Genomic DNA, 179,754 nt, shown 5'->3' with positions numbered 1-179,754 from the left:
CCCGAGCGCGCCGCCGCGATCGCCGCGGCGCGCGGCACCACCGCCGAGCGCCTGCGCGCGCGCCTGGCCGGTGATCTGGATTCGATCGTGGCGCAGGCCACCGCGGACGCGCCCGACGAGCGCTATCGCAGCGCCGCCGCGCTCGCCGACGACCTCGCGCGCTGGCGCGACGGGCAGCCGGTGCAGGCGCGCCGCGCCGAGCGCGGCTACCGGATCCGACGCGGCCTCCGCCGTTACTGGCCGGCCGTCGCCGCGGGCGTCGCCGCAATCGTGTTCCTCGGCTACCACCTGGCCAGCCTCGATGCCGCGCTCGAACGCACTCAGGCCGAGCGCAACCGCGCGCGGCTGGCCGAGCAGCGCGCCGAGCAGAGCCGTGCCCAGGCCGAGCGCGACCGCGACAGCGCGCAGGCGGTCTCGCGCTATTTCGTCACGATGTTCCGTGCCGCGAGCCCGGCGGCCACGCGCGATGGCGACGTCAGCGCGCGCGAGCTGCTCGATGCCGCGCAGGCGCAGCTCGACGAGGCACAGGCCACCGCGCAGAGCCCGCGTGCGGTCGGTGCGATCTGGCAGGCGCTCGCGCAGGTGCGGCACGAGCTCGGGGACTATCCGGCCGCGCTCGCCCTGCAGCAACGCGCCGTGGCGGCGCAGCGCAGCGAGGGCGATCCGCGCAGTCTCGCCGACGCGCTGCGCGTCGAAGGTTGGGCGAACTACTTCCTCGATCGCCCGGCCGTGTTCCTCGAGCGCATGCAGGCCGCCGATGCCCTGCTGGAGCGCGCCGGCCTCACGCGCGACCCGCTCTACGCGCGCACGTCGAGTGCGATGGGGCTCGGGCTGTTCATCAACGGACGGCCCGACGACGCCTGGCCGTATTTCGAACGCTCGCTCGCGCTCGGTCGCCGGCTCGGCGCCGCGTACCGGGACGACTTCGTCAAGGATCTGCTCAACGCGGCAGCGGCGGCGATCGAAATCGGACAGAACGAGCGCGCGCGCGGCTGGCTGACGGAGGCGCAGGCCGCCGCCGCGCTGCAACGGCCGCGCAATGTCGACAACGAGATCGTGATTGGCACGCAGCTGGGCATGACGCTGCGCAAGCTCGACCGCCTCGACGCGGCGCGCCGGCAGTTCGAGCCGCTGATTCGCCGCGCCGAGGCCCACTACGGTCTCGGCCACCCGCGGCTGGTCTATGCGCAGGTCGAGCTCAGTGCGCTCGATCTCGCGCAGGGTCGCAGCGAACGCGTGCTGCAGCGCGTGGACAGCATGGAGCGCCTGCTCGGCCACACCTTCTCCGCCGGCCACGGCTCGATCGCGGACGTGCACGGACTGCGGGGCGTGGCTCTCGTGGAGATCGGCCGTCTCGGGGAAGGGCGCGACGTGCTGCGGCGGCTGGTCGGGATCCGAGGTGCGCAGACCTCGCCGGAGACGCGCCACCTGCTCGAGGCGGTCGCACTGGCGCGCAGCACCTGCGCCGCCGATCTCGCCGCCGCCGCCGCGCGGCTGCGCCGCGCGAAGGGCACCGAGCCTTGGCAGCATCGGCTGTCCGCGCGCTGGCTCGCCGACTGCGGACCGCGCTGAGGCGACGCAGCGCTGCGCGCGACCGCATCGGACCGGTGCGGCACGCGCCGCGCCACACCGGCCGCAGCCCGCTTGTGCAAGCACGGGCTCGTGGCGTCGGTCACTCCGGGTAGCCACGACCTCCACGCAAGGTGCTGTCGCGCCGCCGTCCGCACCACGACCGTCTACATGCAACGCGAATACACGTGAGCAGATCGGCGCCGTGCGCGATCGCGTCAGAACTCGTGCGCCCAGTTGTTCCGTGCATACGCCTGCGGGTCGCGCAGGTAGGCGGCGAGGCGGCGCTCGGCGTGCCGGTAGTCGCCGGCGGTGACCGCGATGCCGTCGTCCCACGTCAGGCCGAGCGGCACGCCCGGCATCTCGGGCAGCAGCAACAGGATCTCGCGCAAGGCGTCGCGTGCCGGGGATGCATCGTGGCGGACGTGGCGGCGCAGATGCCGGCGGGCACGCGCGCCCGCGATGTCGTCGAGCGGGATTACCCGGCCGCGGCATGCCTGCGTGGCGTCGACCTGCGTGAGCGCGACCCACGCGACGGGGGCGGGCGCATCGTCGATGCAGATGCGCCGCGGGCCCGGCATCGCCCGTGCCTGCGGCGCGCCGGCGGCCGCGAGAACGAGTGCGGGCACCAGCGCGCAGGTAGCCAGGGCGCATGCGGGCGGCAGGCGGGAGAGTGGGCGCGGAACAGGCATGGTGGGTCCTCCGTCGTCACCCCGTGGTACGAGAAACAGGCCTGAGCGCTGACAGCGGCCCGCGGCCGACGCCGTGCATCGCATCCTGCGGATGCCGCGACCGCGTTGCGCCATCGTGTCGTGTGGCGGCGGACCGCATGCTCCACGCCTGCTCGCGCAGGTGGTGCGGGCAACCTCGGTCGATGCGCCGCGCGCGATGTCAGGGATCGCCACGGTCTTCCGTACCGGTCGATGTCGCGCATATGCCGACGTCATCGGAACGACACCATGCACATTCGAACACTCGCGGCCGCGCTCACCATCGTCCTTGCCGGACATGCATCCACCGCACGCGCGGGCGAGAACTGCCTCACGTCGGCCGGGAGCAACGGCTCGACGGCCGGCGGTGCCAGCGCGCTCGCGTGCGGTCCCTACAGCAAGGCGCCCGGCAACAACGCCTCCGCGCTGGGACTCAATGCACTCGCCGCGAGCGAAGCCTCGACGTCGCTTGGGCTTGCGACATCCACCACCGCGGCGTTCGGCACCAGCATCGGCGCCCATGCCGCGACGTCGGGCGCCGAAGGCGTCGCAGTCGGCTTCGATGCGCGCGCGACCGAGCTGCAGTCGGTCGCCATCGGCAGCAAGCCGGTCGCCGCGGGCGTGCTGAACATCGCTGTCGGGCGCCAGGCGAGCACCAGTGGCCTCGGCGCGGTGGCGATCGGCGGACTCGCGCGCGCGCAGGGCGACGCCTCGATCGCACTCGGTCACCGCGCGCAGGCGGCGATCAAGCGCACCGTCGCGATCGGCACCGAATCCGCCGCCGTCAGCGACCGCGCCCACGCGATCGGCCTATGGGCCTACAGCGAGGGCATCTCCTCGACCGCGATCGGTGTGTCGGCGGAGGCGCGCGGCGTCCTCGCGCAGGCCATCGGTGCCTACAGCCACGCGGCGGACCTCGATGCGGTCGCCGTCGGTGGCATCGCGCATGCGGTGAAGCAGGGCGTGGCCGTCGGTACCGAAGCCGACGCCGCGGAACTCGGCGCGCTCGCCCTCGGGCACAAGAGCCGTGCGCTCGCGAGCTACTCCGTCGCGCTCGGCGGCGGCAGCGTGGCCGATCGTCCCCAGGTCGTCTCGGTGGGTGCGCCGGCCGAGGATCCCGCGAAGGTGCTGCTGCGGCAGATCGCCTACGTCGGCGACCCGTCGCAGTCCACCGACGCGGTGAACCTGCGCACGGTACAGCGCCTGATCAAGCTCGCCCTGCTCGAGCACTGCGCCGACGGTCATTGCGAGTCGACGAACCCGCCGTCGCCGGCGATGCGCTGAGGCGCGTCAGGTTTCGCGGGACGTCCTCGTACCTCCCCCTGACGCCGCTAACGCCACCGCACCCGCGGTCCGCGTCGCGGCGCCCTTCATCGGCACGGCTGCCGATGCACCTTTCCCCCGGAGTTGACCATGCGTTCGACCTTCAAGCTTTCCGTTCTCGCCGCCACCATCGCATTCGCACTGCCGCAGGCCGTGCGCGCGGGCGAGGTCTGCACCACGTCCCCTGCCCCTGCAACCGCGCCTGTCGCGCCGGGCACGAATGCGCTCGCCTGCGGCGGCGGCAGCCGCGCGACCGGTGCACGTGCAACGTCCGTGGGGCACATCGCTCAGGCGACCGGCGACGAGACCACCGCCGCCGGCAACGATGCGCGCGCGACCGATTCGGCGGCCAGCGCATTCGGTGCAGGGGCCTATGCGACGCACCACAGCGCGACATCGATCGGCTACGCCTCCCGCGCGGGCGCGATCGGTGCCACGGCCGTCGGCCGCCAGGCGACCGCATCGGGTTTCGCGGCCAGCGCCGTCGGTATGCAAGCCGAAGCGAGCGGTGAGCGCTCGAGCGCCTTCGGTTACCAAGCGAGCGCCGCCGGCATCGCCTCGAACGCCGTCGGCGCAGGTGCCTCCGCGAGCGGCATCGCTTCGAACGCGTTCGGTAACTCGTCCAAGGCGTCCGAGCGGTGGACCGTCGCCGCCGGCAACGGCGCCTGGGCGACGGCGGCGTCGGCCACCGCGCTCGGTACGAACTCCACCGCCGAGGGTACGGGAAGCATCGCGATCGGCAGCGCCATGGACCTCAATGGCGACGGATCGGTCAACGAGGCCGAAGCCTGGACCAGCGCGCAGGGCGCGATGTCGGTCGCGGTCGGTACCGCCGCCAAGGCGAGTGCGAACAACGCCATCGCCCTCGGCGCCTTCTCCACCGCCGACCGCACCAACACCGTCTCCGTCGGCTCCGCCACCCAGCAGCGCCAGATCACGAACGTCGCCGCGGGCACGCAGGCCAACGATGCGGTGAACCTGCAGCAGTTGCAGGACACGCTCAGCACCGCGCGCGCCTACACCGATACCGCCGTCGCCACCGGCGGCACCGCGTCGAATGCCTACACCGACAACCGCGAGGCCGCGGTGCGTCGCGACATGGCCACCGCCGACACGCAGATCCGCAGCGAGATGCAGGCCGGCGACGCGCAGACGCTGCAGTCCGCGCGCAGCTACACCGACCAGCGCTTCGCGCAGCTGATCGGCAGCGACCTGCCGACATTCGATCGCCGCCTCGATGACCTCGAGGCGCGCATGGGCTCGCAGGACGTGCGCCTCTCGCGCCTGGGCGCGGTGAATGCGGCGATGAGCCAGATGACCGCGAACGCGATGGGCACGCAGACCGCGCGCGGTCGCCTGTCGATCGGCGCCGGCTGGTACGGCGGCGAGTCCGCGCTGTCGGTCGGCTACGGCCGCAAGCTCGGCAGCCGCATGTCGATGACGCTCGGCGGCGCGTTCAGTGCCTCCGAGCGTAGCGCCGGCATCGGCTTCGGCGTCGATCTGTGATCACTTTTCCCCGGCGACAGGGACGTCGCCCCAATGGAGTTCCGACCATGCGCATGCGCCATCTTCCGCTGCTCCTTCTTGCTGTCGCCCCGGTGCTGTACGCGGCCACGCCCGTCCTGCGCGACGACTTCTCGCGCCGCACCAGCGGCTGGTCCGACAACGGCTCGCGCGGGCATCTCTCGCGCGGCTTCAGCACCTACACGCCGAGCGGCAAGTACCAGATGACGCCCACCGCCGACGGCACCGTCGGCGTCTCGCTGGCGCCGAAGCAGGCCGCGTCGCCCGACGTGGAGATCGGCGCCGACCTCTTCATGTACGCGGGCATCGGCGCCGGCGCGTCGGGCGTGGTCTGCCGCTTCCGCGACCACGACAACTACTACGCCTTCGTCGCGAGCGGCGCGCCGGGCTGGCTCATCCTGAAGGTGCAGGGCGGCAAGCCCACGCCGATCGCGCGGGGCACGCTGCCCAAGGGCGTGATGCCGGGTGCGGTGGAGGGCCGCCTCCAGGCGCGTTGCGAGGGCGACCGGCTCCGGATGGCCTTCGGCGGGCGGGTCGTGGGCGAAGCGCGCGATGCGACCTTCGCGACCGGCAAGGCCGGCCTGATCGTGATGGGCGAAGCCGCCGCCGGCACCAGCGCGACGTTCGACGACGTCGCACTCGACGACCTCGCGCGCTGAGCGCAGCGGCGGGCGTCGTCGTGGTCGCCGGCCGCATGCGAAAGGCCCGCCTCGCGGCGGGCCTTTCGTTCGTTGCGGCAGGCCGTGCTTACTGCAGCGACGCGCGCGGCGGCGACTGCTCGGTGCCGACCTGGCCCTGCTGCTTCTTCATCAGCTCGATCGCCTCAGCGCCGAGCTCGAGCAGTTCTTCCTTGCGCGCGGCCATCTGCACGCCCAGCTCGTCGAGCTGCTCGCGGCTCAGCACCTGCCGCGCGCGCTTGAACATCTCCTTCTCTTCCTCCTCGGCGTGGTGCTCGACGAGATCCTTGAGCACCTTCGCGCGGCCGCCGAACTTCTCGCTGCCGACTTCGGTCTCGAGCAGGTCGGGCAGCACCAGCTCGCCCGCGGCGCGATGCTCCTCGAGCGCCTCGAAGATCATCTCCTTGTCGTCGGATTCCTCGGCCGCCTGACGGAAGGCCGGATAGAAGATCTCCTCCTCGATCTGGGTGTGCACGTCGAGCTCGAGGCGGATCTTCTCGAGAAGCTGGACACGCGTCTTCTCGGCGCGGCTCGTCGTGTCGGTGAGCTGTTGGAACAGGCCGCGCACCTTCTCGTGGTCGGCCTTGAGCAATTCGATCGCATTCATGGAAGCACCTGTTCAGGGCGGGCGTTGGATGCGGTCCAGACTGCCAGCGGCCGCGTGACCGCAGTGTCAGACGTGCCCCTGCAGCCAGTCGACGATGCGCTGGTGGTAGTCCACCCGGTGGGTGGGCTTGCCGCTGCCAGCGAGGGAATGCGAGCCGCCGGGATAGACCACCATCATCGAGCGGTCGTTGCCCGCGCGCACCACGTTCGCGAACATCTCCTCCGACTGCCCCAGCGGGCAGCGCTGGTCGTCCTGGCCCTGCAGGAACAGGATCGCGATGTCGGCCTTCGCGGCATGCTCCACCGGTGACAGCCGTGCGTACTGCTCGGCCGATTCGTGCAGGTCGGCGCCCATCGCGTACGGCGTGACGTAGTAGCCGGTGTCGGAGGTGCCGCCGTGCGACTGCAGGTTGGCCACCGGCGCGCTCACGACGGCTGCCTTGAACAGGTCGCTCTTCGCCGCGACCCAGGCGCTCAGATAGCCGCCGTAGGACTTGCCGTAGCAGCCGAGCCGCGTCTCGTCCGCGACCCCGTCGGCACGCAGCTTCCGGATGATCGCCTCCACCTGCGGCAGGTCGTATTCGCCCCAGTGGCCGGTCAGGCGCCGCGCGAACTCGCCGCCGTAGCCGCCGGAGCCGACCGCGTTCGGTGCGAGCACCGCATAGCCCTTCGCGATCATCGGATACCAGTAGACATGGCTCGCGAAGTCGATCAGCGCGATGCTCTGCGGGCCGCCATGGAAGTCGACGACCAGCGGGAACGGTCCGTCGCCCTCGGGTGGCAGCATCAGCCAGGCCTCGACCGTCTCGGTGCCGCCGCGCTCCGTCGGCACCTCGAAGGCGCGCTTGTCCACGCGCGGCCGCAGCCGCTTCCCGAACCAGCGGCGGTTGAACGCGGTGAGCCGGCGTTCGCCGCTGCCGTCCCAGCGGACGTGATGCAGCTCGTCGAGCTCGGTGACCGATGCCGCCACGAAGGCGAGCCCGTCGCCGCTCGCGGCGAGTGCCGTCACGTGCCGCAGCCCGCCATCGACGGCGGTCGCCTCGCCGCTTGCCACGTCGACCACGGCGATCTCGAACAGCCCCTGCCGCGAGCGGATCGTCGCCACGCGGTCGCCGTCGGGATGCCAGACGATCGTCGCGCCTTCCAGCTGCAACTCGTCGCCGCCCAGCCAGCGCCGCTCGCCACTCCCCATGTCGTGGAGGTAGAGGCCGACGATCGAGTCGCCTTCGATGTGTCCCGCGGCGAAGGCGAGCGTGCCGCCGTCGGGCGAGAACTTGAGCCCGGTCACCGAGTACAGGTCGTCCGTCACCTGTCGGGCATGGCCGCCGTCCGCGTCGGCGAGCCAGAGGTCGGCCTGGTGGCGCTGCAGGCCACCCCGCTTGCGCGAGAAGGCCAGTGTCCTGCCGTCGGGCGACCACATCGCGTCGCTCACGTCGAAGTCGCCCTCCACGAGCGGCCGCACGTCGCCGGTGTCGGCGTCGATCTCGACGAGCCGCGTGCGCGAGCCGACCTTGGTCCCCGATCCGTCCATCTTGTAGGGCAGGTAGCGCACCACGATCGGGCGGTCCTTCGCCTGCGGGTCGTCGAGATCGTCCTCCTGCCACTTCACGCTCTGCAGCGCGAGCAGGCGACGGCCGTCGGGCGACCAGGCGAGCAGGCTCTCGAACTGCTCGCGCACGTCGGTGACCGCGCGTGCCTCGCCACCGTCGAGGCGGATCAGCTGCAGCTGCTGGCCCCTGTTCGGATCCCGCACGCTCAGGAAGGCGAGGCGCTCGCCGGCCGGATCGATCACCAGGGAGCGCGCATTGAAGTCGGACGCGGTCAGCTGGCGCGCACGCGCTCCGGGCGAGGCCGTGTCGATCGACCATGCGGTGGACCGGTAGCCGCCCTTGCTGCGGCTCGCGCGCGAGCGCACGAAGACCGTGCGTGTGTGCTGCGCGGCGGCGCTCAGATCCTGCAGGCTGCGGTGTCGGTAGAGATCGTCGGGCTTGACGGGGCGCATGGAGCCTCGTGAGGGCATTCGGGGGAACACAAAAGGAAAACGCCCAGCCGGAACCGGCGAGGCGCTTTCGGAAAGTGGATCGGCCGCCGAAGCGGCCGTGTTCACTCAGCGACGGTCTTCGCGGTTGTTCTGCTGGTTGTTGTTCTGCTGCGAGCCGCCTTCGCGACGCTGCTCGTTCTGCTGCGAGCTGCCCTCGCGGCGCTCGTTGTTGTTCTGCTGGCCCGAGCCCTCACGACGCTGCTCGTTCTGGTTGTTCTGGCCTTCGCGACGCTCGTTCTGGTTGTTGTTCTGGCTCATGTCTTCGTCTCCTGGGGGATGGGGGAGGGCCGGCCCCTGCCGGCCCTTCGATGACGCCGCCCTCGGCGTCCTGCTGCGTTTCGTCGTTTGGTGTCTTGCTTCTGCGTGGGGCCAGTTCACCAAATTCAGGGTTAGCGATCGGTGGATGGCGCGTGGTCGATCACGTAACGAGCGGCAGGAAACTGAAGACTTAAAACTGGTGAGTGCGGCGTCAGTGGCGCACCAGCGCCAGCCGTTGCAGCTCCGCGGAGAGCCATGTGCGCACCAGCGCTTCATGCCGCTGTTCGTTCGTGAGCGCGTTGCGCATCTCCACGACCAGCTCGTCCTGCCCGAAGCCTTCGCCGAGCTCGATCAGCAGTTCCCACGAGGCGTTGTCGATCAGCTCGGCGGCGAGCACCGTCTGCAGCGCTTGCGCAAGCGTGGCACGCGGGTCGTTGATCGCCTGCAGAAGGCCGAGGCCCTGCACGCCGGTCACGTCGGCGCAGGGCGTCATCGCGGTCGAGTCGCCGCCCAGCCGCTCGATCGATCCGGCCAGCAGCGCGAAGTGCGCGGCCTCGTCGTCGCGGATGGCCTGCACCGCGTCGAGCGACATGTCGCCGGGCAATGCATCGGCCAATGACGCCTTGAGCAGCAGCGCGTCGTACAGCCGCACGCCACTGCGCTCGAATGCCGCGCGCTCGGCGAGCTTGTCGAGCAGGATATGCATGCGATGGCCCGCGAGCGCCTGCGCGGTGGCCCCGACCATGCCCTTGAGCGAGGCCGGCGGCGGCACCGAGCCGACCGCCTCGGCCTCGCGGCGGTAATCGGCGCGCAGTTCCTCGGCGCTGATCGACGGGCGGCCGACAGTGAGCTGAAGGTCGTGCATGCCGGCGAGTTCGGCGGCGTCCAGCGGCGAGGTCTTGATGCCGGTGCGATTCCGGCCGAGGGTGATTTCCGGTTGCTGCATGGGGGATCTCCTTGAAGTCGGTCAGGCCGCGCGCTTGTGCAGCGCGGCGAGTTCGGTGCCCGGGCGGTAGACATAGCCGTCGGCGACCGCCTCGCTCGGCGAGCCCTGCGAGTTGAGGTGCTCGCGGTAGGCGATCGACGCCTCGCCCTCGTCGCCCGAGGGCACGTACTCGGCGCCGCGCGCGCGCAGGTCGACTTCGGCCGTGAGCACCTCGCGCACGAAGTCGCGCTGGCTGGCGAACGGGATCGGATCCGGCAGCGATTCGCCGATGACCTCCAGCGGATCGCGACGCTCCACCTGCTTGAACAGTTCCATCACGTGCTGGAGCTGGCCCATCTCGTAGTCGAGGAAGCGCTCCCACAGCGCCTTGATGCGCGGGTTCGTCTCCTGCTGCGCGCAGCCGTAGTAGTTGTAGACCTCCATCAGCTCGTGCATGAGCCACTGCTCCATCCACGTCTGGTCCGGGTCGATGATCGACTCGTACTGCGTGGTGTGCTGCTCCTCGATCGAGGCGATCTCCGCGTACAGCAGCCGTGCCACCGGATCGGTGAACAGCGGCCCGATGTTCATGTAGTAGTTGTGGGTCTGCTGCTCGGCCGACATGATCGTGAGCGCGTGCAGCTTGGACAGCGGATGCGCGGTCTTTGCATCCATCGGCGTGCGCAGGTCGTCGTCGGGATGGCGGTGCTCCACGATCGTGGGGCGGCCCGGCAGGATGTCGGTGTAGCACTGCAGGATGTTGTTGGCGTCCTTGCCCTCCAGCCGGTCGAGCATCGCGCTGTAGCGATACATGTGGTCGAAGTCCTCGAGCAGGCCGAAGCGGTAGGTCTGCGCGAGGTATTCGTCGGGCTCGCGCTGGGCAACGGCAGCGGTGACCTCGATCGCCACCTGCTCATAGGCGATGGTGGTTTCCAGCGGCGAGTGGTCGGCACCGATGAGCCAGTTGATCGCGGTCGCCTGGTGCTGCTCCACGCGGCGGATGCGCGCGAGCGGCTCGCGCAGGTCGCGGTTCATGCGCGCGGCCATGTGCGAGAAGCGGTTGGCTTCCAGCTCCAGGCCGTTCATCAGGATGATGCGGATGCGCGTGAACGCGTCATCGTCGAGCTTGCTGATCGGTGCCTGCACCATCTCGCGCCACGTGAACCGCTGGCGATCGATCGGTGTGCCCTTGATGTCCGTCAGGCTGAGTGCCATCGGTGTCCTCCTGGTCAGTGACAGGGGACATCTCGCAACGAGCGTGCCAGCGCCGATGCCGCATTCCCTGCGCTCTTCGCGCGGGCGGTGCGCAAACTTTGCGGAAACCGTGCACGACCGGGAAGCGGCCGCCCTTCACGGCGTGTCCGCCCGGGGCCGCGTAGCGTCGCCGGTCGGCCCGGAGAGCCGACCTTTCGAGCCCTCATCGATCGTTCCATAGACGGAGACAGACCGCATGAACACCAAGACCCCGCTCGCGCTGGCCACGGCCGCGCTGGTGCTGCTGGCGACCACCGCCTGCAACCGCAACGACGACGCCAACGGCGGCACCAACAACACGCCGGCCGCGACCGCCGACGCCGGCGCCGACGCGACCGCGACCGCCCCGACGGGCCCCGAGGTCGTCCCGGGCACCGACAGCGCCGCACCGACGCAGGCCGAAGCGCTCGCGCTCATCAACGTGGTCAACGACCACGAGATCAAGGCGGCCGAGATGGCGAAGTCGAAGAACGTGACCGGCCCGGCGCTCGAGTACGCGAACATGATGCAGGCCGAGCACACGGCCAACATGACCAAGACGACCGAGCTGCTCGGCACGCAGGGCGGCGCGCCGGCCGACACCGCGCGCGTGACCGACCAGCGCGCCAAGGGCGAGGCCAAGCGCACGCAGCTCAACGGCATGACCGGCGAGGCGTTCGCGAAGGCGTACCTCGACCAGATGGTCATGGACCACCAGGAAACGCTGACGCTGCTCGACAGCCTGATGCCGGCTGCGACCGACGAGGCCGTGCGCACGCACATGACCGCCACGCGTGCGGCGGTGCAGAAGCACCTCGACCATGCCAAGCACCTGCAGGGCGGCACGGACGGCGCGGCGGGCACGACGCCGGCCGCGGGCACCGCGCCGGCCGGCGGCACCGCCGCGGGCGGCGGCACCGGGCAGGGCTGACCCGGCACCGGACGCCCGCCTGGCACGGGCGTCCGGCGGCTGCATGCATGACCGCACTCACCTGTGCTTACAGGCCGTGCGCGATGCTCAGGCTCCGGCGATCACGCCGGTCGCGTGGAGTGACGTCATGGGCAAGACAGACGAACGCACGGGCCGCCGACGCCCGCTCGACCAGGGCGGGCGGGCTCCGTCTTCCGACGGGACGCGCACCGTGGAGCGCAACGATCCTGCAAGTGCAGGAGAACAGGCCGTGCTTCTCGGCAGCTCCGGGGCGCCGACTGCAAGCGGGCGCGACAGCGCGCGCGCCGCGGAGGCGACGCGACAGACCGGCGGTTGACGGTTCTTGATGGCGCGGTTTGCCACGGCGCAGATGCCGGCTCAACGCGGGCTTTCCACGCGCGGCTCGGCCTGCGGATCGCGACGCTTGTCGCGCTCGTGTCCGTCGTTCGGTGGGGTGATGTCGCCGCCCTGCTCGGGCTGGCTGTGGCGGTCGAGCGGCTTGCGCAGCTCACCGCGGTCGTGATGCACCTCGGCCCCGGCGGGGCGGTCGTTCTGCAGCTTGCTCATCGCCTGTCTCCTCGCTCGGTCGATGAGGCTAGCGACGCACGACCGCACAGCATGTGATGGACGCGGGCGGACGATGCCGCCCGCGCCATCGGGGCCGTCGTGCAGGTTCAGAAGCTCGCGCGCACGCCGAGCGAGTAGCGCGTGCCCTCGTCGCGCACGTCGACGTCGCCGGTGAAACCCCAGGTGTCGTCGATCTTGAAGAGCGCGCCGGCCTGGCCGGAGAACCGGCTGTAGCCGTGGTCGAGGTCGCTGTACGTGGCCTTCGCCCAGCCTTCCATGCGCGTCCCGAGCGCTGCGCGCACGCCGGTGCTGGCGCGCGCGCCGTCGACGTCGGTCCAGTCGAGATCGCGGCGCTCGCCGCCGAGCTCGGCGATCAGTTCGGTGCGCCCGCCGAGCGCATGCGCATAGCCGATGCCGAGCGTGGTCTCGGTGCGGTCCTCGAAGAACAGTCCGCCGTCGTCGTCGGAGCCGCGGTGCAGGCTGCCGAAGGCATACCAGCTCTCGCCGATGCCGACGGAACCGCGCACGTAACCGCCGTCGTAGTCGAGGTCGCGGCCGAACACGGACGGCACCTCCTCGTGGAACCGGCTGATGCCGCCTTCCACGTACGTATGGCGCAGTTCACCGGCCGCGGCAGCCAGCGGCGAAGTCGCGAGGATCGCGACGGCGAGCACTCTCTTCATGAGCATCCCTCGTGCAGTGGCCTGCACGCTCCGTGCAGGGCGACCGGTCGGCCGCGCTGCATGGAGCCGTCGAAGCGGCCGTGAGTTCCGACCGCCGACGGCGTGGTTCACCCGCGCTTCACTTCCGGGACGGGGTGCCGCCGAGTGTTTCGCAGGCCGCGGGCGTCGCGTCGCCCGGCACGTCGATGCACGCGCGCAACGACGCCGGGGCATCGACGCGCAGGCTGCCACCGCCGTCGACGAGCACGTCGACCGGCGCCGCGCACGCGGGGATCCGCGGCGCGGCGCAGCCCGCGTCGGCGATGCGGAACCGGCATCGACCCGCGCGGCTCGCGATGCAGTCGAGCCGCGCGGTCGCGCCGTCGAACACCACGGCGGCATGCAGGCGGTCGATGCCGCCCTCGCGATCGCGATGCACGAAGCGGCTCGCGGCGCCGTCGCAGCCGAACAGGGCGAGCACGAGGCCGATCAGGGCGGTCAGGCGGTCCATGCGGTGTCTCCGGATCACATGTGGCGGAACAGCGCCATGTAGGGCGCGCTGACGGTCAGCGTTTCGCTGCGCTGCTTCAGGCGCAGCGTGCCGCGCCCGCTGTCGTCGCGCACGAGCGCGGCGACCGCACGCAGGTTGACGATCGTGGCGCGGTGCACCTGGCGGAAGCGCTCGGGGTCCAGGCGCGGCAGCAGCTCGCGCAGCGGCGTGCGCAGCAGGGCTTCGCCGTCGGCGGTGACCACCGTCGTGTACTTCTGCTCGGCGCGGAAATACAGCACGTCCTCGACCGCGATCAGGCGCGTCTCGCGCCCGGCGCTCGCGGTGAGCCACGTGAGCGGCGCAGGGGCATCGGTGGCGGCCGGCAGCTTCGGTACAAGGCGCTCGAGCAGCGCGGCGAGCGCGGCCGCGTCGTGCCCGCCGGCCTGCACCTGCAGGCGCTCGACCGTCGTGGCCAGGCGCTCGGGCGTCACCGGTTTGAGCAGGTAGTCGATCGCGCCGCGTTCGAACGCGTCGACCGCGTACTGGTCGTACGCGGTGACGAAGACGATGCGCGTGGCCGGGCTGGTCCGCGCGGCCGCGGCCGCGACGTCGAGGCCGGTCGCGCCGGGCATGCGGATGTCGAGGAAGGCGATGTCCGGGCGATGCTCGGCGAGTGCCTCGAGCGCGCTCGCGCCGTCCTCGCACTCGGCGAGGATCTCGAGCTGCGGCCAGGCCGCACGCAGTCGCGCGACGAGCGCCTCGCGCAGCAGCGCCTCGTCCTCGGCGACGATGCAGGTGGGCGCACGCTCAGCCATGGGCGGCCTCCGGGACGGGCAGCGTGAGCGTGGCGGCGACGCCGGACGGGAAGTTCGCGACCACCGCGAGCGACGCGGCTGTGCCGTGCACCAGCCGCAGTCGCTCGCGCACGTTCGCCAGGCCGATGCCGGTGCCGGCGGTCTGCGTACCGAGGCCTTCGCCGTCGTCGGCAACGGTCACCATCACGTCGCCCTCGGAGCGCCGTGCGCGGATCCATACCGTGCCGCCCGCGGTGCGCGGCTCGAGCCCGTGCTTGATCGCGTTTTCCACCAGCACCTGCAGCATCATCGGTGGCATCGGTGTCGCACGCAGTGCCTCGGGCACGTCGACCTGTACGTCCAGTCGCGGGCCCATGCGGATCTTCATGATCTCCAGGTACGCGAGCGCGCGCTCGAGCTCCGCGCCGAGCGTGGACAGCGTGTCCTCCGTGCGCGGCAGCGAATGGCGCAGGTACTGGATCAGGTGGCCGAGCATCGCCTCGGCGCGCGGCGGATCGCTGCGCGTGAGCAGCTGCGCGCTCGCCAGCGTGTTGTAGAGGAAGTGCGGCTCGACCTGCGCATGCAGCAGGCTCAGCTTTGCCACCGTGAGCTCCTTCTCCGTCGCGGTCTGCGTCGCCGCGGCCTGCTCGCCGCGGCGCACGTCGGCCACGCGACGCGTGATCGCGCGGGTCAGCGCCTCGGCGTTCTCGAGGTTGGTGCCGTCGTCGACCAGGAAGAAGTCCGTCCACGCCGGGCTGCCCGGCTCGCAGATCAGCGTCACGCTGCCGGTGCCCTGCATCGGCGTCACCGTCGCGAGGATCTGGTTGTGCTGGCGGCCGAACCACGACAGCGGATTGAAGCGGCCGAGCGGGCGCTCGCCGTAGGTGTCGGGCCGCGTGAGCCGGGCGCGCACCTGCAGCGAGTCGCGCGCGCTCTCCACGTGCTCGATCCGCGGCAGCTCGCGGATCGCCGCGTCGAGCAGGTCGAAGGCCTGGCCCGCCTCGAACGGGATCTCGACCTGCCGGCGATGGCGGTTGCCGAGCGCCTCGCGGTCGACGCGCCCGGCGATCAGGCGCACGCGGCGCACATGGGAGATCGCACCGGCGACCACGAGTGCCATCGTGAGCATCGACGCGAGCAGGATCGGGCCGTCGAAATCGCCGAGGATCCACAGCTCGAAGTACAGCGCGGCGGCGAGGCTGACCACGACCGCCCAGGCGGCGGCGAGGCGGAGCAGGAACAGGGTGCTGCGGATCACGGGGCGCTTCCGGAAGTCGAGGTGGACAGCCTAGCGGCGCGGTGCAGGGCCAAAAGGGGCGGTGCGACGGAACGGGGCAGGCGGCGACGGAACGCGCCCGGGGCCGGCAGGTTCGAAGGCGCCGCCGCGTCAGCGGCAGATCGCGACGCGCTTCGTGCGCGGGTCGATCAGCACGACGGCACCCGCGAGTGCGGGCGCGCCGACGAGCATCTCCGGGAAATCGGCCGAGACACGCGCCTCGACGTCGCGCAGGTGCACCTCGCCGATGCGGACCGGGCCCGCCAGGCGAGCGCGCTGGGTCTCGATCCGCCCGTTGGCGAGCGTCGCCCCACCCGCCGCCTTGAGCGGCGCGTTGGCGACGCGATCGTAGAGCGCACGCGGCAGCACCAGCGCGACGTCGGCGCCGGTGTCGAGCTGCGCGATCGCGGGCATGTCGCCGATCGTGACCGGGATCCGGAAGGCACGCTCGTAGGGCAGTGCATCGGCGGCATCCGGCGCGAGCCCGGTGCCGCGACTGAAGCGCAGGCGGCGCGCGCGATAGTCGATCACCAGCAGGCCGTCGGCGAAGAAGTCGCGCGCGAGGATGCCGTCGAACCGCGCCGCGGCCGAGACGCGACCCGCGTAGTCGCGAGTGATCACGTCGAGCTCGTCGCGCACCAGTCCGTCGAGCGCGATCGAGCGCAGGCGCGTGGTGTCGACGGCCGCGGTCCGCACGCCGTCGGACGTGCTCGCGCCCGCGCCGCGCGCCGCACCGAGCGCGGCGGCCAGGCGCGCGTCGGCGCGGGCCGTCCCGCTCGCGCCGGTGTCGACGGCGAAGCGGAACGGGCCACGTCCGTCGACCTGGACGGCCACGTAGATGCGGCTGTCCACCGTCTCGAACGGGACATCCACCAGGCGCTCCGCCGCGGGGACCGCCGCAGCGGCGCACGCGCCCGTTGCGGGCGGTGTGGCCATCGCGGTGCCGGCTGCAAGCGCGGCGAGCAGCGCGCTGCAATGGACAAAGGCGATGCCATGGTCGCACCGGGATCGCCGGCGTTCCTGGCCGCTGGCATCGGGGTGCTGCGTCATCGCGCGGTTTCGCGGGGCGATCGGGGGCATCGGCAGTCCTCGTGGGTCGTCGCCACGCATGCGGATGCGCCGCGCGGTCGGGCGACCACGCTGCCGCGGCGTGGAGGGGCCGGCTACCGCGGTCCGACGAACCGGGGCCGGCTGCGACGAACCCGGCGATGCGCGGCCCGGGCGTTGGGCCCTGCTGCGCTTTTTCCCCATGCGAGCGCGCCGGCCCGCACGAGGGTCTGCGCATGGCCCGGCGACCCCATGCGACCGGGCGGTCGCCCGGCATCCATCAGCGGGCGCCCGTGAGGCGCCCGGGGCCCGCGGACACGCCGCCCGCCCTACTTCTCGCGCCGGTAGTTGAGCGAGCCCCGCGTCTCCTCCGAGCCCGACTCGAATTCGAGGTCGAAGCCGCGCGTGAGCAGGTAGCGCAGCGTGAGCACGTGGCCGGTGCCGAGCAGCGAGACGCCGTAGCCGACATAGAGCCGCGGCGAGATGTATTTGCCGATGCCGAAGACGCTGCCGCCGAGCGTGCGGCTCTCGATCACGCCGGCATCGTCGAGGCCCAGCCGCGAGCCGAGTTCGGCGGCGAGCAGCGAGCCGCCCGCGCTGAGCGCCGCACCCGCCGCGCTCACCTGCCGGCCCTGCTCGGCGCCGAGCGTGCCGATCGGCCGGCCGAGGGCGAGATACGACAGCGCCTCCGACTGCGTCTGCCCGGTGCTCGACCAGACGTTCGCCCGCGGCTGCGAGGCGCGACCGCGCACGTCGATGCCCGCGGTGACGTCGCCGATGCGGCGCTCGGCACGGATGTCCAGGCGCGGATCACCCACCGCCTGCCCGGTCCACGTGAGCATGCCGCGGGTGATCTCGAGGCGCTGCCCGTAGGCGACGTAGCGCCCGGAGACGTCCATGCGCCCCGTCGCGCTGACCTCGCCGCCGGGGCGCGTGCGCACCTGCATGCGGCCTTCCACGCGCCCGTCCAGGCCGAAGCCCTGCAGGCGCACGTCGTCGCCGGCGATCAGCGCGAAGTCGAGGACGATCGGCGTCTTCGGCTTGCTCGTCGCGACGGGATCGACCGGATCGAGCACGACCACGTCGGGTGAGGCCTTGACCCGCCGCTCGAGGCGCTCGAGCTGCACCAGGCCCGAGGGCACGCGCACTTCACCGCTGATGCGGACCGGCTCGCCGGTCTGGATGCGCACCTGCATGTTCGGATCGACCACCGCGCGCAGCTGGCGCGTGTCGGCCACCTCCACGTTCTCGCCGCGCAGGTTGAGCACGATCGGCGCATTGGTGCGGCGCCAGGCGAGGTCGCCGTCGACATTGAGCCAGCCCTCGCCGGAGCGCACGCGGCCGTCGATGCGCGCGCTGCCGTCGGGGCGTGCGGTGAGCGTCGCCGTGCCGTCGGTGAGCTCGACGCCGAGCGCCGGCAGCTCCGTGTTGAAGCCGGTCAGCCGCGCCTGCCCGCCGAGCAGCGGCACCGCGCGCGTGCCCGACAGCCGGATCTGCGCGGTCAGTTGCCCCTGCGGCTCGACGATGTCGGGCGAGAACAGCTCGATCCACGTGAGCTCGCGCGTGTCGGCGTTCACCGTGCCCGACAGCGGCGAATGCGCTTCCCAGCCCGTCGCGATGTCGGCGCGCACGCGGCCGCCGCCGTACAGGCCGGAATCGAGCACGAAGCGCAGGCGCTGCGGATCGAACGTGCCGCGCAGCGAGAGCCCGGTCCAGCGCACGAGTTCGACCGGCTGCGAGGGATCGAGGCGGAAGCCGCCCGCCGCGGAGGTGACCGTCGCCTCGCCGCGCCAGCTGCCGCCCACCGGGCGCACGCGCGCGGTGAGGTCGATCGCGCCGCTCGGCTGCCAGCGGCGCTCGGTGCCCGGCTGCTGCGGCAGGTAGCCCATCAGCAGCGTGAGCGGCACGCCGCGGCCGTCGACCGCGATCCCGCTGCGCGGCCAGTCGCCGCTCGCGCAGAGCGAGCCGCCGCCGCTCGATGCGAGGCACGTGCGCGCGAGCGCGAAGCGGCCACCGCCGAAGCGCAGCGAGGTGGGTGACGTCAGCGACCACGGCGCACCGCGCGCCGGTGCGAGCCGCAGCGTCGCCACGCGTGCCTGCCAGTCGGTGCCGGCCTTGCGCGCATCGCCCGAGAGCGCCACGGCGCCGAACTCGCCGCGCGCGTCGGCGGTCAGGCGCAGCGCTTCCATCGCGCCGCGCGCGTCCACGTTGAGCGTGTCGAACGGCAGGCCGAGGGTGAGCCCGGTGCCGCGCAGGCTGATCGCGCCCGGCGTGCCGCCCGCGCGCCACGGCAGACGGCCGCGTGCGGTGAGCGTGCCGATGCGGTAGCTCGACACCGCGACGTCGCGGCCGGTGAGGTCCGCGGCGATATCGGGCGAATTGCGTGGGCCGCTGATGCGCAGCGTGCCGCGCAGGCCGCCGCGCGCATCGGGGAGCAGGTCCTGCAGGTTGAGCGGTGACAGGCGTGCGTCGATGTCGAGGCGCTTGCCGATGCTGCCGCGTGCATCGATGCGGCTCCCGCCCGCGGCGAGCTGCACGCGGCCGCTGATGTCCTCGCCCCGGATGCGCGCGCTGCCACTGCCGGCGAGCGCGCGTCCGCGCAGCGTGCCGCCGATCCGCGCCACGTCGACATCGGCGGTGAGCGCGCCGGTGCGTCCCGGCGGCGCGGCCGCGCGCTGTCCCCGCGTCGTCAGGCGTGCATCGACGGCGCCGGGCCAGCCGTCGGCCACGAACGAGGGATCGAAGTCCTCGAGGGTGGCGTCGACATCCCAGCGCAGCGTGGGCTGCAGCGCCATCGTGCCGCGCGCGAGCAGCCGCCCGCGGTCGACGACCAGCGCCGCATGGCCCGCGTAGCGGGGCCCGGCGATGTCGAACGCACCGCTGCCACCGACGCGACGGCCGCGCAGGCGCCCGCCCAGCCGCGGGATCTCCACGCGCGCCTGCAGCGCCTCGCCCGTCGGCTGCCGGCCGCGCGTGAGCACCGGGCCGTGCAGCGCGCCGTTCCAGCCCGGCACGAAATAGCCCGGGTCGAAGCCGGCGAGCTGCGCCCGCAGGTCCCACGCCAGTTCCGGGCGCCAGGCGACGCGGCCGGTGGCGTCGAGCGTGCCGGTCGGCATGCGCGCCTGCAGGCGCCGCAGGTCGAGCGTCGCGTTCGCACCCGTGCCGAGGAGGTCGACCTGCGCGCGCTGCGTCCCGCGCGTGAGGCGCGAGCGACCCGCGACCGCCCACGCCGCCTGCGTTCCCGAGACGCCGAATTCGCCGTCGCCCTGCACGCGCGAGGCACCCTCGCCCCAGCCGAGCCCGCGCGCGACCAGCGAATAGTTCACCCGCGCGTCCTTGCGGTCGCCGAAATCGCCGCGGCCGCGCACGGTCACGCGGCCGCCGAGTACGTCGACGTCGAGTGGAGCGAAGGCGAGCACCTGCTCCTCGAGCTGCAGGTTCGATGGCCGTACGGCAATGCGCATGTCGCCCTGCACGACCTCGGCGGTGAGGCGCGCACGGCCGCCGGTGCCGTCGCCGGCGATGTTCGCGGTCATGCGCGGTGCGTCGGGATCCGGCGTGCCGGTGATCGCGCCGAGGTCCAGCCCGTCGGCGCGAGCGCGCAGCTGCCAGCGCACGGCTTCCTCCGGCCCGTGCAGCCACAGCGTCGCGCGCACCGGCGCCGGGGCGGCGCCGGCAATGCCGACCACCATGTTCGTGATCGAGCCCCGCGCGACCAGCCCGAGCCGCAGCGGCTCCGCGCTGCCCTTGAGCGGCAGCACGGCGGTCGCGGTCAGGTCCGTGCGATAGCGCTGCGCGGGGATGTAGATGCCGTGCAGGCGGAAGTCGCCGCGATCACTGTCGACCGCGACCTTCTCCAGCTGCAGGCGCCCGTGGCGCACGTCGAGACCGCCGCGCACGCGACGGATGTCGATCAGCGGCTCCTTCGCGCGCGTGATGCGCAGGCCGTCGATCACGATCGTGTCGGCCTGCATCGCGAGCGGCGGCGCGATCTGCGGCAGCGACTCCGGCCACTTGGGCAGCTCGAAGGGCTTCTCGCTCGGCGCGAGGTCGAGGGTCGCGCCCTCCACCTGCATGGCGTCGAGCCGCAGGCGCCGCGAGATCAGCGGGCGCAGCGCGGGGTCGAGCATCACGCGCCTGGCGGTGAAGTGCGTCTCCTTGAAGGAAAAACGCACATCGAACAGCGTGATGGGCCCCGACGCCGGGCCCTCCGCGCGCGACCATTCGAAGACCGTGCCCTCCGGCAGGCGGCCCTTGATCTGCGCGAGCAGCAGGTCGCGGCCGGCGATCGTGGTCAGCAGCCACCAGCCGATCACCAGCGTGGCGACGATGAGCACGCCGCTGACCGCCGCGCTGCGCAGTCCGATCGTGCGCAGGCGCTTGCGGCGCTTCGCGCGCAGCTCGGCGATGCGCGCCTCGCGGTCTTCCGGTGTCGGATCGTCCGGGCGCGCGTTGCGCGCGTCGGGCAGCCGGCTCACAGCTCGGCTCCGAGGCCGAGGTAGATCTGGAACGGCGCGTCGGGGTTCTTCAGCCCGCGCGCGATGTCGATGCGGATCGGGCCCACAGGCGAGCGCCAGCGCACGCCGAAGCCCACGCCCGTGTGCCAGTCGGGGCGCTCGTTGTAGGCGCTGCCGCTGTCGGCGAAGACCGCATAGCCCCAGCGGTCGTTGAGGTAGCTCTCGAACTCCACGCTGCCGGTGACCACGTGGCGCGCACCGATCGCGAAGCGTTCGTCGCCGTCGCCCACGCGCGGGCCGACTTCGCGCCAGGCATAGCCGCGGATCGAGCGCTCGCCGCCGGCATGGAAGCGCAGGCTCGGCGGCAGCGCGCCGATCGGCGCCTCGAGCTTCGTGACGCCGCGCTCGGCGCGCAGGATCAGGCGCGACCGCTCGCCCAGGCCCATGAACCAGCGCACGGTGCCGTGCGCCTGCACGAAGGTGTCGTCCTCGCCCTCGCCGGCGGTGCCGATGCCGCCGCGCAGCATCACCGTGGAAGCGAAGCCGTTGCGCGGCAGCAGGCGGTCATCGACCGTCGTGTACTCGGCGCGGATCGACGGGTAGGTGAACGAGGCATAGCGGAAATCCGGCGGCGTCGCCGGATCGTCGTCCTGTTCGGCGGCATATGCCCAGCGCTCGCGCAGCACGTGGATCGAGGCGACGGCGGTCAGGCCGAGGTCGATCTGCCCGCTGCGGCTCGCGGCGAACTCCACGCGGCGGTTGTCGATCCAGTCGGTCTGCTCGTCGGCGGACTGCAGCGAGAACGTGTACCAGCCGTCGAGCCAGGCGAACGCGGGAATGCGGTATTGCAGCGTGAGCAGCTTGCGCTTCTGCGCATAGTCGAGCGACGCGAGCGCCTTGTGCCCGCGCATGTTCACGTAGCGGTGCTCGCTCGACAGCCGGATGCCGGCGCCGCTGTCGGAGCCGTAGCTCAGGCCGGCGGTGTAGATCGAGCGCTTCGCGGGCGTGAGCCGCACGTCGACCGGCACCTGCCGGTCCAGTGCCTTGTCCACCAGCGGTTCGACGTCGATGCTCTCGAAGTACTCGAGCCGCTGCAGCGACTCGCGCAGGCGCTCGATGCGGTCCTGGTGGTAGGGCTCGCCGACCTGCCAGTTGACGAGCTTGTGCAGCAGGCGGTCGTAGACGACGGCTTTCGGCGTCTGCGTGAAGCTCGCCCCGCCCATGCGGTAGCGCGCGCCGCTGGTCCAGGCGAGCTCGATGTCGGCCGCCTTCTGCGCGCGCGTGACCTCGACACGATGCGTCGGCAGCTCGGCGTCGAAATAGCCGCGCTCGGCGAGCCGGCGGCTGATGCGCGCCTTGCTCGCCTCGTAGCGCACGTGGTCGAGGATCTCGCCCACCTCCGGCTGGAAGCGCGCCAGGTCGTCCTGCAGCACCTCTTCCTTCCCCGCCTCGCCGTCGATGCGCACTTGGCGGCTGCGCACGCGCACCGGCTCGCCCGGCGTGATGTCGATGACGATCCCGGCCCCGGTGCGCGTCACGCGGATGGCCGGATCGTAGTAACCGAACGGCTCCAGCGCCTCGCGCGCCTCGCCCTCGGCTTCCTCGAGCAGGTAGCGCAGCCGCCGCTCGGAGACGTCGTCGCCGATCGAATCGCTCAGCGTGAGCGAATTGAGGACGTTCTCGGTCATCGCCGGATCGAGGCCACGGATGTCCACGCGCTCGATCTGCACGGCCTGTGCGGGCAGCGCGGCGAGCAGGGCGAGGAGCGGGAGGGCGGCGCGCGGGGGGAAGGCGTGCATGCGTTCAGGATAGCGATCGGCGTGTAAAGGCGGCCGTGACGCGAAAACACCCGGTTTCCCCGGCGCTTTCACTGCATGTTGACGGTAGCGACCGCTCGCGACGACTCTTCGCTGCGTGGACGCCGGCACGGTGCGTCCCTGTCGACGAAGTCCTGCTTGCCGCTGCCACGCGGTGGGTTTCTCGCGACGACGTGTCCAGCGCACGTCCGTGCCGCGCTCCGCTGCGTGGCTTCGATGCGCCGGGCACGGGCGCACGTGGATTCAGAGTCCCCGGGCGTCGAGCGTCGGCCTTCGCGTCGCTACGAGGGCCGATCGCGATTGCGCGCGATGAGCGCACCACGCACGGAAGGCGGCGCCACGAATGCGCGCGCCGTGCGGATCTCGACCTTGCGCGATGCGCCTCAGCCGACCGACAGGTACTCGATCGCGGCGACGCTGCCCAACCGGTCGGCGAGCCGCTGCAGCAGCGCGAGGCGGTTGCGGCGCACGGCCTCGTCCTCGACGTTGACCATCACGCCGTCGAAGAACGCATCCACCACCGGACGCAGCTGCGCCAGGCGTGCGAGCACGGCGGCATAGTCGCGGGCATCGAGCATCGGTCCGGTATCGACCTCGGCGCGCGCGAGCGCCACGGCCAGATCCTTCTCGGCGTCCTCCGTGCACAGGGACGCATCGAATGCCGGCAGCGTGCCGCCCTCGGCCTTGCGCAGGATGTTGCGGATGCGCTTGTTCGCCGCGGCGAGCGCCTCGGCTTCAGGCGCCTTCGCGAATTCGCGGATGGCCTGCACGCGCGCGTCGAAATCCGGCAGCGACTCGTGCACGGCATTGAGCACCGCGTCGAACTGCGCACCGGTGACGCCGCGGTCGGCGTGGTAGCCGCGCAGGCGGTCGTAGACGAAGTTCGTGACGTCATAAGCGCCGACGTCCGCCGCCTGCAGCGGCTGCAGCCCCACCGCGCGCTCGACCAGGCCGTGCAGCATCAGGTCGCGCCCGCCTTCCAGCAGCGTGCGCGCCAAGCCCAGCGCATTGCGGCGCAGCGCGAACGGATCCTTGTTGCCGGTCGGGCGCAGGCCGGCCGCGAAGCCGCCGGCGAGGGTGTCGAGGCGCTCGGCGATCGCGAGCACCTGGCCGAGCTTCGATGGGGCGATCGCATCGCCCGCGAAGCGCGGCATGTAGGCTTCGTCGATGGCGGCCGCGACTTCGGCCGGCTCGTTCGCCGCCAGCGCGTAGTGGCGCCCGGCGATGCCCTGCAACTCGGGAAACTCGCCGACCATGCGCGACTGCAGGTCGTTCTTGGCCAGCAGCGCGGCGCGGCGTGCGAGCGTGGCATCCACGCCCACCTCGGTCGCGATCGACTCGGCCAGCGCGGCCACGCGCGCGGCCTTGTCGGCGATCGTGCCGAGCTTGGCCTGGTAGGTCACCGTCGACAGGCCCTCGCCCATCGCCGCGAGGCCCTGCTTCAGGTCCTCGTCGAAGAAGAACTTCGCATCCGCGAACCGCGGGCGGATCACGCGCTCGTAGCCCTTGCGGACCTCGGCCTCGTCCTTCGACTCGATGTTGGCGATGCCGACGAAGCGCTCGGAGAGCCGTCCGTCGGCGTCGAGCACCGGGAAGAACTTCTGGTTCGCCTCCATCGTGGCGATCAGCGCCTCCTGCGGCACGGCGAGGAACTCGCGTTCGAAGCCGCAGAGGACCGCCTTCGGCCACTCGACGAGGCCCACGACCTCCTCGAGGATGCCCTCGTCGATGCGCGCCGTGCCGCCGGCCTCGGCGGCGGCGCGCTCGACCTCGGCGCGCACGCGGCCGCGGCGCTCGTCGGGATCGACCAGCACCTTCGCGGCGCGCAGCGATTCGACATAGTCCTCCGGCGAGGTGAACCACACCGGCTTGTCGAACATGAAACGGTGGCCGCGGCTCATGCGGTCGGACTTCACGCCGAGCAGCTCGACATCGATGATCTCGCCGCCGAGCAGCACGACGAGCCAGTGCACGGGCCGCGCGAAGCCGAAGTCGTTCGCACCCCAGCGCATGGGCTTGGGGATCGGCATCGCGGCGATTGACTCGGCGAGCACCTCGCCGAGGAGGTCGCGCGTGGCCGCGCCGGGCTTGGTCGCACGGTGCACGAAGCGCTCGCCCTTGCCGTCGGTGACGCGCTCGAGCTGCGTCCACTCCACCCCCGCCTTCTGTGCGAAACCCTGGAGTGCGCGCGTGGGCGCTCCGTCGGCATCGAGCGCGACGTTGAGGTACGGCCCCAGCACTTCGGACTTCTGCTCGGGCTGCATCTCGCTTACGCCCGGCAGCGCGACCGCGAGGCGGCGTGGGGTGTAGAGCGGCTTCGCGCCGTCGCGCGCGACCGCGATGCCGCGCTTTTCCAGCCCCGCGACGACGCCGTCGAAGAACGCCTGCGCGAGGCCCGCGAGCGCCTTGACGGGCAGCTCCTCGGTGCCGAGTTCGATCAGCAGCGGCTTCATGCGGCGGTCTCCACGGTCGACTTCAGGCCCGGGAAACCGAGCTTCTCGCGCTGCGCGAAGTAGGCCTGCGCCACGCCCTGCGCGAGCCGGCGCACGCGCAGGATGTAGCGCTGGCGCTCGGTCACGCTGATCGCGCGGCGCGCGTCGAGCAGGTTGAACGAATGGCTGGCCTTGCAGACCTGGTCGTAGGCCGGGAGCGGCAGGCCGAGCTCGACGAGCTTGAGCGCCTCGGCCTCGCAGGCGTCGAAGCGATGGAACAGCTCGGCCACATCCGCATGCTCGAAGTTGTAGGTGCTCTGCTCCACCTCGTTCTGGTGGTAGACGTCGCGGTACGTCACCGGCGTGCCGTCCGGGCCGATCGTCCAGACGAGGTCGAAGACGTTGTCGACGTTCTGCAGGTACATGCACAGGCGCTCGAGGCCGTAGGTGATCTCGCCGAGCACCGGGCGGCATTCCAGGCCGCCGGCCTGCTGGAAGTAGGTGAACTGGGTGACTTCCATGCCGTTGAGCCAGACCTCCCAGCCCAGGCCCCAGGCGCCGAGCGTGGGGGACTCCCAGTTGTCCTCGACCAGGCGCAGGTCGTGCACCTGCGGGTCCACGCCGAGCGCCTTGAGCGAGTCGAAGTACAGCTCGACGATGTCCGGCGGCGAGGGCTTCATCACCACCTGGTACTGGTAGTAGCGCTGCAGGCGGTTCGGGTTCTCGCCGTAGCGGCCGTCGGTGGGACGGCGGCAGGGCTGCACGTAGGCGGCGTTCCACGGCTCCGGACCCAGCGCACGCAGGAACGTGGCCGGATGGAACGTGCCGGCACCGACCTCGAGGTCCAGCGGCTGGATGAGGACGCAGCCCTTCTCGCCCCAGAAGGCGTTGAGGCGCTGGATGAGTTGCTGGAAGGTCGGGGCGTGCATGCCGCAGATCCGTGTGGGCGCGCGGAAAGCCGGCTAGTATAGCCACGCGTTTTTCCACCTCTTTTCCGGTCGTCCATCGACGCCCGACGGCGCTTCCGCCCGCGGAATCGACGCTCGGCGCGGCGGGCGCCGGTTCCGCGTGAACGACCCGCCCGGTCCTGCGAACGTGACCCGACCCCTCCTGATCCTCGAGACCGGCCAGCCGGCCGCGTCCATGCGCCGCCACGGCGGCTTCCCGCACTGGATCCGCGTCGCCGCCGGCCTGCCGCGCGACGGCGCGGTGGTGGTCGACGTCGAAGGCGGCGCGCCGCTGCCGCGCCGCGAAGGCTTCGCCGGGGCGATCGTCACCGGCTCGGGCGCGATGGTCACAGACCGCGCCGACTGGAGCGAGGCGAGCGCGGGCTGGCTGCGCGACGCCGCGCAGGCGGGGCTGCCGCTGTTCGGCATCTGCTACGGCCACCAGCTGATCGCGCACGCGCTCGGCGGCGAAGTGGGCTGGCATCCCGAAGGCCGCGAGATGGGCACCGTCGAGATCGAGCTGCATCCGTCCGCCGGCGATGATCCACTGTTCGGCGGGCTGCCTCCGCGCTTCGCCGCGCAGGCCACGCACCTGCAGTCGGTGCTGCGCGCGCCGGACGGGGCCACCGTGCTCGCGAAGTCCGACCACGACGCCTGCCATGCCTACCGCTGGGGCGAGCGGGTCTGGGGCGTGCAGTTCCATCCCGAGTTCAGCACCACGCACATGCGCGGCTACGTGCGCGCCCGCGGCGATGCGCTGCGCGGCGAGGGCCGCTGCCCGGACGCCACCGAGGCGAGCGTGAGCGCCACGCCACACGCGCGACGCGTGCTGCGGCGCTTCGTGCGCCTGGCGCGTGGGGGTGCGGCATGAACGTGCGTCGCGTTCCCGCCGCCCGCGGGCTCGACTGGATGAAGGCGGCGGTGAACATCGGCGCGCGCCGGCCGCGTGCGGTGTTCGGCGCCGCGGCGCTGTTCCTCGTCACGCTCTACCTGCTGTCGGTACTCGCGGTGCTGCCGATCGCGGCGCGCGTGCAGGGCCGCACCGAGCTCGCGCTCGACGAGCTCGTCGCCGCTGCCATCTCGATGTTCGTCGTGCTGACGCTGGCGCTGCCGGTGCTGCTCGCGGGGCTCGTGCGCGTGATGCACGAGGCCGAATCGGGGCAGGACGCGCGCGCGCGCCATCTCTTCAGCGCGTTCTTCCAGGGGCATTCACGAGCGCTCGTCGCGCTCGGGCTGCTGCAGATCGTCGCGAACCTCGGCTTCGCCGCGCTGGTCGTGGCGGTCGCCGGGCAGGACTACTGGCAGGAAAGCCTGAAGGCGGCGCAGGGCGCGATGAGCGGGCGGGTGATCACCCCGCCGATCCCGGACCATCCGGGCCTGATGGTGCTGCTGCAGGCGCTGCAGTTCGTCTTCAACTACTTCAGCGTGGCGCTGATGCTGCTGTGCGTGCCGCTCGTGATGCTCTCGGGCACCGGCCTCGTCGACGCGATCCGCCTCGGCTTCCGGGCGTCGGTGGTGAACCTCGGGGCGAACCTGCTGGCCTCGCTCGTCTTCATCGTCGGCTTCGTCGTGGCCGCGGTCGTGGTCGGCATCGTCACCGCGATCGTCGCGGGCATCGCCGCGCTCGTGCATCCGGCGCTGGCCGCGGCGATCGCGGTGCTGGTCTGGGCGGCGTTCGGCATCGGCGTGCTGGTCGTGCTGGTCGCCTCGAGCTACTACGCCTGGCGCGACATGTTCGCGCCGGCCGACGGCGCGGATGCGTCCCCGGCACCCGCGGCGATCACCCAGTTCGAGGCCTGATCAGGCCGTGGGCTGCGGCCGGGGCTTGAGCCAGCCGGCCGCCACGATGCCGAGCTCGTAGAGCAGGCACATCGGGATCGCCAGCATCAGCTGGCTGACGACATCCGGCGGCGTGATCACCGCGGCGAGCACGAAGATGCCGACCACCGCATAGCCGCGGCCCTCGCGCAGCTGCGCGGGCGTGACCCAACCGAGCAGGGTCAGGATCACCAGCGCCACGGGGAGCTCGAAGCTCGCACCGAAGGCGAGGAAGATCACCATCACGAAGTCGAGGTAGTTGCCGAGGTCCGGCATCTGCGTCACGACGTCCGGCGTGAACTCGGCGAGGAAGCCGAACACCGAAGGCAGCACGAGGAAGTAGGCGAAGGCGCAGCCGGCGTAGAACAGCAGCACCGCCGACGCCAGCAGCGGCAGCGCGGTGCGCTTCTCGTGGCGGTACAGGCCCGGCGCGACGAAGGCCCAGGCCTGGTAGAGCAGCCACGGCGCCGACAGGAAGAGTGCGGCCATGAAGGCCAGCTTCATCGGCACGAAGAACCCGCCCGCGACCTGGTTGGCCACGAGCTGCCCGCCGGGGCGGATCGTCGCGATCAGCGGCGTCGCCAGGCGCGCGTACAACTCGTGCGCGAACGGCACCAGCGCGCCGAACACGAGCAGCACGCCGACCACCGCGCGCAGCAGCCGCGCGCGCAGCTCGATCAGGTGGTCGAGCAGGCGCGGCGCGTCGTCGCGCGGCGGCGGCGCGTCAATCGACATCGCGGCGCGCTCCGGTGGGATGCGCGGCATCGAAGGCCGCGTCGTCGATGCGCGCGCCGGCCTCGCGCAGCGCGTCGTCGACTGCGGCCGACCCGTCGGCGACGTGCGGCGGCGCGCTGTCGTGCAGCGCGTACGCATCGTCGTCGGAGGCGTCGTGGAGCGGGAGGGCGCGGTCCCCGGCGTCGTGCAGCGGCGGCGTGCCGTCCGCCGCGTCCTGCCGGGCGGCGCCGGCGTTGCCAACCGGGGTGATCGACGACGACGGCCCGCGCATCGCCTGCGTTTCGACGTCACGCATCTGCGCGCGCAGGCGCTTGCCGTCGCGCTGCAGGGCCGCCTGCGCCTCGCGCAGTTCCTCCTGCGCGCGATGCAGCGAGCGGCGCATGTCCTCGTCGGCGAGTTCGCTCTCCAGCTCCGACTTCACCGCATACCACTGCGCGCGCGCGCGCCGCACCCACAGGCCGGCGAAGCGCGCGGCCTTGGGCAGGCGCTCGGGCCCCAACACGAGCAGCGCGACGACCGCCGTCAGGAACAGCTCGGAAAAGCCGATGTCGAACATGGACGCCCGCGATCAGCGGCGGTCGCTGTCGCTCGGCTCGCGCTCGGCCTGCGTGCGGGTCTCCTCGGTGCTGCGCTCGTCGCGCAGGCGCGCGGCCTCGTCGTCGCCGATGCCCTTCTTGAAGCCCTTGACCGCCTCGCCGAGGTCCTGGCCCACGTTCTTCAGGCGCTTGGTGCCGAAGACCAGGACCACCACGACCAGCACGATCAGCCAGTGCCAGAGACTCATCCCGCCCATGGGCGCGCCTGCTTCGAGAAAGGAGACGCGCAGGATACCGCAGCACCCATGACCGTTTAGGGAAGCGGTTCGGACTTCACCGCGGCCGGGGCGTCCTGCACCGGCTGCGCGGCAGGCGTGTCGATCGCCGCGGTGGTGGTCGTCGTCGCCGGTGCCGGCGCGGGGGCCGACACGCTCGCGACGACCGGCGCGGGCGGCGTGCCGCCGCGCTCGGCGCGCGCGGCGGCGCTGGCTTCCTCGAGCGCATCGCGGAAATCGACCAGCGCGCTCGAGGGCTGCGCGTTCGCGCGGCCCTCGAAGATCATCCGCGGGGTGGTGTCGCGGCCGTAGGCGGCCTCGTTGGCGGCGTCGTCGATCGACAGCACCGCACCGTCCAGCGCGATGCCGGCGAACAGGCCGCGCGCGCGCGACCATGACCAGATCTCGGCCTTGAGCTGGCCGTCGGTGGCGGTGGCGGCGGTGCGACCGACCGGGCCGGCGGCGACGCCCGCGTCGGCACCGAGGGTGACCTTGCCGTTGACGATCGAATCGAGCCCGCGATCGGAGCGGAACACCAGCACGATGTCCGCCGACTGCACGCCGGCCTGCAGGCCGAGGCTGCCGCCGGTGAGCTTGACGAAGCTCGGCGCCGACCAGGTGCCGTCGGGGTTCTTCACCGACAGCAGCCCGTGGCCGCGGCGGCCGCCGACGACGAGCCCGATCTTCAGCGCGTCGGGCACCACGACGATCGCGCGTGCCTCGTCGAGGAGCTTCTCGGGGATCGCCGACTCCGGGATCTTCTGGATCTCGCGCATCACCCGCAGCGCGTTCTGCGCGCGTGCATCCTCGGTGGGGCCGGCGAGGGCGGGCGTGGCCACGGCGAGGCTCAGGGCGAGGGCGAGGCCGGCGAGTCGGGGGAGACGGTCCATGGTCGGTTCCGGTGAGCGGGGATTCAGGCTAGTGATGCCGCGATGAATACCACTGCAACCGCATCGGTGCACCGATGCGATGCAGTGCCGCGCGGGCGGCCGGCGGGCCGCGCTGTCATGCTAGGGCGATGACCGACGCCGCCCCGCCCCGCACCGCCGTCGTGCTGGTGAACCTCGGCACGCCCGACGCGCCCACGCCGTCCGCCGTGCGCCGCTACCTGGCCGAATTCCTGCACGACCATCGCGTGGTCGACCTGACCCGCTGGCTGTGGTGCCCGCTGCTGCACTTCGTGATCCTCCCGGTGCGCGGCGGGCCGGTCGCGAAGAAATACGCATCCATCTGGCTGGACGGGCCCGACGGCGGCTCGCCGCTCGCCGTCTACACGCGGCGGCTGGCGCGTGCGGTGCAGGCCGAACTGCCGGAGGCGACGGTGGTCGACGCGATGCGCTACGGGCAGCCGTCCCTGCGGGGCGTGCTCGAGCGTCTCGCGACGGAGGGCTTCGAGCGCGTGCTGGTGCTTCCGCTGTATCCGCAGTACTCGACGTCGACGACGGCGTCGGTCGCCGACGTGCTCGCGCGGTTCCCGCGCGTGCCTGCGCGGATGGTCGACGACTACCACCTCGATCCCGCCTGGATCGCCGCCGTCGCCGACAGCATCCGCGCGGTGCGGCCCGACGGCGATGCCGGACGCCACCTGCTGTTCTCCTATCACGGCCTGCCCGAGCGCTTCATCCGCCGGGGCGATCCGTACCAGCGCCAGTGCGAGGCGTCCTCGCGCGCGATCGTCGACGCGCTCGGGCTGCCGGAGGATGCGTGGACGCTCGCCTACCAGTCGCAGTTCGGCAAGGAGAAGTGGATCGGGCCGTCCACGCAGGCCACGCTGCAGGCCCTTGCGGCGCGCGGCATCCGCGATGTCGACGTGGTCGCGCCGGGCTTCGCGGTCGACTGCCTGGAGACGCTCGAGGAGGTCGGCGAGATGCTCGCCCACGAGTTCGCCGCCGCCGGTGGCCGCATGCGCTACATCCCCTGCCTCAACGATTCGCCCGCGCATGCACGGGTGCTCGCCGACCTCGCGCGCCGCGAGCTCGCGCGCGCCGGCTGACATGCGCGAGATCCACCTCGACACGCCGTTCGGCCGGCTCGCGGGCCTGCGTTCGGGCCACGGCCGGCCGGTGCTCGCGCTGCACGGCTGGCTCGACAATGCCGCGAGCTTCGTGCCGATCGCGCCGCACCTGCCGGGTCTGGACCTGGTCGCGCTCGACCTGCCGGGCCATGGCGCGAGCGCGCACCTGCCTGCCGCCGCCGACTACACGCAGGTGCTCGCCGCGCGCGCGGTGCTCGCCACGGCCGATGCGCTGGGGTGGACGCGCTTTTCGCTGCTCGGGCATTCGATGGGCGGCGCGGTCGCGACGTTCGTCGCCGCCGCTGCCCCGGCGCGTATCGAGCGGCTGGCGCTGATCGAGGCCCTCGGCGGCCTGGTCGAGGCCGAGGACGCCACCGCACGGCGCCTGCGCGAGGCCTTCGCGCTGCTGCAGGCCGAGCCGGCAGGCACCCGTCGGCGCCGCTTCCCCGACATCGCGACCGCGGTGCGCGCGCGCCTGCAGGCCGGCGGGCTCGAGGAGGCGGCCGCACGGCTCATCGTCGAGCGCGGGATCGCGCCGGCCGACGACGGCAGTGGCCTGACCTGGCGCAGCGATCCCCGCCTGACCCGCCCGACCGCGGTGCGCATGACCGAGGGGCAGATGCGCGACGTCATCGCATCGATCGAATGCCCGGTGCGGCTGGTGCATGCGGTGCCGGACTTCGCCTACTTCCCCGGCAAGGTGCGCGATGCGCGCGCGGCCTGCCTGCGCGATGCCCGTGTCGTCGGCCTCGACGGCGGGCATCACCTGCACATGGAGCGCCCGGAGGCGGTGGCGTCGGTGATCGGGCCGTTCCTCGCGGCGCAGGACTAGCCGATGGCCGACGCCGGTGCTTCACGCGCCGTCGGCAGGGGCCTCAGAAGGTGACCGGCACGCGCACCATCAGGCTGGTGTCCGGGGTGTCGCGGGTGACGCCGACGCCCAACGAGACATTGAGGCTCATGCGGTCGCTCAGCCGGTAGGAGCCGCCGAGCAGCAGCGTTCCCAGCTGCACGCGCACCGCGCCGGGCAGGGGCTGGCCGTTGGATTCGGTGCGCCCGATCAGCGAATGGTCGTAGCCGATGCTGATCGCCGCCTTCTCGTTGAGCGCGAGGCCCATGCCGAGGTTGAAGCCGACGATGTCCCCGGCCTTGATATTGCCGATCGGGTCGGTGGTCGTCTGCGGATTCGGCTCCGGCGCGCCGGTGAGCACCGTGCGCGAGACGTTGTTGCGCTCGAAGTTGTGCAGGTAGCTGAGCGTGCCGAAGAAGACCACCGGATCGGACGCGAACAGCCAGGTCACGCCGGCCTGCAGCGCCTCGAAGCCGCTTCCCGTGGGCAGCTCGAGCGGCAGGCCGGTGCCGGTGGCGTTGGCGACGCAGCGCGTCACGCAGTCGGTGACCACCTCGAACGGGTCCTTGCCGGTGCGCGACTTGTAGCGCAGCCAGCCGACATAGAAGGGCTTGTCGATGCCGCCGCGGTTGAGCTGGTAGCGCGCGGTGACCTCGACGTCGCCGAGGCCCTTGCCGCTCGCGTTGAAGACCTTGTCCTGCGCGGAACCGGTGAAGATCTCCCGGCTCACGGTGTCGGAATTGAGGTGCACGTAGGGCACGCGCGCCTCGAGCTCCATGCGGTTGGTCAAGCCATAGCGGCCGGCCAGGCTGACGGTCGTGCTGGTCGTCTTGACCTGCCGCACGTCGATCAGGCCGATCAGGATCGCGGGAATCACCGTGTAGCCGACCAGCGCGACGCGATCGGTCGACGAGTAGCCCAGTTGGACGGAGGGCTCGAGCACGAAGCGGCCGGGCGGCGTGAGCACGCCGGGCTGCTGGAAGATCTGCGCCACCTGCGGGCGGATCCGCTCCTCGGGGGCCTGCCCGACCGGCTGCTGTGCATCCTGCGCACCGGCCGCGGCGCTGGCCGCCTGCATCGTGGTGGCGGGCAGCGCGCCCGGCGCGGCGCCGACGGCGCCGGCCGACGAGGGCAGCATCGCGCCGGCGACCGGCGTCGGGCCGAGCGCGACGGGCGCGGCGGACGAGGTGGCGCCCTGGCCGCGCAGGTCGTCGAGGCGTTCGGCCTGGAGGGCCTCGCGCAGCGCGCCGACTTCGCGTTCCTGGGCCGCGAGGGTCTCGCGCATGCTCTCGAGCTGCGCGGCCTGTTGCTGGACGAGCTTCTCGAGCTGGTCGAGTCGGCTCGCCTCGTCGGCCTGCACGGGCCCGGCCAGCGCGAGCGCGATCGCGGCGGCGAGGGCGAGCCTCGGGGTCCACCGGCTCATCGATGTCCTCTCATTGCGTCCCTCTCCTGAGGCGTCAAAGCCCGGCGCCCGGGCCCACGACGGCGTTGCCGATGGCGGTGTTGAGCTGGGTGTCCCGATACAGCTGGAGCGTATTCAGGCTGACGTCGAGTGAAGTCCGTGCGGAGATCGCCTGGCCGTCGACCGCGTTCTGGATCACCAGGCCGGCGGTGCCGCCGGAGATCGCGGTGCCCGCACCGATCTGCACCACCTGCGTGTCGCGCAGGCTCGCGAGCGCCTGCGCCTGCTCGGCGGTGAGCCGCGCAAGGTCCGGCACGTGCAGCCGCGTCGAGGTGACGACGTCGCCGTTGACGCTCACCACGCGCTCGATGCCGAAGGAGACGGTGAACCCCGAAGGCGCCACGAAGCCGCCGCGGAGCCTGTCCAGGCGCGCGGCATCGACCGGCTGCCATTCGGCACCGAGGGGGGCGGCCGTCGCCGGCATGGCGATCGCGCCGAAGACCAGCGCGGCGAGAACGAGGTGGAACAGGCGGGTGATGCGACTCATCAGATGTCTCCCGGCCCGCGACGCGGCATGACCACGTTCTGCAGGCCCTGGCGGGAAATGCCCGCATGCAGCGGCGCCGGCGGCGCGGTGCGCCAGTCGCGCGCGGCGTTGAACTGCGCCACGTCGCGGCGGTTGTGCACGACGAACAGCACGCGGTTGTCCCACAGCGTCTCGAACTTCTCGCGCGACATCGCGCGCGTGCCGCGCGCCGGGTCACCGAGCAGCACGCGCCCGTCCTGCAGGCCCTTGACCACCACGAAATGGCGGTAGCCGCGGTCGTTGAGCAGGACGATCGCCGGCAGACCCTCCTCGATGAGCTTCTCGAGCGGAAGCTCGAAGCCATCGGCCTGGTAGCCGAGCGAGGCGAGGTAGCGGCGCATGTCCAGCAGGGAGAAGCCTTCCTTGCGGATCTTGGCCTGGTCGCCGGTGGCGTACATGGCCTTGAACACCTCGGCCTCGGTCACCGGATGGCCGAAGTGATACGTCAGCAGGGTCGCCGTCGCCGCCGAGCCGCAGCTGAAGTCGTAGCGTTGCGGCACGGTGGTGCGGTAGCGCGCTTCCTTGAGGCTGGTCACCCGCAGCGCGTACGTGGCGCCCCCCGGCGCCCGCACGTCGAGCGAGCCGGCCTGGACCGGCAGCGCGAGGGCGCAGGCGAGCACGGTGGCGAGCCGCAGCCTCACGGCGTGGGCGCCACGAATTGCACGTTGACGATCGTGCTGTTCTGGATGAGCACGTTGCTGCCGCTGTTCTGGATCACGGTGGAGATGCCGGCCGAATTGCCGAACGATCCGCCGGCGACCAGGTTGCCGCCGCCGATCACGTTCGAGGCGGTATTGCCGTCGACGCGGCCGTCGAGGTCGGACGTGTTGATCGTGGTCGAGACATTGCCGTCGCCGCCACGCATGTCGGCGAGCCGGTCGACGGACACCGCGCTGCCGAAGGCGGCCGGCGCCTCGGCCGGTTCGGGGGCCGCCGCGGGCGCCGACACCGGGAACAGGTCGAGGACGGCCCCATCGGCCGGGGCCGTGGGATCGAAGCCGTCCGCGGCGGCCGTGGAGGCCAGCGCGAACGGGAGGAGGAGCACTGCCGCGAACCGCGCGGCATGGACGTAGATCGCACGCATGGGACGTCTCCTGCTGAAAACCGTACCGCCGGACGGATCCGGCGGACGAGGCGGGCGCCCCGGGAGGGACGCCCGCACCGGACGCGTCATGCACCGCAGCGCGAGGCCACGGTGCACGGGTCCGTGATCAGCCGCCGCCGCCCACGTTGAGGTTGGCCTGCACGGTGACGCCCTGCTGGATCAGCGAGGACGCGCCGGTGTTCTGGCCGGTGACCATGATGCCCGCCGCGGCGTTGGCCGAGCCGTTCATCTGGTTGGAGGCGTCGAAGCTGCCGGCATCGGCCGAGCTCACGCCACCGGTGCCACCCGCGCCGCCGTCGCTGCCCATCGCATCGCCGTCGCCATTGGCGAAGCCGCCGTAGCCATCGCCGCCGTTGCCGGCGCCCGCGTTGCCGCCGCCGGCCACGTTGCCGAACGCGCCGACCGAGTTGCCCGAGACGGCGCCCGCGAGTGCCGTCGTCGCAACGGCGGTGCTGGTGTTGAACGAGCCGCTGGTCGTCTGCGACGCCGTACCGCCGTTGTTGGCCGCCACGCCCATGTTGTCGGCGCCGGCCGCGCTGTTGTCGGAGTTGTCGGAGTTGTCCGAATTGTCGCTGTTGTCGGAGTTGTCGTTGCCCGAGTCCGCGATGTTCAGCGAGTTATCCGAGTTGTCGTTGTAGGAATCGTTCGTCGAGTTGTCGGAGTTGTCGTTGCCCGAGTCGGCGATGTCGATCGAATTGTCGGAATTGTCGGAGTTGTCGTTGTAGGAGTCGTTCGTGGAGCTGTCGTTGCCCGAGTCGGCGATGTCGATCGAATTGTCGGAGCTGTCGTTGTACGAGTCGTTGGTCGAATTGTCCGAGTTGTCGTTCATCGAATCGGTCACGTTCAGCGAGTTGTCGTTGTACGAACCGTCGGCGGAGGCGTCGTTGTAGGAGTCGTTGACCGAATTGTTGTCGTTCGCGGCAAGCGCCGGGCCGGCGAGGCCGAGGGCGAGGACGATGGCGGTGGTGATGACGCTGGGACGCATGCGCATGGGGGATCTCCTGGAGGGGGTCGAAGCGAATCTGGGGAAGGAGTGCGCCTAAATGAGACGCAACGCACACTTCGCAGGCTTCGTGCCAACTGCCGACGGACGGTCGGACAGGACCGCCGCGCATGAACATCCGCCATCCGCGCGCCCGATACGGCCGCTCGTGTTCAGGTTCTGGCCGGGAATGTGGAGAAAAGTCTTCGCACGGGTGCGAAAAAATTACCCGCGGAAAAACCTGCGGCTTGGCGCGCGGACTTTATGCGGGGCGGTCGTCACGCAGCCCGCACACGGCGGGGCGCCGCGTCTCAAACGGCCGCGCGCCCTTTCGGATCGCAGAGCAGGCGCAGCCGCGCCTTGAGCGGGCGGCCCCGGGATCGCAGCAGGTCGCGCTGCGCCTCCCAGCCGGGGAACCGCGCCTCCACCTCGTCCCAGAACGCGCCCGAATGGTTGGGCTGCAGCAGGTGGCAGAGCTCGTGGACGAGCACGTACTCGAAGGCGGCCGGCGGGGCCAGCACCAGGGCGAGGTCGAGCCGCATGCGGTCGTCGGGGGCGAGCGAGCCCCAGAGGGACGTCAGCGGCCGGATGCTGATCGCACGCGGCCCGCGGGGCAGGCCCGGGAGGTACTTCGGCAGCCAGCGGCCGACGTCCGCTCTCGCCTGGGCGAGGTAGAAGTCGGCGAGGGCCTTGCGGACCGCCGTGTCGGGCGCCGCGGATGGCCGGCTGATCGTGATGCCCTCGGCGCCGCCCTCGACCCGCAGGAAGCGGCCTTCGCGCCAGTCCACCGCCACCTCGTCGCCATGCAGCGGCAGCGTCGCCGTCGCCCCGGGCACCAGCGGCGCACTGTCGCCGAACGTGTGGTGCAGCTGGCCCGCGAGCCAGGCCGCGTGCTCGTGCACGAAGGCGAGCGCGCGGCGGTCGCTGGTGCGGGGCGGGCAGGTCAGGCGGATGCCGCGCTCGGTGACCGTGAGTCGCAGCCCGCGCACCCGTGCATGGTGGACGCGCAGCACGTCGACGATCCGCCCGTCCGGCAGCGTGGCCTGCAGGGTCGCCTGCCGCGGCACGGCCGGCGCGGCGATGCGCGGCGGGCGCGCGCGGAAGAACATCGGCCGGTCAGCCCTCGACCTTCGACAGCTTCAGCGCGGGCTCCAGCACGGTGAACAGCCGGCGCAGCTCGTGGCTCATCAGCGCGAAGCGGGCCTCGAGCTCGGCGCGCAGGTCCTCGCGCTCGGTGTTCTCCAGCGTGTCGACTGCGCCGTCGAGCAGCTTGAACTTGCGGATGACGAGGTCCTCGCCGAGCACGAAGCTCACGTGGTCGTCGAGCGTGAGCGCCAGCCGGGTGACCTGCTTTCCGCTCGACAGGTGCTTGTCGATCTCGGCGTTCTTCTCGAGCTCCATGCGCTGGCACTTCACCACCGCGCCCTGGTCGAGCGCATCGCGCAGCTCGCATTCGTCGCCCATCGACAGGCCGTCCGGCAGGGCCTCGCCCGCGAGCCAGGCCGTGAGCACCGATCGCGGCGCGACCTCGGCATTGAGCGGCAGCGCGGGGAAGCTGCCGAGCGCCTTGCGGATCTCGCTCACCACGTTCTCGCCGGACTTCTTGCTGGACGTATCGATCGCGACGATGCCCTGCTTCATGTCGAGGATCGCGTCGGTGCGCGTGGGCCGCACGAAGGCGCGCGGCAGCAGCTCGGTGATCAGCTCGTCCTTCAGGCGCTTGCGCGTGCGACCGCCCGGACGGCGGCCTTCCTTCTGCTCGATGTCGTCGAGCTTCTTCTGCAGCAGGTCGTTGACCACCGCCCCGGGCAGCAGGCGGTCCTCACCGCCGACGGCGAGCCAGTAGGCGTCGTCGAGCATGTGCTTGAGGCCCTCGGTGTCGCGGCCGAAGGGGGAGATGAAGCCGCGGGTGGAGAGCTCCATCGGGCCGACCGGGCGCAGGGCGCATTCGGCGAGGCCGGCGTCGAACGCGTCGAGCTGGAGGGAGGTGGGGAAGCGGAAGAGGGTGAGGTTGCGGAAGAACATTCGGGCTGGATTCTCGATTCGTGGATCCGACGCGCGCGTCGCGCCGCCGGTGATTCTTGAGGAGCGTTCGTGCGCTGGCGCGCCCGAGTCACTTTTCTTTGCAGCTTCGAAGAAAAGTGACCAAAAGAAGGCAGCGTCCCGGACGGATCTACAGCCCGCGATCGGTCACGACTGCGCGGATCGCCACACTCGACCTCCTGCCTCGGGTGGCGACGGCGCGCGTCCTGCGCGCCGCCCTTCGGGTCTTCCGTTGAGGCTCGGCATTGCGGCCGAACAGCGCGACCGAAGCCCATGCGTACTTCGCCGGTCGACGTGCGATCGATGCGCCGTCGCCCGCCGCATCCGGGCGTCGGTCACTCCGCCTCGTCGTCCGGACGTCCTCCCAGCCAGGCATGCGCATCCGGCAGAGGTGCATCGCCGCGCGCGCCGAGCGAGAGGAAATCGAACAGCTTCGGATCGCTCAGCTGCGATGGACGGATGTCGCCGAGCGCGCGCGCGATGGTCTCGATGCGGCCGGGTGACTCGCGCTCCCAGGCATCCATCATCCGCTTGACTTGCTTGCGCTGCAGGTTCTCCTGCGAGCCGCAGAGGTTGCAGGGGATGATCGGGAACGCCTTGGCGGCAGCGTATTCGGCAATGTCGTCTTCCTTGACGTAGGCCAGTGGGCGGATCACCACGTGCTTGCCGTCGTCCGACTGCAGCTTCGGCGGCATGCCGGAAAGCTTCGCGTGGAAGAACAGGTTGAGGAAGAAGGTGGCGACGAGGTCGTCGCGATGATGGCCGAGCGCGATCTTGGTGAAGCCCTCGGCTTCCGCGTACGTGTACAGCGCGCCGCGACGCAGCCGCGAGCAGAGCGAGCACATCGTCTTGCCTTCCGGCACGACGCGCGTGACGACCGAATACGTGTCCTGCTCGAGGATCTTGTACGCCACCCCGATCGACTCGAGGTAGGCCGGCAGGACGTGCTCGGGGAAGTCGGGCTGCTTCTGGTCGAGGTTCACCGCGACCAGCTCGAAGCGCACCGGCGCCTTCTTCTGCAGCTGCAGAAGGATGTCCAGCATCGTGTAGCTGTCCTTGCCGCCGGACAGGCAGACCATCACCTTGTCGCCGTCCTCGATCATGCCGAAGTCGGCGATCGCGCGGCCGACCTGGTGGCGCAGGCGCTTGGCGAGCTTGTTCGCCTCGTGCGCGGCGCGCCGGGCGCGCGGCGGCAGCGGCTCGGGCAGGGGAATGACGGCGGAGGATGCGGCGGTGCTCATCCGGCCATTCTACGGAAGGTCGGTCGCGGCACCTGAGCCGGTTCAGCGACGGTCGCCGCCGTCTCGCGCGCGAGCTAAGCTCGGGGCATGAACGACGGCCGCAACCCCGCCGACATCGCCCGCCAGCTCGCCGAGCTGCGCCAGCAGCATCGCGACCTCGACCTCGCGATCGAGGGCCTCAAGCACGCGCCCGTGCGCGACGAGCTCGCCGTCACGCGCCTGAAGAAGCGCAAGCTGCAGCTCAAGGACTGCATCACGCGGCTGGAATCGTCGCTGATCCCCGACGAGCCCGCATGAGGCGGAGGCGCCGTCGGGCGCCTCCGCACGGGTTCAGACGTACAGGCCGATCAGCTCGAGCAGCCAGCCGGTCTCGCGGTCGCCGGCCTGCGGCTGCAGGCGGGTGCGCTCGGCGGCGAGGAAGGCGCGGCCGTCGGCGGTGTCGAGGTCGCCGATCGCCTTGAGCGCCATCGCGCGGTCCTGCCAGAGGTTCGCGTCGCGGTAGAGCGACCTGAGCAGGTCGACCTGGTCGGTCGCGCGCAGCGTGCCCAGCGAGGAAATCGCGGCCAGGCGCATGTACTCGGGCTCGGCCTTGGTCAGCTGCACCAGCGTCGGGATCGCGCGGGCGTTGTTGGAGAAGCCCAGCGCGTAGACGTCGAGGTAGTCGTCGGTCTTCGTCGTGGTGACCTTCGCCGCGAGCGCATCGACGTCGGCATCGCTGGCACGCGCACCGTAGAGTTCGTGTGCCACCTTGCTGGCGAGTTCCTTCACCGCGACCGAGAGCGGCTCGTTGAGCGTGGGCTCGACGACCTCCTCGAAGCTCCACACCGGCACCTTGCCGCGCTTGACGAACACGCCGAGCCGCTTGGCACCCTGCGCGGTGTGCAGGTCGGCACTGAGGAAGGTGAAGGTGACATAGGGCGAGTAGCCGCTGACGCGATGGTTCTGCATGCGGAACGAGCGCACGTCGAGGCGAGGCAGGGTGTCCGCGCGGTCGGCGACCGTTACCGGGAGCCCGCGCGCCGCAAGCTCGTCCTGCAGTGACTTCACGAGGAATGCGCCGGGCTCGAGCGGCGCACCGGCGAGCAGCAGCGTGGACGCGAGGCGGCCGGACATGAAAGGTACGGCGCCGGTCTTCGGATACTGCAGCGCGAGGCTGCCGGCGTCGCTGGACGGCGCGACGTAGCGCATCGACGACGGCACCGGCTGGCGGACGGCATAGCCCGACGGCGCGCAGGCCGCGAGCACGAGCAGCGACGCACCGACGACGGCGCGCACGGAGGTGGTGAACATGTTTTCCCCTGGATGAAACGCCCGTCGCGGGCGCGGAAAAATTATGCCACCGCGTCGCCGGCCGGCTTCGCCGCCTCCGGGCTCACCTTCTCGATCGAATGCCGCAGCTCACGGCCGAGGATGAACTTCGCATCGCGCGCCCAGGCATCGAGCTGCTCGTCGAAGGTCAGCTTGCCGTTCGCATCCGCCCAGACCAGCCGCAGCTCGCGCAGCTGGGCGATGAAGCCGCGGAACAGGGACTTGTCGAAGAACTCCGGCGCCGCGGGTGCGTACAGCAGGGACAGGCGCTGCGCGGCGAGGTGGCAGAGCGTCTCGAGCTCGCCCGCGCTGAGCGTGCCCGGCCCGTTCTTCACCAACACGGAGATGGCGATGTAATAGCGCTCGAACGCCTGCTGCAGTGCGTGGCCGATCGCGCGCAGGCGGAAGACCTCGTCCGACTGCGCCGCGCTGCGCGCGATGAGGTCACCTTCGACGCCACCCTTGAAGCGCAGCAGGCCCTCGGCGATGAAGAGCTCCAGCGTCTGCCGCAGGCGCTCGACGAACTCGTCCTCGCTCCACGGCAGGAACAGCTCCGAGCGCAGGAACGGATAGACGCTGCGGCCCAGGCGGAGCACGGCGGAGGCCGTCATGCGGCGGTTGTGCTGGAAGCAGCAGGCCACCCAGGCCGCGGCGGTGAACAGGTGCAGCACGTTGTTGCGGAAATAGCTGAGCAGCACCGCCTTCTCGTCGTCGACCTCCAGCACGTCGCCGAGCGGATGCTTCACCCGCAGCAGCACGCCGATCTCCTCGCCGTGCGCGATGATCTCCTCGGGCGTGTGCGGGGTGACGGTGACGCGGTCGGAGTACGGCAGCTGCGCCAGCAGCTTCTTGCTCAGCGTGATCTGCTCAAGCAGGTCGGCCTCGCTCATCGCGTGCTTCGGCGTGGACAGCAGCGCGAGCGCGAGCAGGTTGATCGGATTGACGTCGGCCGCGCGGTTGATGTTGACCTGGATGCGCTCGGCGAGCACGTCGACCGTCTCGGCCATCCAGGCGGGCTTTTCGTCCTCGGCGAGCGGTGTGCCATTCCAGTCCGGGGCCTGCTCGGCGAGCACGTCGGTCAGCCGGATCGGCTCGCCGAAGTTCACGACCACCTGGCCGTAGTTGGAGCTGAGCACCTTGGGGATGCCCATCAGCAGCTGCCAGATCGATTCCTTCTCCTTGGGCTTGCCGGAGAGCTCATCGAGATAGCTGCGGCCTTCCATCAGCTTCTCGTAGCCGATGTAGACGGGCTGGAACATCACGGGGCGCGTCGGCGCGCGCAGGTAGGCGCGCAGCGTCATCGCGATCATGCCGCCCTTGGGCTGCAGCAGGCGCCCGGTGCGCGAGCGCCCGCCCTCGATGAAGTATTCGATCGAATAGCCGCCGGCGACGAGCTGCGCGAGGTATTCGGAGAACACCGCCGAGTACAGGGCGCTGCCGCGGATCGAGCGGCGCAGGAAAAACGCGCCGCCCTTGCGCAGGATCGTGCCGACCACCGGCAGGTTGAGGTTGATGCCCGCGGCGATGTGCGGCGGCACGATGCCGCGCGTGTAGAGCAGGTAGCTGATCAGCAGGTAGTCCATGTGGCTGCGATGGCAGGGCACATAGACGACTTCATGGCCGGGCGCGTCCTGCTTGAGCCGGTCGAGGTGGTGCACCAGCACGCCGCGGTAGATGCGGTTCCACACCGGCGCGAGCAGGAAGCTCGCCGAGCGCACCACGGGGTGCGAATAGTCGGCGGCGATCTCGTAGGCGAGCTCGTGCGCCTTCTTCCAGGCCTCGGCCACGCCGGTGCCGTCGCGACGCGCCTGGTCGGCGATCGCGTCGAGCACCGCGGGCGCGGCCAGCACGCGGTCCACCAGCAGGCGGCGCGTGGACAGGTCGGGCCCGATCACCGCGGTGCGGATGCGCCGGAAGTGCGCGCGCAGCACGCGCGAGAGCTTGCGCACGGTGCGCTCGGGCGGCAGGCCTTCGTCGGCGATCGTGCGTAGCGAGACCGGCGGCGCGAAGCGGATGTAGGTGTCGCGGCCGTTGATCGCGATGGCGAGCAGGCGGCGGAATCGACCGACGAGCTGCCAGTTCTCGGAGAACAGCACCGAGAACCAGCCGGTGGTCTTCTCCGGCGCGCGGCCGACGAAGATCGAGACGGGCACGAGCTGCACGTCGAGCGCCGGATCGGCGCGGTGCGCCTCGATCAGGCGCGCGAGCGACTCGGAATGCGACTTGCCGTTCGCCGCCTGCGGGCGCTCGATCACGCCGGGGATGTTCGGCAAGGGGGCGATCGGGCCGACGTTGCGACGCGACAGGGCGACGTAGGCGCGGCCGCGGCCGGTCGGATCGCCGGGCAGCGGGGTGAGCGGCGACGGCAGCCCGGCCTCGCGGCAGGCGCGGTCGAGGATCAGGGCATTGGACAGGCCGTAGTCTTCGAGCACGTAGCAGACCGGGCGTCCGTTCCAGTCGGGCACGTGCTCGGCCGGATTGCGCGGCTCGATCTTGAGCGCGAGCCAGGGCGCGAGCACGCGGCCGAGCAGGCGCGCCCACCACGGGGCCTGCGCGCGCGGCAGCTCGCGCGCGGGCGCGACGGGTGGCGGCACGGGATCGAGCACGGATTCGGCCGGCGCGGCGCCCGGCATCGGCAGCGGCGGCTGAGCGGGATCGGGCTCGGTCGGCGCGGCCGTCAGCTCATCCGCCTCCACCGGGGCGGTCGCAGCGGACGGGATCGCGTCGGCGCCGTCGGCGGGCGGCGTCGGAGCGCCGTCAGCGGGCGGCGGAGCGTCCGGGAACGGCAGGGGCGTCTGTCGGGCCATCGGCGGCATTATGCCCAAGCCGGCTGCGCCGGCCCGGGAGCGCCGCCGCGGGACCGGCGAGTTGCGCGGTGGCATGCCGCAGGCTGTCGCGCAAGAACCAGCCGTCGGGGCCGCGCTCGAGGTCGAACAGGGCCTCCACCGGCGTGCCGGCCAGGCGATAGCGCACGCGGACCCGGGCGCGGTCGCCGGCGCTCGACACGGGCTCGACCCGCGCCGAGCGCAGGGCCACGTCGAGGTCGAGGCCGAGCGCGGCCAGCGAACGCTTGCCCGTGCGCAGCAGGGGGCGCAGGCGCACCAGGCTGCGGTGCAGGCCGGCCTTCGAGAACGCGTCCGCGCCACCGGCGAGCCCGCTCTCCTGCGCCGCGACCACCCAGTCGGTGAGCAGCGGCTCGATCCGCCGACGCTCGGCGAACGGCGCCTCCAGCGCCCAGTCGCGCAGCACGCGGGTGAGCTGCAGGCGATGCGCGCGCTCGTCCGGCGGGTAGGTGCCCTCACGGTCGATGTAGCGGCCGGCGAGCATGGCGAGGGTCTGCACGGCCTGGTCGATCGCGGCGTCCTGGCCGGCGAACTGCCGGCGGTAGCCGGCGCGCACCGCGGTCAGCGCACCGGGCCGGGCGAGCGCATCGATCGCCGGCGGGATCTGCGCGTGCAGCGGGGCCTCGCTCAGTGGCCAGCGGCTGCGGCCGGCGCGCCAGCTCGCATCGGTCGCGCGGTAGAGGTCCGGCGGCAGTGCATGCACCGCATAGGCGCCGAGGTCGTCGCGGCGCAGGTCGTCGATCAGGCGCTGCACCGCCGCCTGCGGCGTGGCCGCGGGGCGCGCCGGCGGCGGGACGGTCTCGTCGCGGCGACAGGCCGCCAGTGCGAGCAGGAGGCAGCAGAGCAGGACCGGTCGGGACGGGTGCATCGCCCGATCATCCGCCACGGCCGCTGGACGGGCAAAGAAAAAGGAGGCCGGAGCCTCCTCGAAATGCCGGCGGGCCGGCAGACAACGACAGTTGGACAGGACCGGCGAACCGGACGCGGCCATCTTAATAAAGCGTTACGGCTTTAGGCAATGGATGCAGACATGGCGATAAGTTATTGAATTTCGGTTAGACCGGCGTCACCCTTAACGGAATAGCGGTCTAACTAAGGCCATGCGAAAGAGCAACTCTGCGGAGACTGTCACACAAATGCTGGACAGGCCCCAGCTGCTCCCGTAAAAAGCGGCTCCCGCCGGCACCGCCGGCGGCCGGCGCCGCCGTCATCCAGACCGCGCGGGCCGCGTTCGCACCAGGGGATCCAATGAAGACTCGCGACACGAGCCGCGCCCGGACGGGGCTGGCGCGCTCACTGCTCTCGTGTGCCGTCGCCGGCACGCTCGCCTTTGCCGCGGCCCCGGCCGCCCATGCCCAGCAGGCCGAGACCGGCCGCGCGGGCGACCCGGACAGCTGGGTCACCGACGAGTTCAGCGCCGACTGGGGCCTCGCCGCGATCAATGCGCAGTACGCCTATGCGCGCGGCCTGACCGGCCGCGGCGTGCGGCTGGGCATCTTCGACAGCGGGGTCGACCTCGGCCACGGCGACTTCGCCGGCAAGCAGAACCGCAGCCTGCGCATCGCCGACCGCCTCGGCGACGGCAGCGCCTGTACGAACACCACGCTGCTCTACGGCGACGACGCCTGCTTCGTCTCCGACGGCGGCAGCGTCGCGGTGGACTACTTCCACTACACCGACGAAGACCGTGCGCTCGTGCAGTACCTCGTCGACATCGGCTACTTCTACGACTGGGTACCCGAGTACCTCGAGTCGATCGCCGGCTTCCAGTACTCCACGCATGGCACGCACGTGGCGGGCACGATGCTCGCCAACCGCGACGGCGCGGGCACGCACGGCGTCGCCTTCGGTGCCGACCTGTCGACCGCGCGCCTGTTCTCCAACAGCTACATCGACTTCTGGGCGCTCGTCGGCGATCCCAGCGGTGAGTCGTACGCCATCGGTCCCGACAGCAGCGCGGTCGCGAGCATGTACGCGCAGATGGCGCAGCAGGGCGTGCGCGCCATCAACCACAGTTGGGGCCTGAGCGTGGAGCCGGCATCCGCCGACGAGATGGACGAGCTCTACGGACTGGACGGCGTCGCCGGGTACTTCCAGACCTATGCCGACCCGTCGCTGCGCAACGGCCTGCTGCAGGTGTTCGCCGCCGGCAACAACGACGGCGCGATCGCAGGCATCTACGCCACGCTGCCGCGCTACGTGCCGGGCCTCGAGAAGTACTGGCTGAGCGTCGCGAACCTCAGCTGGACAGGCGAGCTCGACGGCAGCTCGAGCATCTGCGGCCTCGCGAAGGACTGGTGCATCACCGCGCCGGGCACCGACATCACCTCGACCGTGGTCGGCGGCGCGATCGAGGGCGAAGTGCTGCGCGATGCGGACGGCTACGTCGTCGGCCTCGACATCACCGGCGCGCAGCCCGACTACGACTACGGCGACCTCACCGGCACGTCGATGGCGGCCCCGCACGTCACCGGCGCGCTCGCGCTGCTGATGGAGCGCTACCCGTACCTCGACAATCCGCAGATCCGCGACGTGCTCCTGACCACCGCCACCGACCTCGGCGAAGCCGGCGTCGACGACGTCTACGGCTGGGGCCTGATGGACCTGCGCAAGGCGATCGAGGGCCCGGGCCTGCTGCGCGTGGACACCGACGTAGTGATGAATGCGCGCGCCGGCGGCCACAAGACCTGGGCGGGCCTCGCCTGGGACGACTGGACCAACGACATCGGCGGCCCCGGCCGCCTGACTAAGTCCGGCGCGGGCTGGCTGCGCCTGTCCGGTGACAACACGTTTGCTGGCGCGCACGTGCGCCAGGGCGTGCTCGAACTCGACGGCGACAATGCGCTCGGCGGCGGCGTCGACGTCGATGCGGTGCTCCTGCTCAACGGCCGCCTGATCGGCGCGCCGCTCACCGTCAACGGCGGCGGCGTGGCGAGCATCAACGGTAGCGTCAGCGGCGCGGCCACCCGCGTCAACGCAGGCGGCCGCCTGGGCGGCGCCGGCAGCGTCGGCACGCTCACCGTGCTCGGCACGATCGCGCCGGGCAATTCGATCGGCACGCTCACCGTCAACGGCACCTACACGCAGGGCGCGGGCTCGGTGTTCGCGGCCGAGCTGGGGGCGAGCGGCGCGTCCGACCGCATCGCGGTGAACGGCAATGCCGTCCTGCAGGGCGGCACCGTGCAACTGTCGGCGATCGACCCGAGCCTCTACCTGCTCGGCCAGCGGTACAGCCTGCTGACCGCGACGGGTGGCGTCACCGGCCAGTTCGCGGGCGTGCAGTCCGCCGGCTTCTCGCCGTTCCTGGCATTCCAGCTGCGCTACGCCGGCACCGGCGTGGGCTTGGACGTGGTGCGCGGCCGCGCACTGGCGACCGCCGCGCAGACCACGAACCAGGCCGAGGTGGCGCGCGCAGCCGACGCGCTCGCGCTGACCTCGCCGCTCGCCGGCGCGCTCACGCAGCTGTCGGCGGCGCAGGCACCGGCCGCCTTCGATGCGCTCAGCGGCGAAGGCCATGCCGGCCTGCGCAGTGCCATGGTGGACGCCAGCCGCCATGTGCGCGACGCCGCACTCCACCGCATGCCCGTGCAGGCCGAAGGCGATGCCGGCGGCACGCGGCTGTGGGCGCAGGCGCTGTCGGCCGGCGGCGACGTGCAGGCCGACGGCAATGGCGCGTCGATCGAGACCGAGGGCCGCGGCTTCCTCGCCGGGTTCGAGCACGCCACCGGCAGCGGCGTGACGCTCGGCGTGCTGGCGGGCGCCGGCCGCGTCGACATCGCGATGCCGGACCGCACCTCGCGCGGCGACAGCAACGATCGTCACGTCGGCGTGCATGCCGGCGCGCGCCTCGGCGCGATCGACCTGCGTGGCGGCGCGGCGATCGGTCGCCACGACGTCGCGCTCCGCCGCGAGGTCGCGGCCGGTGCGCTGCGGCAGACGCTCACGTCGGACTATCGCGCGGAGACGGTGCAGGCCTTCCTCGAGGCCGGCTACCGCATCGATCGCGGAAGCTGGTCGCTCGAGCCGTATGCGCAGGTCGCCCACGTGCGCGTGGACAGCGATGCGTTCGCCGAGGTCGGCGGCAGCGCCGCGCTCACGTTCGGTGCGAACGAGAGCCGGGTCAACCTCGCCGAGGCCGGCCTGCGCTTCGGCGCGGAGCTGCTCGGCACCGGCCAGCAGGCCGGTGGCCTGCGCCTGCTCGGCGGGCTCGGCTATCGCCATGCCAGTGGCGATCTCGATGCCGCGACGCAGGCCTCGTGGACCGGCGGCAACGCGTTCACGGTGCGCAGTGCAGCGCTCGCCGCGAAGGCGGTGACCTTCAACGCCGGGCTCGGCGCTTGGATCGGCCCGCGCTCGCTGGTCGAAGTCGGCTACCGCGGCGAGTTCGGCGACGAGTCGCGCGACCACGGGCTCGACGCACGTCTGACCGTCTCGTTCTGAATCCTGTGATGCAACACGAAGAAGGGCGGCTTCGCCGCCCTTCTTCATTACGACAGTCGACTGCGCTCAGCCCCGCGCGGCGAGCCGCCAGAACCACAGGCCCACGGCGATCTCGCCGCAGCCGACCAGAATCGCTGGGCAGCCGGTGACGCCGACCTGATCATCGTGCTCGTCGACGAAGCGCATGGGCATGAACCAGCCGAGCGATACCGCCACCTCGCGGCGCACGATGGAGCGCAGGCCGACGCCGACCAGCAGCGTGCCGATCGCGAGGTAGACGAAACGCTCCATCAGGGCCGCGCGATGCCCGGAACGAAGCCGGTCAGCACCGGCGTGAGGTCGAACAGCATCCAGTAGCCGTCGTCGTCGTGGTCGAGCCGCGGCAGCTGGGTCGCGCCGGTCGGCGGCGGCAGGGCCGTCGTGCGGGTGCGCAGCCAGGCATCGACGGCGGCGCGCACGGTGTCGACGAGATCGCCCACCCCGCAGGCCGGGATCGTACAGTCGGGCAGGTCCACCAGCCGCACGCGATAGCGGCGGTCGGGACCGCGGGTGACGAAGCCGAAGTACTGCATGCGAACGGAGCCCCCTCTCCCTTTCGCCAGACGGCCGATTGTGCGCGAAAGCTGGCCGCACGCCATCCGCGCCACGCCCGCAGCGGGTCCTGCGTCACAGAGCGGCGGATCCCCGCGCCATCAGCGGCGGAGCGGTCGTAGCTTCCGGCATCCGTCCTTCGAACGGAACGCCCCATTTCGGCGTCGACGCATTCGCCCCGCCGATCGCACCCCGCCGGCGGCCGCTGCGTGCGTCGCGCCGCTGGGGCATGGATGCGCGATCAGCCCTCGAGCAGCGCGCGGATCGCCGCGAAGCCCGCGTCGGCGCGCGCCTTCTTGTTCTCGGCGTCGGCCACGGGGTCGGCGCCGTCGCGCTGCAGCTCCGCGGCAGGGAGCTCGTCGAGGAAGCGGCTCGGCTTGAGGCGCAGCACCTCGCCCCAGCGTTCCGCGCGCTTGGAGTACGACATCCAGAGCCGTTCCTTCGCGCGGGTGATGCCGACGTAGAGCAGGCGGCGCTCCTCGTCGAGGCGGCCCTCGTCGAGGCTCGCCTCGTGCGGCAGCGTGCCGTCCTCGAGCCCGACGATGAAGACGTAGCGGAACTCCAGGCCCTTGGCCGCGTGCAGGCTCATCAACCGCACCTGGTTGCCGGCCTCGCCCTTGTCGGCATGCGACAGCAATGCCAGCGACGCGGCGAGCTCGCCGGGGCCGGCATTGCGGGCGCCATCGAACCAGCCGGCGAGTTCCTCGATGTTCGCCTTGCGGCGCTGGAAGCTCGCCTCGTCCTTGCACTGCGCGCGCACCGATGCGAGCAGGCCGCTGCGTTCGGCGACCTCGCGAACGAGCTCGGCGGGCGTGAGGGCATTCGACTTCGCGCGCAACTGGCGCACCAGCGAGGCGAAGGTGTCGAGCGCATTGCCGGCCCGCGGCGGCAGGGCCTTGAGCGCGCCGACGTTCTCGATCGCGCGGGCCATCGGCATGTGCGCCTGCCCCGACAGCTCCGCGAGCTTGGCCAGCGTGCCGGCGCCGACCTCGCGCTTGGGGTTCTGCACCGCGCGCAGGAAGGCGGCGTCGTCGTCCGGATTGGCCAGCAGGCGCAGCCAGGCGAGCACGTCCTTGACCTCGCCGCGATCGAGGAACGCCGTGCCACCGGACAGGTGATACGGCACGCGCTGCAGCTGCAGCGCCTTCTCCAGCGCGCGGCTCTGGAAGTTGCCGCGGAACAGCAGGCAGAAATCGCTCCAAGGCGCGCGCGTGCTCGCGGCGATGAACTGGATCTCCGCGGCGATGCGCTCGGCCTCGTGCGCCGCATCGCGGCACTCCCAGATGCGGATGCGCTCGCCGTCCGCCTGGTCGGACCACAGCGTCTTGAGGTGCTCGTGCGGGTTGTTGGCGATCAGCGCATTCGCCGCGCGCAGCACGCGATTGGAGCAGCGGTAGTTCTGCTCGAGCTTGACGATGCGCAGGCTCGGATAATCCTTCGAGAGCTGCAGCAGGTTGTCCGGGTTCGCGCCGCGCCAGGCGTAGATCGACTGGTCGTCGTCGCCTACGCAGGTGAACAGCCCGCGCGGCCCGGCGAGCGCCTTGAGCAGGCGGTACTGCGCGTCGTTGGTGTCCTGGCATTCATCGACGAGCAGGTAGCCGATGCGCTCGCGCCAGGCCAGGCGCATGTCGTCGTCGGCCTCGAGCAGTTGCACGGGCAGGCGGATGAGGTCGTCGAAGTCGACCGCGTTGAAGCTCGACAGGCGCTGCTGGTAGAGGTCGTAGACGGTCGCGGCGTCGATCTCGCGCGGGCTGCGCGCCTCGCGCATCGCCTCCTCCGGCGAGAGGCCCGCGTTCTTCGCGCGCGAGATGAGGCCACGCACGCCGTCGATCACATCGGGCTTGCTGCCGGCGGGCAGCAGGTCCTTGATCTGCGCGGCGCTGTCGTCCGAATCGAAGATCGAGAAGCCACGGCGCAGGCCGGCCTTCGCATGCTCGATCTGCAGGAACTTCAGCCCGAGCGCGTGGAAGGTGCAGATCGTCAGGCCTTCGGCGGCGTCACCGCGGATGCGCTTGGCGACGCGCTCGCGCATCTCCTTCGCCGCCTTGTTGGTGAACGTGATCGCGGCGATGCGCTTGGCGGGCATCCGGTTCGAGGCGATCAGGTGCGCGATCTTCTCGACGATCACGCGCGTCTTGCCGCTGCCGGCGCCGGCGAGGACGAGCAGGGGGCCGTCGCAGTGCTCGACGGCGGCGCGCTGGGGAGGATTGAGGCCGTGCATGGGTCCACCCGATCGGGCGGCGTATTGTGCCCGAGCCGGGCGTGCCGTCCTGAATGGGTTCAACGTGGAGCGGCGCCGCCGCGCCCACTACACTTCGCGCATGGCGAAGCTGTACTTCTACTACTCGGCGATGAACGCCGGTAAGACCACCACGCTGCTGCAGTCCGCGCACAACTACCGCGAGCGTGGCATGCGCGTGGCGATCCTGACGCCCGCCCTCGACCACCGCGACGGCGTCGGGGTGGTCGCCTCGCGCATCGGCCTGCGCGCCGAGGCGGTGGCGTTCTCGCGCGACGACGACCTCGAAGGTTGCATCCGCCGCGACATCGCCGCGCATGGCGCGCTGCACTGCGTGCTGGTCGACGAGGCGCAGTTCCTCACGCGCTCGCAGGTCTGGCAGCTGAGTGAGGTGGTCGATGCCCTGCGCGTGCCGGTGCTGTGCTACGGGCTGCGCACGGATTTCCGCGGTGAGCTGTTCGAGGGCTCGCAGTACCTGCTGGCCTGGGCCGACGAGCTCGACGAGATCAAGACGATCTGCCACACCGGCAAGAAGGCGACGATGACGGTGCGCGTCGATGCGCAGGGCTTCGCCGTGCAGGACGGCCCGCAGGTGGAGATCGGCGGCAACGAGCGTTACGTGTCGGTCTCGCGCGCGCAGTTCAAGCAGATCACGCGCGGCGAAGGCGCGATCGAGCCGCTACAGGGCGCGCTCGACCTCTAGCGTCGCGGCTCAGGCCGAGCCGGTCGGCATGAAGCTCTCGCGCGGGCGCCGGCACTGCCGCAGCAGCTGCGCGATCTCGCGTTGCACGATGGAGCCGTCGGGCTGCGCGAGGCGCACATGCCCCAGCAGGCGCGCGAGATGCCGCGTGGCCGCATCGTCGCGACCGCCGCAGCGGATCGCGTCGGCATAGGCGGCGGCGCGCCAGGCGAGCGGCTGCGCCTGCGCGGAGCCCCGGCCCGTGGCGGCGAGCACGTCGAGCACGGGCAGGCCCGCCGGATCGCCGTGCGCCGCCTGCTGGCGCGCGAGCTGCAGGCGTGCAAGACGGGTCTTCGCATGCGATGGGCCGAGGCCGAGCCGCAGGAAATGCACCGCGCGCACCAGCCGCGGCAACGCGCCGGCCCGACCGAGCGCGGCATCGGCCTCGCCGATCGCGCGGTCGATGTCGGCCACCGTCCAGTGCGAGGCGCCATGGAAGGCGATGCGCAGATCGCGCGCCTGCTCGAGCACCGGCAGCGCTTCCTCGCTGCGGCCGGCCTGGTGCAGCATCTCGCCGTAGGCCTGCAGGCTCGCCGCGGCGCCCTCGCCATCGCCCACGTGGCGGCTGATCGCGAGCGCCGACTCCAGCGCGTCGAGCGCGGCCGGCAGGCGGCCGAGTTCCCATTCGACCCGCGCGATGACCCGATGGCTCTCGCGCAGGTCCGGATGCTGCGCACCGAGGCGCGCGGTCAGCATCGCGTGGCGGCGGCGCAGCGGCAGCGCAGCGTCGCGGAAGCGGAACTGGTCGATCAGCGCGTCGCCGAGCTCGCGCCGTACCTGCAGCGTCACCGGATGCTGCGTTCCGAGCAGGTCCTGGGCGACGCCTAGCGCACGCACGAGCTCGCGCTCGGCGCGGCCCGGATGGCCATGGCGCCGCTCGACCGCGGCGATCTGCCGGCCGATGTCGACCTGCAGTGGATGGCGCGGCCCGACCTCGGCATCGAGGCGCGAGCGCGCAGCGCGGTAGCCGCGCAGTGCATCCGTGTATTCGGCGCGATCGGCCTGCAGGCTCGCGAGGTCGAGGCGGCTCTCGATTTCCGCGACCGCCGCGCCGGGCGCACGCACGCGGCGGCGCAGCGTGAGTGCCTGCACGAACAGGTCGCGCGCGCTCGCGGTGTCGCCGGTCGCGCGCCGGCAACGGCCGAGCTGCGCATAGAACTCGGCCGCCTGCGCGGGCAGCTGCACCTGCTGCGTCTGCGCGGTGGCGTGCAGGGGCTGCATGACCGCGATGCAGCGCTTCGGCGTACCCAGGCGCCGCAGCAGGTCGCCGCGCTGGGCGGTCGCCTCGAGCCACAGGCTCGGCGGCGCGTCCTGCGCACGCCGCAGCAGCATCGCTTGGCGTTCGAGCAGCGTCGCCGCCTGCGCGTAGTCGCCCAGGCCCGTGCGCAGGCGCGCCACCAGCCCGAGCAGCTCCGCATGCGCGCGGGGCTCGCGCGCGAGCTCGCGGTCGCCGCGTACCACCGCCGCATCGAGCAGGCCGGGCAGGTCGAGCGCGCGGCCGTCGCGCGCGTCGCCGGCTTCTTCGAAGACGCCGAAAATGAACCCCCGCATCGCCTGCGCGCGCTGCGCTTCCTCCACCGCCTCGCGGCTCTGCGAGAGGATCATGCCTACGCCCAGGCCGACCACGAGCACTGCGGTGCTGCCGCCGGCGAGCGCCCAGCGATGGCGCGAGAAATACTTGCCGGCGCGGTAGACGAGGCTCTGCGGCCGCGCCTCGACCGGCCGGCCCTCGAGGTGGCGCAGCAGGTCCTGGCTGAGCGCCTCGACCGACGGGTAGCGCTCCTCCGGCGACTTGCACAGCGTGCGCATCACGATGTTGTCGAGGTCGCCGACCAGCCGCCGCGCGCGGCGACGCAGGCTCTGGCGCTCGCCGCGGTCGGCCTGCAACTCCGACTGGCGCTGCACCATCACCGACGGACGCACCGGGTCATGCGCGAGGATCGCCTCCTCCCATTCGGCGTCGGACTGGCGCTTGAGCCGATAGGGCTTCGTGCCGGTCAGCAGCTCGTAGAGCACCACGCCGAGCGAGTAGACGTCGGTCATCGTGGTGACCGTCTCACCGCGGATCTGCTCGGGCGCCGCGTAGTGCAGGGTGAAGGCCCGTGCGCCGGTGCGGGTGGCATCGCTGCGCGGGGCGCCGCCGTCGAGCAGCTTGGCGATGCCGAAGTCGAGCAGGCGCACCTGGCCGTCGCGCGTCACGAGGATGTTCGACGGCTTGAGGTCGCAGTGCACGACGAGGTTCGCGTGCGCATGCGTCACCGCCGCGCAGACCTGGCGGAACATGCGCAGGCGCGCGTCGAGCGGAACGTCCAGGCGCTTCCAGTAGCGCGTGATCGGCTCGCCCTCGACGTACTCGAGCGCGAGGTACGGAATGCCCTCGCCGCTGACGCCGGCGTCGAGCAGGCCGGCGATGTGCGGATGCGCGAGGCGCGCGAGGATCTGCCGCTCGCGCGCGAAGCGCAGGCGCAGGTTCTCGTCCGTGAGCCCCGGGCGCAGCAGCTTGAGCGCGACACGGCGCTGGTAGAGCCCGTCGGCGCGCGAGGCGCACCAGACCTGGCCCATCCCGCCCTCGCCGAGCAGGTTCTCCAGCCGGTAGGGGCCGACCTCGCTGCCCTCGCTCAGCGTCGGCTTGGGCGGGAGCAGCGGCTCGGCGAGGAAGTCGTCGCGGCCGTCCTCGAGGGCGAGCATCTTCGCGAGCTCCGCGCCGAGCACGGCGTCGCCGGCCGCGATCGCCGCGAGGCGGTCGCCGCGCGCGGGCGGATCGAGCTCGAGCAGCTCGTCGAGGTGCGGCGACAGGCGCCGCCAGCGTTCGGCGTCCATGGATCTACGGCGGTGTGGACGGGCTCAGGCGGCCTCGTCGTCGTCCAGGCTCGCCAGCAGGAACAGGCGCGCCTTCTGCCAGTCGCGGCGGATCGAGCGCTCGGAGCGGTCCTGCAGCGCGGCGATCTCGAGTTCGGACAGGCCGCCGAAGTAGCGCAACTCCACCACCTGTGCCAGGCGCGGGTCGATCGCGGCGAGGCGGTCGAGCGCGCTGTCGAGCGCGAGCAGGTCCTCGTCGAGGCGGATCGCGCCCTCGCCGTCCTCGGGGATCGACGTCACGCGCTCCATGTCGCCGCCCCGCTTCTGCGCGAGGCGCTGGCGCACATGATCGACCACCACGCTGCGCATGGCGGTGGCGGCATAGGCGAAGAAGTGCGCGCGGTCGCCGAACTGCGCGCCGTGGCTGCCGATGAGCTTCAGATACGCCTCGTGCACGAGCGCGGTCGCATCGAGGGTCTGCTCGTGCTGGCCGGCGAGCTGGCGTCGCGCCATCGCGTGCAGCTCGTCGTAGAGCGTGCCGAGCACGCGGTCGAGCGCGCCGCGATCGCCCTCGCGCGCGGCGCCCAGCCATTGGGTGATCTCGGCCTTGTCGCTCATCGAAGCATTCCTCCGCCGGGGACTATACGCCGCGGTCCGCGCACGGCCGGCCGCGACGGGGAACCGGTCGCACGGCCGGCGGCCGCCGTGCGACCGGCGGTCAGCGCTGGCAGCCGGCGCACCAGACGCTCGCGCGCTGCCCGATCGACGCCTGCCGCAGCACGCGCCCGCAGGTCTTGCACGGCGCGCCGCCGCGCCCGTAGACCGACAGCTCCTGCTCGAAGTAGCCCGGTGCGCCGTCGGGGCTGATGAAGTCGCGCAGCGTGGTGCCGCCGCGCTCGATGGCGTAGGCCAGGATCGCCTTCACTGCATCGGCGAGCCGGGCGTAGCGCTCGCGCGAGACCTTGCCGGCCTCGCGCAGCGGCGCGAGGCCGGCCATGAACAGGGCCTCGGCCGCATAGATGTTGCCGACGCCGACGACCACCGCCTGGTCCATCAGGAACGTCTTCACCGGTGCGCTGCGCCCGCGTGACAGGCGCCAGAGATGGTCGCCGTCGAAATCGTCGGACAACGGCTCCGGCCCGAGGCCCGCGAGCAGCGGATGGGTCTCGCCCGCGGGCTGCCACAGCAGGCAGCCGAAGCGGCGCGGATCGTTGAAACGCAGCACGCGGCCGTCGTCGAGCACGAGGTCGACATGGTCGTGCGCGCGCAGCGGCGTGTCGCCCGGCAGCACGCGCAGCGCACCGGACATGCCCAGGTGCAGCACCGCGCTGCCGGCGGCGGTGTCGAGCAGCAGGTACTTGGCGCGGCGACGCACGTCATCGATGCGCTCGCCCGGCAGGCGCTCGCGCACCTCGTCCGGGATCGGCCAGCGCAGGTCCGGGCGGCGCAGGGTGACGCCCGCGATGCGGCGGCCGCGCACATGCGGCGCGAGGCCGCGGCGGGTGGTCTCGACTTCGGGGAGCTCGGGCATGGGCGCGAATGCGGGAAGGCCTGCATCGAGATGGTGGCGGCCGGCGCGAAGCCAAGCGCAGCGCCGCTTTCACGCCGATCGCGCGGTCTGAACCGCAGGCCGCCTGCTCACTTCACGCCGACGCCGGAGGCGATGCGCGATGGCATCATGGCGGTGCCGCCGTGCGGCACGGCCGCTTCCAGGCCGCTTACATCCGGAGTGTCTGATGTCCTTCGCAATTGCCGATTTCCTGGCCGGCGGGCTTCTGCAGCTGGGCTGGGGATCGATGCTGGTCTACCTGCTGGTCGCCACGCAGCTCACCATCTTCACCGTCACCCTCTACCTGCACCGCTCGCAGGCGCACCGAGCGGTGGACTTCCACCCGGTGCTCGCGCACTTCTTCCGGTTCTGGTGCTGGCTCACCACCTCGATGATCACCAAGGAGTGGGCGGCGATCCATCGCAAGCACCACGCCAAGTGCGAGACCGAGGACGACCCGCATTCGCCGATGCACAAGGGCATCAAGGTCGTGTTCTGGCGTGGCGTCGAGCTCTACCGCGCCGCGCGTGCCGAGCGCGCCGACATCGAAAAGTACGGCAAGGGCTGCCCGGACGACTGGATCGAGCGCAACCTCTATACGCCGTTCGCGACGATGGGCCCGACCGCCTTGCTGTTCATCAGCTTCGCGCTGTTCGGCTTCAAGGGCGTCGCCGTGTGGGCGATCCAGATGGCGTGGATCCCGTTCTGGGCCGCCGGCGTCGTCAATGGCCTCGGCCACTGGTGGGGCTACCGCAATTTCGAGACCACTGACACCGCCACCAACCTCACGCCGTGGGGTGTGTGGATCGGCGGTGAGGAACTGCACAATAACCACCACGCCTTCCCGTCGAGCGCGAAGTTCGCGCTGCGCAAGTGGGAGTTCGACATCGGCTGGGCCGCGATCCGGGCGCTCGAGACCCTGGGCCTCGCGAAGGTGCTGCGCGTCGCGCCGACGCTCGACGTACGCCCGAATATCGCGATGCCCGACGGTGAGACGCTCAAGGCGCTGCTGGCCATCCGCTTCCAGGCGATGACCGACTACTACCGCACCGTCACCCTGCCCGCACTGCGCGAGGACGCGGCCGCGGCCGGCGCGAAGGCGCGTTCGCTGCTGCCGTCGAAGCTGCGCAAGGCACTCGCCGACGACGGCCGCTGGCTCGATGACGAGAAGCGCGCGCGCCTGCAGGCCTTCATCGCCGAGCGCCCGAAGCTCGCCACGATCGCGGCATACCGCGCGCGGCTGCAGCAGGTGCTCGACGACCGCTCGCACGATGCCAAGGCGACGCTCGCGCGGCTCCAGGCCTGGTGCCAGGAGGCCGAGGCCAGCGGCATCGCGTCGCTGCAGCAGTTCTCCGCGCGCCTGAAGGGTTACGCCCTGGCGCCCGCGGCCGCCTGATGGCGCGCCGGTTCCGCATGACGGCCGCGCTCCCGGGCGCGGCCGGCCTGTTTCTGGCGGCGGCCGCGCTCGCCGCGCCGCCGGTGACGTCGAGCGGCGATTACTTCGCGCGGCTCGACACCGACGGCGACCGCCGCGTCTCGCTCGCCGAGTTCCAGGCGTGGATGGGCTATGCCTTCGAGCGCATGGATGTCGACCGCGACGGCATCATCGCCACCCATGAACTCCCGGGCGGCCGCGGCACGGCGGTGAGCCTCGACGAGCATCGCCGGCGCCTCGCGGCCACGTTCGCGAAGCAGGACCGCGACCGCAGCGGATTCCTCGACCCGCGCGAGCTCGCCGCACCACCGCAGCGCTGACGTGCGCCGTCCGCCGCCGATCGACGGCGTCGGCGCGAGCCGCGTGCAGCTGCGGCCCGGGGAGGGCACGACCGTGCTCGAGGCGCTGGGGCGCCGGTTTCCCGCGATCGGCGAGGCGGTCTGGGCCGACCGGTTCGATCGCGGCCGCGTGCTCGATGCGACGGGTGTCGCGCTCGATCGCGCGGCACCGCTGCTGCGGGGAGGCGACGTCTTCTATTACCGCGAGGTCGCGCACGAGCCGACCTGCGCGGGCGTCGAGACGCTCGTGCATGTCGACGAGGATCTCGCCGTCGCCGACAAGCCGCACGGGCTCGCGGTGATGCCTGCCGGCCGCTACGCGAGCGACACGCTGCTGGCACGCCTGGTGCGCCGGCTGGGCGTCGAGGCGATCGCGCCCCTGCACCGGATCGATCGGGAGACCGCGGGGCTGGTGCTGTTCTCGCTGCGGCCGGCGACGCGCGAGCGGTACGTCGCGCTGTTTCGCGAGCGGGCGATCCGGAAGTGCTACGAAGCGCTCGCGCCGCCGGCGCCGCACCTCGTGTTTCCCCTGCTGCGCGAGAGCCGGATCGAACGCGGCTCGCCGTTCTTCGCGATGCGGGAGGTCGACGGGGTGCCGAATGCCTGCAGCCGGATCGATGTCGTCGAGCGCGGCGAGACCGTGTGGCGGTATGCGCTGGAGCCGGTGAGCGGGCGCAAGCACCAGCTGCGGGTGCAGATGGCGGGGCTGGGGGTGCCGATCGTGGGGGATGCGATCTATGGCGGGGGTGGGGATGGGCCGTTGAAGTTGCTGGCGCGGGGGGTGGAGTTCGACGATCCGCTCAGCGGGGAGGGTCGATCGTTCGTCAGCGGGTTTTCTTTGTAGGCGTGCGGCGCTTTGTCGGCAGGAGCGTTTCGCGCGCTGGCGCGCCCGAGTCACTTTTCTTTGCGGCTGCAAAGAAAAGTAACCAAAAGAAAGCAGCTTCCCCGAAGAATCTACAACTCGCGACCGGGTGAGTGCGCGGCGATCCGCACACTCGCCATCCTGGCTCGGGTGCGGACGGCGCACATCCATGTGCGCCGCCCTTCGGGTCTTTCGGATATCGGGGCTGTCGAATCTTGGCAAACAGCGAACAGCGATCCGCGAACGGCCAGCGATCCGCGAACGGCGATCTGCAAGTCACCAATGGTGGCCGGCCGCCCGTGTCTGCGCCCGGTCGCGCGGCGGCTGCGCGGCGGCTCTCGACACGATGGACGGCGGCCGGTCGGCTCAGCGCGCCGGTGGCGTCCCGAACAGCATCGCGCGTTCCTCGTCGGTCAGCGGCTTGGAGTAGGACTGCGCCGCGCCTTCGTACACGCGTTGCGTCGCCGGGCGCTGGCCGACCTGCAGGAACCAGCGCTTGAGGTTCGGCGTGGCATCGAGGTCCTGCTTGTGGGCCTCGTGCGGGACGATCCACGGATAGATCGCCATGTCGGCGATGGAGTAGTCGCTGCCCGCGACGAACTCGCGATCGGCCAGCCGCTTGTCGAGCACGCCATAGAGCCGTGCGGTCTCGCGCACGTAGCGGTCGATCGCGTAGGGCACCTTTTCCGGCGCGTACACGTTGAAGTGCCCGTTCTGCCCGGCCATCGGCCCGAGCCCGCCCATCTGCCAGAACAGCCACTGCAGCACCTCGGCGCGGCCGTGCACGTCCTGCGGGATGAAGCGGCCGGTCTTCTCGGCCAGATAGAGCAGGATCGCGCCGGACTCGAACAGCGAGAGGGGTGCACCGCCGCCCGTGGGCGCGTGGTCGACGATCGCGGGGATGCGGTTGTTCGGCGCGATGGCGAGGAACTCGGGCTTGAACTGGTCGCCGGCGCGGATGTCGACGGGGATGATGCGGTGCTCCAGGCCCGTCTCCTCGAGCAGCAGGCGCGGCTTGTAGCCGTTGGGCGTGGCCCAGTAGTAGAGGTCGATCATGGCGTGCTCCGTGCCGGATGGAGCGCCGATCCTAGGCCCGCGTGCCGGCCGGGAGGTGATCGCGGCGCGTACGCAGCGTTGCGCGCGCCCGTGCTTGATGCCGCGCACACCGGCGCGGCGCTAGCGTCGAATGGCATCTCGGCGGAGCGACCACGGTGGAACGACGCACGGGCGACGAGGGATCCACGGGCCGCGGCCCGCTGCAGGCGCTCCGCGGCCGGCTGGGCGTGCCCGAGCCGGGCCTGCCGGCGCGGCTGCGCGAGGCGATCGAGCCGCTGCCCGACATCGACGACCCGGCCTTCGCCGAGGCCTTCGACCGCTACGGCGACTGCCGCGTCGTGCTGCTCGGCGAGGCCAGCCACGGCACCTCGGAGTTCTACCGCGCGCGCGCGGCGATCACGCGGCGACTGGTGGAGCGGCACGGCTTCCGCATCGTCGCGGTCGAGGCCGACTGGCCGGACGCCGCGGTGATCGATCGCCACGTGCGCCATCGCCCGCCGAATCCCGATGCGCCACCACCGTTCTCCCGCTTCCCGACGTGGATGTGGCGCAATGCCGAGACCGCCGCGCTCTTTCGCTGGATGCGGCAGTGGAACGCCGGGCGCGCCGAGGCCGAGCGGGTCGCCTTCCATGGCCTCGACCTCTACAGCCTCGCCACCTCGATGCGCGCGGTGATCGACTACCTCGACGAAGCCGACCCGGAAACCGCCGCGATCGCGCGCGAGCGCTATGCCTGCCTGACGCCCTGGGCGAAGGACCCGGCGCATTACGGCCTCGCCGCGCTCACCTACGGCCATGCGCGCTGCGAGGACGCGGTGCTCGCGATGCTGCGCGACATGCTGGAAAGGCGCGTGGAGCTGGCCGCGCGCGACGGCGCCGACTGGTTCGAGGCCGAGCAGAACGCACGGCTCGTCGCGAATGCCGAGAACTACTACCGCGCGATGTACCGCGGGGCGGCCGAATCGTGGAACGTGCGCGACGCGCACATGGCCGAGACGCTCGTGCACGTCCTGAAGGCCCGCGGCGAGACCGCGCGTGCGGTGGTCTGGGCGCACAATTCCCACATCGGCGATGCGCGCTTTACGGACATGGGCCGCGAGCGCGGCGAGTTCAACCTGGGCCAGCTCTGCCGCGAGGAATTCGGGCGCGACGCGGCGCTCATCGGCTTCGGCACGCACGGTGGCACCGTGGCCGCCGCGAGCGACTGGGACGCGCCGATGCGCATCATGACCGTGAAGCCCTCGATGGACGGCTCGGTCGAGCGGCTCTTCCACGATGCCGGCGAGCCGCGCGGCGTCCTGCACCTGCGCGATGCGGAACCTGAGCTGCGCACCGACCTGCTCGCCGATCGCCTGGAACGCTTCATCGGCGTGATCTACCGGCCCGATACGGAGCGCTGGAGCCACTACGCCGAGGTCTCGCTGCCCCGGCAGTTCGATGCCTATGTCTGGTTCGACGAGACGCGCGCGGTCGAGCCGCTCGACGGCCCGCAGCGGCCGGGCATCCCGGAAACGTATCCGTTCGGCGTTTGAGCGCCGCTTGATGCGGCAGTCACCGCATCGGGCCCAGCATCGCGGCATGGACACCGTCGCCGCCGTCCCCGATGCCGCCCTGTGGACGCTTCTGGGCGCGGTCGTGTTCCCCGTCTGGCTCCTCGCCGGCCTGCTCGACTACGCGATCCACGCGCGCCAGCGCATCGAGGCCACCGCGGGCCCGTACGAGTCGATCCTGCACCTGCTGCAGGCGCTCGAGGTCGGCCTGCCGGTGCTGGTGATCCTGTTCCTCGACATCACCGCAAGCACGTTCCTCGTGCTGGTGGCCGCGGTGCTGCTGCATGCCTGGACGTCCTGGCGCGATGCCTGCTACGCCACCGCGGTGCGCGTGGTCGGCCCCGCCGAGCAGAAGGCGCATGCGGTGCTCGACCTGGTGCCCTGGTTCGGCCTCGCGCTCGTCGCGCTGCTGCATCGCGAGGCACTCGCGCCCCTGATCGGCAGCGGCAGCGCCGACTGGGCCCTGCGCCTGCGCGATCCCGGCTTTCCACCGGCGGTGGTGGTCGCGGTGCTCGTCTCGTCGATCGCCTCGGGTGTCGTGCCCGCCCTGTGGGAGCTGCGGCGTGGGCAGCGAGCGCTCGCTGCGCGCACGCCGCCCACAAGCCCGACCTGACGCGAGGCCGCCTCAGTCCTGCAGGGCGACGTGACGCGTCTCCGGCAGGAACAGCGTGCCGATCACGAGCGTCATCAGCGCCACGCCGACCGGATACCAGAGCCCGGCGTAGAGGTCGCCCGTGAGCAGCACGAGCGCGAACGCGGTGGTGGGCAGGAATCCGCCGAACCAGCCGTTGCCAATGTGGTAGGGCAGCGACATCGACGTGTAGCGGATGCGCGTGGGGAACAGCTCGACCAGCCACGCGGCGATGGGGCCGTAGACCATCGTCACGTAGAGCACGAGGACCGTGAGCAGCGCCAGCACCTTGGGCACGTCGATCGCATCGGCGTCCGCCTTCGCGGGATAGCCCGCCGCATCGATCGCCGCGGTCACCTCGGCCGACAGCCGGGCCTGCGCGGCCTTCGCTGCGTCGGGCGCGAGCGCGGCGACGTCGACGCTGTGGATCTCCGTCGCACCGATGCGCAGGCGCGCGAGCGTACCGGCGGGGGCCGCCTGCTCGGTGTAGGGCACGCTGCGCGCATTCAGCAGCCCCTTCACCACATCGCAGGACGTGTCGAAGCGGACGTGGCCCTTGAGTTCGCCCGGCACGAACTGGAACGAGCAATTGGCCGGATCGGCGATCACCACCGCCGGTGCGCGCGCGGCCGCCGCTTCGAGCGCGGGATTGGCGTAGTGCGTGAGCGCCTTGAAGATCGGGAAGTAGGTGAGCGCCGCCAGCAGGCAGCCCGCCATGACGATCGGCTTGCGACCGACCCTGTCCGACAGCCAGCCGAAGAACACGAAGCCACCCGTGGCGAGCGCGAGCGCGGCGGCCACCAGCAGGTTTGCGGTCACCGCGTCGACCTTGAGCGTCTGCGTGAGGAAGAACAGCGCGTAGAACTGGCCCGCGTACCAGACCACGGCCTGCCCCGCGGTGGCGCCGAGCAGCGCGAGCAGCACGATCCGCCCGTTCCGCCAGTTGCCGAAGCTCTCCGTGAGCGGCGCGTTCGAGCCGCGCCCCTCGGCCTTCATCGCCCGGAACACCGGGGATTCCTGCAGCTGCATACGGATCCACACCGAGACCATCAGCAGCACGAACGAGAGCAGGAAGGGGATGCGCCAGCCCCAGGCCTTGAAGTCGTCCTCGCCGAGCCATGTGCGCACGCCGAGGATCACCAGCAGCGAGAGGAACAGGCCGACGGTGGCGGTGGTCTGGATGAAGGACGTGTACAGCCCGCGCCGGCCCGCAGGCGCGTGCTCGGCCACGTACGTCGCCGCGCCGCCGTACTCGCCGCCGAGCGCCAGGCCCTGCAGGCAGCGCAGCAGCACCAGCAGGATCGGCGCGGCGATGCCGATGCTCGCGTAGGTGGGCAGCAGGCCGACCAGGAACGTCGCCGCGCCCATGATCACGATGGTGACGAGGAACGTGTGCTTGCGGCCGATCAGGTCGCCCAGGCGCCCGAACACCAGCGCGCCGAACGGGCGCACCGCGAAGCCCGCGGCGAACGTGAGCAGCGCCATGACGAACGCACTGCCCGCCGGCAGCGCGGAGAAGAAGTGCGTGGCGACGATCGCCGCGAGCGAGCCGTAGAGGTAGAAGTCATACCACTCGAAGACCGTGCCCAGGCTCGAGGCGAGGATCACGCGGCGGTGCTCGCGGGTGAAGCCGCCGGCGGGCGGCACGGCGGCGGGGGCGGTCGCGACGGGCATGGCGTCTCCGGTGGCTGCGGGCACCGCGGGATGCAGCGTGCCGTGGCCTCGCGCCGAGAGTAGCGCCGCCGCCGCCGCATGTCCGCGGCGTGCGCCTGCGGCACACTGTCGCGGTCCGATCCGGGAAGCCGTCATGTCGCACCAGGAGATCCACCCCGTCCCCGCCGACTTCGCCGCACGCGCGCGCACCGATGCGGACGGCGACGCGCGCCAGCGCGACGCCGCCGCGCGCGATCCGGAGGCGTTCTGGGCGCAGGTCGCCACGCGCCTGGACTGGGTGCGCGCGCCGATGCAGGTGCAGGACGTCAGCTTCGCGCGCGAGGACTTCCGGATCCGCTGGTTCGCCGACGGGCAGCTCAATGCGAGCGTGAACTGCCTCGACCGCCACCTCGCCACGCGCGGCGACAAGGTCGCGCTGGTCTGCGAGGCCGACGATCCCGCGCGCGAGCCCGAGCGCATCACCTACCGCGAGCTGCACGTGCGCGTCTGCCGACTGGCGAACGCACTGCGCAACCTCGGCCTGCGCCGCGGTGACCGCGTCACCATCTACCTGCCGATGATCGCGGAGGCGATCGTCGCGATGCTCGCCTGCGCACGCATCGGCGCGGTGCATTCGGTGGTGTTCGGCGGCTTCGCCCCGCAGTCGATCGCCGACCGCATCCGCGACTGCGCAAGCCGCCTCGTCATCACCGCCGACGAGGGCCTGCGCGGCGGCAGGCGCGTGCCGCTGAAGGCGAACGTCGACGCCGCGCTGCGCCTGCCCGGCACCAATTCGGTGGAGACCGTGCTGGTGGTGCGCCACACCGGCGCGGGCATCGACATGCAGATGCCGCGCGATCGCTGGATGCATGCGGTCGTCGACGGCCAGCCCGACACCTGCGCGCCCGAGGTGATGGACGCGGAGGATCCGCTCTTCATCCTCTACACCTCCGGCAGCACCGGGAAGCCCAAGGGCGTGCTGCACACCACCGGCGGGTACCTGGCGTATGCGAGCTGGACGCACGAGCAGGTCTTCGACCTGCGCGAGGACGACGTCTACTGGTGCACCGCGGACGTCGGCTGGATCACCGGGCACAGCTACATCGTCTACGGCCCGCTCGCCAACGGCGCGACCTGCGTGGTGTTCGAGGGCGTGCCGAATTACCCGGACGTCTCGCGCTTCTGGCAGGTGATCGACCGCCACGCGGTGACGATCTTCTACACCGCGCCCACCGCGATCCGTGCGCTCATGCGCGAGGGCGAGGCGCCGGTGAAGCGCACTTCGCGCACGTCGCTGCGCCTGCTCGGCACGGTGGGCGAGCCGATCAATCCCGAGGCCTGGCGCTGGTATTCCGAGGTCGTCGGCGACGGGCGCTGCCCGGTGGTCGACACGTGGTGGCAGACCGAGACCGGCGGCATCCTCATCTCGCCGCTGCCGGGCGCCACCCCGCTCAAGCCCGGCTCGGCGACGAAGCCGCTGCCGGGCATCCGCGCCGCGCTGGTCGATGCGAGCGGCGCGGTGCTCGACGGCGAGGCCGAAGGCAACCTGGTGCTGCTCGACTCCTGGCCCGGGCAGATGCGAACCGTCTACGGCGACCACGCGCGCTTCATCGAGACCTACTTCAGCACGTACCCCGGCATGTACTTCACCGGCGACGGCTGCCGCCGCGATGCGGACGGCGATTACTGGATCACGGGGCGCGTCGACGACGTCATCAACGTCTCCGGCCATCGCATCGGCACGGCGGAAGTCGAGAGCGCGCTCGTCGAGGATCCGCGCGTGGCCGAAGCCGCGGTGGTCGGCTTCGCGCACGACCTCAAGGGCCAGGGCCTGCACGCCTTCGTGACGCTCAAGGCCGGCGTCGACGCGAGCGACGCGCTGCGTGCCGAGCTGGTGCAGGGCGTTCGCACGCGGATCGGGCCGATCGCCACACCCGACCGCATCCAGTGGGCGCCCGGCCTGCCGAAGACGCGCTCGGGCAAGATCATGCGACGCATCCTGCGCAAGATCGCCGACGGGCAGCCCGACCAGCTCGGCGACATCTCCACGCTCGCCGACCCGTCGGTGGTGCAGGCGCTCGTCGACGGCGCGCCGCGCGGCTGAGGCTCAGTCGGCGAGCGCGTCAGCGAAATACGCGATCGCCGCGCTCACCTTCGGCGGCACGTGCCGCGCGTACGGATGCACGGCATGCACGTCGATGCGCGAGCGCACCGCGCCGTCCAGCACGCGCACCAGGCCGCCGCTCTCGATATGCGGCGCGGCGAGGTAATCGGCGAGCAGCGCGAGCCCGCCGCCGCCGAGCGCCACCTGCAACTGCCCGAGCGTGCTGTTCACTGCCGGCCCGGCGCCGATCGGCAGTTCCACGCCCGGGACCGACCACGTGCGTGCATGCTCGTCGTAGCGCAGGCAGGCATGCTCGCGCAGGTCGTCGACGCTGCGCGGCGTACCGGCGCGCGCGAGGTAGGCGGGCGACGCGACGATCGCCCCGGTGATCGTCGCCAGGTGCCGGGCGATCAGGCCCGAATCCGGCAGGCGGCCGATTCGGATCGCGAGGTCCATGCGCGCACCGACCAGGTCGACCACGTCGTCGCTCAGCTGCAACGCCACCTGCAGCTCCGGATGCTTCGCCCCCAGGCCCGGCAGCAACGGCGCGATGCGCGCCACCCCGAAGCTCACCGTCGCGGTCATGCGCAGCAGACCGCGCGGCACGTCGCGCAGGCGCCCGAGGTGCTGCTCGGCGGCGTCGGCCTGCTGCACCACCTCGCGGCAGTAGGCGAGCAGCGCCTCGCCGGCCTCGGTCGGCGCGATCCTGCGCGTGCTGCGTACCAGCAGGCGCGTACCGAGGTGCCGCTCCAGCCGGCCGACGGCCTTGCTCACCGCGCCCTTCGACAGGCCCAGCCGACGTCCCGCCGCGGTGAACCCGCCCGCGTCGAGCACGGCGGAGAAGACGGCCATGTCGCCGAGCCGATCGGTCAGTCGGGTTTCGACATTGGCGCTCATAGGGAAACGAAGAAGCCACAAAGGCCGGGATTATCGTCGGGAACGGCCGGGTGGACACTGCCAGCCCGTCCAAGGAGATTCGCCATGCGCCGCGCCGCCTTCTTCGCCAGCCTCGCCGCCGTACTCGCCGGCACCGCCGTCGCCGGTCCGCATACGCCCGTGCTGCCCCTCCGACCGGCGGCGCCGTGCTGCACCGGGGCGCCGACCCCGGGGCCGGCCGCCACCGACGCTTCCCGCGCCAGCGCGCAGGCGATCGCCACGGACCCCGCGCGATGAGCGCGCAGGTCCTGCGGGCCGCGGCCTACACGGCGTCGCGCGCCTGGGGCTCCACGCGCGTGGCCGCCTTCGCCGGGCTCGAGGCCCGCGTGCACTGGACCGACACCGCGTATCCGTGGCACGTCAACGACGGCGACGAGCTCTTCGTCGTGCTCGATGGCGTGGTCGACATGCACTGGCGGCGCCCCGGCGCTGCCGCGCAGGTCGCCACCCTCGGCGCCGGCGATGTCTGGACCGGTGCCGGTGGCGTGGAGCATCGGGCGATCCCGCGGGGCGAGGCCCGCGTGCTGGTGGTCGAGACGCCGTTCGCCGACACGCTCGTCGACGGCGGCTGATCGCTTGCACCGCGGGGCGGCGCGCGGCCAGCATGCCGCGATGCCCCGTCGCCCGCTGCTCGGCCCGCGCCTGCGCCTGCGTCCAATGGATGCGGACGATCGTGCGCTGTACCGCGCGCTGTACACCGACGCCGACGTGATGGCGGCGATCGCGCCGCCGTTGACGGCCGAGCAGGCCGAGCGCGTCTTCTCGCGCATGCTCGCGCACGACACGCGCGATCGCCCCGGCCATCGGCACTGGATCGTGGAGACGCACGCGGGCGAGCGGCTCGGCATCGCCGCGCTGCTGCGCGACGGCCCGCGCGCGGAACTCGGCGTGATGCTGCTGCCTTCGGCATGGAAGCGGCGCGTGTCGACCGAGGCGTTCGAGCTCCTGCTGCCCCACGCGTTCGGCCCGCTCGGCCTCGAGCTGGTCGACGCGCAGCGTCCTGACGATGCCCACGCGCGGGTGATCGACCGGCTGCTGACGCCCTTCGGCTTCGTCCGCGGCGCGCCGACGCGGCCCGGCGGCGCGCGTTGGCTGCTGCCACGGCCGGTGTTCATCCAGCGGAACCTGCGGCCGGTTGGCATTCAGCCACGCGACAGGTAGGGTGGCCGCGACGTTGCAGGGGAGCGACGGATGACCACCACCGCCGGATCGCAGGGCAGTCTCGCCTGCGTGGGGCTGGGCATGATGCTCGGCGCCCACCTCGGTCCGCGCGCGGCGAGTCGTATCGAGCAGGCCGACGTGGTGTTCGTCCTCGCGGGCGATCCGCTCGTCGAGATGTGGCTGCAGTCGTTGCGCGGCGATGCGCGCAGCCTCCAGCCGTACTACGCCGACGGCAAGCCGCGGCATCGCACGTACCGCGAGATGGTCGAGGCGATGCTCACCGAGGTGCGCGCGGGTCGCCGCGTCTGCGGCGCGTTCTACGGCCACCCGGGCGTGTTCGCGAAGGTGCCGCACGATGCCGTCGCGCAGGCGCGCGTCGAAGGCTTCGAGGCGGTGATGGAGCCCGCCGTCTCCGCGGAAGACTGCCTGTACGCCGACCTCGGCATCGATCCCGGCCGCACCGGCTGCCAGCACTTCGAGGCGAGCCAGCTGCTGTTCCAGCGCCGGCGCATCGATCCCGCCGCCGTGCTCGTGCTCTGGCAGATCGGCGCGGTCGGCGACCGCAGCTATGCGCGCTTCGCGACCGGCGCCGCGCATCGCGCGCTGCTCGTCGAGCGCCTGCGCGAGGACTATCCGGCCGACCACGAGGTCATCGTCTACGAAGCCGCCACCCTGCCCGTCGCCAGCGCGCGCATGGAGCGGTTGCGGCTCGACGCGCTGCCGGGCGCGACGCTGCACATGCACAGCACGCTGGTGATCCCGCCCGCGCATGCCCCCGAGCCCGACGAGGCGATGCTCGCCCGCATCGCCGCGCTCGCCTCCGAACCCGATGGCGTCGCGCCATCGTCCGTCGCTTGACCACCCGCAGCAGGAGCCCACCCATGCACCACGCCGTACGCACCCTCGAAGCGCTCGCACGCGATCCGCAGCTCGACATCGGCACCGCCGCCGCCGAGCTTTCGCCGGCGCTACGCACCGCGCTGCTGCGAGGCGACGCCGCCGAGATCGCGCGCCTGCTCGGGCGCACCGACACGCTGGCCTGCTTCATCATGCCGGCCGAGAACGACGAGCCGGCCGAGCCGGCGCGCGCGCCCGACGAGCCGGGCGAGGGCGACACGCCGGGCGAGGCCGACGCCTGAGCGATCGGGGCGTATGCTCTGGGGTCCGGCGGGATGCCGGGCCCCACGCCCCAGACGGATTCCGGGTCATGAGCCACCGATCGCACGCGCTCACGAAGTGCCTGTTCGCGCTCCTCCTGCTGCTGCCCTGGTCGGGGCGGGCGCCGGCCTCGCGCGTCGAGGACCTGCTCGATCGCGCCGATTCCGTGCGCACCACCGACCCCAAGGCCTTTGCCGACGTGCTCGGCCAGCTCGAGCTGCTGCGACCGGAAGCCACCGCGGCGCAGATGCGCCGCCTGCGCCTGCTCGGCGCCTACCAGAAGGCGCTCGGCGGGCGCTACGACGAGGCGATCTTGGACGCGGTCGCGCTGTTCGAGCAGGCCACGGAGCCGGAGATCCGCTTCCGCGCCGCCCTGCTGGTCGCCAATACCGCTGCGGTCACCCGCGACTTCGTGCTCGGCCTGCGCTATCTCGAGCGCGCGCTCGACCTCCAGGACAGCGTCCGCGACACCGAGACGAAGCACTTCGGCTTCGGCGTCGCGGCGATCCTCTACAACCAGTACGGGCAGTACGAGCTCAGCCGGCACTACGCCGAGCGACTGCTCGCTGCGCGCACGACGGGGCGCACGCGCTGCGTCGCGCATCTCGTGCAGGTCGAGGCGCTGCAGGGCCTCGGCGAGCGCGTCGATCCCACGCGCGCCATCCAGCCGGCGATCGATGTCTGCCTCGCGCAGAAGGAACCGATCGCCAGCAACCTGCTGCGCACGTTCATCGCCCGCGAGTGGGCCGCCGACGGCCGCCTGCGCGATGCGATCGCCCTGCTCGAGCGTCACCTGCCCGAGGCGGAGGCGACGGGCTATGCGCGCCTGATCGCCGAGGTGCGCGGGCTGCTCGCGCAGTACTACCTCGAGCTCGGCGAGGTCATGCAGGCCGAGGTGCATGCGCAGGCCGTGCAGAAGCTCGATGCCAGCGCCCCGAACGGCCTGCCCAAGGTGACCGCGCATCGCGTGCTGTACGAGGCCGCGCTCCAGCGTGGCAACCTCGGCGCGGCGCTGCGGCAGTACCGCATGTACGCCGATGCCGAGAAGGCGCAGCTCGACGAGGTCAAGGCGCGCGAGTACGCCTTCCAGCTCAGCCGCCACGAGATCCGGCAAAAGAATCAATCGATCGAGCTGCTCAGCAACCAGAACCAGCTGCTCCGGCTGCAGCAGGATCTCGCGCAGCGCAGCGCCTGGAACTTCCGCCTCGCCTTCGCGCTGCTGGCGGTGCTGGCCGCCTCGCTGGCCTACTGGGTCTGGCGCGCGCGCAGCACGCACCGCTCGCTGCGCCAGCTCGCCGAGACCGACGGCCTGACCGGCCTGTTCAACCGGCGCCACTACCGCTCGCGCTCGGAAGCGGTACTCGCCGCGGCCTCGACGCGGCAGCGGCCGATCTCCCTGTTGCTGCTCGACCTCGACCACTTCAAGCAGATCAACGACCAGTGCGGGCATTCGGCCGGCGACTGGGTGCTGCGCGAGGTCGCGCGCGTGGGCCGCGTGCAGTGCCGCGACGGCGATCTCTACGGCCGCATCGGCGGCGAGGAATTCGCGGTCACGCTGATCGACTGCGACATCGACGATGCCATGCGCATTGCCGAGGGCTTCCGTCGCGCGGTGGCCTCGATCGATGCGCTCGCCACCGGCTGCCCGCTGCCGATCTCGGCGAGCATCGGCGTGGTGGGCACCTCGCAGTCGGGCTACGACTACGAGTCGCTGATGGCGCATGCCGACGCCGCGATGTACCGCTCGAAGGTCGCCGGCCGCAACCGCGTCACCCTCTACGAGGCGCCGCCGCTGTCGCCCACGCGTGGCACGGTCGCCCTCGAGGGCCGCAATGCCGAGGCGATGCTTCGCGAGTACTGACGGCGGCCGCCTACACGCGGGGCTGACGCCGCACGGGTAGCGTCGAGGGTGTTTCCCAGGCGACCCGACCATGGACGAGAACCGACGCATCGCCGACTACCTCCGGTCGACGGCCGATCTCACCGACTACTTCAAGATGTGCCGGCAGACCGGCAACCTCGCCCTGGTCGAGAGCGCCCTGCGCGACATGCCCGACTGGGCGACCTTCCACGAGGTGCGCAGCGCGCTCGGCGCGGCCGGGCTGCGGCTGGGCGTGGCGCCGCTCACGTCCGACGACAAGCGCTCGACCGCCTTCGTCGAGCGCCGCAAGGGACCGCGGACGCATTGAGGCCGCGCCGAGCGCGCTTCGCCGCGGGCGCGCGACACACCTGAGGGCAGCGGCGCGCTAGGCATGCCGAACCGACGGCTGCGGCGCATGGCAGCACGTCCTGAACCCGGCCGTGCCGGTGAGCACGAGGATCCCGCGCGACGGACATACCACCCCGACCACGGCAACCGGCCGCCCCGAGGCGCACGATCGGCATTGAGACGAGTACCCGGGGCGGTGCCGGCGACGCGCATCGCCCGACGCGCGCAAAGAAAAAGCCCGCCATGCGGCGGGCTTCTCCGGAAGACTCGCAGGCGCCTGGCGGCGCCGCGGATCACTTGATCTTGCCTTCCTTGTACGGCACGTGCTTGCGCACCACCGGATCGTACTTCTTGATTTCCATCTTGCCGGGCGTGTTCTTCTTGTTCTTGTCGGTCGTGTAGAAATGACCGGTGCCGGCGGTGGAGATCAGGCGGATCTTGTCGCGCTTGGAAGCCATCGTCGTCTACTCCTCAGATCTTTTCGCCGCGGGCGCGGAGATCGGCGAGCACGGCGTCGATGCCGTTCTTGTCGATGGTGCGCAGGGCATTCGCGGAAACACGCAGGCGGACCCAGCGGTTCTCGGAGGCGACCCAGAAGCGGCGCTCGTGGAGGTTCGGCTGGAAACGACGACGGGTCTTGTTGTTGGCGTGGGAGACGTTGTTACCCGTCACCGTACGCTTGCCGGTCACCTGGCAGACTTTGGACATACGCACCTCGAAAGGTATTGAGCTTCCCTTGGCCAGGGAGGCGGCGGCCCCGGCGCGACCGGATCTCCGGGCACGACACGCGATTCGGGCAGGACCCGCACGGGGCGGGCGGTCGCTGTGAGCGGAAAACGCGCTTTCCGGTCGACGTCGGTGCACCGGAAGGCCGGGCGGGACGCAGCGAGCCGCGCATTATGGCGGCCGGCCCCTTTGCAGGCAAGCACTTAGCGCATCGCCGCCCCCGGTCCGTGCGCTTCGTCGCGGCCTTCGCCACTGCGGTGGTGGCCGGGGACCGTCGAGGTCGTGTCGCCGGGGCGTAACACAGGGCCTAGCCGCGCCCGCCGAGACCATGCGCCCGCCCGGCCCCGTGGGGGCGCACCGGGCACCGGTGGCGCGGCACCTTCAGCCCACCGCGCACGATGCTTAAACCCGCAGCGTCCCCGCCGCATCGGAATGGAGGTCGACCGCCCGCGGCCGATACCGACCCCGCCGCACCGGCCTTCCGAAACGCCTCCCATGCCGATCACTCCCCGCCGGGCGCGCCTCGCCCTCGCCCTGCTGCCGCTGCTCGCCTTCGCCGCCGCCGCGCAGGAGCCGCCGGCCGCCGCGCCGGCCGCACAGACCTACCTGCCCGACGCCTTCGCACGCTATGCGCCGAAGACCGCGCTCGACATGCTCCGGCAGGTCCCCGGGTTCGTGATCCGCGAGGCCGTGGAGGAGCGCGGCCTCGGCCAGGCCACCGGCAACGTGCTGATCAACGGCCAGCGGATCTCGGGCAAGTCGAACGACGTGATCGGGGAGCTCGGGCGCATTCCCGCGGCGAACGTGCTGCGCATCGAGATCGTCGATGGCGCCACGCTCGACGTGCCGGGGCTGTCGGGGCAGGTGGCGAACGTCGTCGCCAAGGCGACCGGCCTCAGCGGACAGTGGGCCTGGCGCCCCGAGTTCCGCAGCTACTACACCTCGCCGCTTCTGACCCGCGGCGAGGTCTCGGTGAGCGGCGCACGCGGCGGGCTCGACTGGACCGTCGGCCTGTCCAACGGCTCCAGCCGCAGCGGCGCCGGTGGCCCGACGTGGATCTCCAATGCCGACGGCAGCTTCCGTGAGCTGCGCGACGACGTCTGGGCCGGCGAATACGAGGCGCCCCGCCTGAGCGGCCGCCTCACCCACAAGGCCGGCGACGGCGACGTGGGCAATCTCAGCGCGTCCTACCAGACGGTCGACTACGACTACCTGGAGGACGGCCGACGCACCGGCCCCGGCCTGCCCGACCGCCGCCGCGAGGTGATCGTGACCGAGGGCGGGTACAGCCACGAGGTCGGCGGCGACTACGAATTCGGCCTCGGCGGCGGGCGGCTGAAGCTGATCGGCCTGCACCGCGTGCAGCACACGCCGTTCGGGCAGACCGCGATCACGCGCTTCGATGACGGCCTGACCGCCGCGACCGGCAGCCGCTTCGAGCAGGTCTCGGACGAGCGCGAGCGCATCGCCCGCGCCGAGTACCGCTGGAAGGCGCTGGGCGGCGACTGGCAGCTCTCGGGCGAGGGCGCCTTCAACAGCCTCGAGCAGGCCTCCGAGTTCGCCACGCTCGCCGCCGACGGCACGTTCGTGCCGGTCGACCTCGCGAATGCGAACGCGACGGTGAAGGAGGACCGCTTCGAAGCGATGGCGAGCCACGGCCGCGCGCTCACCTCGACCGCGACGCTGCAGGTCGCCGCCGGCGCCGAGCATTCGTGGCTGCGCCAGGCCGGTGCCGGCGGCCTGAGCCGGCGTTTCCTGCGGCCCAAGGGCTCGGCGTCGCTGGCGTGGAAGGCCACGCCCGACCTCGACGTCAACGTGAAGCTGCAGCGCCGCGTCGGCCAGCTCAACTTCGGCGACTTCCTCGCCAGCGTGAACCTCACCGACGATCGCGCGAATGCCGGCAATCCCGAGCTGGTGCCGCAGCAGAGCTGGGAACTGGATGTGGAGGCCACGCGCCGCCTCGGCGCCTGGGGCAGCACCACGCTGCGCCTGTACGCGCACCGCATCGACGACATCGTCGACATCGTGCCGATCGGTGCCGACGGCGAGAGCCCCGGCAACCTCGACCGCGCGACGCGCCACGGCATCGAATGGAAGAGCACGCTGCAGCTCGACCCGCTCGGTTGGCGCGGCGCGAAGCTCGACCTGCGCTACCAGGCGCAGGACACCGACGTGACCGATCCGCTCACCGGCGAGCAGCGGCGCATCTCCAATTCGCTGATCCGCTTGGCGAGCCTCGGCCTGCGCCACGACGTGCCGGGCACCGACTGGGCCTGGGGCACGAACGCGAGCCACGAGTACTACGCGCAGGACTACCGCCTGACCGAGGTCGGCCGCCGCTGGGAAGGCCCGGTGTGGGCGAGCGTGTTCGTCGAGCACAAGAACGTCTTCGGACTGACCGTGCGCGCGACCGCCGGCAACCAGCTCGATGCGATGTCGATGTGGGACCGCACGGTCTATGTCGACCGCCGCGACGGGCCGGTGGACTACTTCGAGAAGCGCGACCGCCGCATCGGGCCGATCTTCTCGTTCTCGGTGTCGGGCAAGTTCTGAGGTCGCCGCGCCGCGCCCGTCAGTGATCGGCGCGGTCGCGCTTCCAGCCGCGGTGGCGGATGTCGAGCCAAAGCGAGTAGACCGCCGTGAATGCCGGGAACAGGTTCTGCACGATGCCGACCGCGTCACGCTTCTGCGAGAACAGGAAGTAGCTGAGCGTCATCAGGCTGCCGGCCACGCTCATGTACCAGAACAGGCGCGGGATCACCGGCTTGCCGGCGCGCTTGCTGGCCACGAACTGGATCAGCCAGCGCCCGCCGAACATGAGCGCGCCGGTGAGCCCGATGAGCTTCCAGGGCGAGGCGTGCAGCCCCGTCCACTCGAGCCAGGCGATCGGCGTGTTCATGACGTCGGGCGACACCTCAGGCTTCCTCGACCGCCGTGCGCCGCGTGCGCGTGATCAGCCAGGCCACGCCGCGCAGGTCGCGGATGCCGACCAGGGCGCGATTGAGGTTGTTGTACTTCGACACGCCCGCGCCGCGCGGGCGATGGTTGACCGGCACGCTCACCGTCTTCCAGCCCGCGCGCTGCATCAGCGCGGGCAGGTAGCGGTGCATGTGGTCGAAGTAGGGCAGCTCGAGGAAGGCGGCGCGCTCGAAGAGCTTGATGCCGCAGCCGGTGTCGGGCGTGTCGTCCCTCAGCATCGACGCGCGGATCGCGTTCGCCCACTTCGACGCCCAGCGCTTGCTCCCGCTGTCCTTCCGCTCCACCCTCCAGCCCGCGAACATGCGCACGTCACCGGGCGCGGCGTCGCGCTGCGCGAGGAGCTTCGGGATGTCGGCCGGGTCGTTCTGGCCGTCGCCGTCGAGCGTGGCGATCCATTCGCCGCGCGCGGCCTTCACGCCATTGCGCGTCGCCGTGCTCTGGCCGGCATTGCTCACGTGCCGCATCACGCGCAGCTCGGGCACCTCCGCCTTCAGCGCGCGCAGCGCGTCGAGCGTGCCGTCGGTGGAGCAGTCGTCCACGTAGACGATCTCGAATGCGGTGACGCCGCGCAGCGCGGCCACGATCTCGTGCACGAGTGGCGCGACATTGCCGGCCTCGTTGTAGACGGGCACGACGACGGACAACGGCAGGAACGCAGGCGTCATGGAACTCTCGTGGAAGCGGGCACCGCGTCCATGCGGCCGGGCGATGTCCCGTTGGAGCGGCATTGTCGCCGATAGTTCCGGTCACGCGGTCGCGGCGCCCGGTCGACGCGGCGAGCAGCGAACGGACGCGGGCGACATGCGCGCCGCGCCGCGGGGCTCAGTCCTCGCGCCGTCCGCGCAGGCGCTCGAGCACGCCGTCGAGCGATTCGAGATCGCTGTAGTGGATCACCAGCCGGCCCTTGTTGCCGCGCCCGTTGAGCACGGCGACCTTGGTGCCCAGCGTCTCGGCGAGCTCGCGCTCCAGCGCGACGATGTCGGCCTGCGGCTTGGCCTTGGCCGGGCGCGCCTTCGCGCTGCCGTGCACCTGGCCGGCCATGAGCTGCTGCACGCGATGCTCGACCTCGCGCACCGACCAGCCCTGCTCGGCGGCCTGCCGCGCGAGTGCGACGGCGGCCTGCGGCTGCAGCGCGAGCAGCGCGCGCGCGTGGCCCATCTCGATCGCGCGCGTCTCCACCAGCACGCGGATCTCCGGCGGCAGCTCGAGCAGGCGCAGCAGGTTCGACACCGCCGCGCGCGAGCGGCCGACGGCTTCGGCGGCCTGCGCATGCGTCAGGTCGAACTCGTCGATCAGGCGCTGCAGCGCCTGCGCCTCTTCCAGCGGATTGAGGTCCTCGCGCTGGATGTTCTCGATCAGCGCCATCGCGACGACGGTGCGGTCGTCGACCTCGCGCACCACCACCGGAATCTCCGGCAGGCCCGCGAGCTTCGAGGCGCGCCAGCGGCGCTCGCCGGCGATGATCTCGAACGTCTTGCCACCGTGGTCGCGGATCTCGCGCACCACGATCGGCTGGATCACGCCCTGCGCGCGGATGCTTTCGGCCAGCTCGTTGAGCTTGGCCTCGTCCCAGTGCCGGCGCGGCTGGTACTTGCCGGCCACCAGCGCGTCGACGGGCAGCTGGCGCAGTGTGTCGCCGGGTTGCGCCTCGACGATCTGCGGCGCCTCGGCCGCGGCCTTCGGGCCGAGCAGCGCCTCCAGCCCGCGGCCGAGGCCGCGCTTCTTCGCCGTGCTCATGCCGCGGCCTCCTTCGCCTGCTTCGCGGCGAGCTGCTCACGCTCGCGCGCGCGGCGCACCACCTCGCCCGCCAGGCCGAGATAGGCGACGCCGCCGCGGCTCGTGCGGTCGTAGCCGACGATCGACTGGCCGTGGCTCGGCGCCTCGGCCAGGCGCACGTTGCGCGGCACGATGGTGCGGAACACGCGATCACCGAAATGGTTGATGAGCTCGGCCGACACCGCATTGGCGAGGTTGTTGCGCACGTCGAACATGGTGCGCAGCACGCCCTCGATCTCGAGGTTCGGATTGAGCCGGCCGCGGATCGCCTCGATGGTATCGACGAGCGCGCTGATGCCCTCGAGCGCGTAGTACTCGCACTGCATCGGCACGATCACCGAGTCCGCCGCGGTCAGCGCATTGAGCGTGAGCAGCGAGAGCGCGGGCGGGCAGTCGATGAGGATGAAGTCGTAGTCGCCACGCAGCGGCGCGAGCACGCGCTTGAGCTGCTGCTCGCGCTCGCCGCGGTCCATCAGCTGGATCTCGGCGGCGGTCAGGTCGATGTTGCCCGGCAGCAGGTCGAAGTCCTCGGCGGTGCGCACGATCGCGCTGCGGGCGTCGGATTCGCCGAGCAGCACTTCGGTGATCGAGCCTTCGATCGCGCGCTTGTCGACGCCTGAGCCCATCGTGGCATTGCCCTGCGGGTCGAGGTCGACGAGCAGCACGCGCCTGGGCGCGCGGGCGAGCCCCGCGGCGAGATTGACGGCGGTAGTGGTCTTGCCGACGCCACCTTTCTGGTTGGCGATGGCGATGATGCGGGCCATTCGGCACGTCCTCGCTGGAACGGGTGGGAGTCGCGCGGTCGGAGCGGCCGCGCCCGGCCGCAGTGCGGGCAGGCGGAGGGCGGGTCCGGACTGCCTAGTATGCCCGTGAAGCCGGACGCGCTCGCACGGCCGGTGCCCGCCGCGCGACGCCCGTCATACTGGCGCGATGGCGACCGACCTGCCCTCCGACCTCCGACCGATGCTCGAGTCCGGCCTGACCGCGCTCGGGCTCGATGCCGCCCACGCGCCGCGCCTGCTCGACTACCTCGCGCTGTTGCTGCGATGGAACGCCGCCTACAACCTGACCGCCATCCGCGACCCGCGCGAGATGGTGACCAAGCACCTGCTCGACTCGCTCGCCATGCATGCCTACGTCGATCCGCTCCATGCTGCAGGCGGCGCGCTGGCCGACCTCGGCACCGGCGCGGGTCTGCCGGGCATCCCGCTGGCGATCGTCAAGCCGGGCCTGCGGGTCACGCTGGTGGAGAGCGCCGGCAAGAAGGCGCGCTTCATGCGCCAGGCCATCCGCGAGCTCGGCCTGCCCGGCGCGCGCGTTGCCGAGTCGCGCATCGAGGCGCTCGACGAGCCGGGCGGCTATGCAGCGATCACCGCGCGCGCGCTCGCCACGATCCCGCTTATCCTCGAGCTCGGCGGGCACCTGCTCAGCAAGGACGGCGTGCTGCTCGCAATGAAGGGCGTGCACCCGGCCGACGAGCTGGCCCAGCTCCCGCCCGGCTGGCGCCTGCACTCGAGCGACCCGCTGGACGTGCCGGGCCTCGGCGCGGAGCGGCATCTGGTGGTGGTCGCGCGGGCCTAGCGCGCCGATCGACATCGGCCTCGGGCGGTCGCGCACCTGCGTCCGCCCCGGACCGGACGGGCCCTCAGCCCGCCGGCGTGCGCCAGGCGATGACGGCGACCGCGCCCGGCACGTCGAGCCCTTCGAGCCGCCAGCCCCCGACCGGTCCCAGTGCCGGGTCAGCCTCGACCAGCACCGGCGTCGTCTCGGCGAAGCCCGCGAAGCGCAGGCGGTCGAGCCCGAAGGCGAGCCCCCGGCCGTGCGCCTTGAGCAAGGCCTCCTTCGCACACCAAAGGCGCAGGAACGCCGCCGAGCGGTCGGCCTCGGCGAGGCCGGCGAGTTCCGCCGCCTCGGCCGGATGGAAGTAGCGCTGCGCGAGCTCGAGGGCCTTCGGGCGGGGGCGCGCGACCTCCACGTCGACGCCGACGTCGACCCCCCGGCCGAGCGCGACCAGCAGGTGCCCGCCGCTGTGGCTCCAGTTGCAGTCGCGGCCCGCGAGCCCGAGGCGCGGCCGGCCGTGCGCGTCGCGTCGCAGCGGGAGATCGGCCGGCGCGGCCCCCAGCCGCGGCGCGAGCCAGGCCCGGGCGAGCGGTTCGGCGGCGGCGCCCGACGGGCGCGGCAGCAGGCCGGCCTCGACCGGGCCGAACGGGAACGGGAGCGCGGATTCCTGCATTGCGGCTGACCGGGCGGGGCCTGCAGCGTAAAGTAGGCGGCAGGGGAGCGGTCCAGGTGTAGCGGCATGTCGGCGGTCATCGCGTCAGGTGGTACGGAAGTCCTGGAGCTGCAGGCGCTGGTCGCAGGCGCGCCCGACCGCGTGGTCGCCTTCGACGGCCCGCGCGCGATCGTCCGCGCCGAGTTCGAGGGCCATGTGCGGGCCATTGCCGCCGCGCTGCCGCCCGCGCGGCATGTGATCAATCTCTGCGAGGACCGTTACCGCTTCATCGTCGCGCTGTGCGCGGCGGCGCTGCGCGGCCAGGTCACGCTGCTTCCGCCCTCGCGTGCACCCGCCGCGATCGACGCCGCGCTCGCCGAGCACCCGGGCGCGGTCTGCATCTCCGATCGCGACCTCGCGCCCGAGCCACCGGGCTACTGGCGGCTGCCCGACGTGCTCCCCACGCTGCACGGCCCGGCGCCGGCGATCCCTGCAGACACCACGCTGGTGGTCGGCTACACCTCCGGCAGCACCGGCCAGCCCAAGCCCAACCCGAAGACGCTCGCCGCCTTCGCCACGAGCACCCGGCAGAACCTCGCCGCCATCGGGGATCTCCTCGACGCCGGCGGCACCACGCCGATCGTCGCCACCGTGCCGCCGCAGCACATGTACGGCATGGAGATGTCGGTGCTGATGCCGCTGCTCGGCGACGTCGCGGTGCACGGCGCGCGCCCGTTCTTCCCGGAGGACGTCGCGCGCGCGCTTGCCGACTGCGCATGCCCGGCGCTGCTCGTCACCACGCCCGTGCACCTGCGCGCGCTCGTGCAGGCGCGCGTGGACGACCCGTCGTTCGAGTTCCCGCCCGTCGCCGGCATCGTCTCGGCCACGGCGCCGCTGCCGCGCGAACTCGCGCAGGCCGCGGAGGACGTGTTCGCCTGCGAGGTACGCGAGCTGTTCGGCTCGACCGAGACCTGCGTGCTCGCGCGCCGACGCACCGCGCACGACGAGGCCTGGACCCCGTTGCCGGGTGTGCGCCTCGTGCCGCAGCCCGACGGCACGCTCGCCGACGCCGCGCACCTCGCCGTGCCGGTCGTGCTCGCCGACCTCGTTGAAGTGCTTGCCGACGGACGGTTCCACCTGCGCGGCCGCAATGCCGACCTGCTCGAGATCGCCGGCAAGCGCGCCTCGCTCGGTGACCTCACGCGTCGACTGCTCGCCGTGCCGGGCGTGGTCGACGGCGTCGTCGTGCAGCTCGAGCCCGATGTGCGCGGCGTGCGCCGCATCGCCGCACTCGCCGTCGCCCCGACGCTCGCGCCCGATGCGATCCTGCGTGCACTGCGCGCGCAGATCGATCCGGTGTTCGTGCCGCGCCGGCTTCGCTGCGTCGCATCATTGCCGCGCAACGACACCGGCAAGCTGCCGCGCGCGCGCGTGCTCGAACTGCTCGACGCATGACGCACCGCCGCGGAAATTGAACGGCGCAGAAACCGCCGCTTGAATTCACGCAGGCACCACGCGTGGACGCATGGCCTGCGCGAAAAACGCGACGCTGCCATCACGGCCGCCTTTCCAGACTGCGCTCGCACCTAATGCTTAGGGTGCCGAACCCACCCTCTGACTGGAAAGGAGACACACCATGAGCTTCATCATTTGGCTGATCGTCGGCGGCATCATCGGCTGGATCGCGAGCATGATCATGAAAACCGACGCTCAGCAGGGCGCGCTCATGAACATCGTGGTCGGCATCGTCGGCGCGTTCCTCGGTGGCTGGCTGGGCGGCATGCTGATGGGCGATGCGGGCAACATCAACAGCGGCGACTTCTCGCTGTCGGGCCTGCTGATGTCGCTGCTGGGCGCCGTCGTCCTGCTCGCGATCGTCAACATGTTCCGTCGTGGCCGCGTGCGCTAATCGCACTGCACCCGACGAAGCGAAAGGCCCGGCATCGCCGGGCCTTTTCTTTTGCACTCAAGGCGCGGCCTGATCGCGTGCGAGTTCCACCCACACCGGCGCATGGTCGCTCGGGCGCTCCCAGCCGCGCGGCTCGCGGTCGACGCCGGCCGAGACACATTCGCTGCGCAGGGCCTCGGAGACGAGCGTGAGGTCGATGCGCAGCCCGAGGTTGCGGCGCAGTGCGAACTGGCGGTAGTCCCACCAGCTGAAGTCGCGACCCTCCGGCGACAGCGCGCGATACGCATCGTGCAGCCCGAGCGCCTCGAGCCGCCGCAATGCGGCCCGCTCGGCGGTGGACGTCAGGATGTGATCGTCGTTCCACTGCGCGGGATCGTGCACGTCGCGATCGTCGGGTGCGATGTTGAAGTCGCCCAGCAGCACCAGCTTCGGGTACCGCGCGAGCTCCTGCTCGAGCCAGCCGTGCAGCGCGTCGAGCCAGCGCAGCTTGTAGTCGTATTTCTCGCTGCCGACCGACTGCCCGTTCACCACGTAGACGTCGACGATGCGCACGCCGCCGACGGTGGCCGCGAGCACGCGGCGCTGCACGTCGTCGAAGCCGGGGATGCCGGCCTGCACGTCCTGCAGGCCACCGGCGGCCGGGCCGTCCATGCGCGCGAGGATCGCCACGCCGTTGTAGGCCTTCTGCCCGGAAAACACGCTGCGGTAGCCCACGGTGGCGAGCTCGCCGTCGGGAAAGCGTGCGTCCTCGAGCTTGGTCTCCTGCAGCGCGACCACATCCGGGCGCGCCTTCGCGAGCCAGGCCTCGAGGTGCGGCAGGCGCACGTTGAGCGAATTGACGTTCCAGCTGTAGATCTTCATCACGCCAGTCTAGCCGCACCGCGCGCTCGGGCTGGCATGATCGCGAGCCGTCTCCCGCCCGATGCCCCATGGACCCGATCGACCTGCGCAGCGATACCGTCACCCGGCCCACCGAGGCCATGCGCGCCGCGATGCTGCGCGCGCCGGTCGGCGATGACGTCTACGGCGAAGACCCCACGGTCAACGCGCTGCAGGCGCGCATGGCGGAGGAGCTCGGCTTCGAGGCCGGCCTGTTCACGCCGAGCGGCACGCAGGCCAACCTCGTCGCTCTGCTCGCGCACTGCGAGCGCGGCGACGAATACATCGTCGGCATGGATGCGCACACCTACAAGTACGAGGGTGGTGGCGCGGCGGTGCTGGGCTCTATTCAACCGCAGCCGATCCCCCATGCACCGGATGGCACGCTGCCGCTCGATGCCGTGGAGCGCGCGATCAAGCCGGTCGATCCGCACTTCGCGCGCACGCGCCTGCTCGCCCTGGAGAACACGTGGCACGGGCGCGTGCTGCCGCTCGATTACCTGGCCGCGGCGCGTACGCTCTGCGATCGTCGCGCGCTGGCGCTGCACCTCGACGGCGCGCGTGCCTACAACGCGGCGGTTGCGCTGGGCGTGCCGATCCGCGAGGTCGCGAAACATTTCGACAGCGTCTCGATCTGTCTGTCGAAGGGCCTCGGTGCACCGGTGGGTTCGGTGCTCGTCGGCACGCGCGAGCTGATCGCGCGGGCGACGCGCTGGCGCAAGGTCTGCGGCGGCGGCATGCGACAGGCGGGCGTTCTCGCCGCGGGTGCGCTGCATGCGCTCGACCACCACGTCGCGCGCCTCGCCGACGACCATGCGCGCGCCGCACGGCTCGCCGAAGGCCTGCGCGCGGCGGGCTTCCCGGTGTCCGCGCAGCACACCAACATGGCCTTCGTCGACATCCCCGTCGACAGGCAGCTCGCGCTCAAGGCGCACCTGTTCGGCGCGGGCATCCTCATCTCGACGGGCTACCTGCCGCAGGTGCGGCTGGTCATGCACCTCGACGTGGACGATGCGGCCGTCGACCGCACCCTCGCGGCGTTCGAGCGCTTCGCCGCCTAGCGCGCCAGCCGACGGATCGCGCGGTCGACCCAGCCGCGGTACGGCGGTCGCAGCCAGTCGGTGGCCGCCAGGCGGTTCTGTTCGAAGACGGGCAGCAGCTTGCTGAAGGTGTCGAAGCCCGCGCGACCGTGGATCGCGCCCATGCCGCTCGGGCCGATGCCGCCGAAGGGCAGCCCCTGCGCGCCGAAGTGCATCAGCGTGTCGTTCACGGTGACCCCGCCGGCGAGCGTGCCGTCGACGATGCGCGTGACGGCGTCGCGCGAATGGCTGAAGGGATACAGCGCGAGCGGACGCTCCAGCGCATCGATGCGCGCGACCGCGTCGTCCACGCGGTCATAGCCGAGCACCGGCAGGATCGGTCCGAAGATCTCCTCGCGCATGAGGCGGAGCGTTGCCGGCGGTTCGACCACGAGTACCGGCGGCAGCAGGCGCGTCGCCGGGTCGCCGTCGCCGAAGGGCATGATCACCTCGCAGCCCGCATCCCGCGCTTCCTCGATGTAGCCACGAAGGCGCGCGTACTGCGCTTCGTTGATGATCCGGGTGTAATCGGTGGATGCCGCGATGTCGCCGTAGCGCGTCGCGAGTTCGTCGCGCAGGGCCAAAACGAAAGCGGGCAGGCGGGCGCGGTCGACCAGCGCGTAGTCCACGCCGATGCAGGTCTGGCCGGCGTTGAACCACTTGCCGGTCGCGATGCGGCGCGCGGCGACGTCGATCGGGAAGTCCGGGCAGACCACCGCAGGCGCCTTGCCGCCGAGCTCGAGCGTGACCGGTGTGAGGTTTGGCGCGGCCGCGGCCATCACCTTGCGGCCGACCGCGGTGGAGCCGGTGAACAGCAGGTGGTCGAAGGGGAGGGCGGCGAATCTGGCGCCCACGTCGGTGCCGCCGAGCGCGACGGCGACGCGGTCGTCCGGAAACACGTCGGCGAGCAGCGCGCGCAGCCATTCGCTCGTGCGCGGCGTGTGCTCGCTCGGCTTCAGGTACACGTGGTTGCCCGCCGCGATCGCGCTCACCAGCGGCACCAGCGCGAGGTTCACCGGATAGTTCCACGGCGCGATGATGCCGACCACGCCGATCGGCATCGGCTGCACCCGTGCGCGCGCCGGCCACAGGCGCCAGCCCACCGATGCGCGCCGCGGTCGCGACCAGGCGCGCAGGTGGCGCAGCGTGTGGTCGATCTCGGCGAGCACCACCATCGACTCGGCGACCAGGCTCTCGTGGCTCGAGCGATGGCCGAAGTCTCCGCGGATCGCCGCGTCCATCGCCGCCTGCCCGGCCACGAAGGCCGCGCGCAGGCGGCGCAGGTCGTCGCGGCGCTGGTCGAGGTCGGGGCGACGGCGGCGCCAGGCGTCGAGCAGGCGGGCATGCGTGGGGGCGAGGTCGGCGGTCGGATCGCTCATCGGGGCAGTCTAGGCGCTGCCGTCGGCATCGAGCGCGCAGGCGGGAATGCGCGCGAGCGCGCCTACAATGCACGCATGGCCCTGCGACCCTATCTCGACCACCGCCCCGTGCTCGGCGCACGCACCTATGTCGACGATGCCGCCACGGTGATCGGCGATGTCGTCCTCGGCGAGGACACCTCCGTCTGGCCGGGCACGGTGATCCGCGGCGACGTCAACTTCATCCGCATCGGCGACCGCACCAACGTGCAGGACGGCACGGTGATCCACGTGAGCCACGACGGCCCGCACGCCAAGCTCGGCGGCTTCGCCACGCGCATCGGCTCGGACGTCACCATCGGCCACAAGGCGATCATCCACGCCTGCATGATCGAGGATGCGGTGCTGATCGGCATGGGCGCGGTCCTGCTCGACGGCGCGGTGGTGAGGAAGCACGGCTTCGTCGGCGCCGGCGCACTGGTTCCGCCGGGCAAGGTCGTCGGCGAGGGCGAGCTGTGGCTCGGCAATCCGGCCAAGAAGGTGCGGATGCTGAGCGAGGCCGAGATCGAAGGCCTGTACTACTCGGCCCAGCACTACGTCCGGCTCAAGGACCGCTATCTCACGGGTGGCTGAGGCCTCCACGGCCGGTTAAAGTCGCGGCCATCCTAGGGGGATCACCACGATGAGCCAGTCGAACGCCGACACCGGTCGGGAATGGAATCCGTACGAGCTCGCGACGCCGATCGCAGCCGCGCCGGGGGTGCCGCAGTCGCTGACCGGGCTGTCGTTCGGGCCCGGGGTGGATGCGCGCGAGGCGGTCGAACCCGTGCTCGCCGGGCGGGTCGCGCGGCTGCTCGCGCATCTCATCAATACGGCGCTTCTGATGGTCCCGGTCGGTCTGGTCTTCCTGGCCAGCTACAAGGTGATCCGTCAGTACATGCTCACCGGTGAAGTGCATTCCACCACCGGTGCGACCACTGCGCTCCTCCTTGCCGGCCTGCTGATGGCCGGGCTGATCGCCTGGAACCTCGTGCTGCTCTACCAGCACGGGCAATCCATCGGCAAGCGCGTCATCGGCATCCGCATCGTCCGCAGCGATGGCGACGACGCGAGCCTTGCACGACTGGTCTTCATGCGCTTCGGAGCCCTGGTGGTGATCGGTGCGGTCCTCGCTGCCGTATCGCCCTACCTCAACTCGGCGTTCGCGTTGATCAACGTGCTCTTCATCTTCACCGTGGCGCGGCGGTGCCTGCACGACCACATCGCCGATACGATCGTCGTTACCGCCTGATCCGAGAACGATGCCGCGTCTCGACGCGGCGGCACGGATGCGCACGCTCCTCGACACCCACCACGACGTGGTGACGCCCGAAGGCGTCGCCCTGCACCTGCCCGTCGCCGGGCCGGTACCGCGCGCGCTCGCGTGGACGATCGACTTCCTGCTGCGCGGCGCGATCCTGTTCGCCGGCGCGATCGCGCTGGGCTTCCTCGGCGACGCCGGCCTCGGCGTGCACCTCGTGCTCCTGTTCGTCGTCACCTGGCTCTATCCCGTGCTCTTCGAGGTGCTGTGGGACGGGCGCACGCCGGGCAAGCGCGCGCTGCGCCTGCGCGTGATCGCCGACGACGGCGCGCCGATCGGCTGGCGCGCCTCGTTCACCCGCAACCTGCTGCGTACCGTCGACATGCTGCCGTTCGGCTATGCGGCGGGCCTCGTCGCGACACTCGCCGATCCGGCCGCGCGCCGGATCGGCGACATGGTCGCCGGCACGCTGGTGGTGCATGCGGTGGACGACACCGACGGCAGCGCGGCGCCGGTCGTGCATCCGCTGCCGCCACGCGTGCCGTTGCAGCTGCCCGAGCAGGCCGCGGTGGTCGCGTTCGCCGAGCGTGCGCCGCAGCTCACCGTGGCACGGCGCGACGAACTCGCCGACCTCGCCGCCCCGCTGGTGGACGCACGCGGCGCGCAGGCGGCCTCGCGCCTGTTCGCGGTGGCCAACTGGCTGCTGGGGCGGCGCCTGTGAAGCAGGACGTCTTCGTCGCCCGCCACCAGGACGAGTGGATCGCGCTCGAGGCCTGGCTCGACGCGCGCGGCGACAGCGCGCGCACTGCACGCCGCGCGCCGGAGATCGCGCAGCTCGCCGATGCCGACGTGCCCGCCGCCTACCGGCGCCTGTGCCAGCACCTCGCGCTCGCGCGCCGGCGCGGCTACAGCGCGCAGGTCACCGGCCGCCTGCAGGCGCTGATGCAGCGCGGCCATGCGGTGATCTACCGCACGCCGCCGCCGCGCTGGTCGCGCGTGGCGGTGTTCCTGCTCGCCGGCTTCCCGCGGCTGGTGCGCGCCGAGGCCGGAATGATGTGGGCGGCCGCCGCGCTGCTCTACGTACCAATGGTGCTGATGTTCGCGGCGATCCAGTGGCAACCGGACCTCTCTGCCGCGCTGTTCCCGCCCGAGCAGCTCGCGCAGTTCGAGGCGATGTACGACCCGGCCGACCCCGAGCGCCGCCTCGGCCGCGACGATGGCACGGACCTGGCGATGTTCGGCCACTACATCTGGAACAACATCTCGATCGGCTTCCGCACGTTCGCGCTCGGCATCGTCGGCGGCATCGGCACGATCTGGGCGCTGCTCACCAACGGCGTGATCATCGGCGGCGTCGCCGGGCACCTGCAGGCCATCGGGTACGGCGATCCGTTCTGGCGCTTCGTCGCCGGGCATTCCGCCTTCGAGCTGACCGCGATCGTGATCGCCGGCGGCGCGGGCCTGCAGCTCGGCCTGCGGCTGATCGCGCCCGGCAACCTTCGGCGGGCGGATGCGCTCGTGGTCGCCGGCCGGCGCGGCGCGCTGCTGTGCGCCGGCGTTTTCGTGATGCTGCTGATCGCCGCCTTCATCGAGGCCTTCTGGTCGTCGATCGGCTGGATGCCCGCGGCGGTGAAATACGGCGTCGCCGCCGTGCTCTGGACGATCGTGCTCGGCTGGCTGTGGCGCGGCGGGCGCGGCCTGCCGGCGGATAGCGACACATGAGGATCGACGCGCTCACCGTGGTGCTGCGCCCGCGTTCGGCCTGGGAGGCCGTCGAGCTCGGCACCGCGCTCGTGCGGCGCCATGCGCGCGCCGTCTGGCGCGCCTGGCTCGCGCTCGCGGTGCCGGTGTTCGTGCTCGTCAACGCCGCGGCCTGGGCGCTCGACCTGCTCTGGCTCGCGCCGCTGTTGATGTGGTGGCTCAAGCCGGCCTTCGATCGCGTGCCGCTGTTCGTGCTCTCGCGCGCCGTCTTCGGCGAGGTGCCCGACGTGCGCACGACGCTGCGCGGCGCGTTCCGCGACGGCCGGCGCTCGCTCTGGGGCTACCTGCTGTGGCGGCGCCTGACCCCGGCGCGCGCCCTGCTGATGCCCGTGGACATGCTGGAGGGCGGCGACCCGGCCACCGCGGGCGCGCGCCGCGCGGCGGTCGCCGGCCCGGCCTATGGCGTCGCGGCGCTCACGCTGGTCGTGTTCGTCCACTTCGAGGCCGCGCTCGCGCTCGCGACCGCATTGCTCGCCTTCCTGTTCGTGCCGCCCGAATACATGCAGAGCTCGATGCAGATGCTCTGGCGCCACCTGCAGGACGCGCCCGCCTGGCTCGCGCTGCTGCAGAACGCCTTGATGTTCGCGGCGACGTGCGTGCTCGAGCCGTTCTACGTCGGCACCGGCTTCGGCCAGTACCTCAACCGGCGCACCGAGATCGAGGGCTGGGACATCGAGCTCGCGTTCCGGCGCATGGCGCAGCGCCTCACCAGCGGCGCGGCGGGCGCGCTGCTGCTGGTGGCCTGCCTGCTACCGCTCGCTGCGCGCGCGCAGGCCGAAGTCGATGCGCCGCCGCGTGCCGCTGCCCCACGCTGCCCGCTGCCGGTCGGCGACACCACCACCGAATCGAAGACGATCGCGCAGATCTTCGGCGACGAGCGTCGCCCCGAGAAACCGCTGATCGACGCCGCCGAGCGCGCCTACAAGGACCCGCGGCTGACGCCCAAGCGCAAGGTCGGCACGTGGGAGCGGCGGCACCCGAAAAAAGACGAGCCTGAGAAGAACAGCCGCATGCCCGAATGGCTGCGCGCACTGCTCGGCGGCGTCGCGACCGCCGGCGAGTTGTTGCTCTGGGCGCTCGGCGGCGCCCTCGTCCTGCTGCTCCTGCTCACCGCCCGACGCTGGTGGCCGTGGCTGCGCGCGCTCGGCACGCCGCCGCCGGCCGCGCCGAAGGCGATCGTCGAGCGCGAGGCCGTCGCCGACGCGCCCCTGCCCGACGACATCGTCGCCGCGGCGCGCCGCCTGTATGCGGACGGCCGCCCGCGCGATGCGCTGGGGCTGCTGTACCGCGCGAGCGTCGAAGCGATGCTCGCCACCACCGGCCGGCCGCTGCCGCCGGGCGCGACCGAGGCCCAGTGCCTGCGCGCCGCCGCCGCGCTCCCGGCCGACATGCGCGACGCGTTCGCGCGCGTGGTCCGGCTCTGGCAGCACGCGGCCTATGCCGACCGCATGCCGGACGCCGACGCCTTCGACGCACTGATCGCCGCCGCGGCGCCGCGCTTCGGGTGGCGCGCATGAGCCGCACGCGCATCGCACTGCTCGTGGCCCTGATGCTCGCGCTCGTCGGTGGCGCGACCGCCTGGTGGCTCCACACCTTCAAGCGCGTCGACCGCTGGATCACGCTGCCGCGCACCGGCGAGGCCGCGAGCAATCCGCTGTTCGGCCTGCGCGTGGTGCTCGAGACGCAGGGCCGCCGCGTGCGCCCGGCCTATCGCCTCGACCTGCGCGCGATGCAGCCCGGCCCCCGCGATGTGATCGTCTACGACGGCGATCCGCGCTTGCTCGACGCACCCACCACCGACGCGCTCGCCGACTGGCTGCGCCGCGGCGGCCACCTCGTCGTCGCGCTGCCGCCGAATGCGCGCGACATCGAGGACTTCGTGCGGCCCGAGCTGCGCAGCGGCACGGCCCGGCGCCGCGGTCGCCTGCTCGCCGAGCTCGGGATCAGGCCGCGCGACGACTATGCGCCCTGCGCCTCGCTGCGCGTCGGCAAGGAGCCGACCTCGCTCTTCTGCGGCGATCGCCGTTTCGACGCACCGGCCGGTGCACTGCGGCGGTGGGGCGACGCGGGCGACGGCGACGTCTTTGCTCGCCTGCGGATGCCGGGCGGTCGCGGCACTATCGACGTGCTGGCCTCGATGGGCCCGCTGACCACCGACGGCCTCGAGGATGCCGAGACCGCCGCCTTCGCTCTGCAGCTGTTCCCGGCCCGCAGCGACGGCGTCGTGCACCTCGTGCATGCCACGGACATCCCCTCGCTGTGGGCCACGCTGCTGCGCGAGGGCTGGCGCGTCTGGCTGCCGCTCGTGCTGCTGCTCGCCGGCTGGCTGCTCGCCCGCATGCGCCGCCTCGGGCCGCTGCAGCCCACGCCCGAGCGTGCGCGACGTTCGCTGCTCGAGCATGTCGGCGCGAGCGGCGAGCACCAGTGGCGCTACGGCCAGGCCGTGCGCCTGCACGAGGCGATGCGCGATGCCTTCCTCGCGCGCCTGCGCCGCCGCGATCCGCACACGGCCGCGCTCGAAGGCCACGTGCAGGCCGTCGCGCTCGCCGAGCGGCTCAAGTTTTCCGTGGCGCAGATCCAGGATGCGCTCACCCCTCCGGATCCGCGCGACCGCAAGGCCTTCGTCGCGCGCATCAGAACCCTCGTCCGCATGAGAAACCGGCTATGACCGATACCCCCGCCCCGATGCTCACTGCCGAGCAGCTTGCCGACCACGCCGCGCGCCTGCGCGAGGCCGTGGGTGAGGCCTTCATCGGGCAGTCGCGCATGCTCGAGCAGATCCTCGTCGCGCTGCTCGCCGGCGGCCACGTGCTGATCGAGGGTGTGCCCGGCCTCGGCAAGACGCTGCTGGTGCGCGCGCTCGCCCGCGCGCTCGACTGCGGCTTCGCCCGCGTGCAGTTCACGCCCGACCTCATGCCGAGCGACATCAGCGGTCACGCGGTGTGGGACCCGAAGACCGAGACCTTCTCGATCCGTCGCGGCCCGGTGTTCACCAACCTGTTGCTCGCCGACGAGATCAACCGCGCGCCGGCCAAGACGCAGGCCGCGCTGCTCGAGGCCATGGCCGAGCGCCAGGTCACGATCGAAGGCCAGAGCTTCGAGCTGCCGCCGCCGTTCATGACGCTCGCCACGCAGAACCCGCTCGAGCACGAGGGCACGTACCCGCTGCCCGAGGCGCAGCTCGACCGCTTCCTGCTGAAGGTGCTGATCGGCTATCCCGACATCAAAGACGAGACGCGCATGGTGGCCGACGTCTCGCGCGGCGCTGCGAGCACCTTCGACCTCTCGCGCGTGCCGCGCGTGATGGGCCCGGACGAGCTCGTCGCCATGCAGCAGGCCACCGCGATGATCCACGTCGACGACGCGGTAATCGACTACGCCGTGCGCGTGGCCGCGAGCACGCGTGACTGGGCCGGTATCGCGCTCGGCGCCGGCCCGCGCGGCTCGATCGCGCTGGTGCGCTGCGCGCGTGCGCAGGCAGTGCTGTCCGGCCGCGATTTCGTCACGCCGGACGACGTGCGCGAGGTCGCATTGCCCGCGCTGCGCCACCGCATCGGCCTGGCGCCCGAACTGCAGCTCGAAGGGCAGTCGCCCGACACCGTGCTGCAGGCCCTGCTCGCACGCGTGCAAGCCCCGCGTCAGTGAACCAAAGGCGAGCCCCGAGCCGTGCGACCGCCCGTGACGCGACACCGCGTCGCACGGCCTGGCCGCGCCCGGCCGCGCCGCTGTTCGCATTGCTGGCGTCGTGGGGGCTGCTCGGCGTCGCCGCGAGCTTCCATCTCGTCGATGCGCGGCTCTGGACCTGGGCCGGCATCGCGCTCGGCGCGATCGTGCTGCTCGACGCGCTGCGCCTGCTGCGCCTGCGCGCGCCGCGCGTGCGCCGCCGCATGGCCGACACCTGGCCCGTCGGCATCGAGTCCACCGTCAACCTCGTCTTCGACGAGGCGCCACGCGCGCTGCGCTTCGATGTCTTCGACCTGCACCCCGGCGGCTGGCCGATGCAGGGCCTGCCCCGCCGCATCACGCTCAAGCGCGATCGCGAGGCGAGCGTCGAGTACACGCTGCGCCCGACCGCGCGCGGCGACTTCGACTTCGAGGGCACGCAGCTGCGCCTGCACTCGCCGTGGCGCCTGCTGCATCGCGACGTGATCGCGCCGACCGCGCACCGCGTCCGCGTCTTTCCCAACTTCGCACCGCTCGCGAAATTCGCGCTGTTCTCCTCCGAGCAGGCCTCAAGGCTCGTCGGCGCGCATCTCAAGCGCCGCCGCGGCGAGGGCACCGACTTCCACCAGATGCGCGAGTACCGCGTCGGCGACTCGCTGCGCCAGATCGACTGGAAGGCCACCGCGCGTACGCGCCGCCTCGTCTCGCGCGAATATCAGGACGAGCGCAACCAGCAGGTCGTGCTGATGCTCGACACCGGCCGCCGCCTGATGGCGCGCGACGGTGAGATGTCGCATTTCGACCACGTGCTCGACGCCTCGTTGCTCGTCGCATGGCTCGCATTGCGCCAGGGCGACGGCGTCGGGCTGCTCGCGAGCGGCGGCGACAGCGCCTGGGTGCCGCCGCAACGCGGCTCCACCGCGATCGACCGCCTGCTCGGCGCGACGTATGCATTGCAGCCGCAACCGGTCGCCACCGACTTCCTCGCCGCCGCCACCGACGTCGCCCTGCGCCAGCGCCGCCGTGCCCTGGTGATGATGGTGACCAACCTGCGCGACGAGGACATGGACGATGTGCTCGCCGGCGTCGCGCTGCTGCGCAAGCGCCATCTGGTCTGCGTGGCGAGCCTGCGCGAGACCGCGCTCGACGAGTCGCTCGCGAGCGAGGTCGATGACCTGCAGGGCGCCCTGCGTGCAGGTGCGACGGCGCAGTACCTCGCGCGTCGTGCTGCGGCGCACGAAGCCTTGCGCGCGCATGGCGTCATGGTGCTCGACGTGACGTGCGCGGAACTGCCGGGCGCGTTGGTGGAGCGGTATCTGGCAGTGAAGCGGGAAGGGGCGTTGTAGCCCGACGTGAAGAATCGAGTGAATGGTTCCACCCGTAGCGGCCATGGGGACCACTACGTATGATTGGCGCGCGGCGCAGGCCGTACCAAGGAATTCGGCGGGAAGGGCCGAAAGGGAAGGGGATAATGTCGAGTCTCATCAACCGCCGCATGAGCGCGGCGCTCGTTCTCGTGTGCGTTTCATGCATGTCGGTTTCAACCGCGGCCAAGAAGGAGCCGTGGGAGGAATATGACAAGCTCATCAGCGCACGGAAAACACTGACGCAGCAAGGCCCCGACCTGTTCGGCGACCACATTGATCTCGCGACCGGGGCATTGCAGTTCTCTGCGACCGACGCTGTCCTGCCAGGCAACTCGGCGCTGCCGGTCGCCGTGACGCGCAAATTTGATGCGAGTTCGAAGGGGCTTCCGGGCGCAGTATTTGGCGACTGGCAGATCGACATCCCGAACATTAGTGGGCTCTTCTCGGTCACTTGGCACAACGACCGCTGTGACAAGGCGGAGCCTCCAGGGGTGCCCGTCGTAGCCGACCCGGATGCCAATTTGGCTCCCGGCCGCCATTACTGGAAGGGTACCAAGGCGGATATGCCCGGGGGCGGCGAGCTGCTTCGCCCGACATCTTCGACAAATATGCCAACGGCAGGTGGCCCATATGTCTGGACCACTTCGGGGCGGGTGATGTTCAGCTGTCTCGCCTCCGTCAACAACGCACCTGGCCAGGGCTTTTTCGCTCTGGCGCCTGATGGGACCAAGTACTGGTTCAATCATATGGCCCAGTACGTCGCGGACCCGCACGTCGAGATCTGGCAGGTTCCGAATCGGACGAACCCGTACGACACCAACCCGACCGCGGCGTATGCCTCCGACGAAGTGCCGCGCCGTACGAATGTCCTCTATGCGACCCGCGTTGAAGATCGCTTCGGCAATTGGGTGGCTTACAACTACTCTAATACCTACGACCGGCCGCTGAAGATTAATTCGATCACGTCGAGCGATGGGCGATCGATCACCTTCCGCTACAACGGCTCGGGCCTTGTAGACCAGGTCGTCGCCGGCACGCAGCTTTTTCAGTACATCTACGGCTATGCGACCCGCTATAGCGCGCCATCGCTTTCGCAGGTCCTGCTTCCGGACGGATCGTCATGGAAGATCAATTTCTCAGCGCTTAGCTCCGAGATCGAATACGCAGCGGCCGATACACCGAACTGGCGTACATGCTTTCGACTGGCCGGCCTCGACCCGATGTTCTCCGGGCCCTTCGTGGGCACGATCACGCATCCGTCCGGCGCAGTCGGAACTTTCGAGACCGCGCCCCAGCGGTTCGGCCGCACAAAGGTCCCGGCTCTTTGTCGGAACTACGTACCTTCGACGGCTTCAAACAACTACAACGATCCGACGAACGACTACGCGATCTTTCCCATCAATTGGCATGCCATTGCCCTGATGAAGAAGACGCTGTCCGGTCCGTCGCTTGCGTCGTCCGTATGGACGTATGAGTACAGCTATGGGCACAGCTGGTTTTTCCCCGACGGCCAGACCGAGCCCTACAAGTGCGACAGCGATACCTGCGCGGAGCCGATTTGCGTCTCGGACGACTGTGCCGGCAGCGGGACGACGACCATCATCGGCCCGGACGGCTGGAAGCGCTACACCTTCGGAAATTCCTATCGGTACAACGAAGGAAAGCTGCTCAAGATCGAGGAAGGCGCGGACGCGGCAAACATCCTGCGGGTGACCACGAAAGCCTATGAGCTGGCCCAGGTCGGGCGGCCTTATCCGACGCGCATCGGCACGAGCCCGCTTGGCTATCTTGGTGACGGGTTCACGGCAGAGTTCCCGAGGCCCGAGATCGCGCGTGTCATCAACCAGCAGGACGCCAGTTTCAACTGGCAGGTGGATCGCAGCTGCTATGGCGCGCAGCTCTGCCTGGACGCCAATCTACGCCCGGTGAAGGAGGTTCGGTCGAGCAGTCGCGGTTACCAGCGTATCGACGAAACCAGCTACCACGACAATACCGCGCTCTGGGTTCTCGGGCAGACGGCACGTACCGCGACGTCCGGGATCGAGGTCTCTCGCACGGACTACAACGCACAGGCATTGCCTGAGCGCGTCTATGGCTTCGGCAAGCTTGAGCAGACCATGACCTACGACAGCGCCGGGCGATTGTCGACGGCGGCGGATGGGCGTGGCAACACGACGCGCCTTTCCGACTGGAAGCGCGGGATCCCGCAGTTGATCCAGCATCCCGATGGCACGCAGGAGACCGCGTCGGTCGATGACATGGGATGGATCCGCGCGGTAACCAACGAGGCCGGCTCCAAGACCTGCTATGGCTACGACGCGATGGGCCGAGTGTCGCTGGTCGAGCACCCGTCGGAGAGTCAACCGGGCGTCTGCGACACCACGCATTGGCACGCGACCCGTATCCGTCACGACCAGCTGCCGACGGCCGAATATGGCGTTCCCGCGGGCTCATGGCGCCGCGTCGAGGAGACCGGGAACGCCCGGAAAATCGCCCTGTTCGATGGACTGCTCCGCCCCATCGTCGAAGAGTCCTTCGATGCGGCGGACCGCCCCACCTCAGAGTCGTGGGTCGCGAAGCGCTACGACATGCGCGGAAACGTGACATTCGCGTCTTATCCCAGAAACCCCTACGAGTCGGGCGCGGTGACGTGGGCCGACGTCGCCAATGGGACGCGAACGAAGTTCGACGCGTTGGGGCGGCCGGTCCAGACCGAGCAGGACTCCGAGCAGGGGGTATTGACGACTCGGATCGACTACCAGCCTGGCTTCCGTCGCGTGACCACCAATCCACGGGGCTTCGCGACGGTCGAGGAATTCCAGGTCTTCGACGTCCCGTCGTTCGATTCGCCGGTGCTGATCGATGGCGCGGAGAACACCCGCACGGTGATCGAGCGGGACATCTTCGGCAAGCCGAAATCGATCAATCGCGGCCCGACCAACTAATGCCACGCTCGCGCGACCGGCTGTCGCAGCCGGCCGCGCGAGTCCGCTCGATCTGCAGTAGCGGATCCAGGGAAAGGAACATGTCTCGAATCAACATGGCGCTGTTCGGCAGCCTGTTCGCCCTCACGGCCACGCTGGTCGCCGTGCCGATGCCAGCTGCGGCGCAGTACTGCCCCGAGCCAACCCGGACGGGCTCGTGCTCGACCACGCCTGTCAATGCCAAGCCGGTCGTGAGCCTCACGTCGCCGGCCGCAGGAAATCATGGCTTTGCCCCGCGGACTCTTACGCTCACTGCCAACGCACGCGATAGCGACGACGGCGTCGCATCGGTGAAGTTCTATGCGGGGACGCAGCTGATCGGTACGGACACCACGGCGCCCTACGAGGTGCAGTGGGTCAATGCACCGCCCGGAACCCACTCGCTTCAGGCCGCCGCGACCGATACACGCGGCGCGAGCACGGCATCACCCGCAGTGAGCATCACTCTCGATGCCTCGCGCGTGATCGGCAACATCGACGGCATCGACTACCCCGGTGGTGTACCCCACCTCCGGGGTTGGGCATGCACGACAGGCTCGAACACGTCGATCGACGTGCATGTCTATGCCGGCGGCGCCTACGGCACCGGCAGCTTCGTCACCAGCAGCCGGGCCGCCGTGGCGAGCGAGCCCGCCGTGGCGGCTGCCTGCCAGTCGACGGGCACCAGCCACCGCTTCGCCGTCCCGCTTACCGAGGAGATCCGCCGCGTCCATGGCGGACGCACCCTCCACGTGCATGGGATCTCGCCAGTCGGGCAACCCAACAACGTATTGAGCCAGTCGGGCACATTCAGTGTGCCCGGCCTCCCCCCGCCCGCCCCATCGCCGGCGTCGATCACGCGTCGCTACGTCTACGACCAGCACCAGCAGCTCTGCAAGGTGATCGAGCCTGAAACGGGTTCGACCGTGATGGCCTATGACGCGGCCGGCAACCTCGCCTGGTCGGCAAGCGGTCTTGCGCTTCCCGCTGCGGATCGCTGTGACTACGGCGACCCGGCGATCGCTCCGCGCGCGTCGTCGCGGGACTACGACGCCCGCAATCGCCTGAAGACGCTGAACTTCCCCGATGGCCGCGGCAATCAGATCTGGAGCTACACCGCCGACGGCCTGCCTGAGCGGATCACCACCTACAACGATCCCGGCAATCAAAGCCCGGTCGTGAATACCTACCAGTACAACAGCCGCCGGATGCTCACCGGTGAAGGCTCGTCGCAGCCGGGCTGGTACGACTGGGGCCTGGGCTACGGCTACGACGCGCACGGCAACCTGAGCACGACCACCCAGACCCAGACCGGTGCCATCACGTATTTCGGCCCGAATGCGCTCGGCCAGCCGACGCAGGTGGTTGCCAACACGGGCACGTTCGCGACCGGCGTTCGCTACTACCCGAATGGCTCGATCCGCCAGTTCACCTACGGCAACGGCATTGTGCACACGATGGAGCAGAACGCGCGCCAGCTCCCCTCGCGTACGCGCAGCGCCGGCGCCAGCGTTCCGCTGGATACCACGTTCACGTACGACCCGAACGGCAACGTCAAGGACATCTACGACAACGCGCGTGGCGGCCACTACAACCGCCACATGTACTACGACGGCCTCGACCGCCTGACGGCGGCCGGCTCGTGGGCCTTTGGCGGCGATGCCTGGCATCGCTTCACCTACGACACGGTCGACAACATCCGGTCGTGGATGCACGCCGGCGGCCGCGACTTTGCCAATTACTACTACGAGCCGGGCACGAACCGCCTCACCGCCATCCAGAACTCGGCGGGCGCGACGGTCATGGGGTTCGCCTACGACCCGCAGGGCAACCTGAGGCAGAAGAACGGCCAGGGCTACGATTTCGATTACGGCAACCGTCTGCGCGTCACGCCGGATCGCGAGGTGTACCGTTACGACGGCCATGGCCGGCGCGTGCTGAACTGGCGCACCCCAGCGGCCCAAGGCGGCGACGTCCACGCCTACACGCTGTCGGTCTACAGCCAGGCCGGGCAGATCATGTTCGAGCACACGGACAAGGAGTGGACCGAGCACTACTACCTGGCCGGCAGCCTGATCGGCGATCGCACGTATGACTTCGCTACGGGCCAGGTTCGGCTGAAATATTTCCATACGGATGCGCTGGGGAGCCCGGTGGCGACGACGGATGCGGCCGGCCAGGTAATGTCGCGGACAGAGTGGGAACCGTATGGCGGCGCGATCGGCAAGCCGGCGTACCAGGGGATTGGATATACCGGGCACGTGATGGATGGGGCGACCGGGCTGACTTATATGCAGCAGCGGTATTACGACTCTGCTGTCGGACGTTTCCTGAGCGTCGATCCAATTGATGCCCATACAGGAAACATTGATCACTTCAATCGATACGCATATTCCTATAACAATCCATACGCGTATATCGACCCCGACGGCAGAGCTCCAAAGGAGAAGCCAGGGTGTGGCACTAGAATAAGCGGCCGCGCCGCAACCAATTGCACCTCGATCGAGCATGGCGCGGACGACAGTTCGGATACTAGGCGCACCGCTATGCAGCCACAAAATTACTGGGCGCAGCGGTCGAGTGATCCTCTGTATTGCGACGGAGGTGCTGACTGTGACTTTATGTACAACCAGAGTGAATTTGCTCTGGGTAACATCTCGCGTGAGGAATTTGCCGGACGAACACAAGCACAAGGTGCAGGTGGCACGGTCGGAGCGATACTCGGCCTTACGATGTATGCAGGAGCATACGCAATTCCAGTATTGAAGGAGGCCGGCGGGCTCGGCGTCACGGCGCACGGGGCAGTACGCCTCGGCGCAGCAGCTACAAGAGGCGGGGCGATCTCGCGTGCAGGTCTTGCCTACGTTAGGCTATTTGGCACACGGACTTTTCAGGCAGATGGGGCGCGTGTCTTCTTCTCAGTCAATCAAAATCGCGTGTCATTCGCAGTGTTTAATAAGGCGGGAAAACTCGTGACGTCAGGCGGTGGATGGGCGCTCAAGAGGGCGCAAAAAACTGCACAGCGTTACGGATGGGATAGAATCCCATGAAATATCAGTGCGCATATTGCGGCAACGAGGTGTTACGTTCTGCTGTTGACCCTATTCGGCTCACAGCTCACTCATTAGGCACGGATCCAGATAATCGGGAAGGCGCGCAAGACTTCTTTGTGCACGTTCGTTGCTTTGCTGAAAGGTTGCATCAAAGTGTCCCAATAGGCTGGGACCCAGACGAACGATGATTCGGGCGTTTGACGAATAAACGAAATAACGGGGTCAGGTTCACTTTCGGCGACCCCAAATAACGGGGTCAGGTTCACTTCCCTACCAATAACGGGGTCAGGTTCACTTCCCAGCGACCCCGAAATAAACGGGGTCAGGTTCACTTCCCACCGACCCTAGCGATCAAGGCCAGGAAATAACGGGGTCGGGTTCACTTCCGGCGACCCTAACGATCAAGGCTCGCATCTCAGCGGGCCTTCTCGTTTCCGAACTCGACCGACTCGCAACAGTTAATCAGGCGGGTTTGCTTACCCTGCTGTGGCAACCGGACGCCGTGCCGGTCGATGCGCTGGCCTAACGCCAGCGAAGCGCTGCGTCTTGGTCTCCACCATCGCCCGGAAGTCGTCACGGCCATAGGCGCGTTGCTGTTGCAGATAGAGGCGGATCGAGGCGAGTTCCTCATCGCTGATGGCTTCGGCGAGGAGAGCGCGGTAGGCGTCGGCTCGCTCGGGCTCTGTCGCACCAAGTGCCCGTTGGGCCGGGTGCAGCGTGAGCAAGGGATCGGCGCGCATCCCGCACAAGGCAGCACAGCTCGACCAGCCGAACGCGGTCGGGTCATCGGTGATCCGTGCACGGACGGGGTTGAGGTCGATGTAGCGCACGCAGCGCAGGACGTAGTCCGTGCTATCGACAAGGCAGGACTTGTAGCGGCCCTCCCACAGCGTGCCGGTGCGGCGATGCCGGGCGTTGAACTGGCCCACGTACTGGCGCCCGAGCTTCTGCATCAGTTGCCCGATCGCACCCATCGCGGGCGGTGTGATCAGCAGGTGCACATGGTTGTCCATCAGGACATACGCATGCAGCTGGCAGCGGGTGGCGGTCAGCGCTTGGCGGAGCAGGTGCCGATAGCGCGAACGGTCGCCGTCATCGAGGAAACAGGGCAGGCGGTTGTTGCCACGCTGCACGATGTGCTGCGGGATGCCGGGCAGGTCGAGACGGGGTTGGCGTGCCATCGGCACAGGATCGGGGCGCTGGCAGGGCAGCGGCGTCGGACGGGGCTGGCCGATCGGTAGGTCGAATCCGCAAAACGCGTCGGAAGTGAACCTGACCCGATTTGCCGTGCAGCCGCATGCTCCATACATCTGCCTGGCGTCGGCGGACGCGGAGCGACACGTGCGATATGCAGCGCTTATCGCAGACGGGTAACTGACGAGGAGTTGCAGGCCATCCGTCTCCGTGCGCAGCGCCAGGTCGCTCTCGGCGGCGATCGCATCCGCGAGGCGATCGAGGGGCGACTGCAACCGCCGTGGTCTCCGCGGGTCCGGGCGGCCGGCGAAGTCGTCGGGCGCATAGTTACGCCGAGCCGGGCCGGCGCGGTACTCTGCCCCTATACACACCACTCCAGCTGCCGGGGAACGAAATGGAACTTCGTAAGAACGTGGCAACACTGGCCGCCGCGCTCCTTCTCGCCAGCCCGCTTGTCGCCGCCGGGGCCGAGCACTCGTTGAAGCTGCAGAGCGAGCCCGGTGATTTCATCGGCCTGGGGCAGGCCTACGAGTTCGATACGGGCATCAGCACGCTCGGTGGATTCACTCCGGGCCGCAGCTTCTGGATGGAATGGCACTCGGGCTACGACTACTTCTCGGTCGAGCTCGCCGCGCCCGAGGGACAGCTGCTTCGCGTCGGCACCTTCACCGGCGCCACGAGCTTCCACGGGCCTGCATCCGTGCCGAAGCTCAACGTCAGCATGGGCGGACGTGCGTGCGAGAGCGAGGGGAGCTTTACGCTCGAGGCGGTCGAGTTCGGGCCGCATGGATACGTCCAACGTGCGGTCGGGTCATTCGAGAGTCGTTGCCTTTCCAGGGCCGCCACGCTGCGAGGCCGTTTCACGATCATCAATCCGCCGCCACCGCCGCCCGTATCCTTCTCGTTCGATCTCGACGCCAAGACGTATCTCGACGACCAGTACGGTGACCTGGTGGCGACGGGCACGCTGACCTGCAGTCGTGCCGTGCGCTATGCGGTGGATGCACGTGCAGTGCAGCGAACGCCGCACCACGCGACAGCGGAGGGCTTCGGGAACGACGGCCAGCAGTGCGCTGCCGGCACGACACCTCTCACGCTCTTCATGCGACACGACGGCAGCTTCCGAGCCACCACGGCCAGCATCGAGGCCGACCTGCACATCATCGATCGCGCGGCGGGGGTGATACTCAACGCACGCGAAGTGGTGCACGGCCCGGTCATCCCCGTACAGGCGGGCCCTCGCTGAGGAGTTCGCGGCCGAGGTTAGTGCGCGCTCAGTGCTTGCGCGACGCCTGCTCGATCACCGATATCTCCGCCTCGCGCACCAGCCCCTGCGCGTAGATCGTCCACGCGAGGTACGCGCGGATGCGCTGGAAGTAGCGGTGGCCGAAGTTCTCGCGGGCGCGGATGCGGCGCTCGCAGCGGCGCTTCTGTTCCTCGAGGTATTCACGCACCGCGATCAGCTTGGTGCGCGCCTTCGGGATGGTGAGGCCGGCGAGCGAGAAGAACGGCAGCTCGCGGTAGTGCGGGTGGATCGAGAGCGGCGACTTGTTCCAGTTCACCGCGGCGATCGCATTGAGTTGCGCGGGCGCGCCGCACTGGCCGCAGGCGCACTTGACCTGCCAGCGCAGGTCGGCGAATTCAAGGGGAGGCGCCTCGCCGCAGGCGGCGCAGGCATTGATCCAGCGCTCGGCATCGAGGGGATCATCGCTGCCGAAGTCGAGCCAGTCGGCGGGGATGTCGAGATGGCGGTCGGCAGGATGCGCGGAACGTTCGGGGGCGGCGTTCGGGCGGGCGGTCATGGCATTCCTGGAATGGGGTGGCCGACGGCCTCGCGGCCCCTCCATGTCGGAAATCGGATTCGCTCGCGGCCGATGACCCGAGCGGGGAGCGGATTGTGCCGGCAAACGCGTTAACCCGGGGCGACCGGTCGCCCGGTTCGAAGCTAGCGCAGATCGGAGGTGGGCGTAAGTGCGCGACGGGCGGGCATGGCCGCCCGTCGCTTTCGTGGCGATGCTGGTCCGCCGACTGCCGACTGCCGACTGCCGACTGCCGACTGCCGACTGCCGACTGCCCACTGTCGGCCAACCGCCGGCCTACCGATGCTTGGGCCGCGAGGCGCTGAGCGTGGGCACGTGTCCGGCCACCTACGCTCACGACCCGCAGCCCGCATGTCCGCGATGCTCGCCCGCATGCGCTACCCGACCACCCCCGACGGACGCTACTTCGTGGTGCGCGGCCGCCTGTGGCGCTGCGCGAACCCGTCGCTCGCGCCGGACGAGCGGGCGCGCCTGACACGCGAGCTCATGGCCGCCCGCCGCGCGGTGCGCACGGCGCTTGCGCAGGACGACACCGACGCGCTGCGTGCTGCGCGCAAGGCCGTCGATGCCGCGAAGGTCGCACTCGGCGAGCGCGGGCCCGTGTGGTGGACCGACGGCGCGCCGGACGTCGGGCGGCGCATGGCGCGCAACACCGCGTACGCCGCGTGGTATGCGACCGTCGGCGAACCCGTGCCGGACGACGCACCGGCGCCGCACGCGCGACGTCGCCCGCGTGGCGTGCAGGCCACGTCGCGTCGGGCGCCGCCCTCCGCCTGAGCCGGCAGGCACGGCCTACACTGCGCGTCGGGGAGGACGCATGCAGGCACGTCGACGGATCGCGATCGTGGGCTATGGCACCGGCGGCCAGGCCGCGGCGGTGCTGCTCTCGCGCGACGGCCATCATGTGGAGGTCTTCGAGCGCACGCCGGTGCTCGGGCCGGTCGGCGCGGGGTTCCTGCTGCAGCCGGTGGGGCAGCTCGTGCTGTGGGAGCTCGGTCTGCTGGACGCGGCGCTCGCGCACGGCGCGCCGATCGCGCGCCTGTACGGCGAGACTGCGGCGGGGCGGCCCGTCATGGACATGCGCTATGCCGAGCTCGACGCGCGGCTCTACGGGCTCGGCCTGCAACGCGGCGCGCTGTTCGCGCTGCTCGACGCGGCCTGGACCGAATCGCGACGCCTGCACTGCGGCGTGCGCATCGTGTCGGTCGATTCCGAGCGCGGCGTGCTGCGCGATGATGCGGGCCGCGAGCACGGTGCGTTCGACCTCGTCGTGATCGCCGACGGCAGCGCCTCGCAGCTGCGCGCGCAGGTCGCGCCCGCGTCGCTCGATCGCCCGTATCCGTGGGGTGCGCAGTGGTGCCTGGTGCCTGCTGGCGACTGGCCCGCGCACGACGTGCTCGAGCAGCGCTACGTGCGTGCGCGGCGCATGGCGGGGATGCTGCCGGTCGGTACGCGCCCGGACGATCCGGTGCCGCGGCTCAGCTTCTTCTGGAGCATGCAGGTCGACGCGTTCGATGCGCCGATGACGCCGAACGAATGGCGCGACGACGTCGCCGCAGTATGGCCGCAGGCGCTTGCACGGCTTGCGGGCATCGACGCGCCGGCCGGACTCGCGCGCGCCCGCTATCGCGACGCCGTGCACCTGCGCTGGCACGGCGGCCGCGCCGTGCTGCTCGGCGACGCCGCGCATGCGATGAGCCCGCAGCTGGGGCAGGGCGTCAACATGGCGCTGCTCGATGCACGTGCACTGCGCGACGCGCTGCGCATGCACGGCGACCTGCCGGCCGCGCTTGCCGCCTATGAACACGAGCGCCGCGCGCATGTCGGCATCTACCACTGGTGGAGCCGCTGGCTGACGCCGCTGTTCCAGTCGACCCGGGATGCCGGTGCATGGCTTCGCGATGCGACGTTCCATCCGCTTTCGCGCCTGCCCGGTGGCCGCGGGCAGATGCTGCGTGTGCTCACCGGTACGCGGCGCGGCTGGCTCGGCACGTATCCACTGCCGGCCGCGTTCCTCGAGGCTGCCGATGCCGCACGCCACCGTGACCTGATGGGGCCGCCGGTCGCCGCGGCGCATGCGCCACGCATTCCCGACGCGCTCGCGGCGCCGGCCGACTGAGTCGCGCATCACCGTGATGCGCGTCGATGTCGCCGGCTGCGTCACCGCGCGCGGGGCGCCAGTCACGCAGACCGGCCAGCCGATGCATCCCCGATGCCCGCGCCGCGCCCGCGGATCGGGGCCGCGCCGTGCTAACGTGCGCGCCGCCGTGGGGACGGCGGCGGCCGCGCGATGCGCTCCGCGAAGCAGGGGAACCTTGATGCGCTATATCGTTTCGCTGGCCGTCGCGCTGGCGCTCACCGGCTGCGGCACGCTGCCGTACCAGCCGACCGAATATCCGCTGCGCGACGGCCTGATCGCCGCGATGCCCGTGCGCGGCGATGCCCGCATCGCCAATGCGCAGCCGGCGGACGGGCCGGTCATCGTCTATGCCTACGGCGGCACCAAGCTCGCCTCGAGCCTGCATGCGATCACGCAGCTGATGGTCGAGCAGACCGAGCGCGAGCTGCGCAAGGCCGCGCAGCCCGTCGATGGCGCGTCCGCGAAGACCGTCGAGCTGCGCGTGGACTCACTGCTGAGCCGCTACGCGGGCTTCCACTGGAACAGCGAGCTGGTGTTCGAGGCGCGCCTCGGCGACGGCCGCACGCTGCGCCGCACCGTGCCGCACACCAGCGGCATCCTGCTGCAGGACCTCAACGGCTGTATCGCCGAGAGCGTGATGGTGCTGCTCAACGATCCGCAGGTGCGCGACTACCTGGCGCAGTGATCCATCGGCCCGCACCGCGCGGGCTACGAATGCGGCATCGCAGGGTTCGAGCTGCGGCGCATCGACGCCAGCGCGACGGCGCCGCAGAGCGTTACGCGCGCCGGTCCATACGCGGCCTCACGCCAGCGCGTCGTCCTCGACCCGGTTGCGGCCCTCGCGCTTGGCGCGATAGAGCGCGGCGTCGGCGCGCGCGATGAGGTCGGCGACGCTGCCGTCGCCCGGCTCGCAGGCGATGCCGATGCTCGCGGTGAGCCGCAGGCCGGGCGCGAAGCTGTCGCAGTCGAGCGATTCGATGGCGCTGCGCACGCGCTCGGCGACGGCCTGCGCCTGCGTGCGGGTGCAGTCGGCGAGCAGCAGCGCGAACTCCTCCCCGCCCCAGCGCGCGGCAAGATCGTGCTGGCGCGACTGCGCCTGCAGGATCGCGGCGACGGCACGCAGCGCGAGATCGCCGACGGCATGCGAATGGCCGTCGTTCACCGCCTTGAAGTGGTCGATGTCCACGAGCAGCAGGCAGACCGGCGTGGCGCGCGCCCGCGCATTGGCGAGCGCGACGTCGAGCGCCTCGTCGAGCGCGCGGCGGTTGGCGAGCGCGGTGAGGGCATCGGTGCGCGCGAGCTCCTCGGCGATGCGCGTCTGCACCTGCAGCGCGCGCGTGCGCTCGTCGACCAGCGCGCGCAGGCGGCGCTCGGTCGCGCGCAGGCGGCGCATGCGCGTGGCATAGGCGCCGCCGAGCACGAGCGCGACGGCCAGCAGTGCGAGCGCGACCACCCAGCGCTGCTGCCACCAGTGCGGCTCGATGCGGAAGGCGAAGCGCTGCGTCGACGCGCGCGCGGCCTCGCCGGGCACGTAGGCCTGCAGCTCGAGCACGTAGCGGCCCGGGTCGAGATGGGTGAATTGCACCTCGCGCCGCTCGCCGAGGTCGATCCAGTTCGCATCCAGCGCCTCGAGCCGATAGCGGTAGCGCACGCGGTGCGCGCTCACCAGCGCGGGCGTGGCGAAGCCGAAGGCGAGGCGGTCGCTGCCCGGCGGCAGCACCGGCTCGCCGGTGGTGGGCATGGCGCGGCCGTCGACGGCGAAGGCCTCGATCAGGATCGGCGGCAGCGCGGGCAGCCGGCGCCCGACCGCGCCGGCGGCGATGCGCGCCACACCCTGCGCGGTCGCGACCCAGACCCGGCCGTCCGCGCCGAGCCCGGCACTGGGGTTCGACCCGCCATTGGCCTGCGAGCTGACCATGCCGTCGCTGTGCCCGAACAGGCGCGCGGGCAGGCGCGCCAGGCGCCCTTCGGCCACCGCGACGAGGTCGGCCTGCGCGAGCCGCGCGATGCCGCCGTTCGCGGTGATCCACACCGCGCCGCGGCCGTCCGGCACGATCGCGAAGACCTTCTCGAACGGCAGGCCGCGGTCGATGCCGACCTGCGCGAGCTGCCCGTCGCGCGTGGCGCGCACTAGCCCGCGGTCGGTGGCGAGCCAGACGCCGTCGACGCCCGGCAGCTCGGCGAAGCCGAAGACGTACTGCGCATCGCCGGCGCCGCGCAGGTCGAGCGTGCGTGCGCGCCCGGATGCGATCGTCCCGGCGCCGGCATTGGTGCCGACCCAGATCGTGCCGGCGCGATCCTCGTAGAGGGCCTGCACGTAGTCGCCCGGCAGCCCGTCCGCGGTGGCGAAGACGCGCAGGCCCTCGCGGTCGCGCAGCACCACGCCGAGCTTGGTGCCGAGCCACAGGCGCGCGGCGCGGTCGACGTGCACCACCCGCACCTCGCTCGAGGGCATGCCGTCGTCGACCCCCACCGACTCGACGATGCGCCCGTCGTGCCAGCGCATGGCGCCGTCGTGGAAGGTGCCGACCCAGATGCCGGCGCCGTCCGCCGCGGCCGCGACCGACAGCACCGACGCACCGGCCAGCGGCGTGCCCACGCCGACGGTGCGCGCCCGCGCGGCCTCGGGCTCGAAGACGTCGAGGCCCTTCGCGGTACCGATCCAGACCCGGCCGTCGGTGGCGGGCAGCACGCTGCGCACGAAGTCGTCGGACAGGCCATGGGCCCGGGTATAGGCGCGGATCGGGGCGGCGCGCAGGCGCACGAGCCCGCCGTTGGTGCCGATCCACAGCGAGCCTTCGCGGTCACGGCGCAGGGTGAGCACGCGACTGTTGGGCAGGCCCTGGCCCACGTCGAGCCGCTCCAGCGTTCCGCCCTGCAGCCGCGCGAGGCCGGCGCCCACGGTGCCGAACCACAGCGTGCCGTCGGGATCACGCACGATCTGGATCACCGCATCACGCGACATGTCGGCATGAAGCGACACGAAGCGGTCGTCATCGCCGACGTAAGGCCCCCGTTCGGTGCCGACGACCAGTCGCCCGTCCGGCAGGAACAGCAGCGACATCGCCGACCCCTTGGGCAGGCCGGTGCCGACCGCGACGGCGCGGTCGCCCTCGATGCGGGCCAGCCCCTGGCTGCTGCCGACCCACACGCGGCCGCGGCGGTCGCGTGCCAGCGAGTTGACCGCATTGCTCGGCAGGCCGCGCGCCGTATCGATCACCGTCCGGCGGCCGTCGGGCTCGATGCGCACCACGCCGTGGCGGGTGGTGCCGACCCACAGGCGCCCGTCGGGCTCCTCGAGCAGGCCGGTGACCAGCCCCTCGACCGGCGCGAGGGCGGTCCAGTGGCCGTCGCGGCCGCGCACGAGGCCGCCGCGTCCGCTGCCCACCCACAGGTCGCCGTGCGGGCCGACATGCAGCGCGCGGATGCTGTCGTCGCGCAGGCCCGGGATCTCGCTGCGGCGGAACAGGCGGAAGTCGCGGCCGTTGTAGCGGACCAGGCCCTCCCACGTGGCGAGCCAGAGGTAGCCGTCGCGCGTCTGCTCGACCACGTTGACGGTGCTGTGCGGCAGGCCGTCGCGGGTGGTCCAGGTCTCGAGGAAGTCGTCGGTGAGCGCGGCGCGCGCCACCACCGGGCCCAGGCCGAGCACCAGCAACAGCGCCGCGCAGGCGCGCAGCCGCAGCCGCCTGCCCCGTTCCGCCGCCGATGTCGCGATCGCTCGCATCCTGCCCGTCCCCCGGCCGCCGGGATCGGGGGCCTCGGAAGGCGGTATCGACCGCCGGACCCTGATCTTGACGGGCGCTACGATGGACGGCGCCCGCCCGGAGCCGCCGATGAACCCCAGGACCGCCGCCGTCTTCGCCGCCGTCGCGCTCGCCGCGCTGGGCCTGCTCGCGCGCGATCCGCCGGGTGCGGCCGCGCCGGTCCCGCCGCCCCACGGCCCGGCATCCGCACCGGCCGGAATCGGCGATGCGCGCCCGGTCGCCGAGGCGGCCCGTGCCCGCGCGAGCGACGTCTGGGTCGAGGGCCGCGGGCGGGTGCTGCGCACCCTCGCCGACGACCGCGACGGCAGTGCGCACCAGCGCTTCCTGTTGCGCCTGGACGACGGCACGACGCTGCTCGTCGCCCACAACATCGACATCGCCCCGCGGCTGGACGGGCTCGCCGGTGGCGACGCCGTCGAGTTCCGCGGCGAATACGTCTGGACGCCGAAGGGCGGCACCGTGCACTGGACGCATGCGGATCCGCGCGGTCGCCGGCCCGGCGGCTGGCTGCGCTGGCAGGGCCGCACCTATCGCTGAGGCGCGCCGCTAGCTAGGCGCGGTCGCCGTCTCCAGCGCGGCGAGCCCGGCCAGCGCCGCCGCACGGTCGACGCCGCACATCGAGGCGCTCGGCCGCAGCGAGGCGCAGACCGCGGGCCGCCGCGGATCGCCGAACAGCCGGCAGCCGAGCGTCGCATCGAGCTGCACGCAGGGCACGCCGGCCGGCTTGCCCTGCGGCATGCCGGGGATCGGCGAGCTGATCGATGGCGCGATGCAGCAGGCCGCGCAGGCGGGGCGGCAAGCGGGTACGGCCCCGGCGTCGCGCACCGTGCTCACGGCGGCGGCAGCTCCGCGCGCAGCGCGGCGTAGACCGGCGCGGTATCGGGCCGCACGCCGTGCCACAGCCGGAAGCTCTCGGCCGCCTGCTCCACGAGCATGCCCAGGCCATCGACCGCGCGCGCGGCGCCGCCCGTGCGCGCGGCGTCGAGGAACGCCCGCGCGGCCTCGCCATAGCCGAGGTCGACGGCGGTCCAGCCCGATGGAAACTCGCGCGGCAGCGGCCAGGCGACCGGCGCGCTGCCGCGTGCCGCCGAGGTGGTGTTGATGACGAGGTCGAAGCGCGCCCTGGCGGTGCACTCGGCCGAGGGTGACGACGTCGCGTCGCCCGCGGCCCCGGATGCGTCCCACGGCCGCGCGTCGACGCGCGGATCGTCGAGGCGTGCGCGCAGCGACGCCAGCCGCCCGGCGCTGCGATTCGTCACCGTGAGGTGAGCGATGCCCGCCTCGAGCAGCGCCGGTGCGACGCCCGCGGCCGCCCCGCCGGCACCGAGCAGCAGCACGCGCGCGCCGTCGAGCACGCAGCCGTGGCGGTCGCGCAGGTCGCGCACCAGGCCGATGCCATCGGTGTTGTCGCCGTGCCAGCGCGGCATGCCGTGGTCGTCGTCGAGCCGTACGAGCGTATTGACCGCGCCCGCGCGCTCGGCACGCGCGCTGCGTGAGGTGCACAGGCCTGCGGCGGCCTCCTTGTGCGGCAGGGTGACGTTGGCGCCGCGCCCGCCCGTGCGCCCGAAACGCTCGACCGACGCGGCGAATGCCCCCGGCGCGGCATCGATGCGCACGTACTCCAGCGCGATACCGCACTGCGCGGCGAACGCCGCATGGATCTGCGGCGAGCGCGAATGCGCGACGGGATGGCCGAAGACGGCGTAGCGCAAGTTCACGGCGCGGCCTGCCCGGGGCGCGTCTGCGCCCCGCGCGCGGCGCGGCATGCGTTGCGATGCGCGCCGGCACTGGATGCGTCGGACACGCCGCTTCGATGGGGCGCGGCGAGGAACGTCATCGCACTCCGCCAGCCGCAGTCAGCAGGGGCCCTACGCATCGGCGCGGCCGGCGACGGCCGGGCGCGAGTGCCCCGCATCCCATGGCTCAGCCGTCCTCGCGCAGCCAGCGCGCGGCGTCGAGCGCGAAATAGGTGAGCACCGCGTCGGCGCCGGCGCGCTTGATCGAAGTCAGCGCCTCGAGCGCGCACTTCTTCTCGTCGAGCCAGCCGTTCTGCGCGGCCGCCTTGAGCATCGCGTACTCGCCGCTCACCTGGTAGACGAACGTCGGCGCGCCGAACTCGTCCTTGATGCGGCGCACGATATCGAGGTACGGCAGACCCGGCTTGATCATCACCATGTCCGCGCCTTCGGCCAGGTCCAGCGAGACCTCGCGCAGCGCCTCGTCGGAGTTGCCGGGATCCATCTGGTAGGTCTTCTTGTCGGCCTTGCCGAGCGCCGACGCGCTGCCCACCGCATCGCGGAACGGGCCGTAGAAGGCGCTCGCGTACTTCGCGCTGTAGGCGAGGATGCGGGTGTGGATGTGGTCGTCCATCTCCAGCGCGGCGCGGATCTCGCCGATGCGGCCGTCCATCATGTCGGAGGGGGCGACCACGTCGGCGCCGGCGCGCGCATGGCTCAAGGCCTGCTTGACCAGCGCGTCGACGGTTTCGTCGTTGAGCACGTACCCGTTCTCGTCGATCAGCCCGTCCTGCCCGTGCGAGGTGTACGGATCGAGCGCGACGTCGGTGATCACGCCGAGCTCGGGAAAGCGCGACTTGAGCGCGAACACCGCGCGCTGCACCAGGCCTTCGTCGTCCCAGGCGGCCGCCGCGTCGAGCGACTTGGCCTCGGGCGCGGTGACGGGGAACAGGGCGAGCGCGGGGACGCGCAGCTCGCTCGCCTGCTCGGCGAGGTACAGCAGCTCGTCGACCGAGACGCGTTCCACGCCCGGCATCGAGCCGATCGGCGCGCGGCCGGCGAGCTCGTGCACGAAGACGGGATAGATCAGGTCGCTGGCGGTGAGGACCGTCTCGCGCATCAGCCGGCGGGAGAACTCGTCGCGACGCATCCGCCGCGGGCGCACGTAGGGATAGCTCATGCGGCCATGATACGCGGCAGGGCTGAAGCCCCGGCCGGCGGGCGCGTTCCGCGGGACGTCCCGCGATCCACCGTCAGGGCCGACAGCCCATGCGGCGTCGCCATGACCCCGGGCCCCGCCCTGTCGGGCGCCGCGGCGCGTGCCGGATGCGCGGCCCGACGGAATCCGTGCAGGGGCGCTCGCGTAACCGGCCTATGCCGTGTGCATCGGCGGCCGCGGTGCGGCGTGCTCGCGACCCTGTGCCTGGGCATGGCCCTGCGCCTGCTGCTGCTCGCGCACCTGCTCGGCCTGGCGGTGATGCGCGTCGACCGGCTGCGCGAGCGCCGCCTGCACGTCCACGCCCGCATGGAAGACCGGTTCGCGCTCGCCGAACGGCCGGTGGACGGCAAAGGCCATGCGTCCCGCGGGGTGTTCGTGCGTCGCCGTGCTCAGCACCACGTCGTCGACCCGGCGCATCGCCGGATTGCGCGCCACCTCGGTGTAGAGCCCGGCGGCGAGCCGCTCGCTCGCCTCGTCGGGCGTGCGTCCGCGCGCGGCGTCGAGGCGGTGGACGGCGTCGCGGATCTGGCCCAGGCGCGGGTCGTCGGGTGCGGCCGCGGGGCGCGGCGGCGCCGCCGGGTCGCGCTCGTTCTCGCTCAGCAGCCACTGCAGCGGGGTGCGCGAGGGCATCGGATGGCGCTGCTCGCGGTTGTGCGGGCTGCCCGGGATCGGCGGGGCGAGGCGCTCGAAGTCGCGGATGTTGTCGAGCACCTTGAGCTGGCCCTCATGATCGCGCGGGAGGTCGATGCGCACGCCGGGGAGCACCTGCAGCTCGCGGCGCAGGCCGGCCTGCTCGAGCGCCTTCCAGGTGAAGTCGATGCAGCTGTTGCTCGCCCCGTGGTACTGCAGGTCGAACGCCTTGTTCGTGCGCGCGATCGCGGACTCGCCGTACTCGCGAAGGCGCGCGTATTGATCGGCGGAGATCTCCAGCGTCCGAGCATAGAGCGGCTTCTGGTAGGCGAGATGCTCGTCGCGCACCACCTGGCCCGGGCCGCGGATGCTGCCGCCCTCGATCGGCGAGAACCCGTAGCCGTCCGAGCGGCGCCCGTCGCTCACGCTGTAGTAGACGTGTCCCGCGACGGAGGTATGCACGTGCCCGGTGTCGTCGCGCACCGGGGTGCCGGGCGCTGCGGCGTAGACGGTCAGCGTGTAGGGACCTGTGCCGGTCGCGGCGCGGTCGGCCGCCAGTTCGGTGCGGGTGGTGCGATCCATGCGGAAGCGTCCTAGTAGCGTCGACGGTGGGCGACGACGAGTTCGTACGGCAGGCCCTCGAGCGCCGGGTGCGCCTCGAGCGTGGTGATCGAGATGCGGTAACGGCCCGGTTCATACGCACCGAGCGCGGCGAACTCGTGCTCGAAGTAGGCGAGGTCGACGTTCCAGAGGCCGGCGTCGATGAGCGCCTTGCCGTCCCAGTGCGCCGGGCGGTGATGGCGGAATACCGGGTCCGGATGCGGGGCATAGCGCGCATCGTCCCCGGCGCCGTCGAGGCGCATCGTCATCAGCGTGACCGGCTGCCACGCGCCGGCCACCTCCCGGTGCACGGTGAGGCGCACCGGAATCGCGGCTTGGTCCAGATAGCGCAGCACCCGGCGGCCCATGTCCTGCCGGTCCGCCTGTCGCGGGTCGTGCACGGCGCGCACGCCGATGAAGACCGAGCGCAGGTGCCCGCCCTCGCGCACGTCGGGCAATTCGACGTCGAACGTGGCCGACGCGCCGGCGCGCTCGAGCGCGAACGGGCGCACCACAGGGATCGGGCCGGCCGTGCGGTCGGCGGCCGGTCGCGCGTCGGGGCGCGCCGGGCCGCAGGCCGCGAGCACGAGCGCGAGGCCGGCCGCGAGCAGCCAGCGCAGGTCGACGACGCTATGAATTCGGGCCCGGCTCGGGGTCATGGCACGTCCTGTGCGCCGCAGGCCGCGGCCCGGAAAGGATCGCCGGAGCGCGCCGGGCTGACAAGGCAGGGCACCCGCGCCATCGTGCGACGCGGACCGCGCCGGTAGCATGCGAGCCGATGCGCTCCCTCCCGGCCACCGCCCGCGCCTGCCTTGTCCTCCTCGGCCTGCTCGCCCTCGCCTGCACGTTCGGCGCGGCGCTGGTGCCCTTCGATCCGCATCGTCCGCACTGGACGGCGCTCGCGGTCGCGCCGGGTACGGCGGGGCACCTCGCCGGCACCGATGCGATCGGCCGCGACGTGCTCGCCCGCACCCTCGCCGGCGGGCGGCTCTCGCTCGGCATCGGCCTGCTCGCGAGCCTCGTCGCGCTCGGCATCGGCCTGACCTACGGCGCGATCGCCGGCCTGGCGGGTGGCCGCGTGGAGCGCGCGATGCTGCGCGTGCTCGACGTGTTCAGTGCGATCCCGTTCCTGCTCGTGGTGATCCTGCTGCTCACGCTGTTCGAGCGGTCGCTCGGGCTGCTGCTCGCGGCGGTGGGGGGCTATGTCTGGATCGACTTCGCCCGCGTGATGCGCAGCGAGGCCGCGCGCCTTCGCGCCGCGCCCTTCGTGCTCGCCGCCGAGGCGATGGGCGCGACGTTCGCGCAGCGCCTGCGCTGGCACGTGCTGCCAAACCTGATGCCGCTCGCGATGGTCTACCTCGGCCTGATCCTGCCGCAGGCGATCCTGGTCGAAAGCTTCCTGGGTTTCCTCGGCCTGTCGGTCGACGAGCCCTCCGCGAGCTGGGGCACGCTGCTCGCCGAGGGCGTGCAGGAACTCGACGCCGCGCCGTGGACGCTGCTGGTGCCGGCGGCCGCGCTCGTCGCCACGCTCGCCGCGTTCCAGATGCTCGGCGACAGCCTGCGCGACTGGCTCGACGTGCGCCTGCGGCCGCAACCTGCATGAGCGAAGTCCTCGCGCTCGAAGGCCTCGAGGTGCACGCCGGCACGCGGCGCCTGCTCGGCCCGCTCGACCTCGCCCTGGCGGCGGGCCGCTGCCTCGCGCTGGTCGGCGAGAGCGGCAGCGGCAAGAGCCTGACCGTGCAGGCGCTGCTCGGCCTGCTCCCGGCGGGGCTCGCGATGCGAGGTGGGCTGCGGCATCGCCAGTCCGACGTCGCGCTGGGCTCGCCCGCGCATGCGCGCCTGCAGGGCCGGGTGCTCGGCTGGGTACCGCAGGATCCGCTGGCCGCGCTGCATCCGCTGCGCAGCATCGGCGCGCAGCTCGTCGAGACGCTGCGTGCGCACCGGCCGCTGTCGCGAGCGCAGGCACGCGATGCGGCATGCGCGCTGCTCGAGCGCGTGCAGGTGCCCGAGCCCGCGGCTGCGCTGCATCGCCATCCGCATGCGTTCTCCGGTGGCCAGCGCCAGCGCATCGCGATCGCGCTGGCGCTCGCGACCTCGCCGTCGGTGCTGATCGCCGACGAGCCCACCTCCGCGCTCGATGCGCGCCTCGCGCGCGACGTGCTCGACCTGCTCGAGAGCCTGCGTCGCGAGCAGGATCTCGCGCTGCTGCTGGTGAGCCACGACCTGCCGCTGGTCGGCGCCTATGCGCAGGACGTGCTCGTGCTGCGGGGCGGTACCGTGGTCGAGTCCGGCCCGACCGCGCGCGTCTTCAGCGCACCGGCAGCCGACTACACGCGCGAGCTGCTCGCCGCGGACACGCCGGCCGCGACCGCGCTCGATGCGCCTTGCGACGGCACGCCGCTGCTCACGGCGAGCGACCTGCGGCTGCGTTATCCGCGCGCGCCGCGCGATGCGCTCGCCGGCGTCGATCTGGTCCTAAATCGCGGCGAAGGCCTGGCCGTGGTGGGCGAGAGCGGCAGCGGCAAGAGCACGCTCGGTCGCGTGCTGCTGCGCCTGGCGCGCGCGGGGCAGGGCCGGGTGCAGCTGGACGACGGCGGCACGCCGGTCGACCTGCTGCAACTGCCGCGCGACGCACTGCGCCGCGTGCGCGCCCGCATCGGCGTGGTCTTCCAGGACCCCTACGCCTCGCTCGATCCGCGCATGACCGTCGCCGAACTGGTCGGCGAGCCGCTGCGCATCCATCGGCCGGCGCTGGATCGCGCTGCGCGACGCGACGCGGCGGCGCAGTTGCTCGTCGACGTGGGCCTCGACACCGCCGCGCTCGATCGCCATCCGCATGCGTTCTCGGGCGGGCAGCGGCAGCGCATCGCGATCGCCCGCGCGCTCGCGCTCGAGCCGGCGCTGCTGCTCTGCGACGAAGCCGTGTCGGCGCTCGACGCGCATCATCGTGCCGCGATCCTCGCGCTGCTCGCCCGGCTCAAGCGCGAGCGCCGCCTCGCGCTGGTCTTCATCACGCACGACCTCGCCGCGGCGGCGGCGGTCGCCGAGCGCGTCGCGGTGATGGAGGCGGGGCGGATCGTCGAGACCGGCTCGATCCAGGACGTGCTGCGCGCGCCGCGTCATCCGCACACGCGCGCACTCGTCGCGGCACGGCCGGCCGCGCAGGTCGCGAACTGAGGCTTCACCGCGCGCACGTTGCGCGCGTGGCTGAAGCGCTCTAGACGATGCCGCCGCCGAGGCTGAGCCGGATCGCCGCGACGATCATCACACCCACGCCGAGCAGCAGACCCGCCTTCGCGCGCCCGCGGCCCCCTTCCGAGGACATCAGCAGACCCAGCACCGCGATCACCACGCCGATGCCGGCGAACGGGATCACCACCCAGTTGAGCCAGCCGAGGAACGGCACCAGCCCGAGCAGCATCGCCAGCAAGGCGCCGATTCCCCACACGAGACTGATCACGCCCATCGCATCCTCCTCATCGCGCCGCGGGTCAGCCGTGGCAGCCGTCGATCTCGAGCCGCAACTCGCGCCGGCAGACGCGGGCCTGCAACACGAGTCGCGGAACCAGCGGCAGGCGCGCCGCGAGTGCTTCGTCGACGGTCGCGAGCTCGTCCGCGTCGCGCACGTAGGCCTTGAGCGGCGAAGCCACCCCCAGGCTCGCCGCGAACGCACGATGCCGGCGGGCCACCCCGACCAGCGCATCGATGTTCGCGAGCGTCTCGTCGAGCTGGGCGAGAACGTCGCCGGCGTGGCGCGACTCGTGCCCGCAGATCGCGGCGGTGCCCGACAGCAGCAGCGGCACGTCGCCCGGCGCGAGCATCGCGCGGGCGAAGCTCGGCGGCTGTGGCCCGTATTGCCGCGGATACCGATACGCGCTGACCTGGCGCGGGTTCTCCAGCGGTAGGCCCGGCTCGCGCGCGGCGAGCCAGTAGACCTGCAGCGTGCCGGTGCCTTGCACGCGGCCGATCGCCGTGGCGGCCGGCAGCGTGCGCGCGGCGAAGTCGGGGCCGAGCCCGCGCGCGCGGCCGACGCAGAAGCGCTTGTAGCGCTCGTCGTCGCCCTCGCCGAGGGTGATGTCGTCCAGGTAGTTCCACACGCGCAGCAGGTGCGGATAGCCGAGCTCGCGCGTGCGGCGTACGAGTGCCGCGTAGGCGTGCTCGGCGGCGCCGCAGATGTCGCCGCCGACCTCGGGCACGTCCATCGAGGCGAACAGCAGCGCGCCGTCGTGCGCATGCGCCACGCCGTCGACGCAGCCGGCCTCGACCGGCCCGACGCCGCGCCAGACCTCCAGCGGCGCTTCGCCGCGCGGGGCGAGCGCGACGCGCAGGGCGCGCGGATCCGCGCCCATCGCACGCTCGCCGAAGCCGATCACCGCGAGCACGCGCTCGTCGGCGAGCACCGCGTCGAGCGGGGCATGCACGTACTGCACCGACAGCATCGGCGCGACCTGCGCCTGCGGGAGCGCCATGCTCATCGCGCGTCCTGCTGCAGCGTCTCGGCGTCGAAGCGCAGGCGCGCCTGCCGACGCCGGCTCCACCAGCCGCGCAGCGCATCGGGCAGCATGCCGATCGCGGTGAGCGCGTAGATCACCCGGAAGACGCGCAGCCGCCAGACCACCGACGGCGCCTCGAAGACGTCCCCGGCGAGCATCGACACCACCGCCTTCTCCACGCCCGCGACGTCGCGCGGATTGGCGAACAGGTGCTTCATGGTGAGCGAGGTGAAGCGGTAGATGAACCACTTGAACTCGTCGAGGCCACCGTCGAGCACGCGCTGCAGATCGCGCATGAGTGCGTGCTCGCGCGCGGGCTCGCGCAGGGCGGCGTCGACCGCCTGCGCGCCGCGCTCGGCGCTGTTCATCGCCAGGAACACGCCGGAGGAGAACATCGGGTCGACGAAGGCGTAGGCATCGCCGAGCAGCAGCCAGCCCGGGCCATGCATGCGCCTGCATTCATAGGTGTAGTTGCCGGTCGCGTGCACCGGCGCGATGCGCTCGGCGTCGGCCATGCGCTCGGCGGCACCGTCGACGCCGGCGATCGTGCGCATCAGGAACGCCTCGCTCTGGCCGCCGCGCTCCTTGAGGTATTCGGGCGAGCACACTGCACCGATCGACATCACGTCGTCCGGCAGCGGGATGAACCACATCCAGCCGTGCGCATGGCGGTAGATCGTGATGTTTCCGCCGTCCTCGCCGGGGCGTCGCGCGACGCCGCGGAAGTGGCTGAACACGGCCGCCGACTGGTGCCGGCGGTTGCGCTGCTTGAGCTTGAGCGCGGCGCCGAGGAAGGTGTCGCGTCCGCTCGCGTCGAGCACCATGCGCGGGCGCAGCACGTAGGTGCCGTCCGGGCCCTGCACGTGCACGCGTGCCGGGCGGCCGTCGTCGCCCGTCTCCATGCGCACGGCCTTCGAATGCTCGCGCGCGTCCACGCCCGCCTCGCGCGCATGCTCGAAGAGCACGTGGTCGAAGTGCTCGCGCGCGACCTGGAAGGCGAAGGTGGGGCTGTCGCGCAGCGCGCGGTCGAAGCCGAAGACGTTGTAGTGGCCACCGTCGACCGGGAAGTCGGCGCCGCGCTTGAGGACCGCGATCTCGCGTACCTTGTCGAGCACGCCGAGGCGCTCGAGGATCGGCATGTTCATCGGCAGCATCGACTCGCCGATGTGGAACCGCGGGTGCGCCGACTTCTCGAGCATCACCACCTTCCAGCCCGCCCGGGCGAGCAGCGTGGCGGCCGTGCTGCCGGCCGGCCCACCGCCGACGATCAGGACATCACACGCCTCGGGCGTATCGGTGGCAGAATTTCGCAAAGCGTTCATGCCTCGCATGATACCGGCCCGCCTCCGTCCTGCAGCCGCTGAATCATTCAGTGCCCGAAGGCGTCGCGGCCACGCATCCTCGCCGAACCTCGTCTCACGGAAAACCCGATGTCGACCCAGACCGCCGCCGAAACCGAACTTGCTGAACTGCTCGTCGAGAGCCTGAACCTCGACGGGGTGACGGCCGCCGACATCGATCCGGAAGCGCCGCTGTTCGGCGCCGGCCTGGGCCTCGACTCCATCGACGCCCTCGAGCTCGCCCTCGCGATCAGCAAGCGCTACGGCTTCCAGCTGCGCAGCGACAGCGACGAGAACCGCCGCATCTTCGCCTCCCTGCGGTCGCTCTCCGAGCACGTGCAGGCGAACCGCGCGGCCTGAACGGCATGAACGTGGCGCCCGTGCGCCTCGTGCTGAGCGCGGCCTATCCGCTGCTCGCGCATGCCGCCAGCGCGACCCGCGATCCGCGGCTGGCCGCGCTCGCGATCCTCGACATCGCGCTGATCCTGCTGGTCCTGCCGCTGGTGCGCGGGCGGCCGTGGGCGTGGGCGCTGGTGGCGCTGCTCGCGGCCGCCCTGTGGCAGGTGCAGTCGTCGGTGGCCCTGCACGTGCTCCTGCTGCTGCCGCCGGTGCTGGTCACCGCCCTGCTCGCCTGGTGGTTCGCGCGCACGCTGCGGCCGGGCAGCATTCCGCTGATCCAGCGGGTGGTCGCGGGACTCGAGGGGCGTCCCGCGGAGCAGCTCACGCCGGAGATCCGCCGCTACACCCGGCGGCTCACCCGCTTCTGGTCGCTGCTGCTGGTGGGGCTGTCGATCGCGAACCTGCTGCTGGGCGTCTTCGCGGTCCCCGACGGCCTGCTCGCACGGCTCGGGCATCCGCCGGCGATCGCGGTGCCGCAGCTGTGGTGGTCGTGGTTCGCGAACCTGCTGAACTACGGCATCGTCGGTGGCGTGTTCATCGCCGAGTACTTCGTGCGCATGCGCCTGTTTCCCGACCGGCCCTATCGCACCCTTCCCGAATTCCTGCGCCGCTGCAGCCGCCTCGGGCCGGCCTTCTGGCGCGACGTGATGCGCTGAGACCCTCATGTCCGCACCCCTTGAGACCCTCGAGCTGGCCGAACCGCTGCCGCTGCGCATGGCTTGGGCCGTCGCGAACGCGTTCCAGCTCGCCTTCACGCTGGTCTGGACCGCTGGCGGCATCTGCCTCGCGCTCGCCCTGCGCGTGCTGCTGCGCGACGCGCGCGTGCCGCTGCGCATGGCCGCGCGGCTTTGGTCGCCGGGCCTGCTGATCGGTGCCCGTGCGAAGGTGGTGGTCGAGGGCGCCGATGCGATCGACTGGTCGAAGACCTACGTGCTGGTCGCCACGCACGAGTCGGTGATCGACATCTGCGCGCTGTTCCATGCGGTGCCGGTGCCGCTGCGCTTCATGCTCAAGCAGGAAATGACGCGCATGCCGTTCGTGGGCCGCTATGCGAAGGCGATGGGCATGTGCTTCATCGAGCGCGACGGCAACCGCGCCTCGATGGTGCGCTCGCTTCGCGCGGCCACGGCGATCGTCAATGCGGGCCACACGCTCTGCATTTTCCCGGAGGGCACGCGCAGCCGTGGCGGGCGCATCGGCGAGTTCAAGCCCGGCGCGTTCCAGGTGGCGATCGCCGCCGGCGTGCCGGTGGTACCGGTGTCGATGACCGGCGCCGGCGCCGTGCTGCCGCCGCACGGCTTCCGGGTGCGCCCGGGCACGATCCACGTGCGCTTCGGCGCACCGATCGAGCTGCCGCAGGGCAGTGCCGCCGAAGTGCGCGACCGCCTCGCGCTGCAGGCGCGCGAGGCCGTGGTCGCGCTCGCGGCGCAGGGCTGAGCGATGGACTTCGTCGTGCCCGCCTCGCATCCGAGCCTGCCCGGTCATTTCCCGGGCCGGCCGATCGTGCCCGGCGTGGTGCTGCTCGACCACGTGGTCGAGGCGATCGAGCGCGTGCACGGCCCGCTCGGCGCGCTGCGCCTGCCGCAGGTGAAGTTCCTGCAGCCGCTGCTGCCGGAGGAGCCCGCGCGCATCGAGCTCGACGGCACCGCGCCGCGCTGGCGGTTCCGCGTGCTGCGCGGCGAGACACTGCTGGCCAGTGGCGAGCTCGTCGACGGAGCATCGGCATGAACGTGCAGTGGAAGCAGCGTCCCGAGGGCGGCGGGCGCTTCGCGCTGTGGCTGATCCGCAACATCGGCCTGTACGGCGGCCGTCGCCTGGCGCGGCCGCTGCTGCTGCCGATCACGCTCTACTTCCTGTTGCGCCGTGCGCCCGAGCGCGCGGCGTCGCGACGCTTCCTCAGCGCGGCGCTCGGTCGGCCGGCGACGCTCGGCGACGTCGCGCGCCACATCCACACCTTCGCCTCGACGATCCTCGACCGCGTCTTCCTGCTTTCCGGGCGCATCGACCGCTTCGACATCCGCACCAGCGGCCTCGAGCACGTGCACCGGTTCCTCGACCGCGGCCAGGGCCTGCTGCTGTTCGGCTCGCACCTGGGCAGCTTCGACGCGCTGCGGGTGCTCGGCACCAAGCGCCCGGGCACGAAGATCCGCGTAGTGCTCGACAAGGCGCACAACCCTTCGATGCAGCAGTTGCTCGATGCGCTCAATCCCGAGCTCGCGCGCTGCATCATCGACGCCGGCATGGACGGCCCGTCGATCGTGCTCGCGATCAAGGAAGCGCTCGACGAGGGCGCGCTGGTCGCGCTGCTGGTCGATCGCGCGCAGCCGGGCGAGGCGATCACCGACGTGCCCTTCTTCGACGGCACCGCATCGATGCCGACCTCGCCATGGCTGATCGCGGCGATGCTCAAGACGCCCGTCGCGCTCGCCTTCGGGCTCTACCGCGGCGGGCGCCGCTACGACCTCGACTTCGAGCTGTTCAGCGAAGGTCTGGCGATCGAGCGGCATAACCGCGCGGCGCAGCTCGCCGAATGCGTGCGCCGCTACGCCGCCGTGCTCGAGCGCCGCGCGCGCCAGGCGCCCTACAACTGGTTCAACTTCTTCGATTTCTGGCGGTCTTCCGATGCGACAGCTGCGCGCCCCGATGCTCCTGACGATGCTGCTGGCCGCGACGGGGCTCCACGCCGCGCCGCCTGAGGCGGTCGACACCGGCTGGATCCTCGGCAAGCTCGCGCGACCGGCGCCGATGCGCACGCAGTTCGTCGAGCTGCGCGGCTCGCGCCTGCTTAAGAAGCCGCTGCGCGTGGAGGGCGAGTACCAGCGCCCGAGCCGCGACGTGCTCGTGCGCGAGGTGCGAGTGCCCTATGCCGAGACCTCCACAATCCGCGCGGGCAGCGTGACCATCGCGCGGGGCGGCAAGGCCGGGCGTACGTATTTGCTCGATCGCGCGCCCGAGCTCGCCGGCCTTCAGGCCGGCTTCGGCGCGCTGCTGAGCGGCGACCGCGTGCAGCTCGAGCGGCATTTCCGCCTCGCCAGCGAGGGCACGCGCGAGCGCTGGACGCTGCGCCTGGTCCCGCGTGAGGCGCGCATGGCGCAGCACGTGCGCGGCCTTTCGCTGTACGGCCGCGGCACCGAGCTGCGCTGCATCGAGACGCAGCCGGTGAAGGGTGACGTGCAGCGCACGCTGCTCGCCGGCGCCGCGCAGGCCGCGGCCGGCGTGAGCGACGCACCGGGCCTGGCCGCGCTCTGCCGCGGCGACGCACGATGACGCCGGGCGCCCCGCGCGCCCTGTCGCCACGGCTCAGGCTCGCCCTCGCGCTCCTCTGGCTCGCGCTGCTGGGCGCGCTCGGCTGGGCGGCGTCGCGCTCGCTGGATCTCGGCGGCGACCTGCGCAAGTTCATGCCCGCGCCGCGCACGGCCGAGCAGCGCCTGCTGATCGACGAACTCGGCGAGGGTCCCGGGGCGCGCCTGCTGCTGCTCGCCATCGACGGCGCGCCGGCACCGCAGCTCGCCGCGCAGTCGCGCGTGCTTGCCCGGCGCCTGCGCACGCTGCCGCGCATCGCGCTGGTCGCCAATGGCGATGCCGACCTGTCGGTGATTCCCGAGCGCCTGCGCCCCTACCGCTACCTGCTTTCGCCGCGGCCGGCCGCGGGCGGGCTCGAAGGCGAAGCACTGGCGCAGGCGCTGCAGGCGCGGGTCGCCGATCTCGGCTCACCCGCCGCGTCGCTCGTCGAGCCGCTGATCGAGCGCGATCCCACGCTGGAGATGCTGCACCTGGCCGAAGCGTGGGAGCCGGCCGCGACGCCCCAGCGGATCGACGGCGTCTGGTTCAGCCGCGACGGCCGGCGTGCACTGCTCGCGGTGCAGACCGGCGCCGCCGGCTTCGATCCGACGGGCCAGGCCGCCGCGGTGGGCGACATCCGGGCGGCCTTCGAGGCGGTGCGCGGCGCGTCGCCTGCGCGGCTCGACCTGACCGGCCCCGGCGCGTTCGCGGTCGAGGTCGCCGGCCGCACGCAGCGCGAAGCCTCGCTGATCGGCACCGCCGATTCGATCCTGTTCGCGCTGCTGCTCTGGCTCGCCTATCGCAGTTGGCGCGCGCCCTTGCTCGGCGGCCTGCCGCTCGCGACCGCGGGCCTCACCGGCCTCGCCGCCGTGGCGGCGCTGTTCGACGGCGTGCACGGCATCACGGTGGCCTTCGGCTTCACCCTGATCGGCGTCGCGCAGGACTATCCGATCCATCTCTTCAGCCACCGCCGCCCGGGCGTCTCCCCCTGGGCCACGGCGCGTTCGCTCTGGCCGACCCTCGGCACCGGCGTGGCCTCGACGTGCATCGCGTACCTGACGTTCCTCGCCTCGGGCGTCGAAGGCCTGCGCCAGCTCGCGGTGTTCACCATCGTCGGCCTCGGCAGCGCCGCGCTCGCCACGCGCTTCCTGCTGCCGGCGCTGCTCGATCCCGAAGCCCGTGATCTCGCGGCCTCGCCGCGCCTGCGTCGTGCCTGGTCCCGCATCGCACGCTGGCCGCGGCTCGGCCCGGCCGCCGGCCTCGGCCTCGCCGGGGTGCTGCTCGCGGTCGCCGTGCTCGCGCCCGGTGCGTTCTGGCAGAACGACCTCTCGCGCCTCACGCCGGTACCCGCCGACGCGCTCGCGCGCGATGCGCGCCTGCGCGGCGAGCTTGGCGCACCTGACGTGCGCTATCTCGTCACGTTGCCCGCGCGCGACGCCGAAGCCGCGCTGCAGGCGAGCGAGCGGCTGATGCCCGTGCTCGAAGCGCTGCGCGCGCGCGGCACGATCGCCGGCTACGAACTCGCGGCGCGTTACCTGCCGAGTGTCGCGACGCAGCGTGCACGCCAGGCGCGCCTGCCGTCGGCTGGGACGCTCGCCCGCGACCTCGATGCCGCCGTCGCCGCGAGCCCTTTCGTTCCGGACGCCTTCGCCGGTTTCATCGACGACGTCGAGCGTGCGCGCCGCGCGCCGCCGCTGCGACCGGCCGACCTTGCCGGCACGCCGCTCGCCGGCAGCGTGGAGGGCCTGCTGCTCGCGCATGGCGACGGCGCGACCGCGCTCGTCACGCTCACCGGGCTGACCGAGCCGGCCGCGGTGGCGCGCGCCGTCGCGCCGCACGGCGCGCAGCTGGTCGACCTGAAGGCCGCATCGGAATCGCTGGTCGCGGCCTATCGTGGCCGCGTGCTGTGGGCGCTCGCGGTGGCGGCGGTGCTGCTCGCCGCGACCGTCGGCTTCGCGCTGCGGGATGCACGGCGCGTGCTGCGCGTGCTCGCGCCGATGGCGCTCACCACGTTACTGATCCTGGCGGTGCTGCGCGGCACCGGCGTGGAGCTCAACCTGTTCCACTTGGTGGCGCTGATCCTCGCGGCCGGGCTCGGCCTCGACTACGCGCTGTTTTTCGACCACGCCGGCGACGATCCCGACGACCAGGTGCGCGCGCTGCACGCGATCCTGGTCTGCTCGCTCGTCACGTTCCTGGTGTTCGCGCTGCTCGGCCTGTCGAGCATCCCGGTGCTGCGCGCGATCGGCCTCACCGTCGCGATCGGCGTGACGTCCAACTTCCTGCTCGCGCTGCTGATCGTGCGCGGGCGCAGCGCGGAGGCCACCGCATGATCCCGATGGGCACGCCGCTCGATGGCCGCGACGCGATCGCGCGGCAGGTACCGCACCAGCAGCGCATGTGCCTGTGGCAACGCGTGGACGGCTGGGATGCCGGGTCGATCCGGCTCAGCGCGTTCGACCACGGCGACGTCGCGCATCCCCTGCGCCATCGCGACCGCCTGCATGCGCTGCACCTCGCCGAGTACGGCGCGCAGGCGATGGCGGTGCACGGCGGCCTGCGCGCGCAGCTCGCGGGCGGCGCGGCGAAGCCCGGCCTGCTGGTGGCACTGCGCGGTGTCGCGCTGCACCGCGCGCGCATCGACGACCTGGACGGCGTGCTCGAGGGCGAGGCGACGCTGCTGGTCGAGAGCGAGACCGGCTGGCAGTACGCCTTCGTGGTGCGCAGCGCGGGCGAGGTGCTCGCGGAGGGGCGCGCCGCGGTGATCCACCCGCCGGCCGGCTAGTTGCGCGCGCGCTCGGTCGGGTCGAAGCCGAACCGGTGCGCGGCGCGCTCGGTCTTGCGGCGGGTGAGCGCCTCGTCGGCGCGTTCGAAGACGGTAAGGGGCGACTCGTGGGCGCCCTGGCTGGTCGCGGCGGCGAGCACCACCTCGGTGTCGAGCGACGCGGCGGCCGCTTCCGCGACACGCTCAAGATCCTTCAGCCGCTGCGACGACACGCCGTGCTCGAGCGTCAGCACGAATTCCGGCGCGCCGCTCACGCGGCTCAGCAGCTCGCCCGGCGCGAGCATCCGCTCGATCGCGTGCTCGCACTGCTGCATCGCGTTTTCCACCACGCGCATGCCGAAGCGTCGCACCACGGAGGCATAGGCCTGGAACTCGAGGATCGCGATCGAATAGCCCGCGGCCGGCGAGGCGGGCCGCGACGCCGTGGCCGCCACCGGTGCGAGCGCGGCCGCGCGCTGCGCGTCGAGGAGCTGGCGGCGCGATTCGAGCAGGTTCATGGTCAGCCGGGCGAGCGCGGCGAGGGTGTCCTGCTGCGCGGCATCCAGCCGGCGCGGCACGCGGTCGACCACGCAGACGGTGCCGACCGCCGTGCCGTGCGGCGTCACCAGCGGCATGCCGGCGTAGAAGCGCACGCCGGGCTCACCCGTCACCGCGGGGTTGTCCGCGAAGCGTGCGTCGGCGGTCGCGTCGGGCACCTCGAGCAGCTGGCCGGGCGTGCGGATCGCGTGGTCGCAGAAGGCGACGTCACGCGCGGTCTGCTCGGCTTCCAGGCCCACGCTCGACTTGAACCACTGCCGGTCGCGGTCGACCAGCGAGACGAAGGCGAGCGGCGTCTCGCACAGGCGCGAAGCGAGCAGCACGATGTCGTCGTAGGCCGGCTCGGGCAGCGAGTCGAGGATGCGATAGGTGTCGAGCTCGCGTTGGCGCTGCGCTTCGGTCATGTGGCCTCCAGCCTGCGGCGTCGCTCCGATTCTGGCTGCGGGTGCGCCGCGTGCAATGGGGGAAAACCCCCCGCCGCGGCCTATCGTTCACGAACTGCGACGCCGCCCGCGGATCGTGGACAATGGCCGGCCCCCAGTTCGGAGCATCCGCATGGCGCGACGCGCCCTCGTGACCGGCGGCAGTGGCGACCTCGGCGGCGCGATCGCGCAGCGCCTCGCACTCGATGGCTTCCACGTGCTCGTGCATGCCAACCGCGGGCTGGAGCGCGCGCAGGCGGTGGTCGCGTCGATCCTGGCCGGCGGCGGCGCGGCCGAGGCGGTCGCCTTCGACGTCGCCGACGCCGAGGCGACCGGCAGCGCGCTCGCAGGCCTGCTCGAGGCCGGCCCGATCCAGGCCGTCGTCAACAATGCGGGTATCCACGACGACGCGCCGATGGCGGGCATGTCGACGGCGCAGTGGAGACGCGTCGTCGACGTCTCACTACACGGCTTCTTCCACGTGACCCGGCCGCTGCTGCTGCCGATGGCGCGCACCCGCTGGGGCCGGATCGTGAGCGTCTCGTCGGTGGCGGCCGTCACCGGCAACCGCGGGCAGACCAACTACGCCGCAGCCAAGGCGGGCCTGCACGGCGCGTCGATGTCGCTCGCGCGGGAGATGGCGAGCCGCGGCATCACCGTGAATGTGGTCGCACCCGGCGTGATCGAGGGCGCGATGGCGAAGGAGGCCTTCCCGGTCGAGACCGTGAAGCAGATCGTGCCGATGCAGCGCGCCGGCTCCCCCGAGGAGGTCGCGGCGGTCGTGGGCTTCCTGTGCTCGGACGGCGCCTCGTACGTCACGGGCCAGGTCATCGGGGTGAACGGCGGGATGGCCTGAGCGGCGATGGAGCCCTGGGGCGGCAGGGCGCCTGCCACCGCGCCCGCCGCTCCGCCTGCACCCGGTATTCAGCCGCCGCGTCGGACGATGGCGGCCTGACTCCGGAGCCCGCCATGACCCGCACCGTCCTCGCCCTCGTGCTCGCCACCGCGCTCGCCGGCTGTGCGAGCGTCTCGCGCGTGATGATTTCCGACCCGCGCCCTGCGGTGCCGGTCGAGCAGGTGCGCGTCTACAGCCAGCCGCCGGCCGGGCGCTTCGTCGAGATCGCCCTGCTCGATGCCAGCAGCGGTGAATTCACCTATGGCGCGCAGAACCGGCAGGACGCGGTGATCGCCAAGCTGCGTGCCGAGGCCGCGCGGCTCGGCGCGAACGGCGTGCTGCTGCAGGACATGGCCCAGGTGCCGTCCGGCGGCGGCGTGGGCATCGGCGTGGGCGGCGGCGGCCGCCATGTGGGGGGCGGCGTGAACGTGGGCATCAGCCCGCCGAAGCAGGTCGCGCGCGCCGTGGCGATCTGGGTCGACGGCGCGCCCTGAGGGGCGCGTCGGCTCAGGCGACCTCGGCCACCGCCACGGGCGCCGTCACGCCGTACCAGACCGGATCGAGCAGCGCGGGCGACGGTGCACGCGCCCCGCCGAGCAGCGCCTCGACGCCGTGGTCGTCGATGTCCGGATGGCCCGCGCGCGCGGCATCGAGCAGCTCGGCGGCGAGTTCCTGCATGCGTGCGAGGTCGCGACGCGTGCGGGCGATGAAGGCCTCGGGCTCGAGGGGGTCGCAGAGCTGGCGGTTGAGCTCGTGGAACCAGCCGATGCCGTACTGGTCGAGCAGGCGCCCGTCGCGCGGCGCGAGGTCGCGGCCGCTCGCCGCATTGCGCTCGCCCCATTCGCGCAGCAGCGCCTGCATCGCGGCATTGAGCATGCTCGACTGCATGAACTCCGTGCGCAATGCGCCGAGCACCGGCAGCGAGGCCTGGTAGCCGGCAAAGTACAGCGGTGCGAGCAGCGACCAGTACAGCGTGTAGTCCCAGATCACCTTGAGCGGCATCACCTGCGCGTCGGCGAACAGGCGGTACTGGTCCTGGTAGAGCGCGAGCGTGTTCTCGTAGAACGAGACGTAGAGCTGCTGGTAGAGCGCAGCCATGCCGGCGACCGGCTTGCCGGTGCGGTCGGCCTCGATCAGCTCGCAGATGTAGGTATTGCTGAGCGCGATGAAGTCGCTGCCCGGGGAATAGAACGGATCGAGGAACACGCCGGCCTCGCCCGTGAGCGCCCAGCGGTCGCCGAAGACCTGCGTGGCGCCGTGCGAGAAGTGGCGCAGGAACATGAAGTCCTGCAGGGCATGCCCGCCTTCTTCGAGCGAGCGCGCCACGCGCGGCTGGTGCTCGCGCAGCCAGGCCATCGCCTTCTCGTGCGTATTCATCGTCTCCAGCGGATGCCGGTCGCCGTCGCAGACGATGCCGAGCGAATGCTGCCCGGATGACAGCGGGATGAGCCAGAACCAATAACCGTCCCCGCACATGTGGTTGGTCGAGCGCCAGCGCTCGCTCGGCATGCAGCGGCCGAGCCAGGCCGGATCATCCGACCAGGCATTGATGTCGATGTGCCCCTCGACGCGCCACCACGCCGAGTTCGCGTTGTGGTCGTTCGCCTTGGCGAGGCCCAGCTTGCGCTTGAGCAGGCCCGCTCGGCCGCTCGCATCGACCAGCCAGCGCGCGGCGATCTCGCGCGTGCTGCCGTCGGTCTCGTAGCGCACGACATGCGGGGCCGTGCCGGTGCCCATCTCGATGCCGCGCACCACACTGCCGTCGTGCACGGTCGCCCCGTGCGTGCGCACGTGGCCGGTCAGGAAGTTCTCGAAACGGCCGCGGTCGATCTGCCACGAGGGCGTCGGCAGCGCGCGGCTCACGCCGAGCTCGGTGCAGCGGTCGATGTCCTCGGCGCCTTCGCTGAAGAAGAAGCGGAAGCCGAACTTGCGGATGTGCTCGGCCTCGAGGTGCTCGCGCAGGTCGAGCACGTCGGCGAAGTAGTAGGCGCCGATCTCCACCGTCGACTCGCCGACCTTGAACGCGCCCTCGCGCACCGGATGGCGCTGCCGCTCGATCACGGTGACGCCGAGCGACGGATCGCGGCGGCGCAGCTGCAGGGCGAGGGTCAGGCCGGCGAGGCCGCCGCCGAGGATGACGACGTCGGTGGTATCGGGCTGCATGTCAGGTCGTCTCGATCGAGGCCACGCGCGGCGCGCGGGCGAACTCGCCGGTGGGGTCGTGGATGATGACGGGCGTCGCGCGGGTGCGGCGGTACTGGCGGAGTACGTCGCCCGCGCTCCAGACCTGCGCGACCACGTGCGAAGTGATGCGCCACAGGTCGGTGAGCGGACGGAAATGGCTCTTGCGGAACTTCACCGGGCCGGTGGCGGCCTGGTAGCGCGATTCGATCGGGATCGACACGCAGCGCACGCCGAGCTGGCGCGAGGCCGAGATCAGGATCTGCGCCTCGTAGACGAAGTCCTCGCCCGGGATGTCGCCGAGCGCGCACACCGACGCCGGATAGAAGCGCTGCCCGCTCTGGCTGTCGGCGAGGCGGAAGCCGCAGCCGATCGCGATGCCCCAGTCGCCGAACTCGTTGGCGAGGCGGCGGTAGGTCGGCTGGCGCGAGCGCTTGCGCAGGCGCGCGCCGATGACGATGTGCTCGGGATACGCGTTCGCCGCCTCGAGCAGGCGCGGAATGTCGTCGGCGGAGTGCTGGCCGTCGCCGTCCATGCTGATGACGCCGCGATACCCGCGACGCACCGCCTCGGCGAAGCCGTCGCGAAGGCCCGCGCCCTTGCCCATCCGCTGCGCATGTCGGATCACGGTGATCGGCAGGTCCTCGACGGCCTTGATCGTGCCGTCGTCGGAGCCGTCGTCGATCAGGATGACGTTCGGGCACTGCATGAGCGCGCCCTCGACGACGTCGCGGATCCGCAATTCCTCGTTGAGCGCGGGGATGACGATCGCGATCTCCTGCGCGGTGATCGGGCTCATGCGGCGATCTCCACGTCGAGCACGCGGCCCGGGCCCGCCTTCAGGCGCGCGTGGCCACGGCCCGCGGCGAGCGCCTCGAACAGCGGCAGCATCGGCGCCATCGCATTGCCCCGGCTGCGCGCGGCGAGCGCGCCGTCGGCGGCCGGTGCGTCGCCGTCGGCGAGCCTGAGCGCCAGGCGCGGGCCGGCGCCGTCGCGCGACAGCACCAGCGCGCCGCCGAGCATACCCGCGCTCGGCGAGACCTTGTCGATCGGGCCGGCCGCCGCGCTGTCGAAGCCGACCAGCAGCACCGTCGACGTGCCGGTGGCGAGCTGCACGCAGGCTTCGAGCAGGCCCTGCGCGAACGTCGCGTCGAACGAGCTGATCGACGTCGCCGGCGCCATCGCGCCGGCGCCGATCGTCCAATAGCCGGCGGCGGCGTTGTGCACGGAATTGTGGAACTTGATCGGCGAGATCGCGGCCGGGTCGCTCGCGAGCGTGGCGCACATGTAGTCGGTGATCGCGAGGTCGCCGTGCATGGAGGCGAAGACGCTCGGCAGCTCGCGCGGGTCGCGACCGGCGGCGGCGCAGGCGGCCTGCGCGACCTCGAGCGCGACGGCGACGCTGTCGGGCGCGCGGCGGCGCTCGTTCGGCGGCAGCAGCTGCGGCGACGGGCGGCGCGGCGCGTCCTCGCGCGCGCGCCCTTCGCGCACCAGCGCGAGCGCGTCGTCCCAAGTGGGTGCACCCGGCGCCCAGAAGCCGATGCCGTCGATCGTGGCGGTGAGAGTCATGCGGGATCCGGTCGGGGCGCTCACGCGCGGGCGAACAGCAGCGAGCAGTTGTTGCCGCCGAAGCCGAAGGAATTGTTCATGGCGTAGCGGATGTCACGCTGCGCATCGTCGAAGCGGATCTGCGGGCCGCAGATCGGATCGGGCGTGGCCGAGCCGAGCGTGCCGGGCAGCGCGCCGGAGTCGAGCGCGAGCAGGGCGATCACCGACTCGACGATGCCGGCGGCGCCGAGCGTGTGCCCGGTGTAGGCCTTGGTCGAGCTCGCGTGCAGGCCGTCCGGGAACACCGCGGCGACCGCGATGGACTCGGCGCGGTCGTTCGCGGGCGTCGCCGTGCCGTGCAGGTTGAGGTAGCCCACCTCGCTCGGCTCGACGCCGCCGCGCGCGAGCGCCTCGCGCATCGCGAGCTGCGCGCCGAGGCCTTCGGGATGCGGCGCGGACATGTGGTGCGCATCCGACGACTCGCCGTAGCCTCGCAGCTGCAGGCCGGCCTCGCCGTCGCCGGCGCGCTCGACCAGCGCGAAGCCCGCGGCCTCGCCGAGCGAGAGCCCTTCACGGGTCGCGTCGAACGGGCGGCAGGGATCCTTCGAGACGAGCTGCAGCGAGTTGAAGCCGTAGAGCACGCTGCCGCAGAGCGTATCGACACCACCGACGATCGCCGCGTCCACCACGCCCGCTTCGATCAGGCGCGCGGCCTGCGCGAACACCTTGGCGCTCGACGAGCAGGCGGTCGCGACGGTGACGCACGGCCCGCGCGCGCCGGTCGCCTCGCGCACGAAGTCGCCAGGCGAATGCACGGTATGCACGATCGCGCGGCGCAGGTCCTCGGGGAAATGCGGCGCGCCGTCCGCCTCGTCGGGGACGAGGCGCGTGTAGGCCTCCTCGGTCGCGCCGATGCTGGAGGTGGAGGTGCCGATCACCACCGCGACGCGCTCGGCGCCATGGCGGGCGATGGCATCACGCACGGCGTCGAGCAGGCCGTCCTGCTGCAGTGCCAGCCAGGCGAGGCGGTTGTTGCGGCATTCCCACATCTCCCAGCCGGCGGGCAGGGCGGCGTCCTCGACGCCGTCGACGCGGCCGACCCAGCACTCGAGCGGGCCCGGGCCGAAATCGTTGCGGCGCAGGCCGCTGCGGCGCTCGCGCAGCGCGGCGCGGTGGGCGTCCAGGCCGTGGCCCAGCGCACTCGTCGCGGTGAAGGCCCGGATCGCCAGCGGCGGCAAGGGCGGAAAAGCGGGCGACGACGGCACGGGCTGTTCTCCGGTCAGGGCCGGAAAGTATGCCAGCCGTCCTCAATTGACACCCCGTCTACACGTATTCTTCACGGACCGGGGTGGGGCCCCGGCCTGAACGGTTCCGCCATGTCCACCCGTGCCGCCCACAAGTTCACCCTCTTCCGCGACCGCGACGTGCTCCAGACCGGCGTCGTGGCACTGGCGGCCTGCGTGCTGAGCCTCGGGCTGGTCTACGTGGGCTACCTGGTCCACGTGGTGCGCACGGCGCGGCGTGCGCCCTGCGCCCCGGCCGACGGCCGCCGGCTCCTGCTGTTCGGCAAGCACGCACCGCGCGGGCGCGTGGACGGTGATTTCGCCGCGCGCCTCGACCGCGCCGCCTCGCTCTGGCGCGAGCAGCGCACGCAGGCCTTCGTGCTGCTCGGTGGCGGTGCCGCCGGGGAGCCGACCGAGGCCGAGATCGCGCGTCGCGAGCTGCTCGCCCGCGGCCTCTCGCCCGACGCTCCCCTGCAGCTCGAGGCCGGCTCGCGCGACACCCTGCAGAACCTGCGCAATGCCCGCCAGATGCTCGGCGAGGCGGTGCGCGAGCGCGTCACCCTGCTGTCGAACCGCTACCACCTCGCCCGCTGCGCCCTGTTCGCGCGCCAGCTCGGCTTCGACGCCGAGCTCTGCGCGGCGGAAGCCTCGCTGCCCCTGCGCCCCGGCACCGCGCTGCGCCTGGCCGGCGAGGCCGCCTACGTCTGTTGGGTCGACATCGGCACGCGTTGGGCGCGGGTGACGGGCAATCAGCGGATGCTCGCGCGGGTGACCTGACCGCGACGCGCGCCCGACGCGCGCGGATCCCGCCGGCCGACGACAGGCCCGGGGACGGCCACGGCCTGTGGCCGCTCGCGTATCCTGCGCCCGCCGGACGCGCCGGGGAGGCGCGTCCCTCGACCACATCTAGAGGAACTCCATGCGCCTGCTGTCCGTCCTGCTCGCCGCCGCCTCGCTCGTCGCCTTCGCCAACCCGGTCGTTGCCGGCAAGGCCCCGTTGCAGGATCCGGCGCCGGTCGTCGTGCCGTCGGGCCTGACTCCCGAGCAGGTGACCAAGGACATCAAGCGCGCGCTGCTCGGCCGCGGCTGGACGATCGCCAATGAACAGCCGGGCCAGATCGACGCCACGCTGCACCTGCGCGACCACGTCGCGAAGATCCGCGTGACGCACGACGCCGGGCAGGTGAAGTTCGCCTACGTCGACAGCCAGAACCTGGACTATGCCGAGAAGAAGGGCGTGCGCTACATCCACTCCAACTACCTCGGCTGGATCGGCTTCCTGATCAACGACCTGTCGGCGAACATGGAGGTCAGCCGCCAGGGCGGTTGACCGAACCCGTCGTCGACGCACGAAGCCCGCCATCCGGCGGGCTTCGTCGTTCAGGGCGCGGAGACCTGCACCGCGAAGGCGGGACACGGCACCGGCATCGCGCTGGCGTCGACGCGGTGCCGGCGTGGCGAAGACTCAGCGCTTCGCGCCACCGCCGTGGCGCGGGATGAACTGCTCGCGCACGGCCTTGGCCAGCAGGTTCGGCGGCAGCAGGCCCTGGTCGAGCAGGAAGTCGTTGAAGGCCTTGCGGTCGAAGCGGTCGCCGAGCGCGAGCTCGGTCTCGGCGCGCAGCTGCATGATCTGCGTATAGCCATAGAAGTAGCTGCCGGCCTGACCCGGCGAGCGCACGGTGTAGCGGTCGACCTCCTGCCGCGCCATCGCCGGCGAGAAGCCGACCTTCTCGGTGAGCACCTTGAACGCGGTGTCGCGATCGGTGAGGCCGAGGTTGAGCATCGGGTCGAGCATCGCGCGGGCGGCACGCAGCAGGCGGAACTGCAGCGCGATCAGCTGCCCCTCGAGCGGCTCGTACGGCACCATCTCGGCCTCGGCGTACAGCGCCCAACCTTCGACGTTGACCGAGTTGAAGGCGTACATCGTTCGCGCGAGCGAGATGCCGCGCTCGACCATCGCGGTGAACTGCAGCTCGTGCCCCGGCCGGCCCTCGTGCGCCGTGAGCGTCCACGCGGCGGCCGGATAGTTGAAGTCGTCGTAGGCGCCGTCGGCACCGGCGTTCGGATTGCCGAGCGGCAGCACGAACGTACCCTGCTGGCCGGTGTTGCCCACCAGCGGCGCGGGGCGGAAGTGCGGCGCCGGCTGCGCGGCGCTTTCGGCGGGCGTGCCCACGCGCATCTGCATCGGTCGGCCCGGCACGGTGACCACGCGATTGGCGCCGATCAGGCGCTCGAGCTCCGGCATCACGGTCGTGCGGTAGTGCGTCTCCAGCCGGTCGTTGGCGATCTGCTCCTTCTTGAGCGCGCGGATCACCGCGATGTAATCGGTCTCCTTCAGGCCCTTCTCGCGCGCGACCAGCGGCGCGAGCTGCTGCATCGCATTGCGCGTCTCCATGAATTCCAGGCGCGCGCGATCGATCAGGGCGCGCGGGTCGACGTCGATGCCCACGTTCTTCAGCGCGAGCGCATAGAGCTCCGGCGGCAGGGTGTAGGTCGTGCGAGCGTTCGGCAGCACGGTGGACTTCGTCCATGCGGCGTACTCGGCCAGCTGGCGGTCGAGCTCGGCGAGCGCCGGGCCCGCCTTGATGCCGTACTTGCCGAACAGCTCGGCGATGCCCTTGCGGTAGGTCTCGAGGTTGTCGAGCGACTGCTGCACCTCGACCTGCGTGGGCTGCAGCAGGCCGTTCTCGGGGCGCTCGTCGTAGCGCTGGCGCGCGAGCGTGGCGAGCGACGTGCTGCCGGGCGCCTGGCCGACGTAGCGCTGCAGGCGCACCAGCGCAGCCGCGCGACGCTCGGGCGGCGTCTGGTCGGACAGCAGGCCGCTGAGGCCCTGGAACACGGTCTGGCCGACGTCGACCCACGGGCGCGTGAGCTTCTGGTTGAGCGTGCTCGCCTCGATGGCGTCGTCCGCGGCCTGGATCAGGATCTCGAGGTCCTGGCGGACGTTCGGGTCCTTCTCGGTCGCGAGCTTCGTGCGCAGCTCGTCGCGGGCCTTCGCGGTCGCCTCGCGGAAGCGCTCGGCATAGCGTGGGCCGAAGTCGAAGACCTGGTCGTCGAAGCCGGGCACGCCGAAGAACGAGAGCTGCTCGGGCTGGAACGGTGCCTGCGCGCGCAGCAGGATACGGGTGTACTCGTTGCTGCGTTCCACCCAGGCGGGTGCCTTGGGCGAGGCGCTCGCCGCGGCGGGCGCGGCCTGCGCGAAGGCGGCCGCAGGGGCGAGGACGGCGAGGGCGGCGGCAAGGGCGACGGCGAGCTGGGTGTGCATGGGGGGCTCCTGGGCAGGCCCGCAGCATCGCGCGGTCGCGTCTCGCCTGCCAATACGCCGAGGTCACGGCCCCCGCCGCGCCGCAGCATCGGGGTAACGTGCGCGGGTCCCGAGGAGAACGCCATGGCCACCGCACCCAAGACGCGGCCGACCGACGTGCCGCCCGACACCTTCATCGCGGCCGTGCCGCATGCCGGCCGCCGCGCGGACGCGCAGGCCCTGCTGGCGCTGCTCGGCGAGGTCACCGGCGAGCGCGCGGTGATGTGGGGCCCCTCGATCGTCGGCTTCGGTTCGTACCGTGGCCCCACCGGTGACTGGCCGGTGATCGGCTTCTCGCCGCGCAAGGCCGAGACGGTGGTCTACCTCGCGCCGGAATTCGAGGGCAGGGCGGCGCTGCTCGCGCGCCTCGGCCCGCATCGCGATGGCGTCTCGTGCCTGTACATGAAGCGGCTCGCCGACGTCGACCTCGCGGTGCTGCGCGAGCTGTGCGAACGCTCGGTCCGTGCAGTGGGCGCGACTGCGCCGCGCGGTTGAGCGGCCGGGCATCGACGGCGCCCCGCATGGGATGACGGCGCCGGGCCGCCCCTCCGACCACGCAAGGCCCGAGCGTCCGCCGGACGCGCCTCAGCGCTTGAGGCAGCGCCCGAAGAAGTCCTCGGTGATGCGCAGGCGGTGCAGCAGGTCCTTGCCGCGCAGGCCATGCTTCGCGCCGGGGTAGGTCATTAGCTCGAACGGCTGCGCGCGCTGCTGCAGGGCGCTCATCAGCACCGTGGCGTTGGAGAACAGCACGTTGTCGTCGGCCATGCCGTGGATCACGAGCAGGCGCGGCGCCTCGGGGCCGACGAGGCCGTCGATGTGCTCGAGCACGCGTGCGGCCTTGTAGCCTGCGGGATTCGACTTCGGCAGGTCCATGTAGCGCTCGGTGTAATGGGTGTCGTAGAGCGCCCAGTCGGTGACCGGCGCGCCGGCCACGCCGCAGGCGTACTCGGTCGGCGCGCGCGCGAGCAGCATCAGCGTCATGTAGCCGCCATTGGACCAGCCGTAGACGCCGACCTTGTCGTCGGCCACCCACGGCTGCGACTTCAGCCAGCGCAGTGCCGCGACCTGGTCGTCGACCTCCACCGTGCCCTGCCTGCCGTAGAGCGCGCCGCCGAACGCCGCGCCACGGCGTGGCGTGCCGCGGTTGTCGACGGAGAAAACCGCGTAACCTTGTTGCGCGAGGTACTGATTGAAGTCGGGCGCCCACGCCTCGCGCACCGTCTGCGAGGCCGGGCCGCCGTAGACGTAGACCACCACCGGGTAGGTGCGCGACGGGTCGAACGCCGCGGGCTTGATCAGCGAGTAGTGCAGGTCGGTGCGGCCGTCGGCGGCCTTCACGGTGCCGAACTCGACCGGCTGGTGCGCGGCGCGGTACGGCGCATAGGGGTGCTTCGGGTCGTCGAGGTCGTTCTTCACCAGCGACGCGATCAGCGAGCCGTCATTGCGGTGCAGCGTGAGCTGCGGCGGCAGGGTCGGGCTCGACCAGTTGTCGACGAAGACGCTCGCATTGCCGGCGAAGCTCGCCGCATGCATGCCGGGCGCCGTCGTGAGCCGTTCCACCGCGCCGCCCTTGAGCGGGACGCGGTAGACGTGTGACTGCGTGGGCGTGTCCTTCGTGCCGCTGAAATAGACGAGCCCCGCCGCCTCGTCGACCGCGAGCACCGCGTCGACCTGCCAGTCGCCGGACGTCAGCGCACGCGCGCGCCCCTTCGCGTCGATCACGTAGAGGTGCTCGAAGCCGGAGCGCTCGCTCGACCACAGCAGCGAGCCGTCCTCGAGGAAGCGCAGGTCGTCGTGCAGCGGCACCCAGGTCTTCGATCGCTCGGTGACGAGCGTGCGCTGGCGGCCGCTGGCGAGGTCGGCCTCGATCAGCTCCAGCACGCGCTGGTCGCGGCTCTGGCGCTGGAACGTGAGGCGCTGCGGATCGCGCCAGTTCACGCGGGTGAGGTAGATGTCGGGGTTCCTGCCGAGGTCAACCGCGCGCGTGCCCGCCGTGATCGCGGCGCGGCCTTCGAGCGCGTCGGTTCGCACGACATGCAGCGAGATGCGCACGTTCGGATCGCCGGCGGCCGGATAGCGTTGCTCGACGACCTCGGTACGGTCCGGATACACCTCGTAGCGCTTCTGGATCGGCACGCCGGACTCGTCGATGCGCGCATAGGCGATCGCCGAGTCGTCCGGGGCCCACCAGTAGCCGGTGTGGCGGTCCATCTCCTCGTCGGCGACGAATTCGGCGACGCCGTTGCCGATCGTCGCGCTGCCGTCGAAGGTGAGCTGCACGGCCCGGCCGTCGGCGAGGTCGATCAGCCAGAGGTTGCGCTCGCGCACGAAGCTCACGAACCTGCCGGCGGGCGAGATCTTGGGATCGGTGGCGAAGCCCTCGCCGTTGGTGAGCTTGCGCACCGCGTCCTTGCCGGACTTGTGGAGGTCGTACAGATACAGTTCGCCGCCGAGCGGGAACAGCAGGCGCTGGCCGTCCGGCGAGAACTGGTAGTCGACGATGCCGCTGAGCGCGGCGATGCGCTGGCGCTCGCGGCGGGCCTTCTCCTCGTCGGAGAGCACCTCGGCGCCGGGCAGCACGTCGTCGGAGTCGACGAGCAGGCGCGTCTGGCCGCTGTCGATCTCGTAGGCCCACAGGTCGAGCCGGTTGCGGTCGCGCTCCTTGCCGCGCAGGAACGTCACCCGCCGGCCGTCGGGGGCCACGCGCGGCTTGGTCAGGCTGGGCCCGGACAGCGGCGCGTCGCCGGCGAGGGCTTCGAGGGTGAGGGTGCGCGCGGGGGCGGTCGGTGCGGCGGCGGTCGGCAGGCTCAAGGCGGTCGCGAGGGCGAGGAGGGGGAGGGCGACGCGGAGTCGGGACATGGCGGTCGGCGGATCGAGGACCGGCCGAGTGTAGGGGCCGCTCCGTCCAGCCGGTAAAGCCGCCTTCACATTCCGCTGCTAGGCTGGACGGCGATGACCCCCCCGACATCGTCTCTGCGCTGGAGCCTCCGGCAGGCTACGGCGTCGGCGCACGCACGCCTCGACGCGCGCGTCGGCGCCGCATTGAACGACCCCGCACGGTATCCCGGCTACCTGCGGGGCATGCACCGCTTCCTGCGCGAAGCCACCGTCGCGCTGCCCGCGGGACCGGGGCTCGCCGAGGCCGTGGCCGCGCTCGAGGCCGACCTCGCCGACGTGGGCGCGACCCCGCTCGCGATCTCGCCGACGCGGCGCGTCGCCACGCCGGACGAGGCGCTGGGCTGGCGCTACGTGATCGCCGGGGCCTCGGTGGGGGCGCGCGTGCTGCAGCGCCGTGCCGCCGAACTCGGCTTCGACGGCGGGCACGGCGCCCGCTTCCTCGCCCTGCACGCCGCGGGCGATGCGTGGGCCGACTTTCTCGCCGAGGTCGACGGCCGCCCGGCCGACCGCCACGCGGCGGTGCTCCACGGCGCCTCGCGCGCCTTCCATGCGGCCGAGGCCGCCTTCGCCACCGCACTCGCCCAGACCGCATGACCTCTCCCGTTCCGATCGACGCGGAGGCCTGTGCCCGCGAACCCATCCACCTGGCCGGCGCGATCCAGGCGCACGGCGTGCTGATCAGCTGTGCATTGCCCGACTGGACCGTGCGGCATGCGTCGGCGAACGCCGATGCGCTGCTCGACGTGCCGCTCGATGCGCTGATCGGCCACTCGCTGCACGAGTACGTCAGCGAGGATGTCCTCGAAGGCATCCTCGACACGCTCGCGCTGATCACGCCCGGCACCGCCGCGCAGCGCGCCGGGCAGGCCAACCTGGGCCCGCGCGGCACCGCCTGCGACCTCGTGGTGCACGTCGCCGACGACCTCGTGCACATCGAGATCGAGCCGCGCAGCGAGCGCGGCCCATCGCCGCAGCCCACCCTGCTCGCGCAGTCGATGATCGCGGAGGTGGCACACGGCGCGCCCGACGACTTCCATGCCTACGTGGCCGCGCAGGTGCGCCAGCTCACCGGCTATGACCGGGTGATGGTCTACCGCTTCCTGCACGACGGCAGCGGCGAGGTGGCCGCCGAGGCGCGCAGCGAGGACATGGAACCCTACCTCGGCCTGCGCTATCCGGCGTCCGACATCCCGCCGCAGGCGCGCGCGCTGTACCTGCGCAACCGCCTGCGCGTGATCCCGGACGTCGACTACGTGCCGGTGCCGATCGAGCCGGCCACCACGGCCGCGGGTTCGCCGCTCGACCTCTCGCAGCACGCGCTGCGCAGCGTCTCGCCGGTGCACCTCGACTATCTGCGCAACATGGGCGTGGGTGCGTCGATGTCGATCTCGATCATCGCCGGCGGCCGCCTGTGGGGGCTGATCGCCTGCCACCACCGCGCGCCGCGTCTGGTGCCACCGGTGATCCGGGCCGCGGCCGACCTGTTCGGCCTGTTCGTCTCGATGCGCGTGGCGGCCGCCGAGCAGCAGCGCACGATGGCGCACTTCGAGCATGCGCAGCAGGTACGCGACGCGCTCGTGCGGCGCCTGGACCAGGCCCGGGACTTCGAGGCCGCGCTCGCCGCCGAGCTGCCGATGCTCGCGACCAGCCTCGGCGCCGACGGGGCTGCGCTCTGGTCGACGTCGAGTTGGCGCACGCACGGTCACGTGCCCGATCCGCGTCGCGTGCCCGGCCTGATCGCCTGGTTGCAGCAGCAGGGGACGACCGCGCTCGTCTGGAGCGAGCGGGCCGGGGACTGGGCATCGGGCGTCGACGGCGATGCGGTCGCCGGCGTGCTCGCCATGCGGCTCGGCGGCGACGACTGGCTGCTGCTCTTCCGCGACGAGCAGGTCGAGCACGTGCGCTGGGCGGGCGAGCCGGCCAAGGCGCTCGTCGCCTCGGACGACGGCCAGCGCATCGCCCCGCGCCGCAGCTTCGCGGTCTGGCGCGAGAGCGTGCGCGGCCGCAGCGTGCCCTGGTCCGATGCCGACCGCCGTGGCGCCGTGCGGTTGCACCAGATGCTCGCCGAGCAGCGCCGGCGCATCCAGACCCGCACCGATGCGCCGGGGCTCGACCTGCAGCAACGGCAGCGCGGCATGGCCGACCGCCGGCAGCGCCTGGACCACCTCGCGCAACTGCTCGAGGGCCTCGCCCACCTCGAGCCGGAGGCGCGCGAGCGCCTGGATGCCCGCATCGACGCCCTCGAGACCGAGGTGCGCCGCGCCGCCGACGTGCCCGACGCCCGCGCCTAGGCGCGGGACGTGCGACGCGCGCCCCGTAGACTGTCGCGATGGATGTCTCCCACCTGCTCGACGCGCTGAACCCGGCGCAGCGCGAGGCCGTCAGCGCACCGCCCGGCCACCACCTCGTCCTCGCCGGCGCCGGCTCGGGCAAGACGCGCGTGCTCACGCACCGCATCGCCTGGCTCAACGAGGTCTTCGGCGTTCCGATCCATTCGATCCTCGCCGTCACGTTCACCAACAAGGCGGCGGCCGAGATGCGGCACCGCGTCGACGCGCAGCTCGCCGGCGGCGCGCGCGGCATGTGGCTCGGCACCTTCCACGGGCTGGCCCACCGCCTGTTGCGCCTGCACTTCCAGCAGGCCGGCCTGCCCGACGGCTTCCAGGTGCTCGATTCCGACGACCAGGTACGCCTGATCAAGCGCGTGATGCGCGACCTGGAACTCGACGAGACGCGCTTCCCGCCGCGGCAGATCGCCTGGTGGATCAATTCGCGCAAGGACGAGGGCAAGCGCGCGCAGCACGTGCAGGGCGGCGAGGACGAGTGGACCGACGTCATGCGCAAGGTCTACGCCGCCTACCAGGAGCGCTGCGACCGCGCCGGGCTCGTCGACTTCGCCGAGCTGCTGCTGCGCGCGCACGAGCTGCTGCGCGACCAGCCGACACTGCTCTCGCACTACCGCAATCGCTTCAGGCAGATCCTGGTCGACGAGTTCCAGGACACCAACGACATCCAGTACGCCTTCATCCGCGTGCTGGCCGGCGAGACCGGGCAGGTCTTCGTGGTCGGCGATGACGATCAGGCGATCTACGGCTGGCGCGGCGCGAAGGTCGAGAACGTGCAGAAGTTCCTGCGCGACTTCGCCGAGGCCAAGACCATCCGCCTCGAGCAGAACTACCGCTCCACGTCGAACATCCTCGATGCCGCCAATGCCGTCATCGCGCATAACCCCGCGCGGCTGGGCAAGAAGCTGTGGACCGACACCGCCGGCGGCGAGCCGATCGACCTCTACGCGGCCTACAACGAGATCGACGAGGCGCGTTTCGTCGTCGAGCGGGCGCGCACCTGGGTGAACGCCGGCGGCAGCTATCGCGACGTCGCGATCCTATACCGCTCGAACGCGCAGTCGCGTGCCTTCGAAGAAGTGCTGATCGCCGAGCAGCTGCCCTACCGCATCTACGGCGGCCTGCGGTTCTTCGAGCGCGGCGAGATCAAGGACGCGCTCGCCTACCTGCGCCTGATCGCCAATCGCAACGACGATGCCGCGTTCGAGCGCGCCGTGAACATGCCCGCGCGCGGCATCGGCGACCGCACCCTCGACGAGGTGCGCCGCCGCGCCCGCAGCGATGGCGCGCCGCTGTTCGTCGCCGCGCGCTGGCTCACGCAGGAGACCGGCCTCGCCGCGCGCGCCCGCAATGCGCTCGCCGTCTTCCTCAAGCTCATCGACGACCTGCAGGACGAATGCGCCACGCGCCTGCTGCCGGAAAAGATCGACCACGTGCTGCTGCGATCCGGTTTACGCGAGTTCTACGCGCGCGAGCAGAAGGGCCAGCTCGACTCGCGCATCGAGAACCTCGACGAGCTCGTGTCGGTGGCTTCGCGCTTCAACTATCGCGAGGAGGACGACGAGGAGCCCGAGCTCCCCGAGCTCGTCGCATTCCTGTCCTACGCCTCGCTCGAGGCCGGCGAGGGCCAGGCGCGCGCGAACGAGGATGGCGTGCAGCTGATGACGCTGCACAGCGCGAAGGGCCTGGAATTCCCGCTGGTGTTCCTCGTCGGCCTCGAGGAAGGCCTGTTCCCGAACGGCAAGTCCGCCGAGGAGGCCGGGCGCATGGAAGAAGAGCGGCGCCTCGCCTACGTGGGCATCACCCGCGCCCGCGAGAAGCTCGTGCTGAGCTATGCCGAGGCGCGCCGCATCCACGGCATGGACATGTACGGCATGCCCTCGCGCTTCCTGCGCGAGATCCCCTCGGCACTGGTGCACGAGGTGCGCCCGAAGGTGCAGGTCGCGCGGCCGCTCGAATGGGGCGCACGCTCGCGCGCAACGTCCGGGATCACCGAGGCACCGGCGATGCCGCTCGGTGCCGCGGTCCGCCATCCGACGTTCGGCACCGGCGTGGTGACCGACGTCGAAGGCAGTGGGGCGCACGCGCGCGTGCAGGTCAATTTCGACGACGTCGGCAGCAAGTGGCTGGTGGCGGCGTTCGCGAACCTGCAGCGGATCTGATCGGCCGACACGCGACGTCCCAGGGTGCGTTCGCAGGGCGCGGCCCGTCAGCGCCGCCCTCCGAACGCCGTCGCCGCCCTTCTCACCAGCCGAAGACCTTGTACTGCACCGGCCGTACCGGCTGGTCTTGGCGCATGCGGTCGAAGCGGCCGTCGTTGTCGTCGTCGGTCAGGTAGTAGGTCACCCCGGTCCGGGGCACCACCTTGATCACGCGCAGCTGGCCGGCGACGCGGTACTCCGAGACCATGTCGCCATTGGCCTCGGTGCGCGTGCGGATCTCGGCGGCGTCGAGCCCGGCCGTCGGATCGGCGGGCAGGCTTGCGCAGGCGGCGAGGACGAGCACGACAGGCAGGACGGCGGCACGGCGCATGGCGGTCTCCAGGCAGGGCGACTGGAGCATACGGTGGCCCGGCCGTGAACGCCCGGCGCAGGCGCTGCGATCACCGCGCCTTAGAATCACCCCATGAAAAAGCTCGTCCTGATCGACGGTTCCAGTTATCTCTACCGCGCCTTCCACGCCCTGCCGCCGCTCAGCAACGAGCATGGCGAGCCCACGGGGGCGCTGTTCGGCGTGGTCAACATGCTCAAGTCGATCCTGGCCGAGAAGCCGGACTACGTGGCCTACGTGGTCGATGCCTCCGGCCCGACCTTCCGCGACGAGCTCGACCCCACCTACAAGGCCAACCGCGCGCCGATGCCCGACGACCTGCGCGCGCAGGTCGAGCCGCTGTGCAAGATCGTGCACGCGCTGGGCATCACCATCCTCAACGTGCCGGGCGTCGAGGCTGACGACGTCATCGGCACGCTCGCGCTGCGCGGCTTCGACGAAGGCCTCGACGTCATCGTCTCCACCTCCGACAAGGACTTCGCGCAGTTGGTGCGCGATCCGGTGGACGGCCGCGGCGTCGCGCTCGTGAACACCATGAGCGGCAGCCGCCTCGACAGCACGCAGCGCGTGATCGAGAAGTTCGGCGTGCGCCCCGACCAGATCGTCGACTACCTCGCATTGATGGGCGACACCGTCGACAACATCCCGGGCGTCGAGAAGTGCGGGCCGAAGACTGCCGCGAAGTGGCTCGCCGAGTACGGCACGCTCGACGGCGTGATCGCGAACGCATCGGCGATCAAGGGCAAGGTCGGCGAGAACCTCGCGCGCGTGCTCGACCGCCTGCCGCTCAACCGCACACTCACCACCATCCGCATCAACTGCGAGCTCGACGTCGGCCCCGCCGACCTCGCGCTTCGCGAGCGCGACATGGAGCAGCTGCGCGAGCTCCTCGGGCGCTACGGCCTGCGCTCGGCGCTGCGTGATCTCGAAAGCGGCACCGCGCTGACGGGCCCCGGCATCTCCTCGATCGGCCGCGAGGCCGCGCCTGTCGCCGATGCGCGGGATCCCGCGCTGTCCGCCAAGGGCGAGTACGAGACGGTGCTCACGCGCGAGCAGCTCGATGCCTGGGTGGATCGCCTGAACGCCGCCGACGAGTTCGCCTTCGACACCGAGACCGACTCGCTGGACGCGCTGTGCGCGAACCTCGTCGGGCTGAGCCTGTGCGTCGAGCCCGGCCGCGCCTGCTACATCCCCGTCGGCCACGACTATCCGGGCGCGCCCGCGCAGCTCGACAAGGCCGAGGTGCTGCGCGTGCTCGGGCCGATTCTCGAGGACGCGGGCAAGCGCAAGCTCGGCCAGCACGGCAAGTACGACATCCACGTGCTGCGCTGCCACGGCGTGCGCGTGCAGGGCTATTCGGATGACACGATGCTCGAGAGCTTCGTGCTCAATGCCACCGGCTCGCGGCACGACATGGATTCGCTGGCATCGAGGTACCTCGGCTACGACACGATCAAGTACACCGACGTGGCGGGCAAGGGCGCCAAGCAGATCAAGTTCTCGCAGGTCGCGCTCGACGACGCCACGCGCTACGCCGCGGAAGACGCCGACGTCACCCTGCGCCTGCACCGCGTGCTCGCGCCGAAGCTGCGCGAGGTACCGGCGCTCGAGCGCGTCTATCGCGACATCGAGGTGCCGCTGATCCCGGTGCTCGAGCGCATCGAGGCCAATGGCGTGATGATCGATGCCGACGAGCTGCGCAGGCAGTCGGCCGACATGGGTCGCCGCATGCTGGAGATCCAGCAGCGCGCGACGGAAGTGGCCGGTCGCACCTTCAACATGGATTCGCCCAAGCAGATCGGCGCACTGCTCTTCGACGAGCTCGGCCTGCCCGCCACCGAGCGCACGCCCACCGGCGCGCCGTCGGTGAACGAGACCGCGCTGGAAGCGATCGCCGATCAGCACGAACTGCCGCGCCTGATCCTCGACTACCGCGGCCTCGCCAAGCTGCGCGGCACCTACACCGACAAGCTGCCGGAGATGCTCAATCCGCGCACGCACCGGCTGCACACGAGCTTCCACCAGGCCGGTGCGGCGACGGGGCGTCTCGCATCGTCCGATCCGAACCTGCAGAACATCCCGATCCGCACCGAGGACGGGCGCCGCATCCGCACCGCGTTCGTCGCGCCGGAAGGCCGCCGCATCGTCGCCTGCGACTATTCGCAGATCGAGCTGCGGATCATGGCGCATCTCTCGGAGGACCCCGCGCTGCTGCGTGCGTTCACGTCGAACGTCGACGTGCACACCGCGACCGCCGCGGAAGTCTTCGGCAAGACCATCGAGGCGGTGGAGGCCGGCGAGCGCCGCGCCGCGAAGGCGATCAACTTCGGCCTGATGTACGGCATGAGCGCGTTCGGGCTCGCCACGCGGCTGGGCATCTCGCGCGGCGAGGCGCAGGACTACATCGCGCTGTACTTCGCGCGCTATCCCGGCGTGCGCGAGTACATGGACCGCACCCGCCAGCAGGCGCGCGACCAGGGTTATGTGGAGACCGTGTTCGGCAGGCGCCTGTACCTGGAGAACATCAACGCGCGGAACCAGGGCCTGCGTTCCGGCGCCGAGCGCGCCGCGATCAATGCGCCGATGCAGGGCACCGCGGCCGACATCATCAAGCGCGCGATGATCGACATCCACGGATGGCTGCAGGGCCACGCGGAGCGTGCGCTGATGGTGCTCCAGGTCCACGACGAGCTGGTGTTCGAGGTCGAGGCGGACTTCGTGCCCGAGCTCGTGGACGAGGTGAAGCGACGCATGGCGAATGCGGCGGAGCTGAAGGTGCCGCTGGAGGTCGAAGCGGGCGTGGGCTTCAACTGGGATCAGGCTCATTGATCCAGACTCCGTCGAAAAACGACGAAAACAGGCTTCGGCGGCCAGTCGCTGCGCTTTTTCGTCGTGATCTTCGCTGATCGTCACAGTCGCTATCCAAGCGGCCGTGAGGGCATGAATCGATCCTGAATTTTTCCTGTGGCGTCACGGAAGTCTTCACTTGCCGTGCATGTCCCGAGTGCTTTTATTGCCCTGCGCCGGATGCAACGTCTGGCGCAGATCCTCCCCTCCCCTGGAGCGATCCCCCGGAACGTAAGGTCCCTCCCCAGACCCCGTTCCCCAGCCCCGCCGGCCCCCCCTGCCTGCGGGGCTTTTTATTGCCTGCGATTCGGCGATCCTGCTGTGATGTCCACGGACCCCGCCGTGCTGGTGTTCGTCGATCGGTCGTGTCGTGCCACCCCTCACCGTGCGTGAGCAGCGCGGCCTCCGGCGCCGCGATTCCATGACGCACGCGCGTGGCGCGAGGTGGGGGCGCGAATCGCGCCGATCGGCGCCGCGAAACCTCAGCTGGCGGCCGGCACGTCGCCCGCGAGCCAGTCGCGCGGACGCAGGTAGTCGCCGAGCCGCGCTTCGGCCGAGCCCGGATCGGGCGCGTAGCCGTACTCCCAGCGCACCCGCGGGGGCAGGCTCATCAGGATCGACTCGGTGCGCCCGCCCGACTGCAGGCCGAAATGCGTGCCGCGGTCGAAGACGAGGTTGAACTCCACGTAGCGGCCGCGGCGGTAGAGCTGGAACTCGCGCTCGCGCTCGCCGTAAGGCGTGTCGCGGCGGCGTTCGACGATCGGCAGGTAGGCATCGAGGAAGCCGTCGCCGACGGCGCGCAGGTAGGCGAAGTCGGCATCGAAGTCGCCGTGCAGGTCGTCGAAGAACAGGCCGCCCACGCCCCGCGTCTCATCGCGGTGGCGCAGATAGAAGTATTCGTCGCACCAGCGTTTGTGCGCGGAATAGCGCGCCTCGCCGCCGAACGGCTCGCACAGCCCGCGCGCGGTGCGGTGCCAGTGCAGCACGTCCTCGTCGAAGGGGTAGAACGGCGTGAGGTCGAAGCCGCCGCCGAACCACCAGGCCACCGTCTGGCCGTCGCGCTCGGCGCGGAAGTGGCGCACGTTCGCATGCGTGGTCGGCAGGTAGGGGTTGTGCGGATGGAAGACCAGCGAGACGCCGACCGCGCGCCACGAGGCGCCGACGAGCTCGGGCCGGTTCGCCGTCGCCGTCGGCGGGAGTCGCGTGCCGGCCACGTCGGAAAAGCCGATGCCCGCCTGCTCGAAGACGGCGCCGTCGCGCAGCACGCGCGTGCGGCCGCCGCCGGTGATCGGCTCGCCCGGCGCCTTGGTCCACGCGTCCTCGACGAAGCGCGCGCGGCCGTCGGCGTGCTCGATCGCCGTGCAGATGCGGTCCTGCAGGCCGGTGAGGTAGTCGCGGACGGTGTCGATCGGGGGCGGCGTGCTCATCGCGGAATTCTAGCGGGGCAGGGGAAGCGCCCCGGTTCGTCGGCCTACGTCCATGGCGACACCCGATGCCGGCGCATGGCGCGGTCGTCCGCGCCTGGCAGTGGCGACGTCGCGGCGAGGGACCGGTGCCGCGTCGTGCTGCCGCGCCGTTGCGCGTCGTGACGGCGGCGGGTCCGTGGCCGCGACCTGCCCGGCCACCGGCTGCGACAATGCGCGCCCGCCGCGGAGTGCCCATGACCGATCTCGCCCTGACCGTGCTGCATCTGGACGACCGGCTCGCGGTGGTCGACAAGCCCGCCGGGCTGATGGTCCACGACAGCGCGCTCGCGCGTGGCGAGACCGACTTCGCCGCCGATCGCCTGCGCGAGCAGTTCGGCCGGCCCGTCTTCCTCGTGCACCGGCTCGACCGCGCGACCAGCGGCTGCCTGCTGCTCGCCTTCGACCGCGACACCGCGTCCGCGCTCGGGCGCGTGCTGATGTCGCACGAGGTCGAGAAGACCTACTGGGCGATCTGCCGCGGCTGGCCGGCCGAGGCCGAGTTCACCGTCGACCACGACCTCGACGGAGGCCCAGGCAAGCCGCAGAAGAAGCCCGCGATCACGCGGTTCCGCCGGCTGGCGACGGCCGAGCTCGACCTGCCGTCGGGTGGCTTCCCGACGTCGCGCTACGCCTGGCTCGCGGCATGCCCGCAGACGGGACGCTTCCGCCAGATCCGGCGCCACCTCAAGCACCTCTCGCACCACCTGATCGGCGACACCAGCCACGGCGACGGCCGCCACAACCGCGCGTTCCGCATGCTGGGCATCCACCGCATGCTGCTGCATGCGCGTGCGCTCACGTTCGCGCATCCGGCGGACGGACGCGTGCTGCGCGTCGAAGCGCCCGTCGATGCGGAGTTCGCGAAGGCGCTGGCCCTGTTTCCCGCACGCGTGGACGCCGGCTAGCCCGCAGGCAGCGCCGCATGCCGGCCGTGCACGCACCGGCCGTAGAATCCGGGCATGAGCGTCCCGTCCTCCGTCGACATCCCCGAATCCGAGCTCGTCGAGCGCTTCGTGCGCTCGACCGGGCCCGGCGGACAGAACGTCAACAAGGTGGCGACCGCGGTCGAGCTGCGCTTCGACATCGCGAACTCGCCCTCGCTCGCCGACGACCTGCGCGCACGCCTGCTGGCGCGGCGCGACCGGCGCGTCACCAACGAGGGCGTGCTGGTGATCAGCGCGCAGCGGTTCCGCACCCAGGAGCGCAATCGCGAGGACGCGCGCGAGCGCCTCGCGGCCTTCATCGCGGCCGGGCTGCACGTGCCGAAGAAGCGGGTGGCGACGAAGCCTTCGCGCGCGGCGAAGGCGCGCCGCCTCGACGCCAAGCGCGAGCGCGGCACGATCAAGCAGGGCCGCGCGAAGCGGGACTGGGATTGAGCGCATGACCGACGGTTACCCCGCGCACGTCGGGGCCCCCGGGCGCGTGCCCGTGCTGCCGGCGAGCGCGCCCGCGAGCCGGGGGCGGCTGTCGCGCTGGATCGGCCGCACGGTGCTGCGCCTGGGCGGGTGGCGGATGGTCGGTGAGCTGCCCGACGTGCCCAAGCTCGTGCTGATCGGCGCGCCGCATTCCTCGAACTGGGACGGCGTCTGGGGCTTCGCAGCCAAGCTCGCGCTGGGGCTCGATGCGCGCATTCTCGGCAAGGACACGCTCTTCCGCGTGCCCGGGCTCGGGGCGCTGCTGCGCCGGCTCGGGGTGATTCCGGTCGACCGCGCCAATCCGCAGGGCATCACCGAGCAGGCCGCCGCGATGATCCGCGACGCCGACCGCATGTGGTTCGCGCTCGCACCGGAAGGCACGCGGCGTCGCGTGGAGAAGTGGAAGAGCGGCTTCTGGAAGATCGCCCGCGCCGCCGACGTGCCCGTTCTGCCCGTCTACTTCCACTATCCGGACAAGGTGATCGGCATCGGCCCGCTGTGGCGGATGACCGACGACTTCGCCGCCGACATGGCGCGCGTGCGCGCGTGGTACGCGCCGTGGAAGGGCAGGAATCGCGGCACGGTCTGACCTTCGCGCGGCACCCGTTCAACCGCCCTGCTGCACCAGCTCGATGAAGGCCCGCGCCTGCGGGCTCAGCGCCCGGCCGCGCCGCGTCACCACGCCGTAGCTGCGCGAAGGAAAGAAGTTCGCGAGCGAGCGCGAGGCCAGCCGGCCGCGGTCGGCCTCGGTCAGGCAGATCGCGGTGACGATCGAGATGCCGAGCCCCATCGCGACGTACTGCTTGATGACCTCCCAGCCGCCGACCTCCAGCGCGACGGTGTAGGGCACCCGCGCCCGCTGGAAGACGAGGTCGACCATCCGGTAGGTGGTCTGCCGTTGCGGCGGCAGGATCAGGCCGTAGGGCGAGAGGTCGGCGAGCGCGATCTCCGGCTTGGTCGCGAGCGGATGCTCGGGCGGCGTGATCAGCATGGGGTCGTACCGGTAGACCGGCGCGTAGGCGAGGTCGCCGGGCACGTCGAGCATCGAGCCGACCGCGAGGTCGGCGCCGTCGTCGCGCAGCAGGTTGAGCCCGCGCGCGCCCGTGACGTTGTGCAGGATCAGGCGCACGTCCGGGTACTGCGCCCGAAAGGCTTCGACGATCCGCGGCAGCAGGTAGACGATCGTCGAGCTGCCGGCGGCCACGTGCAGCTCGCCGGCATCCATGCCGCGGATGCGGTCGCGGAACAGGGTGTCGATGGCTTCGAGGCCTTCCACCAGCGGCCGGGCGAGGTCGTAGAGCGCTTCGCCCTCGCGGGTCAGGGTGAGGCGCCGCCCGTTGCGCTCGAGCAGGGGCACCCCGAGGTCGCGTTCGAGCGCCTGCAGCTGCAGGGTCACCGCCGGCTGGCTGAGGAACAGGGCCTCGGCGGCGCGCGAGACCGAGCCCAGCCGCGCGACCTGGCAGAACGCGCGCAGCGGCTTGAGGCGGTCGCCCTTGTAGGCGAAACGGGGCGTCTCCGAGCGGGCCATGAAGGTCGCGTGTATTCGATTTCCAAATAGTTCGCATTGACAAAACTTGTTTGTCAAATACCAGACGCGGGCGCATGGTCGGATCTCGAAACCAGCAGCGAGGCGTCCATGTCGGCAGTGATGATCGAGACGGGGGAGACGGGTCGGGGGATCCGGGTGACGGCGCAGGTCGACGGGCAGGACGCCCTGCTGACCCCCGCCGCCCTTGCGTTCCTCGGCGGCCTGCACCGCCGCTTCGAGCCGGCGCGGCAGGCTCGCCTGCAGGCGCGTCGCCTCCGCCAGGCGAGCTTCGACCGGGGCGCGCTGCCGGACTTCCGCCCCGACACGGGCCACATCCGCTCGGCCGACTGGCGCGTCGCCCCGCTGCCGGCCGCCCTGCAGGACCGCCGCGTGGAGATCACCGGGCCGGTCGATCCGAAGATGGTCATCAACGCGCTGAACTCGGGCGCGAAGGTCTACATGGCGGACTTCGAGGACTCGACCGCCCCGACCTGGGCGAACGTCGTCCAGGGCCAGCAGGCGCTACGCGGCGCCGTCGCGGGCGATCTCGAGTTCACCGCGCCGAACGGCAAGCACTATGCGCTCAGGCCGTTCGCCGAGCAGGCCGTGCTGATGGTGCGCCCGCGCGGCTGGCACCTCGACGAGAAGCACGTCCTCGTGGACGGCCAGCCGATGGCCGCCAGCCTGTTCGACCTCGGCCTGTTCGCCTTCCACAACGCCCATGCCTTGGCTGCGAAGGACCGCGGCCCCTTCTTCTACCTGCCCAAGCTCGAATCCATGGAGGAGGCGCAGCTCTGGAACGACGTGCTCGCCGCCGTGGAGCGTGAGTTCGGCCTGCCGACCGGCCAGATCCGCGTCACCGTGCTGATCGAGACGCTGCCGGCCGCGTTCGAGATGGACGAGATCCTGCACGCGCTGCGCGAGCGCAGCGTCGGCCTCAATTGCGGCCGCTGGGACTACGTCTTCTCCTACATCAAGACCTTCCGCGCCCACCGCGACAAGGTGCTGCCCGAGCGCGGGCAGGTCACGATGACGCAGCCGTTCCTGCGCGCGTATTCCGAGCTGCTGATCCAGACCTGCCATCGCCGCGGTGCGCATGCGATGGGCGGCATGGCCGCGCAGATTCCGATCTCGACGGACGCCGAAGCCAACGAGGCCGCGCTCGCCAAGGTGCGCGCCGACAAGCTGCGCGAGGTCACCGCGGGCCACGACGGCACCTGGGTCGCCCATCCGGCGCTGATCCCGCTCGCGCAGGCCGTGTTCGACGAGCGCATGCCCGGCGCCCACCAGAAGCACCTCGCGCGCGACGACGTGCTGGTCACCCGCGACGACCTGATCGCGCCGCCGATCGGCTCGATCACCCGCGCCGGCTTCGAAGGCAATGTCGAGGTCTGCGTGCGGTATCTCGCCGCGTGGCTCGACGGCGCCGGCTGCGTGCCGATCCACTGGCTGATGGAGGACGCCGCCACCGCCGAGATCGCCCGGGCGCAGCTGTGGCAGTGGCTGAAGGCCGGCGACCTGCATCTCGACGACGGCACGCCGGTGGACGAGACGCTGTTCGAATGCGCGTTGATGAAGCTGCCGCGCCTGGCCGCGACCGACATCCCCGGGGCGAGCCGCATCAACGAAGCGATCGGCCTGCTCGACCGCCTCACCCACAGCGAGACGCTCGAGGACTTCCTGACGCTGCCCGCGTACCGACGCCTCGACTGAAATTTTTTCATTGACGCGCTGACCCCGCCCGTCTGCTGCGCAGCCGGAACGGCCCCGCTTTGCCCGACGACGACCGACGACACGACAGGAGATCCGCCATGACCACGCTCCCGACCGCCGACCAGCTCCGCCAGCAATGGACCACCGACGCACGCTGGAGCGGCGTCACCCGTCCGTACTCCGCCGAGGACGTCGTGCGCCTGCGCGGCCGCATCCCCGTCGAGCACTCGATCGCCAGGCTCGGCGCGCAGAAGCTGTGGAACTCGCTGCAGACCGAGGACTTCGTCAACGCGCTCGGCGCGATGACCGGCAACCAGGCGATGCAGCAGGTCAAGGCCGGTCTCAAGGCGATCTACCTCTCGGGCTGGCAGGTCGCGGCCGATGCGAACATCGCCGGCGAGATGTATCCCGACCAGTCGCTGTATCCGGCGAACTCCGTGCCGCAGGTGGTCAAGCGCATCAACAACACGCTGCTGCGCGCCGACCAGATCCAGTGCGCCGAAGGCCAGGGCGACATCGACTTCCTGCAGCCGATCGTCGCCGACGCCGAGGCCGGCTTCGGCGGCGTGCTCAATGCCTTCGAGCTGATGAAGGCAATGATCGAGGCCGGCGCCGCGGGCGTGCATTTCGAGGACCAGCTCGCCAGCGTCAAGAAGTGCGGCCACATGGGCGGCAAGGTGCTGGTGCCCACCCGCGAGGCGGTCGAGAAGCTCGTCGCCGCGCGCCTGGCCGCCGATGTCATGGGCGTGCCGACGCTGATCGTCGCGCGCACCGACGCCGAAGCCGCCGACCTCATCACCTCCGACGTCGACGACAACGACAAGCCGTTCTGCACCGGCGAGCGCACCGTCGAAGGCTTCTACAAGACCCGCAAGGGCCTCGACCAGGCGATCAGCCGCGGCCTCGCCTACGCGCCGTACGCCGATCTGGTCTGGTGCGAGACCGGTAAGCCGGACCTCGAGTTCGCGCGCAAGTTCGCCGAGGCCATCCACGCGAAGTACCCCGGCAAGCTGCTCGCCTACAACTGCTCGCCGAGCTTCAACTGGAAGAAGAACCTCGACGACGCGACGATCGCGAAGTTCCAGAAGGAGATCGCGACCTACGGCTACAAGTTCCAGTTCATCACGCTCGCCGGCTTCCACGCGCTCAACTACGGCATGTTCGACCTCGCCTACGGCTATGCGCGCCGCCAGATGAGTGCGTTCGTCGAGCTGCAGGAGCGCGAGTTCGCTGCCGCCGATCGCGGCTTCACCGCGGTCAAGCACCAGCGCGAGGTCGGCACCGGCTACTTCGACGCGGTGACGCAGACCATCCAGGGCGGCCAGTCGTCCACCGTCGCACTCAAGGGGTCGACGGAGGAGGAGCAGTTCGAGAAGGCGGCCTAAGCCGACCGCGGCGGCGCCCGGAGCCGACGAATGGCGGCAGGGCGCCCGCGTGCGGCGCTACGCTCGGGTGACTTCGACTTGGAGAGACGCATGCGCCTCACGATCGCTTTCACCTTTGCCCTCGCGATGGCCGGGACCGCGATCGCGAGTCCGCCGACGCTCCAGGAGAACACCGACGCCCGTGCGATCCTCGAACAGCAACGACAGATCGGAGCGGACGTGGCTGCCGGCACGGGGCGTTATGCCGGGCTCACCGCTGCACAGCGCGAGGTCGTGTTGACCCGTCAGGCGGAGGTCCGGCGCTTGCTCGAGGGCCGTGCGTCGATGCTCGAATTGTCCGAGGCCGACCGCATCCGCACCTTCAACGCGCTCGAGGCCATTTCGGCAGTCATCAACGACGAGGCGAACGAGCGGACGATCTGCCGCCGACACAAGCCCGTCGGAAGCAATCGGACGCAGACCGTCTGCAAGACGGTGGCGCAGCTCCGCGCCGACGAGCAATCGGTGCAGGCCGATACCGGCCGGCGTACCCTGCAGTGTTCCGAAGCGACGATGGGGCCGGGGGGCTGCGCACGCTGATCGTGCGCGGCCCCTACGACATGCCGGCGTGCCTTCACGCGGGGACCGCCTCCGCGCCGCGATCCACCAGCCGGTAGCCGATCGCCTCCGCGAGGTGCGACGTCGTGATCACCTCGCTCGCAGCGAGATCGGCGATCGTGCGCGCGACGCGGAGGATGCGGCTCATCGAGCGCGCCGAGAGTTGCAGGCGCTCGACCGCCTGCTCGAGCAGCGCCTGGTCCGCCGGCGCGAGGCGGCACACCTCGAGCGTGCGTCCGGGATCCAGATGCGCATTGCAGACGCCGGTACGCGCGAGCTGGCGGTCGCGCGCGGCGAGCACGCGCGCGCGCACCGCGTCGGTGGGCTCGCCAGGCGGCGCATCGGCGCGAAGCTGGGCGGCCGGAAGGCGGATCATCCCCACGTGCAGGTCGATGCGATCGAGCAGCGGGCCGGAGATGCGTCCGCGGTAGCGCCGCACCGCCTCCTCGCCACACCGGCAGCGGGCGGACGGGTCGCCCGCCCAGCCGCAGGGGCAGGGGTTCATCGCGGCGACGAGCTGGAACCGCGCGGGGAACTCGGTGCTGCGCGCCGCGCGCGAGACGGTGACGACGCCCGATTCGAGCGGCTCGCGCAACACCTCGAGCGTCCGCCGGTCCCACTCGGGCAGTTCGTCGAGAAACAGCACGCCCTGGTGGGCGAGCGAGACCTCGCCCGGACGCGGCGAGCTGCCGCCGCCGATGAGCGCCACGGCGCTCGCGGTGTGGTGCGGCGCACGGAACGGGCGCTCGCGCCATCGGCCGGGATCGAAGCCGCGCCCGCTGATCGAAGCGATCGCCGCGGCCTCGAGCGCCTCGTGCTCGGCGGCGTCGGGCAACAGCCCGGGCAGGCGGGAGGCGAGCAGTGTTTTGCCGCAGCCGGGCGGGCCGACCAGCAACAGGTGATGCCCGCCCGCCGCTGCGACTTCCAGCGCGCGCCGCGCCTGCAACTGCCCGCGCACGTCCGACAGATCCGGTCCGCGCGAAGGCAGTTGCGGCGCCGCGACGGCGACCGGCAGCGCCTCGCGCCCCGCGAGCATCGCGCAGACCTGCAGCAGCGTGCGGGCGGTGCGCACTTCGACGCGCGCAGCGAGCGCCGCCTCCGCGCCGTTGGCCTCGGGCACCACGAGTCGGCGGCCTGCTTCACCCGCTGCGAGCGCCGCCGGGAGCGCCCCGTCGACCGCACGCAGTTCGCCCGTCAGCGCGAGCTCGCCGACGAACTCGCAGTGCGCGAGCGCTTCGAGCGGGATCTGCCCGCTCGCCGCAAGGATGCCGAGCGCGATCGGCAGGTCGAAGCGGCCGCCTTCCTTCGGCAGGTCGGCCGGCGCGAGGTTGACCGTGATGCGACGCTGCGGGAATTCGAACTGTGCGCAGGCGATCGCGGCGCGGACGCGGTCCTTCGCCTCGCGCACCGCGGCCTCGGGCAGGCCGACGATCCCCATCGAGGGCAGGCCGCCGCCGAGGTGCACCTCCACGCGGACCGCGGGCGCACGCACGCCCGATCGCGCACGGCTGTGCACGAGTGCGAGGTTCATGGCGGGCCCCTCAGTGGCGCGAAGCGATCGGCGTATCGGTCTGCGCTTCGAGCTCGGCGACGGTGCGCTCGAGGTGCTCGAGCTTCTCGCGCGTGCGCAGCAGCACGGCGCGCTGCACGTCGAATTCCTCGCGCGTGACCAGGTCGAGCCGGCCGAGACCGGCCTGCAGCACGGCGCGGAAGTTCTCCTGCAGCTCGTTGCGCAGCTCATGCGCCGATTCCCCGCGCAGGCCGGGCGGGACGAGCGAGCTGAGGCGGCGGGCGAGTTCGTCGAGTTGGTCGAGGTCGATCATTCGTGTCATCTCCGGCAGTGCTGGCAGCCTGCCAGCGCGCCCGGGGCCGGTCCGTCGGCCGGTACCGCGCGAGGCCGTCGGAAAAGCCCGACGCAGGTGCGCACTTTACCGGGTCGCCCCGCGGCGCGCCGTCGTCGCGCGGCAGCCGGTATCCTGCATCCGACAGGAGGACGCCCGATGAAGATGGTCATGGCGGTGATCAAGCCGTTCAAGCTCGACGACGTGCGCGAGGCGCTCGCGGAGGTCGGCGTCGCGGGCATCACCGCGACGGAGGTGAAGGGCTTCGGTCGTCAGAAGGGCCACACCGAGCTCTACCGCGGCGCCGAGTACGTGGTCGACTTCCTGCCAAAGATCAAGCTCGAGGTCGCGGTGGCCGCCGACCAGCTCGACGCGGTCGTCGAGGCGATCATGAAGGCCGCCGGCACCGGCAAGATCGGCGACGGCAAGATCTTCGTCTGGGACCTCGAGCGCGTGGTGCGCATCCGCACCGGCGAGATGGATGCGGACGCGCTCTGAGGCATGGGCGTGAGCCTGGTGCGGCCTGCGGTAGTGGCGGGATCGCAAGGCCGAGCGAGGCGGTGCGCGATGCAGCCCAGGGGGCTCGTGCACGCCGGTGCAGCTTCGCCTAGCGACCAGGGCACGCATCCATTTCATGACGAGTGCCATGCACCCGGCATGCCTGGCAGTGCCAACCGGCTCGGCCACCCCATCAGAATCGGAGTAACGCATGGACGATCGTGACCTGACCCGGACGTACAGCCGCCGCCAGTTCGTGGAGAAGCTGCGTCGTCTCGCCGATGCGATCGAGGCCGAGACCGCGTTTACGATCCAGGTCGCCGGCGAGCGGCTGCGTGTCCCGGCCTCGGCCGGGTTCAACGTCGAGCACGAGCGCAGCGGCGGCCGCCAGGAACTCGAGTTCCAGGTCATCTGGTCGGCCGAAGACGCCTGAGGCGCGGTCGACGTCGAAGCCGGCACGCGGCGGCTCGGCGCTGCTGGGGTCAGGCCGTTCCGACGTGGTTGCGCCCTGCACCCTTGGCCGCATAGAGCGCCGCATCCGCGCGCGCGTGCAGGTCGCGCAGGCCGGTGTCGCTCGCCTGCAGCGTGGCGAGCCCGAGGCTGATGCTCACGCGCAGGCCCTCGGCGACGTCGTCCCAGCGCAGTGCCTCGATGCCCGCGCGCAGGCGCTCGGCGACCTGCGCGGCCGCCTCGGGCGAGGCGTCGGGCAGCACCACGAGGAATTCCTCGCCGCCAGTGCGGCCGATCTCGTCGAACTGCCGAAGCGCGCGCTGGCACGCCGCGGCCACACGCTCGATCACGCGATCACCGACGAGATGGCCATGCGTGTCGTTGATGCGCTTGAAGTGATCGATGTCGAACGTGATCAGGCTCAGCGGACGCCCGTCCGCCTTCGCCTGTGCGATGCGCTCCTCGGCGATCAGCTCGATCCGGCGGCGATTGGCGACGCCGGTGAGCTCGTCGGTGAGCGCGAGCACGCGCAGGCGCCGGGTGCGCACCAGCTGCTGCACGACCAGCGCACCGAGCAGCAGGATCAGCAGCACGCCGAGGCCCACCGCACCCCACTGCCAGCGCCGCGCCTTGAGCAGCGCCTGCATCTCCTGGTCGCGCAGAGTCTTCTCGCTGCGCAGCCGCTCGTTCTCGATCTCGCGGCGCGAGGCGTCGAACTGCTGGCGCAGCATCAGCGAGCGCTGGTCGTTGCGCGCATCGAGCAGCTTCTCGCGCAGCGCGACATAGCGCTTGAAGTCGGCCAGCGCCGCGCGCGCGTCGCCGCGTCGCTCGTGCAGGCGCGCCCGCTCGGGATAGAGCATCTCGAGGTAGCGCTCGTTGCGCTCGGCCTCGAAGATGCGCTCGGCGCGGGCGAACAGGGCGAGCGCCGTGTCGGCCTCGCCGAGGCCCGCGCGCGCCTGGCCCTCGAGCAGCGCGAGCATGCCTTCGTTGGACGTGTCGCGCAGGCTCGCGAAGCCGCTGCGCGCCTGCGCGAGCGCTTCGAGCGCGAGTCCGTGCTCGCCGCGCATCACCCGCGAGGAGGCCATCGCGAGGTAGACCGACGCCGCGTCGCCCGCGCCGAGGCGCTGCCGGGCGACGGCGAGCGCTTCCTGGTACGCCGCGAGCGCGCGATCGGGGTCCTTGCGGTCCTCGTGCAGGAAGCCGAGCTGCAGCCACGCGGCCAGCAGCGCGGGCCAGTCCTGCTGCTGCAGCGCGATCTGCCGGCTCTGCTCGAGATAGTTCAGCGCGCGCGGGTATTCGCCCATGCGGCGGTAGGCGATCCCGATGTTCTGCAGGTTGCTCTCGGCGCGGGTCTTCAGGGCGGAGCCGTCGTAGATGCGCTGCGCCGCGACGAAGTCCATCAGCGCCTGCGCATGCTCGCCGAGGAATGAGCGCACGCTGCCGCGCAGCACCAGCCCGTCGCCGACCAGGCGCGAATGTTCGGCCCGGCGGGCGATCGCGATGCCCTCGGAATAGCGCGAAATCGCCTCGCGCGAGCCGACCACCATCTCCTCGAAGGCGGCCTGGCAGTAGAGGAAGCGTGCCTGGGCCTCCAAGTCGCCGCGCGCGCGCGCGTCGGCCAGGCCGCGGCGCGCGAACTCGAGCGAGGCGCGCGCGTCCTCGGGCGTCTGCACGCACTCCGCGAAGCGGTACTGCAGCTCGCGACGCGCGTCGCCGGGCGGCACCAGCACGCGCAGTCGCGCGAGATTGGCTTTGGCTTCCTCGGGCGTGGCGGCGCGCAGGCCGTCGCCGTCGAGCTGCTCGAACAGGCGGTCGAACTCGGCCGCGCGGCCGCCGGTCACCGGACGCCGCTCGACGCGCTCCTGCGCCACCGCGAGCGCGGCGACGAGCATCAGCAGGGCGGGCAGCAGCGCGCGGGTTCGGGGCATGTCGGGCTCGGGCCGCGCCGTGGATCACGGCACGACCCGCCGCGGCGCCGGGTCAGCCGTCGAGCGCCTGAGCGACGAACGGCGGCGTCGCGAGGGCTCCCCGATGGATATCGGCGCTGTAGTACTTCGTCTCGAGGCCCGCCTCGCGTGCGGCCTGTTCGCGGAAGTCGAAGCCGCCGCCCTTGCGCGCGAGCGTGCAGCTCCACCAGCCCGTGGGGTAGCAGGGCTGCGGGAAGGGCAGGGTCTTGAACGTCGTGAAGCCCGCCTTGCCCATCTCCGCGCGCATCGAGCGGATGAGCTCGAGCAGCGCGAGCGGGGATTCGGACTGCTGCACGAGGATGCCGTCGTCGCGCAATGCGCGGAAGCAGGACTCGTAGAAGGCCTTGTTGAACAGGCCTTCGGCCGGGCCGACCGGATCGGTGGAATCGACGATCACGATGTCGACGCTGCCCGCCTCGCAGTTCGCCATGTAGGCGACGCCGTCGTCGAACAGCAGTTCGGCGCGCGGATCATTGTTGGAATCGCACAGCTCCGGGAACCACTTCTCGGCCATGCGCGTGACCTGCTCGTCGATGTCGCACTGCACGGCCTTCTGCACGCCCGGATGCTTGAGCACCTCGCGCAGCGTGCCGCAGTCGCCGCCGCCGATGATCACGACGCGCTTCGGATCCGGATGGGTGAACAGCGCCGGATGCGACATCATCTCGTGGTAGAGGAAGTTGTCGCGCGTGGTGAGCATCACCGCGCCGTCGATGAGCATCAGGTTGCCCCAGTCGGTCGTCTCGAAGATCTCGATCTTCTGGAACGGGCTCTGCACCTCGTCGAGCTTGCGGGTGACGCGATAGCCGATGGCGGAGCCGGTGTGCTCGAAATTCTCGTACTGCCAGGTGGGTGCGCTCATGACGTCCTGCGGTCTCGGGCCGGGAATCCGGCAAACGCCCGAGTGTAGCGGACGCGTGCGGGAGGCTCAGTCGTCGGCTTCCACCCGGTCGCGACCCCCCTGCTTGGCGCGGTAGAGCGCCGCGTCGGCGCGGCGCATCAGGCCTTCGAGGCCACCGTCGCGCGGCCGCCATTGGGCGACGCCGGCGCTCACCCGCACCACCAGCCCGGGCGCGAGGTCCCGCAGGTCGAGGGCGGACACCGCCTCGCGCAGGCGCCCCGCGATCACCGTGGCGTCCTCGAGCGCGGTCGCCGGGAGCAGGACGAGGAACTCCTCGCCGCCGATCCGGCCGAGGCGGTCGTCGCGGCGCATCGCGTGGGCGAGCGCCGCCGCGATGCGCTGCAGCACGCGGTCGCCCAGCAGGTGGCCGTGCGCATCGTTGACCTGCTTGAAATGGTCGAGGTCGAGACTGATGAGGCTGAGCGGCCGCTGCACGGTAGCCCGGCGCACCGCACGCTCGCCGGCCCTCAGGATGCGTCGCCGGTTCGCGATGCCGGTCAGCACGTCGGTCATGGCGAGCTCGCGCACCCGGCGCACCGTCCGCCATTGGACCGCCGCGAGCGCGGCGAGCACCGCGGCCAGCGCGGCCCCGATCACGAGCGCCGCGCGACGCCAGGGCCGTTCGCGGCCGAGCGCGCGGACCTGCTGCGCGTGCCGCGCCCGCTCCATGCGCAGGCGCTGCCGCTCGCGCATGCGCCGGTTGGCGTCGAAGCGCATGCGCCACGAGGTGACCTGTTCGCCCTCGGCATCGTGCCGCAGCGTCGTGGCCAGGCGGTCGTAGTGGCGCAGCTCGGCGAGCGCGGTGGCGACGTCGCCCGCCGCCTCGGCGCTCGCGGAGCGGGCGCGGTGCAGCAGGGCGAGGTAGCGGACGTTGTCCTGCGCGCGCATCAGCGGCTCGGCGCGCGAAAAGCGCTCCAGCGCTTCGCGGTGGCGACCCTGCAGGGCGAGTGCGCGGCCGGCGGCGTAGTCGAGCATCGGCTCGGTGCGGTGGGTGCCGTCGACGCGGAGGTCGTCGCGCGCCTGTTCGATCACACCGAGTGCCCGCGCACCGTCGCCGGCGACAATGTGCGCGCTCGCCAGGCCGATGCGCGCATAGCCCTCGTCGACCCGGTCGATGCCGCGTGCGATCTCGAGCGCCTGCGCGAACATCCGCAGCGCGGGCACGGCGAGGTCCTGTTCCTCGAAGGCATAGCCCTGCTGCATGAGCGCGCTGTAGAGGTCGACGCGGTTGCCGGTGCGGCGGGCGAAGGCCTCGACCTGGCGCAGGTAGTCGAGCGCACGATCGAATTCGCGCATGCGGCGGTAGGCGATGCCGATGTTGAGCAGGTTGCCCTCGGCGCGCCGGCTCAGGCCGGCATGGTCGTAGGCTTCCTGCGCGCGCAGGAAATCCTGCAGGGCGAGCGCCTGCTCGCCGCGCAGCGAGTAGAGCCCGCCGCGGTAGATGAGTCCATCGCCCGTCAGGCGCGCGTCCTCGGCGCGGCGCGCCAGCCGCAGGCCGGCGTCGTAGGCCTGCCAGGCCGACTTCTCGTCGAACAGCTCGAGCTTGAAGCCGCGGCAGTACTCGTAGCGGGCCGCGGCGACGAGGTCACCGGCGCGCAGCGCGTCGTCGCGGCCCGCCTCGGCGAAGCGCACGCCCGCACGGAACTCGCGGCGGAACTCGAGCACGCAGCGCGCCGTGCCGAGCAGCCGCGCGCGGCGCGGATCGCGGGGCGGCAGGGCGGCGGTCAGGCGACGCAGCGCGTCACGGGCCTCCGGGATGCTCGCCGTCGGCTCCACATCGTCGTCGACACGCGCGAGCAGTGCGTCGAACGCCCGTGCCGACGGGGCCGCCGCCACGAAAGGCGACGCCAGGAGGAGCAGCAGGGCGAGGAGCGGGCGAAAGGGCACTGCGGGCCTGCACGGGGGAGCGGAGGGGCCGGCAGACCGGACTTCGGCCCCATTGTGGTCGGCCTGTCGGGCGCGATCTTGAATCCGCCGTGTACGGCCGCTTGCGCGGTCGGATTCGGGCGACCGGCGGTGGCCGCGGGCGCGCACGGCCGCGCGCCTGCTCGGCGGACGCCCCCCTCGCGCCGCAGGCCCTACAATCCGCGCCCCTGCCCGGTTCCCCTGGACGCCGCAATGACCGACTGGTCGCTCGACCTGGCCCGCAAGACCTACTCGATCCCGTACTGGTCGGAAGGCTATTTCGACGTCGACGGAACCGGGCGCGTGAGCGTGCAGCCCCAGGGCGCGGGCGGCCCGTCGATCGCGCTCGCGGACGCCGTGGACCACGCGCTCGACGGCGGCGCGCAGCTGCCGCTGCTGGTGCGGTTCCCGCAGATCCTCGGTGACCGCCTGCGCAAGCTGCAGGACGCCTTCGCCTGGGCGATCGCAGAGACCGGCTACGGCGGCGGCTACACGGCGGTCTACCCGATCAAGGTCAACCAGCACCGCTCCGTCGCGGGCACGCTGGCCTCGCATGCGGGCGAGGGCTTCGGCCTGGAGGCCGGCAGCAAGCCCGAGCTGATGGCGGTGATGGCGCTGTCGCGCCCGGGCGGGCTGATCGTCTGCAACGGTTACAAGGACCGCGAGTACATCCGCCTTGCGCTCATCGGCCGCAAGCTCGGGCTCGACACCTACATCGTCATCGAGAAGCCGAGCGAGCTGCAGCTCGTCATCGAGGAGGCGCAGGCGCTCGACGTCGTGCCGGGCCTCGGCGTGCGCATGCGGCTCGCATCCTTGGGCGCCGGCAAGTGGCAGAACAGCGGCGGCGACAAGGCGAAGTTCGGCCTGTCCCCGCGGCAGGTGCTCGACCTCTGGAAGCGCCTGCGCGACGCGGGCATGGGCGACACGCTCGGGTTGCTGCACTTCCACATGGGCTCGCAGATCTCCAACGTGCGCGACATCGCCGGCGGCATGCGCGAGGCGGTGCGCTATTTCATCGAGCTGTCCAAGCTGGGCGCGAAGGTGAAGTGGATGGACGTGGGCGGTGGCCTCGGCATCGACTACGAGGGCACGCGCTCGCGCAGCTACTACTCGATCAACTACGGCGTGCGGCAGTACGCGCTCAACATCGTGCAGCCGCTCGCCGATGCCTGCGAGCAGAACGGCCTGACCCCGCCGCGGATCGTCACCGAATGCGGCCGCGCGATGACCGCGCACCACGCGGTGCTGGTCACCAACGTCAGCGAAGTCGAGCGCGCGCCGGAAGGGCGCGTGCCGGATGCGCACGACGATGAACCCTTGGTGATCCGCCACCTGCGCAGCGTGCATGCCGAGCTCGAAACCCGCCCGGCGATCGAGCTGTTCCACGACGCCACGCACTACCATGCCGAAGGCCTCGACGCGTACGCGGTGGGCCAGCTCGACCTCGTGCACCGCGCGCGCATCGACGATCTCTACTACGCGATCCTGCACGGCGTGCGGGCGCGGCTGTCGCCGCTGGAGAAGACCCAGCGCGAGCTGCTCGACGAGCTCAACGAGCGCCTCGTCGACAAGTACTTCGTCAACTTCAGCGTCTTCGAGTCGATGCCCGACGTCTGGGCGATCCAGCAGGTGTTTCCGATCCTGCCGATCGAGCGCCTCGACGAGCGCCCGGCCCGGCGTGGCGTGATCGCGGACCTCACCTGCGATTCGGACGGCCGCATCGATACCTACGTCGAAAACGAGACGCTCGGCACCTCGATGCCGATCCACGCGCCGAATCCGGGCGAGGTCTACCGGATCGGCTTCTTCCTGGTCGGGGCCTACCAGGAGATCCTCGGCGACATCCACAACCTCTTCGGCGACACCGACGCCGTCGCGGTGAACGTGAACGAGCAGGGTTTCGAGTTCATCCAGCAGCGCCGCGGCGACACGATCGACGTGATGCTGGACTACGTCGGGTACGATATCGGCCAGCTGCGGCAGGCCTACCGGGACATGGTCGCTGCCGCGGCACTGCCGGCGACGACGTCGCAGGGGCTCATCGAGGCACTGGACGCGGGCCTGACCGGCTACACCTATCTGGACGACGCGCCGCTCGACTGAGCGCCGCGCGGGGAACGAGACACATGAAGACCGGATTCATCGGCCTCGGCGCCATGGGCGCGCCGATGGCCCGCCACGTGCATTCGCGCGGCCTGCTCTGCGCGGTCGGCACGCGCACGCAGGACAAGGCCGACGCCTTCGCCGCCGAGCTCGGCGTGCGCGCCGCGCGCTCGGCATCGAACTTCGCCGACTGCGACATCGTCGCACTGTGCGTGCCGCTCGATGCGGACGTGCTCGAGAACGTCGCGGGCCTCGCCGACGTGCTGCGTCCGGGCAGCATCGTGGTCGACCACTCGACGGTCGCGGTCGACACCGCGCGCCGCGCCGCCGCGATGCTCGCCGCGCACGACATCGGCTTCGTCGACGCACCGGTGTCCGGCGGCGTCGAGGGCGCGCGCAACGGCAGGCTCTCGGTCATGGCCGGCGGCGACGCCGCGGTGATCGAGAAGGTGCGCCCGCTGCTGGAGTGCTATGCCGCGCGCATCGCGCATATGGGCGAGACCGGTGCGGGGCAGGCGACGAAGGCGGTCAACCAGGTGCTGGTCGCCGGCATCAACGAGGCCGTCTGCGAAGGCCTCGCGCTCGGCGAGAAGCTCGGCCTCGACGCCGAGCGCCTGCTGCCCACGCTGATGGCCGGGGCGGCCGCAAACTGGTTCCTCGACAAGCGCGGCGCCACGATGCTGCGCGACGAGTTCACGCCGGGCTTCAAGAACGCGCACATGCTCAAGGACCTGCGCATCGTGCAGGGCATGGCGCAGGCCGCCGGCATCCGCACCGGCGTCATCGACCAGGCACTGTTCGACTACGGCGAGCTCGTCGAGCGCGGCATGGGCGAGTCCGATACCTCGGCGCTGATCAGCCTCAAGCGCGCGCGCTGACCGGCCAGCGCGTCGCTCAGGTCGACGCGACGGCGGTGCGGCGCTGCGCGAGCCGTTCGCCGGCTGCGGCCGCGAGCCACGCGACGATCGACGCGAGCACCAGCGGCGCGAGCGCATTGCGCATCAGCCACAGCGTCGAGGCCTGGGCCGACAGATCGCTGGACACCCATGCACCCAGCACCCCGGCGAGCCCGGCGGCGAGTACCAGGCCGATCGCGAGCATCCGGAATCCGCGCCGCGCGATCCAGCCGCCGGCGATGCCACCGAACGCCGCGCCGAGCAGGTCACCCGGTGCGATCAGCCCGAGCGGCGTCATCCAGCCGCGAAAGGCGCCGCCGAGCAGGCCGAGTCCCATGCAGAGGCTCATCACGGCGAGGGCGACGACGCAGGCGACCAGCAGGCGTTGGGACATGGCGTCGGGCGGCGAAAGGTGGGCCGCCAGTCTAGGCGCAGTCGCGACCGACGCGCGCGTGGCCGGCGTTCGGCTGCGCAGTCGGTCCGAGCGCCGCGTGGCCTACGCAGTGAGCGTCGCGCGTGCGCGCTGCCGACGGTGCTCGCTGCCGCGCGTGGGCCCGACGGCTGCGCTGACGGGGCTTGTTTCGCGGCGCGAAGCGGGACGCTTGTGCGGGCCAGCGATTGCGGCCCAAGGCGTTCACGTCGCTCCTCACGCCGACCGGGCCGCCGGCGCGCGCCCGACGCGCCTGCGCCCCACCCCGGTCGCGCCTGCGCGTATCGCTGACGGCACGCGCCGCGCGCCGCCACCTGCTCAGTTCGTCTTCACCGCCATCGCGTCGAGCCCGCCGCCGGCGAGCTTGCGCTTGGCCTCGGCGAGCTCGCTCGCGGTGCCGTACGGTCCCATGCGCACGCGATAGACGGTCTTGCCGCCGATCTGCGCCGATTCCACGCGGGCGCCCACGCCCAGCAGGGCGATCTTCGCCTTGAGCTCCTCGGCCTGGCCCGACGCCTGGAAGGCGCCGGCCTGCAGGATGTAGCGCGCACTCTCGCTCGCCGGTGCGTCCGCCTTCGAAGTCGTCGCGGGCGTCGCCGTGGGTGGGGTGGCCGGCGTGCTACTCGCGGCCGTGGCGTCCGCGTCGACCGGCTTGGGCAGCGTCTCGGCCGGCGTTGCGGCCGACGCATCGTCCGCGGCCTTGGCGGCAGCCTGCGTCGCCGCCTGCTCGCGGGCCTGTTCGGCCTTCTCGCTCGCCGCCAGCTCGGCATCGCTCACCGGCACTTCCTTGCCGGGCAGCAGGGTGTAGAAGTCGAAGTCCGACGGCTTGTCCTCGCTCGCGGCGGGCTTCGGTGCGGCAGGCACGCCGGCGGCCATGTCCTCCTCGTCGACCACGGCCTCCTCGTCCGCGGTCTGCGGCTGCGCGTCAGGATTCGGCTTCGGCGAATTGCGCCAGAAGCCGTCCTCGCCGGGCTTCATCAGCCGCGGCGCGGCCACCACCACGAGCAGCGTCAGGGCGACGCCGATCACCAGCCATGCCCAGCCGGGCAGGCCGCCACCACCGCCGCCGGAACCGCCGGAGCGGCGGGCCTGGGTCTTGCCACGTCGTTGCTGCGCCACTTACATCACCTCGGGGGCGGACACGCCCAGGAGCGACAGTCCATTCGCCACCACCTGACGCGTCGCTGAAGCGAGCGCGAGGCGGGCATCGCGGGTCCCCGCGTCGTCGACTAGGAACTGGTGCACGCCGTAGTACGTCTGGAAGGCCTGCGTGAGCTCGAGCAGGTAGGCGGCGATCTGGTGCGGCTCGAGGTCGCGCCCCGCGGCCTCCACCACCTCCGGCCAGCGCGCGATGAGCGTGACCAGCGCATGCGTGGCGTCATCCCCGAGATCGAGCGGCTGCGCGAGCCCGCGGTCGAGCTCGAACGTCAGGCCGCGCTCCTTGAGCTGGCGCATCAGGCCGCACATCCGCGCATGGGAGACCTGCACGTAGTAGACGGGGTTGTCGAGCGACTGGCTGCGCGCGAGGTCGATGTCGAACGTGAGCTGCGAGTCAGGTTTGCGCGCGATCAGGAACCAGCGCACCGCATCGCTGCCGACCTCGTCGATCAGGTCGCGCAAGGTGAGATAGCTGCCGGCGCGCTTGGAGAGCTTCACTTCCTCGCCGCCGCGCATCACCGTCACCATCTGGTGCAGCACGTATTCCGGCCAGCCCTGCGGGATGCCGCAGTCGAGCGCCTGCAGGCCCGCCTTGACGCGCGCGAGCGAGCCGTGGTGGTCGGCGCCGAGCTCGGTGATCGCGCGCTCGTAGCCGCGCTGCCACTTCGACAGGTGATAGGCGACGTCGGGCACGAAGTACGTGTACGTGCCGTCGGACTTGCGCATCACGCGGTCCTTGTCATCGCCGAAGTCGGTGGTGCGCAGCCACAGCGCGCCGCCTTCCTCGTACGTGTGGCCGTGCGCGACGAGCTCGCGCACCGTCTCCTCGACCTTGCCGTCGGTGTAGAGCGAGCTCTCGAGGAAGTAGACGTCGAACGACACGCCGTAGGCAGCGAGGTCGAGGTTCTGTTCGCGGCGCAGGTAGGCGACGGCGAACGCGCGGATCGCGTCGAGATCGTCGGCATCCTTCGCGCCGACGACCGTATGACCGTCGACCTCGATGGTGTCGCCGCGCAGGTAGGCCTGCGCGACATCCTTGATGTAGTCGCCGCGGTAGCCGTCCTCCGGCCAGCCGGCGTCGTCGGGGCCGCGGCCCTGCGCGCGCGCCTGCACGGAGATCGCCAGGTTGTTGATCTGCGCGCCGGCGTCGTTGTAGTAGAACTCGCGCGCCACGTCCCAGCCGTTGGCCTCGAGCACGCGCGCGATGCAGTCGCCGATCACCGCTGCTCGGCCATGGCCGACATGCAGCGGTCCGGTCGGATTCGCGGAGACGTATTCGACGCCCGCGCGGTGCCCGCGCCCCGATTCGTTGCGCCCGAAGCGCTCGCCCTGCGCCAGGGCCGCCTGCAGCGTCGCGCGCCAGGCGCCTTCGGCGATGCGGAAGTTGATGAAGCCCGGGCCGGCGAGCTCGACGGACGCGATCGAATCGTTCGCGGGCAGCGCATCGACGAGCGCCTGCGCGATCGCGCGCGGGTTCGAGCGGGCAGGTTTCGCGAGCAGCATCGCGGCATTGGTCGAAAAGTCGCCGTGGCCGCGGTCCTTCGGGCGCTCGATGACGAAATCGGGCGTGGCGAGGTCGGCAGGCAGCGTGCCGGCATCGCGCAGGGCGGCGATGGCCTGCTCGACGAGGGCGCGGAGGGTGGCTTTCACGGGAATTCGGTACGGCTCGGGCGGAACCCCGTAGTGTACCCGCGCGCCGGCGCCCGACCGGCTGCGACCCGTGCTCAGACCCAGCCCCGGGCGGCCATCGAGGTGGCCGGGCCGTCGCCGACGACGAAATGGTCGAGCAGCCGCAGGTCGACCAGCGCCAGCGCCTGCTTCAGCCGTGCAGTGACGGCGCGATCGGCGACGCTCGGCTCGGGATTTCCGCTGGGGTGGTTGTGCCCGACGATCACCGCGGCCGCATTGTGGGCGAGCGCGCGCCGAACCACCTCGCGCGGATGCACCTCCGCGCCGTCGAGCGTGCCGCGGAACATCTCCTCGAACGCGAGCACGCGGTGGCGGACGTCGAGGAACATGACGGCGAAGACCTCGCACGGCTCTCCGCGCAGCCGCTGCGAGAAATAGCGGCCGGCCGACGGCGGATCGGTGAGCGCGGTGCCGCGCTCGAGCTCCGCGGCGAGCACGCGCTGGCCGAGTTCCAGCGCCGCGGCGAGCGTGCAGGCGCGTGCCGGGCCGAGGCCATGCAGCTTCGCGAGCGCCGCGGGTGGGCGCTCGAGGAGCACGCGCAGCGGGCCGTGCAGGCCGAGCAGGTCGCGCGCCGTCGCGACGGCGTCCTGCCCGCGCAGGCCCGAGCCGAGGAACAGCGCGATCAGTTCGGCGTCCGACAGGGCGCCGGCGCCGCGTGCAAGGAGCTTTTCCCGGGGGCGCTCGGCCGCCGGCCAGTCGCGGATGCGCATGGGTCCCTCCATGGACCGGTCTCGTTCCGTCCCGGGTATTTCCGCGCATCGGGGGCGCGGCCGCCGTCGGGCGACGCCGGGCGTTCGGGTAAGCTGTCGGCCGCTTCCCGCGTAGGAAATGCCCGAACGTGACGGCGCTGCACGGCCACCGGATCCTGCTCTGCGTCTGCGGAGGCATCGCCGCCTACAAGGCCGCGGAGCTCGTGCGCCGCTTGCGTGACGCCGGCGCCGAGGTGCGCGTCGCAATGACGGAGAACGCGCAGCATTTCGTGAGCGCGACCACCTTCCAGGCGCTCAGCGGCGCCGCGGTGCGCACCTCCCTGTGGGACGAGGCTGCCGAGGCGGCGATGGGCCACATCGAGCTCGCGCGCTGGGCGAGTGCGGTCGTCGTCGCGCCGGCCACGGCCAACACGCTCGCGCGCCTCGCGCACGGCTTCGCCGACGACCTCGTCAGCACGCTGTGCCTGGCGACCGAGGCGCCGATCGCCGTCGCGCCCGCGATGAACCGCGTGATGTGGGCGCATCCCGCCACGCAGGCGAACGTAGCCACGCTACGCACGCGCGGCGTGCTGCTGCTCGGCCCCGCGAGCGGCGGCCAGGCCTGCGGCGAGACCGGCGACGGCCGCATGCTCGAGCCGCAGCAGATTGTCGATGCACTCGGCGGAGCCGCCGCATGAGCGCGCTCGCGGGGCGCCGCATCGTGGTGAGTGCCGGGCCGACGTTTGAAGACCTCGATCCGGTGCGGTTCCTCGGCAACCGCAGCAGCGGCAAGATGGGCTTCGCGGTGGCCGCCGCCGCCGCCGCTCGCGGCGCGGACGTGGTGCTGGTCGCCGGCCCGGTCACGCTGGCGACGCCCGAGGGCGTGGCGCGCACCGACGTGCGCAGCGCCGCGCAGATGCATGGCGCGGTGATGGACGCACTGCCGTGCGACGTCTACATCGGCGCGGCCGCGGTGGCCGACTACACGCCGGTCGCCGTCTCGCCCTGCAAGCTCAAGAAGCAGGCCGGGCAGGACGGGCTGACGCTCGAGCTGGTGCGCACGCGCGACATTCTCGCGGAGGTCGCCGCGCATGCGCAGCGACCGCGCCTGGTGGTCGGCTTCGCCGCGGAGACGCACGACGTCGAGCAGTACGCGCGCGGCAAGCTCGCCGCCAAGCGCCTCGACCTGATCGCCGCGAACCGCGTCGGCGTGGAAGGCTCGGGCTTCGAGAGCGACGACAACACATTGATCGTCTTCGATGCGGCGGGTGCGGCCACGCTGGGCCCGGCGCCCAAGCGCGCGCTCGCCGATGCGCTGCTCGACCTGCTCGAGGCGCGCCTGGCATGAGCCACGCGACGATCCAGCTGCGCCGCCTCGATCCGCGCTACGGCGCGGCTTGGCCGTTGCCCGAATACGCCACCTCTGCGAGCGCGGGCCTCGACCTGCGCGCCGCGCTCGACGCACCGCTCGTGCTCGCGCCGCGCGCGACCGAGCTCGTGCCGACGGGGCTTGCGATCCACATCGGCGATCCGGCGCTCTGCGCCGTCATCCTGCCGCGATCCGGGCTCGGGCATAAACACGGCGTCGTGCTCGGCAACGGCACTGGCCTGATCGACGCGGATTACCAGGGTGCGCTGATGGTGAGCGTCTGGAACCGGAGCGATGCGGCTTTTACGATCGAGCCGGGTGACCGCATCGCCCAGCTCGTCGTGCTGCCGATCGTGCGAGCCTGCTTCGATGTCGTCGACGAATTCGAATCGAGCGCACGCGGCGCGGGTGGCTTCGGCCACACCGGCGTGCGCTGATCCCCAGGAGTGAATGCCATGGCCCCATCCTCGTCCGCCCTGCTCGAGCGCCTGAAGCCCGCGCTGCCCCTGCTCGCCGGCCTGTGCCTGCTGCTCGCCGGCTGGTTCGGCTGGAACGCCTTCGAGCAGTTCCGCGACGCGCAGCGACGTGGCGACGTCGAGCAGGTGCGCGACGAAGCCGTGCGGGTGGCGCAATCCGCGCTCACCGCCGCGCACAAGCGCTTCGCGGCGCAGCTCGCGGGTGCGCCGGTGCGCGACGCGCTCGCGGCGGGCGACCTGACGCGCGCAGGCCAGCAGCTCACCGCCGGCTGGAACGGCGCGACCGGCGGCCAGGTGCTGCCCGCGCAGCTCGGCGGCGCGTACGAGGCACTGGGGAACAAGGGCACGAGTTACGGCCGCGTGGCCACGCTGGAGGCGGCGATCGCCTCCGGCAAGCCGGTCTCGTGGGCGATCCGCGAGGACGGCGCCGAATACGTCGCGCTCGCCGCGCCCGTCACCGCGGGCAACGAGCCCGCCGTCGCCTTCGTGCGCCTCCCGCTGGCGCAGGTCGCCGGCGGCGTGAAGGGCGCCAGCCTCGACGGCACGACCTACGTCGCCTTGCGGCAGGGCACGGTGACGCTCGCCGAACAGGGTGACGGCGCCCTCGCCGAGAGCGCCGAGGCACTCGCCGCCGACGTGCCGGGCAGCGAGATGCGCGTCGCCGCCGCGGTGCCGGACACCGCGGGCGGGCCGCTCGGCCTCGGCGCGCTCGGCTGCGCGATCGCCGCGGCGATCTTCCTCGCGCTCGCCGGCCTGATCGCCGGCGCACCGGCGCTGCTCGCACGCCGCGCGCGCGGGGCCAGCGCCGAGGCGATCGACGACGCACCGACGCTGGCCGACGTGCTGCGCCCAACGCCGGGTGCGCCGGTGCCGGCGACGCCCGAGGCGGTCAAGGCGAGCCTCGCCCTCGATCGCGGCATCTTCCGCGCCTACGACATCCGCGGCATCGTCGGCCAGAGCCTCGACGCCGGCATCGCCGAGCTGATCGGCCAGGCCGTCGGCACCGTGATGCAGGAGCAGGGGCTGCGCGACATCGTGGTCGGCCGCGATGGGCGCCTGTCCGGCCCCGCGCTGAGCGAGGGCCTGATCACCGGCCTGCGCCGCGCCGGCCGCAACGTGATCGACATCGGCCTCGCGCCCACGCCGCTCACGTACTTCGGCGCCTATCACCTGCGCGCCGGCTCCTGCGTGTCGGTGACCGGCAGCCACAATCCGCCGGACTACAACGGCTTCAAGGTCGTGGTCGGCGGCGAGACGCTGTCGGGCGACACGATCATGGATCTCTACGCGCGCATCGCCGACGACCGCCTGCACACCGCGCCCACGCCGGGCACCGTCGAGCAGCGCGACATCAACGACGACTACGTGCAGCGCGTGGCCTCCGACATCCAGATCGACCGCCCGCTCAAGGTGGTGGTCGACGCCGGCAACGGCGTGGCCGGCGAACTCGGCCCGCGTGTACTCGAAGCGATCGGTGCCGAGACGATCCCGCTCTTCTGCGAGATCGACGGCACGTTCCCGAACCACCACCCCGACCCGAGCGAGCCGCATAACCTCACCGATCTGGTGCAGATGGTGCAGCGGATGGACGCCGACTTCGGCATCGCCTTCGACGGCGATGGCGACCGCCTCGGGGTGGTGACGCGCGAGGGCGAGAACATCTTCCCCGACCGCCTGCTGATGCTGTTCGCCGCCGACGTGCTCGAGCGCAATCCCGGCGCGATGATCCTGTTCGACGTGAAGTGCACGGGTCGCCTGCCGGGGCACATCCTGCGCCACGGCGGCAGCCCGCTGATGTGGAAGACGGGCCACTCGCTGATCAAGGCGAAGATGCGCGAGACCGATGCCGAGCTCGCCGGCGAGATGAGCGGCCACTTCTTCTTCAAGGAGCGCTGGTACGGCTTCGACGACGGCATCTACGCCGCCGCGCGCCTGCTCGAGATCCTCGCCGCCAGCCCGCGCACGCCCACGGAGACCCTCGCCGCGCTGCCCAACGGGATCTCCACGCCGGAAATCAAGGTCGATGCGCCGGCGGGCAATCCGCATGCCTTCGTCGAGCGCTTCCAGGCCGGTGCGAAGTTCGAAGGCGCGCGCCTGTCGACCATCGACGGCCTGCGCGTGGACTACCCCGACGGCTGGGGCCTCGTGCGCGCCTCCAACACCACACCGGTGCTGGTGATGCGCTTCGACGCCGACAGCCCCGAGGCGCTCGCGCGCATCCAGCAGGCGTTCCGCGAGCAGATCGCGGCGATCGAGCCGGGCCTCGTGCTGCCGTTCTGAGCCTGCAGGGGCGGGCGCGACGCGATCGCGCCCGCTTCGACGGCATCGATTCGTTCCGCCGCCGCCATCGCGGCGCAGCCCGGGCCCGCATGTACATCGTCGACCTCACCTACGTCGCGCCGCTGGCGGACGTCGATGCGCACCTCGAGGCGCATCGCGCCTACCTCGCCCTGCATTACGCGAACGGGACATTCCTTGCATCAGGGCCGAAAGTGCCGCGGACCGGCGGTGTGATCCTCGCGCGCGCCGCGTCCCGCGAGGCGCTGCTCGAGGTCCTCGCGCAGGATCCGTTCCATCGCCACGGCGTGGCCGACTACGCGGTCACGCGGGTCGACGTGCGCGCCGCGGCGCCCGGGCTCGAGGCCCTGATCGACGGCTGACGCAGGCGCCGATGCGCCTGCAGGCGTGGTCGCCGCGGTCAGCCCGCCGTGGCGGTCGCCGCGGCCGGGGTCGCGGTGGTGCTGCCCGACGCCGCGGTCTTGATCTCGCGATAGCGCATCACCGCCTCGTCGAGCTGCGCCTGGATCAGCCCCGACTCCTGCTGCAGCCGGACCAGCTGGCCCTGCTGCGTCACCAGCTGTGCATGCTGGCTGCGGATGTCGTCGGCGAGCTTCTTGGGCACCGGCTTCTTCGCGAGCTCCGCCTCGCCGGCGCGGCGCAGCAGGCCGACGAGGGTCTGGCGGATGCCGGCGATGCCCATTTCCGCCGTCTTGACCGAGTCGCGGTTGAGGTCGATCCGGTTGGTGAAGGCACGGCGCAGGTCGGCCTCGGTCGCGAAGGATTCGACCATCGCCATCAGGCGGCGGTGCTCGGCGGCGGCCTGCTCGGCCGCGGTCTGCTCGGCCTTGGCCTGCGCTTCGGCCGCGGCGCGCTCGGCTGGCGACAGGGCGCGGCCCACGCGCGCGTTCGCCATGCCACTGGTGCCGTACTCGGTCCGCTCGGCGTCCACCGCGTCCGCCGGCAGCGCATCGCCGCAGACCTTGCGGCCGCCCTCGTTCCAGCAATAGAGCTTCTTGGCGTCCTTGGCACCCTGCGCATGCAGGGCCGGCAGGGCGGCGACGAGGACGACGGCAGCGAGGACGCGGGCGCGGGCCATGGGAACTCGTTCGAAGAAGGTATAGGGCTTGTGAAGCAAGTATCGCGCCAAGGCGCTCAGCGGCTGCCGTAGGCCTGACGGTACGCCAACAGGCGCTCGCGATGTGCGCCCAGTCGCGGATCGGCATCGGAATCGAGCAGGTCGCGCAGCCGCGCCACGGCCACCACCGGCAGCGCATGCTCCTGCGCGACACTTTCTGCCGCCGAGCGTCGCGACACGCTCGGGTCCACCGCCTCCTCGCGATCGAGCGCGATCACGATCCCGACCGCGGTACCGCCGGCGTCGCGGATCAGGCCGAGCGCCTCGCGGATCGCGGTGCCCGCGGTGATCACGTCGTCGACGATCAGCACGCGACGCCCCTCGAGTGGTGCGCCGATCAGCATGCCGCCCTCGCCATGCGCCTTGGCCTCCTTGCGGTTGAACGCGAGCGGCAGGTCGCGCCCGCGCCGCGCGAACTCGCAGGCGAGCGCGGTCGCGAGCGGAATGCCCTTGTAGGCCGGGCCGAACAGCAGGTCGAAGTCGAGGCCCGCGGCGTCCACGGCATCGGCATAGCAGTGCGCGAGCTCGGCGAGCGCGGCGCCGGAGTCGAAGCGCCCGGCATTGAAGAAGTAGGGGCTCACCCGCCCGGACTTCAGGGTGAACTCGCCGAAGCGCAGCGCGTCGGCGCGCAGCGCGAGCTGGAGGAAGCGGGTGCGGTGGTCGGTCATGCGCGGGCGTGCGGCGAGCAGGAAAACGCCATCGTAAAGCAGCGACCGGCTAGGCTTGTCGCCCCGGACGCGCCGCGTCCCGCGGAACCACCGGTTCGATGCGCGTCATCAGTTTCAATGCCAACGGCTGGCGCTCCGCCGCCAAGAAGGGCTTCATTTCCTGGCTGCACGAGCGGGATGCCGACGTCCTCTGCGTGCAGGAGACCAAGGCGCAGGAGCACCAGCTGCGCCTGCCCGAGCTGATCCCGGACGGCTACCACGCGTATTTCCGCGACGCCTCCACCCGCAAGGGCTACAGCGGCGTCGCGATCTACACCCGCCGCGAGCCGGACGAGATCCGCTCCGGCCTCGGCTGGGACGCCTTCGACGAGGAGGGCCGCTACATCGAGGCGCGTTTCGGCGACCTCTCGATCGTCTCGGTCTACGTGCCCTCCGGCACCACCGGCGACGCGCGCCAGGGCTTCAAGGAATCGGTGATGGGCTGGTTCCAGCCGATCCTGCGGGAGTGGCTCGACAGCGGCCGCAAGTACATCGTCTGCGGCGACTGGAACATCGTGCGCTCGCGCCGCGACATCAAGAACTGGACGAGCAACCAGAAGCAGACCGGCTGCCTGCCGCACGAGCGCGCCTGGCTCAACGCCATGATCGCCGACACCCACGGCGACGGCTCGCCCTGCGCCGGCGACCTGGGCTGGCTCGACAGCTTCCGCGTGGTCAAGCCCGATGAATCGTCCGAGTACACCTGGTGGAGCCATCTGGGACAGGCACGGGCCAAGAACGTAGGCTGGCGCATCGACTACCAGCTGGTCACCCCGAACCTGCGCGACGCGATCGTCCACTGCGAGAGCCACCGCGAGCCGAAGTTCTCCGACCACGGCCCCTACATCGTCGATTACGACCTCGAGGACTGGAAACGATGAGCGACACGCCCGCGCGCCCCGGCTGGAAGCAGGTCCTGCGCAACCTCGGCCAGCCCAAGGTCGCGGTGATGCTGCTGCTGGGCTTCTCGTCCGGCCTGCCCTTCATGCTCGTCGGCAACACGATGGGCTACTGGCTGCGCGACGTGGGCATCGAACTCGCCACCATCGGCTTCGCCTCGTGGGTGGGCCTGGCCTACTCGTTCAAGTTCCTGTGGGCGCCGGTCATCGACAAGGTCGACGCGCCGTTGCTCGGTCGCTGGCTCGGCCGCCGGCGTGGGTGGATGGCGCTCGCGCAGGTCACCGTGGGCCTCGCGCTCGTCGGCATGGCGCTGGTGCGACCGGAAGGCGGCCTGGGCCCGTTCGTGGGGCTCGCGCTGGTCGCCGCATTCGCGTCCGCGACCCAGGACATCGTGGTGGACGCCTGGCGCATCGAAAACTCGGAGAAGGGCGAGGAACTCGCGCTGCTCAGCTCCGGCTACCAGCTCGGCTACCGCGGCGCGCTGCTGGTGACCGACGCGCTCATCCTGATCCTCGCAGCCAATATCGGCTGGTCCCCGTCCTACCTGCTGATGGGCGCCGCGATGGGCGTGGGCCTTGCCGCCACGTTCTGGGCACGCGAGCCGGCACGCCAGGCCGCGGTCGCGCCGTCGGGCTCGCTGCTGACGGGTCGCGGGCTCTACGACGCGATCATCGGCCCGTTCGTCGCCTTCTTCCGCGACCATGGCAAGTGGGCATTGCTGATGCTGCTCGCGATCAGCCTCTACCGCCTGCCCGATTTCTTCATGGGCCCGATGGCCAACCCGTTCTACAGCGATCTGGGCATCGACAAGGAAGTGGTCGGCACCGTGCGCGGCACGATCGGGCTGGTCGCATCCGTGGTCGGCATCGCCGCCGCCGGCCTGTTCGCGCTGCGTTTCGGCTACGTCGCGACGCTGCTCGCCGGCGCGATGCTCGGCCCGGGCTCGAACCTCGCCTTCGCCTGGCTTGCCTACCAGGGCCCCGATCCGTCGGCGTTCGCGACGGCGATGGTGATCGACAACTTCGCCACGGGCTTCGCCGGTACGGCGCTGGTGGCCTACATGTCGTCGTTGACCAACATCGGCTACACGGCCACGCAGTACGCGCTGCTCAGCTCGTTCTACGCGCTGCCGGGAAAATTCATCAAGGGCTTCTCCGGCGCGACGGTCGAGTCGCTCTCGGTCGGCACCACGCAGCTGGACGGCTATGCGCGGTTCTTCATCCTGACGGCGCTGTTCGGCATCCCGGTGCTCCTGCTGTGCATCGCGCTCGTGCGCCGCGCGAAGCCGCCGCTCACGCCGCCCGAGCCGCAGCCGTCATCGGCGTAGCGCTCACGCGACCTTCCATTCCGGCGCGGCGCGGCTCGGCGCTGCGCGCCGTCAGTCGTAGGCCACGCAAGGCCGCATCGATCCACCTAGGCCGGGTAGATCGCCCCGAGCACACGATCGCCGGCCGCGCCGGTCGCCGACGGCAGGTTGCCGGGTCGGCCGAGCAGTGTCTGCCGCGCCAGCCAGGCGAATGCCGCGGCCTCGACGAAGTCGGCATCGAGCCCGTGCGCGTCGGTCGATTCGATGCGGCAGCCCGGCAGCAACTGGCCGATGCGCGCCACCAGCTGCGGATTGCGCACGCCGCCGCCGCAGAGCAGCACGCGGGTGGTGGTCGGCTGCTGGGCGAGAAGGGCGTCCGTCACGGTGCGGGCAGTGACCTCGAGCAGCGTCGCCTGCACGTCCTCGGCGTGTTCGTCGCCAGCCAGGTGCGCGTCCACCCAGCCCAGGTGGAACTGCTCGCGCCCGCTGCTCTTGGGCGGCGGCAGCGCGAACCACGGTTCGGCGAGCAGGCGCGAGAGCAGGGCCTCGTCGACCGTGCCGCGCGCCGCGAAGCGCCCGTCGCAGTCGTAGCCATCGCCGGTATGGCGCAGGCACCAGGCGTCCATCAGTGCATTCGCCGGGCCCGTGTCGAAGCCGCGCACGTCGCCGTGCGCGGGCAGCAACGTGTAGTTCGCGATCCCGCCGAGGTTGAGCACCGCGCGGTCCTCGTCCGACGCGCGCAGCACCGCCGCGTGGAAGGCCGGCACCAGCGGCGCGCCCTGGCCGCCGGCCGCGATGTCGCGACGACGGAAATCGGCAACGGTGGTGATCCCGCATCGCTCGGCGATCAGGCTCGGATCGCCGAGCTGCCACGAGAACGGATGCCGGCCATCACGCGCGACGCCGGCCGGGCGGTGGCGCACCGTCTGGCCGTGCGAGCCGATGGCATGCACGTCGGCGGCCGCGGTGCTGCATGTGTCGAGCAGCGCGCGCGTGGCGTCCGCGAAGGCTTCGGCGACGCGCACGTCGAGGGTGCCGATCTCGTCGAGCGACCGTGCGTCGCCGCCCTGGCCGAGTTCCACCAGCCGCGTGCGCAGCGCGGAGTCCCACGGATGGGTGAGCGCGCACACGACCTCGCAGCGCGTGCGGTCGGCGTCCTCGGAAAAGCGGACCAGCGCGGCGTCGATCCCGTCCGCGCTCGTGCCGGAAATCAGGCCGACGTACAGGCCGTCGGCCGCCGCATCGCCGCCCATCAGGAGCGGCTGCGTTCGGTCTTCTTGGCGTCTGCCTTTTCGCCGGCCTTCGCGACGCGCGTCGCCGGCTCCTCGTCGCCCGCGTAGATGATGTTCTCGACCTCGCGGATACGCGCGAGCGCCGTGCGCGTCTGCGAGCGGAACTGCGCAAGCGCGGCGCCGCTGAGCGGCTCCGGCGGCGGCATCGTCACGCTCAGCGGATTGCGGTGCACGCCGTTGATCTGGAATTCGTAGTGCAGGTGCGGGCCGGTCGACATGCCCGACGAGCCGACATAGCCGATCACCGTGCCCTGCGGGATGCGCTGGCCCGGCTTGACACGGCCGAACTGCGACATGTGCGCGTAGAGCGTCGTGTAGCCGCGGCCGTGGTCGAGCATGACGGCGCGGCCGTAGCCGCCCTTCCACCCGACGAACTTCACGCGTGCGTCGCCGGCCGCCATGATCGGCGTGCCGGTGCCCGCGGCGTAGTCGACGCCCTTGTGCATGCGCACGCGGCCCAGCACCGGATGGCGGCGCGTGCCGAAGTTCGAGGTCAGGCGCGCATACGGGATCGGCATGCGGATGAACGTCTTCTTCAGCGAGCGGCCGTCGGCGGTGAAGAATTCCGGCTTGCCGTTGCGCTCGAAGCGGAACGCCGAATGCAGCTTGTCGCCGGTGGTGAAGGTCGCGGCGAGCACCGGGCCCGTGCGCACCAGCTCGCCTTCGCGCCACGTCTGCTCGACGACCACGCTGAAGCGGTCGTCGGCGCCGACGTCGTCGTTGAAGTCGATGTCGTACTTGAACATCTCGTCGGTGAGCGTGTTGACGTGCGAGCTCGTGAGCCCGAGCTTGCGCGCCGAGCGGTAGAGCGAGCCGCCCACCTTGCCGCTGATCACCACGGTCCGCGTTTCCGTCGGGCGCACGATCACCTTCTCGGTGATGCGATCGCCGGCGAGCGCGAGCTGCACCTGGTCGTCGCCGCGCTCGAAGCGGAAGGCCCGCAGCGCCCCGGCGGGGCCGAGGTCGAACGCCAGCTCGGTGCCGGGCTGCAGCCGCTTGAGGCCATCGCGCACGCTCGGATGCTTGAGCACCTTCTCGCGCGTGTTCGCATCGATGCCGAACTCGTCGAAGATCGTCGACAGCGTCTCGCCGCGGCGGGCCTGCACGATCTGCCAGTTCTCGCCCTGCACACGCAGTCGCGGCAGCGGCGGCAGGGTCAGCGCCATCGAATGACGCGGCACCGGTGCATCGCCGCGGCTGACGACCGGGCGGTCGAACCCCGGTACGATCGCGCCGGCCAGCATCGCGGCCATCGCGAACAGGCTCGCCTGCGCCCACTGACGACGCGACCAGCGTCCGTTGAAGCCCGTGCCTTCGTGCGCGGTCACCGGACGATGCAGGACCGATTCGCGAAGCGCATCGAGGCGCGCGCGGCGCGCCGTAGCGGTGTCTGTCATGCTGACTCCCCCGGGAACCCGTGTAGGCCCCGTCACGACCGTAAAATAGTCACGCTAGGTCTGTGCGTCAAACCATTGATGTAAATGGTTTTTTTCGTCAACGACTTTTTTACGTCTACTTAACTTATTGGATGACGGCGGTCGCGAGTCGCTCCGCCTAGTGAGACTGAGCATGAGCGTACAGGACGCCCTCGACCTCATCGCGCGCGGCGCGGACGAGATCCTCAAGCCCGAAGAGCTCGCCAAGCGGCTGGAGTCCGGGCGGCCGCTGCGGGTCAAGGCGGGCTTCGACCCCACCGCGCCGGACCTCCATCTCGGCCATACGGTCCTTCTCAACAAGATGCGGCAGTTCCAGGACCTCGGCCACCAGGTGATCTTCCTGATCGGCGACTTCACTGGAATGATCGGTGATCCGACGGGCAAGAACGTCACCCGCAAGCCGCTCACCCGCGAGGACGTGCTCGCGAACGCCGAGACCTACGCCGAGCAGGTCTTCAAGGTGCTGGACCGCGACCGCACCGAGGTGCGTTTCAATTCCGAGTGGTTCGGCCAGATGTCGGCGGCCGATATGGTCCGCCTCGCGGGCCAGCACACCGTCGCCCGCATGCTCGAGCGCGACGACTTCGCCAAGCGCTACGCCGCGCAGCAGTCGATCGCCATCCACGAATTCCTGTATCCGCTGGTGCAGGGCTACGACTCCGTCGCATTGAAGGCCGACGTCGAGCTCGGCGGCACCGACCAGAAGTTCAACCTGCTGATGGGCCGTGGGCTGCAGGAGCATCACGGCCAGGCCCCGCAGGTCGTGCTGACCATGCCGCTGCTCGAGGGCCTGGACGGCGTACAGAAGATGAGCAAGTCGCTCGGCAACTACATCGGCATCGACGAGCCCGCGATCGACATCGTCACCAAGACCATGAAGATCGACGATGCGCTCATGTGGCGCTGGATCGAGCTGCTGAGCTTCGAGATCTCGATCGCCGACGCGCAGCGGCTGCGCAGCGAGATCGATTCAGGCGCCCTAAACCCGCGCGACCTCAAGATGCGCCTCGCCCGGGAACTGGCGGCGCGCTTTCACGGCGCTCGCGCCGCCGAGCAGGCGGTCGCCGGCTGGAACGCGGCGGTCCGCGGCGAAGGGGACGTCTCGCAGCTTCCGCTGACAGACGTGACCGTTCCAGAAGAAGGCCTCCGTATCGCGGCGCTCCTGACCGCGGCGGGCCTGACCCCCAGCAACTCCGAAGCGAACCGCAAGCTCAAGGAGCGTGCGGTGCGTGTCGACGGCGACATCCTCGAAGACGCGCAGCGCGTGTTCGCGCCCGGGTTCGAAGGCGTTATCGCGGTCGGCAAGCGCAATTTCGCGCGGGTACGGCTGGTCACCTGAATCTTTCAAGTCGATCGCATCACCAGGGCTTCACAGATGCGATCGGCGCGGCCATAATGGTCGACCCAGCCAAGAGCGGCGCCGCGGAATGCGGGTGACGCGGGAGGTAGGGGAAGCGGTAGAAGAAAGTCGATCACGGGGTGTTGACAGTGATCGAAGATGCCCTAAAATG

The 179,754-nt window shown here is 71.5% G+C and carries 163 protein-coding genes and 2 pseudogenes; 81 read left to right on the top strand and 84 right to left on the bottom strand.

Annotation, left to right across the window (positions count from 1 at the left end):
* On the top strand, window positions 1-1,572 hold a 1,572-nt coding region (locus ACYVJJ_RS03710), incomplete at its 5' end, for a serine/threonine-protein kinase (RefSeq protein ID WP_460831199.1).
* Between the two features lie 215 nt (window positions 1,573-1,787).
* On the opposite strand, the gene ACYVJJ_RS03705 is transcribed toward ACYVJJ_RS03710, so the two are convergent.
* Entirely contained in the window at window positions 1,788-2,261 is a 474-nt protein-coding gene (locus tag ACYVJJ_RS03705; RefSeq protein WP_460831198.1) for a hypothetical protein, read from the bottom strand.
* A 267-nt stretch (window positions 2,262-2,528) separates the two neighbouring features.
* Between ACYVJJ_RS03705 and ACYVJJ_RS03700 the strand changes: the two genes are divergently transcribed.
* The 3 genes from ACYVJJ_RS03700 (at window position 2,529) to ACYVJJ_RS03690 (ending at window position 5,785) form a co-directional block, all read left to right on the top strand.
* Window positions 2,529-3,563 (top strand): hypothetical protein, encoded by a 1,035-nt coding sequence (locus ACYVJJ_RS03700; RefSeq protein WP_460831196.1) that lies wholly within the window; start codon window positions 2,529-2,531, stop codon window positions 3,561-3,563.
* Between the two features lie 129 nt (window positions 3,564-3,692).
* Entirely contained in the window at window positions 3,693-5,108 is a 1,416-nt protein-coding gene (locus tag ACYVJJ_RS03695) for a YadA-like family protein (protein WP_460831194.1), read from the top strand.
* A gap of 53 nt (window positions 5,109-5,161) precedes the next feature.
* Window positions 5,162-5,785 carry a hypothetical protein gene (locus ACYVJJ_RS03690; protein ID WP_460831193.1) on the top strand — a complete coding sequence of 208 codons (624 nt, stop codon included), beginning with the start codon at window positions 5,162-5,164 and terminating at the stop codon, window positions 5,783-5,785.
* Between the two features lie 88 nt (window positions 5,786-5,873).
* On the opposite strand, the gene ACYVJJ_RS03685 is transcribed toward ACYVJJ_RS03690, so the two are convergent.
* From ACYVJJ_RS03685 to ACYVJJ_RS03665, 5 genes are all read right to left on the bottom strand, one after another.
* Window positions 5,874-6,410, bottom strand: a complete 537-nt coding sequence (locus ACYVJJ_RS03685; RefSeq protein ID WP_460831192.1) for a hemerythrin domain-containing protein — start codon at window positions 6,408-6,410, stop codon at window positions 5,874-5,876.
* Between the two features lie 66 nt (window positions 6,411-6,476).
* Window positions 6,477-8,411: a S9 family peptidase gene (locus tag ACYVJJ_RS03680; RefSeq protein WP_460831190.1), complete on the bottom strand. Its 1,935-nt coding sequence runs from the start codon at window positions 8,409-8,411 to the stop codon at window positions 6,477-6,479.
* Window positions 8,412-8,516: 105 nt separating this feature from the next.
* Window positions 8,517-8,708, bottom strand: a complete 192-nt coding sequence (locus ACYVJJ_RS03675; protein ID WP_460831189.1) for a hypothetical protein — start codon at window positions 8,706-8,708, stop codon at window positions 8,517-8,519.
* Window positions 8,709-8,919: 211 nt separating this feature from the next.
* On the bottom strand, window positions 8,920-9,654 hold the full coding sequence (locus ACYVJJ_RS03670) for a ferritin-like domain-containing protein (protein WP_460831188.1): 735 nt from the start codon (window positions 9,652-9,654) through the stop codon (window positions 8,920-8,922).
* Window positions 9,655-9,675: 21 nt separating this feature from the next.
* Window positions 9,676-10,848, bottom strand: a complete 1,173-nt coding sequence (locus ACYVJJ_RS03665; RefSeq protein WP_460831186.1) for a hypothetical protein — start codon at window positions 10,846-10,848, stop codon at window positions 9,676-9,678.
* A gap of 235 nt (window positions 10,849-11,083) precedes the next feature.
* On the opposite strand from ACYVJJ_RS03665, the gene ACYVJJ_RS03660 reads away from it, so the two are divergent.
* Window positions 11,084-11,797, top strand: a complete 714-nt coding sequence (locus ACYVJJ_RS03660; protein ID WP_460831185.1) for a DUF4142 domain-containing protein — start codon at window positions 11,084-11,086, stop codon at window positions 11,795-11,797.
* A 378-nt stretch (window positions 11,798-12,175) separates the two neighbouring features.
* Here the strand turns inward: ACYVJJ_RS03660 and ACYVJJ_RS03655 are convergent, their stop codons facing one another.
* From ACYVJJ_RS03655 to glyQ, 10 genes are all read right to left on the bottom strand, one after another.
* A complete protein-coding gene (locus tag ACYVJJ_RS03655) occupies window positions 12,176-12,364 on the bottom strand; it encodes a hypothetical protein (protein ID WP_460831184.1) in 189 nt (62 codons plus the stop codon).
* 107 nt (window positions 12,365-12,471) lie between these two features.
* Window positions 12,472-13,047, bottom strand: coding sequence for a hypothetical protein (locus ACYVJJ_RS03650; RefSeq protein ID WP_460831182.1), 576 nt, complete (start codon window positions 13,045-13,047; stop codon window positions 12,472-12,474).
* A 118-nt stretch (window positions 13,048-13,165) separates the two neighbouring features.
* On the bottom strand, window positions 13,166-13,537 hold the full coding sequence (locus ACYVJJ_RS03645) for a hypothetical protein (protein WP_460831181.1): 372 nt from the start codon (window positions 13,535-13,537) through the stop codon (window positions 13,166-13,168).
* Window positions 13,538-13,551: 14 nt separating this feature from the next.
* Window positions 13,552-14,331, bottom strand: coding sequence for a LytR/AlgR family response regulator transcription factor (locus ACYVJJ_RS03640; RefSeq protein WP_460831180.1), 780 nt, complete (start codon window positions 14,329-14,331; stop codon window positions 13,552-13,554).
* Window positions 14,324-15,568, bottom strand: a complete 1,245-nt coding sequence (locus ACYVJJ_RS03635) for a histidine kinase (RefSeq protein ID WP_460831178.1) — start codon at window positions 15,566-15,568, stop codon at window positions 14,324-14,326. The genes ACYVJJ_RS03640 and ACYVJJ_RS03635 overlap by 8 nt, the downstream gene beginning before the upstream one ends.
* A 129-nt stretch (window positions 15,569-15,697) precedes the next feature.
* Window positions 15,698-16,459, bottom strand: coding sequence for an aspartyl protease family protein (locus ACYVJJ_RS03630; RefSeq protein WP_460831176.1), 762 nt, complete (start codon window positions 16,457-16,459; stop codon window positions 15,698-15,700).
* Window positions 16,460-16,962: 503 nt separating this feature from the next.
* On the bottom strand, window positions 16,963-21,111 hold the full coding sequence (locus ACYVJJ_RS03625; protein ID WP_460831175.1) for a translocation/assembly module TamB domain-containing protein: 4,149 nt from the start codon (window positions 21,109-21,111) through the stop codon (window positions 16,963-16,965).
* A complete protein-coding gene (locus tag ACYVJJ_RS03620) occupies window positions 21,108-22,889 on the bottom strand; it encodes an autotransporter assembly complex protein TamA (RefSeq protein WP_460831173.1) in 1,782 nt (593 codons plus the stop codon). The genes ACYVJJ_RS03625 and ACYVJJ_RS03620 overlap by 4 nt, the downstream gene beginning before the upstream one ends.
* Window positions 22,890-23,290: 401 nt before the next feature.
* The gene (glyS, locus tag ACYVJJ_RS03615) at window positions 23,291-25,360 is read right to left on the bottom strand and encodes a glycine--tRNA ligase subunit beta (RefSeq protein WP_460831172.1); all 2,070 of its coding nucleotides are present in this window, start codon (window positions 25,358-25,360) and stop codon (window positions 23,291-23,293) included.
* Window positions 25,357-26,268: a glycine--tRNA ligase subunit alpha gene (glyQ, locus tag ACYVJJ_RS03610; protein WP_460831171.1), complete on the bottom strand. Its 912-nt coding sequence runs from the start codon at window positions 26,266-26,268 to the stop codon at window positions 25,357-25,359. Before glyQ ends, glyS begins: the two co-directional genes overlap by 4 nt.
* 166 nt (window positions 26,269-26,434) lie before the next feature.
* Here glyQ and ACYVJJ_RS03605 point away from each other — a divergent pair, with 166 nt between their 5' ends.
* Window positions 26,435-27,157 (top strand): glutamine amidotransferase, encoded by a 723-nt coding sequence (locus tag ACYVJJ_RS03605; RefSeq protein WP_460831169.1) that lies wholly within the window; start codon window positions 26,435-26,437, stop codon window positions 27,155-27,157.
* Entirely contained in the window at window positions 27,154-28,086 is a 933-nt protein-coding gene (locus ACYVJJ_RS03600) for a hypothetical protein (RefSeq protein ID WP_460831167.1), read from the top strand. Before ACYVJJ_RS03605 ends, ACYVJJ_RS03600 begins: the two co-directional genes overlap by 4 nt.
* On the opposite strand, the gene tatC is transcribed toward ACYVJJ_RS03600, so the two are convergent.
* The 4 genes and pseudogenes from tatC to ACYVJJ_RS03580 form a co-directional block, all read right to left on the bottom strand.
* On the bottom strand, window positions 28,087-28,839 hold the full coding sequence (gene tatC, locus ACYVJJ_RS03595; protein WP_460831166.1) for a twin-arginine translocase subunit TatC: 753 nt from the start codon (window positions 28,837-28,839) through the stop codon (window positions 28,087-28,089).
* Entirely contained in the window at window positions 28,829-29,395 is a 567-nt protein-coding gene (tatB, locus tag ACYVJJ_RS03590; RefSeq protein ID WP_460831164.1) for a Sec-independent protein translocase protein TatB, read from the bottom strand. The genes tatC and tatB overlap by 11 nt, the downstream gene beginning before the upstream one ends.
* A 12-nt stretch (window positions 29,396-29,407) precedes the next feature.
* A complete protein-coding gene (tatA, locus tag ACYVJJ_RS03585) occupies window positions 29,408-29,632 on the bottom strand; it encodes a Sec-independent protein translocase subunit TatA (RefSeq protein WP_460831213.1) in 225 nt (74 codons plus the stop codon).
* A gap of 48 nt (window positions 29,633-29,680) precedes the next feature.
* Window positions 29,681-30,540, bottom strand: a pseudogene (locus ACYVJJ_RS03580) (lipid-binding SYLF domain-containing protein); the annotation flags it as partial.
* 128 nt (window positions 30,541-30,668) lie between these two features.
* On the opposite strand from ACYVJJ_RS03580, the gene hemH reads away from it, so the two are divergent.
* Window positions 30,669-31,643 carry a ferrochelatase gene (hemH, locus tag ACYVJJ_RS03575; protein ID WP_460831162.1) on the top strand — a complete coding sequence of 325 codons (975 nt, stop codon included), beginning with the start codon at window positions 30,669-30,671 and terminating at the stop codon, window positions 31,641-31,643.
* Window position 31,644: 1 nt separating this feature from the next.
* Window positions 31,645-32,496, top strand: a complete 852-nt coding sequence (locus ACYVJJ_RS03570) for an alpha/beta fold hydrolase (RefSeq protein WP_460831161.1) — start codon at window positions 31,645-31,647, stop codon at window positions 32,494-32,496.
* A gap of 43 nt (window positions 32,497-32,539) precedes the next feature.
* Here ACYVJJ_RS03570 and ACYVJJ_RS03565 read toward each other — a convergent pair whose 3' ends face one another.
* From ACYVJJ_RS03565 to ttcA, 8 genes are all read right to left on the bottom strand, one after another.
* The gene (locus ACYVJJ_RS03565) at window positions 32,540-33,937 is read right to left on the bottom strand and encodes an acetate kinase (RefSeq protein ID WP_460831160.1); all 1,398 of its coding nucleotides are present in this window, start codon (window positions 33,935-33,937) and stop codon (window positions 32,540-32,542) included.
* Between the two features lie 34 nt (window positions 33,938-33,971).
* Complete coding sequence (locus ACYVJJ_RS03560; RefSeq protein ID WP_460831158.1) at window positions 33,972-34,463, bottom strand: hypothetical protein; 492 nt, start codon at window positions 34,461-34,463, stop codon at window positions 33,972-33,974.
* Window positions 34,463-35,143: a C39 family peptidase gene (locus ACYVJJ_RS03555; RefSeq protein WP_460831156.1), complete on the bottom strand. Its 681-nt coding sequence runs from the start codon at window positions 35,141-35,143 to the stop codon at window positions 34,463-34,465. The genes ACYVJJ_RS03560 and ACYVJJ_RS03555 overlap by 1 nt, the downstream gene beginning before the upstream one ends.
* Complete coding sequence (locus tag ACYVJJ_RS03550) at window positions 35,140-35,586, bottom strand: hypothetical protein (protein ID WP_460831155.1); 447 nt, start codon at window positions 35,584-35,586, stop codon at window positions 35,140-35,142. Before ACYVJJ_RS03550 ends, ACYVJJ_RS03555 begins: the two co-directional genes overlap by 4 nt.
* A 127-nt stretch (window positions 35,587-35,713) precedes the next feature.
* Entirely contained in the window at window positions 35,714-36,598 is an 885-nt protein-coding gene (locus tag ACYVJJ_RS03545) for a hypothetical protein (RefSeq protein ID WP_460831153.1), read from the bottom strand.
* A 302-nt stretch (window positions 36,599-36,900) separates the two neighbouring features.
* Window positions 36,901-37,698, bottom strand: a complete 798-nt coding sequence (locus tag ACYVJJ_RS03540) for a M48 family metallopeptidase (RefSeq protein ID WP_460831151.1) — start codon at window positions 37,696-37,698, stop codon at window positions 36,901-36,903.
* A 7-nt stretch (window positions 37,699-37,705) separates the two neighbouring features.
* On the bottom strand, window positions 37,706-38,614 hold the full coding sequence (locus ACYVJJ_RS03535) for a recombination-associated protein RdgC (RefSeq protein WP_460831150.1): 909 nt from the start codon (window positions 38,612-38,614) through the stop codon (window positions 37,706-37,708).
* Window positions 38,615-38,967: 353 nt separating this feature from the next.
* A complete protein-coding gene (gene ttcA / locus ACYVJJ_RS03530) occupies window positions 38,968-39,873 on the bottom strand; it encodes a tRNA 2-thiocytidine(32) synthetase TtcA (protein ID WP_460831148.1) in 906 nt (301 codons plus the stop codon).
* A gap of 87 nt (window positions 39,874-39,960) precedes the next feature.
* Between ttcA and ACYVJJ_RS03525 the strand changes: the two genes are divergently transcribed.
* Window positions 39,961-40,170, top strand: a complete 210-nt coding sequence (locus tag ACYVJJ_RS03525) for a YdcH family protein (protein WP_460831147.1) — start codon at window positions 39,961-39,963, stop codon at window positions 40,168-40,170.
* A gap of 33 nt (window positions 40,171-40,203) precedes the next feature.
* Here the strand turns inward: ACYVJJ_RS03525 and ACYVJJ_RS03520 are convergent, their stop codons facing one another.
* Genes ACYVJJ_RS03520 through ACYVJJ_RS03510 form a run of 3 tightly spaced genes read right to left on the bottom strand, consistent with a single transcriptional unit; the run spans window position 40,204 to window position 44,892 of the window.
* Entirely contained in the window at window positions 40,204-41,163 is a 960-nt protein-coding gene (locus ACYVJJ_RS03520; protein WP_460831146.1) for a HEAT repeat domain-containing protein, read from the bottom strand.
* Window positions 41,164-41,204: 41 nt separating this feature from the next.
* Window positions 41,205-43,997 carry a glycerol-3-phosphate 1-O-acyltransferase PlsB gene (gene plsB, locus ACYVJJ_RS03515; protein ID WP_460831144.1) on the bottom strand — a complete coding sequence of 931 codons (2,793 nt, stop codon included), beginning with the start codon at window positions 43,995-43,997 and terminating at the stop codon, window positions 41,205-41,207.
* The gene (locus ACYVJJ_RS03510) at window positions 43,939-44,892 is read right to left on the bottom strand and encodes a hypothetical protein (RefSeq protein WP_460831143.1); all 954 of its coding nucleotides are present in this window, start codon (window positions 44,890-44,892) and stop codon (window positions 43,939-43,941) included. Before ACYVJJ_RS03510 ends, plsB begins: the two co-directional genes overlap by 59 nt.
* 380 nt (window positions 44,893-45,272) lie before the next feature.
* Here ACYVJJ_RS03510 and ACYVJJ_RS03505 point away from each other — a divergent pair, with 380 nt between their 5' ends.
* A complete protein-coding gene (locus tag ACYVJJ_RS03505) occupies window positions 45,273-48,464 on the top strand; it encodes an autotransporter domain-containing protein (RefSeq protein ID WP_460831142.1) in 3,192 nt (1,063 codons plus the stop codon).
* A gap of 66 nt (window positions 48,465-48,530) precedes the next feature.
* On the opposite strand, the gene ACYVJJ_RS03500 is transcribed toward ACYVJJ_RS03505, so the two are convergent.
* The 3 genes from ACYVJJ_RS03500 to ACYVJJ_RS03490 all read right to left on the bottom strand — a co-directional run bounded on the left by ACYVJJ_RS03500 (window position 48,531) and on the right by ACYVJJ_RS03490 (window position 51,276).
* Window positions 48,531-48,755 carry a hypothetical protein gene (locus ACYVJJ_RS03500; protein WP_460831140.1) on the bottom strand — a complete coding sequence of 75 codons (225 nt, stop codon included), beginning with the start codon at window positions 48,753-48,755 and terminating at the stop codon, window positions 48,531-48,533.
* Window positions 48,755-49,036: a hypothetical protein gene (locus ACYVJJ_RS03495; RefSeq protein ID WP_460831139.1), complete on the bottom strand. Its 282-nt coding sequence runs from the start codon at window positions 49,034-49,036 to the stop codon at window positions 48,755-48,757. The genes ACYVJJ_RS03500 and ACYVJJ_RS03495 overlap by 1 nt, the downstream gene beginning before the upstream one ends.
* A gap of 260 nt (window positions 49,037-49,296) precedes the next feature.
* Window positions 49,297-51,276, bottom strand: a complete 1,980-nt coding sequence (locus ACYVJJ_RS03490) for a UvrD-helicase domain-containing protein (protein ID WP_460831138.1) — start codon at window positions 51,274-51,276, stop codon at window positions 49,297-49,299.
* 100 nt (window positions 51,277-51,376) lie between these two features.
* On the opposite strand from ACYVJJ_RS03490, the gene ACYVJJ_RS03485 reads away from it, so the two are divergent.
* Window positions 51,377-51,997: a thymidine kinase gene (locus ACYVJJ_RS03485; RefSeq protein WP_460831136.1), complete on the top strand. Its 621-nt coding sequence runs from the start codon at window positions 51,377-51,379 to the stop codon at window positions 51,995-51,997.
* Window positions 51,998-52,006: 9 nt separating this feature from the next.
* Here ACYVJJ_RS03485 and ACYVJJ_RS03480 read toward each other — a convergent pair whose 3' ends face one another.
* The 3 genes from ACYVJJ_RS03480 to mutM all read right to left on the bottom strand — a co-directional run bounded on the left by ACYVJJ_RS03480 (window position 52,007) and on the right by mutM (window position 56,363).
* A complete protein-coding gene (locus ACYVJJ_RS03480) occupies window positions 52,007-54,853 on the bottom strand; it encodes a serine/threonine-protein kinase (RefSeq protein ID WP_460831134.1) in 2,847 nt (948 codons plus the stop codon).
* Between the two features lie 24 nt (window positions 54,854-54,877).
* A complete protein-coding gene (locus ACYVJJ_RS03475; protein ID WP_460831132.1) occupies window positions 54,878-55,450 on the bottom strand; it encodes an ECF-type sigma factor in 573 nt (190 codons plus the stop codon).
* Between the two features lie 100 nt (window positions 55,451-55,550).
* Complete coding sequence (gene mutM, locus ACYVJJ_RS03470; protein ID WP_460831131.1) at window positions 55,551-56,363, bottom strand: bifunctional DNA-formamidopyrimidine glycosylase/DNA-(apurinic or apyrimidinic site) lyase; 813 nt, start codon at window positions 56,361-56,363, stop codon at window positions 55,551-55,553.
* Between the two features lie 205 nt (window positions 56,364-56,568).
* Here mutM and ACYVJJ_RS03465 point away from each other — a divergent pair, with 205 nt between their 5' ends.
* From ACYVJJ_RS03465 to ACYVJJ_RS03455, 3 genes are read left to right on the top strand one after another with little or no spacing between them, the layout of a single operon-like run.
* Window positions 56,569-57,777 carry a DesA family fatty acid desaturase gene (locus tag ACYVJJ_RS03465; RefSeq protein ID WP_460831130.1) on the top strand — a complete coding sequence of 403 codons (1,209 nt, stop codon included), beginning with the start codon at window positions 56,569-56,571 and terminating at the stop codon, window positions 57,775-57,777.
* Window positions 57,778-57,794: 17 nt separating this feature from the next.
* On the top strand, window positions 57,795-58,136 hold the full coding sequence (locus ACYVJJ_RS03460; protein ID WP_460831128.1) for an EF-hand domain-containing protein: 342 nt from the start codon (window positions 57,795-57,797) through the stop codon (window positions 58,134-58,136).
* A 1-nt stretch (window position 58,137) separates the two neighbouring features.
* On the top strand, window positions 58,138-58,998 hold the full coding sequence (locus ACYVJJ_RS03455) for a pseudouridine synthase (RefSeq protein WP_460831127.1): 861 nt from the start codon (window positions 58,138-58,140) through the stop codon (window positions 58,996-58,998).
* Between the two features lie 384 nt (window positions 58,999-59,382).
* On the opposite strand, the gene ACYVJJ_RS03450 is transcribed toward ACYVJJ_RS03455, so the two are convergent.
* Window positions 59,383-60,072, bottom strand: a complete 690-nt coding sequence (locus tag ACYVJJ_RS03450; protein WP_460831125.1) for a glutathione binding-like protein — start codon at window positions 60,070-60,072, stop codon at window positions 59,383-59,385.
* Between the two features lie 155 nt (window positions 60,073-60,227).
* On the opposite strand from ACYVJJ_RS03450, the gene ACYVJJ_RS03445 reads away from it, so the two are divergent.
* Complete coding sequence (locus ACYVJJ_RS03445) at window positions 60,228-61,604, top strand: erythromycin esterase family protein (RefSeq protein WP_460831124.1); 1,377 nt, start codon at window positions 60,228-60,230, stop codon at window positions 61,602-61,604.
* Between the two features lie 46 nt (window positions 61,605-61,650).
* Window positions 61,651-62,235, top strand: a complete 585-nt coding sequence (locus ACYVJJ_RS03440) for a hypothetical protein (RefSeq protein WP_460831123.1) — start codon at window positions 61,651-61,653, stop codon at window positions 62,233-62,235.
* A 12-nt stretch (window positions 62,236-62,247) separates the two neighbouring features.
* Here ACYVJJ_RS03440 and ACYVJJ_RS03435 read toward each other — a convergent pair whose 3' ends face one another.
* On the bottom strand, window positions 62,248-63,927 hold the full coding sequence (locus ACYVJJ_RS03435) for an MFS transporter (RefSeq protein WP_460831121.1): 1,680 nt from the start codon (window positions 63,925-63,927) through the stop codon (window positions 62,248-62,250).
* 133 nt (window positions 63,928-64,060) lie between these two features.
* On the opposite strand from ACYVJJ_RS03435, the gene acs reads away from it, so the two are divergent.
* A complete protein-coding gene (acs, locus tag ACYVJJ_RS03430; RefSeq protein WP_460831120.1) occupies window positions 64,061-66,010 on the top strand; it encodes an acetate--CoA ligase in 1,950 nt (649 codons plus the stop codon).
* Between the two features lie 3 nt (window positions 66,011-66,013).
* On the opposite strand, the gene ACYVJJ_RS03425 is transcribed toward acs, so the two are convergent.
* Window positions 66,014-66,907 (bottom strand): LysR family transcriptional regulator, encoded by an 894-nt coding sequence (locus tag ACYVJJ_RS03425; protein WP_460831118.1) that lies wholly within the window; start codon window positions 66,905-66,907, stop codon window positions 66,014-66,016.
* A gap of 84 nt (window positions 66,908-66,991) precedes the next feature.
* Between ACYVJJ_RS03425 and ACYVJJ_RS03420 the strand changes: the two genes are divergently transcribed.
* The 7 genes from ACYVJJ_RS03420 (at window position 66,992) to ACYVJJ_RS03390 (ending at window position 71,454) form a co-directional block, all read left to right on the top strand.
* Window positions 66,992-67,183 (top strand): hypothetical protein, encoded by a 192-nt coding sequence (locus tag ACYVJJ_RS03420; protein ID WP_460831117.1) that lies wholly within the window; start codon window positions 66,992-66,994, stop codon window positions 67,181-67,183.
* Complete coding sequence (locus tag ACYVJJ_RS03415; protein WP_460831116.1) at window positions 67,180-67,518, top strand: cupin domain-containing protein; 339 nt, start codon at window positions 67,180-67,182, stop codon at window positions 67,516-67,518. The genes ACYVJJ_RS03420 and ACYVJJ_RS03415 overlap by 4 nt, the downstream gene beginning before the upstream one ends.
* Window positions 67,519-67,558: 40 nt before the next feature.
* Window positions 67,559-68,107 (top strand): GNAT family N-acetyltransferase, encoded by a 549-nt coding sequence (locus ACYVJJ_RS03410; protein WP_460831114.1) that lies wholly within the window; start codon window positions 67,559-67,561, stop codon window positions 68,105-68,107.
* Window positions 68,108-68,137: 30 nt separating this feature from the next.
* The gene (locus ACYVJJ_RS03405) at window positions 68,138-68,965 is read left to right on the top strand and encodes an SAM-dependent methyltransferase (RefSeq protein WP_460831112.1); all 828 of its coding nucleotides are present in this window, start codon (window positions 68,138-68,140) and stop codon (window positions 68,963-68,965) included.
* A gap of 23 nt (window positions 68,966-68,988) precedes the next feature.
* Window positions 68,989-69,246, top strand: coding sequence for a hypothetical protein (locus ACYVJJ_RS03400; RefSeq protein WP_460831111.1), 258 nt, complete (start codon window positions 68,989-68,991; stop codon window positions 69,244-69,246).
* A gap of 68 nt (window positions 69,247-69,314) precedes the next feature.
* Window positions 69,315-71,126: a sensor domain-containing diguanylate cyclase gene (locus ACYVJJ_RS03395; RefSeq protein ID WP_460831110.1), complete on the top strand. Its 1,812-nt coding sequence runs from the start codon at window positions 69,315-69,317 to the stop codon at window positions 71,124-71,126.
* 70 nt (window positions 71,127-71,196) lie between these two features.
* Complete coding sequence (locus ACYVJJ_RS03390; RefSeq protein ID WP_460831108.1) at window positions 71,197-71,454, top strand: hypothetical protein; 258 nt, start codon at window positions 71,197-71,199, stop codon at window positions 71,452-71,454.
* 313 nt (window positions 71,455-71,767) lie between these two features.
* Here the strand turns inward: ACYVJJ_RS03390 and rpmG are convergent, their stop codons facing one another.
* On the bottom strand, window positions 71,768-71,932 hold the full coding sequence (rpmG, locus tag ACYVJJ_RS03385) for a 50S ribosomal protein L33 (protein ID WP_123088055.1): 165 nt from the start codon (window positions 71,930-71,932) through the stop codon (window positions 71,768-71,770).
* Window positions 71,933-71,945: 13 nt separating this feature from the next.
* On the bottom strand, window positions 71,946-72,182 hold the full coding sequence (gene rpmB / locus ACYVJJ_RS03380) for a 50S ribosomal protein L28 (protein ID WP_115647574.1): 237 nt from the start codon (window positions 72,180-72,182) through the stop codon (window positions 71,946-71,948).
* A gap of 513 nt (window positions 72,183-72,695) precedes the next feature.
* Between rpmB and ACYVJJ_RS03375 the strand changes: the two genes are divergently transcribed.
* Window positions 72,696-74,753 carry a TonB-dependent receptor plug domain-containing protein gene (locus ACYVJJ_RS03375; RefSeq protein WP_460831106.1) on the top strand — a complete coding sequence of 686 codons (2,058 nt, stop codon included), beginning with the start codon at window positions 72,696-72,698 and terminating at the stop codon, window positions 74,751-74,753.
* Between the two features lie 19 nt (window positions 74,754-74,772).
* On the opposite strand, the gene ACYVJJ_RS03370 is transcribed toward ACYVJJ_RS03375, so the two are convergent.
* The 4 genes from ACYVJJ_RS03370 to ACYVJJ_RS03355 form a co-directional block, all read right to left on the bottom strand.
* A complete protein-coding gene (locus tag ACYVJJ_RS03370) occupies window positions 74,773-75,099 on the bottom strand; it encodes a lipid-A-disaccharide synthase N-terminal domain-containing protein (protein WP_460831211.1) in 327 nt (108 codons plus the stop codon).
* 16 nt (window positions 75,100-75,115) lie between these two features.
* A complete protein-coding gene (locus ACYVJJ_RS03365) occupies window positions 75,116-75,844 on the bottom strand; it encodes a glycosyltransferase family 2 protein (protein WP_460831104.1) in 729 nt (242 codons plus the stop codon).
* 157 nt (window positions 75,845-76,001) lie between these two features.
* Window positions 76,002-76,916, bottom strand: a complete 915-nt coding sequence (locus ACYVJJ_RS03360; protein ID WP_460831103.1) for a ParB/RepB/Spo0J family partition protein — start codon at window positions 76,914-76,916, stop codon at window positions 76,002-76,004.
* Window positions 76,913-77,719, bottom strand: coding sequence for a ParA family protein (locus ACYVJJ_RS03355; RefSeq protein WP_460831101.1), 807 nt, complete (start codon window positions 77,717-77,719; stop codon window positions 76,913-76,915). The genes ACYVJJ_RS03360 and ACYVJJ_RS03355 overlap by 4 nt, the downstream gene beginning before the upstream one ends.
* Before the next feature lie 166 nt (window positions 77,720-77,885).
* Between ACYVJJ_RS03355 and rsmG the strand changes: the two genes are divergently transcribed.
* Window positions 77,886-78,536, top strand: coding sequence for a 16S rRNA (guanine(527)-N(7))-methyltransferase RsmG (gene rsmG, locus ACYVJJ_RS03350; RefSeq protein WP_460831099.1), 651 nt, complete (start codon window positions 77,886-77,888; stop codon window positions 78,534-78,536).
* 64 nt (window positions 78,537-78,600) lie between these two features.
* On the opposite strand, the gene ACYVJJ_RS03345 is transcribed toward rsmG, so the two are convergent.
* Window positions 78,601-79,188, bottom strand: coding sequence for a 4'-phosphopantetheinyl transferase family protein (locus ACYVJJ_RS03345; RefSeq protein WP_460831098.1), 588 nt, complete (start codon window positions 79,186-79,188; stop codon window positions 78,601-78,603).
* Window positions 79,189-79,254: 66 nt separating this feature from the next.
* On the opposite strand from ACYVJJ_RS03345, the gene ACYVJJ_RS03340 reads away from it, so the two are divergent.
* Both ACYVJJ_RS03340 and ACYVJJ_RS03335 read left to right on the top strand, forming a co-directional pair.
* Window positions 79,255-80,622, top strand: coding sequence for an AMP-binding protein (locus tag ACYVJJ_RS03340; protein ID WP_460831096.1), 1,368 nt, complete (start codon window positions 79,255-79,257; stop codon window positions 80,620-80,622).
* Between the two features lie 181 nt (window positions 80,623-80,803).
* Window positions 80,804-81,076: a GlsB/YeaQ/YmgE family stress response membrane protein gene (locus ACYVJJ_RS03335; RefSeq protein WP_460831095.1), complete on the top strand. Its 273-nt coding sequence runs from the start codon at window positions 80,804-80,806 to the stop codon at window positions 81,074-81,076.
* A 57-nt stretch (window positions 81,077-81,133) separates the two neighbouring features.
* On the opposite strand, the gene xth is transcribed toward ACYVJJ_RS03335, so the two are convergent.
* Window positions 81,134-81,937, bottom strand: a complete 804-nt coding sequence (xth, locus tag ACYVJJ_RS03330) for an exodeoxyribonuclease III (protein WP_460831094.1) — start codon at window positions 81,935-81,937, stop codon at window positions 81,134-81,136.
* A 68-nt stretch (window positions 81,938-82,005) separates the two neighbouring features.
* On the opposite strand from xth, the gene ltaE reads away from it, so the two are divergent.
* Window positions 82,006-83,016, top strand: coding sequence for a low-specificity L-threonine aldolase (gene ltaE / locus ACYVJJ_RS03325; protein ID WP_460831092.1), 1,011 nt, complete (start codon window positions 82,006-82,008; stop codon window positions 83,014-83,016).
* Here ltaE and ACYVJJ_RS03320 read toward each other — a convergent pair.
* Window positions 83,013-84,413 carry a coniferyl aldehyde dehydrogenase gene (locus ACYVJJ_RS03320; RefSeq protein ID WP_460831091.1) on the bottom strand — a complete coding sequence of 467 codons (1,401 nt, stop codon included), beginning with the start codon at window positions 84,411-84,413 and terminating at the stop codon, window positions 83,013-83,015. The genes ltaE and ACYVJJ_RS03320 overlap by 4 nt on opposite strands.
* A gap of 75 nt (window positions 84,414-84,488) precedes the next feature.
* Here ACYVJJ_RS03320 and ACYVJJ_RS03315 point away from each other — a divergent pair, with 75 nt between their 5' ends.
* The 10 genes from ACYVJJ_RS03315 to ACYVJJ_RS03270 all read left to right on the top strand — a co-directional run bounded on the left by ACYVJJ_RS03315 (window position 84,489) and on the right by ACYVJJ_RS03270 (window position 98,496).
* Complete coding sequence (locus ACYVJJ_RS03315) at window positions 84,489-85,025, top strand: gamma carbonic anhydrase family protein (protein ID WP_460831090.1); 537 nt, start codon at window positions 84,489-84,491, stop codon at window positions 85,023-85,025.
* A gap of 49 nt (window positions 85,026-85,074) precedes the next feature.
* Window positions 85,075-85,683, top strand: coding sequence for an RDD family protein (locus ACYVJJ_RS03310; RefSeq protein ID WP_460831088.1), 609 nt, complete (start codon window positions 85,075-85,077; stop codon window positions 85,681-85,683).
* A 10-nt stretch (window positions 85,684-85,693) separates the two neighbouring features.
* The gene (locus ACYVJJ_RS03305; RefSeq protein WP_460831086.1) at window positions 85,694-86,413 is read left to right on the top strand and encodes an RDD family protein; all 720 of its coding nucleotides are present in this window, start codon (window positions 85,694-85,696) and stop codon (window positions 86,411-86,413) included.
* Window positions 86,410-87,414 (top strand): stage II sporulation protein M, encoded by a 1,005-nt coding sequence (locus ACYVJJ_RS03300; RefSeq protein WP_460831084.1) that lies wholly within the window; start codon window positions 86,410-86,412, stop codon window positions 87,412-87,414. The genes ACYVJJ_RS03305 and ACYVJJ_RS03300 overlap by 4 nt, the downstream gene beginning before the upstream one ends.
* Window positions 87,411-88,970 carry a DUF4129 domain-containing protein gene (locus ACYVJJ_RS03295; protein ID WP_460831082.1) on the top strand — a complete coding sequence of 520 codons (1,560 nt, stop codon included), beginning with the start codon at window positions 87,411-87,413 and terminating at the stop codon, window positions 88,968-88,970. Before ACYVJJ_RS03300 ends, ACYVJJ_RS03295 begins: the two co-directional genes overlap by 4 nt.
* Complete coding sequence (locus tag ACYVJJ_RS03290) at window positions 88,967-90,121, top strand: DUF4350 domain-containing protein (protein WP_460831080.1); 1,155 nt, start codon at window positions 88,967-88,969, stop codon at window positions 90,119-90,121. Before ACYVJJ_RS03295 ends, ACYVJJ_RS03290 begins: the two co-directional genes overlap by 4 nt.
* A gap of 17 nt (window positions 90,122-90,138) precedes the next feature.
* Window positions 90,139-91,098 (top strand): AAA family ATPase, encoded by a 960-nt coding sequence (locus ACYVJJ_RS03285; RefSeq protein ID WP_460831210.1) that lies wholly within the window; start codon window positions 90,139-90,141, stop codon window positions 91,096-91,098.
* Window positions 91,099-91,187: 89 nt separating this feature from the next.
* Window positions 91,188-92,462, top strand: a complete 1,275-nt coding sequence (locus ACYVJJ_RS03280; RefSeq protein WP_460831079.1) for a DUF58 domain-containing protein — start codon at window positions 91,188-91,190, stop codon at window positions 92,460-92,462.
* Window positions 92,463-92,587: 125 nt separating this feature from the next.
* Window positions 92,588-95,428 (top strand): wall associated protein, encoded by a 2,841-nt coding sequence (locus ACYVJJ_RS03275; RefSeq protein WP_460831077.1) that lies wholly within the window; start codon window positions 92,588-92,590, stop codon window positions 95,426-95,428.
* A gap of 80 nt (window positions 95,429-95,508) precedes the next feature.
* Window positions 95,509-98,496: an RHS repeat-associated core domain-containing protein gene (locus ACYVJJ_RS03270; RefSeq protein WP_460831076.1), complete on the top strand. Its 2,988-nt coding sequence runs from the start codon at window positions 95,509-95,511 to the stop codon at window positions 98,494-98,496.
* 74 nt (window positions 98,497-98,570) lie between these two features.
* On the opposite strand, the gene ACYVJJ_RS03265 is transcribed toward ACYVJJ_RS03270, so the two are convergent.
* Both ACYVJJ_RS03265 and ACYVJJ_RS03260 read right to left on the bottom strand, forming a co-directional pair.
* Window positions 98,571-98,831 (bottom strand): hypothetical protein, encoded by a 261-nt coding sequence (locus ACYVJJ_RS03265; RefSeq protein WP_460831074.1) that lies wholly within the window; start codon window positions 98,829-98,831, stop codon window positions 98,571-98,573.
* Between the two features lie 144 nt (window positions 98,832-98,975).
* On the bottom strand, window positions 98,976-99,968 hold the full coding sequence (locus ACYVJJ_RS03260) for a transposase (RefSeq protein ID WP_460831072.1): 993 nt from the start codon (window positions 99,966-99,968) through the stop codon (window positions 98,976-98,978).
* A gap of 119 nt (window positions 99,969-100,087) precedes the next feature.
* Between ACYVJJ_RS03260 and ACYVJJ_RS03255 the strand changes: the two genes are divergently transcribed.
* Window positions 100,088-100,939, top strand: a complete 852-nt coding sequence (locus ACYVJJ_RS03255) for a hypothetical protein (protein ID WP_460831070.1) — start codon at window positions 100,088-100,090, stop codon at window positions 100,937-100,939.
* Window positions 100,940-100,967: 28 nt separating this feature from the next.
* Here ACYVJJ_RS03255 and ACYVJJ_RS03250 read toward each other — a convergent pair whose 3' ends face one another.
* On the bottom strand, window positions 100,968-101,495 hold the full coding sequence (locus ACYVJJ_RS03250; protein WP_460831069.1) for a hypothetical protein: 528 nt from the start codon (window positions 101,493-101,495) through the stop codon (window positions 100,968-100,970).
* Window positions 101,496-101,873: 378 nt separating this feature from the next.
* Here ACYVJJ_RS03250 and ACYVJJ_RS03245 point away from each other — a divergent pair, with 378 nt between their 5' ends.
* From ACYVJJ_RS03245 to ACYVJJ_RS03235, 3 genes are all read left to right on the top strand, one after another.
* Window positions 101,874-102,290: a hypothetical protein gene (locus tag ACYVJJ_RS03245; protein ID WP_460831208.1), complete on the top strand. Its 417-nt coding sequence runs from the start codon at window positions 101,874-101,876 to the stop codon at window positions 102,288-102,290.
* 40 nt (window positions 102,291-102,330) lie between these two features.
* The gene (locus ACYVJJ_RS03240) at window positions 102,331-103,632 is read left to right on the top strand and encodes an FAD-dependent oxidoreductase (protein WP_460831067.1); all 1,302 of its coding nucleotides are present in this window, start codon (window positions 102,331-102,333) and stop codon (window positions 103,630-103,632) included.
* 199 nt (window positions 103,633-103,831) lie between these two features.
* Window positions 103,832-104,338, top strand: a complete 507-nt coding sequence (locus tag ACYVJJ_RS03235; protein ID WP_460831065.1) for a hypothetical protein — start codon at window positions 103,832-103,834, stop codon at window positions 104,336-104,338.
* Between the two features lie 117 nt (window positions 104,339-104,455).
* On the opposite strand, the gene ACYVJJ_RS03230 is transcribed toward ACYVJJ_RS03235, so the two are convergent.
* A complete protein-coding gene (locus tag ACYVJJ_RS03230; RefSeq protein WP_460831064.1) occupies window positions 104,456-107,377 on the bottom strand; it encodes a ligand-binding sensor domain-containing diguanylate cyclase in 2,922 nt (973 codons plus the stop codon).
* Between the two features lie 109 nt (window positions 107,378-107,486).
* On the opposite strand from ACYVJJ_RS03230, the gene ACYVJJ_RS03225 reads away from it, so the two are divergent.
* Window positions 107,487-107,954 (top strand): DUF3465 domain-containing protein, encoded by a 468-nt coding sequence (locus ACYVJJ_RS03225; RefSeq protein WP_460831062.1) that lies wholly within the window; start codon window positions 107,487-107,489, stop codon window positions 107,952-107,954.
* Between the two features lie 9 nt (window positions 107,955-107,963).
* On the opposite strand, the gene ACYVJJ_RS03220 is transcribed toward ACYVJJ_RS03225, so the two are convergent.
* The 5 genes from ACYVJJ_RS03220 to ACYVJJ_RS03200 all read right to left on the bottom strand — a co-directional run bounded on the left by ACYVJJ_RS03220 (window position 107,964) and on the right by ACYVJJ_RS03200 (window position 112,261).
* Window positions 107,964-108,242 (bottom strand): YkgJ family cysteine cluster protein, encoded by a 279-nt coding sequence (locus tag ACYVJJ_RS03220; RefSeq protein ID WP_460831207.1) that lies wholly within the window; start codon window positions 108,240-108,242, stop codon window positions 107,964-107,966.
* 5 nt (window positions 108,243-108,247) lie between these two features.
* The gene (gene aroE / locus ACYVJJ_RS03215; protein ID WP_460831060.1) at window positions 108,248-109,135 is read right to left on the bottom strand and encodes a shikimate dehydrogenase; all 888 of its coding nucleotides are present in this window, start codon (window positions 109,133-109,135) and stop codon (window positions 108,248-108,250) included.
* Window positions 109,136-109,340: 205 nt separating this feature from the next.
* The gene (hemB, locus tag ACYVJJ_RS03210; RefSeq protein ID WP_460831059.1) at window positions 109,341-110,333 is read right to left on the bottom strand and encodes a porphobilinogen synthase; all 993 of its coding nucleotides are present in this window, start codon (window positions 110,331-110,333) and stop codon (window positions 109,341-109,343) included.
* Between the two features lie 192 nt (window positions 110,334-110,525).
* Entirely contained in the window at window positions 110,526-111,584 is a 1,059-nt protein-coding gene (locus ACYVJJ_RS03205; protein ID WP_460831057.1) for an XVIPCD domain-containing protein, read from the bottom strand.
* 11 nt (window positions 111,585-111,595) lie between these two features.
* The gene (locus tag ACYVJJ_RS03200) at window positions 111,596-112,261 is read right to left on the bottom strand and encodes a hypothetical protein (protein WP_460831056.1); all 666 of its coding nucleotides are present in this window, start codon (window positions 112,259-112,261) and stop codon (window positions 111,596-111,598) included.
* A 119-nt stretch (window positions 112,262-112,380) separates the two neighbouring features.
* Here ACYVJJ_RS03200 and ACYVJJ_RS03195 point away from each other — a divergent pair, with 119 nt between their 5' ends.
* Both ACYVJJ_RS03195 and ACYVJJ_RS03190 read left to right on the top strand, forming a co-directional pair.
* Window positions 112,381-113,205 carry an ABC transporter permease gene (locus tag ACYVJJ_RS03195; RefSeq protein WP_460831054.1) on the top strand — a complete coding sequence of 275 codons (825 nt, stop codon included), beginning with the start codon at window positions 112,381-112,383 and terminating at the stop codon, window positions 113,203-113,205.
* Window positions 113,202-114,779, top strand: coding sequence for a dipeptide ABC transporter ATP-binding protein (locus ACYVJJ_RS03190; RefSeq protein ID WP_460831053.1), 1,578 nt, complete (start codon window positions 113,202-113,204; stop codon window positions 114,777-114,779). Before ACYVJJ_RS03195 ends, ACYVJJ_RS03190 begins: the two co-directional genes overlap by 4 nt.
* Window positions 114,780-114,819: 40 nt before the next feature.
* Here ACYVJJ_RS03190 and ACYVJJ_RS03185 read toward each other — a convergent pair whose 3' ends face one another.
* From ACYVJJ_RS03185 to ACYVJJ_RS03175, 3 genes are read right to left on the bottom strand one after another with little or no spacing between them, the layout of a single operon-like run.
* A complete protein-coding gene (locus ACYVJJ_RS03185) occupies window positions 114,820-115,062 on the bottom strand; it encodes a hypothetical protein (RefSeq protein WP_460831205.1) in 243 nt (80 codons plus the stop codon).
* Between the two features lie 31 nt (window positions 115,063-115,093).
* The gene (locus ACYVJJ_RS03180; protein ID WP_460831204.1) at window positions 115,094-116,071 is read right to left on the bottom strand and encodes a chorismate transformation enzyme, FkbO/Hyg5 family; all 978 of its coding nucleotides are present in this window, start codon (window positions 116,069-116,071) and stop codon (window positions 115,094-115,096) included.
* Between the two features lie 2 nt (window positions 116,072-116,073).
* Complete coding sequence (locus tag ACYVJJ_RS03175) at window positions 116,074-117,417, bottom strand: NAD(P)/FAD-dependent oxidoreductase (protein WP_460831051.1); 1,344 nt, start codon at window positions 117,415-117,417, stop codon at window positions 116,074-116,076.
* Window positions 117,418-117,525: 108 nt separating this feature from the next.
* On the opposite strand from ACYVJJ_RS03175, the gene ACYVJJ_RS03170 reads away from it, so the two are divergent.
* The 8 genes from ACYVJJ_RS03170 to ACYVJJ_RS03135 are packed head-to-tail and all read left to right on the top strand — an operon-like array spanning window position 117,526 to window position 123,901.
* Window positions 117,526-117,795, top strand: a complete 270-nt coding sequence (locus ACYVJJ_RS03170) for a phosphopantetheine-binding protein (RefSeq protein ID WP_460831050.1) — start codon at window positions 117,526-117,528, stop codon at window positions 117,793-117,795.
* Window positions 117,796-117,800: 5 nt separating this feature from the next.
* Window positions 117,801-118,490 (top strand): COG4648 family protein, encoded by a 690-nt coding sequence (locus ACYVJJ_RS03165; RefSeq protein WP_460831048.1) that lies wholly within the window; start codon window positions 117,801-117,803, stop codon window positions 118,488-118,490.
* Window positions 118,491-118,497: 7 nt separating this feature from the next.
* On the top strand, window positions 118,498-119,271 hold the full coding sequence (locus ACYVJJ_RS03160) for a lysophospholipid acyltransferase family protein (RefSeq protein ID WP_460831047.1): 774 nt from the start codon (window positions 118,498-118,500) through the stop codon (window positions 119,269-119,271).
* A 3-nt stretch (window positions 119,272-119,274) separates the two neighbouring features.
* Entirely contained in the window at window positions 119,275-119,562 is a 288-nt protein-coding gene (locus ACYVJJ_RS03155; RefSeq protein WP_460831045.1) for a hypothetical protein, read from the top strand.
* Complete coding sequence (locus tag ACYVJJ_RS03150; protein ID WP_460831043.1) at window positions 119,559-120,530, top strand: LpxL/LpxP family acyltransferase; 972 nt, start codon at window positions 119,559-119,561, stop codon at window positions 120,528-120,530. The genes ACYVJJ_RS03155 and ACYVJJ_RS03150 overlap by 4 nt, the downstream gene beginning before the upstream one ends.
* Window positions 120,478-121,101 (top strand): LolA-related protein, encoded by a 624-nt coding sequence (locus ACYVJJ_RS03145; protein WP_460831041.1) that lies wholly within the window; start codon window positions 120,478-120,480, stop codon window positions 121,099-121,101. The genes ACYVJJ_RS03150 and ACYVJJ_RS03145 overlap by 53 nt, the downstream gene beginning before the upstream one ends.
* Entirely contained in the window at window positions 121,098-123,449 is a 2,352-nt protein-coding gene (locus ACYVJJ_RS03140; protein WP_460831040.1) for an MMPL family transporter, read from the top strand. The genes ACYVJJ_RS03145 and ACYVJJ_RS03140 overlap by 4 nt, the downstream gene beginning before the upstream one ends.
* Window positions 123,450-123,454: 5 nt before the next feature.
* The gene (locus ACYVJJ_RS03135; RefSeq protein ID WP_460831202.1) at window positions 123,455-123,901 is read left to right on the top strand and encodes a phosphotransferase; all 447 of its coding nucleotides are present in this window, start codon (window positions 123,455-123,457) and stop codon (window positions 123,899-123,901) included.
* On the opposite strand, the gene ACYVJJ_RS03130 is transcribed toward ACYVJJ_RS03135, so the two are convergent.
* Window positions 123,898-124,842, bottom strand: coding sequence for a GAF domain-containing protein (locus ACYVJJ_RS03130; RefSeq protein ID WP_460831039.1), 945 nt, complete (start codon window positions 124,840-124,842; stop codon window positions 123,898-123,900). The two genes, ACYVJJ_RS03135 and ACYVJJ_RS03130, sit on opposite strands and share 4 nt — an antisense overlap.
* Before the next feature lie 151 nt (window positions 124,843-124,993).
* Between ACYVJJ_RS03130 and fabG the strand changes: the two genes are divergently transcribed.
* Together fabG and ACYVJJ_RS03120 are read left to right on the top strand one after the other, a co-directional pair.
* Window positions 124,994-125,716, top strand: a complete 723-nt coding sequence (fabG, locus tag ACYVJJ_RS03125) for a 3-oxoacyl-ACP reductase FabG (protein ID WP_460831037.1) — start codon at window positions 124,994-124,996, stop codon at window positions 125,714-125,716.
* Window positions 125,717-125,829: 113 nt separating this feature from the next.
* Window positions 125,830-126,249 (top strand): hypothetical protein, encoded by a 420-nt coding sequence (locus ACYVJJ_RS03120; protein ID WP_460831035.1) that lies wholly within the window; start codon window positions 125,830-125,832, stop codon window positions 126,247-126,249.
* A gap of 13 nt (window positions 126,250-126,262) precedes the next feature.
* Here ACYVJJ_RS03120 and ACYVJJ_RS03115 read toward each other — a convergent pair whose 3' ends face one another.
* The 4 genes from ACYVJJ_RS03115 to ACYVJJ_RS03100 are packed head-to-tail and all read right to left on the bottom strand — an operon-like array spanning window position 126,263 to window position 130,722.
* Window positions 126,263-127,918, bottom strand: a complete 1,656-nt coding sequence (locus ACYVJJ_RS03115; RefSeq protein ID WP_460831033.1) for an NAD(P)/FAD-dependent oxidoreductase — start codon at window positions 127,916-127,918, stop codon at window positions 126,263-126,265.
* Between the two features lies 1 nt (window position 127,919).
* A complete protein-coding gene (locus tag ACYVJJ_RS03110) occupies window positions 127,920-128,735 on the bottom strand; it encodes a glycosyltransferase family 2 protein (protein WP_460831031.1) in 816 nt (271 codons plus the stop codon).
* A complete protein-coding gene (locus tag ACYVJJ_RS03105) occupies window positions 128,732-129,505 on the bottom strand; it encodes a beta-ketoacyl synthase chain length factor (RefSeq protein ID WP_460831029.1) in 774 nt (257 codons plus the stop codon). The genes ACYVJJ_RS03110 and ACYVJJ_RS03105 overlap by 4 nt, the downstream gene beginning before the upstream one ends.
* 20 nt (window positions 129,506-129,525) lie before the next feature.
* Entirely contained in the window at window positions 129,526-130,722 is a 1,197-nt protein-coding gene (locus tag ACYVJJ_RS03100) for a beta-ketoacyl-[acyl-carrier-protein] synthase family protein (protein WP_460831201.1), read from the bottom strand.
* A gap of 138 nt (window positions 130,723-130,860) precedes the next feature.
* Here ACYVJJ_RS03100 and ACYVJJ_RS03095 point away from each other — a divergent pair, with 138 nt between their 5' ends.
* Together ACYVJJ_RS03095 and ACYVJJ_RS03090 are read left to right on the top strand one after the other, a co-directional pair.
* Window positions 130,861-131,544, top strand: a complete 684-nt coding sequence (locus tag ACYVJJ_RS03095; RefSeq protein WP_460831028.1) for a YdcF family protein — start codon at window positions 130,861-130,863, stop codon at window positions 131,542-131,544.
* Window positions 131,545-131,686: 142 nt separating this feature from the next.
* Window positions 131,687-132,097, top strand: coding sequence for a hypothetical protein (locus ACYVJJ_RS03090; protein WP_460831026.1), 411 nt, complete (start codon window positions 131,687-131,689; stop codon window positions 132,095-132,097).
* Between the two features lie 135 nt (window positions 132,098-132,232).
* On the opposite strand, the gene ACYVJJ_RS03085 is transcribed toward ACYVJJ_RS03090, so the two are convergent.
* A complete protein-coding gene (locus tag ACYVJJ_RS03085; protein ID WP_460831024.1) occupies window positions 132,233-134,032 on the bottom strand; it encodes a DUF885 domain-containing protein in 1,800 nt (599 codons plus the stop codon).
* Between the two features lie 123 nt (window positions 134,033-134,155).
* Here ACYVJJ_RS03085 and ACYVJJ_RS03080 point away from each other — a divergent pair, with 123 nt between their 5' ends.
* Window positions 134,156-134,566, top strand: a complete 411-nt coding sequence (locus ACYVJJ_RS03080) for a hypothetical protein (RefSeq protein WP_460831022.1) — start codon at window positions 134,156-134,158, stop codon at window positions 134,564-134,566.
* 90 nt (window positions 134,567-134,656) lie between these two features.
* On the opposite strand, the gene ACYVJJ_RS03075 is transcribed toward ACYVJJ_RS03080, so the two are convergent.
* Complete coding sequence (locus ACYVJJ_RS03075) at window positions 134,657-136,930, bottom strand: S9 family peptidase (protein ID WP_460831021.1); 2,274 nt, start codon at window positions 136,928-136,930, stop codon at window positions 134,657-134,659.
* A gap of 93 nt (window positions 136,931-137,023) precedes the next feature.
* Here ACYVJJ_RS03075 and ACYVJJ_RS03070 point away from each other — a divergent pair, with 93 nt between their 5' ends.
* From ACYVJJ_RS03070 to uvrD, 3 genes are read left to right on the top strand one after another with little or no spacing between them, the layout of a single operon-like run.
* Window positions 137,024-137,563 carry a biliverdin-producing heme oxygenase gene (locus ACYVJJ_RS03070; RefSeq protein ID WP_460831019.1) on the top strand — a complete coding sequence of 180 codons (540 nt, stop codon included), beginning with the start codon at window positions 137,024-137,026 and terminating at the stop codon, window positions 137,561-137,563.
* A complete protein-coding gene (locus tag ACYVJJ_RS03065) occupies window positions 137,560-139,260 on the top strand; it encodes a GAF domain-containing protein (protein ID WP_460831017.1) in 1,701 nt (566 codons plus the stop codon). The genes ACYVJJ_RS03070 and ACYVJJ_RS03065 overlap by 4 nt, the downstream gene beginning before the upstream one ends.
* A 38-nt stretch (window positions 139,261-139,298) precedes the next feature.
* Window positions 139,299-141,476, top strand: a complete 2,178-nt coding sequence (uvrD, locus tag ACYVJJ_RS03060) for a DNA helicase II (RefSeq protein ID WP_460831016.1) — start codon at window positions 139,299-139,301, stop codon at window positions 141,474-141,476.
* A gap of 82 nt (window positions 141,477-141,558) precedes the next feature.
* Here uvrD and ACYVJJ_RS03055 read toward each other — a convergent pair whose 3' ends face one another.
* A complete protein-coding gene (locus ACYVJJ_RS03055) occupies window positions 141,559-141,846 on the bottom strand; it encodes a DUF2782 domain-containing protein (protein ID WP_460831014.1) in 288 nt (95 codons plus the stop codon).
* A gap of 93 nt (window positions 141,847-141,939) precedes the next feature.
* On the opposite strand from ACYVJJ_RS03055, the gene polA reads away from it, so the two are divergent.
* Window positions 141,940-144,693, top strand: coding sequence for a DNA polymerase I (gene polA / locus ACYVJJ_RS03050; RefSeq protein ID WP_460831012.1), 2,754 nt, complete (start codon window positions 141,940-141,942; stop codon window positions 144,691-144,693).
* Window positions 144,694-145,193: 500 nt separating this feature from the next.
* Here the strand turns inward: polA and hemF are convergent, their stop codons facing one another.
* Window positions 145,194-146,138: an oxygen-dependent coproporphyrinogen oxidase gene (gene hemF / locus ACYVJJ_RS03045; RefSeq protein ID WP_460831010.1), complete on the bottom strand. Its 945-nt coding sequence runs from the start codon at window positions 146,136-146,138 to the stop codon at window positions 145,194-145,196.
* A gap of 233 nt (window positions 146,139-146,371) precedes the next feature.
* Here hemF and ACYVJJ_RS03040 point away from each other — a divergent pair, with 233 nt between their 5' ends.
* From ACYVJJ_RS03040 to ACYVJJ_RS03030, 3 genes are read left to right on the top strand one after another with little or no spacing between them, the layout of a single operon-like run.
* Complete coding sequence (locus ACYVJJ_RS03040) at window positions 146,372-147,082, top strand: pseudouridine synthase (protein ID WP_460831008.1); 711 nt, start codon at window positions 146,372-146,374, stop codon at window positions 147,080-147,082.
* A gap of 54 nt (window positions 147,083-147,136) precedes the next feature.
* Entirely contained in the window at window positions 147,137-147,553 is a 417-nt protein-coding gene (gene arfB / locus ACYVJJ_RS03035; RefSeq protein WP_460831006.1) for an alternative ribosome rescue aminoacyl-tRNA hydrolase ArfB, read from the top strand.
* Window positions 147,554-147,557: 4 nt separating this feature from the next.
* Complete coding sequence (locus ACYVJJ_RS03030; RefSeq protein ID WP_460831004.1) at window positions 147,558-148,181, top strand: lysophospholipid acyltransferase family protein; 624 nt, start codon at window positions 147,558-147,560, stop codon at window positions 148,179-148,181.
* An 18-nt stretch (window positions 148,182-148,199) separates the two neighbouring features.
* Here ACYVJJ_RS03030 and ACYVJJ_RS03025 read toward each other — a convergent pair whose 3' ends face one another.
* Window positions 148,200-149,120, bottom strand: coding sequence for a LysR family transcriptional regulator (locus ACYVJJ_RS03025; RefSeq protein WP_460831002.1), 921 nt, complete (start codon window positions 149,118-149,120; stop codon window positions 148,200-148,202).
* A 108-nt stretch (window positions 149,121-149,228) separates the two neighbouring features.
* Between ACYVJJ_RS03025 and aceB the strand changes: the two genes are divergently transcribed.
* The 3 genes from aceB (at window position 149,229) to ACYVJJ_RS03010 (ending at window position 152,797) form a co-directional block, all read left to right on the top strand.
* Window positions 149,229-150,833 (top strand): malate synthase A, encoded by a 1,605-nt coding sequence (aceB, locus tag ACYVJJ_RS03020; protein ID WP_460831000.1) that lies wholly within the window; start codon window positions 149,229-149,231, stop codon window positions 150,831-150,833.
* 98 nt (window positions 150,834-150,931) lie between these two features.
* The gene (gene aceA / locus ACYVJJ_RS03015) at window positions 150,932-152,218 is read left to right on the top strand and encodes an isocitrate lyase (protein ID WP_460830998.1); all 1,287 of its coding nucleotides are present in this window, start codon (window positions 150,932-150,934) and stop codon (window positions 152,216-152,218) included.
* 90 nt (window positions 152,219-152,308) lie between these two features.
* On the top strand, window positions 152,309-152,797 hold the full coding sequence (locus ACYVJJ_RS03010; RefSeq protein WP_460830996.1) for a hypothetical protein: 489 nt from the start codon (window positions 152,309-152,311) through the stop codon (window positions 152,795-152,797).
* Between the two features lie 34 nt (window positions 152,798-152,831).
* Here ACYVJJ_RS03010 and ACYVJJ_RS03005 read toward each other — a convergent pair whose 3' ends face one another.
* On the bottom strand, window positions 152,832-154,346 hold the full coding sequence (locus ACYVJJ_RS03005) for a YifB family Mg chelatase-like AAA ATPase (RefSeq protein ID WP_460830994.1): 1,515 nt from the start codon (window positions 154,344-154,346) through the stop codon (window positions 152,832-152,834).
* 10 nt (window positions 154,347-154,356) lie between these two features.
* Window positions 154,357-154,638: a ubiquinone biosynthesis accessory factor UbiK gene (gene ubiK / locus ACYVJJ_RS03000; RefSeq protein WP_460830993.1), complete on the bottom strand. Its 282-nt coding sequence runs from the start codon at window positions 154,636-154,638 to the stop codon at window positions 154,357-154,359.
* Between the two features lie 177 nt (window positions 154,639-154,815).
* Here ubiK and ACYVJJ_RS02995 point away from each other — a divergent pair, with 177 nt between their 5' ends.
* Both ACYVJJ_RS02995 and ACYVJJ_RS02990 read left to right on the top strand, forming a co-directional pair.
* The gene (locus ACYVJJ_RS02995) at window positions 154,816-155,154 is read left to right on the top strand and encodes a P-II family nitrogen regulator (protein WP_460830992.1); all 339 of its coding nucleotides are present in this window, start codon (window positions 154,816-154,818) and stop codon (window positions 155,152-155,154) included.
* Between the two features lie 211 nt (window positions 155,155-155,365).
* The gene (locus ACYVJJ_RS02990; protein WP_460830991.1) at window positions 155,366-155,587 is read left to right on the top strand and encodes an amphi-Trp domain-containing protein; all 222 of its coding nucleotides are present in this window, start codon (window positions 155,366-155,368) and stop codon (window positions 155,585-155,587) included.
* A 49-nt stretch (window positions 155,588-155,636) separates the two neighbouring features.
* On the opposite strand, the gene ACYVJJ_RS02985 is transcribed toward ACYVJJ_RS02990, so the two are convergent.
* The 3 genes from ACYVJJ_RS02985 to ACYVJJ_RS02975 form a co-directional block, all read right to left on the bottom strand.
* Window positions 155,637-157,532: a GGDEF domain-containing protein gene (locus ACYVJJ_RS02985; RefSeq protein ID WP_460830990.1), complete on the bottom strand. Its 1,896-nt coding sequence runs from the start codon at window positions 157,530-157,532 to the stop codon at window positions 155,637-155,639.
* Between the two features lie 52 nt (window positions 157,533-157,584).
* Entirely contained in the window at window positions 157,585-158,433 is an 849-nt protein-coding gene (gene speE / locus ACYVJJ_RS02980) for a polyamine aminopropyltransferase (protein WP_460830989.1), read from the bottom strand.
* A gap of 66 nt (window positions 158,434-158,499) precedes the next feature.
* Entirely contained in the window at window positions 158,500-160,359 is a 1,860-nt protein-coding gene (locus ACYVJJ_RS02975) for a diguanylate cyclase (RefSeq protein ID WP_460830987.1), read from the bottom strand.
* 231 nt (window positions 160,360-160,590) lie between these two features.
* Here ACYVJJ_RS02975 and speA point away from each other — a divergent pair, with 231 nt between their 5' ends.
* Window positions 160,591-162,480, top strand: a complete 1,890-nt coding sequence (gene speA, locus ACYVJJ_RS02970) for an arginine decarboxylase (protein WP_460830985.1) — start codon at window positions 160,591-160,593, stop codon at window positions 162,478-162,480.
* Between the two features lie 23 nt (window positions 162,481-162,503).
* Window positions 162,504-163,358 carry an NAD(P)-dependent oxidoreductase gene (locus ACYVJJ_RS02965; protein WP_460830983.1) on the top strand — a complete coding sequence of 285 codons (855 nt, stop codon included), beginning with the start codon at window positions 162,504-162,506 and terminating at the stop codon, window positions 163,356-163,358.
* A gap of 16 nt (window positions 163,359-163,374) precedes the next feature.
* Here the strand turns inward: ACYVJJ_RS02965 and ACYVJJ_RS02960 are convergent, their stop codons facing one another.
* The 4 genes from ACYVJJ_RS02960 to radC form a co-directional block, all read right to left on the bottom strand.
* On the bottom strand, window positions 163,375-163,770 hold the full coding sequence (locus ACYVJJ_RS02960) for a hypothetical protein (RefSeq protein WP_460830981.1): 396 nt from the start codon (window positions 163,768-163,770) through the stop codon (window positions 163,375-163,377).
* A gap of 354 nt (window positions 163,771-164,124) precedes the next feature.
* On the bottom strand, window positions 164,125-164,925 hold the full coding sequence (locus ACYVJJ_RS02955) for an SPOR domain-containing protein (protein ID WP_460830979.1): 801 nt from the start codon (window positions 164,923-164,925) through the stop codon (window positions 164,125-164,127).
* Complete coding sequence (argS, locus tag ACYVJJ_RS02950) at window positions 164,926-166,614, bottom strand: arginine--tRNA ligase (protein WP_460830978.1); 1,689 nt, start codon at window positions 166,612-166,614, stop codon at window positions 164,926-164,928. It abuts the gene before it with no gap.
* A 74-nt stretch (window positions 166,615-166,688) separates the two neighbouring features.
* Entirely contained in the window at window positions 166,689-167,363 is a 675-nt protein-coding gene (radC, locus tag ACYVJJ_RS02945; RefSeq protein ID WP_460830976.1) for a RadC family protein, read from the bottom strand.
* Window positions 167,364-167,515: 152 nt separating this feature from the next.
* On the opposite strand from radC, the pseudogene coaBC reads away from it, so the two are divergent.
* The 4 genes and pseudogenes from coaBC (at window position 167,516) to ACYVJJ_RS02925 (ending at window position 171,847) form a co-directional block, all read left to right on the top strand.
* A pseudogene (gene coaBC, locus ACYVJJ_RS02940) lies at window positions 167,516-168,690 on the top strand (bifunctional phosphopantothenoylcysteine decarboxylase/phosphopantothenate--cysteine ligase CoaBC).
* A complete protein-coding gene (gene dut / locus ACYVJJ_RS02935; protein ID WP_460830975.1) occupies window positions 168,687-169,148 on the top strand; it encodes a dUTP diphosphatase in 462 nt (153 codons plus the stop codon). Before coaBC ends, dut begins: the two are co-directional and overlap by 4 nt.
* Window positions 169,149-169,166: 18 nt before the next feature.
* Entirely contained in the window at window positions 169,167-171,467 is a 2,301-nt protein-coding gene (locus ACYVJJ_RS02930; RefSeq protein ID WP_460830973.1) for a phosphomannomutase/phosphoglucomutase, read from the top strand.
* 89 nt (window positions 171,468-171,556) lie between these two features.
* Window positions 171,557-171,847 (top strand): YciI family protein, encoded by a 291-nt coding sequence (locus ACYVJJ_RS02925; RefSeq protein ID WP_460830971.1) that lies wholly within the window; start codon window positions 171,557-171,559, stop codon window positions 171,845-171,847.
* 38 nt (window positions 171,848-171,885) lie between these two features.
* Here ACYVJJ_RS02925 and ACYVJJ_RS02920 read toward each other — a convergent pair whose 3' ends face one another.
* Both ACYVJJ_RS02920 and pyrE read right to left on the bottom strand, forming a co-directional pair.
* A complete protein-coding gene (locus tag ACYVJJ_RS02920; RefSeq protein WP_460830969.1) occupies window positions 171,886-172,563 on the bottom strand; it encodes a hypothetical protein in 678 nt (225 codons plus the stop codon).
* A 56-nt stretch (window positions 172,564-172,619) separates the two neighbouring features.
* Window positions 172,620-173,270, bottom strand: coding sequence for an orotate phosphoribosyltransferase (pyrE, locus tag ACYVJJ_RS02915; protein ID WP_460830968.1), 651 nt, complete (start codon window positions 173,268-173,270; stop codon window positions 172,620-172,622).
* 98 nt (window positions 173,271-173,368) lie between these two features.
* Between pyrE and ACYVJJ_RS02910 the strand changes: the two genes are divergently transcribed.
* Entirely contained in the window at window positions 173,369-174,190 is an 822-nt protein-coding gene (locus tag ACYVJJ_RS02910) for an exodeoxyribonuclease III (RefSeq protein WP_460830966.1), read from the top strand.
* Complete coding sequence (locus ACYVJJ_RS02905; protein WP_460830964.1) at window positions 174,187-175,536, top strand: AmpG family muropeptide MFS transporter; 1,350 nt, start codon at window positions 174,187-174,189, stop codon at window positions 175,534-175,536. Before ACYVJJ_RS02910 ends, ACYVJJ_RS02905 begins: the two co-directional genes overlap by 4 nt.
* Window positions 175,537-175,622: 86 nt before the next feature.
* Here ACYVJJ_RS02905 and ACYVJJ_RS02900 read toward each other — a convergent pair whose 3' ends face one another.
* Entirely contained in the window at window positions 175,623-176,768 is a 1,146-nt protein-coding gene (locus tag ACYVJJ_RS02900; RefSeq protein ID WP_460830962.1) for an anhydro-N-acetylmuramic acid kinase, read from the bottom strand.
* Window positions 176,768-178,204: a peptidoglycan DD-metalloendopeptidase family protein gene (locus ACYVJJ_RS02895; protein WP_460830960.1), complete on the bottom strand. Its 1,437-nt coding sequence runs from the start codon at window positions 178,202-178,204 to the stop codon at window positions 176,768-176,770. The genes ACYVJJ_RS02900 and ACYVJJ_RS02895 overlap by 1 nt, the downstream gene beginning before the upstream one ends.
* A gap of 172 nt (window positions 178,205-178,376) precedes the next feature.
* Here ACYVJJ_RS02895 and tyrS point away from each other — a divergent pair, with 172 nt between their 5' ends.
* Entirely contained in the window at window positions 178,377-179,582 is a 1,206-nt protein-coding gene (tyrS, locus tag ACYVJJ_RS02890; RefSeq protein ID WP_460830959.1) for a tyrosine--tRNA ligase, read from the top strand.
* Window positions 179,583-179,754: the final 172 nt, after the last annotated feature.

Source organism: Lysobacter humi (ex Lee et al. 2017) (assembly GCF_054781815.1).
The sequence above is the reverse complement of the archived record's forward strand: the minus strand, read 5'-3'. Positions and strand labels throughout refer to the sequence as shown.

Coding starts and splice junctions, on each gene's coding strand:
- ACYVJJ_RS03230 (WP_460831064.1), bottom strand. CDS start 107,377: ATGCGAGCGATCGCGACATCGGCGGCGGAACGGGGCAGGCGGCTGCGG.
- ACYVJJ_RS03550 (WP_460831155.1), bottom strand. CDS start 35,586: ATGCGTGCGATCTACGTCCATGCCGCGCGGTTCGCGGCAGTGCTCCTC.
- ACYVJJ_RS02925 (WP_460830971.1), top strand. CDS start 171,557: ATGTACATCGTCGACCTCACCTACGTCGCGCCGCTGGCGGACGTCGAT.
- ACYVJJ_RS03155 (WP_460831045.1), top strand. CDS start 119,275: ATGGACTTCGTCGTGCCCGCCTCGCATCCGAGCCTGCCCGGTCATTTC.
- ACYVJJ_RS02965 (WP_460830983.1), top strand. CDS start 162,504: ATGAAGACCGGATTCATCGGCCTCGGCGCCATGGGCGCGCCGATGGCC.
- ACYVJJ_RS03295 (WP_460831082.1), top strand. CDS start 87,411: ATGAGGATCGACGCGCTCACCGTGGTGCTGCGCCCGCGTTCGGCCTGG.
- ACYVJJ_RS03190 (WP_460831053.1), top strand. CDS start 113,202: ATGAGCGAAGTCCTCGCGCTCGAAGGCCTCGAGGTGCACGCCGGCACG.
- ACYVJJ_RS03065 (WP_460831017.1), top strand. CDS start 137,560: ATGACCTCTCCCGTTCCGATCGACGCGGAGGCCTGTGCCCGCGAACCC.
- ACYVJJ_RS02895 (WP_460830960.1), bottom strand. CDS start 178,204: ATGACAGACACCGCTACGGCGCGCCGCGCGCGCCTCGATGCGCTTCGC.
- ACYVJJ_RS03290 (WP_460831080.1), top strand. CDS start 88,967: ATGAGCCGCACGCGCATCGCACTGCTCGTGGCCCTGATGCTCGCGCTC.
- ACYVJJ_RS03275 (WP_460831077.1), top strand. CDS start 92,588: ATGTCGAGTCTCATCAACCGCCGCATGAGCGCGGCGCTCGTTCTCGTG.
- ACYVJJ_RS03150 (WP_460831043.1), top strand. CDS start 119,559: ATGAACGTGCAGTGGAAGCAGCGTCCCGAGGGCGGCGGGCGCTTCGCG.
- ACYVJJ_RS03670 (WP_460831188.1), bottom strand. CDS start 9,654: ATGCAGCAACCGGAAATCACCCTCGGCCGGAATCGCACCGGCATCAAG.
- ACYVJJ_RS03375 (WP_460831106.1), top strand. CDS start 72,696: ATGCCGATCACTCCCCGCCGGGCGCGCCTCGCCCTCGCCCTGCTGCCG.
- ltaE (WP_460831092.1), top strand. CDS start 82,006: ATGGACCCGATCGACCTGCGCAGCGATACCGTCACCCGGCCCACCGAG.
- ACYVJJ_RS03145 (WP_460831041.1), top strand. CDS start 120,478: ATGCTCCTGACGATGCTGCTGGCCGCGACGGGGCTCCACGCCGCGCCG.
- ACYVJJ_RS03465 (WP_460831130.1), top strand. CDS start 56,569: ATGTCCTTCGCAATTGCCGATTTCCTGGCCGGCGGGCTTCTGCAGCTG.
- ACYVJJ_RS03500 (WP_460831140.1), bottom strand. CDS start 48,755: ATGGAGCGTTTCGTCTACCTCGCGATCGGCACGCTGCTGGTCGGCGTC.
- dut (WP_460830975.1), top strand. CDS start 168,687: ATGAGCCACGCGACGATCCAGCTGCGCCGCCTCGATCCGCGCTACGGC.
- glyS (WP_460831172.1), bottom strand. CDS start 25,360: ATGAAGCCGCTGCTGATCGAACTCGGCACCGAGGAGCTGCCCGTCAAG.
- ACYVJJ_RS03355 (WP_460831101.1), bottom strand. CDS start 77,719: ATGGCCCGCATCATCGCCATCGCCAACCAGAAAGGTGGCGTCGGCAAG.
- ttcA (WP_460831148.1), bottom strand. CDS start 39,873: ATGAGCACCGCCGCATCCTCCGCCGTCATTCCCCTGCCCGAGCCGCTG.
- ACYVJJ_RS03140 (WP_460831040.1), top strand. CDS start 121,098: ATGACGCCGGGCGCCCCGCGCGCCCTGTCGCCACGGCTCAGGCTCGCC.
- glyQ (WP_460831171.1), bottom strand. CDS start 26,268: ATGCACGCCCCGACCTTCCAGCAACTCATCCAGCGCCTCAACGCCTTC.
- ACYVJJ_RS02930 (WP_460830973.1), top strand. CDS start 169,167: ATGGCCCCATCCTCGTCCGCCCTGCTCGAGCGCCTGAAGCCCGCGCTG.
- acs (WP_460831120.1), top strand. CDS start 64,061: ATGTCGCACCAGGAGATCCACCCCGTCCCCGCCGACTTCGCCGCACGC.
- ACYVJJ_RS03055 (WP_460831014.1), bottom strand. CDS start 141,846: ATGCGCCGTGCCGCCGTCCTGCCTGTCGTGCTCGTCCTCGCCGCCTGC.
- aceA (WP_460830998.1), top strand. CDS start 150,932: ATGACCACGCTCCCGACCGCCGACCAGCTCCGCCAGCAATGGACCACC.
- ubiK (WP_460830993.1), bottom strand. CDS start 154,638: ATGATCGACCTCGACCAACTCGACGAACTCGCCCGCCGCCTCAGCTCG.
- ACYVJJ_RS03135 (WP_460831202.1), top strand. CDS start 123,455: ATGGGCACGCCGCTCGATGGCCGCGACGCGATCGCGCGGCAGGTACCG.
- ACYVJJ_RS03675 (WP_460831189.1), bottom strand. CDS start 8,708: ATGAGCCAGAACAACAACCAGAACGAGCGTCGCGAAGGCCAGAACAAC.
- hemF (WP_460831010.1), bottom strand. CDS start 146,138: ATGAGCACGCCGCCCCCGATCGACACCGTCCGCGACTACCTCACCGGC.
- ACYVJJ_RS03460 (WP_460831128.1), top strand. CDS start 57,795: ATGACGGCCGCGCTCCCGGGCGCGGCCGGCCTGTTTCTGGCGGCGGCC.
- polA (WP_460831012.1), top strand. CDS start 141,940: ATGAAAAAGCTCGTCCTGATCGACGGTTCCAGTTATCTCTACCGCGCC.
- ACYVJJ_RS03240 (WP_460831067.1), top strand. CDS start 102,331: ATGCAGGCACGTCGACGGATCGCGATCGTGGGCTATGGCACCGGCGGC.
- ACYVJJ_RS02920 (WP_460830969.1), bottom strand. CDS start 172,563: ATGGCCCGCGCCCGCGTCCTCGCTGCCGTCGTCCTCGTCGCCGCCCTG.
- ACYVJJ_RS03250 (WP_460831069.1), bottom strand. CDS start 101,495: ATGACCGCCCGCCCGAACGCCGCCCCCGAACGTTCCGCGCATCCTGCC.
- ACYVJJ_RS02910 (WP_460830966.1), top strand. CDS start 173,369: ATGCGCGTCATCAGTTTCAATGCCAACGGCTGGCGCTCCGCCGCCAAG.
- ACYVJJ_RS03315 (WP_460831090.1), top strand. CDS start 84,489: ATGGCCCTGCGACCCTATCTCGACCACCGCCCCGTGCTCGGCGCACGC.
- ACYVJJ_RS03395 (WP_460831110.1), top strand. CDS start 69,315: ATGAGCCACCGATCGCACGCGCTCACGAAGTGCCTGTTCGCGCTCCTC.
- arfB (WP_460831006.1), top strand. CDS start 147,137: ATGAGCGTCCCGTCCTCCGTCGACATCCCCGAATCCGAGCTCGTCGAG.
- ACYVJJ_RS03255 (WP_460831070.1), top strand. CDS start 100,088: ATGGAACTTCGTAAGAACGTGGCAACACTGGCCGCCGCGCTCCTTCTC.
- ACYVJJ_RS03655 (WP_460831184.1), bottom strand. CDS start 12,364: ATGAGCAAGCTGCAGAACGACCGCCCCGCCGGGGCCGAGGTGCATCAC.
- ACYVJJ_RS03480 (WP_460831134.1), bottom strand. CDS start 54,853: ATGGACGCCGAACGCTGGCGGCGCCTGTCGCCGCACCTCGACGAGCTG.
- ACYVJJ_RS03695 (WP_460831194.1), top strand. CDS start 3,693: ATGCGTTCGACCTTCAAGCTTTCCGTTCTCGCCGCCACCATCGCATTC.
- ACYVJJ_RS02905 (WP_460830964.1), top strand. CDS start 174,187: ATGAGCGACACGCCCGCGCGCCCCGGCTGGAAGCAGGTCCTGCGCAAC.
- ACYVJJ_RS03310 (WP_460831088.1), top strand. CDS start 85,075: ATGAGCCAGTCGAACGCCGACACCGGTCGGGAATGGAATCCGTACGAG.
- ACYVJJ_RS03340 (WP_460831096.1), top strand. CDS start 79,255: ATGTCGGCGGTCATCGCGTCAGGTGGTACGGAAGTCCTGGAGCTGCAG.
- ACYVJJ_RS03110 (WP_460831031.1), bottom strand. CDS start 128,735: ATGAGCCCGATCACCGCGCAGGAGATCGCGATCGTCATCCCCGCGCTC.
- ACYVJJ_RS03620 (WP_460831173.1), bottom strand. CDS start 22,889: ATGCACGCCTTCCCCCCGCGCGCCGCCCTCCCGCTCCTCGCCCTGCTC.
- ACYVJJ_RS03115 (WP_460831033.1), bottom strand. CDS start 127,918: ATGCAGCCCGATACCACCGACGTCGTCATCCTCGGCGGCGGCCTCGCC.
- ACYVJJ_RS03130 (WP_460831039.1), bottom strand. CDS start 124,842: ATGACCGAAGCGCAGCGCCAACGCGAGCTCGACACCTATCGCATCCTC.
- ACYVJJ_RS03560 (WP_460831158.1), bottom strand. CDS start 34,463: ATGAGTCGCATCACCCGCCTGTTCCACCTCGTTCTCGCCGCGCTGGTC.
- xth (WP_460831094.1), bottom strand. CDS start 81,937: ATGAAGATCTACAGCTGGAACGTCAATTCGCTCAACGTGCGCCTGCCG.
- ACYVJJ_RS03360 (WP_460831103.1), bottom strand. CDS start 76,916: ATGAGCACGGCGAAGAAGCGCGGCCTCGGCCGCGGGCTGGAGGCGCTG.
- uvrD (WP_460831016.1), top strand. CDS start 139,299: ATGGATGTCTCCCACCTGCTCGACGCGCTGAACCCGGCGCAGCGCGAG.
- ACYVJJ_RS03345 (WP_460831098.1), bottom strand. CDS start 79,188: ATGCAGGAATCCGCGCTCCCGTTCCCGTTCGGCCCGGTCGAGGCCGGC.
- ACYVJJ_RS03320 (WP_460831091.1), bottom strand. CDS start 84,413: ATGAGCGATCCGACCGCCGACCTCGCCCCCACGCATGCCCGCCTGCTC.
- pyrE (WP_460830968.1), bottom strand. CDS start 173,270: ATGACCGACCACCGCACCCGCTTCCTCCAGCTCGCGCTGCGCGCCGAC.
- ACYVJJ_RS03535 (WP_460831150.1), bottom strand. CDS start 38,614: ATGTTCTTCCGCAACCTCACCCTCTTCCGCTTCCCCACCTCCCTCCAG.
- ACYVJJ_RS03485 (WP_460831136.1), top strand. CDS start 51,377: ATGGCGAAGCTGTACTTCTACTACTCGGCGATGAACGCCGGTAAGACC.
- ACYVJJ_RS03200 (WP_460831056.1), bottom strand. CDS start 112,261: ATGACCCCGAGCCGGGCCCGAATTCATAGCGTCGTCGACCTGCGCTGG.
- ACYVJJ_RS03080 (WP_460831022.1), top strand. CDS start 134,156: ATGGCCACCGCACCCAAGACGCGGCCGACCGACGTGCCGCCCGACACC.
- hemH (WP_460831162.1), top strand. CDS start 30,669: ATGACCGACGCCGCCCCGCCCCGCACCGCCGTCGTGCTGGTGAACCTC.
- ACYVJJ_RS03030 (WP_460831004.1), top strand. CDS start 147,558: ATGACCGACGGTTACCCCGCGCACGTCGGGGCCCCCGGGCGCGTGCCC.
- ACYVJJ_RS03095 (WP_460831028.1), top strand. CDS start 130,861: ATGTCCACCCGTGCCGCCCACAAGTTCACCCTCTTCCGCGACCGCGAC.
- ACYVJJ_RS03490 (WP_460831138.1), bottom strand. CDS start 51,276: ATGCACGGCCTCAATCCTCCCCAGCGCGCCGCCGTCGAGCACTGCGAC.
- ACYVJJ_RS03075 (WP_460831021.1), bottom strand. CDS start 136,930: ATGTCCCGACTCCGCGTCGCCCTCCCCCTCCTCGCCCTCGCGACCGCC.
- ACYVJJ_RS03410 (WP_460831114.1), top strand. CDS start 67,559: ATGCCCCGTCGCCCGCTGCTCGGCCCGCGCCTGCGCCTGCGTCCAATG.
- ACYVJJ_RS03600 (WP_460831167.1), top strand. CDS start 27,154: ATGAACGTGCGTCGCGTTCCCGCCGCCCGCGGGCTCGACTGGATGAAG.
- ACYVJJ_RS03195 (WP_460831054.1), top strand. CDS start 112,381: ATGCGCTCCCTCCCGGCCACCGCCCGCGCCTGCCTTGTCCTCCTCGGC.
- ACYVJJ_RS03175 (WP_460831051.1), bottom strand. CDS start 117,417: ATGAACGCTTTGCGAAATTCTGCCACCGATACGCCCGAGGCGTGTGAT.
- ACYVJJ_RS02960 (WP_460830981.1), bottom strand. CDS start 163,770: ATGTCCCAACGCCTGCTGGTCGCCTGCGTCGTCGCCCTCGCCGTGATG.
- ACYVJJ_RS03205 (WP_460831057.1), bottom strand. CDS start 111,584: ATGGATCGCACCACCCGCACCGAACTGGCGGCCGACCGCGCCGCGACC.
- ACYVJJ_RS03440 (WP_460831123.1), top strand. CDS start 61,651: ATGGACACCGTCGCCGCCGTCCCCGATGCCGCCCTGTGGACGCTTCTG.
- ACYVJJ_RS03180 (WP_460831204.1), bottom strand. CDS start 116,071: ATGGCGCTCCCGCAGGCGCAGGTCGCGCCGATGCTGTCGGTGCAGTAC.
- ACYVJJ_RS03235 (WP_460831065.1), top strand. CDS start 103,832: ATGCGCTATATCGTTTCGCTGGCCGTCGCGCTGGCGCTCACCGGCTGC.
- aceB (WP_460831000.1), top strand. CDS start 149,229: ATGTCGGCAGTGATGATCGAGACGGGGGAGACGGGTCGGGGGATCCGG.
- ACYVJJ_RS03025 (WP_460831002.1), bottom strand. CDS start 149,120: ATGGCCCGCTCGGAGACGCCCCGTTTCGCCTACAAGGGCGACCGCCTC.
- ACYVJJ_RS03245 (WP_460831208.1), top strand. CDS start 101,874: ATGCTCGCCCGCATGCGCTACCCGACCACCCCCGACGGACGCTACTTC.
- ACYVJJ_RS03170 (WP_460831050.1), top strand. CDS start 117,526: ATGTCGACCCAGACCGCCGCCGAAACCGAACTTGCTGAACTGCTCGTC.
- mutM (WP_460831131.1), bottom strand. CDS start 56,363: ATGCCCGAGCTCCCCGAAGTCGAGACCACCCGCCGCGGCCTCGCGCCG.
- ACYVJJ_RS03405 (WP_460831112.1), top strand. CDS start 68,138: ATGACCACCACCGCCGGATCGCAGGGCAGTCTCGCCTGCGTGGGGCTG.
- ACYVJJ_RS03070 (WP_460831019.1), top strand. CDS start 137,024: ATGACCCCCCCGACATCGTCTCTGCGCTGGAGCCTCCGGCAGGCTACG.
- ACYVJJ_RS03270 (WP_460831076.1), top strand. CDS start 95,509: ATGTCTCGAATCAACATGGCGCTGTTCGGCAGCCTGTTCGCCCTCACG.
- ACYVJJ_RS03645 (WP_460831181.1), bottom strand. CDS start 13,537: ATGGACCGCCTGACCGCCCTGATCGGCCTCGTGCTCGCCCTGTTCGGC.
- hemB (WP_460831059.1), bottom strand. CDS start 110,333: ATGAGCTATCCCTACGTGCGCCCGCGGCGGATGCGTCGCGACGAGTTC.
- ACYVJJ_RS03420 (WP_460831117.1), top strand. CDS start 66,992: ATGCGCCGCGCCGCCTTCTTCGCCAGCCTCGCCGCCGTACTCGCCGGC.
- ACYVJJ_RS03640 (WP_460831180.1), bottom strand. CDS start 14,331: ATGGCTGAGCGTGCGCCCACCTGCATCGTCGCCGAGGACGAGGCGCTG.
- speA (WP_460830985.1), top strand. CDS start 160,591: ATGACCGACTGGTCGCTCGACCTGGCCCGCAAGACCTACTCGATCCCG.
- ACYVJJ_RS02900 (WP_460830962.1), bottom strand. CDS start 176,768: ATGGGCGGCGATGCGGCGGCCGACGGCCTGTACGTCGGCCTGATTTCC.
- ACYVJJ_RS03435 (WP_460831121.1), bottom strand. CDS start 63,927: ATGCCCGTCGCGACCGCCCCCGCCGCCGTGCCGCCCGCCGGCGGCTTC.
- ACYVJJ_RS03225 (WP_460831062.1), top strand. CDS start 107,487: ATGAACCCCAGGACCGCCGCCGTCTTCGCCGCCGTCGCGCTCGCCGCG.
- ACYVJJ_RS03390 (WP_460831108.1), top strand. CDS start 71,197: ATGGACGAGAACCGACGCATCGCCGACTACCTCCGGTCGACGGCCGAT.
- ACYVJJ_RS03685 (WP_460831192.1), bottom strand. CDS start 6,410: ATGAATGCGATCGAATTGCTCAAGGCCGACCACGAGAAGGTGCGCGGC.
- ACYVJJ_RS02995 (WP_460830992.1), top strand. CDS start 154,816: ATGAAGATGGTCATGGCGGTGATCAAGCCGTTCAAGCTCGACGACGTG.
- ACYVJJ_RS03475 (WP_460831132.1), bottom strand. CDS start 55,450: ATGAGCGACAAGGCCGAGATCACCCAATGGCTGGGCGCCGCGCGCGAG.
- ACYVJJ_RS03165 (WP_460831048.1), top strand. CDS start 117,801: ATGAACGTGGCGCCCGTGCGCCTCGTGCTGAGCGCGGCCTATCCGCTG.
- ACYVJJ_RS03495 (WP_460831139.1), bottom strand. CDS start 49,036: ATGCAGTACTTCGGCTTCGTCACCCGCGGTCCCGACCGCCGCTATCGC.
- rsmG (WP_460831099.1), top strand. CDS start 77,886: ATGGCGACCGACCTGCCCTCCGACCTCCGACCGATGCTCGAGTCCGGC.
- ACYVJJ_RS03400 (WP_460831111.1), top strand. CDS start 68,989: ATGCACCACGCCGTACGCACCCTCGAAGCGCTCGCACGCGATCCGCAG.
- ACYVJJ_RS03160 (WP_460831047.1), top strand. CDS start 118,498: ATGTCCGCACCCCTTGAGACCCTCGAGCTGGCCGAACCGCTGCCGCTG.
- ACYVJJ_RS03700 (WP_460831196.1), top strand. CDS start 2,529: ATGCACATTCGAACACTCGCGGCCGCGCTCACCATCGTCCTTGCCGGA.
- ACYVJJ_RS03450 (WP_460831125.1), bottom strand. CDS start 60,072: ATGATCGACCTCTACTACTGGGCCACGCCCAACGGCTACAAGCCGCGC.
- ACYVJJ_RS03120 (WP_460831035.1), top strand. CDS start 125,830: ATGACCCGCACCGTCCTCGCCCTCGTGCTCGCCACCGCGCTCGCCGGC.
- ACYVJJ_RS03010 (WP_460830996.1), top strand. CDS start 152,309: ATGCGCCTCACGATCGCTTTCACCTTTGCCCTCGCGATGGCCGGGACC.
- ACYVJJ_RS03665 (WP_460831186.1), bottom strand. CDS start 10,848: ATGGCACTCAGCCTGACGGACATCAAGGGCACACCGATCGATCGCCAG.
- ACYVJJ_RS03335 (WP_460831095.1), top strand. CDS start 80,804: ATGAGCTTCATCATTTGGCTGATCGTCGGCGGCATCATCGGCTGGATC.
- ACYVJJ_RS03415 (WP_460831116.1), top strand. CDS start 67,180: ATGAGCGCGCAGGTCCTGCGGGCCGCGGCCTACACGGCGTCGCGCGCC.
- ACYVJJ_RS03545 (WP_460831153.1), bottom strand. CDS start 36,598: ATGCGCATGCGTCCCAGCGTCATCACCACCGCCATCGTCCTCGCCCTC.
- ACYVJJ_RS03305 (WP_460831086.1), top strand. CDS start 85,694: ATGCCGCGTCTCGACGCGGCGGCACGGATGCGCACGCTCCTCGACACC.
- ACYVJJ_RS03660 (WP_460831185.1), top strand. CDS start 11,084: ATGAACACCAAGACCCCGCTCGCGCTGGCCACGGCCGCGCTGGTGCTG.
- ACYVJJ_RS03525 (WP_460831147.1), top strand. CDS start 39,961: ATGAACGACGGCCGCAACCCCGCCGACATCGCCCGCCAGCTCGCCGAG.
- tatC (WP_460831166.1), bottom strand. CDS start 28,839: ATGTCGATTGACGCGCCGCCGCCGCGCGACGACGCGCCGCGCCTGCTC.
- ACYVJJ_RS03705 (WP_460831198.1), bottom strand. CDS start 2,261: ATGCCTGTTCCGCGCCCACTCTCCCGCCTGCCGCCCGCATGCGCCCTG.
- tatB (WP_460831164.1), bottom strand. CDS start 29,395: ATGTTCGACATCGGCTTTTCCGAGCTGTTCCTGACGGCGGTCGTCGCG.
- ACYVJJ_RS03505 (WP_460831142.1), top strand. CDS start 45,273: ATGAAGACTCGCGACACGAGCCGCGCCCGGACGGGGCTGGCGCGCTCA.
- ACYVJJ_RS03520 (WP_460831146.1), bottom strand. CDS start 41,163: ATGTTCACCACCTCCGTGCGCGCCGTCGTCGGTGCGTCGCTGCTCGTG.
- fabG (WP_460831037.1), top strand. CDS start 124,994: ATGGCGCGACGCGCCCTCGTGACCGGCGGCAGTGGCGACCTCGGCGGC.
- ACYVJJ_RS03510 (WP_460831143.1), bottom strand. CDS start 44,892: ATGCACCCGTCCCGACCGGTCCTGCTCTGCTGCCTCCTGCTCGCACTG.
- tatA (WP_460831213.1), bottom strand. CDS start 29,632: ATGGGCGGGATGAGTCTCTGGCACTGGCTGATCGTGCTGGTCGTGGTG.
- radC (WP_460830976.1), bottom strand. CDS start 167,363: ATGCGCATCCGCGACTGGCCGGCGGCCGAGCGCCCCCGGGAAAAGCTC.
- ACYVJJ_RS03650 (WP_460831182.1), bottom strand. CDS start 13,047: ATGAAGAGAGTGCTCGCCGTCGCGATCCTCGCGACTTCGCCGCTGGCT.
- rpmG (WP_123088055.1), bottom strand. CDS start 71,932: ATGGCTTCCAAGCGCGACAAGATCCGCCTGATCTCCACCGCCGGCACC.
- tyrS (WP_460830959.1), top strand. CDS start 178,377: ATGAGCGTACAGGACGCCCTCGACCTCATCGCGCGCGGCGCGGACGAG.
- ACYVJJ_RS03085 (WP_460831024.1), bottom strand. CDS start 134,032: ATGCACACCCAGCTCGCCGTCGCCCTTGCCGCCGCCCTCGCCGTCCTC.
- ACYVJJ_RS03365 (WP_460831104.1), bottom strand. CDS start 75,844: ATGACGCCTGCGTTCCTGCCGTTGTCCGTCGTCGTGCCCGTCTACAAC.
- ACYVJJ_RS03285 (WP_460831210.1), top strand. CDS start 90,139: ATGCTCACTGCCGAGCAGCTTGCCGACCACGCCGCGCGCCTGCGCGAG.
- ACYVJJ_RS03005 (WP_460830994.1), bottom strand. CDS start 154,346: ATGAACCTCGCACTCGTGCACAGCCGTGCGCGATCGGGCGTGCGTGCG.
- ACYVJJ_RS03540 (WP_460831151.1), bottom strand. CDS start 37,698: ATGTTCTTCCGCGCGCGCCCGCCGCGCATCGCCGCGCCGGCCGTGCCG.
- ACYVJJ_RS03565 (WP_460831160.1), bottom strand. CDS start 33,937: ATGAGCCGGTGGACCCCGAGGCTCGCCCTCGCCGCCGCGATCGCGCTC.
- ACYVJJ_RS03680 (WP_460831190.1), bottom strand. CDS start 8,411: ATGCGCCCCGTCAAGCCCGACGATCTCTACCGACACCGCAGCCTGCAG.
- rpmB (WP_115647574.1), bottom strand. CDS start 72,182: ATGTCCAAAGTCTGCCAGGTGACCGGCAAGCGTACGGTGACGGGTAAC.
- ACYVJJ_RS03105 (WP_460831029.1), bottom strand. CDS start 129,505: ATGACTCTCACCGCCACGATCGACGGCATCGGCTTCTGGGCGCCGGGT.
- ACYVJJ_RS03090 (WP_460831026.1), top strand. CDS start 131,687: ATGCGCCTGCTGTCCGTCCTGCTCGCCGCCGCCTCGCTCGTCGCCTTC.
- speE (WP_460830989.1), bottom strand. CDS start 158,433: ATGAGCGCACCCACCTGGCAGTACGAGAATTTCGAGCACACCGGCTCC.
- ACYVJJ_RS03370 (WP_460831211.1), bottom strand. CDS start 75,099: ATGAACACGCCGATCGCCTGGCTCGAGTGGACGGGGCTGCACGCCTCG.
- plsB (WP_460831144.1), bottom strand. CDS start 43,997: ATGCCGCCGATGGCCCGACAGACGCCCCTGCCGTTCCCGGACGCTCCG.
- ACYVJJ_RS02990 (WP_460830991.1), top strand. CDS start 155,366: ATGGACGATCGTGACCTGACCCGGACGTACAGCCGCCGCCAGTTCGTG.
- ACYVJJ_RS03040 (WP_460831008.1), top strand. CDS start 146,372: ATGACCGATCTCGCCCTGACCGTGCTGCATCTGGACGACCGGCTCGCG.
- ACYVJJ_RS03425 (WP_460831118.1), bottom strand. CDS start 66,907: ATGAGCGCCAATGTCGAAACCCGACTGACCGATCGGCTCGGCGACATG.
- ACYVJJ_RS03690 (WP_460831193.1), top strand. CDS start 5,162: ATGCGCCATCTTCCGCTGCTCCTTCTTGCTGTCGCCCCGGTGCTGTAC.
- ACYVJJ_RS02985 (WP_460830990.1), bottom strand. CDS start 157,532: ATGCCCCGAACCCGCGCGCTGCTGCCCGCCCTGCTGATGCTCGTCGCC.
- ACYVJJ_RS03570 (WP_460831161.1), top strand. CDS start 31,645: ATGCGCGAGATCCACCTCGACACGCCGTTCGGCCGGCTCGCGGGCCTG.